The sequence below is a fragment of the Candidatus Eisenbacteria bacterium genome (assembly GCA_005893275.1).
Classification (GTDB): domain Bacteria; phylum Eisenbacteria; class RBG-16-71-46; order SZUA-252; family SZUA-252; genus WS-7.
Window position 1 is genome coordinate 1 of record VBOW01000013.1, and the last position, 169,222, is coordinate 169,222.

The window sequence follows — 169,222 nt, forward strand, 5'->3', positions numbered from 1 at the left end:
GCGGCCCGCGGGCAGTAAGACCACCCCCACCACGCCACAGCACCTCAAGTCCCCGAGCCGCCCCGAGCATGGATCCGGTGGCGGTGAAAAGAAGCAGGGCGGGCCGGCGCCGAAGTCGACGCAGACGCTCCGATCTACGCAGCAAGCCGCTCTCTATGCCTGTCCTATGCACCCAGAGGTAACCGACAGCATCCCATCGAAGTGTCCGAAATGTGGAATGACGTTGGTGCGGAAGAAGGAGAGGCAATGATGCGCGCAACAACGTGCCTCGTTGTCGCGGCTCTCCTGGCCGGTGTGCCGCTCCGCGCGCTGGCGAACGACACCTCCCGACCCTCCCTCACGGAGCTTGTTCGCGAACGGACGGGCGTGACGGTGGGATGGCCGTTGAACGACCGGGCCGAGGCCCAAGCACTCCTCCGAGACTCTTTGACTGCAGACCGGGCCGTGCGGGTTGCGCTCTTGAACAGCCGCGAACTGCGAGCGGCTTTCGGCGAGGTCGGTATCACGCAAGCGGACTACCGTCAGGCTCTACTGCCGAAGAATCCTCAGCTCGAGGGCGAGATCCGCTTCGGCGGCGGCGGACGCCGTCCGGGGGAGATCATCGTCATGCAGGATCTCACCTCGCTCTTGCTCACGCCGGCTCGTCGACGCGCCTCCAGCAGCGCCCTGCGTCAATCCACGTTGCGAGCCGCGGACGCGGCGACGGCGCTCGTGGCGGAGACCCGGTCCGCCTTCTACGGCGTGCAGGCCGGGAACCAGGTTCAAGGGTTGTGGGAGAGGGCGGTCGAGGCGGCGCAGGCGGGCGCCGATCTGGCTCAGCGGCAGCACGCCGTCGGGAATATAACGGATCTTGACCTCGAGAACGAGCAGGCCGTCTACGAGCAGGCCAAGGTCGAGCTCGCGCGGAGTCGGACCGAAGCGCTCATCGCGCGGGAACGCCTCAACCGGGCGATGGGCGTCTGGGGCGAGCGGACCGCGTGGGTAGTTGCCAGCGAGCTTCCGGGTCTGCCGGCCGAAGAGGCGCCGCTCGACTCCGTCGAGAGTGCGGCCGTACTCCAGCGCCTCGATCTGGCGGCGGCGGAGGCGGAAATCCAGGCGCTGGCGCGGTCGGTTCCGCTCGCCCGGTTCTCGCAGTTCCCGGAGCTTCGCGCGGGCGCGCACTTCGAGCGTGAGCCGGAGGGGACCCGGACCACCGGACCGGCCGTCGAGCTTGCTTTTCCATTGTTCGATCGCGGGCAGGCAGCGGTGGCGCGCGCGAAGGCGCAGATCCAACAGGCCGAGGACCGACGCGACGCACTCGCGATCAGCATCCGATCCCAGGTGCGCGCCGCACGCGATCGCTTCAGTGCAGCGCGCCAAGTGGTGGAGTACTACCATGACGTTATCCTGCCCCGCCGCACCCGCATCGTGGAACAGACGCAGCTCCAGTTCAACGGGATGCTCGTTGGCGTGAACCAGCTCATCCAGGCGAAGCAGCGTGAAATCAGCGCGCAACGCGAGTACATCGAAGCCCAACGCGAATATTGGCTGGCCCGGACGGAGCTGGATCGCGCACTCGGCGCTTCCATTCCGGGCGCCGACGGGAAATGAGGTGCGATTGGTGATCACACGTCGAAACCTGCTCAAGACCGCATCGGTTGCGTTCGGGGGCGCGGGCCTCATGGGGATCGCCCGCCTGCTGGGCGCTGCCCCCACCGAAGGCACGGCTCAATCGGGTGCCAGCTCCGGTCAGGCTGCCCCGGCAGCTCCGGCTTCGAGAAGAGGGAGCTATGCCCCCGTCATCACACCGAACGGCACCAGTCTCCCGTGGAAATGGGAGAACGGTGCGAAGGCGTTTCACCTCGTCGCTGAACCGGTCAAGCGCGAGTTCGCTCCGGGACTCGCTGTCAACTGCTGGGGATACAACGGCCAGACGCCCGGCCCCACGATCGAGGCAGTGGAAGGCGACCGCGTCCGAATCTACGTGACGAACAAACTCCCTGAGCCCACATCCGTGCACTGGCACGGGATGATCTTACCGAACGGGATGGACGGGGTCGCCGGTCTCAACCAGAAGCCCATCCAGCCGGGCGAGACGTTCAAATACGAGTTCACGCTGCGACAGCATGGCACCCAGATGTACCATCCGCATTTCGACGAGATGGTGCAGATGGCGATGGGGATGATGGGGTTCTTCGTCATCCATCCGCGGGAGGCCAAAGATCCGCCCGTCGACCGTGATTTTGCGATCATGCTTTCCGAATGGTTCGTGAAGCCCGGTTCGGCCACGCCCGACCCGACGGTGATGTCCGACTTCAACCTCCTGACGTTCAATAGTCGCGTCTTCCCCGGCACCGAGCCGCTCGTGGTTCGTCGAGGTCAGCGCGTTCGCATCCGGCTTGGGAATCTGAGCAGCATGGACGCCCACCCGATCCACCTCCACGGCCATAGCTTCCGTGTGACGGGTACGGACGGTGGCCCGACGCCGCGATCGGCCCAGCTGCCGGAGGCGACGGTCATGGTACCGGTCGGGACGACGCGCGATATCGAGTTCGCCGCGGAACATCCCGGCGACTGGGCACTCCACTGTCACATCACGCACCACGTGATGAACCAGATGGGCCACGGCATCCCGAATATGCTGGCCGTGAAGACGGCAGGCCTCGAGGAGAAGGTCAACCAAGTGGTGCCGGGGACGATGATCATGGGCCAGAACGGCATGGGCGGGATGATGGAGATGGGCGCGCCCCGCAACAGCATTCCGATGCGCAGCGGGGAAGGACCTTTCGGCCGCATCGATATGGGAGGAATGTTCACCATTGTGAAGATCCGGGATGGCATTACGTCTTTTAACGACCCAGGCTGGTACCGACATCCGGCTGGAACCTTGGCGGAGCCGACCTCGAAGATGTGATTTGGATTCCCAGTGTTCATTCAAGCAGAAAGGAGATCTCCCTCTTCAGCTCGATTTCGGTCATAGGGAATGCGCTCCGGCTGAAGCGCGAGAACCTGTGAGCGGCGGACGTCGCGCGCTGCGAGGGAGGGTGTCATGAAGTGGATCCTGGCTGCTCTGGTCGCAGCGGTGGTGCTCGGGGGAGCGGCCTATATCTTCGTGTTCCGACCGCACCTGCCTCCAGCCGAACGCGGGCGAAGGCTGGCCGAGAGTACCGGGTGCTTTGCTTGCCACGGTCCCGATGGGATTCGCGGCGTCGCGAATCCTGGGCGCACGGAGCGCACGGTGCCCAGTTTTGAGGGGGACGTCATGATGTACGCCCATTCCCCCGAGGAAATTCACGAGTGGATCCACAACGGCGTCAACGCGAAGCGCGCGGTGAGCCAGACGTGGCGCGCCGAGCGAGACAGCGGCACCCTCAAGATGCCCGCGTTCAAGGGCCGCATGACGGAAGAACGAATGCACGACCTGGTCGCGTACGTGATGGCAATGTCGGGCATGCCGAGTCCCGAGGATTCGCTGAGCGCCCGTGGCCTCGAGCGCGCGGGCGCGCTCGGCTGCGTGGGTTGCCACGGCGCAGGTGGCCGTCTTGCGAAGCCCAACAAGGGGTCCCTCAAGGGCTATGTCCCTTCGTGGGACGGTCAGGACTTTCCAGATCTGGTGCGCGACAGCACCGAGTTTCGAGAGTGGGTCGAGCGGGGGGTCAGCCGGCGCTTCGAGCGCGATCCGCTCGCGCAGTTCTTTCTGCGCCGGGCGGTGCTTCACATGCCCGCGTATGCGAGACGGCTCGAGTTGGGCGACGTGGAAGCGCTCTGGACGTACGTCCAGTGGCTGCGGTCTCAGGGATCCCACGAGGCACACGAGCACGAGGCGCACCACAAGGGGGGCACCGATGATTGACCGCGCTCGATGGTGGGTCTGCCTCGCGGCGGCCGTCGGCCTCGCATTCCCTCATCCGGCGCTGGCCCAGACGCATCATCACACCGCCGCGCCCGCCGATTCCATGGCGCATCATCACCACCACGAGATGACGATGAAGGGAATGTACGGTCCTTATCCGATGACGCGCGAAGCCTCCGGGACCGCATGGCAGCCCGACCTGGCCCGGCATCGCGGGATCCACACGATGAGGGGACCGTGGATGCTGATGCTCCACGGAGCGGGCGACCTCGTCTTCGATCATCAGGGAGGAAAACGAGGGGACGAGAAGGTGTTCAGCGGCAACATGGTGATGGGCATGGCGCGGCGTGCTCTCGGGCTCGGCACGCTCGGATTGCGCGCCATGATGTCCGCCGAGCCGGCGACGATCGGGAAGGGCGGCTATCCGCTGCTGCTCCAAACCGGCGAGACCGCGAACGGCCTCACGCCGCTCATCGACCGCCAGCATCCGCATGACCTCTTCATGGAGCTGGCGACGTCCTATAGCGTCGCGAGCGGAAACCGCTCCCTGTTCCTCTACGGCGGGTTGCCCGGCGAGCCTGCGCTGGGTCCGCCCGCGTTCATGCATCGCTTCTCGGGCGCGGCCTTTCCCGAGGCTCCGATCACCCACCACTGGCTCGACTCGTCGCACATCACGTTCGGGGTCCTTACGGCGGGAGCCGTCTTGGGCGGACTGAAGCTCGAGGCATCGGCGTTTCGCGGGCGAGAGCCCGACCAGAACCGCTTCGGCATCGAATCCCCAAAGCTCGACTCGCACTCGTTTCGCGTCTCTCTGAATCCCGCGCCCGCCTGGGCGCTCCAGGTGAGCTACGGGCGGCTGAAGAGCCCCGAGCAGCTCGAGCCGGACCTCGATACGGACCGCACGACCGCCTCCGTGATCTACGCCCGGGAATGGAGATCGGGGCACCTGGAGTCGACCGTCGGATGGGGACGAAATCGCAATCGCCCCGGCGCGATTCTCGACGCGCTTGACGGGGAGGTCGCGGCTCAGCTGAGAGAGAAACACATGCTCTTCGCCCGGATCGAGCGCGTCGAGAAAGACGAGCTCTTTCCGGAGGGGGACCCGCGCGCCGGGCGCGTCTTCCAGGTCGGAAAGGCGAGCGCCGGCTATCGCTTCGATTTCTGGAAGAGCGCGAGCGTGGCGACCGGGCTGGGTGCGCTGGTCAGCGCGGTCCGGGTGCCGTCGACACTCCGGGACACCTACGGAAAGGACCCCGCCTCGGTGATGATCTTCGCGCACGCGGAGCTGCGCTGAGGTAGGCGACCCGCCGCAGGACCGTTACGCCGTCTTGACCGCGTGAACCAGCCTCGCGACGGAATCCTTGGCGTCCCCGAAAAGCATCATCGCGTTTGGGTTGTAGAAAAGCTCGTTCTCGATTCCCGCGAAGCCGGGCTTCAAGCTCCGTTTCAGGATAATGATGTGCTTCGCCTTGTCCGCGTCCAGGATCGGCATCCCATAGATCGGGCTCGAAGGATCGTTCCGTGCCGCGGGGTTCACGACGTCGTTGGCGCCGATGATCAGCGCCACGTCCGCGCGCTCGAACTCGGGATTGATCGCTTCGAGGTCGTAGAGCTCCGGGTAAGGCACGTTCGCCTCCGCGAGGAGCACGTTCATGTGCCCCGGCATGCGCCCCGCGACCGGATGGATCGCGTATTTCACGTCGACACCGCGCGATTTCAGGATATCCGCGAGCTCGCGGACGCTGTGCTGCGCCTGTGCGACCGCGAGGCCATAGCCCGGGATCACGATGACCGATCGCGCGTACGCGAGCATGGTCGCCGCGTCTTCCACCGAAACCTCGCGCACAGCCTTGCCCGCCGCGGCGCCCGCGCGCGCGGCGGCCGGCCCCGCCCCTTTCCCCCCGGCACCGAACGCGCCGAAGAGCACGTTCGTGATCGGACGGTTCATGGCCTTGCACATGAGGTAGGTAAGGAGGGTGCCCGAGGCGCCGACGAGCGTCCCGCTGATGATGAGGACGTGGTTGTGGAGCGAAAAGCCCGTGGCCGCGGTCGCGAGTCCCGTGAAGGAGTTCAAGAGCGAGATGACGACCGGCATGTCTCCGCCGCCGATCGGAATGACGAACAGCACGCCGAACAGGAGCGCCGCCGCGGCGAACCATGCATAGACCATCGGGTCCGGCCGGCCCGTCACGGCAAGCCAGACCGAGACGGCGAGGATACCGAGGAAGAGTACGAAATTGAGGGGCTTCTGAAGCGGATAGGTCACCGCGCGTTCGGTCACGAGACCCTGGAGCTTCCCGAAGGCGACGATGCTGCCGGTGAATGAGATGGCGCCGATTAGGGCGCCCAGGAGAATCGTGACGCCGCTTACGGGCGGAACCGAAAGCCCCGCCCGCGCGAAACGGAGATACTCGAGGCTCGAGACGATCGCCGCGGCGCCCCCTCCCGATCCATTGAAGAGCGCCACCATCTGCGGCATCGCCGTCATCGCAACCCGGGCTGCGGCGATCGTGCCGATCAAGCCGCCGAGAACGATTCCGGCGAAGATCGTCCCGTAGCTCAGAATCTGGCGGTCCAGCAGGGTCGCCACGATGGCGAGGAGCATTCCGATGGAGGCGAGGAGGTTTCCGTTCCGCGCCGATTTCGGGGAGCTGAGCTGCTTGATCCCGATGATGAACAGGACGGAGGCGATCAGGTAGACGACGCGTATGGCGTTCGGCGGAAGATGCGGGAGGGACACGTCAGCGTCCGCCCGGGGTCTTGGCCGAGAACATCCGGAGCATCCGGTCGGTGACGAGGAACCCTCCGACCACGTTGATCGTTCCGAGGACGACCGCGAGAAAGCCCAGGACGGTCACGAGCGGCCCTTGGGGCGCTCCCGCGACCAGCATGGCTCCCACGAGAACGATTCCGTGGATCGCGTTCGTGCCCGACATGAGCGGGGTGTGAAGGATCACGGGCACCTTGGAGATGATTTCATAGCCGATGAAGATGGCGAGGATGAAGATGGTGAGGTCGTTGAGCAGCGCCTCGATCACTGCGGGCTCCTCGCCGGAGACCCGGCCGCCGCGAGCGTCCCTTCCGCCCGCGCCCGCGTCGCCGGATGAACGATCTGCCCGTCGCGGGTCACGCAGGTCCCCTTGGTGATGTCGTCCGACCAATCGGGGGTGAGGGTTCCATCCTTCGTGATATGGAGGAGGAAGCTCGTGATGTTCTTGGAATACATCTGCGTCGCGTGCACCGGCACCGTGCTCGCGAGCCGCACCGGGCCGTGGATCGTCACGTCGTGGCGCACGACGGTTTCCCCTGGTTGAGTCAGCTCGCAGTTTCCGCCCATGTCCGCCGCCAGGTCCACAACGACCGATCCCGGCTTCATCCTCGCGACTTGATCGGTCGAGATGAGCCGCGGCGCCGGCATCCCCGGAACGCGGGCGGTCGTGATGATGACATCGGCGTGGGCAATTCGCTCCCCGAGAAGCTCCATCCCTTTGCGCTGCGCTTCGGCGGAGAGCGGCTTGGCGTAGCCCTGCTCGTCCTGCGCCTCGCTCGCTTCGAGCCGGGGTCCCACGAAGGTCGCCCCCAGGCTCTCCACCTCCTCCTTCACGGCGGGCCGGACATCGTAGGCCTCGACGACGGCGCCCAGCCTCCGCGCCGTCGCGATCGCTTGGAGACCCGCGACTCCGGCCCCCACGATGAGAACGCGCGAGGGGGCGACCGTTCCGGCCGCGGTCACAAGCATGGGAAAGAGTCGCGGCAGCGTGTCGCCCGCGATGAGGACCGCCTTGTAGCCCGCCAGGGTGCTCATCGAGGAAAGCGCGTCCATCGGCTGCGCGCGCGTGGTGCGCGGCATCATATCCATGCTGAAGCTGGTCACGCGTCGCTTGGCGAGCATCCGCACCGTATCGATGTGGCTCAACGGACGGAGCATGCAAATGAGGGTGGAGCCTTCCGCGAGGAGATCCGCTTCGTGAAGGTGCAGCGAGGGGTTCGGAAGCGGCGGCTGGATCTTGAGGACGATCTCCGAACGGGACCAGAGGTCCGCCGTGTTCGTGGCAATGCCCGCGCCCGCCTCCTGAAATTTGGCGTCGGGAATGAAGGCGCCCGCCCCCGCCCCCGCCTCGACGTGGACGTCGTAGCCGGCGGTCTTGATTCGGCGGACCGAATCGGGCGTGAGGGCGACGCGACGTTCGCCCGGTCCGATCTCCTTCGGGATGCCGACCTTCATCGGTGAACGGCTCCTGGAAATGCCGCAGGTCAATCCAGTAGGATGACAGTTCGACGAATCGAGAACCGCATCCTACCAAAAGAGGGAGAACCTTGTGAAACGATTCCCAAGCGCGCGCCGGACCCGATCGCGCCGCATCGCGATCACGCCGGAGGTTCGCGCCTATGTGAGAAAGATCGACGCCTACCGTGCGGGCCGCAATCCGATAGGTCTGATGAAGACCGCGCCCGCCAAATTCGCGCGGGCCGTCGCCGGGCTGAGCGCGGCTCAAATGCGACGGCGGCCCTCGCGGGGCAAGTGGAGCATCATCGAGATCCTCGGGCATCTCCACGACACGGAGGTCGTATACGGCTATCGGTATCGGCTTTCGCTTTCCCAGCCCGGCTCGGACATTCTGGGCTACGACCAGGCGCGCTGGGCGGACGAGCTTCGCCACCGCCGGAGCAAGGCGAAGCGGCTGCTCGAACAGATACGGATTCTACGCGAGGGGAATCTCGATGCGGTCCTGCGCGTGCCGCGTCGTTCCTGGAAGCGTTACGGCATGCACAGCGAGCGGGGTAAGGAGACCGTGCAAAGGACGCTCGAGCTGATCGCCGGCCACGACCTGAACCACATCGACCAGATTCGGGCGATCAGGAACAAATACGGCTGGTAGGCGCCCGACCTAGGTAGCCTTGGCCCAGGCGCCGCGCGTGGCGTCGACGAAGGCGCGGAGAAGCCTTCGCGTCATCTCCGATTCGGGCATCCGCTCGGGGTGCCAGTGCACGCCGATGAAGAAAGGATGATCGGTCCGCTCGATCGCCTCGATGATCCCGTCCGGGCTTCGCGCCGCGACGCGGAATCCGGCCGCGACTTCACCGATCCCCTGGTGGTGGTAGGAATTCACCGTCGCGGAATCCACGCCGAGCGCCCGCGCGAGAATCGTCCCCGGCTCGATCCGGATCGGATGGTCCGGGGAAACGCCCTCCGGCTCGTCCTCATGCTCGAGGGCTCCCGGCACGTCTTCGGGTATGTGTTGCAACAGCGACCCGCCGAACGCGACGTTCAACGTCTGCGCGCCGAGACAAATCCCCAATGCCGCCATGCCCCGGTCTTTCGCCTCGCGCACGTAGGCGAAATCAGAGGTCGTCCGCTCCCGGGGAGCGAGTCGGTCGGGGTGGCGGGCGGCCTGGCCGTAATGCTTCGGATCGATGTCGGCGCCGCCGGTCAACACGAGGCCCTCCACCCGCTCCAGTAGCTCGCGCGCCTCCTCCCGGTTCCCGACGAGTGGAAGAATCACCGGCAAGGCGCCGCTCTGCGAAATCAACGAGGCGTAGCGGGAATAGAGGAAGTAGGCGTCGCCGAAGGGCTCGGTGGATCTCAGGTTGGGGCAGATTCCGATGAGCGGTTTCGACATGCGCTCAATACCCCCGTTGCGCATCGACCCGGTTCAGGAGAGGAAGCCCGGCCGCGTCGCGGCGCAGGTTTTCACGGAAGAGCGCCATGGCGCGCGGCCAGAAGCCCGTCGAGTTGCCCGAAACGTGAGGCGTCAGGATCACGTTGTCGAGCGTATAGAGTCCGCTCTCGCGCGGCAAGGGCTCCGTCTCGAAGACGTCGAGCGCCGCTCCCCCAATCCAACCCTTCCGAAGCGCCTCCTCCAGATCCCGCTCGCGCACGATCTTTCCTCGCGCGACGTTCACGAACCAGGCTCCCCGCTTCATCCTCCCGAACGCGGCCGCGTCGAACAGACCCTGCGTCTCGGGGGTGAGCGCGGCCGCGATGACAACGGCGTCGGACGCCTCGAGCATGCGGCCCAGATCTTGGGGACCCATCACGGCATCGACGCGCGGTTCTTCTCCTGGCAGGCCGAGGGCCGAGAGCAGAGACGGCTCCCAGGCGGGGGGGCGTTCCGGATGCCGGCGAACGGCGAGGACGCGCATGCCGAACGCGAGCGCGCGGCGCGCGATCTCGCGCCCGATCGCGCCGTAGCCGAAAAGTCCGAGCGTCCGCCCGTGGAGCTCGTGCGGTCGTCCCGCGCCCGCAAACCAGCGGTCGCGATCCAGGCCGGTCGTGATCTGATCCGCGATGGCTGTCCGGAACCGGCGCGCGAGCGCGACGAGGACCCCGAGCGTGTGCTCCGCGATGGGAATCGCATGGACCCCGCGCGAATTGGTGAGGATGATGTTCCCCTGGGTGACGCTCGGCGTGAGGTAGGCGCCGACCCCCGCGGCGGGGGCGTGAAGCCAACGCAGCCGCCGGGCCCGCGCCACCGTGGCTTCACCGGGAGCCCACGAAAAGACGATCTCGGCTCCGGAGACCGCGTCTCCCAGCTCTTCCTTCGAGCCTGCGCGCGCGATCTCGAGATCGGGGAAGTCGCGGCGCAACCGCTCGACCTCTTCGTCCGGAATGGTCCACGCCTCCGAAGCGTGGAACAGGCCGAGGAGAAGCCGCCGCACGCGCCGGGATCCCCGCCTGGGCCTACAGCGTCGGGCCGCTGTCGCGGAGCAGGATTCGCCTCAGGAGCGCGACCGGAAGAGCCCCCTGCGAGAGGATGCGCGCATGGAACCTGGCCAAATCGAAGCCCGGCCCTTCCGCGCGCGCGACGTCGTCACGCAGCTTGCGGATCTGGAGCGCGCCGAGCGTGTAGACGATGTAGGTCGGGTCGAAGGCGGCGCGGTAGGCCTCGCGCTCCGCGTTGGCCTCCTCCATGTGCGCGTGCTGCATGAACAGAGCGATCGCCTCGTCCATGGTCATCCCGCGCGTGTGGACGCGGATTCCCACCTGGAAGCGGCACGCGCGCACCAGAGCCCATCGCAGCATTCCGAACTCGATCCTCGGGTCGTCCTTCTTGTACCCGTGATCCACGAGCGCCTGTTCCACGTAGAGCCCCCAGCCTTCCGCGAAGCTCCCGCAGCCCATGGTCCGCCGCACCAGGCTCGGCGCCCGTTTGGCATAGAGGAAGTGGACGTAGTGTCCGGGGTAGGACTCATGAATGGACACCGAGGGAAGCGTCCATCGGCTGTAGCCCTGAAGATGCTGCTCCACGCGCGCGGAATCCCAGGTCCGGTTCGGAAGGGTGATGTTGTAATAGGCCTCACTCGCCCTCTTCTCGAACGGCCCGGGCGCGTCGAGGCTCGCGAACGACCGCTCCGCCGCGAAGGAAGGGGTCGGCCGCACGATACAGCGCACCTCCGAGGGAACATCGATGAACTTGGAGGTGATGCAGAACGAACGGATATCCTCGAGGAGGCTCGTCGCGTAGGGAATGAGACTGTCCGCGGAAGGGTGGTCCCGCCGCATCGACTCGATCAGCTCGTCCAGGCCGACGTTCGGGTTCACCCGCTTGGCCGCGGCCGCGTAGCGAGCCTCGAGGCGATCGAGCTCCCGCTCGCCCACCTCGAGCAGGGTATCGAGCGGCAGGTCGACCATCTCGTCGTAGTGGAGCTTCTTGCGATAGCGCTCCTCGCCCAGGACGTACGAGCCCTGGGCGCGCGGGGTGAGATCCTCCCGCATCCACTTGATGTAATCCCGGGTCGCCGCCTCCGCCGCCGACTTCGCCTCCTCGTAGGCCTTGAGCAATGCGGAGTCCTTGACGGCGGTAAATGCGACCGGCACTTCACGCTCGAGAAATTCGATCGAGCCCTCGAAATCCTCGCCGGCGAACTGCGCGAACAGGGCGGGCGGATTCTTGATGTTCTGTTTCCCGCTCTCGAGAAGGCGCGGCACCTGCCGGAGTCGCGCGATCACCGAGCGGAGCCGCGCCTCGGGGGGCGCGAAGCTGCGGGCGACAAGGGAGAAGATGCCCCCCGCGTAGTTATACGTGCTCGGATCGTTCTCCCAACGGCGGATCTCGGTGAGATCGAAGAGATGCCCTTCGACCTGGCGGCTGAAGAGGTCGTAGTCGATCCGCGTGGAGTCGCTCAACCCTCCGGCGTCGATCCGCTTCAGCCCGGCGAGCACGCGGCGGGTCCGGGCTGTCTCCCCGTCGATGGCGGCCCGCGAGCGGTCCTCCAGGAGCGAGTCGTACCGGTGCAGGCCCGAGGTTGTCGCGAACGAGGGCTCGAACGCAAAGAACCCTCGCAGGTAGTCGGCGGCGAGCGCGGCGAACGCCCTCTCGGCGGGGTTGCCCGAGACGGCGCCCGGGGCCAGCGGGTCCTTGGCCCGCGAGGAAGGGGGAGCCGGTGACGGCGTGGCCGCGAGGGCGGGCAGGGCCAGCCCCAGGACCAGTAAGCTACGCGTAAATCGGGAGCTCATTGCAGCGATCCTCCTGAGCGTTCGGATGGACACGGGACGTTATCACGCCGTCGGCCGAAAATCATCTGGGCGGAGACCGGCACGAGGAAGAGCGCGAAGAGCCTCGATAGGAACGAGGCCTCGATGCGATGCGCGAGGAGCGCGCCGAGCAGGGCGCCCGCGGCTCCCCCCGCCATCAACCCAGGCAGGAGTGCCCGGACGACGTGGCCGTGACGGGCGTGGCTCAGAGCCCCGACGATCCCGGTCGGAAGGATCATGAGCAGCGAGACCCCCTGCGCGACGTGTTGGGGGATGCGCTGACCGAGCACCAGGATCGGGACGAGGATCGTGCCGCCTCCGACCCCGAGCAGGCCGCCCAGGGCTCCAACGACGGCGCCGAGCAGGATGTTCCAGGGAGGGGCCCAGACGCGGTGCGCGTCCGCGTGCGACGGCGCCGCGACCAGGATCCGGACCGCCGTGGCGAGGATCAGGATGCCGAACGCCTGACGCAGCTTTCGCGCGGTCAGCTTCCGGGCGAGCGCGGCTCCCGCCAGCACGCCGGGGACCGCTCCCACGGCGAGGTAGAGCGCGAGGGCGAAATCGAGATTTCCCTGAAGGAAGTAAGGGATGGCGGCGACCAGCGCGGTCACCGTAATGAACGCGAGCGAGGTCCCCTGGGCCTCGTGCTGCTCCACGTGAACGAGGTGGACGAGGAGCGGGACGAGCAGAATCCCACCCCCGACGCCCATGAGCCCGCCCAGGGCGCCGGCCAGAAGCCCGAAGACAAACGGCATGACGCTCGTCCGCATGGAAGCGCGCACCCTAGCACAGCTTCCGGCCCGCGCGTTGACATTGCGCACCGCCGGTCGCTACCCTTGCTGAAGCGCATAAGCGCGCCCATGGTCAATTTGCCTCCCATCAAACCATCTCGCCTCCTGTGGACCCTGCTGTTCCTCGGGGCGCTCCTCGTGCTCGTCAACGGGACTGTGATTTACGCGATCCAGACGGCCCACCATTTTCTGGATGAAGAGCTGGGGAAGCGTTTCGAGGCGACCGCCCATACAGCCGCCCTGCTGATCCGGTCGGACCAGCTCGACGCGCTCTTTCCCGTGGGCGCCGACTCCCTGCGGGCCGATTTCGACGTGGCGATGGACTCGGTCGAGGCGGCGGAGACCGTGCGGGACCAGTGGCGTCGGCTCGCCGGCGGGGCGGGAGCCTCGAACATCATTCTGCTCGACCCCGATCATCAGGTCGTGCTCGCGTTGCGGCAATCCACGTCGAGCAACGTGAGCCGGGCCACCCTCGACGAAGCCGCGTTCGCGCGCGCGATGATCGGGGAAGCGGCCCACTCCCGGCTCTTCGAGGAAGGGGACACCTATCTCAAGGCCGGCTACGCCCCGGTGATCCAGTACGATGGACGCATCGTGGGCGCGGTGGTGGTCGAGGGGGGGTCCAGCGCCTTCCGCCCGCTCGAGCAGGTGAAGGCGTCTCTCTACGGGGCCGCGTTTCTCGCATCGATCCTGGTCGTGCTCGTCGGGCTGGGCTACGTGCGGACGCAAGCGCGGCTGGCCCGGGTCGAGGAGCGGATGAACCACGCGGACCTCCTCGCCACCGTCGGGCAGGTCGCGGCCGGAGTGGCTCACGAGATCCGCAATCCTCTGGCCGTGCTTCGCGGCGCTTCGTCGCGGTTGCAGAAGCTGGAGCATCTTTCCGCCGGGGAGCGGAAAGAGCTCCTCGCCATGCTCGAGGAGGAAGTTCACCGCATGGGGAACGTCGTCCAGAACTTTCTCGATCTCTCCCGCCGCCCCGACACCGAAGCCACGATCTTCGTCCTGCGCCCGGTTCTCGAGCGTTCGATGGAGATCATCAACGTGGAGCTCTCGCGGTGCGGCGTCCGCTCGGCGGTGCGCTGGGAAGCCGAGGATGGGGTTTGCATCCGAGGGCGGCCGCAGGCCATGCACCATCTCTTCCTGAATCTCGCGCTCAACGCGCGGGACGCGATGCCCGAGGGAGGGGAGCTCACGATCCTGGTTCAAGCACGAAAGTCCGAACTGCGGATATACTTTCAGGACAGCGGCCCCGGAGTTCCTCGGACCATCCGCTCGAGGATCTTCGAGCCGTTCTTCACCACGCGGGCCGAGGGGACCGGCCTCGGCCTGGCCTTTGTGGAGCGGATCGTGCTCGAGCACGGCGGGACGATTTCCGTCGGCGCGTCACCTAGCGGCGGCGCCCAATTCCGGATCATTCTTCCGATCGAGACCTGAGAGATGCCTGACCGGATCCTGATTGCCGAAGACAACAAGAATCTCTGCCGGATTCTGGAAAACGCGCTGAGCGAAGCGGGGTACGAGGTGGTCGTCGCGCTCGGCGGAGACGCCGCGGTCCACGAGATCAAGTCCCATCCCTTCGATCTCGTGATCTCCGACATGCGCATGCCGGGCGCCTCGGGGACGGTCGTATTCCAGGAAGCGCGCGCGCAGGAGTATCAGCCGGACGTGATCCTCATGACGGCCTTCGGGGACACGAGAGAGGCGGTGCGTCTCATGAGAGACGGAGCCGCCGATTACATTCTCAAGGATTTCGATCCCGAGGAGCTCGTGACCCGCGTGGGGCAGGTGCTCGAGCGGAGGCGGCTCAAGCAGGAATCCACCGTCCTCAAGGGACGCATCGAGACCCTGAAAGAGCAGATCAGCCTCCACCAATTCGACATGATCGTGGGGCAGAGCCGGGCGATGCAGGACGCCCTGAGCTTGGCGGAGCGGGTCGCGCGCACCGATGCAAACGTCCTGCTGCTGGGGGAGAGCGGAACGGGGAAGGAGGTCTTCGCCCAGGCGATCCACGCGGCGAGCAAGCGCTCGGACGCTCCCTTTGTGCCGGTGAATTGCGGCGCTCTCCCGGAGACCCTCCTGGAATCGGAGCTCTTCGGCCATGAGCGGGGCGCGTTCACGGGGGCGATTCGGACCAAGCCGGGCCGCTTCGAGTTCGCCGAAGGGGGCACCGTCTTCCTGGACGAGATCGGCGAGGTACCGCAGAGCATTCAGGTGAAGCTGCTCCGTGTTTTGCAGGATAGAACCTACGTGCGGGTCGGCGGTGAGGAAATGCGCCGCGCCGACGTGCGTGTGATCGCGGCGACCAACCGGAATCTCGAGGAGATGATTCATATGGGAAGATTCCGGGAGGATCTCTACTACCGGCTGAATGTCTTCCCGATCCGCCTGATGCCGCTGCGGGACCGGCGCGAGGACATTCCCGCGCTGGTCGAGTTTTTCCTGAAGCAGCAAGAAAGATCGCTGGAGGAAATCGCCCCCGACGCGCTCGAGCATCTTCGGGCGTACGAGTTTCCCGGAAATATCCGCGAGCTGCAAAACCTGATCGAGCGCGCGTGCATTCTTGCGGGCACCGGAAGGATCGAGCGTGTGCACTTCCCGATCGGGAAAACACGCCTCACGGCGGATCCGGCCGAGCTCCTCTCTCTGGGCTTGAGTCTCGATCAAATTGAGAAGCGCCTCATCAAGGAGGCGCTGGAGCGCGCTCAGGGCAACAAGACCAAAGCGGCGTCGCTCCTGGGGATCTCGCGCCGGGCGCTTTACTCGCGCATGGAGAGTCACGGGATTCCGATCGGGGGAGCCGAATCGGAGCCGGCGGACTGAATTCGGCCGCCCCGGCCGGAAGCTCACCGGGGATCCGCCACGTAATACCGAACCGTACGTACCGGGTACGGCGCGGGCCAATCCCGGCATGCAGCTTGTCCGGGTCCCACCCCCCGTCACCTTGGGCGGATTTGTAACCCCATCAGCCGCCGAATCTTCTCTGAATCGCTCGAAGCCGAGCCCATAAGCTCAAGCCTGGCATAGAGGTTGCGAAACTATTGGGGGATATGGTCCCCCCCGACCGTGCTTCATTCATGCCGATGAGCCGCCGGACTGTGCCCGCCGCCCGCGCGGGAGCGCTTCCTATGGCGGTCTGCTCGTTCATGGTTTTGATCATGCTCGGCGCGCCAGCGGCGGCCGCTGCCCCGCCAGCCGTGGCGGGGGACTCGATCCAGGTAGCCACCACGACGCCTCCCGCGGCGGGGACGGCGGAAAAGGGATCGGCCGTCGAAGCTCCTCATTCAGCGCCCGCGCCTTCGCCGCCCCCAAGCGCTCCGCCGGACTCCATCGTTGCCGGAACCGCTGTCAAGGATTCGGCGGGCGCGGCACCTGCCGGCGGCGGTGCCCAGGCCAAGGATGCGCCGCAGGTCGAGCACACGGATGCCGAGGCCGCCCCCCCGGGGAAAACGCCCGAAGCCGCGATCATCCCGGCGGCCGCGGGAAGCCTGCCCGAATCCGCGGCCAAGCCACCGAAGGCGAACACCAACGGGCCGGGGGTGAAGGCGCGCCCCAAGGGCGGGACACACCCCGTCGCGGTTCAGGGCCTGAAGAGCGCGCCCAAGACCCCCGCGGTCGCGAGATCCACGCCTTCCCGGCTGCCTCCGACAAACGGAGCCGCCCCGAGCGTGGTCCTTCCGCACGATGGACCTTCCGAATCGGATCGGGTCAGCGCCGAGCTGGAACGCACCGATCGATTCGTCGGTCGGGCGCAGCGCTCGTTCCTCATCTCCAAGAATGCCCGCGCCATGAAGCTGTTTACCTCGGCGATTGATTTCCAGTCGGATTCACGCGACGCCTACAAGGTGCGTCAGTACGCTCGCGCGGAGCGCCTGACCCTCGCGGCGCGGGATTTCGCGGACCGCGCTTCGCGCATGGTGGGTCCGCCACGAGAGGATCCCGACTACGTCGAGCACATCATGAGGCGCACCGACGACGCGCTGGAGCGGACGAAGGACGTGCTGAGGAATGGCGCCGGCCGCGACGCCTGGCATCGCCACGACGAGTTGAGGAGCGAGCAGAAGGAGGCATGGAAGACCTTCAAGGGCGGCGAGATCGGACTGGCCTACAAACAAACGCTTGACGTTCGTGAGGGGGTCCTCGCCCTTCTCCGGCAGCTCCAGGACCTTCCGGTTCCGCGCGAGACGGCCGAGAAGGCCATCGGCGGGGCGCAAGCGGCGCTCGAGCAGGCCAACAAGGAGCTGGGACCGAAGCCCAACGTCGAAGCTGTGCGCCTTGTCCGGCTCGCGAGCGAGTACCTCGCGAAGGCGCGCCAGTCCTTCCAGCGTGGGAGCTATCGCTCGGCGCTCCTCCAGGCGAAGGTGGTCGAGCGCCACGCGGAGCACGCGGTGGACGTCGGCCGGCCGCGGTCGAGTTAGTCGCGGCGAATCACCGCGACCGTGACGTCGTCGCCGGGTTTCCCTTCGCTCGAGAATTCACGGACAGCGCGGATCAGCGATTCGACCAGCCGCTCCGGCGCGAGCGTCCGGTTCTTCTGCAGAAACGACGCAAGGCGATCCTCGCCGAACTCCTCCCCCGAATCGTCTCTCGCTTCGGTCACGCCGTCGCTGTAAAGCACGAGGATGTCCTCGGGAGCCATGCGCATGGTGGCCGACTCGTAACTCGCGTCCGGGAACATGCCCAGCAGGAGACCTCCGACCGATAGCTTCTCCGTTTCTCCGGAAGCACGGACGAGGAAGGGGGGATTGTGCCCCGCGTTCACGTAGCAGATCTCCCCGTTCGAGCAATCGATCGCGATCAGCACGAGCGTAATGAAACGCTCTCCCCGTACGGCGTGGTGGATCGAGCGGTTGAGCCGCGTCATCACGGTCGGCAGCTCCCGCTCGGATTCGACGTGCGCGCGGACGCTCGCGTGAAGGTTGGTCATCAGGAGCGCCGCGGGCATCCCCTTGCCAGCCACGTCTCCCAGGCCGACGGTGAGCCAGGAGCCTCCGCTGTCGATGAAATCGAAATAGTCACCCCCCACGTCCGAGGAAGGGATGTTCTTCCCCGCGACGCGGTAGGGAGAACGATGGAGCGGCTCCGTCGGGAGGAGCGACTGCTGGATGTTCGCGGCTCGCTTCAGCTCCTCTTCCATCTGCTTCCTGTGCTGCAGGGCCTCGAACGATTTGGTCTCGAGAATCTTCACCGCCGCGAGGTGGCCGATGTGGGTGAGGATGAGGAGATCCGTGTGCTCGAACGGAATCGGCGCGGCGATGTTGTCGACGTAGAGGACGCCGAGGACGTCGTCCTCGTGCCAGAGCGGAACGCACATCGCCGAGTGGATCCTCTGGCGGATGACGCTCTGCTGCTCTTTGAAGCGTACGTCGCTTTGGGCGTCGCTCGTGAGAATCGCGGTGCGGTCGTCGATCGCGCGGCGGGCGATGCTCCGGCTGACGAGAATCTCCTGCCCCACGGTCCGGCCGCGCTGCTTGGTGGCCTTGGGGATCAGCTCCTGGCCGTCCTCTCCGCGCAGGACCAGCACGGTCCGATCGGAGCGAAGAACATCCGAGGTCAGGTCCACGATGAACTGAAACAGCTCGGCCATCGGCTTGTGCGCGAGGAGCGCCGGGCCCAACCGTTCCATGCCCTCGAAAAACTGGGCCATGCGCTGCGGTGACGCGCCGGTCGCCGCGATCGCCTTGATGTTCGTGCCGGTTTGGGAGGCGCCCACGAGATCCGCGAGAGGCACGGCCTGAACCAGGCCCGGCGCCTTCGTGTCGGCCACGCGCGCGGAGGTCCCCGGATCCGGCTCGGGGGCGAACTGGATCTGGCACGGGCCGATCTCGATCCGGTCCCCCGGATTCAGCCGCGATAGCCCCTGGATCAGGCTCCCGTTCACCTTCGTCCCGTTTTTGCTCTTCAGATCCTGGATCCAGTAGTCTCCCTCCCGGAGGACGATCTCCGCGTGCCTCCGGGAAACCGCGGAATCGTTGACGACGATTCTGTTCTCGGGTGCGCGGCCGAGCGGGAAGGGGCCTTCCCCCTGGATGCGGACGAGCTCATGCTCGCGGCCCGGGACGCGGATCACAAGGGATGGGCCGGATTGGCTCATGATCGGGTGGCTCGAAAGACGAGGCGCATGGCCCGTCCCGAGCTCCTAGTCCGCTCTGGACGCCGGCGTAGGAAGCGCGGAAACAGCGTCCGGAGCGGCCGAGGATGAAGGCATCTGCGCCCGCGGGCCGCCGGTTCCTTCCCCGCCGGCCCGCCGCATCTGCGCGACCGCTTCGTTCACGGGCACTCGGGTGAAAACCCCGAATTTGCGTTCTACCCCTGTCCCCGAGGTCTCGCCGAGCAGGGTAAAGTGACGAAGCCCCGTGTTGCGACAAATGAGGTCGATCTCCTCGGAGGCGCGCGACCCGCTTTCCCAAATCAGGGCATGTCCGACGAGGGCCTCCAGCTGCTCGACGAGAGTGCGGGCGGGGCCCTGGAGATCGGGCGAAGGTTTCGGGGGAAGGAAGTGCCAGAAGACGGTCAGCCCGAGAACCACGTCGAATCGGCGCGTCCTGGGGTAGGACTCGAACGGTCCCTGCCACAACTCGACATCGAGCCCATACATCTGCCTCAAGCTCGCTGCGACCTCGAAATGCTGCGCGTCGCTTTCGACTCCGACCGCGTCGAAGCCCTGCCGAGCCAGGTGAAAGGAGTAGTAGCCGATGTTGCAGCCGACATCCAAGACCGAGGGTCGGCCGCGGATCGGGCCCAGGAATCCTCGAATGAGGTCGAGGCGATCGGTCCCTTTGCGGCTGGACTTCCGGCGGCGGAACAGCTCGTGATCGATCGGAGTGTAGAACGACTTGCGCTTCTGCCGCGCCACGGCGCGCATCAGCGGCTCCGTTGGGCGGGCGGACCAGCGTGAGGCGGCGTCGGGACGCAACCCCGCGCGGATCCAGCTCTTTCCCTGAACTTTGTACACGCAGCAGCGCAGGTGTCCGTCCTCGAGGATGAGCCGGTCGCGGTCGTACCATCCGACCGTCGGGGGCGGCTGCATCCAACCCCGCGCGTAGCGACGAATGCGCCGGGCCACCTCCTCCTCCCAGACACGGCGGTCCGCGGGGCCGTTTCCAGTCTGGCCGGCGCTGGTCCGCGCGTACTCCCAGTAGGCGTCGAGTCCCCCCCGGCGCTGAAGCACGGCTCGTACGGCGCTCATGTGCGGCTCGAGGTTCACGAGCGGGACTTCGGACCACGGGGCGGAAGCTGCTGGGAACGGTCCCGAGAAGATCAAGTCGAGCGGAACCTTGTACACGGTGGGCCGGATTGAATTCGCCATGCCCATTGAGTGTGGCGGTGCCGACACCGAAGTTCTACTCAAAAGAAAACGGCTTCTCCAAGCGGGCGGAGAATCGCTAGGCTGTCGAAGGGAGCCGCTTCCCGCGGCTCCGGCCGCTTGCGATCGGCGTAGCGATGTGGTATTCTCGTAAGCTAGGTAGGCGCTTGATCTTACTCCAGTTAACCACACGTACGAGGCAATCCAGTGAAGGACCTCCAACCCTCCAGCATTCGTAACATCGCGCTCGTCTCTCCCCACGGAGCAGGGAAGACCTCCCTGGCCGAATCACTCCTCTTTCGCACCAAGACGACCACCCGCCACGGAAAGGTGGAGGAAGGGACGACCGCCCTCGATACGTCTCCCGAGGAAGTCCATCGCAAGATTTCGATCAGTCTTGGCATCGCTCCGATCGAATGGCGCGAGACGAAGATCAACCTCATCGATACGCCCGGTTACGCCGACTTCGTCGGGGAGATGGTCGCCGGCCTCCGCGCCGCCGATGCCGCCGTCTTTTGCATCAAGGCGTCGGCCGGGATCGAGGCGGGGAGCGAATCGGTCTGGGACCGCGTCGAGGAGCGCCGATGCCCGGCGCTTTGCCTCGTCACGCAGATGGAACGAGAGCACGCCGGCTTCTCCAAGGCGCTCGAAAACGCCTCGCGGCGGCTGGGGAAGAGGTTCGTCGCGACCGCCTGGCCGATCGGGGAGGGGGATACGTTTCGGGGCCTTGTGGACCTCGTCTCGATGAAGGCCTACCTATTCGAGAAGGACGGATCCGCCAAGGAGGCCCCGATCCCGCCTGAAATCGAGGCCGAGGCGCAAAAGGCGCGCAACGCCCTCGTCGACGCGGCCGCGGAAGCCGACGACTCCCTCCTGGAGAAGTTCCTCGGCGGCGAAGAGCTTTCCGTCGAGGAGGTGCGCCGAGGGGTCCGCGGCGGGCTGCTCAAGAAGAGCTTCGTGCCGGCGCTTCCGGTGGCGGCGTATCCGATGATGGGAATCGACCACGTGCTGGACACCTTCGCCTGGCTCATGCCCTCGCCCTTGGACTGCGGGCCGGTTGCCGGGACGAAGCCGGGGACCGACGAGAAGGTCGAATGTAAGCCCGAGCCGGGCGCGCATCTCGCGGCGCTCATCTTCAAGACGAGCAGCGAGACTCACGCGGGGGATCTCTCGATGATCCGGGTGCTCGCGGGAACGCTCTCGCCCGGCAAGGAAGTCTGGAACGCGAGCGCGCAACGCGCGGAGAAGATCGGCCAGCTCTTTTTCGTGCTCGGCAAAGAGCGAAAGGACGCCGGGCAGATCATCGCCGGCGACATCGGCGCGGCCGTCAAGCTCCGCGAGAGCCACACCGGACAGACGCTCTGCGACAAGAGCGCGACCATACTGCTCCCGCCGATTCCTTTCCCGCATCACGAGCTGGAGGTGGCGATCTTCGTGAAGAACAAGGCGGACGAGGAGAAAATGGGATCCGGCCTGCACAAGCTTCGCGAGGAGGACCCGACGCTGCACGTCCACGTCGATTCCTCGCTTCACCAGACTCTCCTTCAGGGCACCGGCGATTTGCAGGTCGATGTGGTCGTCGAAAAGCTCCAGCGCCGGTTCGGTGTCCACGTCGACCTCATGAAGCCGCGCATCCCCTACCGGGAAACGATCCGGAGGTCGGTGAGCAAGCAAGGTCGCCATAAGAAACAGACCGGCGGCCGGGGGCAATTCGGCGACGTCCACGTGCGGCTCGAGCCGTTGAAGCCGGGCTCGGGTTTCGAATTCGTCGACGAGGTCGTCGGGGGCGCCGTGCCGAGAAACTACATCCCCGCCGTGGAGAAGGGGATCGTGGAGGCGATGCAGGAGGGGGTTCTCGCGGGGTATCCGGTCGTGGACGTGCGGGCCGCCCTCTACGACGGCTCCTACCACACGGTCGATTCGTCCGAAATGGCGTTCAAGATCGCCGGGTCGCTCGCCTTCAAGGAGGGCGCGAGAGAGGCCGGCCCCGTTCTCCTCGAGCCGATCGTGGAGATCGAGGTGCACGTCCCCAAGGAGTTCGTCGGCGCCGTCACCGGGGACCTTTCCTCCAAGCGCGGGAAAATACTCGGGATGGGCGCCGACGGGCGCTACGACGTCATCCGCGCCCACGTCCCGCAGGCGGAGCTCTACAAGTACTCCACCCATCTTCGTTCCCTCACGCAAGGACGCGCTTCACACAAGACCAAGTTCTCCCATTACGAGGAGATCCCGCGCGAAATCGCGGAGAAGGTCGTCAGCCAAGCCCGTGCCGAAAAAGAGGCCATGGCGTCCGCCTGAGGCGGCCCAAGGAGCGTTCATGCGCCGCATCGCGCCCTCGCGCCCGCCCATCCAGCCTCTGCTCCTCGCCGCGATGGTCGGGTTCGCCCCCCTTGCGTCCCGCACGGCCGAGGACCCGCACGCCCGGTACGCGCCGCCCGCGGCGCGCAGCGCCCACGTCATCACCCCGGCCGCCGCCGCCCGCCTCGAGCAGAGCGAGCGCGCCGCCCTCTGGGTCTATTTCACGGACAAGGGCGAAACCGGCGCGCGCGAGTTCGCCGGGGCGGTGCGCCAGGCCGGCGCGCGCGTGACCGATCGCGCCCGTTCGCGCCGCGCCCGTGAGACGCGGGGGCGCTTCGTGCCGGACTACTATGACGTGCCGGTGTCGCCGCGCTATCTCGACGCGGTGCGATCCACCGGCGCCCTGGTCCGCCACGCCTCCCGATGGCTTAACGCCGTGAGCGTCGAGGCGGACGGGGCCGCGGCGAGGCGGATCGCGACGCTCCCCTTCGTGCGGTCGATCGAGCCGGTCGCCTATTCGAAGCGGGTCGCGCCGGTTGGCCCGGTCTTCCCGATGAAGCTTGAGCCCGCCCCGTCGATTCCCGAAAGGGGGCAGAGCTCGGGAATTCCTACCGGCCCGAAGCCCGGGCAGGCGCCCGCGCTCGATCCTCCCGCGGGGTACGGCAGCTCCATCACCCAGCTCAGCGGGATCAACGCCAAGGCGGCTCAGGATTCCGGGTATACGGCCGCGGGCGTCCTGGTCGCGATGCTCGACACCGGATTCAACAAGGCGCACAACGCGACCGTGCAGCTCAAGCGGGTCGCGGAGTACGATTTCGTCTTCCACGACGGGGAGACCGCGAACCAGGGGAACGACGTCGCCGCGGCCTGGGATCACGGCACCGGCACGTGGTCGGTGCTCGGGGGCTACTACCCGAACAACCTGATCGGCCCGGCGTACAACGCCTCCTTTCTCCTCGCGAAAACAGAGGACGTGCGGACCGAGACCCCGATCGAGGAGGACAACTGGATGGCCGCCGTCGAGTGGGCGGACAGCATCGGGGCGGATGTCATCTCATCGTCGCTCGCGTACTTCGCGTTCGACAACGCAGCCGATAACCACACCTACAGCCAGCTGGACGGCAGGACGACCACCGTCACGAAAGCGGCGGCGCTCGCCGCGCGGCGTGGGATCGTGGTGGCGAATGCGATGGCCAACTCGGGACCTTTGAACGGCTCGCTCCAGGCGCCGGCGGACGCGGACAGCATCCTCTCGACCGGCGCGGTGGACGCGAGCGACGTGATCGCGGGTTTTTCGAGCCGGGGACCGACGGCCGACGGCCGTGGGAAGCCCGAGGTTGTGGCGCAGGGGGTGAACACCACCTGGGCGGTGGCCAGCAGCACCACGCTCGTCGCGACCGCGAGCGGCACATCGCTCGCGACCCCCCTCATCGGCGGCGCGGCGGCCCAGGTCCGCGAGGCGCACCCCGAGTGGACCGTGCAGGAGATCCGGTACGCGCTCAAGGTCACCGCGGACAAGGCCGGCACGCCCGACAGCACGACCTACGGCTGGGGAAGGCCCAACGTGGTCGCCGCCATCTACAGCTCGCCCCTGGGCGGTCCCGTGTACCCCAAGCCCTTCAACCTGACCTTTCCCGTGAACAACGGGGTCGTGACGTCGCCCCCGTTCGTTTTCCGCTGGAGAGGGACGGTGGATCCTAACGGGGACGCGCTGACGTATCGGATCAAGATCTTGAAAGCACCCTCGGATTCCTCCGTCTTCGACGCGATGACGACCGACACCTCGATCACCTTCCCGGGCTACCTCGGGCCTAGCACGACCTACCGCTGGTATGTGAATGCCAACGATCCGGCGGGTCACCCCCGCGAGAGCCGTGACCGCTTCACGTTCGTCACCAGCTCGACCACCGGCGTCGAGCTCTCTCCGCCGGCGGCGGGCGTCGTTCTCTATCCCAACCGGCCGAACCCGCTCCGGTCCTCGACCATGATCCCCTTCGGCATCGCGGCCTCGTCCCAGGGCGCCGTGGCCCGCGTTACCCTGAGAATCTTCGACGCCGCCGGGCGTCTTGTGCGCACGCTGCTGGACAACGAGGCGACCGCCCTCCCGGTGGCCCGATTCGAGGCATGGGACGGGTTGGATGAGAAGGGGCGACGCGTGGGCTCGGGAATCTATTATTATCGCCTCACCGCGGCAGGGAAGGATCTCTCCCGCCGGATGGTCGTGTTGCGCTGAGCCACGGATGGTCGGTCCCCTGATTCCCTGATCGCGCCTCCGATTCGGGGGCGGTCGCGAGGTCGAGCCGTGTCGGGTCATTCGAAGTGGAGCACCATCAAGCGGAAGAAGGGCGCTACCGACGCCAAGCGCGGGAAGGTCTTCACCAAGTACATCAAGGAAATCACGGTCGCGGCGAGAGCGGGGGGCGGCGACCCGGGCAGCAACCCTCGGCTTCGGACGGCCATCGCCGGCGCCAAGTCGGTAAACATGCCCGCCGAGAACATCGACCGGGCGGTCAAGAAAGGCACCGGCGAGCTGCCCGGCGTCTCGTACGAGGAGGTCACGTACGAGGGGTACGGACCGGGCGGGATCGCGATCTTGATCGAGGCTCTGACCGACAACCGCAATCGGACGACCGGCGAGATCCGTCACATCCTCACAAAGAGCGGCGGCCGGATGGCGGAGGCCGGCAGCGTGCAGTGGATGTTCCACCAGAAGGGCGCAATCGCGATCCCGAAGTCCGCGGCCGATGAGGAGACCGTGCTCAACGTCGTGTTGGACGCAGGGGCGGAGGATGCGAGCACGGACGATCCCGACGTTTACGAGATCACCACCCCGCCCCAAGCCTTCGAGGCGGTGAAGGCGGCGCTCCAAGCGAAGAACGTCCCCGTGCAATCGGCCGAGCTGGCCAAGGTGCCCCAGACCACGATCACGCTCAGCGAGAGGGACGCCGAGCAGGCCTTGAAGCTCATGGAGGCTCTCGAGGACAATGACGACGTCCAGCGGGTCTCGTCCAATCTCGACATCACGGACGAGGTCCTCTCCCGCATCCAAGCCTAGCGCCCCCGGCGGCGCGGGCGGCCCCACGGTCCGGGGGGCCGACCCCGGGCCGGGCGCCACGCTCATCCTCGGCGTGGATCCCGGCAGCCGGGTGACCGGCTACGGTTTCATCATCCACGAGCGGGGCGTCGCCCGATGCGAGCGGTCGGGGGTCATCGCCCCGCGCGTGAGCCTCTCCTTTCCCGACCGCCTCCTCGCGATCCACGACGCCCTCGAAGCGCTTCTGGCCGACATGCACCCGACCGAGGTGGCCGTCGAGAGCGCGTTCGTGCGGAAGAGCGCCGCGGCCGCCCTTCAGATCGGGCATGTGCGCGGGGTGGTGATCGTCGCCGCGCGGAGAAGCGGCGCCGAGGTTTTCGAGTACACCGCGCCGGAGGTCAAGATGGCGGTCGTGCGCAACGGGGGCGCCCAGAAAGCGCAGGTCGCGTTCATGGTTCGCAGGCTCCTGCCGGGGCTCGTGAAGCTCAAAGAAGACGAGGCCGACGCGCTCGCCGTCGCGCTCTGCCACATGCACCGCGGCCGGGCCCGGGCGCTCGGGATCGCGGCGGGGGCTTCGTGATCGCGGCGGTCCACGGCCCCCTCGTCGCCAAGATGCCGACCGCGGCCCTCGTGCAGGTCGGCGGCGTCACGCTCAAGCTTCAGATCTCGGTTTCATGCTTCGAGACCTTGCCGGCGGCAGGGCGCGAAGTCCATCTCCTCACGTATCTCCACGTCCGCGAGGACGCGCTTCAGCTTTTTGGCTTCACGGACGAGCAGGAGCGGAGCCTCTTCGAAAGCCTCATCTCCATTTCGGGCATCGGTCCGAGGCTCGCGATCGGCATCCTGAGCGGCGCGACGGCCGCCAGGCTCCGCGAAGGGATCGAGGCGGGGGACACCGAGTTCCTCGTGACCCTCCCCGGCGTGGGAAAGAAGCTCGCCCAGAGGCTCGTCGTCGAGCTTCGCGAGAAATTCGCGCCCGGAGTCCCTGCGAAGGCGCCGATGGCCTCCGGCGCCCCCGGCGCGCTCCACGTGGGCACGGGTGGAGACGCCGCGGCGGCGCTCGTTTCGCTCGGCTTCACCCGCCTGCAGGCGCAGAGCGCGGTGAACGAGGCCCTGCAAGAGTTGGGGGCCGACGCTTCGGTCGAGGAGGTCATCCGGAAGGCTTTGCGCCAGGGTGCGCGCTGATGGGAAGCTCGCGAGGGATGCCGGGGAAATGAAAGAGCACGAGCGGATCACCGATCCGGAGCCGGTCGGCAACGAGCGCGATCTCGACCGCACGCTGAGGCCGCAATCGCTCGATGAGTTCGTCGGGCAGGAATCGCTCCGCGAGCAGCTTCGAATCGCGGTCGAGGCCGCGCGCGGACGCGGCGAGGCGCTCGATCATCTGCTCTTCCACGGCCCGCCCGGGTTGGGGAAGACCACCCTGGCCTCGATCCTCGCCCACGAGATGCGCGTTCCCATCGTCCAGACCTCCGGCCCCGTTCTCGAGCGCGCGGCCGACCTCGCGGGGCTCCTGACGAATCTCGAGGAGCGGGCGGTGCTCTTCATCGACGAGATTCACCGGATGAACCCGGTCGTCGAAGAGTACCTTTATCCCGCGATCGAGGACTTCCGTCTGGATATCATGATCGATCGGGGGCCGAGCGCCCGCTCGGTGCGCATCGACTTGAAGCGCTTCTCCCTGATCGGCGCGACCACGAGGACGGGGCTCTTGAGCGCCCCCTTGCGCGGTCGCTTCGGCATGACCGCGCGGCTCGACTACTACTCCACGGAAGAGCTGGCCCGGATCATCACGCGGTCGGCGAAGCTCCTCGGCGTGCCGGTGGATGAAGCCGGCGCGCGCGAGCTGGCCTCGCGCTCGCGCGGGACGCCGCGCGTCGGGAACCGCCTCCTCCGCCGCGTTCGCGACTTTGCCGAGACGCGCGCGCAGGGGAAGATCACGGCCAAGGTCGCGCGCGACGCCCTGGCGCTTCTCGAGGTGGACGAGCGCGGGCTGGACGATATGGACCGGCGGATGCTCGAGGCGATCGTGGTCAAGTACCAGGGCGGCCCGGTCGGCCTGTCGACGATCGCGGTCGTGGTCGGAGAAGAGCCGGACACCTTGGAGGACGTTTACGAGCCCTACCTGATCCAGGAGGGGTTCTTGAAGCGGACCGCGCGGGGGCGTGAGGCTACCGACCTCGCGTTCGTGCACCTCGGGATCGCGCCTCCCAAGCGCGCCCAGGCCGCGGATCCGGAATCACCGCAGAGCACCCTCTTCTAGAGTCCGGATTCCCCTGAACGCGCCGCACCGGCCCAAGACATCCGACTTTCACTACCACCTGCCCAAGGACCGCATCGCGCAGCACCCCACCCCCTCGCGCGATGGGTCTCGCTTGATGGGTCTCGACCGCGCGACCGGAGCGATCCGGCATCATTCGTTCCGCGAGCTGCCCTCCCTCTTGAATCGAGAGGATCTCCTCATCGTGAACGATACGCGCGTCCTTCCCGCGCGTCTCTTCGCGAAGGTGACCGGCGGCGCGGGCGCGGCGGCGCCGCGCGACCTCGAAGTCGAGGTGCTGCTCCTTCGCCAGGAGCCCGCCCACCCCTCCGAGCGCGTCTGGTCCGCCTTGGCCAGGCCGGCCAAGGCGCTCCGGCCCGGCGCCTCGCTTCAGTTCACGGATCCCTCGTATCGCGGCCGGGTTCTCGGGCTTGGGGAGCGCGGCGTGCGCCATGTCGCGTTCACGGCGGCGGACGCCGAGGCCCCCGCGTTCGAGGCCTGGCTGACGCGCGTGGGACACGTGCCGCTTCCGCCCTACATCGATCGTCCCGACGAACCGGAAGACCGGGAGCGCTACCAGACGATCTTTGCGCGCGAGCCGGGTTCGGTCGCGGCGCCCACGGCGGCGCTCCATTTCACCGACGAGACCCTGGTCGCGCTGCGGGAGCGCGGGGTCGAGATCGCCTTCGTCACCCTGCACGTCGGCTCGGGGACATTCCGGCCGGTCGCTGCGGAGCATCCCGAGGGGCATGCGCTTGATCCCGAGCCCTACCGCATTCCGCCGGAGACCGTCGCCGCCCTTCGAAAGAGTCGCGCGCTCGGCGGACGCGTGGTCGCGGTCGGGACGACCTGCGTGCGGGCGCTCGAGTCTTGGGCGCGGGACGGCGAGCCCGGTGAGGGGGCGTGGCGCGACACGGGGCTCTTCATCTTTCCCCCGTTCGAGTTCCGCGTCGTGAGCGGCATGGTCACGAACTTCCATCTGCCGCGCTCGAGCCTCCTCATGCTCGTCTGTGCCCTCGCCGGGCTCGACCGGGTCCTCCACGCCTACGAGGTCGCGATCGCGGAGGGGTACCGCTTCTATTCCTACGGCGATGCAATGTTCGTGATCTAGCGGGTGGTTTCGTTCTGCACGGTCGCTCGCATTTCGCTCAAGTTTCTGCCGGACCTGCCGATCAAGCGGGGGCTGTCCCCGCCCTACCTCAGCTTCCTGAACCCATTCTGATTTAGCATCTTACGATGTTTGCCGTGGCTCTGTGCGCGGCCGGCACGGGCGTTGCCTTTTGCCTGCGTGAGAGCGCGTCTCGCCGCCGAGGCATCGAGGCTCGGGGTCCGGACGCGCGGGGATGTTTCGGGGGAGGACGAGGACAAGGAGGGGCCCATGTCTCGCACCAAGCCACGCCGCAAGCAGTCGGACCGAAACCGGAGAGAGGCACCCGCGCTCCGTGACGCGCGGGTCATGGAAGAGATCAAGAACCGGCGCTACCTCGCCTTCGTTCGCGCGATCGTGAACGGGGCCTACGCCCGCGCCGCGCGATAGAACGATGTCACGCCTCCTCAGCCATGCCGAGATCGAAGCGCTCCTCGCCAGCGGCCCCATGGTGCCGGCTCCGACGGAGCGGCTCCGGATCGTGATCGAGGCCGGACGCGCCGAGATCCCGTTCGGAGCGTTGCCCTCCCTCACACCCGGCACGCTTCTGCCGCTGGATGGAGCCCCGGGCGACCCGGTCCAGGTCGTCGCGAACGGAACGACGATCGCCCATGGACACCTCGTCGCGAGCGAGGGACGCCTGTGCGTGCGCATCGAGACGCTCGCGAAGCCGGGATCCGCGGTGGAGAGGGATCCGCGATGAACGCCTACTTCGTGTACGCGATCGCGGCGTTCGCAGCCTCGGCGACGCTCCTTGGGGCGATCCGCTTCTTTGGCCGCCGCTCGGACGACGCGCGGGACGGAGAGACCTTCCCGGAGCCGCCGCGCATCGAGGTCCTGAGCCGTACGGCCGTCGGATCCGGGCGTTCCCTGGTGCTCGTCCAATTCGAGGGGCGACGCATCCTGCTCGGCCTCACCCGGGGGCAGTGGACCGCGCTCGCCGATCTGGGGCGAGCCCCCCAGAGCCAGGATCCCGCTTCGACCATCGACGCCGAGTTGAACCGAGCCCTGAAGGCGGACCGCCTACGCCGAGGACGGAGAAGCTCGTGAGGGCGGGTTCAACCCGAGCACGCGGCGCCGCCGGACGGATTCTTTGCGGTCGCCCGCCCGTCGCCGCAGATCTGGCCGCGTGGAATGGGACGCGTCAGAGCTCAATCCTCATGGATTCAGGGGCTTATCTCCACGGCACAACGCTTGCTCGATAGACCAGCCATGCCACGCGAACCAGGGGAACTCAGGCTCATGACGAGCGAAGGAACCGCGAACGGAGCGGCGAAACGCCGCGCCCGCGCACGGAGCGCGAAGAACGCGCGACCGGAAGGCAAGGCGCCCCGGACGCCGGCCGCGGCGCGCAAGCAAGCGGAGCCGCCGCCCGAATCGCGTCCCCGCCGGAAGGTGCTCGCGGTCACGAGCGGCAAAGGAGGCGTCGGCAAGACGAATATCGCGACGAACCTCGCGATCGCGCTCGCGCGGCAGGGAGTGCGCGTGCTCGTGCTGGACGGCGACTTCGGTCTTGCGAACGTCGATCTCCTTCTGGGAATCGCCCCTCAGTACGACCTTCAGGACCTGGTCCTGGGAGACCGAGCGATCGAGGACATCGTCCTGGAAGGGCCGGACGGGATCCGGATCGTTCCCGCCAGCAGCGGGGTCGAGGAGCTCGCGAACCTGGACGAATACCGAACGGAGTGCGTGCTCCGGTCGCTCGCGAACGTCGAAGAGGACGTGGACATGATCCTGATCGACGCGCCTTCCGGAATCGGCGCGCACGCCGTCTCGCTCTCTCAAGCCGCGGACCAAATCATCGTCGTGACCACGCCCGAGCCGACCGCCTTTTCGGATGCGTATGCCATGATCAAGGTGCTCTCTCAACGCCCGCTCAAGTGCACGCCCGCCCTGCTCGTGAACCAGGCGAACTCCGAGGACGAGGCGCTCGAAGTCTCCCGCCGCGTGCAATCGGTGGCGAAGCGCTTTCTCAATCTCGATATCGAGTACTGGGGCTTCGTCCTGGCCGACGAATCCGTCCCCAAGTCGGTCGTGCGCCAGGAGCCCTTTCTCTCGACCTATCCCTATTCACCCGCGTCGAGCTGCATCTACCGGCTCGCCGGCCGCGTCCTGGGGCAAACCCCGAAGAGAAAAGGGCAGCCGGTCTCCGGGCCCCAGGGGCCCGTGACCCCGGACGAAGTGCCGGAGGGGGTCTAGGCGATGCGTGAGCTGATCAAGAAATGGACCACCATCGCGGCCGCCGCGGTCACGGTGACCGTGATCGGGACGGAGTGGATGTCCGGCACGCCGTGGCCCCTCCTCACCCTGCGCGCGGGGCTCGCCCTCGGGATCATCGTCCTGGCCGGATGGGGCGCTGGCCTAGTTCTCATGCGCACGGCGCTGCGGCGCTACTACGAACAATGGCGGATGGCTCAGGCCGAATCGCGGCCGCGGTCGGAACCCTAGGCGGGAGGCTCACGATCATGTCATCCAGCTCCTCCGTGCTCCATCGACTGCAGGGCCATGCCCCGCGCTCCAAGAACCGCAAGGAGCGCAAGAAGGAAGCCGCGCTCAGCAAGTACGCGCCGCTCGTGAAGTACGTCGTGGACCGGCTCGCCCTCCATCTGCCGAAATCGGTGGAGCGGGACGATCTGATCTCGGCCGCGATCATCGGGCTCTTCGACGCGCTCGAGAAATACGATTCATCCAAGGGAACCAAGTTCGAGACCTACGCCATCTGGAGGATCCGGGGCGCGATCCTGGACGAGCTGAGGTCCCTCGACTGGGCATCGCGCTCGATACGCCGGAAGGCGCGAAACGTCGAGGAGGTGGCGCGCGACCTGGGCCAGCGCCTGGGAAGGGCCGCGACGGAGGAGGAGGTTGCGGACGCGCTCAACTTGAGCCCGACCGAGCTGTCCCGGCTCCTGGACGAGGTCCACGGCACGGCGCTTCTCTCCCTGTCGAAATCGGTGTCCGGGGACGAGGACCAGGACTACATCCAGCTCGAGGACATCGTCGACGACCCCACCCATAAGGACGCGCTGGAGGTCATGGAGACCGACGAAGCGCGGGAGGTCCTTCTCGACACCATCGACCACCTGCCCGAACAGCAGAGGCTGGTGGTCGCCCTGTACTACTACGAGGAAATGACGCTGAAAGAGATCGGAGAAGCGCTCCACATCTCCGAGTCCCGCGTCTCCCAGATCCACACACGCGCCGTGAAGACCTTGAAGGCGCGTCTCGGGCGGGTGCTCTAGTCCGATGAAGACCGCCGACCTGAAATCCATGGACCGCGTGCATCTGAAAAAGGTGACGGAGGCGATGGTCGCCCTGCCGACCCTCCCCTTGGTCGCCTCCAGGCTGCTCGAATCGATCGCGGATCCGGATGCGGCTTCCTCCGAGGAGATCGGCGCGGTCATCGCGCTGGATCCTTCGCTCACCGCGCGGACGCTTAAGCTCGCCAATTCCGACTTCTACGGATTCCCGCGGAAGGTCGGCACCGTGGACCTGGCCGTGGTCGTCCTGGGGCGGGATACGATCCGCGACCTCGTCCTGAGCGCCGCGGTGTTCCAGACGCTCGACCCGACGTGGCGAACGCTGACGGGCCTGTGGAGCCATTCGCTCGCGTGCGGCGTGGCGGCGCGCGCCCTGGCCGACCGGTGCCGCTACCGGCTCGACGGCGAGGCCTTCGCGGCCGGCGTGCTCCACGACATCGGCAAGGTCGCGCTTCGTCAGAACTACCCCGAGCGATTCGAAGCCGCGATGGCGCTCGTGAGGGACCAGGGGATTTCCATGGTGGAAGCCGAGCGCGGGGTTCTGGGCTCGGACCACGCCGAAGTGGGGGGCTGGCTGGCGGAGCGTTGGGGACTGCCCGACGATCTCGTGGAAGCCATCGCCTGCCACCATCGGCCCGAGCAGGCGCGGCTCAACCAGGAGCTGACGTCGCTCGTTCACATCGCCGACTCCCTCGCCGGGCGGACCGGAAACTCTTGGCCGCTCGAGGGGAAGAACGGTGAGATCTCGGTGTACGCCTGGGAGTGCGTTGAGCCGGGTGCTGCGGAGCGCGAGGCGCTGCTCGAAGACCTCGTCCCGTTCATCCGGCGCGCCGTGGAGCGGGAGCAGGAGCTCTTCCGCCACTTCCGCGACCCGCAGGAGGCAGAGACATGACGGTTGCCGCAACGAAACGCCGGGGGCGCACCTTCGAGATCCGCGTGCGGTTCGAGCCGGGACTCGGGGCTTCGCTCTACGCATCGCTCAAGTCGGGGGAGGTGGCGCCGCTCACCGTGACGCGCATCCTCGGTCGGGGCCGCACGCTCCTTCGCTTCCACGGATACACGCTGATGGCGAACGGCGCGCCGGACTGGAAGCCGGGGGAAACCTTCCCGGTCTATGTGAAGCATCTCGGCCCCCCGCTCGTGCTCGCGCGGGTGGGCGACCGGACTCAAGAAGGTTCGTCATCCGTGACCACGGTCGATTCGGCCGTGGTGCCCGGATACGAGGAGCGGCCGAGCTAGCCCAAGGCGCGTCGGGGCGTCCAAGGAGGGGGTTATGAAGCAGCGTAATGGAGCGGGGTCGAAGCGTCTCGTCGAGGCTACCCAGCGGTTCATCCGGTCCGAGCAGAAGCTCCTCGAGGTCCTGTTCGCCCGCCGGATCTTGCGCAAGGCCGATTGCGAGCATTTCGCGAAGGATCTCGATCTCTCCGCGTCGAAGAAGCGCTCCTCGGATGTTTTCGGGAGCGCGATCGCGATCAACAAGAAGCTGATGGCCGCTCTGTCGGGCTCGAAGGCCGGCGCGCGCGCCGCCAAGGCCACGGCGATCGACGTCCTCTACGAGATGAGCCGGGTCGTTCAGACGGTCGAGGATCCCCCGGAGGCGCTCCGGCAGATGCTTGTCCGCATGCGCGAGGGAATCGCGTTCGAGAACGCCACGCTGTTCGTCACCGACCGCGCGACGGGGAAGCTCGAGCCGGTCGCGACCGTGGGCGAGCCGATCGATCTCATCGGTCATGTCAACTTCGATCGTGGAAGGGGTTTCTCCTCGTGGGTCGCGCAGCAGCGGAAGCCGGTCCTCCTGAACGACCTTCACCGCGAAGGAGGGACGAGCGCCCCTTCGGTCCGCTCGTTCCTCTCGGTGCCGATCGTGCTCCAGGGTGAATCGATGGGAGTCATCAACCTCAGTCACTCGCGCCCCGAGGCCTTCGATGAGGAAAGCCAGAAGCTCCTGTCGCTCATGGGCCACCAGATCGCGGGCGTGGTGAATCGCGTGATCCTGCGCCGGGAAATGGAGCGCCTCCAGACGACCGACGATCTCACGTCGCTCTACAACAAGCGTCACTTCGACCTGAGCCTCGGGGCCGAGATCGAAAAGGCGAGGCGGTACGGACACACGCTTTCGGTCATGGTGCTCGACATCGACAATTTCAAAGCCTTGAACGAGCGGCACGGCCAGCCGGTCGGGAACGAAGTGCTTTCCGATTTCGGCAAACTATTGAAAAAGTTCGCCCGCACCACGGATTGCGTCGCCCGCTATTCGGGGGAGGAATTCATGATCATGCTGCCGCATACCGACGCGAAGGAAGCGAAGTGCGCGGCGGAGCGGCTCCGGTCCATCGTGGAGTCGCATTCGTTCCCCCGCCGGAAGCGGCTCACCGTGAGCGTGGGAATCGCCACGTTCCCCGTGGATGCGAACGAGCCGACCGCGCTCATCGTCCGGGCGGACCAGGCCCTCTACCAGTCGCGGCGCGGCACGCTGAAGCCGGTGCCGGCTCCGGCGTTCGATGCGGAAGCGAACACGATCAACTGAGGTCGCTGAAACGCGAGCCATGACCCAGAACCCTCCCCAGAGTGAGGGAAAGGCCGCGCCCGTTCCGGCGGACGCCCCCGCGGAGAGCCCGGCGGCGTCCCGGGTCCGGCCGCGCGAGTCTGGGCTTGCCGAGGAGCCGCGCCCGCAACCCCGAATCCTCGTGGTCGATGACGAACCCCACGTCGTCCAGATCTTCCAGGACCTCCTGGCCCAGCGGGGGTACGAGGTAGTCTCGAGCACCGACGGCGACGACGCCATCGTGAAGGTGACGGCCGGCCGCTTCGATCTCGTGCTGACCGACATCAACCTTCCCGGGGTCGACGGGCTCGAGGTGGTCCGCGCGGCCAAGGCCGCCGACAAAGATACCTGCGTCATTCTGATCACGGGATATGCCTCCACCACGACGGCGATCGATGCGCTCCGTCAGGGTGCCTACGACTACATCACGAAGCCCTTCGATCTTTGGGAGACCGCGAAGGCGATCGAGCGCGGTCTCGAGAGCCGGTTCCTCGTGATCGAAAACCGCCGCCTCGTTACGATTCTCGAGGAGGCGAACGACGAGCTTCAACGGCACGAGGAGATCCTGAGCCGCCTGGTGAAGGAAGCGACGAGACGGATTACCTCGCTCTACGAGGCCGGCAAGGAGATCAGCACGAGCCTGAACCGGCAGGCAACGCTCGCGGTCATCGTGAACCAGGTGTCGAGGCTCGCGAACGCGGAATCGAGCCTCGTCTTCCTCTACGATACCGAGGCGGGAGAATATGTCGCCGAGGCGGGCGCGGGCGCGGGCGCGGGCGTTCCCCAGGAACGCCTCAGGGATTTCCGTTTTGGGATCGGCGTCGGCCTCCACGGACAGGCGGTGCGCAACGCCTCCCCGGTGCGCTGCGCCAACGTCGGCCAGACCGTGGGCGTCGAGCCGTTCCTCTCGGAGCTCGAGGTTTCCTCCGTGCTCGTCGTTCCACTGCGCTCGAACGAGGCCGTCTTCGGCACGATCACCGCCCTCAACTGGGGCGGGCGCGCGTTCACGCCCGACGATCAGGAGGTCCTCACGATGTTCGCGAGCCAGGCGTCGATCGCGGTCACGAACGCCATCCTCTATGAGCGGACGAAGGAGCTGGACCGCATGAAGTCGGAGTTCGTGGCGGTCGTTTCGCACGAGGTGCGCACGCCGCTCACGTCGATCAAGGGGTCCCTGGAGCTTCTGGGGGACGAACGTTTCCACGTGCTCCCCCCTCCCCAACGGGAGCTTCTGAGCATCTGCCAGGCGAACGCGGAGCGGCTGATCAGCCTGATCAACGACATCCTCGACTTTTCGAAGCTCGAGTCCTCCAAGCTCTCTCTCAACTTCGAGAGCGTCGCGGTCGGCAAGATCGTGCCGGAGGCGGTGGACCATATTCGAAACCTCGCCGCGATGAAGGGAGTCGCGATCGACGTCCACGTGGAGGGCTCCGCGGGCGTGATCGAGGCAGACCCGATGCGCGTGGCGCAGGTGATCACGAATCTTCTCGGAAACGCGATCAAGTTCTCGCCCGAGAAGAGCAAGATCGAGGTCTGGGTGCGCGGGACCGAGAGCGAGGTCATTGTCGACGTGAGGGATCACGGCAAAGGAATCACCCAGCGCGACATGAGCCGGCTTTTCCAGCGCTTCGCCCAGCTCGACTCCTCCACCACTCGGAAAGCGGGCGGCACCGGACTCGGGCTTGTCATCTCGAAGGGCATCGTCGAGCAGCACGGCGGAAAGATTTGGGCCGAGTCGAGCATGGGTAAGGGCTCGACCTTCTCGTTCTCACTCCCGCGCACAAGGGAGACGAGCGCGTCCTCCGCGGAAGACTCCGCCGGGGAAGGCGCGCGCGATCTGATCGCGCCCTAGGGCGTCCCCGGGCTATTGACTTAGCCCGCCTCCCATACGACATTCCGACGCGTGAAGACCGTCCTCAGCGTCTTCGGCACGCGCCCCGAAGCCATCAAGATGGCGCCGGTCTTGAAATCCTTGGCCGGCGAACGGGATATCCGGTCCCTCACTTGTGTCACCGCCCAGCACCGCGAGATGCTCGACCAGGTGCTGAGCCTCTTCTCGATCCGTCCCGACGAAGACCTCGATTTGATGCGCGACGGGCAGTCGCTCGCCGAAATCACGACGCGGGCCTTGACCGAGCTCGAGGGCCACCTTGCGCGCGTGAAGCCCGATCTCCTCCTGGTGCAGGGAGACACCACGACCACGATGGCGGCTTCGATCGCGGCCTTCTACGCGCGCGTTCCGGTCGGACACATCGAGGCGGGTCTCCGCACGGGGAATCCCGGGTATCCTTTTCCGGAGGAGGTGAATCGGAGGATCACGTCCGTGCTCGCACGCCATCACTTCGCGCCCACCGAGCGCGCGCGGCGGAACCTCCTTGCGGAGGGGGTGGCGGACGATTGCATCGTGGTGACCGGAAACACCGTCATCGACGCGCTGCTGGACGTGGTGGGGATGAAGCCTTCGCGCGCCCCCAAGCTCCCGCTACGCGGCATTCGGATGGTCCTCGTCACGGCGCACCGACGCGAAAACTTCGGCCCTCCGCTGCTTGAGATCACGGGGGCGATTCGCGATCTCGCGGGCAGCTATCCCGACGTCGATCTCGTTTACCCGGTGCATCGGAACCCGAACGTCGATCGGCCCGTCCGGAAGGAGCTTTCCCACGTGCCCGGCGTCCACCTGATCGACCCGCTCGAGTACAAGGCATTCGCGGACCTCATGGCGGAGTCGTATCTCATTCTCACTGATTCCGGCGGCATCCAAGAGGAAGCACCGTCGCTCGGGAAGCCGGTCCTCGTTCTGCGGGATGAGACGGAGCGGCCGGAGGCGGTCGAGGCGGGCACCGTCAAGCTCGTGGGCCCACACCGGGCGGCGATCGTATCGGCAGCGAAGGAGCTGCTGGACTCGAAGGACGCGTACGCGAGCATGGCGCGCGCCGTGAATCCCTACGGGGACGGAAAAGCGTCCGGGCGTATTGTGGGGCGCATACGGGCGGCGCTCGGGCTTTATCGCTGAGCCGTGGCCAGGGCGGCCGGACCTACCGCTGAGGTCCGGCTCCCACGCCGGCGCCCATGAACCTCAGCCCCACCCACCGCAGCTGATCCAAGCCGAACTTCGCGTCCTCGGCTGCCTCTTCGTCCTGGGAGCCCACCGTCTCCTCGAACGCGGCGAGCGCGTGCTCGAATTGGCGCATGCCGGAAGCCTCGCCGAGCAGGTGGCGCCCGATCCCCCTGTAGCCATAGTAGAGGATGACGCCGAAATCGCCTCCGGGCCTGATGTAGCCGTCCGGCTTGGTGGCGGGCGCCGCGACCGCCTGGAGGGCGAGCCCGAGGGCGGCCTCGAACCCGGACAGAGCTTCCACAAGGTTTCCCAACGATAGCTGGTGCATTCCCGCCGCCCAGTAGGCCATCCCGCGGCGATCGGGCGGTTTCCCCAGCTCCTGGCGCCACACGATGCAGTCGTACGCCGCACGGAGTCCTGCCTCGAAATGGCGTCGCTCGCGGAGCGAATCATCGCCCGGCCAGCACTCGGCGAGGTCCGCGGCGAGGTTATACGAAAGCCGGTTCGCGAAATCGATGCACTCGCGGGCCTCGTCGGTGTCGGACCTCGCCCGGGCCAGCTCCGCTTGCCGGAGCCCCTCGGCGATACCCACGCGCGCGATCCGGATTACATCGTCGAGGCTCCGCTTCGCGTCGCTCCGCTCCGGGAGAGCCCGCCTCACGAGGCCGTGGAGCTTCCGCCTCTGCTCGGGATCCGCGGTCCCTTGGATGAAGGAGACGACTCTGCCCGCGCCGCCCTCTTCGAAGAGGGTGCTAAGCTGGTCGAGGGCCCGCTCGTCTTCGTCTTTCGGCGTCACTTCAGTTACAGTCCCACGCCCCGTTGATCCTCTTGGCGATCGCGCCCGTTCCGCTCCCCGCACACGGAGTAGCCTTCGTGCAGTCCGAGCAATAAATGATTGTCCCGTTTGGGCTCCCTGAGAGAACGTTACCCAGATTGGCGAACGTGCTGCCGGTGGAATGGATCGCACCTTCAACCTTGAGATTTCCAGCTCCAGTTCCGGAGCCACCGACCTCGAGGCGGTAGTAGCTGGACGGCGCTACGGCATCCCCACAACGAACACCTGGGGTACCGCTGATGCCGGTGAAAACGGCGGCGCTCAGCCCGTTCGGGCTAATGATCACCCTGGGCGTGTTCACATCGGCGATGAAGAAGTTGTTTTTATTATCCTTCTGGAACATCGGATAGGTGGTCCACGGGAAAGCATTAGATCGCCAATGTATCTGGCCTCTGGGCGCCAACGAGATAATCGGCCCCGCCCAAGTTGTCGTGTCACCCGCCGCGTACATGAGCGATTCGAGGATCGCCAGTGTGAAGCCCCCGGCGTTAAGCGAGGGCGAATAGTAGCGGACGTTCTTGAAATTAACCCAGTTGAGAAAACTCGGGTCCTGGTCCGCGCCCATGTCCATGCGTTTCTGCAGACCACTCTGTAGGGTGTCTCGTGAAGTGTACCAAGACATGTACGATGTCGGATTTCCGCCGTTGACTCCGGCGGCGGTGATCGAGCCATAGGCACGGTAACCGAGATTCGGCGGGTTCCTTGCCAGCCATGAGATTTGGGTCCGGCCGTCATTCACCTTCGGTCGCAGCCCCAGCGTCGGATCGTTTGGATTACTGGCCTTTGAAATGACTTCGAGCGTGGCGCGGCCGTCTGGTGCCGGTCCACGGGCGATCGTCCAGGCCCCCTGCGACTTCATCAGGACGACGACGCTATCGCCAGGCGTGCCGATGTCGATCCCTGAGCATCCGGCGTTGATCTGGATGATCCCCGAAGTTCCGACATAGCTAAGAGCAGAGCTGTATCCGGCCTGATCTCCAGAAAAGTAGCGGACGACGAAATCCCCGTTCTTCATGGCCCATAACGCACAACTGCCAGAGCAACCTAGAGCGCTACCAAACCAAACGCTTGCTGCCATCGGTACAATGAGAATTCGTAGTTGCATTCCTCCTCCCCTTCCAATACCGGCTTGTCCCCGGCCACCCACTCTGCCCGGGGATTTTCCATTTCGTGGTGTAACGAAGGCTCCGGTGGTGGAACCGCGTTTTCATCTGGTATGAAACGTGGAGGTGAAACGAAATCGCATCGTCGAACCGACCATCCGCAGCGCAGCGGGGGCACTCAATTGTCCTCACGAAGCAGACAATCCGTCACAAGCCCGTCAAGGCAGTTTGGGGTTAGGTGACCCGACCGTCAATCTCCAAACGGTAGCGTCGTTCGAAATCTCCTCGCCGAGGACACGCGTGACTGCTCAGACTCTGAGGGTAGTAAATCGGCTTGCGCCCCACGGGGTAGGAGTGCAAGCTTTCGCGAAGTCATGGACGATCTGCGCCGCCCCAAACCGCTTCGGACGTCACTCTCCGCCACGGACTCGCTTGTCTTCCGGGTGCTGCGCCTGCGTTTTCACCCGGAGGAGCGGATGGCAGTCGCGGAGGCGATCGCGTCCCTCTCCGGCGATGACCTCGAGGTGGCGCTCCGCAGAGCGCGCCGGCTCGAGGTGGGTCCCCTCTTCGCGAAGGAGCTTCTCGCGCTGGATGCTCCTGCCGAGGTCCACACAGCCGCGGCCGGGATCTACCGCGAAAACCTCGCGCGCAATCTATTCCTCAAGGCCGAGACCGACTCCTGGGTCTCAGCCTTGGAAGCAGCAGGGATTCCTTGCCGGGTTCTCAAAGGGGTGTACCTGTCGGAGCTGCTTTACTCGGATCTCGGGGCCAAGTCCTGCGCCGACATCGATCTTCTGGTCCGGCGTGAGGATCTCGACGGCGCGATGGACGTGGCGGCCGTCCGCGGATTCCGACTGGCGGACCCCACGTCCGGAGGTCCCGACGACACCGACGCCAAGGCGTACACGCTCGAGTCTACGGGGGACAGGCGGGTTCCATACTTCGTGGACCTCCACTGGGAGCTGGAGGTGCCGATGCTCATCTCACTCGGGCAGGAGGACTTCTGGCACGCGCCGGGTGCGCGGGCGCCCGGTGGCGCGATGTGCGATTGCGCGCCCGAGGTTCCGGCCGATCTGCTCGGAGCGTTTCTCTGCCTGCATCTTTGGCACCACAGCATGAGCCTCAAGGCGCTGGTCGACTTCGCGGCATTTGTGAGGCGGTACGACGAGGCGATGCCGGGGGTGGAGGCACGATTCAAGCGCACGCGGGCCCGGGACGGCGTCGCTCTCGCCTTGATCCTCGTCTGCCGTGTTTTCGGCGTGCGCTCCTGCGTTCTCGATCATCGCCACCCGAAACGACTTGTTCTCCCATGGCTCGAGTCCTGCGCGCATTTATCCGTGGAGGCTCGCGGGCGCTATCTGAACGTCCTCGTCTCGCCGCTTCGGTTGGAGGGCTTTCTGCTCCCATTCGCCGCCACGGCGCGGTACCTCTTCCGGTCTGGGGCGCGCGACGGCGGCTTGCGACTGCGCGCCCGCGTGACGCGGTTCGGGAGTTCTCTGTCGCGCGCGGCGTCCGGCGGACCCCTCTTTACACAGCGGAAGGTAGATCATGCCAAGCTCGTCTGAGCGCTGGAAGATCGCCCCCGAGGTGGCGCACGAATCGTTCGGGGACGCGGCAGTCGTATTGAACCTCCGCTCGGGGGTGTACTACACGCTGAACGAGGTCGCCGCCCGGGCTTGGGAGAAACTGGGGAAGCCAGTCGATCTGCCTGGGCTTACCGACGCGCTCTCGACGATGTTTCAGGTCGAGCGAAGCGTTCTCGCAGAGGATCTAGAGGCCCTGCTTACCGAGCTCGAGCGGCTTCAGCTCGTCGTGAGGGTCTGTTCGTGAGGCTGTGGCGGATCGCGCTCGCCCTCCGCGCGCTCAGGTGGGTAATCGTCGTGGAATGGCAGCGGCGGTGGCTGGGATTCGGTGACTTGGTCGCTGGAGTCGAAAGCCGGCGGCTCGGTGCTCGATCAGCAATCGCGGCCTCGACCGCGCGCTCGGCGGTGCGGCGCGTCTCCCACCTCCTACCGCTTCGTCGTTCCTGCCTGCGCGAGTCGCTCGCGTCGGTGGGGCTTCTCCGGAGCCTGGGTCATCCCGCGCGACTCGCGATCGGTGTGAAGGCCCCGGGAGATTCCCTCGACGCGCACGCCTGGGTGGAAGTGGATGGGAAAGCGGTGGGGGACGGGACGCGGGACTACCGCGTGCTCGCGCGTTCGCCGGCCTTTCCTTTCGGTGCCGCCTCGGGGGCGAGCAATCTTTCTAACGCACCCGATGCCGAGTCGAGGTTGCCCACTCCCGTGCGCACGGACAGCGTATAGGATGGGGTGAGCCTGGCTGCCCGCGCCAGAAGTTTGAAATGCTTCCGCCGCTCGGCGTGCGACAAAACCCGCCTCGTGTAGAGGTTATCCAGAAGCCTCGTCAACGCCTCCGCTGACCCCAATTGTTTGATTCGCCAGGGCTTTCCGCGGCTATGCCTCGGGTCGAGGAAGACAAACGCGTGGATGCCGGATTGCCTCGTGACGCACCTTAGGCCCATGTCGCGAACGTCTAGGAGACATTTTCCGTCGGTGGTCGGCTCCTCAAGCGCCCGCTCGTCGCGCGTTATCAGCGCGGGATCGACTCGAATGTGCGGATTGCTTCCGGGGCACCGAGCGGCTCCGCCATAGATGCGAATTGGGACGATTTCGTCGGAAATCACTTCGAGGCCCCGGCGGGCCGATGCCAACACAAGGCTCGATTTGCCTGCGCCCGGGGATCCCAGAAGCACCACCGCCGCTCCGTTTCGCGCGAGCGCCCCGCCATGGAGAACCGCGTAGCCGCGTCGCGCGAGGACTAAAGCGAGTCCCGTGTTCACCAGCCCCGCGGTCGCGTTTCGTGCACGCCGGGCAAGGTCGATCCGTAGCGAGGTCCTTGTCACCTTCAGGAGCGCGACGCTGTCTCGGTATATCGTATGCATCCTTGGCGAGCGAGCCCACCAAACCCGGAGCGATGGTCCCTCCTGCGGTAACGGAGCCAGACCGGGGGGTTTGGGCGTCGGACCTTCCCGAATGCGGATTACTACTCCTCGATGATGCTGAGCCGCCGGCGCGCGAGAGGTGCGGAGCCGGAGCCCGAACAGACGCTTCGGGAGGATCAAAGGGCTAGAGGCGGGATGCTATCGAATCAGAGGCTGGAACCGGTTGTGAGCAGGTCGTCAGGCGAAACACCGACGGCCTTCGTGCGGCTGAACACCGACCCTGCCTCTTCCACTTTTGGTTTGGAATAGGGGCGACCCTGCTGCGGGCTTGTTTCCGTCTTTGCTGTGGGTTTCTCTTTTGCCTGCAGCCCGTTACGCTGAAACAGTCTCATGATGTCGCTCCTCATTCAAAACAGCGCGGATCCATCGGTCCATTGCGACGATGCGCCACAGCGCCGGATCGACGCTGCGTCCCTGAAGCGCGTCGGCGAGCATGGGGCGCAGCCGACTCTCCTCCACGTAATCACCGAGCGATCGAACTCCATCTTTATACATCACTTCCAGCCGAGGGCCAAGATATTTTCGGAGGGTCCAGTCAAAGTAAGGACGGTAGCTTGTTTTGGGAACAGCGCTACGTAGATCGTGTGGGAGAAGATTGCCCAACGCGCGCCGCATCATGATCTTCGTATGGCCTCTGGCGAAGCGGTGGTCCAAAGGTACAGAAACGACAAACCGGACGAGCGCCGGATCAAAATACGGGTGGCGCCCCTCGATACCGAATAAGCGCTCCAAAGTCCGGGTCCCTTCCAACGCGAGACCAACCGGGGCTGCGTGAACGCGCTCAGCCTCACGTTCCTCGAAAAGCGCTCCGGGCAGGTGTACCCGAAGGCGATCCCTCAAGCCGGTGCGACGGGCGAGCTCGGGCCGAATCCATCCCGGAATTCGAGTCGGCCTCATGGGTAGGAATTTCGCGATGAGCGGTGTGATGCACTCGCGGACCAAGCGGCGCTGGCTGTGCCTGCGCGACAGCGCATACCACTCTTGGGCGAGCCTGACCCAGCGGAACCGCAGCACCAACTCGGCCAGATAGGCGCCCGAGGGAGTGAATATCCCGTCGGCGTCGTGTCCATCCAAAAGGACCCGGGCCCCCGCCTCTTGCGCCGCCGCATAGATTGCTGTTGCGGGCGCGATGTTGACGGTCACGATGGACGGCTCGCCCAATCGGGTCATGAAGGAGTCCAGGTGGGATAGAGGAGAGGTGTCCTCCACTCGCACGGGACGCCAGGGAACCCCGTGTTCTGCGGCAGTGCGCATGGCAAGGCTGGTTTCGTCGCATTGCGTTAGTTCCTCGAAAGCCAATGTGAGCGCGACGCGCGGCATGCGCGAGATTGCCCCGCTGCGGGCCAGGGACGCGGCCATACCCAGAACCCCCGAGGAATCGACGCCTCCGCTCAAGAGCATTCCTGTGGGCGACCTGTCCGCGAGCGTTGTACGTACCGCCCGGCCCAAAAGGTGACGAAAGACTTCGTCCAAGTCTTCCGCGCGGGTGCTGCCCATCCACGCGCCCGTCCAGGGGCTCCAGTAGCGTTCAACGCTGAGGCCGTCACGCCTGGCCGTGAGCACCGAAGCGGGGCTCAGGCGGAGGATGCCTTTGTGGAACGACCTACCCTCGGTGGGAATTCCTGTCGCGAGATACTCCGCGACGGCGATTTCATCGAGGCCTGGATTGGGTAGGCGTTCGACGAGCGCCGGAATCTCGCTCGCGAGGAGTAGCCGCTCGCGCGAGGCGTGGTAGTACAGCGGCCGCGCGCCGTAATGGTCGCGGTACGCGCGGAGGGTCTGGCCCTCGCGATCCCATACAGCGAAGGCGAAGCCCCCGCACCAAGTGTCGGATTTCCCGTCTGCGAGCGGCGGCGAGGTCTCGCCCGGGTAGGTGAGGGGAAGGCCGTCGAGGGGAAATACGCCATCGGGCGCCGAGGTTTCCGGCCGGAAAGTACCGGGATCGCCGGGCTCCCCTGTGCACTGGACCTTCGCCACCGATCCGTCATCCCGCAGCGTGGCTTCGAGAACTACCCCATGCGTATGCGCCATCGATGCAAGCTACCACAGATCGGGGCATTACCGCTCAGGGCGGTAAATTTCCGGCCATAGTGAGTTGACAGCGCCGAGGGGGCGTGGTAGCTATCGGCGATAGGAGTGGCTTGAGCAGTGCACGGCGCGGCCACGCGTGGGATATTGGATTTGGCAGTAGTCATACCCAGGGACGGAGTTGAAAACGACGCGCCCATCGATAACCCTGCCGCCCTCGACGCTTGTCTTATCGGCAATCGTGCTTTTCCTGGCGTGCGCCCCCCTGGCGCGCGCCCAGTCTCAAGCCGACGTCGAGAAGAAACTTCAAGACACCGGCTACAAAGAGCCCCAGGTTCGCCAGAAGATCCAGGAGTCGGGTCTCACCCCGGAACAGGTCCGCCAAAGGCTCAGGGACGCCGGATACAACCCGGCGGCCCTCGATCGTTACATGCCGGGGGGCACTGCTGGGAAGCCGACCGTGCCTGCGACATCCCAGCCCGTCCCCCCTGAAACGGCCCCGGAGCCCGAGCTCCAAGGGCCGCCCCAGCCGGAGCAGTCACCGGAGCCTCCCGCGGAGCTCACGCCTGAGAACCTCCCCGAGTTCACCAAGGAGATCCTGAGTCGTGTGCCCTCGGCCGCGCCGGTCCTGCCCTTCGGTTACGACATTTTTCACTATGCGCCTTCCACCTTCGAGCCGCTCGCGACCGGACCCGTCGATCCCGACTATCCGATCGGCCCGGGTGACGAGGTCATCGTCTCCGTCTGGGGCGATAACCAGTACACGCACGCCGCAGTCGTGAGCCGCGAGGCCACGATCTCGGTGCCCGACATCGGCCAGGTCGTCTTGAACGGCCTCACGCTCGAGCAGGCGAAGCGTCTGATCACCGATCGGCTCTCCACGGTTTACTCTGGCATTCGCGCGCGCCGTCCTTCGACCTTCGTGGACGTGACGCTCGGAAAGCTGCGGACGATCCAGGTTTTCATTCTGGGAGATGTCGCGCGACCCGGCGGCTACACGATTTCTTCGGTCTCGACAGTGCTGAACGCGCTCTATAACGCAGGCGGGCCGACGTCGCGGGGATCGATGCGCGACGTGCGAATCATCCGACACAACCAGCTCTACCGCCGGGTGGATCTCTACGGCTACATCCTCACCGGAAGCCGTGCCGAAGACGTCAGACTGCAGAGCGGCGACGTGGTGTTCGTGCCGCCGATCGGGAAGACCGTGGCGATCTTGGGAGAAGTGCACCGTCCCGCGATCTATGAAGTCAGACCCGAGGAGCGCTTTCATCAGCTCCTTGGACTTAGCGGCGGTGTGCTCACGACAGCTTTGCTGGATCGCATGCAGATCGATCGGATCATTCCGTTCTCAGAGCGCGATTCACTCCCTGGCATCGATCGCGTCGCGATCGACATGCCTTTGCGCGCGATTCTAGCCGACAGCACACGCGATCCCGAGATTCTGGACCGGGACATCATCCAGATATTTCGTATAGGTGACGTTCGGAAGAACACCGTGGCGATTTTGGGATCGGTGGTCTTTCATCCCGGCACGTTCCAGATCAAACACGGGATGCGGGTATCCGATCTGGTGCAAGCTGCCGGCGGGCTCGCGTCGGATACCTATCTCGACCGAGCCTTCTTGGTTCGCACCGCGCCCGATCTCTCGAAGGGTATCCACGCCTTCAACATCGGAAAGGCGGTGGCCAAGGATCCCGAAAACGATATCGAGCTGGAAGAGCTGGACGAGGTCTACGTCGCTTCGGTCTGGGACATTCGTGACCACCACAAAGTGCGGATCGAGGGGAGCGTCCGCAAGCCGGGGCAATATGACTATCTCGACGGGATGACGATCATGGACCTCATATTCACTTCGGGGGGTCTTAAGGAGTCCGCGTCGAAGCTCCAAGCCGAGGTCTCTAGGATCGACTCGGCGGCCATCGCCACGACCAAGGCTGCACGGATCTACCACGTGCCGATCTCCGAGGACTACGGCATCCACTCCAAGGATTCGAGCTTCGTGCTCCAGGAGAACGACGAGATTTTTGTTCGCGAAATTCCCGATTGGCAGCTCCAGCGGAACGTGACCATCAGCGGAGAGGTGAAGTACCCAGGCGTCTATTCGCTCAAAGCGAGAGATGAGCGGTTGTCGTCTTTGCTTGTGCGGGCGGGCGGCCTAAAGCCGGGAGCCTATCCACGCGCGGCTACATTCACTCGGACAACGGGGTACGCGGGAAGGCTGGCAGTGGACGTGGAGAGTGTCGCGCGGAATCACAAGCACCGGCACGACCTGGTACTCGAGGACGGCGATGTGATCGATATCCCCAAGGAGCCGAAAACCGTCAAGGTTGAGGGGGAAGTGGGCTCCCCCTCGAGCAGCGTGCTCTATGAGCCGGGCCGGTCCATCGGCCACTACGTGGATCAGGCAGGGGGTTACACCGAAAAATCAGACAAGGGTCGGGTGCGGTTCGAGCTGCCAAACGGAAGGGTGAAGAAGGCCAGGAAGTTTTGGTTCGATCCCAGTCCCGAGCCGGGTGCCGTCGTGTTCGTTCCCGCCAAGCCCACTCCCGAGAAGAAGGAGACGCTGAAGGATATCGCGACGATCGTCGGCATCCTCTCGGGTGCGGCGACCACGATCATCCTGGTGCACGAGGCCACGAAGTGAGCGAAGGCCCCACCGGGGCCGGGACCGTAGCGAGCTTGTGGGAGCGCCGGAGGCTCCTCGCGGTGACGACGTTGGGTGCGGGGGCCGCGGCCGTCGTGCTTTCGCTTCTGCTCCCCCCGCGGTATCAAGCGGTCGTAACCATCATCCCCGCCATGACCCCGGATAGGATGTCGCAGTTCGGCACCATGGTGGGCCCTAGTCTGGAAGACTTGGCGTTCCAGGCGAGCGTGAGGTCGGGTTCTTCCGTAATGTATCCGTCGATTGTCCGCAGCCGTCGGCTCCTGGAGCAGGTTCTCGCAATGCGATTTCCGACGGGACGCGACTTGCCGCCGCGAACGCTCATCGATCTGATCCAGCCGCGCGGGTCCGGGGCGATGCGTACCGAGCTGGCGGTCCGAGCCCTGCAGCGTCGCGTGGACGCGACCCTGGACCGCAGGACCGGGGTGCTCACCATTCGGGTGGACTCGCCCTTTCCCCCGGTGGCATCGGGAATCGCCAACGCCCTTTCCTCCCTTCTTCAGGACTTCGTTGTTCACTCGCTCACGTCTCAAGCGGGTGAGAACCGGAAATTCATCGAAGGTCGGCTTCAGGACGTAGCCCTGGACTTGGCTCACGCGGAGGAGGAGCTCAGGCTCTTTCGCGAGCGAAACCTCCGCATCGGTAACTCGCCTCGCCTCCTACTCGAGGAGGGCCGGTTGATCCGCGGTGTTCGCGAGCATGAGGAGATCTACATTGCTCTGAAACGCCAGTTCGAGCTGACCAAGGTGCAGGAGCAGCGCGACGTCCCGGTCCTGAACGTCCTCGACGCCGCCGCCGTTCCCGTCCTTCGCAGCGCTCCGAAGCGCGTAGCTACAGTCCTGGTGGGGCTGCTGCTCGGATTCGGGCTGGGCGCTGGGCTCGTCGTAACGGCGAATTCGGCGAGGCGATGAGATCGATCGAGCGCAGCGGCTACGCGATGACGGAGGATCTTGAATCGCCAGAGGTGGTCTCTGTGCTCGCCGAGATGGAGACCTTTCAGTCCGAGTTCGTCGCCGCAACGCGTAGCATCTGGACGCCCCGCTTCCCGTTTTCCGGGGAATGTCTGTACGGCTGGAGCCGCAGGTGGGAATACCCGTACTGCTGGCTTAACCTGCCCGCTCGGCTCCCGGCCAAGGTCCTCGACGCGGGCTCGGGTATCACGTTCTTCCCCTTCTTCCTTGAGCAGAGGGGTTTCGAGGTCCATTGCGCGGACGTGCGCAGGGGGCTGAGCCGCGCGTTCGACGCGGCGAACCAGGCACTGAAATCTCGCGTTTCCTTTCGGACCCTTTCCATAAGCCGTCTCGAACAATCGGACAACACGTTCGACGCCGTGGTTTGCGTGAGCGTTCTCGAGCATGTCTCGGACAGGCTGAAAGCGGTGCGCGAAATGGCGCGCGTGCTCCGCCCGGGCGGCCGCCTCGTCCTAACATGCGACATCAGCCTCGATCGCTGCGGGAGCATCCTTCCCGAGGATTTTGCGGTCATGCTTGAGGAGCTTCGGAGCGTGCTCCTGTCCGTCTACCCCCTGGACCTCCACCGTCCGCCTGGCCTCTTGACGACGAATATGGCACGTGCCACCGAGCCATGGCGCCTCCCCTGGCGAACCCCGACGGGTTGGCTCGCCCGTGCGATCCATCGCATTCGCTTCAGCGATGAGTTTCGATCGATCGCAGTCGTGGGCTCAGTGTGGATAAAGCCGGATCGCGTGTGACTTCAGAGGCGCTCACGGCACTGCCGAGTCCTTTTGAGGCGCTCGGCGGTCGCGTCTCCCGAAACATAGTTTGGACGCTGGCTTCGGATCTGGTGGCACGCGGAACGTCACTAGGCCTAGCGTTTTTTTGCGCGCGAACCCTCCCGGTGGCAGGATTCGGCCTGTTCGCGCTCACACAGAACGTGGCCCAGTACCTGTGGCTGTTTGGTGACGCTTTCGCGAACAGCGGCTATGCGGCGCGCGAGGTCGCACGGGCCGGTCCGGGGATGTCGGGGGTCGCGGGTCAGTTGTACGCAATACGGGCGGTCGCGGGGCTACTTCTGGCCCTGCTCGCTGTCGCCGTGGGAATCGCCCTGCCGGTCGGTGGAGGGGGCAGATTCCTCGTCCTGGCGACGTCGATCTATTTTCTCGCATATTCGACGTTTCCCGACTGGGTGGCGCGTGGGGTGCAAGACTTCAAAGCCCTGGCCCTTGCCAATCTGCTCACCTCCGGAACCATGGTGCTGCTTGTGGTAACGATGTTCCTCGGATCCCCGGGTCCCGCCTTGGCCTGCGGGATCTGGGCGGCTTCGCTCGTTCCTGGGACGGTTGTGCTTACCGTCGTCCTTTCGGTTCGGCACGGACTTCGGTTCCGGCCTCCCTGGGCGGGAACGGCGTGGCGCTTTCACGCATCGCGTTCCTTCATCTTCTCGCTCGGCGCTATCGGCGCGATGGGACTGACGCTCTTGCCCGCGCTCCTGCTCGGACTGCTGTCTACTGCCGAGCAGGTAGGGCTCTTCGCGGCGGGTTTCCGGATCGTCACTGCGCTGGTGGGCCTGGGCGCGGTGATCTGGTGGCCCGTATATCCGGCCCTGGCCTCGACGGCACAGGAGTCGAAAGAGTTTCGCTCCCTATTCGAGGGATTCCTGACCGCCATGCTCACCGTTTCTCTCCCCGCCGCGCTAGGGCTGAGCATCTTCGCGGAGGAGATTGTGCACACGGTGTTCGGATCGCGATACGTGGGCGCTGTTCCGATCCTTCGCTTGATGGCTTGGTCGGTTCCGCTTTATTTCCTGGCCACGGTCTTCGAGATCACCATCCTCGCGACTGGGGGCGAGTCGAGGCGCGTTCGTGTGTACGCCACGGGAGTGGCGGTGCTCGCGCTCGGCTCGGTGCTTCTGATCCCGGCCTGGGGCGCTATGGGTGCCGCTGCCGCCCACCTGGGAGCACTCGCCGTGGCCGTCACGGCCTTCTTTGGATCCATGAGGGGCCTGGTCCGAGCGGGGTGGCTCCGGACCACGGGTAGCAGGATCGCTCTGGGAGCGGGTGGGCTCGCCTTGCTATGGATGGTGCTCCGGCAGGCGAAGGTGGTCGGCGTCTGGGGCCTTGTTTCTCTCGGAGCGATTTTTTACGTCGTCTTCGTCGTGAGATCGGGGATCTTGCCGCTCGCGTTATTCGTTCCGGCAGCCTATCGGCGCGGCGCAGACTCCCCAGGACCCGCCTGACAGGAAGGCGAGATGACCCCGTTCGTATCCATCGTTCTCTCGGTCCGGAACGAAGGGAGGTTCCTCGCTGGGACCTTGGAGCGGGTCCTCGCCCAGGATTACCCTGCGGACAGGATGGAAATCCTGGTTGTGGACGGGGCATCGGCGGACGGTACGCCGGAGATCGTGACCCGAATGGCCGCGCATGATTCGCGACTCCGCCTATTACAAAATCCTTCGATGCACGTCGCGGAAGGTCTGAACCATGGAATCGGCGCCTCCCGTGGAGACATCGTCGTGCGGGTCGATGGCCACTGCGCGATCCCGCCGCAGTACGTGAGCACGTGCGTCCGGCTGCTGCAGCAGGGGGTTGCGGACTGCGTCGGCGGGCCGCCCCGCGCCGTCGGAACGGGATGGATGGGCACCGCCATTGCGCTGGCCATGAGCTCTCGGTTCGGGGTTGGTGGCGCTTCCTTCCGCTACACCGAACGCGCACGATACGTGGATCACGTCCCCTTCGGCGCCTATTGGCGCCGAACATTCGATCGCGTCGGTCTCTTCGACCCCGATCTGGTGCGAAATCAGGACGACGAGTTCAGTTACCGCCTCCTCCAGGCCGGCGGCCGCATCTTCGTGGACCCCGCGATCTCCGCGGAATATTGGAGCCGGTCTACCCTCGGCGGGTTGTGGTGCCAGTACTTCGGGTACGGCTACTACAAGGTCCTCGTCATCCGGAAGCGCTGTGGGAGACCATCGTCGGTACGCCAGCTGGTGCCCCCAGCGGTCATCCTGTGCCTGCTCGCGAGCGCGGTTGCGTCGGCAGCCACGGGACGCCCTGAGCTTCTCGGGGTCGTGTGGGGAGGGTACGCAGCGTTCGTGGGTGTGGGAACCATGGTCACGCTGATTCGACGGCGCCGATGGCAGGCGGTGTTCTTGCCCGTGGTTTTTGCGACGATGCATCTCGCGTACGGATCTGGATTCCTGACCTCTCTCATCGTTGGGGCCCCTGGGGGTAGGCGACGCAACCGTGCGTAAGAATGTCAGGCGGAAACATGCTCTTTTGATCGCCTACCAGTTCCCACCAGTCGGGGGAATGAGCCCAAAGATCGCGAGGAATTACGTCGCGGCATTGGCGGGGGATGGCTACGACGTCGACGTGGTCACGCCCGCCGCCTCACCGGACCATCCCGTTTATCGCATCGACCATTCGAGCCAGGGGCACGACTGCATCGAGGGGGTAACTCTGCACCGAACGTACCCGGGGCCGCTCTATCGGCTGGCATGTCGAGCCGCACGGAAACCGCGGGTCGCAGCCACGCCGGCCACGCCGGCGAACGCGGATGCCGCTCGCGCGGCCTACCGCCGATTGATCCGTCCGTGGATGATTCCGGACGGGCGCGCAGACTGGCTCCCGTGGGCCATCGCGAAGGCCACGAGTCTGATCCTGAGGCGACCCTACGACCTGCTCGTGACCTATGCCTTCCCGTACACCTGCCACTTTGTGGGCTTCGCCCTCCGACCATGGATTCGAGGCCCGTGGATCCTCAACCAGGGGGACCTCTGGTCATTCTCTCCAGGCGTAAACCTGCCGCGTTGGCGGCTCGCTATCGACCGCATGTTGGAGCGTGCGGTTCTGATCCGGGGGACCAGAATCATCGTAACCAACGACGAGATGATCGCGGGCTATCGTGAGCACTTCCCGGAAGTGCCCGAGTCCCGGTTTGCGGTGATTCCGATCGGATACGACCGGCAGACCTACGAGCGGAGCGCTCCGGAGATCTCGGCCCGCTTTCGCTTCGCGTACACGGGTGCCTTACCCGTCTACGGACGAGGCCTGTACACGTTTCTGGAGGGCCTTGCCCGCGCCAGACGGGAGGAATCGATCGATGCCGAGTGCGTCATCGCGGGCACGATGCCTCAGGAGATCCGGGACTTCGCCTCAAGACTCGGTCTCGGCGATGCGGTTGAATTCCGTGGATTCCAGCCGAGCTCCGCCGTCGCGGCTCTTCAGCTTGGAGCCCACGTCCTCGTGATGGTCGGCATGCCCAAGGGGCTGCAGGTGCCCTCCAAGGTGTACGAGTATTTTGCCGCGAAGCGGCCGATTCTTGGGGTGCGCTGCGACGAGGCGGACATCGCCGCTCGGAGCGTGTCGCGTCACAACCGGGGGCTATCAGTGCCCGACGATGTCGGGGAGGTTGAGCGTGCCATCGCCAGCCTCCACAAGATGTGGAAATCGGGATCCCTGGACCGCTCCTTCGATCTCGCGGGCGTGCCTGCCCACGACTGGGACGAGGTGGGCCGCAGGTTCTTGGCCGCCGTTCAGGAGGCAGAGCGTGCCTGGCATGCCTGAGGCAACGTTCGCGCGCGCGACGGTCGTGGGGCATCGAACGAGCGCTGGGTGAGCTGACCATGGCGCACATCATTTATCTTTACCGACACATGTCGGAGTATATCCAGATTGATCTGGACCTACTTCGCGAACGGCACTCGGTTACCGTCGTCGAGTGCGCCTCGCGCTGGCCGCACCCGCTACTACTGTTCAGGCTTGTCACGCAAGCTGACTTGGTCGTTGCATGGTTTGCCAGCTGGCACTCCTTTGTGCCTGCTGTCCTGTGTCGGCAGCTAGGGAAGCCCTTTGTGGTCTGCACCGGTGGCTACGACACTGCGCGCCTGCCCGGGATCGATTACGGGCACCAGCGGGGCGGTTTCAGGCGTTTTGTGGCGCTGATCACCATGCGGCTCGCGGACCGGCTGATCGTAGCTTCGGAGGCGAGCCGCCTGGAAGTGCTGGGGCTAGGACTGCCTGCTCCAAAGCTCATGCTCGGCGGCCATGGTCTTGACCCCGCGCGCTATCCTGTCTCTGCGCTCCCACGGGAGAATTTGGTCGTCACCGTTTGCGGCGTCAATCGAAGCAACCTCAGGCGCAAGGGGCTGGAAGCTTTCGTGCGCACTGCAGCGTACTGTCCGGATCAGCGGTTCGTGGTGGTGGGCGCGTGGATGGATGACACCATCGTTCGCCTGCGCGCCATGGCCCAGCCAAACGTCCGCTTCACCGGATGGGTTTCACACAATGAAAAGGTGGCGTGGCTCTCTCGCGCGAGCGTGATCATGCAGCCATCGCTCCACGAAGCGTTTGGACTATCGGTCGCGGAGGGGATGCTGTGCGGTGCCGTGCCTGTGGTCACGGCAAATGGTGCCCTCCCTGAGTTGGTGGGCGACTGTGGCGTCCTCGTCAGATCGCAGGATCCGAGAGACCTTGCCGAGGGAGTGGGTCGGGCGCTCGCCCTCGGACCCGCTGCCGGTGCGCGAGCGCGAACGCGGGTGCTCGAACGGTTCAATCTCGATCGCCGACGCCGGACACTCGAATCGGTGATCTCTGGTGAACTCGGCGATCCCCGGGGCTCGGCCTTACAGCAGTAATCCGCATCGTCAGGGCGACCGCCCGGCCGCCTGTGTTCGCAGCGCCGGGCGCGCCGCCGCGCTGTCCCCGTACAGGGAGGTGGCCAGGACAGGGATGCAGTGGAGCTCCGACCGGCGCGGGTGGCTCTCCCAAAAGTCGCGCCGCAAGAACAGGGCCCGGTCCATCGTCTGATAGGGTCCGTTGAGCAGGAATAGGTAATTCGCCTGGAACTCCGGATCGTCGACGAGCGTCCGGAGCATCTGGTTGCGGTAGGAGAGCAGTTCCCGCGCCGATCCTCCCGCTCTCAGCCTCTTCGCGGAGACGTACCCGTCGATGACGTCCGGCTTCCGGGACAGCACATAGCGCATGTCCGTCTTCGAGTCGGGCGGGCCGGCGGGATCGAATCGGCCCTCGCGGGCGATGTGGGCGTCGTTCAGCCCCAGGATGTCTATATACACGACCCGATCGATCGCGAAGGGCAGTTCCCCGGCCATGCCGGTGGCCACCACCGTGCCGGGCCGGGTGTATACCCGGAACCAGTGGATGAGGGAGGAATCGGGCCGAGTCCGAAACACGTTGGGACCGTGGGGCAGTTTAGACAGGTCGCGTCCCATCATCCCGTGTGGCGCTATCAAGAGCGCCGAATTGATCGATGCCACGGCGAGCGCCGCTGCAGCGTAGCGAACCGCCGGCTGTCGTGGGAACAGCCGTACGAGTCCCAGCCCTCCCAGGGCCGCCAGGAGAGGGGACACGTGGACCATGTGCCGCCAGTAGGGGAAGGCCGAATAGTTGTCTCCGCCCACCTTCAAAACGTAGGCGAGATACGCCACCAGTAACGCGGCGACGCCCAAGGTCCAGATGCTGAGGCGCTCCGATTCCAGCGTCCGGGCCGCTCCGACGGTCGCGGCGATTGCGAAGGCGAGCCAGAGCTGGTGGGCAATCGCCCATTCGGCCACGTAGCGCGCCCCATACAGGACATGCATTACCCCCGCGCCGCTGGCCTTGGCGTAGTAGGTGTTGGGCAGCCAGGCCTGGAACAGCTCGAGGCGAAGGACTGTGAGAAACACGGTGGCGAGCAGGGTGACGATGACCGTGATGCCGTAGGGCCGGGCGTGTCGGCCGCTCCGCCTTGCGACGATCACCCCGAGTGCTTGGGTCGCCAGTGCCACCAGGGGCCCTTCCGGTCGGAGTAGGACAAGGGCGGCGCAGGCGAGGGCGAGGAACAATGCTGAGCGGCGCGAGGCGGGGTAGGGCCACGTCAAGATGATCACGAGGCCGAATACGAACGGCAGGGCTTCCATCCCCGATCCTGAGTACCAGCAGACCGACAAGTTCAGGGCGAGGAAGAGGGCGGCGATGCGGCAGGCCGCGCCGTCCTCGGCAGCCAGCGGATGGTTTGCGTCCCCAGCTCGCGCGAGCCGCGCGGGAGCGGCGAGCAGGAGCGCGACAGCCGCCAGGTGAGACGCCACGCCAAACACCTTGGACAGCGCCACGGGGCCAAGGGACAGTTTCGCGCCCAGGGCGAGGAGCAACACCCAGAGAAGGCTCGTGTATCCCTCCACGCGGCCATCGCCGAGATTCCACGCGCCCAAGCCGTGCCCCTGAGCCAAGTGGGCGGCGTAACGGAATGAGATGAACGCGTCCTCCAGGGTGTTGGGGAGGAACAGGAGATCCAGCAGCAACGCGATCGAAAGGAGGGCTGCGGCGAATACCCACGCGCGACGTGGGGCATGATCCGATCCGAGAACGGCCATCCGGTTTCCCGCTTCCGCGCGTCACCAGACAAACGGTGGGGAAGTGGGCGAGCAGTGGCACGCGCTCACTCGCGTGCCGCCGTCGGCGCCAGCATCGTCGCTGGTCGCGGGGCCGTCCGCTGAGCGGCCCGCGACTGTACCATTCGGATGGCGATCCAGGCAGGCACGATGTCTGCCAGGAGCGATTCCGTGCTGGTCGCAATCGCTCCTTCCACACAAACAATCAGAGCCAAATACGCGTATCCGTAGTACACGACGCCCGCCGGGCCCCCGCCGAGCGCCATGCGATGGGCGGCCTTCATGATGGCTCCCAGCAACCAGAACCCCGCTATGATTCCGATAACGTGGAAGTTCGCGTAGAGTTCGCCTGCTAGGGAAGGCGAACAGTATGTCAAATTGGTGAAGTACACGTCGGGCATGAACTGCTGCGCGAAGACCAGGCCGTAGCTCATCGGCTTTTCCGGCCACCACGCACGCGGGATGAAGAACACGAAGAGGTCGGTCAGAGTCCCGCCGAGCTGGAACGGCACCTCGCGTCCCGCCCGATGGAGGACGGCCACGAAGCTGTCGGCGTCATAGCCGCGGCCGAGGATGTTGCCCTGCGCGAACCAACCAGCGACGCCCGAGCCGCCGAGTCGGTCGGCAATCTGTTGGAGACCTCCGGTGCCGGACGCTCGGTACGCGTAGAAGACCGGGAACAGCGCGGCGAAAATCAGGGCCACCACGGCGAGATGGAGGACATTTAAGCGTCGGCGCAGAAAATGCACATAGAGCAGGATCGGTACGACGCCGCGGAGCAGAAGGTACTTCGAGCCGGTGAAGACATAAAGACCGAGTACCAAGGCGAGGCCGGGGATCACGACGAGCATCGGCCGCCGGGCTCCGGGTCGAGTGAACTCGTACACTGCAAGCAGGTGAAAACCGACAACCGCGAACTCCATGAGCACGATCTTCCAGTAGTTGCCCAACCCGCCTTCGGTGAATGCGAACATGAGATTCTCTGTAACAGCGCGGAAACCGCCGAAGGTGGTCGCAAAGGAGGTTGCCCCGAAAAGGCCGATCAAAAACCAGGCGAGCGCCACGGCTCTCACGCGGCGGGCAGGCCAGGGGGCCCACGATTGTACAGCCCGGCCCAGCCGGCGACCCCAGCGGTCGCCTAGGCCCGAAGAATAGCCGAGGTGGAGTAGGACTAGGCCGAGGGCCGAGTAGAAGAAGTTCCAACCCACAAGGCTCTGGAAGTAGCTCGACTTGGGGTCCTGCAGCACAGGCAAGTAGATACTACTCTGGAAGGTCAGGATCGCGATCCCGCGGACACCCATCGTGAGAGTGAAATAGAGAACAAAAGGGTAGATCGCTTCGCCCGGGTCGATGCCGCGCCGGAGCCGAAGAGCCAGAGGTACGGTCACCGCCGCGACGAAGCACGAGATGGACAAACCGAGGAATGCCGGGGTCGAGATCAGCGAAGCGATGAGGGTCGCGGCGGCGAGCGCGAAGACGGCGATAATGCCGGCCTGCTTCAACCCAAGGTCACGCATGTGTGCCATCCACCACTCTCAGAAACGCCCAATTTCATTTGACCTGCCGTTGCTCGGTGGCATAGAAAGAAGCCCGGGGGCTCATTGAGCTAAGGTACCATGCGCTCTATCGGATCCACAGCATCGACGGATCGGCAAAGCCAGGTGGGAGGGACCCCACGACGAAGACCCCAGGGGAAGGCAGCGCACCGGTTCGCCGCGAGTTCCTCGTCTTCGGCCGCCCCTTCGTCGCCGAGGAAGAGATCCGCGAGGTAGTCGACACCCTCCGCTCCGGATGGATCGGGTTCGGCCCGAAAACGCTCCGGTTCGAGGCAGACTTCGCGAGCTACGTGCATGCCTCCCACGCGGTCGCGGTCAATTCCTGCACGGCGGCCCTCCATTTGGCTCTACTCGCCGCCGGTGTGGGGCCGGGCGACGAGGTCATCACGACCCCGCTCACGTTTGCGGCCACTGCGAACGTGATCACCCACGCGGGGGCCAGGCCGGTCTTCGTCGACGTGGATCGCGCGACGCAAAACCTTCGACCGGACCTTGTCGAGGCCGCCCTGACCCCTCGCACCAAGGCGATCCTGCCGGTCCACATGGCGGGGTGGCCGTGCGACCTGGAATCCATTTCTCGCATCGCGGAACGGAACGGAATTCCCGTCATCGAGGACGCGGCGCACGCCATCGAGGCGTGGTACAAGGGGCGAAAGGTCGGCGCGATCTCCGCGATGACGGCGTTCAGCTTTTATGCGACCAAGAGCCTGACCACGGCGGAAGGCGGGATGCTCACCACCGAAGACGGCGCACTCGCGAATCGGATCCGCACGCTCCGCCTGCACGGACTGGACAGGGACGCGTGGAAACGTTACTCGCAGGGAGGCTTTCTCCCGTACGAGACCGTCGAGCCGGGGTACAAATACAACATGACCGATGTTCAAGCCTCGATGGGCATTCACCAGCTCGCGAGGATCGAGAACAGCCTAACGAAGCGAGAGCGCCTGTGGTGTCTGCTCGACCAGGGCCTCAGGGATCTGGAAGAGCTGAGGATTCCAGCGTTCCCCCAGGAAGCGGGAAGCCGGCATGCACGCCATCTTTACACGATCCACCTCGAGCTCGAGCGGCTCGAAATCGATCGCGACGAGTTCATCCGCGCTCTCGCGGCGGAAAACATCGGGGCTGGGGTCCACTTCATACCGATCCACCTTCATGCCTATTACCGGGACGCGTACGGATACCGCCGAGGTGACTATCCCTGTGCCGAATGGATCGGCGACCGCACGGTCTCGCTGCCGCTTTCGGCGGGGATGTCGGAGGAGGACGTGGCGGACGTTGTGGCGGCCGTGCACAAGGTCGCGGTCCGGCACCGGAGAAAACCTGTATTTCAGGCAGCCGGGGAGGCTGCCATTTAGTCCACACACTGGGGGAAACGCGATGGATCATCAACCGACTCTAATCGAGGCGGTGGTGGATGAGGCGGCGCTTGCGCCTGACGCCGTCCGCGGTGGTTGGTCGTGGATCGGACTGGGCATCCGAGATGTCACCGAACGGAGCCTCGCCGCGGCCGCATTAGTCCTGCTTTCACCGATCCTTCTCGCGATCGCAATAGCAATACGGCTCGACTCCCCCGGTCCCGCGCTATTTAAGCAAGTTCGCATTGGTCTCAAAGGAAGGCCCTTCACGTTCATCAAGTTTCGGGGAATGTATATCGATGCCCTCGCTCGATTCCCGGAGCTGTACTCATATCGGTATACGCAGTCCGAGATCGATAACCTGCACTTTCACTCGGAGACGGATCCGCGGGTCACGCGCGTCGGGCGGTTCATCCGTAGCACGAGCCTGGATGAGCTGCCTAACTTCATAAACGTGGTTTGGGGGGATATGAGCCTTGTGGGTCCAAGGCCGGAGATCCCAGAGATGATCCCGTACTACGGAACCGCAGCCGGCGAGATTCTCAGCGTCAAGCCCGGCGTGACCTCGATGGCAAAAGTCATCGGCCGCGACCACCTCAATTTCATGGAGACCCTGGCACTAGACTTGGAATACGTGCGAAATCGCGGCTGGGCGAAGGACTTCCGGATCCTTTGTTCTACTCTGGTTCTGGTAGTGACCGGCAGGAGCGTCGGCCTATAGGCGTCTTCCATAGCTAGAAGCGAAGAGAAAGCTCGGTCGACCCAAGGAAACGAGCAACATGAAGCCCGGGCACGTGGTCCAGATTGCGGACACTCGACCGCCCGATGCGAACCCCGGCGGAAAGGCGCCGGGAAGGATGATAGGAAACGGAAAGGTCACCCCGAAGGGTCCGCTCGACGGTTCCGGAGAGCGGGACGTTTTCCACCCTCCCGCTGTCCGGAAGCCACGGAGAACCGATGGCGCCTTCCCCTTTGCGAACTCTGGAAACGTCGAGCCCGAAGGTCCAACTCGGGTGTGGATTCCATGCGGTGGCGTCGTACATCACTTCAACGTCCGGTCCCAGGGGATAGGCGAGTGGGTATCCGTCGCTCTCGAAATTGTGGCCGTGCCATGTCGAATATGTGAAATTGTATATGCGCGTGAATTCCACGTTTGACGAGATGGCCCCGGCATGCCCCAAGGGGCGGCTGAACTGGGCGCCAAACTGATAGCCGATCTCGGTCGGACGATAGGCGGAGCTGAAGCTCAAGTCGTCGATCAGAAGCTCCGAGTACAGGCGGATGTGCTTCGCGGGAATCCAGACGGCGTCTGCCGTCCAGAGAACATTGTTCAGTTTGAGTCTCTCGACGGAGTCGCTCGAGGCGGGTGAAAAATGAGTCAGTTGCTTCTCGCGTTGTGTGAAGCCCACGACCGGGACGAAATAGAGGGGGACCTGCGAGCTTCCGTCAAAGCGCGCCAGCTCAGAGACGCCTATCGCCAGGCGCTTCCCGAGATGGGTCTCCAGCCGATGCCCGGCAAGGTAGGTTTGAGCGATCGGGTCGAGCCACGCAACGAACCACGTGAACTGGAGCCGATTGGCAAAGCGGTAGCGAAACTCGGCGAGGTCGAGCGCAAGGGACCCGTCGTAGAGGCCCAGGGTGCCCGTGACGCCCGGGCCCCAGCGAAGCCACGTATGTCCGACCCGTACCTGGTAGGGATTCGTACCGACGACGACGTAAGCTCGATCGAACCACAAGTTGAAGTCCACGTTTTCTATCACTGAGAAGCGGCGTCCGGAAATCGGATTGCCGTGAGGTCCGGGTGAATAGGTGGCCGCGTAGTACTCCGTGAAGAGGAGAACCCGATTGGCGTAGCCCCCTGCGAATGCCGCTCCGAGCCGGTAATCACGAATGACCCCGGGCGTTCGAGTGCGGTTCTCTGTGTACCCAAGGCGTATAGACGGTGATGCCTCGATCCGGGACGAGTCTGCGGCGACGCTGAGCAGCGGCCTGGAGGAGCCCGCGTAGTCCGGACCAAGCTCCCGCTCAGCCCGGATGTAAGCCGGATCGGATTCGCAATCGCAGCCGTGACTCATCAGGTCGCGCAGATACGCGCGACCTGTCCCGATCGTCCAGGGTCGGGTTTGCTGAAATGCCGCGGAGAAGGAATAGCGTGTCGCGAGCTCTTCGAAGGATCGGTAGAGCGGGCTCTCGGTGGGGATCTCTTCAAGGTTCAAGTAGGCGGGGTTCGCGGGACGAACCTCGAGGAATGAGATCGTTCCGGTGATCACGATGATAAGAATCCCTGAGCGCAGTAGGGTCCGCCCCACTCGGGCATTGTGCTTGAGGCACCAGCCTCCGACAACCCCGAAGTCCAGTGGGGCGGCCAAATTTGTGCCGGACCGGTTGACCTCGGTTCGGGACCGTGGTATAGCTCTGACGGGATTCACCTCTCGGCGATTCTTGCCATCTTGCGCGTTTAAGGGATCGATCGTTGCGCGATCAGGGAGGGAGCGTAAGACGAAGCACGAATCCAAGTTCCTTCCGCACCACTTCCACGTGGTTATCGCGATTCCCACCCTTCTCGCCCCCGAGGCGACGAAGGAGTGAGGACTGTCGAGCGATCCCCCGACGCGGTCTTGCTTTCCGAATACCTGCGGCCGGTCTATCAAGAACGCTGGAATGTCGTGGGCTTCGCGCTTGTCTGCGGAATCTTTCTCTATCTCGCTTCTTTCCTCCTGCCCCCATCGTACTCGGCAACGACGATAGCAATTCCCATTGGGAATCAGGAAAAGCTGTCCTTGCTTGGGCAGCTTGGCACGGGATTGGAGGACTTAGGGATTCAGCCCTCCTCTCGTTCCAACTCGCCTGCGATGTATCCCGAAATCGTCAGAAGCAGGCGCCTTCTTGGGCAGGTTCTGAATACGCCGTGTCCCCCCGCGGTTGATGCGCGTCAGAAACCTCTTCTCGAGGTCCTGAGCGGCCCCAGCCGTGATAGAAAATCCTGGGAGAAGGCCCTCAAAGATGTGAGGAGGATGGTTTCCGCCTCTCTCGATAAACGCACCGGGGTACTCACCATCGAGGCGCGCGCGAAGAGCCCTGAGATCGCGGCATTCATCGCCAACAAGCTGGACTCCCTGCTGCAAGAATTTACTGTCCTTGCGTTTACCTCCCAGGCGAGCGCGAATCGAGTGTTTATCGAAGGAAGGCTTCTGGATACAGAGCAATCCCTTCGAGACGCAGAGGAACGACTGCGCGGCTTCAGGGAGAAGAACTTGCGTATCGGCAATTCCCCTCAGCTACTCATGGAGGATACGAGACTGGTCCGCTTACTCCGCGCAGAGGAGGAAGTATTCATCACGTTGAAGAGACAGTATGAAGTCGCGAAGATTCAGGAACGGAAAGATTTGCCCTTCATCAGCGTTCTCGATCCGGCTGAGCCACCCGTTTCCAGGAGTTCCCCCAAACGGGGCATGATGGCAGCCGGCGGCGTTCTTATAGGGATCTTGGGCGGATCCTGGTTCGCGATGGTTCGGTCGAAGGGGCCCGGTCAACCCGAGGATCGCGTACATCGTGACTCGGCATCTCCATCTGTACCGGCCGCCCAGGTGTGAGGTGAATTTGTCCGAATCTGGAGAGCCGGGCGCCCTCGCTATTCGACCCACGAGCCCATTCGCGTGCCAGGAAGCGCGCGCAGAAGTCGCGGCTCGCCGCGGTCCAGGACTTATCGCACTTTTCACGACGGTCGCTGGCTTTGGACTCCTGGCCAACGTCCTCGGCTACCTCCGAGAGATTGCCCTCGCGGCTTCCTACGGATCGTCCGCAACCACGGATGCGTTCTTTGGGGCCGTGTTCATCCCGAACACTCTCTACACGATCATTGCATCCGGGGCCGGTGCGGCCGTCCTCGTGCCTGTGCTGGTGGAGTATCGACAGAAGGGCGATGCGGAAGCGCGTGAGTTAGCCCTCACATTGCTGAATCTTACCTCCCTCATCCTCCTGATCCTGACGCTCGCGTTGACGCTCACCTCCTCTTTCTGGATTCGATTGGTTTTCCCCGGTTTCGCGTCCGGCACAAACAGGCTCGCGGTAGACCTCGCCTGGGTCCTCAATCCGTCGGTGCTGTTCCTCAGCGTCGCCGCAATTCTCGCCGGCGTGCTGAACGCGTTTGGGCACTTCCGCGTCGTGGCGGTCGCTCCCTGTATCGGTAACGTCGTCACCGTCCTGGCGATCTGCATGTCTGCGCACTGGGGAGGAATCCAGGGTGCTGCGCTCGGGGTTGCCATTGGTGCGCTGGTACAGTTCGCGGTCATGGCCTGGATGGCGTTCTCGAGGGCAGTGCGGTACAAGATGCGCTTGAGGATTGGGCATCCGGGGGTCAAAGCATTCGCAGGGATGGCTGCGCCCACAATTGCGTACCTCGTTGTGGCTTATCTCTCTCTTACAGCCGAGCGGGTCTTCGCCTCGGGGTTCAGCCCTGGAGCGCTTTCGATGCTGAGTTATGCGATGAGGCTTTTTGTTCTCCCGGCATCTATTGTAGCCGGATCCATTGCCACGGTTCTGCACACGGAGTTCTCCGTGTTTGCCAGCCGGGGAGAGATGGATCAGCTTGGTGTGAGCTTTCGCCGCGGTGTGGATCTGGCGATCCTCGTGTTGATACCTGTTTCAATCGGCGCGCTTGTGTTCAGCCGAACGATCGTGGCCGCAGCCTATGGCTATGGAAAATTCTCGGGCGAGAATGTCGGAACAACTGCCGCGACGTTCGCGGCCTATTCGCTCGGCATCATCCCGCTCGCCCTGGCCACACTCTGTCAGCGACTCTTCTACGCGCTACGAATGCCCCGCATGCTCCTGATCATTGAGTGTGCTGCCTTCGCCGTTTACCTGATCACGGCGCCAGCGCTCGGCCGCTTGTTCAGCCTTCCCGGGCTCGCTTTGGCGCGGTCTGGCTCGTTCTTTCTCGTCGGTGGCCTCTCGCTCGCGTTTGCAGTCTCGAGCTTGGCGCCGCAATACCGGCGTGTTTGGCTGATCGCACAGTTCGGCCGGTGTGGCCTTGCGGCGGTGCCTACGACCCTGTTCTGGATCGCCCTTGCCGCAGAGACAAGCCGGATGGATCCCTCCGCGGCGGGATGGGCACGGCTGTTTGTCCTCGTCGCCGGCGGAAGTGTGGGGGCGGCGTTGTACCTCGCGGTGGCCCACGCGCTCCGTTGCCGGGAAGCCGACAATGTCATTCGGGGTGGCGTTGGGCTCATCGCCCAGGCGGCCCGTGGGATTCGCCGCGTGAAGAGTTTCGCATCATGACTCCGCCACGTGCCCTGGAATCGAACGGGTCCATTCCGCTTGTCTCGCTCTGGCCGTTGCTCTCCGGACCTCCGTCCGGTATGGGCGCCTATTTCCGGGGATTACAGGGAGATGGCAGGTATGTGCGTTTCAAGGAGTTGATCTACCGATCGCGACGAGGCGTGGCTGCACCCGCGGTGCTGAGAAGGTTGGAGCATCAGTTTTTGGCTCCAATCCGAAACGGGCGGATCCTGGACGACATCGCCGATCGACCTTGGGTTCTCGGAGGGCAGCAGTTCGTCTCGCATTTTTCGCGTAGGAGGCTCGAGACCGCAACGGTCGTCGTCTTCGACCTGATCGACATCCTCTGTCCTGAATCAAACCTGACCTCCGGACAGGTTCGGACCACCTGGAAGGCCATGGAGAATGTCCGGTCCGCTCAAACGGTCGTCACCATCAGCGAGTATTCCCGCGAGAGAATCATAGGACTCTACGACATCGATCCGGATCGGGTATCGGTGATTCCCTTCGGGGTGGACGCGGTTCGATTTCGTCCCGGCAGCGGTGACCAGAAGGCAGCCTGCCGTGAAGCGTTCGGCCTGCCGAAATCCTCGCTCGTGGTGCTCTATGTCGGCTCCGAACAGCGACGAAAGAACCTTCCCACATTGATCGCGGGACTAGCACAGTATCGCAAGAAGGATGGTGATCTTGTCTTCGTGAAGGCGGGGGAATCCCAGTCCGACCTGGGTCGGAGTCGATTTTCTTCGGCGCTCAGAGCGAATCAGATGGAGCAGGCGACGATGCTTTTGCAGGAGCTCTCAGAAGGCCAGATGGCCGACTTATATCGGGCCGCCGATATCCTCGCCTTTCCGTCCGTAGAGGAAGGATGGGGGATACCCGTCCTCGAGGCGATGGCATCGGGTGTGCCCGTCCTCTCGAGCCGCATCCCGCCGGTTGTGGAGTTTGCCGGGGACACGGTCCTCTATGTCGATGATCCATTCAGCCCGGGTGATTGGAGTTCCGGACTTGCCGAGCTGAGGACCAACGACTCCCTGCGGGCAACCTTGAGCACGGCGGGCCGACGGAGAGCACTGGATTTAACTTGGGATCGGGCGCGCGGGCGATTTGCAGCGCGCACGCAATTGGGCGCGGTCTCAGTAGGGCAAACGTGAATGTGCGGAATCTTCGGGGTTGTGGGTGAAGGGGCCGCCCGATTCGATCGGCAGCGGCTGCGCAGTTATCGGAGAGTTCAGGAAAGCCGGGGACCGGACTCGTACGGGGAGTACGAGGACGCGCTCTGCTTCCTTGGGCATAACCGACTCCGGATCATCGACCTCTCTGAACGTGCGAGTCAGCCGATGGCGGCTGCAGGAGACCAACGGCAGCTCGTGTTTAATGGCGAGATCTACAACTATCGATCGCTCCGGCGGGACCTTGAATGCCGCCACAGGTTCCATTCGCAATCGGACACCGAGGTGCTCCTCTACCTGCTTCAAGACTACGGAGTCGGTGCTCTCGATCGCATCGAGGGCATGTTCGCGTTCGCGTTTTGGAACAGGTGTGATGGATCCCTACTGATCGCCCGGGATCGTTTCGGCGAAAAGCCTCTGTATTACTGCGAGGGACCTGAGTATGTCGGCTTCGCGTCCTCCGTCGCGGCGTTGCTCCACGCCGGATTGGCGGCGCCATCCCTCAGCCCTGCCGGGTTGTTCGGCGTACCCTGGTTAGGCTGTCCTACCTTTGGTCGTACACCTGTGCGCGGGGTTCGAAGTCTGAAGCCCGCTCACTACCTAGTGGTGAAAGACGGTCGCGCCGGTCAGGAGACATCCTATTGGCAGGCATCGGAACTTTCGCCTTTCCCGCCAGATACCCGAGAAGAAGAAGTTATCTCAACAATAGATCATCTGCTCCGCGAATCGGTTCGGGACCAGCTGGTGGCCGATGTTCCCGTTGGCCTGTTCTATAGTGGCGGGCTCGATTCGAGCACCATCGCTTCGTACGTCAGGGAACACTGTCAGCGACCCCTGCATACGTACTCCTTGGTTTTTGACCACCTGGATTACGATGAGTCCGCCCTCGCCGCGGAGGGCGCCAAGTTCTTTGCCTTTGACCATACGGCGGTCAGGATCCAACACGATGATGTTCTCATGCAGCTTCCGACGTTTCTTGACGCGCTCGACATACCCCTGGCAGACGGTTTGAACACCTATCTCGTGGCGAAGGCTGCGCACGACGCATTCACAGTCTCGCTCTCCGGGGTGGGTGGGGATGAGGCCTTTTGCGGGTATTCAACATTTCGCTACGTTAAGCTCCTGGAGCAGTTGAGAGCACTCCATGGGGTTCTGCCCAGTTGGAATGGTTCCAGGAACGAGCCGATTTCAACTGCAACCTCGTGGCCAGCCCGCGTCATGAGGTACCTGGCAGGCGGCCTGACCGATCCGGCGGCACAGTACGATGTAGCGCGGGCGATCTATACCTTCGACGAGTTGGCTACTCTTTTCACTCCTGAGTTCATTCGCGGCGCCTTGGATGAGGAGTCCGCCTTACCTCTCCTACGCGATTCTCTGCCCCAAAGCGAGTACCGGTGTGGCAGAACCATGAGCCACGTAACGCGGATGGAGCTCCAACGATATCTAGGACCGCTCCTCTTACCAGCGATCGATGTCATGAGCATGCGGTTCAGCATGGAAATACGCGCGCCGTTCCTGAACCGCCAGCTTGTCGAGTATCTCGTGCGCGTCCCAGACGAGATCAAGATGCCAGATCTGAATCGGAAGAGACTGCTTCATAGGCTAATGAGGGGTCGGCTTCCTGAACACGTACTTCGCCACCGAAAGCGCGGCTTCGGCTTGCCGCTCGAGCGCTGGATTCTAGAGCCGGGACTCCGGGATATAGTCACGGAAGTAGTCGCAAGCAAGAGGGCGGCTGGGCGAGGAATTTTCCAGGAGGCGGCGCTGAAGCGGGCGCTGGTGAGTCTCGACGCCTACTCAACGGGAGAGCGCATGCATCACCAAGAGTTCATGCGCCTCTGGATTCTCTACGTGATCGAGGAATGGATCCGGCGGAATTGCGATGACTAGGCCGATCCTGCTCATCGCGCGCGACTATCCGCGAATGGTCGGTGGAATCGCGCGTTACATCGGCCGGCTTTTCTCGAGCGTGCCCCCGGAGGATCTTGTGGTCATCAGGCACCTGGAGCCGGAGATGAGCGATTCGGAAAGGGGGCAGCGCTTCCGCGTCATCCATACAGGGCGGTACTCGGCATTTCTGCGTACCGGCAAGCTGGCGATACTGCCTCTGATCGTCAGCACCGTCCGACACGTCGCCGGCGAGCGGCGTTACAGACTCATCGTGGCAGAGCAGATTCAAACGGCCATTCCCGCGCTGATCGCCGCTCGGCTTCTCGGTGCGAGGCTGATCATTTTCGCTTACGGAATGGAAATCACGACCAGCCGGTGGTGGCGCGTGAAGGGCTGGGTGTTTCGGCAGGCCGACCAGGTAGTCACGATCAGTTCCTATTCGCGAACGCTGCTTGAACGGCTTGGGGTGTCCTCAAAGCGCATTGCGACGATACCGCCATCGGTAGATGCGGAACCCTTTAGCGATGCGCTTCAGATTTCCAAGCGCCAAGCTCGGGCACGCCTCGGAATATCCGCGGATGCGCGGGTTCTGTTGAGCGTGGCCGTGCTCAAGCAGCAATACAAAGGTATTGATACGACAATACGAGCCGCCAGCTTGCTTCGAAAGCAGTACCCCGGACTTCAGTACCTGGTCATTGGGGCAGGTCCTGATCGACCTCGGCTTGAAGGAATCGCGCTTGAATTAGGACTCGACGGACTCGTGAAGTTCCTGGGGTCGGTGGACGAAGCGACGAAGGGTCTTTGTTACGCCGCCTGCGACCTCTTCGTGCTGCCCAACCGAGTAGAGTATAGCCGCGGCGGGGAGCGGAGCGAGGGGTTCGGCATTGTGTTCCTCGAAGCCGCGCTCTTCGGAAGGCCATCGATCGGGGGCCAGGGAGGGAGCCTCGACGCAGTCCTGCACGGGGAAACCGGGCTGAGTGTGTTAGGCACGTCAGTCGAAGAGGTAGCCGGCGCCGCGGCAAGGCTGCTGGACGACCCACAACTTAGGGAGCAACTCAGCGAGGCGGGAAGGCGCCGTGCGTCCTTCGACTTTTCGACAGAGAGAGCGGCTGCGAGATTTCATGAGGAGTGTATTAGGAGCTTATGCGGCTCCGGGGAATCACGTGAAGAATCGATTGCGGGAGCCTCGGGAGGCGAATGACGTATCTCGCGTTGGTAAGCCTTGCGTTCCTGGCGGCACTGTACTCCACCGGACTGAAATACGTGCTGCACAACAGGTACGCACTACTTATCCCAGACTTCGCCTTCGCTTCGATCCTCCTTCTACTCATGGCCCGGGAGCTGGTCGAGCGTCGACCGATTCGTCGTGAAAATATTCCGTTGTTCCTGGCAGTTTGTGCATATCTCGTCACGGGGCTCTTGGAAATCGGGAACCCGAACGTCCCAAGCGTGAGAGCTGGGTTAGAGGGCTTTCGCAAGACGTGTCTGTATATTTCTCCGGCCCTCGTTGGTCTCTATCTGGGCTGGAGTCCCAATACCGCAAAGCGATTCATTCACATTCTCGCCTTAGCGACCGTTCCACTGTGCCTCTACAGCGTGAAGCAATTTCTTGCCCCAACCGCATTCGACCTCCAGATTCCGGAGCAAAACACGGCTGGCGAGGCTGTATACAACGTGTTCGGTGTTTACCGAGCAACGTCACTACTTGGCAGCCCGTTCGCGCTCGGGTTCATGGGGAATGTGGCTGTAGCCCTGGGGTTCTATCTCGCGGCGACACGCACAGCCGCTCCCTGGGTGTGGGTCGTGATCTGTGGCGGCGTTGCGGCAATCGTTGCGAGCTTGACGCGCGTAAGCATTGTCGCTGGGCTTGTGCTGGCAGCTGTGGCCCCGGCGATGATCCTAAGGGCCCACGGATGGATTTTGAGGTCCGGTGCGAGCATCATCCTACTCGCTTTGGTGGGGATGTCTCTTTCAATGACTCCGGTGGCGGGACAGGTTGCGAGATCTTTGGATTTACGGTATCTGGAAGAGGACCGAGCGTATGCCAGGTTCGAGGGATACGATGCGGGGCTCACTGAGCTCGCGAGGAGCCCGCTCATGGGGTATGGTGCCGGCAGCGCGGGCGACGGTCTCGATTCCTACTTCTCAGGCTCCGTCTATCTCCCCGCATCCCACAACGTCCTTCTGAAAATCGGATTCGAGCTCGGGCTTGTCGGACTGTTGGCCTTTCTCCTATTTTGTATCTCCTGGATCCGAATTGCGATACACCGATATCAGGCCGCTGCGAGTAGATCGGAGAAGGCGCTCATCGGTCTGGCCGGTTGCCTATTCATCGTATTCATCATACAGGGCGCGTCAGGCAGCGGAATCGACAGTTTCCCCGCGAATGCGATCACGTTCTTCATCATGGGACTTGTAGCAGGAACGAAGGGGCGATGTACCGAAATCTGATACTCATTCCATTTCATGACTGGCGGAAGTGCACGCGCGAAGGATTTCGCACCCGCGATGCACATTTGATCGAGGCGTTTACACGGGGCCGTGCCTTTGAGAACGTTCTGGTCGTAAGTCGACCCATTACACGCATTGAGCTCGCCAGGCATCGGGAGGCGCGAGATCCCGGATGGAACGTAATCCTTCGGGGACCGAAGTGGCACGTCTTCCGCGATCCCCGGGGTTGCTACGTCTTCGAGTATTTCGACCCCGGGCTCGTCGGACAGGTCTTGAACGGCAGGTCCTGGTTCTACAAGGCCTATGGCTCGACGGAGATGACATTGGGCCTCTTTGAGGCTCTTGGAAGGCTGGGGATGGACCGAGCGATCGCCGTCACTATGAACGTCCGAAGCGCCAGGCTCGCCATGCAATTGGCCGCGCGGGGAATTCCGGTCGTGTTTGACGCATGGGACAATTGGCTTCGTCTCCCCCTTGCACGGAATGAGCGTGGCCATGTCAGGAGGAGTTATGCCGATTTCGCTAAGATTGCACCGCTCTGGTTCACCAACTCGGAGAACAACCGCATAGAGTTCGAACGGCAGTTTGCCGTTGGTCGGTGCACTGTGGTTCCGAATGGAGTCGATCCCCATCGATTCCGGGGTTCCTTGAGGGAACCGAAAGAGTTCGAGGCGATTCCAAGGCCACGTGCGTTCTTCGGAGGCAAGATCACACATTTGTTCGACGTCGATCTTTTCAACGACGTGGCGCGTCGGCTCGAGCAGATTCAGTTTGTCGTGGCTGGCCAAATTATTGATAGAGCGGTGTGGGGGAAGATCAAGCGGGCTCAAAACGTTCATTATCTTGGCGATATTCATTATGAAGAGTATCCAGCGTATGTCATGTCCAGCGATATTTGCATGTTGCCGTACGTACGAGACGAAAAGTCCCATGGCGGCAACAGCATCAAGCTCTATGAGTATGCAGCTGCGGGGCGGCCCACGGTCTCAACCGCGGGTAACGGAGCGAACGAGATGCTGGGATTTCTATCAGTCGCGAATTCTGCGGAAGAGTTTGCGGAGGCGATTCTGAGGTGCATCGAGCGTGGAGAACGCGTGCCGGAGCTAGCGGAGTCGGAGTTTTCGTGGGACGAACGGGCACGAACCATGACCGAACACATGGCGACGTTCCGTGCGGAGGCTGCTGCCTGCGGGGCGCTGAGCCCACCGGAAGGAGAGCCTGGGACCGGCTGGCACGTATGAAGATTGCGCTTATCGGCACGAAGGGGATGAACTGGGGGCCTCACGTTTTCGGAGGGTTTGAGACCGCGGTGACGGAGCTCGCCCCACGCCTTGCGGCGGCAGGCTGTGATGTAACGGTCTATTGCAGGCGTCACCTGTACGGGCGAGGAGTTCTCACCGAGAAGGTGAACGGTGTCCGGCTCCGTTATGTCGGGGGGATCGAGTCGAAGAACTTCGGGACCATGACGAACGGCGTGCTGAGCGTGGCCGACGCGTTGCGATCCGCAACGGACGCGATCGTTCTCTTCAACACCGGCCTGGGCTGTCTGGTCCCGTGGATTCGGGCCGCGGGGTGCCGGGCTCTCATGCACCTGGACGGCCTCGAATGGCAGCGAGGCAAGTGGGGGTGGGCCGCGCGTAGAATGTTCGAGCTTGGTGCCCACGTCAGCGCGGGCTCTGCGGATGAGCTGATTGCTGACTCACGGGAGATCCAACGCGTCTACGGGAATCGGTACGGGCGGACCGGTGTGTTCATACCGTACGGGGCACGCCTCGTCCAGGACATCAGCGACTCGCTGCTACAGCCATATGGGATCGAGGCTGGGTCGTACTATCTGCTGGTCACCAGATTCGTTCCTGAGAATAATCCCCTGTTCGTCATCGAGGAGTTCCTTCGTGCGGGTACGAGAAGATCGCTGGTCATCCTCGGCGGCAACTTTTACAGATCCGCGTATGAAGGGCAAATCCGAGGAGTAAAGGATCCCCGCGTCTGCTTCGCTGGGTTCATTGCAGACCCTGAGCTTCTCTACGCCTTCTATCGCTATTCCTACGTCTACATCCATGGCCACTCGGTGGGCGGTACGAATCCCACCATGCTGGAGGCCCTGGCGAACTCCTGTTGCATCTTGGCCCTGGACACGCCGTTCAGTCGAGAGATGCTCGGTGGGGATCGGTACGGACTCTTCTGGCAGAAGAAGGATGGGGACTTGGCCGAGAGGATATCCCGAATCGATGCGGAGCCTGCGCTGGCGGACCGCTATCGGCTCGCCGCTGTGCAACGGATTCATGGTGAATACAACTGGGACCGCGTGGCGTCTCAGTACCTCGACCTTGTCGCTGCCCTCGTGCGCGGGAAGTCTTTGCCTAAGGGGCATCCCGTGACGAATGGAAGGATCGGGGCGGGCTGCCAAGAGGAGCCGGAGATCAGCGCGGGAGCCGAGGCGATCGGCGAATGAACGTGTCTGGTAGAACTTCGAGCGTCTCAGCCTACGACGCGCCGTACTACCTCAAGCGTGAGGCAAGCCCAACGCTGCTCGCCGAGATCGCAGCGGTCGCGGATTTGCTGGACCCGGAGCCGGGTGACCAAATACTCGAAGTGGGATGCGGGGGTGGCGCCCTTCTCTCCCGCCTCATTGCTCACGGATCCTGCCATGTAGTGGGTGTGGACTGGCTCCGCACCTCCGTCAATTTGGCACGCCGACGGAACTCTCGAGCAAGGTTGCTTCAGGGCGACGCATGCGCTCTTCCGTTTCCTGACGGACGGTTTGATAAGGTAGTCGCGCAACATCTGATCGAGCACTTCGACGATACGAAACGCGTGCTCACGGAGTGGCACCGCGTCCTCAAGCCCAAAGGGGTGCTGGTGATCGTTACGCCAAATATCGACTACCCGCATCCAGAATGGTTCGAGGATCCGACGCATCGCCACATTTTCTCCGAAGCCGATCTGCGTGACCACTTGAACGGGGCTGGCTTCTCGGTGGACGAGACCAGGATTATCAACCCATATGTCGGCAGCCTCTCCTTTCAATTCGCTGCGGCTCGTTACCTCCAGTTCCTCCGGCGGCTTCCTTGGTTCGGTCACCGGGGAATGAGTCTCGTAGCCTCGGCTTCACGCATATGAGAAGCCCGCGTACGGGACGCCTCTCGAATGATTCCGCGAATTGGGATGCCCGGTGGCAGCGGGACAGACTCACCCGGGGCCTCCAGCGGAGATCCCTGTGGGATGTCCTGGATGAAGTCAAGTTCGGCTACCTGCGGCCGATCATTCCGCGATCAGGAGGTTCGGCGTTGGAAGTGGGCTGCGGCTCAGCGCGGTTGCTCGGAATGCTCGCTCGATTAGGGTGGAAGACCACCGGTATTGATTTTGCCCGGTCAGCCCTCGATCTGGCGCAAGACCGGTTCCGAGCCGAGGCGCTCGATTCGGCCTGGGTTCGCTCTGATTGCCGCAGGCTTCCGTTTGCCGATGGATCCTACGATCTCGTGACCAGCACAGGCTTGCTGGAGCACTTCGGGGACCCTACGCCTGTGGTGTCCGAGATGCTTCGTGTTCTTCGCTCCGGCGGCGTTTTCTATTCGGACATCGTTCCGCGAAAATTCTCCCTGCTTCGCGCCCTCGACAGGGGCGGAAATGGGCCAGGAAACAACGAGATTTATGAGCGCCGATTCAGCCGAAGGAGCATTGAAACGTTCGTATCCAGTTTCACGGTGCTTCGGGAGGTTCGAGTTTTCCCAGCCGGTGTATTTCCGCCGCGGCAACTCTTTTCGAAGCGGATCGCGTTTTTGCACCAAAACGAATATGGAATCAACAGAGCATTCGCGAAGGTAGGTGCCCGGCTGGATGGGTCCTGGGTGGCCGACTGGTTGGGCTTCTATTACTTCGTCTCTGCGCGGAAGGTGTGAGTCCTCGAAGCGTAGATCACAGGTCTAACAGGGAGGTTGGACAAGTGACTGGCCCCGACGCCGACCACAAGAGGCTCGCTGCAAGCAGGGTGGGGATTGCTTCCGGGCGAACCGGCTCCCGTTTCCTAGCGACGCCGGTTTACGTCGTCCGGCACGGTCAAACCGTCTCCAATCTTCATCGCCGGTACGCTGGAATGGGCGCGGAGCCCCTCACTCTGGGAGGGCGCCGCGAATCCACCCGCCTCGCCCAACAGCTTCGGGGCGTCGGGCTCGGGGCGATCTGGACGAGTAGGGTCGCCCGAGCCCGAGAGACAGCCGCGATCCTTTCGGACGCTCTGGAAATCCCATTGCGAGACGAGGGCCGCCTCGATGAGATGCTCCTCGGTCCCTGGGAGGGTATGACCGAGGACGAGATAGCGCTGCGGCACCCGCGCGAATTCCAACTCTGGAACACGCGTCCGGATCTTCTCCAACTCGCTGGACGCGAGACGCTCGCGGAGCTGGCTGCCCGCGTCGCACCACTCCTAGCCGATGCAGGTTCGCAGACAGAACCGGTTCTCCTCGTAACCCACGTCGGTGTGATCCGTGTCCTCGCGCTTGCCGTTCTCGGTATCGAGCTCGCCGCGTACAAACTCGTGGCTGTTGCAAATCTTTCCTGCATGAAGATCGACGGGGCGGCGGGCGAGGTCGTTCGAATTCCCGGTCACCAGCCGGTGCGCGGGGAACTGGGCCTAGCCTCGGATTCCGTGGGTGCCGAACTGTGAACGCGCTTGGCCCTGCCGAGGCGCGCCCATGCTGATTGCGCGCGCCCCGCTCCGAGTCTCGTTCGCCGGTGGCGGCACGGATCTGGAGGCGTATTACTCCCGCTTCGGGGGCGCGGTCGTAAGCGCCACAATTAATAAGTACTTCTACGTATTTCTGAGCCGAACGATCGATGACATGGTACAAATCACTTCTTCCGAGTTTCGTACCTTCGAACGTGTGGACGCGGAGGAAGGGGACTCCGGCGAAGGAGACCTAGCGTATCTCAAATCCATCCTGAGTGAGTTCGGGATCGCGCGGGGACTTTGCGTCTTCACCGCCAGCGAGGTTCCCCCTGGAACGGGACTCGGCAGTTCCAGTACTGTGGCGGTCGCGCTCGTCAAAGCCTTGGCCACCCTTTGCCAAAGGCGTGCGAGCAAGCAGGAAATTGCCGAACTGGCTTCCTACATCGAAATCGTCAAGGAGGGGCGGCCGATCGGGCTCCAGGATCAATTCGCGGCCTCATTCGGAGGTCTCAACTGGATCGAGTTCCGGCCGGAGGGGACCTCGGTGTCCCCCATCCAGCTGTCGCTCGAGCTCCGCGATCAGTTGGAGCGCAGCCTGATGCTCTTCTACACGGGCGCGTCTCGAAACGCCGCAACCATCCTGGATTCGCAGAAGCGTTCCTCCTCCGACCGCAGCTCATCCGTGACCAAAAGCCTTCACGGAATCAAGGGGGACGCGTTCGCGATGCGCGAGGCGCTCGAAACCGGCAGGATGCGTGAAATCGGCGAGATCCTCCACCGATCCTGGCAGCGTAAGAGGCTGCTGGCGACCGGTGTCAGCAACGACCGCCTCGATCGGCTCTATCAGACCGCGCTCGACGCGGGCGCGAGTGGGGGCAAGATCACAGGAGCGGGTGGAGGCGGCTTCCTGCTCCTCTACTGCGAACCCGAAAATCAGGGGCGCGTCACGAGTGCTCTCCGGGGTTTCGGGGTCGCGCGAATGGCGTTCCATCTCGATGACGGCGGCGCTCAGGTGCTGGTGAATTCGGTGCCGCACGTTCCGGGCCTCTCCTACCCTGAGGGAAAATGGATCGGGACTGGCGCCGCCTCCGTTTAGGAATTATCGCGACCGATGCCGTCGCGATCGTGACCGCATACACCGCAGCGGCCGCGGTGAGATTCGGCGTGCCGGGGGTACTGCGAAACCCGGTGATCTGGGAGTCGTGCATTCTTCTCGGCATCGGGGGCCTCATCGTGACGCTCGCGCTCGCGTGGCAGCAGGGCACGTATCGCAGGAGTGCGCTGACGGACGGCCACCGCGTGTATCCGCTGCTCGTGACCGCCTCGACTTACGCAACCGTCGCGATGACCGTGCTCAGCCATTTCGCAGGTAGCCAGCTGCCCGCTTCGCGGGGGTGGCTCGTCGGATCTTGGAGCGGAAGCATTCTCGCGCTGTTCCTTTCACGGTTGATCTGGCGAGGGGTCGCGCTTCAGTGGCGCAAGGGCGGAGCCCTCATCAGGCGGGTTCTCATTGCTGGGGCAAACCAGCAGGGAATCGCGGTCGCACAACAGCTTCACGCTCCACTACGCCACGGAACAGTGGTCGTCGGATTCCTGGATGACTACCAGCGTCCCGGGACGGAAGTGCTACCGGGACTCGCGGTCGTCGGTCACCCCGGTTCGGCGCGGATCAAGGCCCGCGAGCTCAGAGCGGACGAGGTCGTGATCATCATGGGCGGCCTCGCCTGGGAAAGCCAACGCCAGCTCGCGGAACTGGTCACCCGTCCCGACTCACCGCTCGAGGGGAAGATTTCCGCGACCTTCTACGACCTCCTTACCACTTCGGCAGAGCTGAGCCATGTGGCGTACGTCCCTATGCTCAGCCTGAACCGCAACCGACTCTCGGGATTCAATGCGGCAACGAAGCGATCCCTCGATCAATCGATTTCGGGAGTGATGCTCCTCCTCCTTGCCCCTCTCTTCGGGTATTGGAGGGTGAAGGCGTGGATTTGCCGCTCTCCAATGTTCGAATTTCAACCCGTCCTTGGTACGTGCGGGCGGCCGTTCCGTCTCGCCGGGCTGAATGTACGGCTCACGTGCTCGCCGGTCCTGGCGAGGCTCCCGGCTCTCTGGAACGTGTTCTGCCAGGATTTGAGTCTCGTCGGGCCTCGGCCCATCCGGATGGAAGAGCTGCCGGCGCACGAGCGATGGCGCGCGAATCTCTTCGCCGTGCGCTCAGGGCTCACGGGTCTCTGGCGGCTTCGGGACGCGGAGGATGCGGTTGAAGAGAGGGTCGCGCTGGATCTCTACTACGTCCGGAACTGCACGCTCATGCTCGATCTGCAAATCCTGGCTCAGACAGGAAGAGAGTTGATTTGGCGCTGCATGGGAAGAAGAAGCCTGCTCGCGCGCTGGAACGCGAATGACGGGCCGAAGGCTGCCGTGCTCGAGGATGGATCCCAAGCTCCAGAGGCTGCGAGCTGGGAAGATGTCTTCGAGGGCGACCCAGCCGAGGCAACGGGGGAGGGACTGCGCTGATGATGTACGACGAGGTGAAGGAGTGGCTGGCCGGTGCACGCAGAGCGATCGAGGCGGTGGATGTGGCAGCCGTGGCTCGGGCCGGTGAGGCTCTGGCCGACGTGCGGTTCCGCGGCGGGACGATATTCGCAGCCGGGAACGGAGGGAGCGCAAGCACCGCGAATCATTTCGCGTGCGACCTCCAGAAAGCGACGAGGGTCGAGGGTCGGGGCACCCGCGCGATCTCTCTCAGCGACAACGCGGCCCTGCTCACCGCCTGGGGGAACGATCTCTCGTTTGACAGCGTGTTCGCCGAACAGCTGCGCCTGATGGCGGCGCGAGGCGACGCGCTCGTCCTGTTCTCCGTCAGTGGATCGTCGCCGAATCTCATCGAGGCGCTGTCGGTGGCGAGAGAAATGAATCTCATCACCGTGGCCCTCCTGGGACGGGACGGCGGACGCGCCGCGCTCATCGTGGATCACGCCGTGATCGTTGAGAGCGATGACTATGGCTGGGTCGAATCGGCCCACTTGGTTCTGGAGCATGTCCTCACCTGCTATGTCCGGCGCGCGATGAGAGAGCGTCTCGTGACAAACGGAGCGGTGGAGGAAGTCGTCCGTTGACGGCGTCGTCTCCGGCGCGCAGTGCGCCGGTCGCCGCGTCTCCGTCGCGCGAGCGCTCGGACGACCCCTTCGCGCTGCCACCACGCTACATGGCCGCCGGCATCCGCGCCCAACTCCTCCTGAAGCGGTGCCTCGACGTTACAGGAGCGACACTGGGGCTTGCTCTTCTGAGCCCGGTGTTCGCTACGATCGCCGTTGTGGTCCGACTCAGTTCGGGGAATCCGATCCTCTACCGGTGGAAGGTCGTGGGAGTCCGGGGCCGCCCCTTCACCGGGTACAAGTTCCGCACCATGATTCCCGAAGCCGATGCGCACCGGGCAGGTTTGGAGTCGAGGAACGAGATGACATCGCCGGTGTTCAAGATCCGTCATGATCCGCGCGTGACCAGTGTCGGACGGTGGCTGCGCCGTTTCAGCCTCGACGAGCTGCCCCAGCTCTGGAGCGTTCTCAAGGGAGATATGAGCCTCGTGGGTCCGCGCCCCCCGTTGCAGGAAGAGTGGAGCCGATTCGAAGCGTGGCAACGTCGCAAGCTGTCCGTCAAACCCGGGATCACCTGCCTGTGGCAGATTTCCGGCCGATCGGACATCCGGGATTTCACCGAATGGGTCCGTCTCGACATCGACTACATCGAACGCTGGACGCTCTGGCTCGATCTGAAGATCCTGCTCGCGACGATCGGGGCGATCGTCCGCTCGAGAGGAGCCTATTAGATGTCGAGGGCGCTGGTCACCGGCGGCGCTGGATTCATCGGTTCCCATGTGGTCGACGCGCTGCTCGCGCGCGGCATCGAGGTCCGGATCCTCGATCTCCTGACGCCTCCGGTCCACAACGGCCGTGTCCCCGAGTACGTTCCCGCCGATGCGGAATTCATCCGCGCCGACGTTCGCGATCCGGAATGCATGCGGAGAGCGCTCCGAGGAGTGCAGTACGTGTTTCACATGGCGGCGTATCAGGACTACCTCCCCGATTTCAGCACGTTCTTCACGACGAACGCGGCCTCCACGGCTCTCCTCTACGAGCTGATCGTTTCCGAGTCTCGAAACGTGGACTTGGTCGTGGTCGCTTCCTCCCAGGCGGTCTACGGCGAGGGTCGGCACCGATGCGCTGGCGATGGGGACGTCTATCCCGGTCCGCGCTCTGAAGAGCAGCTAACACATGGCGAATGGGATCACGCGTGTCCGCGGTGCAGACGTCCGCTGGAGGTCGCATGGACGGACGAAACAGTGATGAACCCGCATAATCCGTACGGTCTATCCAAGCGGGATCAGGACGAAATCGCCGTGAAGCTCGGTGCGCGCTACAAGATCCCCAGCGTCGCATTCCGGTACTCGATCGTTCAAGGACCGCGGCAATCCTTCCGGAACGCGTACTCAGGGGCCCTGCGCAATTTCACCGCGCAGCTCGGCTCCGGGATTCAGCCGGTAATTTACGAGGACGGGAATCAGCTGCGGGACTACGTCGGCATCCGCGACGTCGTTCGCGCGACGCTCCTCCCCCTGGAGAGGGCAGGAATGCACGGCGGCTCCTTCAATGTCGGGGGAGATCGCTCGATTTCGGTGCTCGACCTGGCGAAGCTGGTCGGGCATGCCGCCGGCATGGACTGCGAACCGCGAATCACTGGCCTCTATCGAGTGGGGGACACGAGGCACATCCGCTCCGACATTTCCCGGCTCAAGAGCCACGGGTGGGCGCCTGCCGAGAGCCTCGCGGATGTAGTGCGGGGATATGTCGCCTGGGCCACCGCGCATCCGGAGTTTCACAACGCCGCCGCCGCGGCCCAGGAAAGGATGAGGAGCTTGGGGGTCCTGAGGGAGGCGACGACTCCCCTCAGCTCGAAGTGAACCTGAACGCTACCACCGGGCCTGTACGTCGATCGAGCCGGTGACGTGTTGGCGGTCGGCTCCTGGAGCATGCTCGGCGTTGCTTATGTCCGAGTATCCGACACGCCCCTCCAGGGACAGGCCGGCCGATGGCCGAAATGCTATCCCCGCGCTGGCGCTCCACGTGCGCTCGACGACGCCCGAAAGAGGCACGTTGTCGACCTTTCCCAAAGCGGGATCCCAAGGCTGCCCGATCGACCCCTCCCCCTTTCGAACGCGCGCTGCGTGAATCGTCGCAGTCCAGGGCACACTCCAATCCAACCGAGCTTCCGTCCACGCCTGCTCGGCATCCGGCCCGAGCACATACCCGAGTGGGCGTCCCGCGAACTCGAAGTCGTGGCCGTGCCAGACCGTGTACACGAAGTCGTAGATCCGCGTGTACTCCGCCCGGACGGACGCGATCCGGTGGCCATTCAGAGCCCGCGCCGCGTGGAGACCGGTTTGCCATCCGATCTGCTTGGGCTTGAACGTCGACGCTATCGAGTAATCGTCGAGTAGGAACTCACCGTACCAGCGGAAACCGCGCGTCACGCTCCAGCTGAAGTCAACCGACGCCATGACGTTGTTCTTCTTGAATTTGTTCGTCGTATCCGTGGCTGCCGTGAACGCGTCCACGCGCTTTTCGATGAAGGTGTATGGGAAGGCGGGGATGAGATAATAGAAAAGTTGATCGGTGCCGTCGAAGCGCGCCTCCTCGGCCACTCCGAGCTCCAAGCCTTCACCGAGTCGGATACTCATACGGGACGCGGCATAGTAGAGCTGCTCGACAGGGTCCAGACTCGAGACGAACCAGGAGATTTCCAGGCCGCGCAAGATGCCGATGTCGAACCCGAGCCGGTCGAGCGCCGGCGCGGCATCCGAAACGCCCAGCGTCCCGGTGGCGCCTGGTCCCCATCGGACCCAGGAGTGGGCGAGCGTCGCACGTATGCGATGCGGCGCGTCGGCGCCTTCCAGCGCGAGGTAGGCGCGGTCGAGCCAGGCGTTGAAATCCACTCCCTCGGCGATCGCGAACTTGGTTCCGAAGTTGGGTGTGCCGTGGCCTCCTTGCGAGGCGGTACCGGCATACATATCGCCGAAGATCAACAAGCGGGTGGCCGCGCGCGCGCTCGCCTGAGCTCCGAGTCGATAGTCGCGATTCACGGTGGGCCGGCGGGACGGGTCCTCCTGGTAGAGCGCCACCGCGTAGGGTGATACCTCGAGCCGACGATCCTCATCGTTCAACGTCCACCCTGGGGGCCTGGCCCCTGGGGCATTCGGAGATACTTCGCGCTCGATGCGCAAGAAAGAAGGGTCTCCTTCGGCGCCGCCCTTGCGCAGCCGTAAATCGCTCAGGTACTCGAGCGCTTCCCCGCGAGTCCACGGCCGCCGGCTGACGAAAAACCCTGGCGCTCCGAAGCGGAGCGCCAAGGACTCGAGGTCGGAGTAGATCGGGCTTTCGACGGGGATTTCCTCAAGCGGGTCGTATACGGCGAGTGCGGGCCGTGGGATGGAGCAAAGCGCCCAAACGGAGCACGCCAGCGCGGCGATGGGGACGAGCACTCGCTCCCGGTGCCACCGCGCCTTCCCTGAAGGTGGCCGCATTGTGGGCGAGAATAGGGCGGGACTCCGGCCGCGTCCACAATTGCCTCGCGCGACGCGCCGCCCCGGTCCTCCGCCCCTAGTTCATCACCGCCTGCATGCGATCGCGAAGGTCGACCAGCCTGGGCCGCTCCGCATCGAGCATGTCGCCCGTCTTGGGCGTTTGGCCGCCGTGCGCGACCTCGCAGCGGGACCCCGGCCTCACCCGGGTCATCGCGCCCCGATGGGGACCGACATGGGCGGTTCCTTCGAGCACACAGACGCACGTGCCCGCAGGCTGGGCGATCACGGCAAGGGTGGTGCTCGTCACGCGGACCGTGGCGTCGGGTGTCGTGATCGCGAGGCGCGCGCCGTGGAAGCGCCTCCCGGTGGTGACGCGCAGCAGTCCGCCTGCCACATTGGCCCGGGCGCCTCGACCGAACCAGCGTCCGGGGGGCGGCGGGAGGACCATCTCGGTTCCGGGGGAGAGCTGCATCGCGAGGACCCCGGAGCTGACCAGATCCAGCTCCTTGGTGCTCTCGAGTCGAATTCGGGAGCCCGGCCTGATCCGACGCGTCAGCTCGGCCGTCTCGCGAACCGGGATCGAGAGGCCGTTCACGACGACGTTACCGGAGCCTCCGCTCGGGAGCGCGGTCCAGCGCGGCGGCTGGTTGAGCGCCGCGACGAGGAACGCGACCGCCGCGGCGGCCGAAAGTCCGGAGGCCCAACCAAGGATGGGACGCCGCCGGTGAGGCGAGATCGCCACGCCACGGGGGCGGTCGCCTACGCTGCCGGAGACGAAATCCCTCTTGAGGCGCTCGCGAAAGGAAGGCTCCGCGCGCGGAGGGGTCAGGCCGCGGATTCTTCCCAAGACCTCGGGCTCTCCGTCCCCTGAGTTTTCAGCTTCGCGATCGATCACTTGATCGTGCTCTCCAGCAGCTTTCCCAGCTCCGCCAAGGCGCGGGAGTAGCGCTTGCGCGCGGCAACCGGGGTCGTACCTGTCACCGATGCGATCTCCTCGTAGCTGAACCCTTGATACTCGCGCAATACCACGGCGGCCCGGAGCGATTCCGGTAATCTGCCGATCGCATCCTGCACGAGCTTCTCGCGCTCCGCGGCGATCAGCTCGCCTTCGGGGTCCTCCCGATTCGAGGGAATGGCTCCGTCCCCGTGGTCCGGATCATCGATCGATATCGATTGCCGCGAGAGCCGGTACGCGCCCGATCTCCACAGGTCGCGGCATACGTTGTAAGCGATCGTCGTGACCCACGCCCCGGGATCGCGATCCGGATCCAGGGTATGAGCCGCTCGGTGGAGCTTGAGAAAGACCTCCTGGGTCGCGTCCTCTGCCCAGTGCCTGTCGCCGAGCAATCGGTACACAAGGCCGTAGACGTGATCGAAATGCTGCTCGAAGAACGCGGCAAGCGCTTGCGGCTCACGCCGTCGGACCGCCTCTAATACCACTACGGACGGGGCCGCCGTCTGTGTCCGATCGCGAATGCTGCTTGTCACGCGCGCTCCATGGGCGCGTAATTATACGTGGGAGCCGGTGCCCGAGGGGTCAGGGCTGATCGTAGGCGAAGCATGCCTGTCGGCCGGCTCGCCATCTCACGGAGGGTTCCGCCATGGTCGCACTCGCCATCAGCTGGCTCAAGGACGCGGACCAAGCACTGCAAGCCGCGAAGACTCAATCGAAACCGGCCCTCCTCGATTTCAGCGCCGCGCCCCTCTGAGGTGGTTGCGCTCGGCTGGAAGCCGAGGTCTATCCGAACGAGCGGGTCGTAAACCTGATCAGCTCCGAATTCATCCCCGCCAAGATTCACATCAAAGAGCAACCCCAGGTCTTCAAGCGCTTCGGAGCCCTGTGGACCCCAACCCAGCTCATCATGAGCCCGGATGGGGTCGAAAGCCATAGGATCGAGGGTTTCCTGCCCGCGGAGGACTTACTCGCCCAGCTCGAGCTGGGGCTCGGGAAAGTATGGTTCAAGCAGGAGAAGTACGCCGTGGCGGAGAAGCACTTCCGGGCGGCCGCCCAAGAGTATCCTTCAACCGAAGCCGCCCCGGAAGCTGTCTATTGGGCCGGGGTCTCAGCCTATAAAGCATCGAACGATCCCAAGAAACTGAAGGAGACGCATCAGCTCTTGCAAAGCAGGTATCCCTCGAGCCAGTGGACCCGCAAGGCGATGGTCTGGGCGGGTTAGGCCCGCTCCGCGCCGGAACCTAGCTCCAGCACCTCACGCCATTCGCTTTTCCTGACGCGCGCGGCCCGCGAGATCTTCCGGATCGCGATCCGCGCGCCCAGGCTGAGCTCCCCGTCGCGCGAGGGAATCGTCCGCGCATAGCGTCGCATGTGGCGGAGCAGGACCGCGGCGTCCTGTCGCGCGCCCAGCATATTCTGGAGCCTTCCCAAGTGCTTCGCGCGGCGCCGGGCGCCCGGACCCTCCAGCTCCACGAAGTATTCCACGGCATAGCGGGCACCCTTGATCGCGATCCGCAGCGCATGGACGTTTTCCGCCGTGGTCTTCCGCTTCGCCTCATCGCAGGCTTCGAGCATTCGCCGATCCCACACCGCCACGACCCTGGGCCCCGCGATGTAGGCGGGCGCCCTCGCGGCCCGCGTGTCCGGGGTCACCCGCCGCAACTCGATCCACGGTTGCGCGTGTCTTCGGAATCTCGAGAACCTCGGTGAGTCGAGCCTCTCGAGCAGGGTCACACGTTTGCGCGCGCGCTTGATCTCGAGCAGACTCGTGAAAACGAAGAGCGCCGCCCGCTCCGGCTCCGGGGCATCTGCCGCCATCCGTCTCACCCGATCCAGCTCGACATCGCAATCGCGAACGCTTCCGAGCGCCCGTCCGATCCATCGAAGCTCCTGGCGCCATTCCTGTCGAGTTTCTCGGGGAATTGCCGCGGCGAAGACCCGGAGCGCCGTCCTGAGCCGCCGCGTCGCGACGCGCATGTCGTGGACGTGCTCGGGATTGACTCCGAGCCGCGCCCCGGCCTCATGCCAGAACAGGCGTGCGAGCTGCCGGCCGATGCTCTTCAACGCCACGTCGGCCAAACGGTCGCCCTGGTAAAGAGAGAACGCGCTCTCATCGAGCCGGGGAGCGCGCTCAAGCGCCCCGCCGGGCTCCAGGCGGAGACGGGCGCGCTCGATCGCGGCGGGCCTCACGTGGCGGCGATTTCGCGGAGCGCTCCGGGCTGGATCAGCCATTCCAACGTTCCGCGGCCCGGCCCCGGAGAGTCGGGGAAGCTCACGAGCGCGGCCCCGCCTTTCTTGTAGACCAGCCCTGCCTGGCATTTCTCGCCGACCAGGAGATAGGAGGTGAATCCGCTCAAATGCGGCTCGTGCCCGACGAGCGCCGCGCACTCCGCGCGGAGCCCCTGGACGTAGGCGAGAAGGCGGCCGAAATCACCGCCCGGCACCAAATCCTCGCAGAGATCAATCTTCGTCCTGGGGGCGACGGCGTCGCGCAGGATCTCGGCGGTCTGCCGGGCACGGATGAGGGGGCTCGACACGATGCGAACGGGCTTCGGCGCGAATTCCTTGAGCCCGCGCGCCGCCAGGCGGAATTTGTGCATTCCCTCGGGGGTGAGCGGACGGTCCTCGTCGCGCTTGAAGGCGGGATCGCCGTGCTCGACGGCGATGGCATGGCGTACGATGAGCAGTTCCATTGCGACCTCCAGTTCTACGGAAACTCTAGCATATGACGTAAGATAGGAGCATGCCGACTTCCAAGACCCGGGCCTTCCCGATCCGCTGCGCCGGCATGGATGTCGGAAGCAACGCGCTGCGCCTCGCCATCGCCGAATTCAAGAGCCCGACCCGGTACAAGATCCTCGAAAGAAGGCGGGTACCGGTGCGGCTGGGGGAATCCGTGTTCCAAACGGGGCGGATCGCGCCGGAAACCCTCGAGGCGGCCCTCGGAGCGTTCCGGGACTTTCGGCGCCGCATGGAGGACAACGGCGTCGTGCTCCACCGCGCGGTCGCGACCAGCGCGACCCGCGAAGCGAAGAACCGCGCGGCGTTCCTGGAGCGCGTGCACAGCCAGACGGGGATCGATCTGGACTTGATCCCGGGAACGGAGGAGGCGCGCCTGGTCGCGCTCGGTGTCCGCGCCAAGCTATCCCTCGCGCGAGGGACCTCGCTCATACTGGACGTGGGTGGCGGGTCGAGCGAGCTGGCCCTCGTGGAGCGCGGCCAGATCCTCCTCGTGGAATCGCACGACCTGGGTTCGGTGCGATTGCTGGAACGGGTGGGGAATGCCCAGGGCGCTCGCTTCCTTCGCTTCTTGCGCGAGACGATCCACGCATCCCGATTTCCCCTTCTGGACTCGCTGCGCGGGAGCGCCGTGTCCAAGCTCATCGGAACCGGGGGAAATATCGAGGCGCTCGCCTCCCTGAGCGCGAACGGTCCGGGCCGGGCCGGGGGTCGGGGCGCTTCCCGCGATTCGGGCGAGCGAAGGCCTGTGCCGCTTTCCCTCGGGCGCCTGAGAGCGCTCCTCGCCGCCCTGGCGGAGCTCAACGCCGAGGAGCGGGCTCGGAAATTCGATCTTCGGCCCGACCGCGCCGACGTGATCGTGCCGGCGGGCGCCATCTTCGAGTTCGTCGCGACCCGCACGAGGGCTCGAGAGGTCATCGTGCCGTTCACGGGGTTGGTCGACGGGGTCCTTCTCGATTTGGCCCGGGAAGCCGGAGCGTCGGGAAAAAAGGAGCTCGAGACCTCGCAGACCCTGAACGCCGCGCAGGCCGTCATGCGCAAGTACGGGTCCGATGCCAGGCATCCCCGCCATGTGGCCGGCCTGGCGGTGTCGCTCTTCGATCAGCTCAAACCAAACCACGAGCTGGGCAGGCGCGACCGCCTCCTGCTCGAGATCGCGGGGCTTCTCCACGAAATCGGCAACTTCATCTCGGCGTCGGGGCACCACCGGCACGCGTACTATATCATCTCCGAAACGCCGATCCTGGGCCTGAGCGACGAGGAGCTTCACATCGTGGCGTGTGTCGCGCGGTACCACCGCAAGGCGCCTCCGGACATGAGCCACCCATGCTTCGCGGAGCTTTCGGAGCGTGCCCGCGAGCGGGTTCGCGCGTTGGCCGCGATCCTGCGATTGGCGGACGCGTTGGACCACGACCATCGTCAGCGAATCGTGGCCATCACCGCGACCAAGCACGGCTCGGAGCTGATGCTCCAGGCGCGCACGCGAGGGGACGTGACACTCGATGAATGGTCGGTCGGTCAGAAGGGGGACCTTTTCAAGGAGGAGTTCGGCCTGGAGCCCGTGCTGATGACGCATGGTTGACCTCGCGCCGGCCCCGCCGGCCGCACCCGGTGTCACCAACGCGCCTCCCATCCTCTCCGTGATCGACGTGGGAGCGAGCGGCGTGCGGATGCTGCTCGCCGAGCTCAAGGCGGACGGATCCGCGCGCATCCTCGAGGACGTGCAGAAGCCGCTCGCGCTCGGCCGCGAGACGTTTCGCACCGGGACCCTGTCGGCGGCGAGCATCCAGAAGGCGGTCAACATCCTCCGCCAATATCGCGCCATGATGGACGGCTACGGCGTGACCCACACACGCGCGGTGGCGACGAGCGCCGTGCGCGCGGCCCTGAACCGCGACACGTTTGTCGACCGGGTATTTCTCGCGACGGGAATCGAGGTCGAGGTCATCGAGGGCTCTCAGGAGACCCTGCTCACGTTCGCGGCGGTGCAGCAGGCGCTCGGGGCGCAGCCCGACTTCGCCCGGGAGCATTCGTTGATGTTCGAGCTCGGCGCGGGCGCGACCGAATGGGCCCTCATGCGCGACGGGGAGGTGGCCGGTTCCCTCACGTACGATCTCGGCACGCTCAAGATGCGGGAGCTCCTCCGCGCGGAAAGTGGCGACCGGCGGGCCATGACGCGTCTCATCCAGCACAACGTTCGCGAGATGATGCACGCGGTGAAGCGGACCCTTCCCTTCGAGAAGGTGGCGAACCTGATCGCCATCGGCCCCGAGGCGCGCTTCGCGGCGCGCGCCCTCGGAGGGGAGGGGGAGCTTGCCGCGGTCTCGGCGAAGGATCTAAGAACCCTGGCGGACCGGATCCTCACGATGACCCCTGCCGAGGTCGCGGCATCCTTCTCCATCACCAGTCTCGAGGCCGAATCGCTGGCGCCGGCCTTCCTCGCCTACGCCGAGCTGATCCGCCTGAATCCCGTCGACCGGCTCCTCGTGGCGCGCGCGAGCATCCGCGACGGGCTCCTGCTACAGATGGGAAAGTCGATCCAGAGCGGCTCGGCCGTGTTTTTTCCCGAGCAGACGATCACGGCGGCCCTGAACCTCGCGCGCAAGTACCACGCGGACGAGCGCCACGGGCTCCACACGGCCGCGCTCGCGCGTGCCATATTCGACGCGACGCACGCGCAGCACGGGATGGGGGAAGGGGAGAGGCTGCTGCTCCAAGTCGCCTCGATCGTGCATGACATCGGAACCTACGTGGCCGCCCGCGGGCACCATCGCCACGCGTACTATCTCCTCATCAATTCCGAAGTGTTCGGTCTATCCAGGATGGACCTTGAGATCGTGGCCAACGTTGCCCGGTACCACCGCAAGGGCGGTCCGCAGTCCGATCATCCGGCGTATGCGGCGCTCCCGAGGGGGGCCCGACTCACCGTGAATCGGCTCTCGGCCATCCTCCGAGTCGCCGACGCTCTGGACAAGGGACATGCGCAGCGGATCCAGAATCCGAAGATCTCGATCGAAGACGCCGAGCTTCGGATCGACGTCGAGGGGGCCGAAGACGTGGCGCTCGAGCGGTTGACCCTCGATCAGAAGGGGGCCCTTTTCGAGGAAGTATTCGGGCTGAAACCGGTGTTGCGGGAGACCGCGTGACCGACGGCGCCGCCCCGTCCGAGCCGCGCACCTTGAGCCGCGCCCTGACCTGGCTCGGCTTCAACGGGCGGGTGCTCGAGGAGGCGCAGGATCCGACGTTGCCCGTTCTGGAACGCGCTCGATTCCTCGGCATCTTCTTCTCGAACCTGGACGAGTTCTTCATGATCCGCGTCGCGGGGCTCCGCGAGGCGATGGCGGCCGGCGTGGACCGCGAGGGGCCGGGGGAAGAGGCCACAGCGGCGATCCTGGCGCAGATCGGGCAGCGCTGCCAGGACCTGGTGCGGCTCGCCTACGGGACCTATGAGCGCGAGATCGGGCCCACGCTCCGCGAGAGCGGGGTCCATTTCCTGAGCGCCGAGGAATTCACGCCGAAGGAGCGCGGGTTTCTGGACCGCCTCTTCGCGCGTGAGATCATGCCGATCTTGACGCCGGCGGCGGTCGAGCCCGGGCTGCCCTTTCCGCACGTCACCAATTTCTCGCTCTGCTTCGCGATCCAGCTTGCACGCGAAGGCTCCTCGGAGCGTTTCGCGCTGGTCCAGCTTCCCAGGCAGTACACGCGATGGATCCAGGTTGGAAGCCGTGGCGGCTTCCACTTCGCTTTCCTCGAGGACGTCGTTCGCCACCATCTGGCCGAGTTGTTCCCGGGCCACGAAATCCGGGAGGCGGCTCTGTTTCGCGTGACGCGCGACGCCGACTTCGCGACCGACGACCAGGAGGCCGAGGATCTCCTCGACGCGGTGAAGCATGTCTTGAAGCAGCGCCGGGGCGGCGATCCGGTGCGCCTCGAACTGGAGGCCTCGGCGAGCGGGGAGATCGCCGAACGGCTGGCGGCGTTCTTCCGGCTCGAGCCGGAGAGCGTCTATCGACTCCCCGGGCCGCTCGACCTCAAGTTCCTCATCGAATTCACTCGAGTCACGTCGCTCCCCGCGCCGCGGGCGGCGCCCTGGCCGCCGCAGCCCTCGCCCGACATCCCGTCCGGCGACGCGATCTGGGAGGCGATCGCCGAGCGCGACTTCCTTCTGTTTCATCCCTACGAGAGCTTCGAGCCCGTGCTTCGGCTCCTCCGGCTCGCGTCGGAGGAGCCGTCCGTGCTCGCGATCAAGCAGGTGCTCTACCGCACCGCATCCAACTCGGAGGTCGTGCGCGCGCTCGAGCGAGCCGCCGAAAACGGAAAGCAGGTGACCGCCCTCCTCGAGCTTCAGGCGCGGTTCGACGAGGAGCGGAACGCGAATTGGGCGCAGCGGCTCGAGGACGCTGGAGTGCAGGTGCTCTACGGCCTCGCGGGGCTCAAGACCCACGCGAAGGCGCTCCTGATCGTGCGGCGCGGTCCCGGAGGAATCGAGCGGTACGCCCACCTGGGCACGGGGAACTACAACGAGCGGACGGTCCTCGAGTACTCCGATTTGAGTCTTCTCACCGCCAACGAGGATATCTGCTCCGATCTGACCGCGTTCTTCAACGTCGTCACGGGCTATTCGGAACCGCTTCCCTGGAGGAGGATCGCGATGGCGCCCCTCGGGCTGCGCTCCCGAATCCTGAGCTTGATCCGGCGCGAGATCGAGAAATCGACGCCGGAAGATCCGGGCCAGATCCGGGCGAAAATGAACGCGCTCGTGGATGAGCCAATCGTCGACGCGCTTTACGAAGCCTCGAACGCCGGGGTGAGAATCCTCCTCAACGTGCGCGGCTCCTGTCTCCTGCGCCCGGGCGTGAAAGGAATGAGCGAGCACATCCGCGTCGTTTCGATCGTGGACCGGTTTCTCGAGCACAGCCGCATCTTCGAGTTCCGGAACGGGGGCGACGTGGAGACGTTCCTCGGGAGCGCGGACTGGATGCCGCGCAACCTGGACCGCCGCGTGGAGCTCGTGTTCCCCGTCATCGACCCGGAGCTGCGCGCGCGCCTGGCGCGCATCCTCGACGTGCTCTTCGCGGACAACGTGAAGGCGCGGGAGCTCCGTGCGGACGGATCCCTGGCGAAGCGGTTGAGCCGCCGCCGGCCCGTTCGCGCGCAGGAGGTGTTCTGGGAGGAGGCGCGGGCGCGCGCGGAGGGGCGCGGCGAGGCGGACCGCGGCGCCTTCGTTCCGCTTCGAAGCGTGCCGGACTAGCGGCGCCGAAATGCGCCTTCCGTGCCGCGGTCAATACCTCACGTCTGCCGCGAATCGCGCGAGCCAGGCCTCGCGGTCGTGCCCTCCCAGATTTCCTTCGTTTCGAATGCGGCGAAATCCGACGCCGACGCTCAGGTCCACGTTGTCGCGCGGCATCCACCTCGCGTCCCCCCACACCTCGCGACGCTCCTCCACGATTCCGGAGAGCCCCACCGTCGAGACCGCTCCCTGGGAGGGATACCAGGGCACGCCGAGCCTTCCCTCCCCGTGATTGGTGAAATCGCCGCTCCAGCGGAGCTGCCACTCCCGCGAGAGGTCGAACGCCGACTCGAGGAATACGTTCTCCGCGTCGGGCCCCAAGGCGAAGCCGAGCGGGCGGCCCCGGTAGATGAAGTCCTGACCGTAGTCCACGCTGTAGGTGAAGTTTCGAACGCGCGTGTATTCGCCGAGAAAATGCACGTAGTGGGCGCCGTACGGGCGCTCGCTTCGAAACCCGAGCTGGTACGCGATCCGGTTCGGCATGTTGGCGCTCTCGGTGGCGTAATCGTCCACGAGCAGCTCGCCGTAGAGCGTCAGTCCGCGCCAGACGCGGAACGAGGCGTCGGCCGAGGCCATCGCGTTCGCCCGCTCGAGCGCGCGCAGCGAGTCCCTGGAGGCGTCGCGAATCCGGATCCGCTCGACGATCGTGTAGGGAAGGAGCCCCGAGGCGTAGAGAAGGTCGATTCCGCTCGCCGCGTAGCGCGCGGCCTCCGCGAGCCCGACCGTGATCCGCGGCGCGACATCGAGCTCGAGCCGATGCGCCGCGAGGAAGCGGTGGTCGGCGGCCGAGACCACGCCGGTCATCGCGGTGCCCGTCACGCTGACCCTGCCGCGGACGGCGCCCTGCATCAAGAAAAAGGTCATCGGCCCCGCCGCGTCGGAGAGAAGAAGGGTGCCCCGCCGGCCCGGACCCCAGCGGACCGCGTCGTACCCCAGGGCGGCCGTGAGGCGGTTCACGCGCCCGGTCAGCTCGCCGCGCAAGACCGAGGCCTCGAGGTCCGTATGGAGCGCGATGGCGTCGATGAACTCTCTCTGGCCCCGGATCCGGGTCACGCCCAGCTCCTCGTACGCTCCGAACCCCGGCCAAAGCTGAAGGCTCATCCGTGCGGCTATGGAGGATTCGTCCCGGAGCCGGAAGTGCCCGGCCGCGCGCTTCTCGTCGAAATCGCCGCGCGCGTGCCCCGCGAGCGCGACGCGAAAGCGCTGGTCACGCATGCCCAGGTCGAGAAGCGGTCCGGTTTCCCTCTCCCCCGGTTCGGAACCCGTCTCGGCGATCTCGCGCGCCAACTCGCGCGTAAGCCGCCGGAAATGCAAATCCGATTCCAGCGCCGGGAAGGCTTGCCGGGCTTCCAGGAGCGCCCGCGCGATATCCACGCGCGCCAGAGGCCTCGTGTGGATCGGGTAGGATGGAACGAGACCTCGCGCGACGAGGGCTTCGAGGTCTTCATAGAGGGCGTGCGTGGTGGGAAGGAACTCCGCAGGCTCCGCGAATGCGGCGGAGAATCCCGCGCCGAGCGCGAGCGCGCCCAGGAGGAGCCCGGCCAAGGCGAAGCGCATGGCCGGGCATCCTATCGGCGCCCGGTCCACGGGTCAAACCCAAGGAAGCCCGCGGCCGTGTGGACGGATGACCACAGGGATGTAAACCGGGCGCCGCGGGCGTCCCTGTCCGGTACGGTGATAGGGGTCTAACTCATGAAATCACAGCGCGATGATTCATGGCACGGGGGCTGCATTCGGCCGGGCATGGCCCCAAGTCCGGACCCCACATCGTTCAGGAGGAGGAACATGCGTATCGTCGCAGCCATGGTGGCGCTCGCCTTCACGGTGGGCAGCGCGTCGGCTTCCCAGCTCGACTTCCAGCCGGGTGCGCTCGGCACGGGTGGCTCGCAATTCAAGCACACCGGGCCGCAGTCGACTCTTCTCACAAACGGACCGATTCGTCACCGGCGTCCCTATCGCGGGCATGACTATGGCTACGGCTACCGCGGGCCCGAGTATTTCGCGACCTTGGGCGCGGGGAGATTCGACCCATCCGACCAGCCGGGGACCGGGCTTTACGTGAACGGAAGCGTCGGGTCCGTTTTTGCCGACCAGTTGGACCTCGGAATTCAGCTCTCCTGGTATCACCGCTCCACCGGCGGCGAAGAGTTCGTCCGACAAGGAGATCTACCGGACGGCACTCACGTCACGACGGTTGTCAGGACGCGATCCATCGACACGAATCTCGTCCCGCTCATGGGAACCCTTCGCGTGCGCATTCCCGTGACCCCCCAGTTCGAGCCCTACGTGGGCGGAGGTCTGGGCTGGGAGTGGCTCACGATCGAAGGAACGGACGAGAACGGTGTCGACTTTCGAAACGATTACGACGGCTTCGGAGCGCAGGTGTTCACCGGTGCCAATCTGAACCTCGCGCGGCAGACCTCGCTCTACGGGGAGGCGGTCTGGAACGCGAGCACGCCCAAAGCGGAGTTCTTCGATCCCTCGATCGGCCAGACCGTTCGTGAGGAAGCGGATTTTGACGGGATCGCATTTCACGGCGGACTCCGGTTCATGTTCTAGTTGTCGCGGGCTCGCCTCTGGGCTACTTTGCTCGCGGGGAGTCGGCGTCCAAGGTACGGCCGGGGCGACCCGCGCCACGCTCGAATCACTGAGGGGGTTTCCGCGATGAAGCGAAACGGATCGTTTCTGGTGGCGCTCGTGGTCGGATTGGGCCTTTCGTCGTCCGCCGCGTTCGCGGCAGCGGCGCCGGCGCCCGAAGGCCACGGGCTCGGGTTTCAGGGGCTCGGAGCCCGCTTAGGATTTGTGGATCCCGAAGGCGCGAGCAGCACCGTCGCCCTCGGCGTGCACATCGACGCGGGCGAGTTCGTGAGAAACGTCCACGTCATCCCGATGGTCGAGTACTGGAAGGTCGGTGTCGGCGGCTCGGATATCAGCGATTTCACCCTCGCGACCGACATCAACGTCGACTTCCCGGTGGAAGGAGGCAGGCTGATTCCGTACGCGGGCGGCGGCCTCGGGCTTCACATCATCAAATTCGACGTGCCTCCCGGATTCCTAGGCGACACCTCGGACACGAAGCTCGGCCTGAATGTCCAGGGAGGCATCAAGAACCAGGTGATGCCGAACCTCGGGATCTTCGGCGAGGTCGGATATTCCTTCGTGTCCGACGTCAACCAGCTCAAGGTCATGGGCGGGTTCACGTACAACTTCATCTACTAGCAAAAGGACGGTGAATCCATATGAAGCCTATTCGGATTCTAGGATGCTCGCTCCTGGCGGTCCTCTTGGCGTTCGCGGTCTCGGCTTGCCAGAAGAAGGCGCAAACGGACATGTCCCAGGCGAACGATTCGACGCAGATCGGCCAGGGATACGGCACGGAAACGCCTCCGGAGCAGACCGCGCCACCCGAGCCGGGCAAGCAAGGAGCGGCCCCGCCGAAGGGCACGAAGGCGGCGCACCCGAGCGGCTCCTCGTCGAGCGGCACCAAGGGCTCGTCGAGCACCCCGAGCAACCCGTCCACGTATGCGAGCGAGCGGACCACCGAGATCCCGGCCGGAACGACCTTCGATATCGAGATGATCACCCCGGTCGACACCCGGACGTCCAACACCGGGGACCGCGTCGAAGGGAAGCTGGCGTCACCGATCACGATTGAGGGCGTCGTTGTAGCGGAAGCGGGTGCGCGGGTCAGCGGCACGATTTCGGACTTGAAGCGCGCGTCCCGCAGCAAGAGCAAGGACGAGCGCGCGTCGATCATCCTCGAATTCACCTCGATCGAAACGGTGGACGGCCCGAAGGCGCTCCACGCGACCGTGGCGAACGCCGAAGGGAAGCTGGTGGCAAAATCCACCAGCTCGCGCGACAAGCTGATCATCGGCGGAAGCACGGTCGCCGGCGCGGTCTTCGGCAAGGTCGCGGGCGGGAGCACCAAGAGCACGATCATCGGCGCCGTCGGCGGCGCCGTTGTCGGCACCGGCGCCGTTCTGGCATCCAAGGGCCACGAGCTCGAGATTCCGGAGGGCGCGAAGGTGTCGCTCCGGGTCGATAAGCCGATCGTGATCGTCCAGAGATAGGAACAGGCCGAGCGAGCAGTGTCGCTCACGAGCGGTAGCACGCTGGTCGACATCGCCTTTCGCACGGCTTTTGTCTACCTGGCGCTTCTCCTGGGGCTCCGCCTCACCGGGAAGCGCCAGGTCGGACAGATGACCCCCTTCGATTTCCTCCTTCTCCTTCTCCTCGCGAACGCGGTCCAGAACGCGATGACCGGGCCCGACACGTCCCTTGCCGGCGGGCTCATGGCCGCGGGCACCCTGTTCGGCGTCAACCTGGTCGTGGCCTGGTTCGTGCAGCGGAGTGGCAAGGCCCAGCGGCTCATCGAGGGAAGTCCGACGATTCTCATCCGGCATGGGCGGATCCTGAGCCAGAATCTCGCGCGGGAAGGGGTCACGCGCGATGATCTGCTCCGCTCCTTGCGGGAACACGGGGTCGACACCGTGGAGGAGGTGCGCTCCGCAATTCTCGAAGTGGACGGTTCGGTCAGCGTTCTCAAGGAAGACGAGTTCCCGAGGATACAAAGGCCCCACCATCGAATCCGAGGCATACCGCGGCGCACGGCTTGACACCCCCGCCCCTCGGACCGATACTCGCCCCGCCAATCTGACCTGTTTCCCATTGCAAGGAGCCGTGGATGGACGCCAGCCACACCTTACTGAAAGAGCTCACCGAGGCCTTCGGTCCTCCCGGACATGAGACCGAGATCGCGGGAATCATGCGGAGGCACCTGCGCGGCTTGGGGGAGGTGTCCCAGGACCGGCTCGGCAGCGTTATCTGCAGGCAGCGGGGAAAATCGGAAGAGCCGCGCATCATGATGGCCGGCCACATGGACGAGGTCGGCTTCATGGTCAAGGGCGTCACCAAGGAAGGGTTCGTCAAATTCCTCCCGATGGGAGGTTGGTGGGGCCACGTTCTCCTCGCGCACAAGGTTCGCATCCGAACCTCCAAAGGGGACGTGCTCGGCGTGGTCGGCTCGAAACCCCCGCACGAGCTTCAAGAGGATGAGCGAAGGAAGGTCATGGAGCTGAAGGACATGTTCATCGATGTCGGCGCCACATCCTACTTCGACGTGAAGAAACGCCTCGGAATCCGGCCCGGCGATCCGATCATTCCCGACGCGCCCTTCTCGGTGATGTCGAACGACCGGCTCTATCTCGCGAAGGCGCTCGACAACCGCGTGGGGTGCGCGCTGGTCGTGGATGCGCTCCGGCGGCTCGCGAAGGCGCCGCACCCCAACACCGTCTACGGCGTCGCCACCACGATGGAGGAGGTGGGGCTGCGCGGCGCGCAAACGAGCGTCGCGGCGGTCAAGCCCAACGTCGCGATCGCGCTGGACGTCGGGATCGCGCACGATACACCGGGCTCTCTCGGGGACGGCGACGAGAAGCTGGGTGGCGGCGTGGGCATCTTGGTCTACGACGCCTCGATGATTCCCAACGTGAAGCTCCGCAATCTCGCGATCGAGATCTGCGAGAAGCAAAAGATCCCCTTCCACTTGGGCACCGTGGAACGCGGCGGCACGGACGCCGGGCGATTCCATATGTACGATACGGGCGTTCCCTCGCTCGTCATCTTCATCCCGACCCGTTACATCCACAGCCATTCCACGATCATGGATCGCAAAGACTACGACGCCGCGGTGCGGCTTCTGGTCGAGCTGTCGAAGCGCCTGGATCGAAAGACCGTCGAAAGTCTTTAGCGAACCCGTTGCGGTGCTCGAGAAGTCGCGGCGCACTCAAGCTACGGAGGACGCATGAATCAGACCGCACGGAGATTTCTCGCGGAGACGATCGGCACGTTCGGCCTCATCTTCTTCGGCGCGGGCGCCATCATGCAGCATCAGGCGACGCAGTCGGTCGGAACGACGGGGATCGCGGTGGCGCACGGGCTCGCGATCCTGATCGGGGTCTATGCGTTCGGGCATATCTCCGGAGCCCATTTCAATCCAGCCATCTCGTTCGGAATGTGGGTGACCCGACGGATGGGCCTGGGCAAGATGTTCGTATACTGGGCCGCCCAGCTTCTCGGTGCTTCGCTCGCTGCCGGAATTCTCAGCTACCTCTACCAGGGGGGGCCGGTCGACGTTCATCTCGGCACCCCGACGGTCGATCCAACGATAGGATCCAAGACAGGATTCCTGGTCGAGGCGATCCTGACCTTCTTCCTCGTCATCTCGGTGTTCGGTACCGCGGTGGACCCGCGGGCGCCCGGCGGCTTCGCGGGGCTCGCCATCGGTCTCACGATCACGGCCGATATTCTGATGGGAGGCGGTCTGACCGGGGCCGCCATGAACCCCGCCCGCGCCTTTGGGCCCGCACTTGCCTCGCATTATTGGCAGGATCAGTGGGTATACTGGGTAGGACCCCTGGCCGGCGGTGGGGTCGCAGCCATTCTCTACGACCGGTTTTTCCTGGCGCGAGCTTGACCGTACCCCGCGCGCGGGGGGAGTGATGGACCCGCGGCAGCTGAAAATCGAGCGCGATCTGGCACCGCTCCTCGAAGGCGAGGTGCGGACCGACCCCATCGCGCTCGCTCTGTTTTCCACGGCCGCGTGCATTTTCAGGCGAAAGCCGCTCGCCGTGGTCTCGCCCAAGTCCGAGGCCGACGTCGCGAAGACGGTCGCGCTCGCCGCGGCCTCAGGAATCCCCGTGACCCCCCGCGGCGGGGGATCCAGCCTCGCCGGGCAGGCCCTGGGTCCGGGGATCATCCTCGATTTTCCCGCGCACATGAACCGGATCTTGGCGCTGGACCGGGAGCGGCGCCTCGTGCGTGTCGAGCCTGGCGCGCTCCACGGCCGCGTGCAGAAGGCGGCCCGCCGGGAGGGGTTGAGGCTCGGTCCGGATCCTTCCAGCGGGGACTTCTGCACGATCGGCGGAAACGTCGGGACGAACGCCTCGGGCGCGCACACCCTTCGTCACGGCGCGACGAAGGACCATGTTCTGGGTCTCACCGTCGTCCTCCATGACGGGACCGTCGTGGAGCTGGGCTCGCACGCGGGCGGCGGGGAAGCGGGATCGAGCTGGCATGCGGGAAGCGGAGTGGCGCGCGACGGCGGACCTATGTGGCGCGTGCTATCGGCGCAGGTGGAATCCATCCTGCGCTCCGGCGCGCCCGCGTTCCTGCCGGAGCGACCCCGGTCGAACAAGAACTCCTGCGGCTATGACCTCTGGGGCGCGTGGGCTCCGGGCGATGCGGTCAGCTCGATCGAGCCGCGATTTGATCCGATGCGTTTGATCGTGGGCTCCGAGGGCACGCTCGGGGTCGTCACCGAAGTCACGATGCGGCTCGTCGAGAAGCCCGCATCGACCGCGGTGGCGCTCCTCTACTTCGCGTCCTGGGAGGATGCGACCGAAGCCGTGCTGGAGGCCCGGCGTCTCGGCGCTTCCGCCATCGAGGCGATGGATCACACGTTTCTCGCGTTCGTCCGCTCGGACCGCGAGGACCTGCGTCCTTTGATACCCGAGCGCTTCGATTCCTCCATTCTGGTCGAGTTCGAGGGGGCGTCCGCCGAGGAGGCCCGGGGCGGCATCGCCGCCATGGAGGAGTGGGCCGCCGCGCGGCGCGGGAAGGTCCTCGACTTCCGCGCGGCGCGAAATGCCGCGGAGCAGGCGACGCTCTGGAACGTGCGAAAGGCGGCCCTCCCTTTGATCTATCGTGCCTCGCCCGTCGAAAAGCCGATGAATTTCATCGACGATACCGCGGTGCCCGCCGAGCGTCTTGGCGACTACGTGAACGGGCTCCGCGCGATGTTCGCGAAGCACCGGACGCGCTTCGCGATCTTCGGGCACGCGGGGAACGGCAACGTTCACGTGATGCCGCTGATGGACCCGCATGACGCGACCTTCCAGAGCCGGATGGCCGCCATGGCCGAGGACGCCTTCGAGCTGACCTGGCGCCTGGGCGGGACCATCACCGGCGAGCATGGAGACGGCATCCTGCGCGCGCCCTATCTCGCGCGCCAGTATCCGAACGCCTATCCCGTCATGGCGCGCGTGAAGGACGCGATGGATCCAGCGGGAATCCTGAATCCCGGGAACGTGATCTCGGACGCGCGGACGTTCCCGGAAGAGTATTCCCGTTACACGAACACGTATGTCGCCACGGGGACGGTGTTCGATGAGCCCGACTTCCGCGACATGATCGAGATGTGCCACGGGTGCGGGACCTGCCGAGACTATTGTCCCGTCGGCTCCACGACCTCCCTCGAGCCGCATACCGCGCGGGCCAAGGCGGTCTTGCTGATGGAGATGATCCGAGGCGAGCTGTCGGTGGGCGCGCTCACGGAAAAGCCGCTCAAGGAGGTCATGGACTCCTGCTTCAACTGCAAGCTCTGCCTCAGCGAATGCCCGAGCCAGGTGGACATCCCGGGGCTCGCGATCGCCGCGCGGAAGGAATTCGTGGAGAAGCATGGAATGCCGATCCGGAATTGGGTGCTGGGACACGCGGACCAAGTCGCGAGGATCGCCGGCATCGCTCCCGCCGTGGTGAATCTCGCGGTGGGCAACCCGGTCGAGCGCGCCGCGCGCGAAAAGGTAGGAAAGGTTGCGGGCCGGCTCGATCTGCCCCGTTTCCGGCGGCCGTTCGGCACCGGGGACGCGGGGTCGAAGCGTGCGCTCGCGCTGCCCCTGACGCAGGCGGCTTCCCACGGGCCGCGCGGCGCCGGGGCGCATGCCCACGCCCGCCTCGGGCCGCTGCCGCACCGCGACGTACCGATCACCAAGCGCGTCGCCTACTTCGCGGGCTGCTTCGCGCGCTTCCACGACCCCCAGGGGGAAGCCGAGGCCACCGTAAAGGTCCTCGAGGCAAACGGAATCGAAGTGGTCGTGCCGGAGCAGCGCTGCTGCGGCATCGCCTTGATCACGATGGGCGCCGAGCGTTCCATCGTCGCCGACGTGCGCCGGAATCTGGAGGTATTGCTGCCTCTGGTTGACCGCGGGTTCACGGTGGTCGCGAGCGCGCCCTCGTGCGGACTCGCGCTCATCGAGGACTATCCGCGCATCCTTGGTTCCGAGGAGGCGCGACACCTCGCCGCGCACACGATCGACATCCATCAATACCTCTGGCGGCTTCACGAGCGCGGGGAGCTCAGGACCGATTTCAAGCCGGTCCCGATCTCGGTCGTGTACCACAATGCCTGCCATTCCGTGGCGCAGGGAATCGCCGAGGAGCCGATCCGCCTCCTGAAGCTCGTGCCCGGCGTGGAGGTGAGGCCGATCGACGATTCTTGCTGCGGGATCGCGGGTACCTATGGCATGAAGTCCGAGAATTACGATCGCGCGATGGAAATCGGTACGCCGCTATTCAAGGAGCTCGATCGCACGAAGGCGGAGGCGATCCTCACCGGGTGCGGGACGTGCAACATCCAGATCGCGCACGGCGCGAAGCGGGAGGTCGTACATACGATGGCGATCTTGCGCCGGGCGTACGGGGTCTGATGGCGTCCAGGCGCCGAGGATGCGAGGCCTGACCTGTTCGGACTAGACCTCCACCCCGCCGTCGTCCACTTCCCGATCGCGCTGGCCGTGACCGGCGCCGTGGCCGAGCTGGTCTATCTGCTCATTCGAAGGCCATGGGTCAAGTGGTTTGGGCCGACCCTGCTCACCCTGGCCCTCGCCGGGTCCGGCGTCGCCTACTTCAGCGGCCAGGCGGTCCATGACAAGGCGGTGGATCAAGGGGTTCCCCAGGCCGCAGTGGAAAAGCACCAAACCTCCTGCGTGTGGGCGCTCGGCGCCCTGGGCCTCGCCACCATCCTTTCGTGGGCGGTCCGTCCGCGCGGGACGGGAATCTGGCTGTCTGCGCTGGTCGCGATCGCCGCGGCGGCGCTTACCTTGTATGCGGGTTACCTCGGAGGTGAGCTTGTGTACGTTCACGGCGCGGGGCGGGTGAAGGCGGGTGCTGTGAACCCGAGCGCCGGCCACAGCCATACGCATGCGGTGTCGAAAGGAGCGCGCCGATGAATCGCAATCGTTTCCGACTTTGGATCGTGATCGGAATCGCAATCGGGACTGCGGTTGGCGCTGCGACGCATAAGATCGCGTCTGGTGTCTCTCTCGGCGCGGCGCTCGGGATCATCCTTGCGTTTGCGATGTCGCGCGCTTCAAAGCCGGGTAGCTCGAAAGAGTGATCCGGTTCGAAAGGCGCCGGAATCTCGACGTGCCAAGGCTCGGCGCCCTCTTTGCGGCAGCTTGGGGCTCGCCCAAACCGGGCTATGAGCGAGTGCTCGCCCACAGCTTCACGTGGGTGACCGCCTCGAGCGGCGATGACCTAGTCGGATTCGTGAACGTGGCCTGGGACGGCGACGTGCATTTCTTCTTGCTCGATACCACGGTGCATCCGGACTGGCGGCGGAGGGGCATCGGGCGTCGCTTGGTTCAGGAAGCGATCGAAGCCTGCCGGGGTCACGGCGAATGGCTCCACGTCGATTCGGACGAGGAGTTGATGGCCGGGTTCTACCAGCGTTGCGGCTTCGAAGCGACCCCAGCCGGGTTGGTGGACCTCACAAAGTAGCGGCCCGAGGGCGACCCGCTTGCGCCGAGGCCCCAGCATTGCTATACTCAGCGGCTGCCAATCCATTTTGCAATCGATGAGGGAGATTTTTCGTGATTCCAGCGACTCAGATCAAGGTCGGCATGGTCGTTCTCCATGACGGGAAGCCCTGCCGCGTAACGAACGTGCTCCACGTGACGCCAGGGAACTGGCGCGGGATGGTGCACGCCAAGATGGTCAATCTCGTAACCGGAAGCCAGGTGGAGTACCGGTTCCGCTCCGAGGACAAGGTGGAGCGGGCCGATCTGGACCACCATCCGCTCCAGTACCTCTACCGGTCGGGAGACGACTTCACCTTCATGAACACCGAGAACTACGAGATGGTGAACGTGCCGCGCGACCACCTGGGGGACGCGGTCAACTACCTCGTGGACGGGATGACGGTGGAGATGAGCTACTTCGAAGGAAAGCCCGTCGGGGTGGATGTGCCAATGTTCGTGGAGCTCGAGATCGTGGAGACCGACCCCGTGCTCAAGGGCGCGACCATCTCTTCGTCCCCGAAGATCGCCAAGATGAACACGGGGCTCGTCACCAAGGTGCCGCAGCACATGGGCATCGGGGACCGCGTGAAGATCGACACTCGCGACGGGAGCTTCGTCGAGCGGGTGTAGCTTTCCGGCTCGCTGGCGTAGATTGAGGTCGCCCTAGCCGGAGCGTAGAAGCGCGGGAGTGTAAGTGCACCGCCTCTCGTATTACGCTGTCTTCGCCGCAATCCTTTGCGCCGCACCCGCCGGCACTGCTGCTGCCGACCCCGATTCAACAGTTTCCGTCGTCCACACGCCCAGTCCCACCGAGCAATTCACGCTCTACCTCGAGCGCGACGGAACGCGCAATGCCGTCTATGTCGAACCCCGGGCGGACGGAATGGTCGCGATCACCTGGATGGACAGCACGCTCGGGTATGTCCCACTGTATCGCATCCGACGTATCGAGGACGCGCAAGGTGCTGATCGCACGTCCGAGGTGATCGGGCGTGGGCACCGCCTAGGCGCGCCAGTCCTGAGACCAGCTCACGGCCCCGAGGGTTGGAAGCGATATCGATTCCGCGCAGGGCCGCCGAGTGAGTGTGGTTCCTACCTCATCACGGATTTCGCCCTGATGTGGCGTACGGCGCCCCTTGCCGGGTACCCACGTCGCGATGACGAGATGCTCGGCACCTTTGATTGTGGCTACGCTCGAAACGTCGGGCGCTCCAACTCGATCGGCGGTTCGGTCTTCCTCGGAGGCAGCGCTAGCCGGACCCATGCGGGGTTGAGGCTTCGCCTCTGCAGTTGGCTTGCGCCCAACGTGAGTTTCGACATAGCACCGGGAATCGTCCTCCTTGCTGATGAGGGGGGGTCGTCCCGTTTCGTCGCCCCCGGCTTCTCCGGTCAGGCTGGGCTCACATTTAGCGGCAGGTTCGGCTTCGTTGCTCAAGTCATCTCGGTCAAGTGGCGGGAGTATAGATTTGAGAACACGGACACCGACTTGCATGTGGGGTTCAGGTTGGGCGCTGAGCCGGGAATTGCCATGGGCGCCGCATTCACGGTCGCTAAGGCGATCCAAGGAACTGGGCACACATTCAGGCCTACTACCCCTTGACCCTCCCCAAATACCTCGCGATCTCCCATGCCGCCGCGGCGCCCTGGCCGGCGGCGTTCGCGATCGAGGGCCAGAGCGGGGAGCAGACGTCCCCTGCTGCGAACACGCCGGGGAGGGTCGTCCCGCCTCCGGCCCGCGCGCGCACGTAGCCCGCGCGATCGAGGCTCACTTGACCTCGCAGGAGCTCCGTCCTCGGCTCCCAGCCGATCCGCACGAACACCGCGTCCGCCTTCACGACTCGCGTCGTTCTCGAACCCCTCGTGCGGAAGTGCACCTCCTCGACGTGATCCTCGCCGGCGATCCGCCGCACCTCCGCGCTCGGGACGATCCGGATTCGCCGATCCTCACGGGCGCGCGCCAAGAAATCGGTTCGCGCGCGAAATCGCGTGGAGCGATGAAGAAGGGTGACGTCGCAGCCGATCTCCGCGCAAAGAAGCGCGTCTTCGACGGCCGCGGTACCCCCTCCGATCACGACGACCGGCTTTCTCGCGTAGCGCACGCGATCCCGGTTGGCGGAGTGGCTCACCCCGCGTCCCAAGAGCTCGCGCTCCCCGGGAATCCCCAGCCACCGGCGCCTCAATCCGGTCGCGACCAGGAGCGCCCGCGCGCCGAAGCGCTCACCGCCGCGCTCGGCCCAGCGCCTGCGTGCGGAAATCCTGGTCACCGGGGAGCCGGCGAGAATATTCAGATTCGCGCGCCGCGCATCCTCGAGCACGAGTGAGGCGAAGCGTTGGCCGTCGCAGCCCATGGCCAGCGGATAATCCTGAATCGGGGCGTAGATCTCGTGGAGCTGGCCGCCGGGGCTCGGCGCTTCCTCGAGGATCAGGGCCCGGAGACTGAATCCGCGGAGCCAGAGCGCGGCGGTAAGCCCCGCCATGCCGCCGCCCAGGATCAACGCGTCGAGCTGTTCGCTTCGGGGCATAGGTCACCCGCGACCTCCCAGAATGTCTTGAGCTCGATCGGCGGGAGACCGTATCGGTTCGAAAGAATGTCGAGGCTCTGCCTGCGGCCGGCGGCGTGGTCGGAATTGTGAAGCTGGCTCATGCCGCCTTTGTGGATTCGGATCGTGACCGATGCGCCGGGAACGCGCTGGATGCGCCCCTGTCCGAGGGCGACGCGCAGGAGCCAGTCCCAGTCTTCGGAGTAGGGGATCTCGGTGTCGAAGAGCCCGAATCGATCGAAGGCGCTCCGCCGCGCCAGGATCGCGCTCGGCGGGATGAAGCTGTCGCGCATGAAGACTTCCAGCTCGAAATCTTGCGCGAGGGTGCGCCGTCCCCCGCTCTCCTCGTTCAAGACCCAGGCATCGGTATAGGCCACGTCCACACCGGGATCGCGGTCCAGCGCCGCCGAAAGCCGCGCGACATGTCCCGGCTCCCACAGATCGTCGTCGTCCAGGAATGCGATCGAGTCCGCGCGGGAGGCACGGATGCCGCGGTCCCGCGATGCGGCCAGCCCCTCCGGCGGATCGTCGTGATCCAGGACCCGTGCCGGGAATTCCAGCCGGTCCAAGAGACCGATCACTTCCGCGCTGAGCGGCGCGCCGCCGTCCCGCACGAGCACCAGTTCCAGCTCGGGGTGCGTCTGCCGCGCGACGCGCTCGAGCGCTTCGCGGAGTCGGGCGGGCCGATCTCGGGTAGGAAGGACGATGGAAACGGAAGGCACGCTACCGGTGGCCCTGGGGTGACGGCTTTGAGGCGCCGGGCGCTCCGCGTCTCGCTTCCGTGATGAGGAGGGCGCGTTGCTCCACCCCGCGCATCTCGAGACACAGGTGTCGCGCGCGGATGACCACCTCCACGGACGCGGGCTCGAGATCGCGCTCGATCGCGTCGGCCACAGCCTGTGTGAGGCTCTCTTGGAGACGCGGAACGCAGGCGAGCTCGCGCACGAGACGCGCGATCGCGCCAATGCCACAGACGCGATCGCCGGGCATGTACGTCACCGACGCCGTTCCGAAATACGGCACGAGATGGTGCGGGCACATGCCATAGACCGGAATCCGCTCGAGCCGGACCGTTTCGCCGGGGTGGCCGCGGTATCGAGACGGACGGATGGGTCCCGGCTCTCGGCGAAGCGCGGCGGTGCGCTCCGCGAGGAAATCGGCCGTCAGCTGCGCGGTCACGGTGTACTCCGGATCGCGACGGGGGTCGATGCCGAGCGAGCGGAGGAAGGTTGTGAGGGCGGCGACCGACTGCGCGTCCGTGCCGGGGCCGCTTCGGGCGTCGGCGGCGATCTCTCGATGCGCCCGGATTTCCTCCTCCAGGAGCGCCGCGTCATCCGAAGGCGGCTCGGACGGTCTGCCCCCGCGGCGCTCCGCGCGCCCTTGGTGGGGTCGTCCGCCGCGACCGCGACGTCTCGGGCTCATAGCCCGAGCGCCCCGGCTTCGGCCTGGAGCGCCGACAGAACGAACGTGATGTGTTCTTCCAATGGAACGCCGAGCTCCAGCGCGCCCTGCTCGATCTCCTCGCGATTCACGGATCGCGCGAAGCTCCGCGTGCGCATCTTCTTCATCACCGAGTCGGGAGACACCTCCCCGAGCTTCTTGTTCGGCTGGACGAGCGCGGTCGCGGTGATGAGCCCGCACAGCTCGTCCACGGCGAAGAGGGCCTTCGCCATCGGCGTCACCCGGGGCGTTCCTGTGTAGCTCGCATGACCCAGGATCGCCTCGATCATGGACTCGGGGTAGCCCCGCTCGCGAAGAACGCCGCATCCGAACCGCGGATGATCCTCGGGGGTCGGATGCTTCTCGTAATCGAAATCGTGGAGGAGCCCCGTCGCGCCCCAAAGCTCCGGATCCTCACCGAATCGCTTCGCGTAAGCCCGCATCACGGATTCGACCGCAAGAGCGTGCTTTCGCAGACCCGGTCCCTCGGTGTGCTTGTGGAGGAGGGCCAGGATCTCGTCGCGGGGCGGGAGCCCGTTTCTTGTTTGGGTCTCGTGTCGGCTCATTGTGTAGCGCGGAACGCGCGCAGGAATGGTATGCTTTTCGCCTGCGTTCGACAACCGCTCCCTCTCGTGAAACCAGAATGGAGGTGCCCGTGCGCCGCGTCCGGCTCGTTCTCTTTGCGTTGCTCCTGCTCGTCCCTGGCTCCGCGCCCGCCGATGAGGGCCACCATCACGAAGCGGTGCCACCCGAGAAGCTCGGAGCCGTGCACTTCTGGATCAGCGCGAGGCCGTCCGTTCAGCGCGATTTCAATCGCGCGGTGGCCCTCCTGCATTCCTTCGAGTACGAGCAAGCCGAGAAGGCATTCAGGAGCATCGTGCAGGCGGAGCCGCGCCTCGGGATGGGATATTGGGGCATCGCCATGTCCAACTACCACCCCATCTGGGGACCAAGCACGGGCGTGGAGCTGGAGCGGGGCCGCGTCGCCGCGGCGAAGGCCGCGAGGCTGGGGGCGAGGACCGACCGGGAGCGGAGCTATATCGCCGCGATTGGCGCGTACTACAGGGGCGTGAAGCCCGATTTTCCCGCGCGCAAGGCGGCGTTTGAGAAAGCGATGGAGCGCCTCCACGGGCGCTATCCGGACGACCTGGAGGGCACGGTCTTTTACGCCCTCGCGATCCTGGGCACGGCCCCGACGACCGACAAGACCTATGCCAAACAGAGGAAAGCGGCAGATCTCCTGAACTCGGTCTTATCGAAGGCGCCCGATCACCCCGGCATCGCCCACTACCTGATCCATAGCCTGGACTATCCGGAGCTTGCCAATCTCGCGCTGCCGGCCGCGCGGGCCTACTCCAAGATCGCGCCCTCGGCGCCGCACGCACAGCACATGCCGTCTCACATCTTCACACGGCTCGGGTTCTGGGAAGAGTCGATCCAATCGAACCTCGCGTCGGCGCAAGCTTCGCGGGAGCTGATGGCAAAGACGAATCCTGGATCGACGTACTTCGAGGAACTCCACGCGATGGACTACCTCGAGTACGCGTACCTCCAGCTCGGGCAGGAGGACAAGGCCAAGGGCGTCGTTGACGCGATGGCCGCCGTCTCCAAGGTGAATCAGCCGACCCTTTCCGCGGCGTACGCCTTCGCCGCCTCTCCGGCGCGCTACGCGCTCGAGCGTCGCCAATGGGCCGAGGCGAAACAGTTGACCGTGAGTCCGGAGTGGTTCCCGTGGAATCAGTTCCCAGGGGCGGAGGCGGTTACTCACTTCGCGCGCGGCATCGGCGCGGCCCGCTCCGGAGATGTGGAGATCGCCCGGGTGGAGTTGGAGAAGCTGGACGCCCTCCACGAAAAACTCGTCGGCGCGAAGGAGGGTTACAACTGGGCCGATCAGGTAGAGGTACAGAGGCTCGCGGTCAAAGGATGGGTCGCGCGCGCGGAGAAGCTGGACGACGAGGCTGTGCGCGACCTGCGCTCGGCGGCCGACCTCGAGGACTCGATCGACAAGCACCCCGTGACCCCGGGCGCGATCCTCCCCGCGCGCGAGCAGCTTGCCGACCTGCTCATGGACCTGAACCGGGATGCGGACGCGGTGGCGGAGTACGAAGCCGTCCTGAAGAGCGCGCCCGGCCGGAAAAACAGCGTCCACGGGCTGGAGATCGCGAAGCGGGGAACCTCCTCCGCTACAGATCCTTCTTCATTATCACGGTAGCGGTCAGCTGGGTCAGGGTCTCGGTGCCCTGGATCGGAAAGCCCGTACCGTTGAAGATGATCCGCAGTCCGACCTTCGCGCGGTCGTGGGTCAGGACCTCGGCCAGTGCGGGGGATGCGTCGATGTGGGTGCTCACGTTCGTGATCTGTCCCGCGAGAAGCTGGAAGGGGATATCCGCGATCGGCGTGGTCGTGAAGGGATCGGCCGAATCGGCGGCCGCGAAGTAGATCAGCACCTCGCCGGTGGCGGCGCCGCTCGTGTTGTCGAAGGTGGCCGCGACGTCGAGGCTCGCGGACATGACGCGGGTCACGTCGCTCACGCCCTGGAGCAGGTTCAGGCTGTCGGAGAAGACCTCGACCGTGTCGCTGGGGGTCGGAGGGATGGGTCCGTAGTTGACGGTGCGGCTGCCCGGATCCATGAAGCTCAGGATGTCGACCGTGAGAATCAGGTTCCTGTTTCCGCACCCCACGAGGAGCGGCAGCAGGAGCGCGATGGGGATCAGTCGGCGCACGGTAGGCCCCCTAGTACAAAGAGAGCGAGGCGGAAAGCTCGGCTCCGCGCTCGCGTTCGATGTTGCGGCTGTTGGTGGCGATGGCGAGATCGATCCCGATCTTCCCGAGACGGTAGCCCGCGCCTCCGGCGAACTGCGCCATCTTGTTCTGATCTCGCGAGAGGCCGCTCCGTAGCGCGAGCATCCCGAACCAGAACTCCGCCCCCGCGTGCATCGAGGTGCGGAAGTCCCCGTTCACGATATCCGCCGCGATCGTCGTCCGCCCGACGCGCTTGGCGACGTTCACGGTCGTCGTGACCGGGATGCGGCTCACGAGCCGTTCGCCGCTCGCAACCTCGGTGGTCGTGAATTCGTTCGTCGCGTCGTCGTAGGAGTGGCGGCGCACCGTGGTGTTCCACCGGATCTGGCTGCCGAAGTCGTTCAGCCCGACCCCCAATTCGAAGCTCCGCCAGTAGAGCACGGCGCCCACGTCGGAGCCGATCCCGCTCCCCATGCCGCCGTCCCCGCCCGCGACCGCGTGGCGCGTCCGGGTATCCATGTCGATCGTTACGGGATTGCTGCGGGCAAAGAGGGTGTCACCCGTCGTGGCTCCGGCGATCGAGTGCGCGTCGCCGTAGGCGAGGCCGAGCAGGTATTTCGGCGCGGCGCCCAGGTAGAGGGAGGTCGAACCGTTCCGCCGTGGATCGGGATTCTGGCTCTCCTCCTGCGAGTCACGGTGCAGCGCCCGGAGGGCGTAGCCGGCCTGGAAGGAGATCGCGGCCTGCGCGCGTCCTTCGTCCGTCAGCCCGTAGCGGGTGTTCCCCGTGAACGGGACCGCGTCCCGCAGCGCGTCGCGGAGCTCGTCGCTCAGGGTGAGCTCGTTCTTCACGTGGATGAGAGGCGACACGTTCAGAAAGATCTTCCCGAAGCTCTTTCCGAAGCCGCCGATGTGGAAGACGCCGCCCTGCTTCATCGAGTTCGCCGGGATCACGCGCTTCACGTCGGCCAGATCGATTTGCAGAGAGTCCTGCGCGACGAAGATGGAAATGTCGCCCGAGACCTCGTCCGGCTGCCAGAGCTTGATCGTGAGCGGTGGGTTCAGGAATACGTTCGCGACCTCGTAGAGGTTGAACGTGGAGTCCTTCGAGTCGAACGTGGGGTGATCGGCCAGGTACTGGATGAGGCCCAGGGGCAGGGGAATCGAGCCGGAGCCGCCCGCGCCTTTCGGCACCGCGCGGAAGGCAATGTTCGAGCCGCTGTAGTCTCCCACGTCGCTCGTCACCACGCCGCCCATCCCGAGCCGGCGGGCGTCGAGCATCTGCCCACGGGCCACGCCGCACGGAAGACTCAACCCAAGCATCAAGAGTACGAAGCAACCCATTCGAAACATGGAACTTATCCCTCGGCCCCACCCGACGGCTGAACCCACTTTGCCAGCCATGTATCTGAGGAGTCATCGGCATCGACGGGCGCGTCTTGAGGGGGACGTCGTTTGACCCCCCGGCCCGGCGTGTGATAGCCTTCAGTCGCTTGAAATCGCGGCAGTTAGGCATTTCATCGCGACCTCAGTAATCCATCCGCGGACGAGGCTCACCCAACCACGATGAGTGAAATCGAGCTGTCGAAGGTCTACGACCACACCGAGGCCGAGCGCCGGTGGTACGACCATTGGCTGGACCGCGGCTACTTCCGCCCGCGCGACGGCGAGGGACCTTCTTTCGTCACGCTGATCCCCCCGCCGAATGTGACGGGCAGCCTCACCATCGGCCACGCGTTCAATCACACGCTCCAGGACGTGCTCGCTCGCTGGCAGCGCATGACCGGCGTGCCGACTCTCTGGCTTCCCGGCACCGACCACGCCGGGATCGCGACCCAAAACGTCGTCGAGCGGGAGCTCGCCGAGGAGGGGAAGACGCGCCACGATCTGGGACGCGAGGCTTTCTTGGACGTGGTGTGGAAGTGGAAAGAGCACTACCACGAGCGCATCACGGCTCAAATGCGACGAATCGGCGACTCGGTGGACTGGTCGCGCGAGCGCTTCACGATGGACCAAGGGCTCTCGCGGGCGGTGCGCGAGGTCTTCGTGTGCCTCTACAAGAAGGGGCTGATCTACCGCGGCAACCGAATCATCAATTGGTGCCCTCGCTGCCTGACGGCGCTTTCCGACGAGGAAGTGGATCACCGGGAGACGGAGGGGAAGCTCTATCACCTGATGTATCCGATCAAGGGGACCCAGAAGCACATCGTGGTCGCGACCACACGCCCGGAAACGATGCTGGGAGACGTGGCGGTCGCGGTCCATCCCAAGGACAAGCGCTACGCCCCGCTCCGGGGCAAGACCGCGATCCTGCCTTTCTTGCGCCGCGAGATCCCGATCATCTTCGACGAGTCGGTCGATCCCAAGTTCGGCACCGGCGCCGTGAAGGTGACCCCGGCGCACGATCCGAACGACTTCGAGCTGGGCCAGCGGCACGGGCTGACCCCGATCGTCGTGATGGATCCGTCCGCCACGATGAACGAAAACGCCGGAGACTTCCGCGGCTTGAGCCGCGAGGAGGCGCGCGCCCGGATCGTCGAGGCGCTGGAAGACCGGGGCCTGCTGGCGCGGGTGGAGCCCCACCGCTATGCGATCGGGCATTGCCAGCGCTGCGACTCCGTCGTGGAGCCGTATCTATCGCTGCAGTGGTTCGTGTCCATGAAGCCGCTCGCGAAGCCCGCGCTCGAAGCGATCGACAAGGGCGACCTCACGATCCTTCCGCGCCGCTGGGAGAAGGTCTACGTGCGGTGGCTCGAAGGGATCCGCGACTGGTGCATCTCGCGCCAGCTCTGGTGGGGGCACCGGATCCCGGTGTGGACCTGCGCGGGCTGCTCGGAGGCGATCGTCGAAGTGGACGCGCCGTCCCGCTGCCCCAAGTGCGGCGGCTCCGAATTGAAGCAGGACGAAGACGTGCTGGACACATGGTTCTCCTCCTGGCTCTGGCCCTTTTCGACGCTCGGCTGGCCCGAAGAGACCGAGGACCTGAAGCGCTTCTACCCATCGAGCGTTCTCATCACCGGGCCGGACATCATCTTCTTCTGGGTGGCCCGGATGGTCATGGCGGGATACGAGTTCATGGGGCGCGCTCCCTTCCCGGTGGTTTATCTGCACGGGATCGTCCGCGACGCGCAGGGCCGAAAGATGTCGAAGTCGCTCGGGAATTCGGCCGATCCGATCGAGATCGCCGAGAAGTACGGCGCCGACTCGCTCCGGCTCACGCTGCTGCTTCTCTCGCCTCAAGGCTCCGACATCCATTTCTCCGAGGAGCGGGTGGACTTAGGACGGCATTTCGCGAACAAGCTCTGGAACGCGTTCCGGCTCGTCGCCCCGTACCTCAAGGGCTATACGCCCGACGAGCAAGCGGCGCGTCCGTTCCTGACGGACGCGGATCATTGGATCCTGAGCGTGCTCGGAACGACCGTTCGTCAGGTGACCAGAAATCTCAGGACCTACCGCATCGGTGACGCCGCCAAGGACATCTACGATTTCACCTGGCGCGAGCTGTGCGACTGGTATCTCGAGATGGCGAAGCCGCGCCTCTACGCGGGAGCCGATGCGCCGGGCGCCCAGGCGGTGCGCTTCACGGCCCAGCGCGTGTTCGGGACGGTGCTGAGGCTTCTGCATCCCTTCATGCCGTTTCTCTCCGAGGAGCTCTGGCACGCCCTTCCGGGCACGGAGGGGGATGTCTGCGTGGCGGAGTGGCCGGCACCGGCGCGCACCGCAAACAAGGAGGCCGAAGCGAAGATCGAGCTCCTGAAAGAGGTGGTGGGGGCGATTCGGAATCTCCGTTCGGAGATGAACATCGCGCCAGCGCGGAAGACGCCGGTCCTGATCCGCGCCACCGGTCCGGAGTCGGACCTCATTCGCGACCAGGCGGACATGATCACCCTCCTGGGCAAGGCGGAGCGTCTGGAGGTGAGCGCCACGTTGAAGAAGCCCGCGGTGTCCGCATCCACCGTGGTACGGGGTCACGAGATCTTTCTGCCCCTCGAGGGGTTGATCGACGTGGAGACCGAGCGGAAGCGCCTCGAGAGGGAGCTGGGCAAGGTCATGCGGGACTTCGACCAATCAATGCGCAAGCTCCAGAACGAGGACTTCCTGGGCAAGGCGAAAAAGGACGTCGTGGAGCGCGAGCGCACGCGCCTTGAATCGCTGGGCGCGACGAAGGAGAAACTGGAACGGAACCTCGAGGTGCTGCGGTGAGGTCCGCGATCCGTCCCTCGGGGCGGTTCCGAGCGGCGCTCGCGGTGTGGACCGCGTGCGCGTGGGCGTGCGGGTACGCGGGCCTTGCCTCCGGAGCGCCGCCGAAGCGGGAACCCCTGACGGCGCAGGCCGACCCCGTCGGCCGGGACGTGGCGGTCACCGTGTACAAGGACAACGTCGGAGTCGTCAAGGATCGCCGGAAGGTTGCGGTGCCCGCCGGCGAATCGGATCTCAGGTTCGCCGAGGTTGCGTCGAGCATGGATCCGACCTCCGTGCACTTGCGCTCCCTGGGGAGGGCCGACGTTCAGATTCTCTGGCAGGACTACCGGTACGACCTGGCGAGCACCGACAAGCTGCTCGAGAAGTACGTCGATCAGCCCATCGAGATCGCGACCAAGGACGAGCAGGTGAAAGGCGGGACCCTCCTCGCGTACGACCCGATGTCGCTCGTGATTCAGACCGGGGGCGGCGCGATTGCGCTCGTGACCCGCGCGGAGGTGCGGCAAGTAGGGCTCCGCGAGCTTCCAACAGGCTTGATCACACGCCCGACTCTGCTCTGGCGGGTCCGCGCGCCGAACGGCGGAGAGCGCGAGCTCGAGGTGTCCTACCTGACGGGCGGCATGGACTGGCACGCGGAATACGTTGCGGTCCTGGAGGAGGACGGATCCAGCCTCGAGCTTTCGGGCTGGGCTTCGGTCGAAAACCGTTCGGGGGCGACGTACGACAACGCGAAGCTCAAGCTCATCGCCGGGACCATCCACCGGGCCTCCATGCCGCGCCCGATTCCCTACCTGGAAGGGATTCGGGCCATGGCCAAACAGGAGGCGGAGGTGCAGGAACGCGGGTTTTTCGAATACCACCTCTACGAGCTGCCCCAGCGGGCGACGCTCGCGAACAACGAGGTGAAGCAGGTTGGATTGTTCCACGCCTCCGGCGTCCGCTCGATTCGGAAATTCACCTACGACGGCTCCTTGGACGGCAGCCAGGTCCAGGTCCGGATGGAATTTCAGAACGATGCGCCCTCCGGACTCGGCATGCCCCTCCCGGAGGGGGTTGTGCGGGTCTTCCAGCGTGATACGGACGGCTCGCTGGAGATGGTGGGGGAGGACCGCATCCAACATACGGCGAAGAACCAGACGGTCCGGGTTTCGGTGGGCTCCGCCTTCGACATCGCGGCCGAGCGCAAGCAGACCGACTTTCGGCAGATCAGCTCGAAGGTGAGCGAGTCCTCCTATGAGATCACGCTCACCAGCCACAGGAAGGAAGCGGTGGAAGTTATCGTGACCGAGCACGGGGACGGTCACTGGGAAATCGTGAAATCCACCGCGCCGCATCAGAAGAAGGACTCGCGGACCTTCGAATTCAGGGCTCGATGCGAACCCGAGAAGCCGTTCACGGTCGCGTACACGATCCGGGCGCAGGCGTGAGCGCGGAGCGATTGCACGCTTCGGGGGCCGGGCCCCCTTCGCGCGAGGGAGGGCGCTCCGCACGCGCGGACACGTTCCCCGGCCGGGATCTGACCCCCGCCGGGTTCAAGCTGGTCGCCCCCTATCGGCCGCTGGGGGATCAACCCCGCGCGATCGAGGAGCTGACCGAGGGACTGAAGCGCGGCGACCGCTACCAGACGCTCCTGGGCGTCACCGGCTCGGGGAAAACCTTCACGATCGCCAACGTGATTCAGGCGGCGGCCCGGCCCACGCTCGTGATCTCCCACAACAAGACCCTCGCCGCGCAGCTCTACGCGGAGTTCAAGAGCTTCTTCCCGGAGAACGCGGTGGGCTACTTCGTCTCCTACTACGACTACTACCAGCCCGAGGCGTACGTCCCGCAGACGAATACCTACATCGAGAAGGACGCCTCCATCAACGACGACATCGACCGTCTGCGTCTGGCCGCGACGAGCGCGCTCTTCGAGCGGCGGGACGTGATCGTGGTGGCGAGCGTTTCCTGCATCTACGGCTTGGGCTCGCCGGAAGATTTCCGTCGCGAGATGCTCCTCGTCCGGGTGGGGGATCGGATCACGCGCGATGCCATCCTGGCCCAGCTCGTCCACAACCAGTACACGCGGAACGACTTGGACCTGAAGCGCGGGACCTTCCGCGCGCGGGGTGACGTGGTCGAGGTCCATCCTGCCTACGAAGAAACGGCGATCCGGATCGAGCTTTTCGGAGACGACGTGGAGCGGATCGCGGTCTTCGATCCCCTCACCGGGAAGACGCTCAAGCCGATCACCACGGCGGCGATCTACCCCGCGAAGCACTTCGTTACCACGCCGGTCCGGATCCAGGAGGGGACCCGGCTCATCCGGGAGGAGCTGACGGAGCGTCTGGAGGTGCTCCGCGCGGAGGGGAAGCTCCTCGAGGCGCAGAGGCTCAAGATGCGAACCGAATACGATCTCGAGATGCTGAACGAGATCGGCTACTGCGCCGGAATCGAGAACTACTCGCGCCCGCTTTCCGGACGGAAGCCCGGGGAGCGGCCGCAATGTCTCCTCGACTATTTCCCGGAGGATTTCCTCCTGATCGTCGACGAGTCCCACGTCACCATTCCCCAGATCGGGGGCATGTACGAAGGGGACCGCTCGCGAAAGCAGACGCTGGTCGACTACGGCTTCCGGCTCCCCTCCGCGCTCGACAATCGCCCCCTCCGGTTCGACGAGTTCGAGCGGCTCACGGGGCAGACGATCTACGTGTCGGCGACGCCGAGCGACTACGAGCTCAAGAAATCGGGCGGCGTCATCGTGGAGCAGATCATCCGCCCGACGGGCCTCATCGATCCCAGGATCTCGATCCGGCCGACGAAGGGTCAGATCGATGATCTTCTCGAAGAGATCAAGCGGCGCGTGGAACGTGGGGAGCGCGTGCTCGTGACGACGCTCACGAAGAGGATGTCGGAGGACCTGACCGAGTACCTGTTCCAGGCGGGCGTGAACGTGCGCTACATCCATTCCGACATCGACGCCATCGAGCGCGTGGAGATCCTGCGCGCGCTGAGGCTTCAAAGGGTGGACGTGCTCGTGGGGATCAACCTGCTCCGGGAGGGCCTCGACCTCCCCGAAGTGTCGCTGGTCGCGATTCTGGACGCCGACAAGGAAGGATTCTTGAGATCGGAGACCTCGCTGATCCAGACCTCCGGGCGCGCGGCGCGCCACATCAACGGCGAGGTGATCCTCTACGCGGACCAGGTCACCGGTTCCATGCGGCGGGCGCTCGAGGAGATGAACCGCCGGCGCGAGGCGCAGGTCCGCTACAACGAGGCGCACGGGATCACGCCGCAGACCATCGTGAAGTCCCTCGACGAGGTGCTCCGGAGCACGACGGTGGCGGACGCGGGCACGCCGCTTGCCCCCGAGGATCTTCTTCCAAGCGACGCGCTTCGCCTGGATCGTGAATCACTGATCGAGCTGCTCGAGCGGGAGATGCTCGCTGCGGCGGCTCGCGAAGAATTCGAGGCGGCGGCGTCCCTGCGCGACCGCCTCGACGAGCTCCGGCTTGAAGCCGGGAAGGAGCGTTCGCATGCGCCTCGAATCGATCGCCGCACCTCTGGTCCGGATCGCGTTGACCGAGGACATCGGGGGCGGGGACGCAACGACCGAAGTCGTCATTGACCCCAAGGCCCGCGTCCGCGCGCACATCGAAGCGCGCGGCAAGGGTGTCCTCGCGGGGAACACGGTCGCCGCGATCGCCTTCGCGGAGCTGGACCCCGAGGTCGAGATCGACTGGCTCGCTCCGGAGGGATCCGAGGTCAAGCCGGGCATCAAGATCGCCGAAATCCGCGGACGGGCGCGCGCGATCCTGAGCGCGGAGCGCGTCGCGCTCAATTTCCTCCAGCGTCTCTCCGGCGTGGCGACGCTGACCCGCGCGTTCCTCCGCGCTGTGGAGGGGACCGACGTCCAGATCCTGGACACGCGAAAAACGACGCCGAGTCTACGCATGCTCGAGAAACACGCGACCCAGGTGGGCGGGGCCCTGAACCACCGCTTCGGCCTCTTCGATGGGATGCTGATCAAGGAGAACCACGCCCGTGTCGCCGGGGGGCTGACGCGCGCGGTGGAAAAGGCGCGGGCGCGCTCGCTCGGCCTTCCGGTCATGGCCGAGGCGCGCACCGTCGAAGACGCGGAGATCCTCGCGACCCTGGGAGTCGATCGCATCCTCCTCGACAACTTCACGCCGGGGCAGGTCGCGGTGGCGGTGAAGCGCATCCGGGCGCTGGCCAAAGGAGGAAAGCTCGAGCCCGCGCGGGGCACGGTCGGGAGCGCGCGGCGCGGCGGATCCGCCAAGGGGGGCGGCGCGACGGCGGTAGCGGTGCCCGATGCGATGCCGGAAATCGAAGTATCCGGAGGCATCCGCCTCGAGAACGTGCGCGACTTCGCATTGCCGGGTGTCAAGTACATCTCCGTCGGGGCGCTCACCCACTCCGCCCCGGCGTTGGATCTCTCGCTTCTGGTCGCGGATGTCTCGTAGACCCCACGCGCCGTGAAGCCCGAACCAACCCGCGCGATGTCCGCCCAGCGGTTCCTCGGCGTCCCGGTGGAAGCGCACGCTCACCTCGAATCGACCAACGACGAGGTCTTTCGGCGCGCGCGGGAAGGAGCACCCGAGGGGCTCGTGGTCGTCGCGGAGCATCAGACCCAAGGAAGAGGACGTCTCGGCCGAAGCTGGTTCGACGCCGCGGGACGCTCGCTCCTGTTCTCGGTCCTGCTCAAGCCGGCCGTGCCGCTCCAGTCCTACCCGCTTCTGGCCCTGGTCCTGGCCTCGTCGGTCGCGGACGCGGGAGCCGAAGCGGCGGGCGAGACGCTCGCCGTGAAATGGCCGAACGACGTGGTGCATCGGGGAAGGAAGCTCTGCGGCGTGCTCGCGGAATCCCGCTCGCTCGCCCCGGGGAAGCCACCGGTCCTCGTCCTCGGGGCGGGCGTGAACGTGAACCAGCTCGAGGAGGATTTCCCGCCCGAGATCCGGGGTCGCGCCACCTCGCTGCGGATCGCGGCGGGCGGCCGCGCGTTCGCCATTCCGGAGTTTCTTGCGGCCGTCCTGGCGCGCTTCGAGCGTGACGTCGCGCTCGCGCGCCGGGACGATCCCCGCCCGCTCTTCGAGCGCGTCCGCCCGCGCCTGCCCGCCCCCGGCGCCCAGGTGCGCGTCGCGCTCGGCGAGCGTACGGTGGAAGGGGAGGTCACGGAAGTGACCGAGACCGGCGCGCTCCGCGTGCGCGACCGGGCGAGCGGCGTGGTGGAGACCCTGGCCGCCGGAGTCCTGGAATGAAGTGCCCGTCGTGCGGTCATCTGGAAGACAAGGTGATCGATTCCCGTTCGGCCAAGGAAGGCCAGGCGATCCGCCGCCGCCGCGAGTGCCTGGCCTGCCAGCGCCGATTCACGACCTACGAGACCGTGGAGACGACGCCCCTGCTCGTGATCAAGAAGGACGGAAGGCGCGAGCCGTTCAGCCGGGACAAGATCTTGAACGGCCTGCTCCGCGCGTGTGAGAAGCGGCCGATTCCCGCGGAGAAGATCCACGCGATCGTGGATACCCTCGAGGCGGAGCTGATGCAGAAGGGTTTGGACGAGGTCCATTCGAGCGAGATCGGCGAGCGGGTCATGGCGGCACTTCACCAGCTCGACGAGGTGGCCTACGTCCGGTTCGCCTCGGTGTATCGGCACTTCAAGGATCTGAATCAGTTCTTGGAAGAGCTTCGGTCGCTCCTCAAGTGATCCCGCCGCTTCTCGCCGTCGCGCAAGACCCCGAGCGTCCGATGTCCTTCCTCGAGCATCTGGAGGAGCTCCGCGCCGCCGTGTGGCGGAGCGCCACGATCGCCCTGGTGCTCATCGCAGGGGCATGGGTGTTCTCGGGTCGCCTCCTCGACGCGCTCATCTTGTGGCTTCTCCGCGGAGAGAGGGCCCTGGCTCTCTCCCCCACGGAAGCCTTTTCCGCCCGGGTCGAAGTGGCGCTCTGGACGGGCGGGGTCGTGGCGCTCCCTTACGTGATGTTCGAGCTGTGGCGGTTCGTGGCGCCCGGATTGAAGAAGAACGAGCGTCGTTTCGCGATCCCCTGGATGGTGGCTTCGGCGGCGCTCCTCTATCTCGGCGTGGCGTTCGCGCTCAAACTCCTGCTCCCCATGATCGTCCGGATGCTCCAGTCGTTCGCGACCGGCCAGATCGAGTCGCGCATGTCGCTCCTTTCGCTCCTTCACTTCTCGGTGAAGATGGCGGCGGGATGCGGGCTCCTGTTCCAGCTCCCCCTGGTGCTCTGTCTCCTCGCATGGTTCGGGATCGCCTCGCCGAAGGTGCTCGCGCGCCAGTGGCGGCACGCGGTGTTCTTTATCGCGCTCGCCGCGGCGGTGGTCACTCCCGGCGATGGACCGTCGATGCTGATCCTCTCGGCGCCCCTGATCCTCCTCTATTTCGTGAGCCTGGTATTCGCCTGGGCGATCTGGCGCGGCCGCTGGAAGGGGCGCCGGGAGCCGGGCGAGCTGGGCTAGGAAGGCGACCCGTGCTCCTCGCGATCGATGTGGGCAATACGGAAGTGACCCTCGGGCTCTTCGACGGCCGCCACCTCACGCGCTCGTTTCGCCTGAGCAGCGAGACCCGGCGGACCGCGGACGAGCTCGAGCTCTATCTGACCCAGGTGTTTCCCGAGCTCGCCTCGCGGGGCGGTCACGCCGGGGTGCTCGCCTCGGTCGTCCCGACCGCGACGCGGTCCTACTTCGAGGCCTCCCGGAGGGTCTGCGGGCGGGACCCGCTCGAGGTCTCCTCGCTCATTCCGTCGGGGGTGGAGATCGACTACCGCGATCCCCAGTCCGCGGGAGCCGACCGGATCGCGAACGCGGCCGCGGCGCTCAGGCTCTACGGCGCGCCCGTCATCGTCGTGGATTTCGGCACGGCGACCACGTTCGACGTGATCGTGAAGGATCGCCGGTACATCGGCGGGGTCATCGCTCCCGGCGTCATCACGGGCGCGGAGCACCTGATCCGGCGTGCCGCGCGGCTATCGGCGTTCGAGCTGCGCGCTCCGGAGCACGTGGTGGGGCGAAGCACGGAGGAAAGCCTCCAGTCGGGCGTCTACTACGGCGCGGTCGGTCAAGTGGACGCCATCGTCCGTCGCATCGCCGCCGAAGAGCGGATCCGGCCGATGGTCGTGGCGACGGGCGGCCTCGCCTCGATGATCGCCGCCCACTCGGAGACGATCGAGAAAGTGGACCCCGACTTGACGCTCCACGGACTTCGGATCATCTACGAGCTGAACCGGCCGGACGCGCCGGCGACGGCCCGCGCCGCCCCGGCGAAATCCCAGCCACGCCGGGCACCGCATACCCGCGCCAAGTCCAAGAAACATCGGAAGTAACAGGCGTTCTCGGAAGGGATCGATGGGGGTTGCGCTCGCAGGCGGCATCGGGTAGAGTCTCTTCGATTAGCACTCGATTGGGTATAGTGCCAACGCACGGTTGACGAGCCCGACGGCCGCTTCTGGCCGTGCGGGCGAGGCAAGGAGGAACAAAGATCCATGGCCAAGCAGCTGCAGTTCGACTCCGCGGCGCGTGACGCGCTCCAGCGCGGCGTGGACAAACTGGCGAACACCGTCCGGGTCACGTTGGGCCCACGGGGAAGGAACGTCGTCCTCGACAAGAAATTCGGCGCGCCCACGATCACGAACGATGGGGTCACGATCGCGAAAGAGATCGAGCTGGAGGATCCCTATGAAAACATGGGGGCCCAGCTCCTCAAGGAAGTAGCCACCAAGACGCAGGACGTGGCCGGGGACGGCACGACAACGGCCACCGTGTTGGCGCAGTCGATGGTTCATTCCGGGCTCAGGCTCGTGACCGCGGGCGCCAATCCCATGTTCCTGAAGCGGGGCATGGACCGCGCGGTGCAGGCCGTCGTCGCGGAGCTGAAGAAGCAGTCCAAGCCGATCAAGACGCCGGCCGAGATCGCGAACGTCGCGACCATTTCGGCGAACAACGATCCTGAGATCGGGAAGCTGATTTCGGAGGCGATGGAGAAGGTCGGCAAGGATGGGGTCATCACGGTAGAAGAGGCGAAGAGCCTCGACACCTCGCTCGAGGTGGTCGAAGGGCTCCAGTTCGACCGCGGGTATCTCTCGCCCTACTTCGTGACCGATTCGGAGAGAATGGAAGCGGTCCTCGAGGACGCGTTCATCTTGATCCACGACAAAAAAGTCGCCTCGATCAAAGAAATCCTCCCGATCCTCGAAAAGGTCTCGCAGGTCGGCAAGCCGCTCCTCGTGATTTCGGAGGACATCGAGGGGGAGGCCCTCGCCACCCTTGTGGTCAACAAGCTGCGCGGCGTCCTGAATGTCGCGGCGGCGAAGGCTCCGGGATTCGGCGATCGCCGCCGGGCGATGCTCGAGGACATCGCAATCCTGACGGGCGGCCGCCTCATCACGGAGGAGGCGGGTTTGAAGCTCGAAAACACGATCCTCTCCGATCTCGGCCGCGCCAAGCGTATCGTCGTGGACAAGGACAACACGACCATCATCGAAGGCGCGGGGAAGAAGGCCGACATCAAGGCACGCGTGGATCAGATCCGCAAGGAGATCGAGGACTCCACGTCGGACTACGATAAGGAAAAGCTCCAGGAGCGCCTGGCGAAGCTCGCCGGCGGGGTCGCCGTCGTCAACGTGGGTGCCGCGACCGAGGTGGAGCTCAAGGAGAGGAAGGCGCGGGTGGAAGACGCGCTCGCCGCCACCAAGTCCGCCGTCGAGGAGGGGATCGTGCCCGGCGGGGGCGTGGCCCTCTTGCGGGCGCAGCCCGCGCTCGCGGGGCTGGAAGCGAAGGGGGACGAGAAGTCCGGGATCGAGATCGTCTCCCACGCGCTCGAGAGCCCGGTCAAGATGATCGCGTCCAACGCAGGCGCCGAGGGCTCCATCGTCGTCGAGCGGCTCAGGACGCAGAAGGGCGCGATGGGCTACAATGCCGCCACCGGGCAGTACGAGGATCTCTTCCAATCCGGGATTGTCGATCCGACCAAGGTGACCCGTTCGGCGCTCCAGAACGCGGTCTCGATCGCCTCCCTCCTCCTCACGACCGAAGCGGTGATCACCGATATTCCCGAAGAGGAGAAGCCGAGCATGCCGGGCGGTGGGATGGGGGGAATGGAATAACGAGCCGTACCATCGGTTGAGTCGGCCGCGGCCTCTGGGGCATGCCCCGGAGGCCGTCGTTGTTGGCGGGGGCACGCCTGGGACTTTCCCCCGAACACCCGGTATAGAAGGAGGGCGCCCAGGCCGATAAGGTGTCGATCGGCGGGCTTCATTTCATTGCGGCGGTGCGGCACCGTGCGGAATGCAAGTCGGCGACGTGCGGCATGACCATGGGGCACGGCATCCTTAGGGGCGAGACCGGAATAATCCCCGGAGACCCAAGGAAATAGGCCGCCGGGCGCGGGAAATGCTTCCCGTGGCGTTGGGCGTCCGGCGAGCCGTATCCTCACCTGAACCCGAGCATGGAATCCTGGAGACCGTTCGTGAGTTTTGAAGCGCTGACGCTCGACAAAGAAGAGCTGATCGTGAAACGCGGCGCGGCGATCGCGCCGTACACGACCTTCGGGATTGGAGGCCCCGCGGATGTCCTCGCGGAGGCATACACCGAGCGCGCGCTGCAGCAGGTCGTGCGCGAGGCGATCGCGAGTCGCATGCGATGGCTCCTGATCGGCGGCGGGAGCAACCTCCTGGTCGGGGACGCGGGGTTCCGCGGCCTGGTCATTGTGAACCGCATCGAGCACCTGCGGGTGAACGGAAACCGGGTCGTCGCGGGCGCCGGAGCCGATCTGGGAGAAGTGGTGGAAGCCGCCCGTGAGAGTTCTCTATCCGGAATTGAGTTCGCGATCGATATCCCCGGCACCGTGGGGGGTGCCATCCGCGGCAACGCGGGAGCGTTCGGCCGTTCGGTGGGGGACATCTCGGTCCGCATTCGTCTCCTGGAAGGCACGGATCTCGTCGACCGCGCTCCGGCGGAGCTGGGTTTCGCCTACCGGCACAGCCGCCTGAAGCAAAACGACCACATTGTCGTTGAAGCGGAGTTCGAGCTAACGCCGGGCGACCGCGCGGAAATGGACCGCGTAATGGGGCAGCACGCGGCCCAGCGCGCGCGCCGTAAGGAGAAGGGGCTTCATACCGCCGGCTGCTTCTTCAAGAACCCGATCCTGGCGGACGGCCAGAAGGTCGCTGCCGGGCAGCTCCTCGAGGCCGCGGGGGCGAAGGAGATCCGTGACGGCGGCGCCGGGGTCCACGCCTACCACGCGAACTACATCGTGAACATGGGGGGCGCCTCGGCCGACGAAGTCTTACGGGTCGCCCGCGAGATGAAGCGCCGCGTTCAGGAATCGGTTGGCATCACCCTGGAAGAAGAGGTGATGGTGGTGACGGACCCGCCGGCTCCAGGCCGCGTGTAGACGCCCGCACCCAGCGGGCGTAGAGTCCCAGGTGCAGCCACTCTGGACTCGAAGCGAGGCTTCACATGGATCCGCTCGTCGGCAGGACCCTCTCCCACTTCCGGGTCGAGGAACGGCTCGGGTCCGGCGGCATGGGGGTCGTCTACCGCGCTCGCGACACGACCCTCGGGCGGGACGTCGCAATCAAGATGCTGCCCGAGGAAGTCTCCAAAGACTCGGCACGCCTCGGTCGCCTTCGGCGTGAAGCGAAGCTTCTCGCAACGCTCAATCACCCTGGCATCGCCGCAATTTACGGTTTCGCGCGACCGCGTCGCGTGAACCAGTTCCTTGTTCTCGAGCTCGTGGACGGCGAATCCTTGACCGACCGGCTGCGGCGCGGGCCGCTCGCGATCGAGGAGACGATCCGGGTCACCGGGGAGATCGCGAGCGCGCTGGAAGCGGCGCACGAGCGCGGCGTCATTCACTGCGATATCAAGCCCGGCAATGTGATGCTGACGTCGCGAGGTGCTGTCAAGATCCTCGACTTCGGCTTGGCCCGCCACGCGCATCCCCCCGGGGATCCGGAGGAGACGGCGTCGCTGGCGAGTCCAAGCACGGCCACCGGTGCGGTAGGCGCCGCGGGCACCCCGGGCTACATGAGCCCGGAGCAGATCCTGGCCCGGCCGCACGACCTCCGCGTCGATGTTTTCGGGTTTGGATGCGTCCTCTACGAGTGCCTCACCGGGCAGCGCGCGTTCCCCGGCGTATCCATTTCGGAGAGGCTGGACGCGGCCGTTTCGCGCGAGCCCGATTGGCACACTCTGCCGGTCGGGACGCCGCGCCGGCTCCGCCGGCTCCTCGTAGCCTGCCTGGAGCGGGATCCGCAGCGGCGGCTCGCCGATATGGGCGCGGCGAGGAAGGAAATCGAAGAGCTGGCACGTTCTCTCCGCGAGACTTCCGAATCACGCCCCGCGGCGGGCGGCTCGCCTGCGAACAATATCCCGGAGCAGTTGACGAGCTTCGTGGGCCGGGAGGCCGAGGTCGGCGTGTGCTTGGAGATGCTCCGGCGCTGCCGCCTCCTGACGCTGACCGGAAGCGGGGGCTGTGGGAAGACGCGCCTCGCGCTGAAGCTCGCAGAGACGCTCCGGAGTGTCTTCCCAGACGGTACCTGGTTGGTGGATCTTGCCCCGCTGGTCGATCCCTCGCGCGTTCCGGTCATCGTGGCCTCGACGCTCGGGATCTTTGAGGAGGTCGAGATGCCGCTCCTTGGCACCGTCTCGCGGCAACTCGCCGACAAGCGTCTGCTCCTCATCCTCGACAATTGCGAGCACGTGCTTGGCTCCTGCGCCAAGCTGGCCCGCGAGCTTCTCGAGAATTGCCGCGACATCGTCGTACTGGCCACGAGCCGGGAACCCATGCATCTTCCGGGGGAGCAGGCCTACCCGGTTCCGACCATGGCCGTGCCCGATCCCGAGCTGGGTCTCCGCGAGATCGAATCCGTCGAGTCCGTCCGGCTCTTCACGGAACGCGCGCGCGCGCTGGTTCCGCAATTCCACCTTTCTGCGAGGACGGCGCCCGCCGTGGCCGAAATCTGCCGCCGCCTGGACGGCATCCCGCTCGCGATCGAGCTCGCCGCCGCGCGGATCAAGCTCCTCACGCCGGAGGAAATCCGAAGTATGTTGGGAGACCGTTTCCGCCTTCTGGTCGGAGGGAGCGGGTCCGGGCTCCCGAGACATCAAACCCTTGCGGCGACGATTGAGTGGAGCTACGCCCAGCTCGATGAAGGCGAGCGCAGGGTGTTCCGCTCGCTGGCCGTCTTCACACGCGGCTGGGGGCTCGAGGCGGCCACTGCGATTTGCGGGAAGGAGGGGACCGACCGTCTTCACCTCGTCGAGGTCATGACGCGCCTCGTCGACAAGTCGCTCGTATTGGCGGAGCAGTCGCAAACGAGCGAATCACGGTGCCGCTATCTCGAGACGGTTCGCCAGTACGCCCTGGATAGACTGAAGGACGAGCGGGAGGAGAAGAGGGTACGAGAGCGGCATCTGGCGTACTTTCTCGATCTCGCAGAGCGCGCCGCCCCTGAGCTCACCGGGTCGGCGCAGGCCGTGTGGCTATCCCGGCTCGAAGTCGATCATGAGAATCTGCTCGCGGCCCTCGACTGTAGCTTCGGCTCTGGCGGCCTAGATGAGACCGCCCTCCGGCTCGCGACCGGTCTCTGGCGATTTTGGTTGGCCCACGGCCACCTCACGCTCGGCCGGCGCCTCTTAGAGGAAGCCCTTCGGCGTCCAGGCGCCCTGGCCGCCTCGCAGACGCGCGCCGAAGCGCTTGTCGGCGCGGGGGCGCTTGCCTTCCACCAAAACGATTGGGACATCGGCCGGACCTTTTTCCAAGAGTCCCTGGAGATTTCGCGTGCCACCGGGCATCGCGAAGGGATCGGGCACGCCCTGGTTGGTCTGGCCAATCTATCCCTGGGACAGGGAGACTACCGGGCGGCCAGCCGGATCTACCGCGAGGCGATGGTGATCTTCGAGGAGACAGGCCAACGGCGCGGGGTCGGACTCGCCCTCAGTAACCTGGGTCGCGTCGCCGAGCTGCAAGGAGACTTCGATTCGGCGTTCCCGCTCTACGCGCAGGGGATCGAAGTCTTCCGCGAGATGGGAGACGTCGCTTCCATGGCGCTCCGTCTTTCGTCTCTGGGCGACCTCGCGCTGAAACTCGGGCGCAGCGATACCGCGCGAGATTACCTGGTCGAGAGCCTGAAGCTCATCCGGGATCTGGAGGAGCGCCGGGCCGGAGCCTACGCTCTCGCGCGGTCGGCGGCCCTCGCGACGCAGGAGAGGCGATTCCGTGATGCCGCGGTCCTCTACGGCGCGTCGGACGCGCTTCGAACGAGAATCGGTCCGAGCATGACCCCGAGAGAATCTTCCGAGCATGAATCGCGGGTTGCCCGGACGCGCGTGGAATTCGGCCATGACCGCTTCGCCGCCGCATGGGCGGAAGGGCAGACGCTTTCGTTCGCGGGAGCGATCACCTACGCTCTCGAATGCCTCGAAACGACCTGCTCCAGCCTGCCGGGTCCAGCGTCCCGATTCTCCGGGAGTCCTTGACACCCCTTCCTCCCGCCCGATAACGTCGGGCGCTATGGCCCCCTTTCAAAAGAGCGCGCGCCTCCAGGCCTTGCCGCGCTATCTCTTCGCCGAGCTGGAACGGAAACGCCGTGAGGCCGAGTCCGCGGGGAGGGAGGTTTTCGATCTCTCGATCGGGGATCCCGACCTTCCGACGCCCGATTTCATTCTCGACAGGTTGGCCCAGGGCGCCCGGGACCCCCGCCACCACCGGTATCCCACGAGCGGCGGTCTCCTCGAAGCGCGTACGGCCGTCGCGGACTGGTTTGCGGAGCGGTTCGGCGTTGCGGTCGATCCCGCCCGGGAGATCGCGATCCTCATCGGCTCGAAGGAAGGGATCGGGCATTTTCCCCTCGCGATGCTCGATGCGGGAGATGAGGCACTCCTCCCCGACCCCGGGTATCCCGTGTACATCGCGGGAACGGTCTTCGCGGGCGCGAAGCCGGTTCGCTTTCCGATTCGCGAGGCGGCCGGGTTCGTCCCCGACCCACGCGACCTCGACAAGCACGTCACGCCGCGCACCCGCCTCGTCTTCGTGAACTACCCCAACAACCCGACGGGCGCCACCGCGGAGCGCGTCTTCTACGAGGATCTGGTCGCGTGGGCAGAGCGCCGCGACCTGATCGTCGTCAGCGACGCCGCCTACTCGGAGCTCTACTATGCCGAGCCGCCGCCGAGCATCCTCTCGGTGCCGGGCGCCCGCGACCGCGCGATCGAGTTCCACTCCTTCTCGAAGACGTTTAACATGACGGGGTGGCGGATCGGCTTCGCCGTGGGAGCCCCGGCCCTGATCGACGCCCTGGTCCAGCTCAAGGCGAACGTGGACTCGGGCGCCCCCCAGGCCATTCAGCTGGCGGCGGCGTCGGGGCTGGCATCGCTCGGCGTCCACGGCCCCGCGCTGCGCGCCGTCTACCGCGAGCGGCGCGATCTCGCGCTGGACGAGCTGCGGAGGCTCGGCTGCCCGATCCGGACGCCGGGCGGCGCTTTCTATCTCTGGGGGCGAGTTCCCGAAGGGGTGTCCTCGATGGAATTCGTCACGCGCGTGTTCGACAAGACAGGGGTCCTTCTCACACCCGGAACCGGATTCGGCTCCGAGGGAGAAGGGTACTTTCGCATCGCTCTTACCTCATCGGCGGATGCCCTCCGCCGCGCGCTCCAGAAGCTCGAATCGCTCGCGCCTTGGAAGGCGCCCCATGCCTCGGCGTCCCCAATCTCCCGCTAGTCTCGCCGCCAAAGCCCCGGCTCGCGAGCTCCTCGACTGGCTCCGCCTCGCGCGGATTCAAGCCTACGGTCATCTCGGGGTGACCCAAAAGGAGCGCGACTTGGGTCAGAGAATCGAAGCGGACGTGGAGCTGGCCTACGCGCCGATGCCGACGCGCCGCCCGGACGTGCTCGACGACGCGATCGATTATGAGGAGGTGCACCGGCTCGTCCGCTCCCAGATCGAGATGTCGCGGTGCCGCCTCCTCGAGACGCTCGCCGAAGAGCTGGCGTTGGCCTTGATCCAGGAGTTCGATTCGCCTCGCGTGCGGGTGCGCGTGCGCAAGCTTCACGTCCCGGTCGATGATTTCACGACGATCCCGGAAGTCGTCGTCGAAAGGGCGCGCGCATGAGCAAGGTGTTCGTGGGCGTCGGGTCCAACCTCGGGGATCGCGAGTTTCTCATCCGCAAGGCGGTCGAAGCGATGCGCGACCTGCCACGCACGCTCGTCGTCCGGGTATCCTCGCTCTACGATACCGACCCGGTGGGGGAGGTCGATCAACCGGCGTTCCTGAACGCGTCGGTATGGCTCGAGACCACGCTCGAGCCGAGAGAGCTGCTCTGGCAGCTCCTCCTCATCGAGAAGCGGATGGGCCGGGTACGGTCGCAGCGGTGGGGACCGCGTCCGATCGATCTCGATCTCCTCTTCTACGGAGAGGAGACCGTGGACGAGCCCGATCTGAAAATCCCGCATCCTGAGGCGCACCGGAGGGCGTTTGTGCTTCTGCCCCTTCTGGAGCTGGACCCGGATTTCGTGCACCCGATCACGGGGGAATCGATTCGCAAGATGATCAAGAAGCTCCCTCCGAACCCTCCGGTCCGCAAGGGCGGGCGGTTCTGGTACTGATCCGGGTCAGGGCGAGTGCCGGGACGGTACATTGCGGTCGAGGGCGTCATCGGAGTCGGAAAAACAAGCCTGGCGAAACTTCTGTCCGAGCGTCTCCACGCCAAGTTGATCCTCGAGGAGCCGGAGGGAAACCCGTTCCTCGAGGATTTCTACAAAGATCCCCGGCGGTACGCCTTCCAGACCCAGATGTTCTTTCTCGTGAATCGGTACCAGGAGTTGAAGCAGAGAACGCAGCCCGATCTCTTTCACGAAGGAATCGTGAGCGACTATATGTTTCAGAAGGACCGGATTTTCGCGAATATCAACCTGAGCGATCGGGAGCTTCATATCTACAACCAGATCGCGCCGCTTTTGGAGCGGGATCTCGCGCCGCCGGACCTCGTCGTCTACCTGCAGGCGGGTTCCGATGTCCTCCTGGAGCGCATCCACCAGCGGGGTCGCGGGTATGAGCGGCTGATGGAACCCAAGTACATCGGGACCCTCGTCGAGGCGTACAATTACTTCTTCTTCCATTTTCGCGAGGCGCCGCTCCTCGTCGTGAACACGAATGAGATGAATTTCGTGCATCGGAGGCAGGATTTGGAGGACCTGATCGCCCGCATCGAGACCCACCGGGACGGGATTGCTTACGTGAGCCCAAGCTCGAGCGCGGAGGAGAGATCGTGACGACCGATCCTCGGATCACACGCCCGAAGGTCACCGTTCGCACGATCCGTGACATGAAGACGCAGCGTGTGCGGATCGTTTCCGTGACGGCGTACGATTACCCCAGCGCGCGGCTCGCCGACGAGGCGGGCGTCGACCTGATCCTGGTCGGCGACTCGGTCGGGATGGTCGTCCTGGGATACGAATCGACGATCCCGGTGACCTTGAGCGAGATGGCACATCACCTGAAGGCGGTCCTGCGCGCCCAGCCGCGGGCCCTCGTGGTGGCGGATCTGCCGTTTCTCAGCTTCCAGACGGGCCCCGAGGACGCCGTGCGGAACAGTGGACGCTTGATGAAACGGGGCGCCGAAGCCGTAAAGCTCGAGGGAGGGAGGCGGATGTTGCCGCAGATCCAGGCGATCCTTGCCGCCGACATCCCGGTGATGGGGCATCTCGGCCTCACCCCCCAGTCGGTGCATCAGTTCGGCGGGTACCGGGTGCAAGGACGGGACCCCGCCGCGGCTGACACCCTCCGGAACGATGCGATCGCGCTCGAGCGCGCCGGGTGTTTCGCCGTCGTCCTGGAGGGCGTGCCCCTCGAGCTCGGCAGGGAGATCACCGGGAGCCTGCAGATCCCCACGATCGGCATCGGCGCCGGCGTCCACTGCGACGGTCAGGTGCTCGTGCTCCATGACCTGGTTGGGTTGAGCTTTGGGAAGCCCGCCCGATTCGTGCGGCGCTACGCCGAAGCGGGGGAAACGATCCGGAACGCGATCTCGGCCTTTCGCGAGGACGTGCGGGCAGGTCGGTATCCCTCGGACGAGGAGAGCTACGCCGCGGCGCCGGAGAGACCCGAAACGAAGCCGTGCGGATCGTAACCCGCGGGGCCGACCTGCGCGCGCTCTCCCGTCGCGCGCGCCAGAGCGGTATGAGCGTGGGTTTCGTCCCGACCATGGGCTATCTTCATGAAGGTCATCTCGCCCTGATCCGGCGGGCCCGAAGCGAGCATCACCGAATCGCGGTCTCCGTATTCGTGAACCCGCTCCAGTTCGGGCCGAAGGAGGACTTCGGCCGATATCCCCGAGACGAGGTCCGCGACGTTCGCCTGTGTCGCGACGCGGGCTGCGACTGGTTCTTTCTGCCTCGCGTTCGCGCGCTCTATCCCCCCGGCTTCTCGACCACCGTCGCCCCCGGGCCGCTCGCGGCGCTTTGGGAAGGGGTGGAACGGCCCGGGCACTTCCGCGGCGTCGCGACGATCGTGCTGAAGCTGCTGAATCTGGTGGAACCGGACATGCTCTATCTCGGGCAGAAGGACATCCAGCAGGCGCGCATCGTCCAGAGCATGGTGCGCGATCTCGACCTCTCGACCCGCGTCACCATTTGTCCCACCGTGCGCGAACGGGACGGGCTCGCGCTCTCCTCACGGAACGTCTATTTGGGCCCCGCGGAGCGCCTACGCGCGACGGGGATGATCCGGGCGATGCGTGAGGGTCGCGCCCTGGCGCGCTCCGGGACCCACGACGCGCGTCCGATTCTCACGCGCGTCCGTCGGACGCTGCGCCGCGAGGCGCGTCCCGACTCGGTCGATTACCTCGCTTTGGTGGATCCCGTGACGCTGGAACCCATTCCCAAGCTCGAGCGGGGCGGGGGATTCCTCATCGGGGCCATCCGGATCGGCAAGACCCGGCTCATCGACAACCTCTTCGTGAGGCCGCCCCTCCGTCGCGCGGGGGGCGCGTGAGCGCGCGCCCCCGCTTCGCGGCGGTGGTTCTCGCCGCGGGTCTCGGCAAGCGGATGAATTCGGATCTTCCCAAGGTGTTGCATCCCGCCCTGGGGCGGCCGCTTCTCCTCCACGTGCTCGAGCAGCTCGATCCCCTGGGTCCCCAGCTCACGGTCGTGGTCGTCGGACATCGAGCCCCGCTCGTGCGCGAGGCCCTCGCAGGACGCCAGGTGCTCTTCGCGGAGCAGGTCCCGCAGCTTGGGACCGGCCACGCGGTCCAGATGGCGTGGCCCACTCTCGAATCGGGGCCGGACACGCTCCTCGTGCTTGCCGGCGATATGCCGCTGATCCGGACGGCGACGCTCCGGCGGCTCCTCGAGCGCCACCGGCGCGAGGGAAACGCGGTAACGTTTCTCTCGGGTGTGCTCCAGGATGCTTCCGGGTACGGGCGGGTCATTCGCGACGGCAGGGGAGACTTCGTGAAAATCGTCGAGGAGCGGGATGCCACGCCCGAGGAGCGCGCGGTCTCGGAAGTGAACTCGGGGATCTATTCCTTCTCCCGGGAGCCGCTCCGGGAAGCCCTCGGATTCCTCCGCGCCGACAACCGCCAACAGGAGTATTATCTGACCGACACGCTGTCCTTCATCAGGGACCGGGGGGGTAGGATCGGGGTGGAGCGGGCGTCCGATTCCCGAGAGCTCCTGGGGGTGAACGATCCCGGGCAGCTCGCGGTGGTCGAAGAGGCGTTGCGCGCGTGGAGCGCCTCCTAGCGTGGACGTGCTCTGGGCTGGGTGGCGAATGGCCTATATCAAGAAGTCGGGCGCGGAAGGCGCCTCCAAGCGGCCCTGCCTTTTTTGTGCGATGGCACGGCTCAGGCCCGGGAAGCGAAATCTGATCCTAGCGAGGACGCCCCGGGTGCTCGCGATGCTGAATCGGTATCCCTATAACGTGGGGCACATCATGGTCGCGACGCGACGGCACGCGGCCTCTTTCTCCGACGTGACGGACGAGGAGGCGCTCGAGCTGACGGAATGGCTGGGGCGGGTGGAGGTCGCCCTGACGCGCGAGTACAAGCCGCACGGCTTCAACGTCGGGCTCAACCTCGGCCGCGTTGCGGGAGCCGGGGTTCTGGGACACCTTCACTGGCACGTCGTGCCCCGGTGGAACGGCGACACGAACTTCATGCCGATGACGGCGCGCACCAAGGTGCTGCCCGAAGCGTTGGACCGGACGTACGAGCGCGTCTCGAAGGCGCTCGCCGCGATGGATCGGCGGCCTGGAAAGCGCTCGCGGCGCTGACGCGATCGAGGGACCGCCGTGTCCAAGAAGTCGCGCAACGAGTCGCCGGTTCTCGATTGGGTGCTGGGGCTCTTGTTCCTCCTGATCGCGGCGCTCGCGATGTCGGCGGCGGTTCGGGTCGGACCCCAGGCCGTCGTGAAGCCGAAGCAGCCGATCCGGATCCAGCTCTGGAACGGGAGCGGCCGGGCAGGCCTCGCCGCCGAGCTGGCGTCCTATCTGAGAGACGGCGGGTTCGATGTCTTGGAGGTGGCAAACGCGGATCGCTCGGACTATCGGGCGACGCTGGTGGTCAACCGGGGCGATAACCCCGACCCGGCGAGAGTCGTGGCCGAGTACCTGGGCACGAGCCACGTGATCCAACAGGTAGGGTCCCAGGAAATGATCGACGTCACGGTCATCGTTGGCCGCGACGCGCGGCGGTGGACCCAGCCGCACTAACCAAGGCGGTGCCTGCCTGAGCGGGCGGGCCCGGAGAGGTGACGAGTAACCCTATGTTCAATATCGGGCCGCAGGAAATGTTCATCCTCTTCCTGATCATCATCCTGCTCTTCGGAGCGAAGCGCATCCCGGAGATTGGCAGGTCGATTGGAAGGGGGATTCAGGAGTTCAAGAAGGGCATGCGTGACGTCGAGTCGGAGATCAATCAGCCCGACAAGCCGGAGCCGCCCAAGCCGCACGCGCTCGAGGAACCGAAGAAGCCGTCGTAGGGAGCGCCGGATGCCGAGGCGCCCTACGGCTCCAACGCCGCGGTCTCCAGCCACAGCGGCCTGATCGCGGCCGCGCATTCCTCGAGGCGGCGGCGGTCCTCCTCGCCGAACGCATTGAGGAGCTCGCTTTCCACGTCGAGCAAACCGACCACCGGTCCGGTCGGCTGCCCCAGGGCGGGAACGACGATCTCGGAGCGCGTCGTGCCGAGCGTCGTGAGGTATCGCGGATCCTCCGCTACATCCCCGACCGCCACGGTCGTCCGGCCTTGAACCGCGGCGCCGCAGAGACCCTGGCTCGCGGGGAACCGTGGATGAGCAGGCGCATCCGGCCCGCTCCAGGCGATGACGCGGATCTCCTCGGGAGACACATCGTAGATCCCGACCCAGCGGTAGGGGCCCATCTGACGGATCGCGGCGGCGATTCGTCTGGCCTTTCCCACCCGGTCTCCGGGAAACGAGAGGATCTCCTGGAGCCTCTTCAAGGTCGGATGTAGATCAGGCCTCGAAATAGTTCTCCCGGAAGTCTTCGATCTTGGCGCTCTTGCGGACCGCCTGGAGCCACTCGTTGAACCGTATCTGCCGGCGATCGTTCAAGAGCTTGTTCCGGATGTCCGTGGCCTGCTTGCGGAACTCCTCCTCGGTGGGCCTCGCGTGTTCTTCGACGATGGCGACCAGGGCCGACCAGGTGCCGGTGAGCGGCTGGCTCCATGTTCCCGGGGGTGTGCCGAAGAGCCCCCCCACAATTTTTGGCTCGACGCCAAGATTCCCGAGACGACCATTCCGCGTGATGCCGGCGTCGGTGCCGACGAGGCCGCGGAACCTCTTCGCGGCTTCCGCCTCGCTCATGCCGCCCTGGATCGCGGCCCGCGCCTTCGTGGCCGCATCGGTCGCCTGCGCCAGCTGGAGCGAATGGATGAGCTGTTCCCGCGCGAAGACCCGCGCCTGGGCGAGGGTTCTAAGCCCTTCCGGTTGCCGATCGATGATCTGGTAGAGATACCACCCGTTCTCGGTCGGGATGGCGTGCGAGACCGATCCGACCTTCGCCGTGAAGGCCCACTTCTCGGTTTCCGGGAAACGCTTGAATATGTCGTTGTTGCTCCTGGTCTCCCGGAAGTAGGGCGTCTCCGAGGTCGTGACCCCGGCGCGCGTGGCGGCCTTGGCGAGCCCGCTCTTGCGCGCGTCGGTGAGAAGGGCCTGGACCGACTTCCGTATCTCGCGGATCGCCTCTGCGCCGGGTTCCACGCGAAAGGCGATCTCATGGTAATGGACCATCACCTGCTTCGACTTCGGATCGATCCAACGCTTGTCGAGCCGGAAGAGATGGACCGACCGCTCCTCCTTCACGACGTCCGAGACCTGGCCGGGCTGGAGCGTCTTGAGCGCCGCCTGGAACTTCGGCCGCATGTCCGCGGCCGCGATGTCCATGGCGTCTCCGCCCCCCTGTGCCGAGCCGATCTCGGAGTAGGTCCGGGCGTATTTCGGGAAGGAATCGGGCTCCGCGACGATTTGCTCACGGATTCCGAGCATCCGCTCGCGGGCGACGGCAAAGTCCGGATCTCGGGGCCGACGCGGCACGAGCGCGACCTGGAGCTTCACTTCGGGGGGACCGGTGAACTCCTCGGGATGCGATCGGTAGTAGGTCTCGATGTCCGCGCCGCCGATCCTCGACGTATCGACCGCGAAGCTGTCGGAGGGGAAATAGACGTAGCGGACCTTGAGGGTTTCGTTCACAAGCAGGAATTGGTCCCGCACGTCCGCCACCGAGACCTTGGCGGCCGAGACGATCTGCTCCTGTAGCTTCTGTTGAGGGAGGGTTTCGGCCACATAGGCCTCGACTTGGCTCCAGGGTACCTGCGAGTTCGGGTTGTCCAACTCGGCGAGGTACTTCTTGTAGTCGAATTGTCCGTTCGTTTGGAAGCCCGGAGCCTGCACCACGAACGGCGGCGGCGCGAAGCGGATCGAAATCTTGATCTCCTCCGGGCTCGCGGTGATGCCGCGCCGGCGGACCTCCTGGGCCATCAGCTTGGACTGGACCATCTGTTGCCAGGCCTGCTCGCGGATGTAGCTGTCCTCCCCTTCACGAAGCTGGCGGCCCGCTCGGACCTGGTTCAGAATGGTTTGATACATGCCCATGAAATCCTCGTAGCGGATCGGCTCTCCGTTGATCTTCGCGATCACGCCGGCCGGCCCCGACCCCGAGGGTGGATTCAGAACCCCGCCGAGTTGGAGGATTCCAAACCCGACCAGGAAGACGATGGCGGTAACCCAGATGATCACCTTCATGTTGTCCCGCATGGACTGCATCATGGAAAACAGACCTCGATCGAATACGTGCGAAACGCGTGCGGCGCCCCGCGGGCGCCGCGAGAACCCAGTGCTTCAATCGATGAGAATATCGCGCTCCCACCCTTTCCGCAAGGGAGCCTTCGCCCGCGATGAAGAGCCTTCGGCCCGCAATTTGGGTTGACGGGGATGCGACGGCCGATGCAACGTGAACCCAGGGACGATTCGAGACATCGGGGGAACCCGCGATGCCACGTGCCGAAGCTCCCGGCACTGAACGGGAGCTATTACTCCACATCCTGGACGCGCTCGACACAGGCCTTCTCGCGCTCGACGAGGACCGGCGCATTGTCGCGATCAACGACACGCTGGCCAAGGGCTGGGGCGTGGACCGGTCCGAGATCGAGTGGCTGCCGCTCGCGGAGGTCTTCAAATCGGAATCGGAGCGGTGGTACCTGCCCGAGCGCGGGGTGCGCGGCGAGTCGGGACGCGGAACGAGGGAGATCCGCGGATCGGTGGCGGATCGCGAGGTCCTGATGCGCTACAGCGTGCGGGCCTTGGGGGACACGGGTGGCGTCGTGGTTCGTGTCGAGGACTTGGTCGACGCGGATTCCGAGGAAGAGGTCTTCCGGAATACCGAGAGGCTCATTTCCCTGGGCGAGCTGTCCGCCCGGGTCGCGCACGAGATTCGCAACCCGCTGACCGGGGTGCGCACGACGGTTCAGTTCGTCGCGTCGAAGCTCAGGGCGGGCGATTCCCGTCGCGATGATCTGAATGATGTCCTGAAGGAGCTCGACCGGATCGAGCAGATCATCACCGATCTCCTCCTCTTTGCCCGCCCCCAGGCGCCGCGTCCGGTTCCTACCGATGTCCGCGAGGTTCTCGACAAGGTGCTCGATAACCTGGCCCTGCGCTGCCAGGAGGCGTCCGTCGAAGTGGAGCGTGATTTCGACGAAGGGCTCCCGACCGTGCTGATCGATCCGGATATGGCCCAGCAGGTTTTCTTGAACCTGGCCATCAACGCGCTCCAGGCGATGCCGGAAGGGGGCATGCTCAGACTCGGGACCGGCCTCCGGAGAACGCGATACAAGAAATCCTACGTGGACGTCGTCGTAGCGGACACAGGGCCCGGCATTCCCGACGAGGTACGAGAGAAGATCTTCGATCCCTTTTTCACGACACGCTCCATGGGAACGGGCCTGGGTCTTTCCATCTCGCTCCAGATCGCGCGCGAGCACGGCGGCAACCTGACCGCACGCAACAGCGCGCAGGGCGGAGCCGTGTTCAAGTTCAGCCTCCCCGCCCTGCTTTCACAGGAAGGGGAGGAAGCCAAGGAGTAGCGATGAAACTGCGAATCCGGATCGCCGACGACGAGGAGCTGATCCGCAAGTCCCTCGTGAAGCTTCTGACCGCCGAGGGATACGAGGTCGACGCGGTCGGCTCGGCGGCCGAGGTGCTCGAGTCCGTCCGGAACGACCCGCCCCAAATCCTCGTTCTCGATCTCCGGCTCCCCGACGGCAGCGGCCTCGAGCTCCTGCCCCGGCTCAAGAGCATCGAACCCGATCTCAAAGTCGTCGTGATCACCGCCTTCGGCGATCTGCCCACGGCGGTCCAGGCCATGCGCCAGGGCGCCACCGATTTCATCAAGAAGCCGTACGAGATGCACGAGATGGTGCTGGCGATCGAGCGGCTCAAGGTCGGCATCGTGCGCGAGAACCAGCTCGATGCGTTCCGGCGCGGGGAGCTGGAATCCTTTCTCAAGACCAAGATCGTGGGCGAGGCGGCCGCCATGCGCCGGGTCTGGGATTTGGTGGGGAAGGTGTCCAAGAGCGAGGCCACGACCGTTCTCATCGAAGGAGAGAGCGGCACCGGCAAGGATCTGGTCGCCCGCGGGATCCACTTCGAGAGCGCGAGGCGCGGGGCGCCGTTTCTCGCCCTGAACTGTTCCTCGTTCCAGGAGCAGCTGCTCGAAAACGAGCTCTTCGGTCACGAACGCGGGGCGTTCACGGACGCCCGGGAGCCGAAGCGCGGTTTGGTGGAGCTTGCCGACCAGGGGACTCTGTTCCTCGACGAGATTGCGGATCTCCCGGCGGCGACCCAGGCCAAGTTTCTCCGGTTCATCGAGGACCGGACATTCAAGCGGGTCGGCGGGGCCACGGACCAGACGGTGGACCTGCGTATCGTCGCGGCCACGAACCGCGACTTGGACCAAACCGTCAAGGAAGGCCGGTTTCGCCAGGACCTCTACTACCGGCTCAAGGTGGTTTCGATCCTCCTGCCGCCGCTTCGGGAGCGCGGGGAGGATATTCAGCTCCTGACCCGGCACTTCCTCGAGCACTACAACGAAAAATTCCGGAAGCGCTTCGCGTCGATCGCTCCCGAAGTCGAAGAGGTCTTCCGCTCCTACCGATGGCCCGGGAACGTCCGCGAGCTCCGGAACCTGATCGAGCGAATCGTGCTTCTGGAGGAGGACGAGACCCTCCGCGAGGATCACCTTCCCGCCGAAATGATTGTGGAGGTGGAGTCGGTTCCGCGGGTTCTTCGCGACGCGCTCTCCGCGCGAGGTGAGGGAGAGGAGGACATGCCGACGCTCGCCGAGGTGGAGCGGGAGCACATCCTCAAGGTTCTCGATTCCACCGACGGGAACCGGTCCCGCACCGCGCGTATTCTCGGGATATCCCGGCAGAGCTTGATCGAGCGGATCAAGCGGATCGCCGCATCGCGCGAAACGCAGGCGCAGGACGACTCGACCCGCGCTCGATCTCTTCGTTAGGTCGACTCGGGCCCCTTACTCGCTGTCGCGTTTCTTGGGATGTCGCGTTTCTCGACAATCCATCGCGACACCGCAGGTCCTCTCGCAGAAATCGTTCCGCGCGGTTCTCACTCCCTCTTCCTCTGTCCATTCCCGTGACACCCTCCTCATCGCGCGCATGCTCTCGCATGCTTCGCTTTCTCCTCGAAGAAGAGTTCCTAACCATTCGCGCACGCGCGCGATGCACGAGCGATTCCGCAACACGTGCCCGATGCGTCCGGGCTGGCCCGCTTTCTGCTTTCTACTTCTAGTCGATGGACTCACATCGGTGCACAGGGGGAGGTGTGGATGCCGAAGTCCGTCCTCATCGTGGACGACGAAAAGCTGCTCGTACGCACACTCTCCAACGCACTGAAGGAGGCTGGGTACAGGATCGCGGTCGCGGGATCCGCGGAACAGGCTGAGAAGCATGTGTTCGGGGAGCAGCCCTTCGACCTGATTCTCTTGGACAACCGCCTCCCGAAAGAAAGCGGCATGGAGGTCGTGAGGCGAGTTCGGGATCGCGCGGTCAAATCGAAGGTGATTCTGATGACCGCGTATGAGACCCCGGAGGTGAAAGCGGAAGCGAAGCGGCTCAAAGTCGAGCGATATCTAAAGAAGCCGTTTGACCTGACCGTCTTGTTGGGAGAGATCCAGGATCTGATTGGCAACGCGGAGAACTCCACGGCCGGGTGAGCCGGAAGCGAATCCAACGTGAGGGGAGGTGATACCACGATGCCGGCGAAGAAGAAGGCTGGAAAGAAGAAGGCCGCGAAGAAGAAGTAAGAAGTCGCGGATTGGGCACGTCCTCGGGCCGCCTGGGTTCCTCCGGGCGGCCCCGTTTTTTCGGCCGCCGGTTTGACATACCCGGCGGGCGCTGCGAAGATCGCGTCGTGCCCAGCCCCAAGATGATCGAGGAAGCGGGTTTCGTCCGGCTTTACGGGGCCCGCCAGAATAATCTCAAGAACATCGACGTCGAGTTCCCCCACGCCTCCCTGACCGTCGTGACCGGCGTCAGCGGCTCCGGAAAGTCTTCCCTCGCGTTCGACACGATCTACGCCGAAGGCCAGCGCCGGTACGTCGAATGCGTGTCTACCTATGCGAAGCAGTTTCTGGAGCGCCTTCCCCGCCCCGATTACGACCGGGTCGATGGGCTCGCCCCGGCGCTTGCGATTCGCCAGGGTGCGGCGGCCCAAACGGGCCGGTCCACGGTCGGGACGGTTACCGAAGTCGCCGACCACCTGAGGCTCCTGCTCGCCCGCGTGGGGGAGACGGTCTGCGGCCGATGCGGGACGAAGGTCCCCCGGCACAGCGTGGATTCGGTCCTGGAGGCGATTCTCGCGCGCGGCCGCGAAGAGGTGACGCTCTGGTTCGAGCTTCCAGCCCAAGGCAGGGAGAGCGCCAAGCAGCTCTGGGGCCTCGCGCTTGCGCGGGGCTTCGTCAGGGCGAGATCGGGCTCGGTTGCGCCGCCTCGCGCGCGGGGCGCCACCGCGTCGGCCCGTCCGGGCTGGGCGCGGCTCGACGAGGCGATGCCCAAAGGTTTCGCGTCCCCGATCCAGATTTACGTAGATCGGCTCCTGCCGGCACCGGAGAACCGGACGCGTCTTCGCGAGAGCCTGGAGATCGCCTGGCGCGAAGGGCATGGGCGCGTCTTCGTGGAGCGCGAGACAGGGGAGACCCTCTGCTACCACGACGGCAGGACCTGCGAGCGGTGCGGGCGCGAGTTTCCGGAGCCCCTCCCCCAGCTCTTCTCGTTCAACAGCCCCTACGGCGCCTGCCCCGAGTGCCGCGGTTTCGGGAATATCCTGACCTTCACCCTACGTCGGGTTGTGCCCGATCCGGGGAAGTCGGTGATGGAAGGGGCGCTCGACCCATGGGCCAATTCCTGGCGCGCCCATTTTCTTCCGAAGCTGAAGGCGGTGTCCGAGCGCCACGGCATTCCACTCGACCGGCCCTTCCGCTCGCTCTCCAAGGAACACCGAAAGATCCTTCTCGACGGAGCGCCGGGATTTCGTGGGGTGTTTCCATTCCTCGAGCGGCTCCGGGAGAAGGCGTACAAGTCGAGCGCGAGATTCCTCGTGAAGCGCTACCAGGAAGCTGTCTTGTGCGCCACCTGCGCCGGCAACCGGCTCAAGCCGGAAGCGCTGGAGGTCTACGTGGGAGGCAAGAATATCGCCCAGCTGGCCGCGATGACCGTCGGCGAGCTGCGCACCTTCCTCACCACGCTTCAACTCGATTCCGCGCGCGAGCAGGTCGCGGCCACGATTCTCGCCGAGCTTCGAGGGCGGCTCGAGTATCTGGCCGAGACCGGGCTCCACTACCTCACGCTCGATCGACCCTCCAAGACCCTGTCCGGAGGGGAGGCGCAGCGAATCGAGCTGGCGAACGCTCTGGGGGGGAGCTTGAGCCACGCGCTCTACGTCCTGGACGAGCCGACCGTTGGACTTCATCCGCGTGACACAGAGCGTCTGATTCGGGTCCTGCGCCGGCTCCAGGGGCGGAAGAACACGCTTCTCGTCGTAGAGCACGACCCCGACGTCATCCAATCCGCCGACTATGTCCTGGAATTGGGACCGGGAGCGGGGGAACGAGGAGGCCGTGTGCTCTATCAAGGGCCCCGAGAGGGCTGGCCCGGACGCGACCTAGTCGCCGCGGAATGGGCCGGGGCGATCGCCGACGCGTCGTCGGAGCCCTACGGCCGCGCGAAGAAGGCGGCGTGGATCGAGATTCGCGGCGCGCGCGAGCATAATTTGAAAGGGATCGACGTGAGGATTCCTATCGGGGCGATCGTCGGCGTGTGCGGCGTCTCTGGATCCGGAAAATCTACCCTGGTCGAAGAGATCCTCTGGCGCGCCGCCGCCCGCGCCGCTGGGGAAGACCCGCCGGAGGCCGGAGCGCACGGTTCGGTGACCGGCCTCGACTCGTTCGACCGGGTCGCGCTCGTGGACCAGACCCCGGTGATGAGGTCCCTGCGCTCGAACCCGGTGACCTACGTCAAAGCGTTCGACCGGATTCGCGAGCGGTACGCCCGCACTCCGCTCGCCCGGCAGCGCGGGTACTCACCCGGGACCTTCTCCTTCAACGTGAAAGGCGGCCGCTGTGAGCGTTGCGAAGGAGCGGGAGTCGACCGGGTCGAGATGTATTTTCTCGCGGATCTTTGGGTACCGTGCGAGGCGTGCGGAGGGAGAAGGTACCGCGCCGACGTGCTCGAGGTGAAGGTGCACGGGCTCTCGCTCGACCAGCTCCTGGACAGGACGGTCGAGGAAACGCTGGCGCTCTTCCAGGGGGAGACCGAGATCCAGGAGCCGCTCTGGGTGCTCGAGCGGGTCGGGCTGGGCTACCTGAGGCTCGGACAGCCGCTCTCCACCTTGAGCGGCGGCGAGGTCCAACGGCTCAAGCTCGCGCGCGAGCTCTCCGATCGGGGCTCGGCCGCGACGCTCTACTTGCTCGATGAGCCAACCGTCGGCCTTCACCGCAAGGACGTGTTGGTGCTGCTCCGCGTGCTTCGCGAGCTGAAGCGCCGCGGCTCGACGGTGGTTCTCGTCGAGCACAACCTCGATCTTCTCGCGGCGTGCGATTACCTGATCGAGCTGGGGCCGGAGGGCGGGGAGGCTGGCGGATATCTCGTCGCGGAGGGATCGCCGGACGAGATCGCCCGGAACGAAGCCTCGCTGACGGGGCGCTATCTGAGGAAGACCGCCGCCTGCGCGTAGTCGAAGGGATGATGGCTTGGAACGGACATTCGGCCGCGGATCAGGAGCCCGAGCCGGTTCGTGGCGAGCGCCTCGAATCCCGCGTAGGCGTGCGACTTCACGTAGAAGGCCCCTTTGTAGCTCGTTCGATTGAAGCCTTCGAGCGAGGCGACCTGGACCACCGTGTGGACCCCGGGTCCGAACTCGAACAGGGGACGGATGCGCCAGCCTTGCCGGTACGACCCGGTCGGGCGAAGAAGGACATAAATGCTCACGGCCCCTTCGGTCAGCTGGCTCTTTGCCGTTCCAGTGAGCTCCCCCATGACGCTCCGCTCGAAGGGTCCGCGCTCGTTCAGGAACCTCCGGTAGGCAAAGCTACCGGTTACGTCGAAGAAACCCTGCACCGCGCCGATCCCCAGCTCGAATCGGTCCTGCTCCTCCCCGGTGCGGCCGAAGGTGGAGGTGACCCGCGGCGCCGTGGTCGTGGAATCCTGCGCCGCCGTGCAGCATGCGGAGCTCCCCAGGAGCATGATCTCCAAGAGGGCGAGGGCGAGAAACCGGGATCGGGGAGCGGCCGGTCGGCCCGCGGTCACGGAACCGCCACGTCGCTCGAAGAGATGAAATCCTCGCCGGCGGCGATGTAGCAACGGTAGTTCCCGCGAGGGACGCGCGCGCCGCGCGAATCGGTGAAGTCCCAGATGATCGGGGGCGTGCGGTACTGCCCGATCGTGGCCGCTTCCTCGCCCTCGAGCAGGACCTTGACCAGCGCGCCGTGGGCGTCGAAGGCCGCCAGGTGGACGCGGAGGGTCCGCGGCAGATAGAACGAGATCGAATAGGCCGTCGGGGTCGTGGTCCCGGGCGCGTTCACCAGGCTGGCGCATACCTGAACGTGGTCCCCCGAAGCCCCGAACTTGTCGCACACCGCCCAGGAAGTGGGTTGCGATCCGGGGAAGAACTCGAGGGGGCTGTGCACCTCGTCCGCCGAGCAGCCCAGGATGGCAATCACGAGCAGGCACGCCAGAACCCGCAGGGGCACACGCGCTCCCGTCCGGCCAAGAGAAATGGAGTCGTGAAGGGACCGCCGGCGGGACAGCCGCCGAGGAGAGCCTGGGGGGACGATCAAAGGATACGGCCTTGAGTGACTCTCCGATCGGGAAAAATGGGAGGAAGTTCCCCGCGCATCCACGTGATTCGCACGTTAAAACCTCGCAAGAAACGACCCGCTGGATAGATTAGGTCTTAGCTGCGGATTGGGCACGAGGCGGCAGGGAACTCCGCTCGCACGGATTCTTGTCGACGGCCTCCAGGCTGTCAACATATTTTCGGCGTACCGGCGCGGGAAAAACCGCAAAAGGCGGCCCGGTCCGTGTTTCTTCCCGGTTGCCCGCGGGCCGGGCGGCGTGGTACGGTTCAGCGTTTGCTTCCGGGTCGTTCGTTCCATGACAGAAAGGAAGCTCCTCCGGCGTGTTTGACGAGCTGACCACGAAGCTGGCCGGAGTGTTCCGGAAGCTGACTGGCCGCGGCCGGTTGAGCGAGCAGGACGTCAGGGACGCGGTCCGGGAAATCCGCCGGGTTCTCCTCGAAGCGGACGTGAACCTCGTCGTGGCGCGTGACCTCTGTAAGCGTGTGGAAACTCGGGCGGTAGGTGCCGAGCTTCTGCAGAGCGTCGCGCCCGGGCAGCAGGTCGTCAAGATCGTGTTCGACGAGCTGGTCTCGGCGCTCGGGGGTACTTCCGCGGCCGGAACGCAGTTTCCGTCGAACCGCGCGGCCGTGGTCCTGCTGGCCGGGCTTCAGGGTTCTGGCAAGACCACGAGCGCGGCGAAGCTCGCGAGCCACTGGAAGGAGCGCGGCAAGCGCGTCTTGCTCGCGGCCTTGGATCTGAGGCGCCCGGCGGCGGTCGACCAGCTCGAAGTGCTCGGCCGATCGATTGGGGCGCCGGTCCATGCAGACCGGAGCGCGAAGGACCCCATCCGTCTTGCCCAAGAGGCCCGGTCTCGGGCGGATCGGGAGGGCTTCGACCTTCTGATCGCGGACACGGCGGGCAGGCTCCACGTGGACGAGGAGCTGATGGGCGAAGTGACCCGGCTTCAGGAGGCGCTCCAGCCGACCGAAACGCTCCTTGTTCTGGACGGAATGACGGGCCAGGACGCGGTCCAGATCGCCGAAGCCTTCACGAAGAGCCTTCGAGTGACCGGGTTCATTCTTGCGAAGCTGGACGGAGACGCGCGGGGCGGAGCCGCCCTCTCGCTGCGGGCGGTCTGCGGCGCGCCGATCCGCTATCTGGGCGTGGGTGAGAAGCCCGATGCGCTCGAGACGTTTCACGCGGACCGGCTCGCGTCGCGCATCCTGGGCATGGGGGACGTCGTGACGCTGGTGGAGCGCGCCCAGGAGCGGCTCGATCACTCCAAGGCCGAAGCGCTCGAAAAGAAGCTTCGCAAGGAGGGGTTCACGCTCGAGGATTTTCTCGGGCAGCTTCAGGAGATGAAAAAGCTCGGTCCGCTCGACGAGCTCTTGAAGATGCTCCCCGGGGTGAAGAGCCCGACCCAGGTCAGCGACCAGGATCTCCGGCGGACGGAGGCGATCATCCAATCGATGACGCGTCAGGAGCGAAACCGGCCCCAGATTATCGACGGCAGCCGCCGCAAGCGGATCGCTCGCGGCAGCGGCACCACGGTGCAGGATGTGAACCGCCTGCTCCGGCAATTCGACCAGGCGCGAACGATGCTGAAGCGTTTCGGCGGAAAGCGCGGGCGGCTCCCGATGGGGATGTCGTAGCCGGACGCTCTCCGCCCCACGTACCACCACGGAGGAGCCGAAGAATGTCAGTCGTCATTCGCATGAAGCGGGCGGGCGCCAAGAAACGCCCGTTCTACCGCGTCGTCGTCGCGGATTCGAGATTTGCGCGCGACGGCCGCTACATCGAGCAGCTGGGTTATTACGACCCCCTGACCGAGCCGGCGAAGTTTCACGTCGATGCGGGAAGGTTCGAGCAGTGGATCCGCCGCGGCGCGAGGCCCTCGGAGTCCGTCGGGGTGATGATGGCGAAGCACGCGCCCGGGGCGCTTCGTCCGGCGCCGCTCCCCCTCGAACCCCGGCCCGAGGGGGCCGAGGTGAAGGCGCCGGAAGCGAAGCCCAAGAAGGCGAAGAAGGCGAAGGGCGTCGCCAAGGCGGCTCGCAAGGCGAAGCCGGTCACCAAGGGGAGCCAGAAGAAAGCCAAGACCCGGGCCAAGGCCAAAGCCAAGAAGGCGACCGGCGGGCCCAAGGCGAAGGCGGCGAAGAAACCGAAGAAATGAGCGATCCGGCGCGGCTCAAAGCGTTCATCGAGTATTGCGCGCGAAACCTGGTGGACCATCCGGATCTCGTGCACGTGGACGAGCGCGTCACCGGGCAAACCGCGGTTTACACCCTGCGCGTGGGACCGACCGATTTGGGAAAGGTGATCGGCAGGGAAGGGAAGACGGCGCACGCATTGCGGACGCTCCTCTCTGCGTCTGCAAGCGCCGGGGACCGGCGCGCCGTGCTCGAGATTGCCGACTGAGCGACCCGAGGAGCCGATTCTGGTGGGCTCGATCGCGCGGGCTCACGGGATCAAGGGCGAAGTTGTCGTGGACGTCTGGAGCGACGCCCCCGAGCGGTTTGCGCCGGGAGGAAGGGTCACGGCGCGCCTCGTGGGCGGCATGGAGCGGCCGCTGACCGTTCGGGCCGCGCGCCCGTTCGGGGAGCGGCTCCTCCTGAGCTTCGAGGGAGTCGCGACACGCACCGAGGCGGAGGCGCTCCGAGGCGCCGATCTCACGATCCCCCGCCGGGACGTGGCGGCGTTGCCGGACGGGACGCATTACCGCTTCGAGCTGCTCGGGCTTCGCGTCCTCACCCGCGAGGGCTCGGAGCTCGGCACGGTCGCGGACATCTTCTCGACGGGCAGCAACGACGTCATCGTCGTACGGGGTTCACGGGGCGAGACCTTGCTCCCGTTCTTGGCGAGCGTCGTCTTGTCGATCGACTTGGAGCGCGGCGAGATGACGGTGGAGGTTCCGCCCGGGCTGAGCGAGTAGCCCGCGGGGGAGCCGGAATGCGCTTCTCGATCCTGACGTTGAACCCGGGATTTTTCTCGGGGTCGCTCGATGAGGGCATGATCCGGATCGCCCGGGAAAAGGGGCTCCTGGAGGTCGTGATGGTCCCGATCCGCGACTTCACGTCCGACCGCTACGGCACGACCGACGACTACCCCTACGGGGGCGGCGCGGGCATGGTGATGAAGGTGGAGCCCATCGTGCGAGCCTACGAGAGCGTGCGCCGGCGGGCGGGCGCCGATTCGCCCCGCATGCTCGTCACCTCCCCCCAGGGGCGCCGTTTCACGCAGGGCTGGGCGCAGGAGCTCAAAGATGCGCGCGAGATCGCGGTGCTCTGCGGGCGGTACAAGGGGATCGACGAGCGGGTGATCTCGCGCCTGGGCGCCGAGGAGGTCTCGATCGGCGACTACGTGCTCTCGGGCGGGGAGGCTGCGGCGATCGTGATTCTGGACGCGGTCGCGCGGCTCATCCCGGGGGTGCTGGGGGACGCGGAATCCGCGGAGGCGGATTCCTTTTCGGAGCCTCTTTTGGACGCTCCCGTGTACACTCGCCCCGAAGAGTTCGAGGGCCGGCGCGTGCCGGAGGTATTGCTGAGCGGAAATCACGAGCGCATCCGGCTGTGGCGGCGCCGCGAAGCGCTCCGCCGAACATGGCATCGGCGTCCCGATCTGCTCCTCGGGCGCTCGCTGAGCGACGAAGACCGATCGCTATTGGACGAGATAAAGAAAGAGGAGGAACCATGAGCACGGTGGAGCGGTTCGAAAACCGATTCAAGACGGATCGGAAGATGGAGTTTGCTCCCGGCGACACGATCAAGGTCTACGTGCGCGTCATCGAAGGAGAGAAAGAGCGCTCCCAGGTCTTCCAGGGCGTGGTCACCAGCATCCGCGGAAGCGGGATGCGACAGAGCTTCACGGTCCGCAAGGTATCCGGAGGTGTCGGCGTCGAGAGGACGTTCCCGCTCCATTCCCCGGCCGTGGCCAAGATCGACCTGGCCCGCAAGGGGAAGGTTCGCAGGGCGAAGCTCTTCTACTTGAGGGGGAAACGGGGCAAGTCGGCGAAGGTCGGCGAGCGCGAGAAGCTGAACCCCGAGAGCGCCTAGACCGGGGCCTTAGGCCATGGCGCGTCGGGGGCTTGCCCGCTTCGATGACGGATTTCGCGGCCGCTGGGGTGATCTCCTCGGGGGGGTCGACGAGGCGGGGCGCGGACCGCTCGCCGGTCCGGTCGTCGCCGCGTGCGTCGTGCTTCGACCGGGGACGAAGCTTCCCGGCGTTCGCGATTCGAAGGCGATGACCGCGCCCGAGCGCGAAGAGGCGCTCGAGCGGATTCGCGTCCAGGCGGTCGCGATGGGTGTCGGGGTGGGGAGCGTGATGGAGGTCGATGCCTTCAACATCCGCATGGCCTCCCTCCTCGCGATGCGCCGGGCGATCGAAGCCCTGGGGATGACCCCCCAGGGCTTTCTTGTTGATGGGCTGGACGCGCTCGTCTGCGACGCTCCCTGCGAAGCCGTTGTGGATGGCGACGCCAAGAGCCTCGCGGTGGCGGCGGCCTCCGTCCTCGCGAAGGTGACGCGCGACGCGATGATGGACGAGCAGGCGGTGTCGTATCCGCTGTATGGATTCGAGCACAACAAAGGGTACGCGACCCCGGAGCATTGCGAGGCGCTTCGGGTCCACGGACCGTGTGGGATTCATCGAAAGAGCTTTCGCCCCGTCCGAGAGCTTCTCTTCGTGCAGGAGGTGTTGGAGGGCTTCTGAAGCGGGAAGCGCCTCGGGAACGGGGGCCGGGGATGTGGCGGGAGAGGGCGGCGCGCTGCGGCGAGAGGATCGCCGCGGAATTTCTGATGCTTCGCGGACTGGAAGTTGTGGACCGGAACGTGAGGGTGGGGCGGGGGGAGATCGATCTCGTGGCTCGCGACCGGGACCAAGTGGTTTTTGTCGAAGTGAAGTTCCGGACCGCCGGGGGGCGGGCGACACCCCTGGACGCCGTGGGCCCGAAGAAGCGGGAGGACGTGGCGAGAGCCGCGGCCGGCTACCTTTCGCGGCGGGGTTTGCTCGATCGACCGGTGCGCTTCGACGTGATCGGGATCACGTGGAGGGCTGATGGGGAAGAGCTCCTCGTCCAGCACGTATCCAATGCCTACCCGGGAGGCCGGAACCAGTTCTACTGATCCGCGCGCCGTCTCGGCCGGGAGGCGGATCCTGATCCTGCACGTCCGCGCCGGCGTGGGGCATGAACGCGCCGCCCGCGCGGTCGAGGCCGCCCTTCGCTCGCTCGACCCCACGTGCGAGCCGATCGTGCGCGACGCGCTCGATTTCTCCTCGCCATTTCTTCGCACCTTCTACGCCTCGTCGTACAACCGCCTCGTGGATCGCGTGCCCCGCGTCTGGGGCTTCTTCTACCGCCGCGCGGAGAGAATCCCCGCAAGGAGCTTCCGGCAGCGGCTCCGGTCCGCGATCCTCGCGGCGGGCTGCCGCGACTTCATAACGGCCGCCCGGCGTTTCAGGGCGGACGCCATCCTTTGCACGCAGTTTCTGCCGGTGGAGGTTTTCTCGCTCTTCCGCGAGCGCGGATTAGTCCCCGTTCCGGTCTACTGCGCGGTGACCGATTTCTCGATCCACCCGATCTGGGTCTACCCGGGGATCGACCGGTATTTCGTGGCGACCGAGGCTGCGAAAGAGGAGCTGCGCGAAACCGGAGTCGTGCGAGAGGAGCGGATCGAGGTGACCGGCGTGCCGATCGATCCCCGGTTCGCGACCGGCGTCGGCAGGGAGGCCGCGCGGCGGGAGCTCGAGCTCGATCCGGACCCCGGGCGGTTGACGCTGCTCCTGATGGGAGGCGGGTTCGGGTGGGGGCCCATGGAGGAGATGGTGGAGGTCGTGCTGCGTCTCCCGGAGACCGTGCAGGCGCTCGTCATCGCGGGGAAAAACGATGCGCTCCGGCATCGGCTTTCAGGCAGGGTGGAGGGCCAGGGGCGGAGGATCCAGATCCACGGCTTCACCGAGCGGATTCCCATGTTCCTCGAGGCGGCGGATCTTCTCGTGGGCAAAGCCGGCGGGCTCACCTCGAGCGAGGCGATGGCGCGGGGGGTGCCGATCGTGGCGCTGCGGCCGATCCCCGGCCAGGAGGAGAGGAACGTCGATTACTTGCAGGAGTCGGGAGCCGCGGTGCGGGTGCACGATCTCTTCGAGTTGAGAGTCAAGCTCGCGCACTTTCTCGCGGACCCCGCCGATCTCGAACGGATGAAGGCCAACGCGCGCGCCATCGGGCGCCCCGACTCGGCGTTCCGGGTCGCCCGGTCGATCCTCACGACATTCGCGTGATGGAACGATCCAAGAAGTCCAGGGCATTCACGTGCGCCCGCAACTCGCCCCGTCGCGAGTTGGAAGCGAGGCTTCTGCATCGGTCGGCGCGCTCGATGAACACGCGTGAGCCTTTGACACCTATCCCGCCCGGTGGTAGGATCTCTTGATGTCCAAAAGCGCCGCAAATGACGTTGCCGCAGAGGGATCGGTCGAGCCAGGCGCAGGCCGGGGAACGCGCCAAGGCGTTCTCCTCGTCATCACGGGACCCGGCAAGGGGAAGAGCACCTCGGCGTTCGGGTGCGCCCTTCGCGCGCACGGTCACGGATTTTCGATCGCGATCGTCCAGTTCATGAAAGGACGCATCTACGGCGAGTTGGATACGCTCCGCTCTCTTCCGCGAGTCGAGGTCTGGCAGTTCGGGCGGGTCGCGTTCGTCGACCCCAAGAATCCCGATCCCAAGGATCGAGAGCTCGCGCGCCAGGGACTCGACAAGGCATGGGAGATCGTACGCGCGGCGAAGCATGACCTTTTGATCCTGGACGAGATCAATGTCGTCACCGATTTCGGCCTCGTCCCGGTGGAGGAAGTCCTGGCCCTGGCGAAGGCCCGCCCGAGGTGGATGGATATGATCTGGACCGGGCGGAGCGCCCCGGGGGCCATGGTGGAGCTGGCGGACACGGTGAGCGAGGTGCGCGAGATCAAGCACCACTACCGGAAGGGAATCGAATCGCGCGCGGGGATGGAATATTGACCGCTCCGAAACGGAGCGGAGAATTGCGGTCTTCCCTGCCCTTAGCCCAGGAGTTGCTACGCGGGGACGCGCGGTCTCTAGCCCGGGCCATGAGCCTGGTCGAGAACGGCGAGCGCGGAGCGGAAACGCTCCTCGACCAGATCTATGGCGCGCGGCCGCCGGCCCCCCGCGTGGGGGTCACCGGTCCACCGGGGGCGGGGAAGAGCACGTTGGTCGCGGAAATGGCGCTCCTCTTGCGCCGCCAGGGGCGGCGGCTGGGGGTCATCGCGGTGGATCCGACGAGTCCCTATACCGGTGGCGCGATCCTCGGCGACCGCGTCCGGATGAGCGAGCTTTCCACGGACCCGGGGGTTTTCATCCGGAGCATGGCCACCCGCGGGAGTCTCGGCGGGCTCGCGGCGCGAACCGAAGAGCTGTGCGAGCTTCTCTCCGCATGGGGAAGCGATATCACGCTGATCGAAACGGTGGGCGTGGGCCAATCGGAGCTGGACGTGGCCCAGGCCGCAGACACGACGGTGGTGGTCTTGACCCCCGAGTCGGGGGACGCGATCCAATCCCTGAAGGCGGGGTTGATGGAGATCGCCGACATCTTCGTCGTGAACAAGTCGGATCACGCGGGTGCGGACCAGCTGGCCGCCGCGATCCGATCGGCGCTCGCCTTGCGCCCCACGGCCACGTGGCGTCCGCCGATCGTGAACACGGTCGCCACGGAACGGCGGGGGATCGAGGAGCTGAACGAGGCGATCGAGAAGCACCGGGCCCACCTCGGGGATCCCTCCGTGTCGCGGGGGCTCCGGCGCGAGAAGATCCGCGCGCGCCTGAAAAACGCGGTGCGCGAGAGGCTTCTCGAGGGGGCGTGGGGGCGGAAGGGCCTTGGGGCGCTTCTGGACCGTGCCGCGGATCAAGTGCTCGAGGGGACGATTTCCCCGTATCGCGCGGCGCGTGATTTGATCGAAAGGATGACGGACCATGGCGAGAGCAGCAGCCCGAACTGATACGGCGGCCAAGCGCGGGGAGCGCTCGGCCGGCCGCGGCGAAACCGAGCCCAGGCCCCGCGCGCCGGAAACGCCCGAATCGCCGGCCCCTGATCCGCTCTTCGAGACGCTCTCCGGCATCCCGGTTCAGCCGCTCTACACGCCCGACGACGTGAAACCCGGCCTCGAAGGCAGGCTGGGCAAGCCGGGGCAGTTCCCCTACACGCGCGGTCTCCACCCCGAGATGTACCGCACACGGCTCTGGACGATGCGCCAGTTCGCGGGCTTCGGAACAGCGGAGCACACGAACCAGCGCTTCCACTACCTCCTCGCGCAGGGCATGACGGGGCTATCGACCGCGTTCGACATGCCGACCCTGATGGGTTATGACGCGGACCACGCGATGGCGATCGGCGAGGTCGGGCGCGAGGGGGTCGCCATCTCCTCGCTCGAGGACATGGAGATCCTGTTCCGGGGCATCCCGCTCGACCAAGTCACGACGTCCATGACCATCAACGCGCCGGCGATCGTCCTCCTCGCGATGTACGTGGTGGTCGGCGAGAAGCAGGGCATCCCGCCCGAGAAGCTCGGCGGCACCGTCCAGGCCGATATGCTGAAGGAGTTCATCGCGCAGAAGGAGTGGATCTGTCCGCCTCGCCCGTCGGTCAAGATCTGCGTGGACATGATCGAGTGGTGCGCCGAGCACATGCCGAAGTGGAATTCGATTTCGATCAGCGGCTATCACATCCGCGAGGCGGGCGCGACCGCCGTGCAGGAGCTCGCCTTCACGATCGCAGACGGAATCGGCTACGTGGAGGAGTGCTTGAAGCGCGGCATGGACGTCGACGTCTTCGCGCCTCGGCTTTCCTTCTTCTGGGACGTCCACAACGACTTCTTCGAGGAGATCGCGAAGTTCCGGGCCGGTCGGCGCATCTGGGCGAAGCTCATGCGCGACCGCTTCGGGGCGAAGAATCCGCGGAGCTGGATGCTTCGGACGCACGCGCAGACCGCGGGCGTTTCTCTGACCGCGCAGCAGCCGCTCAACAACGTGGCGCGCGTCGCGCTCCAGGGCCTGGCCGCGGTGCTCGGCGGGACGCAGTCGCTCCACACGAACTCCATGGACGAGACGCTGGCGCTTCCCACCGAAGAGGCCGCCACCGTCGCGCTCCGCACGCAACAGATCATCGCCCACGAAACGGGCGTCACGAACGTGGTCGACCCCTTTGCGGGCTCCTATTTCCTCGAAGCCCTCACCGATCGGATGGAGGAGGAGGCTGCCGGCATCATCCGGCGCATCGACGAGATGGGCGGGATCATCCAGGCCGTGGAGCGGGGATTCCCACAAAAGGAGATCGCGGATTCTGCCTACCGGTTCCAAATGCAGGTCGAGCAGGGCCGCCGGATCATCGTCGGGGTCAACCGCTTCGGCGGCGAGGACGAGGTTTCCATTCCCGTTCTCAAGATCGATCCTGAGATCGAGCGGCGCCAGATCGAGCGCGTGCGTGCGTTGCGGGCGCGCCGCGACGCGTCGCGCTGGGAACGCGCCATGGGCTCCCTCCGCGACGCGTGCCTGAGCAACAAGAATCTCGTCCCGTACGTGCTCGACGCCGTCCGGGCGTACGCGACGCTCGGCGAAATCTCCGACGCATTCCGGGAAGCCTACGGGGTCTACCGCGAGCCGGCGGTATTCTAGGAGAGCCGGGGGCCATGGCGAAAAAAATCCGGGTGCTGGTCGCGAAGGCGGGGCTGGACGGGCACGACCGGGGAGCGAAGGTCGTCGCGAGCGCGATGCGCGACGCGGGCTTCGAGGTGATCTACACCGGCCTTCACCAGACCCCGGAGATGATCGTTCAAGCCGCGGTCCAGGAGGACGTCGACGCGGTCGCGCTCTCGATTCTCTCGGGCGCGCACATGACGCTCTTCCCCCGCGTGCTTGCGCTCATGCGTGAGAAGGGAATCGGCGACGTGCTGCTCACGGGGGGCGGGATCATCCCCAAGGAAGACATGGCCGCGCTGAAGCAGGCGGGCGTCGGAGAGCTCTTCGGGCCGGGCACTCCGACCTCTGCGATCATCGATTACATCCGGAGCGCGACCCGCGAAAACGACTCCGTTCGGGCCGGGTCCTCCCGATGAACAAGGCGGTTCGGGGCGCGCGAGAGGCGCTCGAGCGGGCGGGGGTTCGGGACGGCGTTACGATTCTCCTGGGCGGCTTCGGGCTCTGCGGCATACCCGAGAACCTGATCCTTGCGCTGCGCGATTCCGGCGTCAAAGATCTGACCTGCGTCTCGAACAACGCCGGAGTCGACGACTGGGGCCTGGGGCTCCTGCTCCAAACGAAACAGATCCGGAAAATGATCTCGACCTACGTGGGGGAGAACCAGATCTTCGAGCGGCAGTTCTTGAGCGGCGAGCTCGAGGTCGAGCTCATTCCGCAAGGCACGCTTGCGGAACGCGTACGCGCCGGCGGCGCGGGCATCGGAGGGTTCTATACGCCCACCGGTGTCGGCACCGTCGTCGCGGAGGGAAAGGAGCTCCGCGTCCTGAATGGCCGTGAGTACGTGCTCGAAATGCCGATCCGCGGCGATTTCGCGTTCGTGAAGGCACATCGGGGGGACCGGAGCGGGAACCTCGTGTACCGGATGTCCGCACGGAACTTCAACCCGGTGTTCGCGACCGCCTCGGAGCATACGATCGCCGAGGTGGAACAGCTCGTCGAGCCCGGCGTGATCGACCCCGACACGGTCATCACGCCCGGAGTCTTCGTCGACACCATTTTCCAGGGGACGTATGGACCCAAGCGAATTGAAAAGAGAACGAATCGTCCGAAGAGCCGCGCGGGAGCTTAGGGACGGTTTTTACGTCAATCTCGGGATCGGGATGCCGACGCTCGTGGCGAACCATATCCCCGACGGAATCAAGGTCACCTTGCAGTCGGAAAACGGCATCCTGGGCGTCGGGCCGTACCCTCTCGAGGGCGAAGAGGACGCCGATTTGATCAACGCCGGGAAGGAGACCGTGACGGTGCTCCCTGGCGCCTCGTTTTTCTCGAGCGCCGACTCTTTCGCGATGGTGCGCGGTGGTCACGTCGACCTCACGATCCTTGGCGCGATGGAAGTAGATCAGGATGGTAATCTCGCCAACTGGATGGTCCCCGGGAAGATGGTCAAGGGAATGGGCGGCGCGATGGACCTGGTCGCGGGGGCGAAACGGGTCGTCGTGACGATGCTCCATACGGCCAAGGATGGGAGCTCTAAGATCCTCAAGAAGTGCACGTTGCCACTCACGGGAAAGAAAGTGGTCGATCTCATCATTACCGATCTCGCGGTCATGGAGGTCACCCCGCAGGGGCTCAAGCTCCAAGAGCGCGCGCCCGGCGTCACCGTGGATGAGATCCTGAAATCGACCGAGGCGGAGCTCATGGTCGAGGAAGTCTGCGAGATGCCGGTCTGACCGGCGCGGGGACCCGGATGGAAACGATGGCGGAAGCAAGGTCGAACGACCTTTACGAATTGACCGAGGAACAGACCCGCCTCCGCGACATGCTTCGCGAGTTCGCGGACGGAGAGGTGGCACCCAAGGCGGCTCGGTACGACGAGCAGAACGAGTTCCCCTGGGACAACATCAAGAAAATGCGGGAGCTCGGCCTCTTCGGGATGATCTTCCCCGAGGAATATGGCGGCTTGGGGCTCGATACGCTTTCGTACGTCCTGGCGGTGGAGGAAATCTCCCGCGCGTGCGCCTCGACGGGGATCACCCTCGCGGCGCATGTCTCGCTGGGGACATCCCCCATCTACAATTTCGGCACGGCGGAGCAGAAGAAGAAATACCTTCCCTCGCTCTGCTCGGGCGAGAAGCTCGCCGCCTTCGGGCTCACCGAGCCGGAGGCGGGCTCCGATGCCGGCGGCACCAAGACCCGCGCCGTGCGCGAGGGGGACCAGTACCTCGTCAACGGCCGCAAGATCTACATCACCAACGGCTCGGTGTGCGGGACCGCCGTGTTCACCGCGGTCACGACGCCGGGGATCGGGGTCAAGGGGATCTCCGCTTTCATCATCGAGAAGGGAACCCCGGGGTTCAGCGCGGGAACGCGCGAGAAGAAGCTCGGGCACCGGGCCAGCGACACGGTCGAGCTTCTTTTCGAGAACGTGAGGCTCCCGAAGGAAAACCTCCTCGCGCCTGACGGAAAGGAAGGACAGGGATTCACCCAATTCATGAAGACGCTGGACGGGGGCCGCATCTCCATCGGGGCGATGTCGGTCGGCATCGCACAGGCCTCGCTCGACGCGGCGCTCCGCTACTCCCGCGAGCGCAAGCAGTTCGGCAGGGCGATCGCCGAGTTCCAGGCGATCCAGCTTCTCCTCGCCGATATGGTCACCCAGATCGAGGCGGCCCGGCTCCTCGTCTACCAGACGGCACGCATGAAGGACCGCGGCGCGCCGATCACGCGCCACGGGGCGATGGCCAAGCTCATGGCCTCCACCGTGGCGATGAAGGCGGCGGACACCGCGATCCAGATCCACGGTGGGGCGGGCTACATGACCGACCATCCCGTGGAACGCTATTTCCGGGACGCCAAACTGATGGAAATCGGCGAGGGCACGTCTCAAATCCAGCGTCTCGTTATCGCTCGAGAGCTCTTGCGGGAGGCGGAAGGCATCGCGCGATAGCTTCGCGGTATCGCCCGGCGCCTCCGGTTGCATCGAGGAAGGAGATTCGAAATGGCAGACCGTGACGCGTACATCGTGAGCGCTTGCCGGACCGCGATCGGAGAGTTCCTGGGCGGGCTCTCGCCCCTTCGCGCGCCCGAGTTGGGCGCGGTCGTGATCCGCGAGGCGGTGAGCCGCGCCGGAATCGAGCCGGCTCTGGCGGAGGAGGTCCTCATGGGGAACGTCGTGCAGGCGGGAGTCGGGCAGGCGCCCGCCCGCCAGGCGGCGATCCGAGGGGGGATCCCCGATTCCGTGGGCGCCACGACGGTGAACAAGGTGTGCGGCTCGGGGCTCAAGGCGGTGATGCTCGCCTCCCAGGCCATCCGGGCCGGAGACGCCGACATCATCGTCGCCGGGGGCATGGAATCCATGTCCAACGCCCCCTACCTCCTGCCCAAGGCGCGCGTGGGATACCGCCTCGGGAACGGGGAGTTGATCGACGACGTGATCTACGACGGGCTCTGGGATTCCTTCAACAACTTCCACATGGGAAACGCGGCGGAGCTGATCGCGCGGAAGTTCAAGGTCACCCGCGAGGATCAGGACCGCTTCTCGGTCGAAAGCCACCAGAAGGCGGTGCGGGCGCAGAAGGAAGGGAAATTCAAAGACGAGATCGTGCCGGTCCTCGTGCCGCAGAAAAAAGGGGAGCCGAAGTGCTTCTGCGTCGACGAGCGGCCGCGGCCCGACACGACGATGGAATCGCTGGCGAAGCTCAAGCCGGCCTTCGAGAAGGACGGCACGGTCACGGCCGCGAACGCGCCCGGGTTGAACGATGGCGCCTCCGCGGTGGTCGTGATGTCGGGCGCGGCGGTGAAGCGCACCCATGCGAAGCCGATGGCGCGGGTGACCGGATACGCCACCGGCGGCGTGGCGCCGGAGATGGTCTTCTACGCCCCGGTGGTCGCCGTCAAGCGCCTCGCCGAGAAGCTCGGCAGAAAACCCAACGACTGGGACCTGATCGAAGCCAACGAGGCGTTCGCGGCCCAGGCCATCGTCGACGCCCGGGAGCTCGATTGGGATTTCTCGAAGCTCAACGTACACGGAGGCGCCGTCGCGCTCGGACATCCGATCGGCGCGAGCGGTGCGCGCGTGCTCACGACGCTCCTCTACGCGATGCGCGACCGGAAGGCGAAAACCGGGCTCGCGACGCTCTGCCTGGGCGGGGGCAACGCGGTCGCCTTGAGCGTGGAGGCGGTGTAGTGCCTGTTGCGATGGCGACCCGCCCCGTCCTCGTGGTCGGAGCGGGCACCATGGGGAGCGGAATCGCTCAGGTGTTCGCGGCGGCGGGCCGGCAGGTGTACCTGAGGGATCAGGACGAGGGAAGCCTCAAACGAGGGCGAGCCTCGATCGGAACGAGCCTCGACCGCCTCGTCAAGAAGGGGACCCTCGACGCCGGGGCCCGCGAGCTTGTCCTGGGCCGCATCCGAAATGTCGCGCCGGGCGAATCCCTGGCGGACTGCGCGATCGCGGTCGAGGCCGTGCCCGAGCGGCTGGATCTCAAGAAGACGGTTTTCCGGGAGCTGGACCGCGTTCTTCCCCAGGACGCGATCCTGGCCACGAACACCTCGTCCCTCTCGATCACGGAGCTTGCCGCCGCTACGTCGCGCCCGTCACGCGTCATCGGCATGCACTTCATGAATCCCGTCCCCGTGATGCAGCTCGTCGAAGTCGTGCGCGGTTTGGAGACCTCCGAGGAGACGGTGCGCACGACGATGGAGGTGGCGAAAGCGCTCGGCATGACCCCCGTCCTGGTCGAAGACCGCCCCGGATTCCTCTCGAACCGGATTCTCATGCCGATGATCAACGAAGCGGTCTTTGCGCTTCAGGAAGGAGTGGCGACCCGGGAAGCGATCGACACGGTCATGAAGCTCGGCATGAATCATCCGCTCGGGCCGCTCGCGCTCGCGGATTTGATCGGCCTCGACGTGTGCCTCGACATCCTGGAAGTCCTGCAGCGCGGATTCGGCGACGATAAATACCGCCCCTGTCCGCTCCTACGCACCATGGTCGCGGCCGGCCGCCTGGGCCGGAAGGTCGGCCGGGGGTTCTACGAGTACCCGGATTCCTAGGTCGCGATGAACTTTCAGCTGACGGAGCAGCAGGAAATGCTCCGCGCGCTCACCCGCGCGTTCGCGGAGGGGGAAATCGCGCCGATCGCCCATCAGATCGACGCGACCGAGGAGATTCCGGAATCCCTCCGGAAGAAGCTCCGGGAGAACAATTTCTTCGCCCTCCTGATTCCGGAGGAGTACGGCGGCGTCGGCGTGGACGCGGTCGGCTACGTGATCGTCATGGAGGAGCTCGCGCGCGCCTCGGCCGCGGTGGCCATCACGGTCTCGGTGCACAACTCGGTCGCCGCCGGCCCCATCAACCGTTTCGGGACGGCCGAGCAGAAGACCCGTTGGCTCCCGAGTCTCGCGAAGGAAAAGCTCGGCGCGTTCGCGCTCACGGAGTCCGGTTCCGGATCGGATTCCGCCGCACTGATCACGCGCGCCGAGCGGCGCGGCGACGAATACGTCCTCAACGGCTCGAAGACGTTCGTGACGAACGGAAAGTACGCGGACGTGATCGTGCTGCTGGCTCGAACGAGCCAGGAATCCAAGCACCGGGGGATCAGCGCCTTCCTCGTCGATCGGGGCTCCCCTGGGCTCGCGATCGGGAAGAACATCGACAAAATGGGAATTCGGGGCTCGGACACGGTAGAATTGGTCCTCGAGGATTGCCGCGTGCCCGTGTGCAACCGCCTCCACGACGAAGGTCGGGGGTTTCGTGTCGCCATGCAGACTCTGGACGGCGGGCGGATCGGAGTCGCGGCGCAGGCGCTCGGCATCGCGCAGGCCTCGCTCGAAGCCGCATCGCGGTACGCGCGGGACCGGTACCAATTCGGCAGGCAGATCGGCGATTTCCAAGCGATTCAGTGGATGATCGCGGAGATGAGAACCGAGATCGAAGCGGCGCGGCTCCTCACGCTCCAAGCCGCCTGGATGAAGGACCAGGACATCCCCTACGGGCCGTATGCCTCCATGGCCAAGCTCAAGGCCTCCGCGGTCGCGCGGATGGCCGCGGATCGGGCGGTCCAGATCCACGGGGGATACGGGTACACGAAAGAGTTCGCCGTGGAGCGCTACTACCGCGATGCCAAGGTGACGGAGCTCTATGAAGGAACGTCGGAGATTCAGCGGATCGTGATCGCGAATTCGGTGCTCCACCCGAAGGACGGGAAGGGATTGGCGTGAAATCCAAAGTCGCTGTGCTTCGGACGAGCGCTTCGACGGTCGTGGAGGACGTCGGCCGTTTGATGGAGCTTGCAGACTGCAATGCGGAGCTGTCGCCCGAGAAGACGACGCTTCTCAAAGTCAACATCTCCTGGCACGTCTACTATCCCGCGTGCTCCACGAGCCCGTGGCAGCTCGAGGGCGTGATTCGGAAGCTCCGGACATCCGGGTTCGCGAGCGAGCGTGTGCTCGCCGCCCAGAACTCGACCGTGGTCGTGGATCCCCACGTCGGCATCCGGAACAACAAGCTCGAGCCGGTGTTAGACCGATATGGAATCCGTTCGGTATGGCTGAACGACAAGGAGAGCGAGGCCGACTGGATCCGCTACGAGCCCAAGGGAACGATGCTTGTCCTGAACGACGTCTACCCGGACGGGCTCATGCTCCCGAAGACTCTGATCGGGGCGAACATCATCCATCTGCCGACGCTCAAGACGCACGTCTTCACGGAAATGACGGGCGCGATGAAGAACGCCTTCGGCGGCCTCCTTCATCTCAAGCGCCACTGGACGCATAGCGTGATTCACGAAACCCTGGTGGACCTCCTCACGATCCAGAAGGAGATCCATCCGGGCATCTTCGCCGTGATGGACGGGGTCATCGCGGGAGACGGGCCGGGCCCGCGAGCCATGCGGCCGCACGTGGCCAATCTCCTGCTGGCCTCGCGCGATCAGGTGGCGATCGATGCCGTGGCGGCGAAGCTCATGGGCTTCGACCCGCTCACGATCAAGTTCATCCGGCTCGCGAACGAGGCGAAGCTGGGGAACGGGGATCCACGCTGCATCGACATCGTGGGAGACGATGTGTCGAACGTGAATCTGGGATTCCACCGGAACGAGAATACATTCGCGTCGAGGGGGCAGAAGCTCATCTACCACGGCCCGCTCAAGCCGTTGGAGAAGGTGTTGCTCCAGAGCCCGCTCGTGCCGTGGTCCTATTTCGCGTCGCGTCTGTACCACGACGGGTACTGGTATCCGTTCGTGGGGATCCCGCGCAAGAAGAAGATCATGGATTCGGAATGGGGAAAGCTGTTTCGCGAATACGAACCCAAAGGACAGGCGTGAGGCGGGGCTCGAAGCCCGCCGGGGAGGCTCGATGAGATTCACCGGAATTCACCCGAGGCAGTGGCACAGGGGGACGTGGATACTCGCGCTCCTGCTCGCGGCGCTCGTGCTGCTTCTGACGCACCGCCCGACCGGCGGGCGCGCGCTCGCGATGGAGCCTCCGGCCGGGAACGCGGCCGGCCAGCCCACCCCGTCCATGTCGAGCGATGCCGGGCAGGCCCACGTGAACGAGGGGACCGGATACGTCGCCGAGATCATCGACTCCAGCTACACGGTCGGCCCCGCCGAGTTTTTCGCGCTGGATCTGCCCACGAATGCCCCCGGCGCCAAGGCGGTCCACCTCTTCGGCACCGTGACCACGAAGGGAGGAAAGGACATCATCGTGCGTCTCTTCCGGGCCGGCGACTACGACCGCTGGCTCAAGCAGAAGAGCGGGAGGAAACCGCAGGCGTTCTGGACGTCGGCGCGTTCCAGAAACTTGACGCTGGATCAGGACCTTCCGCCGGGAGAGCCCGTCGTGCTTCTCCTGGACAACGGGTTCTCGATCCGCACTCCGAAGCGCGTGAGCTGCCAGCTCCAGCTCCGGTATCTGCGAAACGGCACCGAAACGTTCGACACCGAAGGGGGTGGGATCGCGGGGTCGCCCGAGGGATCCAAGACCGCCGCCCCGGAGGACAATCTCCCGACGCCGCGCTCCAATGCGGATCAGGAGCTACCTCCCCCTCCTCCTCCTCCTCCCGAAGGGTACTAGCGCCCGCCGCGCAGCAGGAGAAGCTGGCCCGCTTCGCCCCATCTTCTTGAATTCTGGGGGGCGCGCAGCGTGTGCGCCTGCACGGTGAGGAGCCAGGCGTCTTCTCCGAGCAGGTCGCTCACGTTGGAGATTCCGCTCGGCTCCCATTCTCCCCCGACACCCCGCGGAACGACGCGCCCCCTGCTGTCGCGCTCGGCGCATTCGGCGACCGCTTCCAACTCGTGCGAGCGAAGGTCGTAGCGCAAGATGCGCGAGGGGTGGATGCCGTGTGCGGCCGGGTATTCCTGGATCATCACGCATCGGCCGTCGGTATCGATGCTCGAGGGACGAAAGAGGTCGTCCCCCTCGCTCGCATCGAGCACGACCTCCAAATTTTCGACGCGCGTGGGGTCGAACGAATCCAGCGTCATGTGGTAGAGGCGGCCCCCGCCGCCCGCGGCTTGGATCACGCCGCTCGAACCGAAACCCAGGCGGTCGGTGAAGTAGAACGCGTTGGGTCTCTCCCGATCGATCGCGATGCCCTCCAGCCGGACGAAGTTGAGGCATCCGAGCTGCTGGACGAGCGGCTCGAGGGTGCTCGGGGAGCGCGCGGCGAGGGGGTCGATCGGGACGAACACCCCGCTCGCCGGCATGCCGCGGCGCAGGCGCGAGGCGCTGCGGGCGTTGGAGGGGACGGCATCCGCATCCGCGCGAAACACGTGGAGCTGGCCGTTCCCCGAAAGGACGTCGGTGTCCGAATTGGCCACGTAGAGGTAGATCTGGTCGCCCGTCTGGCCCAGGCTGCCGGCGGTCATCACGACGAGATTCTTGCCGCCGGTCGAGGGCAGCGCGGCCGTGCTCTTGTGCCGCATGGCTCCGAGCCACGGCAAATCCTGGATTCTCTCGTCCATGACGTCGATGGCCGCCACGAGGGGGCCACGGGCTCCGTTCCACCGCTCGTTCACGACGAACTGTGGGCGCAAGAATCCGGCGCGCGAATCGAGGAGCGCGGCGTGCGCCAGCGCGGCGTAGCCGCGATCCGGCCGGAGCAGATAGTCCGCGGCCAGGATCCCGTTGTTTCGCAAGTCGAGGATGAGCCTCGAGACCGCCGCCCCCTCGGCGCCTTCGAGCCAGGCATCGTCATGCGATACGTACACCTCCGCGGTCCCGTCGCCGCGGTCACGCGCGCCCAGTCCGCCCGCCCGGCCGGCGAAAATGAACGGCGGTTGCCCCATCCTGTTCGAGAACAGGGTGTCGCCGGCCGTCAAGATCGGCGTGATCCCGACGCCCGGGCGCAGCGGCCGTACCATGGGGGCGGCGGGCGTGAGAAACCCCGCGCCGGGTCCGGTCGCGAATCGAACCCGTGAGGTGCCGGCGCATCCAGGAACCATGAGGCCCATGAGAAGGAGCGCCATGGGCGCGCGGAAATCGATTCGCGACCGGCGACCCCGGCGCATTCGAGGGGCTCGGTTCATCGCGGGGCCGTTCTACTTCTCCTGATCCTCATCTTTCGGAACGACGAACTGTCCCTCCTCGCGGCGCACCAGCTCTTCGGGCGTGCCCTGGTCGCTGTCCACGTAATAGATCAGGGTCACGTCCTTGTCGGTGAGCTCGAGGTGATGGCGCTTCCTGGCGTAGGCGACCACCTCCGATTGGATCACGTCGACCAAGCCCTCGATGTCGTGTTTGGCTCCCTCGACGTTGTCGGTGCTGCCGACGATCTCCGCGACGACATTCTGTTTCTCACGGTCGTAGTACACGAGCGGCGCTTCCTCGAGGCTCGCGCTGAGCCGGAGGATTCCCGCCGTCCTCTGGGCGATGTCGTCCCCGATCGTGTACTCGTATTTCGAGCTCATCTTCGGATTGCGGGCCGCCGCCGTACCTGCGAGGGACAGGAGTCCGAGCAACAGCGACGCGACGAGAACCTTCCTTGCACTCATGGCTCCCTCCGTTCACAAAGTTCTACCAGCACCCCGTTCAGAGTCCGGGGGCTCAGGAACGCGATCCTCGTGCCATGGCTTCCTTCCCTCGGCGTGCGGTCGATCAGCTCGAGCCCGGTGGCGGCGGCCTGCTTCAGCGCCCGCTCGAGATCGGGAACGTGAAACGATAGATGGTGGATGCCTTCCCCCCTCTTTTCGAGGAATCGTCCCACCGGGGAATCCGTCTCGGTGGGCTCCAGGAGCTCCAGCTCGGAGGAGCCGCCTCGCAAGAATGCGATCCGGAGCTTCATCGATTCGAATTCGACGGTCTCGCCGTGGCGAAAGCCGAACGCGCGAACCCAGAGGGGGACGGCGGCCTCGAGGGATCGCACCGCGATCCCTACGTGAGCGAGGCCGAGCACGCGGCTCATCGGAATCCCCATGCGCGGTGCCAGAGCAACGCGAAGAGCGCCAGGCCGAGCACGATCCGGTACCAACCGAAGGGCTCGAGGCCGTGGCGGGTGAGGTAGCGCAGGAAAGAACGGATCGCGATCGCGGCGACGATCGCCGCAACGCCGAGACCGACGGCCATGGCCGCGGGCCCGACCGAGGCACCGCCCAAGAGCGCCTCCCGGCTTTTCACGAGGTCGAAGAGGGTCGCCGCGCCGAGGGTCGGGAGCGCGAGCAGGAACGAAAACTCCGCCGCCGCGATCGCGGAGCATCCCAAAAGGAGGCCCGCCAGGATCGTCACCATGGCTCGTGAGACTCCCGGCCAGAGAGACGCGCACTGGAACACCCCAATCGCGAGGGCGACGCCGAAAGGGATCGCGTCGACGCTTTCGAATGCCGGCGTCCCGCGCCGCGTCCGGCGCCACCGCTCGAAGCACACCATGACGACGCCCCCGGCGAAGAGAGCGATCGCGACCGGGTGCGGCCCGAACAGGTGCCTTTCGATCGCCTTATGGAGCGTCAATCCGGCGATCGCTGCGGGGAGGAACGCCACCGCGAGCTTCACCAGGAGGGATCCCCCCCGGGAACGGGGCCGCGCGATTCCGCCGAGGACCTCCAGTACGCGGACGCGATAGAGCCAGAGGACCGCGAGAAGCGCCCCGGCCTGGATGACGATTTCGAAATCGTTCATGACGCCGCCGACGAGACCCATGGCGTGGGCGGCGAGGATCAGGTGCCCGGTGGAGGACACCGGCAGGAACTCGGTGAGTCCTTCGATCGCGCCCAGGATTCCGGCTTGGAAGAGGCTCACAGGGTGTCAGGCGTTCGGGTCGTGGGTGCCATACGCTCGTCGCAGCGCATCGGATATCTCTCCCAGGGTAGCCCCCGCCTTCACCGCGTCGATCACCGCGGGGGTGAGGTTCATGTCACGGCGCGCCACTTCTTCCAGCCGGTGGAGCGTGTGCTTCGCCCGCGGCTCGTCGCGGGACGCCTTGAAGTCTCGAACGCGCTTCGCCTGGGCCGCCTCGAGCGACGGGTCGATGGCGAAGGAAGCGGTGGGTTGCTCATCGGGGTCGACGAAGCGGTTCACGCCGACGATCACGCGATCCCCGCGCTCGACGGCCACCTGATGCTCGTAGGCGCTCCGCTCGATCGCGCGGGTCTGGAAGCCGGATTCGATGGCGCGGACCGCGCCTCCCATCGCGTCGATCGCCTCGATCAGAGTTCGCGCCTCCTGCTCGATCCGGAGGGTATCGGCCTCGACGGCCTGGGCTCCGCCCACCGGGTCGACCGTCATCGGAACGCCGCTCTCGTAGGCGATGATCTGCTGCGTGCGCAGGGCGACGGTCGCGGCTTCTTCGCCCGGCAGGGAGAGAGCCTCATCGAAGGAGTTCGTGTGGAGCGATTGGCATCCGCCGAGCACCGCCGCGAGCGCCTGGATCGCGACCCGTGCGATGTTGTTGTGGGGTTGCTGAGCCGTGAGGGTCGATCCCGCGGTCTGGGCGTGAAAACGGAGCTTGAGGGAGTTCGGATCGCGCGCGTGGAAGCGTTCTTCGAGGAGCTTCGCCCAGAGGCGACGGGCCACCCGGAATTTGGCGATCTCCTCCAGGAGATCGTTGTGTGCGTTGAAGAAGAAGGAAATCCGAGGCGCGAAGCGGTCCACGGGGAGGCCGCGGTCCACCGCGGCGCGCACGTACTCGAGCCCGTTCGCCAGCGTGAAGGCGACCTCCTGCACCGCGGTCGAACCCGCCTCACGGATGTGGTACCCGCTCACGGAGATCGGATTCCACTGCGGGACTTCCTCCGCGCAAAACTCGAAGAGATCGGTGGCGATCTTGAGCGACGGCGCCGGAGGGTAGATGTAGGTGCCGCGGGCGATGTATTCCTTCAAGACGTCGTTCTGGACCGTCCCGGTGAGCTTCGCCCTCGGGGTGCCGCGCCGATCCGCGACCGCGACGACGAGCGAAAGCAGGATCATCGCCGTGGCGTTGATCGTCATCGAGAGGCTCACGCGGTCGAGCGGGATTCCCTGGAGAAGCCGCTCCATGTCCTCGATCGTCGAGATCGCGACTCCCGCCCGTCCCACCTCCCCCGCGACCCGCGGGTGGTCCGCGTCGTAGCCCATCTGCGTCGGGAGGTCGAACGCGACCGAGAGCCCGGTCTGGCCGAGCGAGAGAAGGTAGTGGTAACGGCGGTTCGAGGTCGCGGCGTCCCCAAAGCCCGCGTACTGGCGCATCGTCCAGAGGCGCGACCGGTACATGAGCGGGTGAATGCCGCGAAGGTAGGGCGGCTCGCCCGGGAGGGGACGGGTCTGATTGGAGTGGACGAGGTCGGCGCGCGACATGGCGTCAGGCCTCCACGGGCGTGATGGCGAGCAAGAGCTGTCCGGTCTCGACCGCGGTCCCGGGCGTGACGGGAATCGAGCGTACCCGGCCCGTGAGAGGCGCGACCAGCGCGTTCTGCATCTTCATCGCCTCGACCACCACGACCGGCCGTCCTGCTTCGACCTCCTCTCCCTCGTGCGTCAATACCTGCACGACCAGGCCCGGCATCGGGGCGTGGAGCTCGCCGCGGGAGGCGTCCTCGAGCGAGCGCCGGCGGGAGAGCTTCGGTGCCCGCGGATCGCGGACGCGAAAGCGGAAGGTGCGCCCGCGACGCTCGACCACGATCATCTCCCCTTGGAGCCTCACCCAGGCCTCGACCGGGCGGGCATCGATCCGGACCCGCATCCAGCTTTCGATGGTCCCGTCCACACGGTGCGCGCGGCCACCGAGCGTGACCCGGTATCCAGAGCCTTCCGGATCGACCTCGATCTCGAGATCCTCGGCACCCTTCACGAGGAGGACCCTCATCGCAACCTCACGGGCGAAGAACGATCATCGCCGCCTCGGGGGCGTGCGGAGGTTGGGATGGGCGAGGCGCCAGCGGCTTCGTTCCCGTTCGCCGTTTCGCGAGCCGGAAGGCGCGGCGGGGAAGCGGGGCCGAAGAGCGCTCGCGTGCGCGAACAGCGCCGCGAGCAGCGTGGCATCCTCTTCGTCGCGCGCGGACGCCCCCGGCGCGACGCTCCGGAATTCGTGCGCCAGGAACGCCGTATCGTACGTCCCCGTGCGAAAGGCGGGCTGCTCCACAAGCCAGCGGTGAAAGGAGAGCGTGGTCGGGATCCCTTCCAGCACGCATTCTTCGAGCGCGCGGGCGGCCCTCTCGAGCGCGTGATCGCGCGTTTCCCCCCATACGATGACCTTGCCGACCAGGGGATCGTAGTGGACCGGCACGATGCCCCCGGAGCGGACACCGACGTCGCACCGGACGCCTGGACCTTGGGGCAGCTCGATGCGCCGCACGGTTCCGGCCTGCGGCAGGAAGCCCTGCTCGGGGTCCTCGGCGTAGATCCGGAACTCGATCGACACGCCGCGCGGACGCACCGTCTCCTGCCGCATCGCAAGCCTTTCACCGGACGCGATGCGGACCTGCTCCCGCACGAGATCGATCCCGAGCGCCATTTCGGTGACCGGATGCTCCACTTGGAGCCTCGCGTTCACCTCGAGGAAATAGAACCTCCCGCCCTGATCCATGAGGAACTCCGCCGTGCCCGCGTTCGTGTATCCGCCGGCACGCGCCACCTTCACCGCCAGTTTCCAGAGATCGGCGCGCCGGGCCTCGCCGAGCGCGGGGGACGGCGTCTCCTCGACGAGCTTCTGGTGCCGGCGCTGGATCGAGCAGTCGCGCTCCCCGAGCGCGATCACGTCGCCGTGCCGGTCCCCGAGGAGCTGGACTTCGATGTGGCGCGGTTTTTCGAGCCATCGTTCGAGGTAGATGCGGTCATCGCCGAACGCGTTCCGCGCTTCCCCCTGCGTGAGTCTCATCGCCTGCTCGAACTCCTCGGCGGCGTTCACGCGACGCATTCCCTTGCCGCCCCCTCCCGCGGCCGCCTTGAGCACGACGGGGTACCCGATCCGACCCGCGGCGCGCCTCAGCTCGCCCTCGTCGCGGATCGGTGTCTCCGTACCCGGGAGCACGGGCACGCGGGCTCGAAGCGCGAGCGCGCGGGCGTTGAGCTTGTCGCCGAGAGCGCGAATCGCATCCGCCGAGGGTCCGATCCAAACGAGGCCCGCGCCCAGCACTCGATCCGCGAAGGGGGCCGATTCCGAGAGAAAGCCGTACCCCGGATGCACCGCATCCGCCCCCGCGGCGCGCGCGGCGTCCAGAATGCGCTCGGCGTTCAAGTAACTCTGCGGGGCCGGAGCGGGGCCCACCGGGTACGCCTCGTCCGCCGCGAACACGTGGGGCGAGTCGCGGTCGGCGTCGGAATAGACGGCGACCGAGGCGATCCCCATCTCGCGGAGGGTGCGGCAGATCCGGATCGCGATCTCGCCGCGGTTCGCCACGAGGACCTTGCGGACGGGCGTCACAGGGACGGGTTTCGCCCGGGCGGGCTTCGCGGCGACTCGCTTCACGGGGGTGGGCTTGGCGCGGACGCGTTTCAACGGGAAATCCTGGCGCTCAGAGCGGGATCGAGCCGTGCTTCTTGGGCGGGAGCGACTGGCGCTTGTGCCGGAGAGCGGTCAGCGCCCGGATGAGCCGCGGGCGCGTCTCCTGAGGCTCGATCACGTCGTCGAGATAGCCCAACGCCGCGGCGACGTACGGATTCGCGAACTTCTCGTTGTACTCCGCCACGAATTTGGCGCGCGCCGCGGCCGGGTCCTTCGATTGCTCGATTTCCTTGCGATACACGATATTCACGGCTCCCTCGGCGCCCATCACGGCGAGCTCCGCCTGGGGCCACGCGACATTGTAGTCCGCGCGGATGTGCTTCGAGGACATGACGTCGTAGGCGCCCCCGTAGGCCTTTCGCACGATGACCGTGAGCTTCGGGACGGTCGCCTCGCAATACGCATAGAGGAGCTTGGCGCCGTGGCGAATGATGCCGCCCCATTCCTGCTCGGTCCCGGGAAGAAACCCAGGGACATCCTCGAAGGTGACGAGAGGGATGTTGAACGCGTCGCAGAATCGCACGAAGCGGGCGCCCTTCACGGAGGACTTGATGTCGAGCACCCCGGCGAGGGCCGCCGGCTGGTTCCCCACGATTCCGACGGGATGCCCGTCGAGACGCGCGAAGCCGACGATGATGTTCGGAGCGAAGTGCTCGTGCACCTCGAAGAAATCGGCGTCATCGACGACGAGACGCACGATCTCTTTCATGTCGTACGCCCGGTTCGACTCGCTCGGAACGATGGCGTTGAGTCGCGCTTCCATCCTGTCGGGGCGGTCGTTCGGCTCGACTCGCGGAGGATCGTCGACGTTGTTCGAGGGAATGAAGGAGAGGAGTCTCCGGATCGCGGCAAGGCAGGCTTCGTCGTCGTCGACCGCGAAATGGGCGACGCCGCTCTTGGTGTTGTGGGTCATCGCCCCGCCCAACTCTTCGAAGGAGACGTCTTCCTTGGTGACTTCCTTGATGACGTTCGGGCCGGTCACGAACATGTGGCTGGTTCCCTGGACCATGATCACGAAGTCGGTGATCGCGGGGGAGTAAACGGCCCCTCCCGCGCAGGCTCCCATGATCGCCGAGATCTGGGGCACCACCCCCGACGCGAGCGTGTTGCGCAGGAAGATCTCGGCGTATCCTCCCAGGGATTGGACCCCTTCCTGGATGCGCGCCCCTCCCGAGTCGTTGAGGCCGATCACCGGCGCGCCGTTCTCCATCGCCTGATCCATGACGTTGCAGATCTTCTTCGCGTTCGGCTCACTCAACGTCCCCCCGAACACCGTGAAATCCTGGGCGAAGACGAACACGAGCCTCCCGTCGACGGTCCCGTAGCCCGAGACGACGCCGTCGCCGGGGATCTTCCGTTCGGCCATTCCAAAATCGCTCGTGCGATGCTCGACGAAGACGCCGGTCTCCTGGAAGGAGCCTGGATCCAGGAGGAGATCGATTCTCTCGCGGGCCGTGAGCCGGCCCTCGGCGTGGAGCTTGGCGATCCGATCCTTGCCACCGCCCAGCTGCGCTTCCTGTTTGCGCCTTCTCAGCTCTTCGATGGGGTTCTTCGGAGTCAGGTCCGTGGCCTCCTGCCCGATTCCAAGCCTTGGGGAGAGAGCAGGCATCCTATCGGAAGCAGCCCGCCGGCGCAATGCGCCCGGCTTCGATGTACAATCCCCTCCGTCCGAGTCGCTGCCCACGATCCGAAGGAGCCATCCCCATGCCCCGAAGCAGAGCCCGCTCCGCCCCGCGCGAGCGGCGCATTGACCGCATCAACTGGATGGAGTTCGCGGACCTTGTTCCACGCACGATCAACACAGCCCTCCTGCCGGTAGGCACGCTGGAGGCCCACGGCGTCACGAGCCTAGGCACCGATAATGAAATTCCGCTCCGGCTGAGCGAGGCCGTTGCCGAGCGCGTGAACGCCGTCGTCGCGCCGTCCATTCCGTACGGGGTCACGGCGCACTTGGGCGCGCTCGCGGGAGGGACGCACGTGCCGGCGCCGGCGTTCGCCGAGTACGTAACCGCGGTGGTCGAAGCGCTCGCCCACCAGGGGTTCCAGAATATCGTCGTGATGAACGGGCACGGGGGCAACACCGAGGCGCTCCGGGAGGCCACGCGGCGCGCCCATGAGGACACCGGAGTGTTCGTCGCGGTGTTCAATTGGTGGATCGAGATGAGACCCTACGTTGAGGAGCTCCTGGGCGCGCCGGGCGGACACGCGGGAGCGGATGAGACGGCGGCGATGCTCGCGATCGCGCCGGATCAGGTTTTTCCCGACCGCTGGGACCCGTCGCTCGCATTCGAGCACCGCGACTCCATCGTCGCGTTCCCGGCGCCCGGCTCGCTCCTCTACTACGGAGGCAAGCGCAGCGACCCCAAGTTTGACGCGCGCGCGGCCGCGAAATTCTGGGAGCGTGTGGTGGAGCACGTCGGCGAGGTGCTCGAGGACCTCGTCGCGCGCTGGAACCGCGAGGCGATGCCCGCCACACAGCGTCGGCGCGCGCCGGCCGGCCGGGCCGTGCGCCCGAGCGGAGGCCGCGGGGCCGCCGAGGCCGGCGAGGGACGGAGGAAATCCCCGCGGGAGAAGAAATAAGGGAGAGGGTGGATCCGATGCTGGAAGACGACGGAATGTGTTTCTGTTGCGGTCCGAGAAACCCGATCGGATTCAAGCTCCAGTTCGAGATGATGCTGGACGGCCGGATGCGCACCGCCTGGACGCCCCGCGAGGAGCATCAGGGGTTCAAAGACATCGTGCACGGCGGGCTTGTCGCGACGGTCCTGGACGAGGTGATGATCCGCCTTCTGTACGCGCTCGACATCGAGGCGGTCACCGCGGAGTTGAACACGCGGCTCCTCCGGCCGCTCCGGGCAGGGAGGAGGTACCGCTTCGAGGCCCGGCTGGTGGAGGATAAGGGGCGCCTTGTCCTGACCGAGGCTGAGGCGTTCGACGCCGAAACCGGCGAGAAGGTGGCCTCGGGCAGCGCGAAATGCGCGCGGGTGGGGAAGACGACGGGGACCTGAGCCGTTCCGCGGATCGACGGATCAGCCAACCTTCCGGGCGATGGCCGCGATGTTGTTGGCGTAGTCGCACCCCAAGACGCGCAGCTTCATGTATGCGGTGATCGCGAGCCGGGCGGCGGCGATCGGCCCGGGGTTCGCCTCGCGGAGCATGACCCGATAAACGGAGGGGTTGAGGCCTTCGCATGTGAGGAATGCCCAGAGGTCGCCCGGATTGTACGTGTGTAGGTGTGTCATGTCCCATGACCGCGGCTCCGGAATGTAGCTCGCGTTTGGTGTTTGGATCACCAAGACGCCCCCCGGTTCCAGGAGCGA

The 169,222-nt window shown here is 65.5% G+C and carries 158 protein-coding genes; 117 read left to right on the plus strand and 41 right to left on the minus strand.

The window, feature by feature from the left end:
- The 5 genes from E6K76_00780 to E6K76_00800 all read left to right on the plus strand — a co-directional run.
- A partial coding sequence (locus E6K76_00780) for a hypothetical protein (GenBank protein TMQ60560.1) occupies positions 1–250 on the plus strand: 250 nt, incomplete at its 5' end.
- Positions 211–1,590, plus strand: a complete 1,380-nt coding sequence (locus E6K76_00785; GenBank protein TMQ60561.1) for a TolC family protein — start codon at positions 211–213, stop codon at positions 1,588–1,590. The genes E6K76_00780 and E6K76_00785, both read left to right, overlap by 40 nt.
- Before the next feature lie 70 nt (positions 1,591–1,660).
- Positions 1,661–2,893: a copper oxidase gene (locus E6K76_00790; protein ID TMQ60562.1), complete on the plus strand. Its 1,233-nt coding sequence runs from the start codon at positions 1,661–1,663 to the stop codon at positions 2,891–2,893.
- A gap of 135 nt (positions 2,894–3,028) precedes the next feature.
- The gene (locus E6K76_00795; GenBank protein TMQ60563.1) at positions 3,029–3,832 is read left to right on the plus strand and encodes a c-type cytochrome; all 804 of its coding nucleotides are present in this window, start codon (positions 3,029–3,031) and stop codon (positions 3,830–3,832) included.
- Positions 3,825–5,126 (plus strand): hypothetical protein, encoded by a 1,302-nt coding sequence (locus tag E6K76_00800; protein TMQ60564.1) that lies wholly within the window; start codon positions 3,825–3,827, stop codon positions 5,124–5,126. The genes E6K76_00795 and E6K76_00800 overlap by 8 nt, the downstream gene beginning before the upstream one ends.
- Positions 5,127–5,150: 24 nt before the next feature.
- Here the strand turns inward: E6K76_00800 and E6K76_00805 are convergent, their stop codons facing one another.
- From E6K76_00805 to E6K76_00815, 3 genes are read right to left on the minus strand one after another with little or no spacing between them, the layout of a single operon-like run.
- Complete coding sequence (locus tag E6K76_00805; protein TMQ60565.1) at positions 5,151–6,572, minus strand: NAD(P)(+) transhydrogenase (Re/Si-specific) subunit beta; 1,422 nt, start codon at positions 6,570–6,572, stop codon at positions 5,151–5,153.
- Between the two features lies 1 nt (position 6,573).
- The gene (locus E6K76_00810; GenBank protein TMQ60566.1) at positions 6,574–6,870 is read right to left on the minus strand and encodes an NAD(P) transhydrogenase subunit alpha; all 297 of its coding nucleotides are present in this window, start codon (positions 6,868–6,870) and stop codon (positions 6,574–6,576) included.
- Complete coding sequence (locus E6K76_00815; protein TMQ60567.1) at positions 6,867–8,057, minus strand: Re/Si-specific NAD(P)(+) transhydrogenase subunit alpha; 1,191 nt, start codon at positions 8,055–8,057, stop codon at positions 6,867–6,869. Before E6K76_00815 ends, E6K76_00810 begins: the two co-directional genes overlap by 4 nt.
- Positions 8,058–8,151: 94 nt before the next feature.
- On the opposite strand from E6K76_00815, the gene E6K76_00820 reads away from it, so the two are divergent.
- Positions 8,152–8,712: a DinB family protein gene (locus tag E6K76_00820; GenBank protein TMQ60568.1), complete on the plus strand. Its 561-nt coding sequence runs from the start codon at positions 8,152–8,154 to the stop codon at positions 8,710–8,712.
- A gap of 9 nt (positions 8,713–8,721) precedes the next feature.
- On the opposite strand, the gene E6K76_00825 is transcribed toward E6K76_00820, so the two are convergent.
- Genes E6K76_00825 through E6K76_00840 form a run of 4 tightly spaced genes read right to left on the minus strand, consistent with a single transcriptional unit; the run spans position 8,722 to position 13,078 of the window.
- Entirely contained in the window at positions 8,722–9,477 is a 756-nt protein-coding gene (locus tag E6K76_00825; protein ID TMQ60569.1) for a gamma-glutamyl-gamma-aminobutyrate hydrolase family protein, read from the minus strand.
- On the minus strand, positions 9,458–10,492 hold the full coding sequence (locus E6K76_00830) for a D-2-hydroxyacid dehydrogenase (protein ID TMQ60570.1): 1,035 nt from the start codon (positions 10,490–10,492) through the stop codon (positions 9,458–9,460). The genes E6K76_00825 and E6K76_00830 overlap by 20 nt, the downstream gene beginning before the upstream one ends.
- A 22-nt stretch (positions 10,493–10,514) precedes the next feature.
- Complete coding sequence (locus E6K76_00835) at positions 10,515–12,290, minus strand: DUF885 domain-containing protein (protein ID TMQ60571.1); 1,776 nt, start codon at positions 12,288–12,290, stop codon at positions 10,515–10,517.
- Positions 12,287–13,078: a sulfite exporter TauE/SafE family protein gene (locus E6K76_00840; GenBank protein ID TMQ60572.1), complete on the minus strand. Its 792-nt coding sequence runs from the start codon at positions 13,076–13,078 to the stop codon at positions 12,287–12,289. The genes E6K76_00835 and E6K76_00840 overlap by 4 nt, the downstream gene beginning before the upstream one ends.
- A 90-nt stretch (positions 13,079–13,168) precedes the next feature.
- Here E6K76_00840 and E6K76_00845 point away from each other — a divergent pair, with 90 nt between their 5' ends.
- The 3 genes from E6K76_00845 to E6K76_00855 all read left to right on the plus strand — a co-directional run bounded on the left by E6K76_00845 (position 13,169) and on the right by E6K76_00855 (position 17,514).
- Positions 13,169–14,533: a HAMP domain-containing histidine kinase gene (locus tag E6K76_00845; GenBank protein ID TMQ60573.1), complete on the plus strand. Its 1,365-nt coding sequence runs from the start codon at positions 13,169–13,171 to the stop codon at positions 14,531–14,533.
- Positions 14,534–14,536: 3 nt separating this feature from the next.
- Entirely contained in the window at positions 14,537–15,919 is a 1,383-nt protein-coding gene (locus E6K76_00850; protein ID TMQ60574.1) for a sigma-54-dependent Fis family transcriptional regulator, read from the plus strand.
- Between the two features lie 305 nt (positions 15,920–16,224).
- A complete protein-coding gene (locus tag E6K76_00855; protein ID TMQ60575.1) occupies positions 16,225–17,514 on the plus strand; it encodes a hypothetical protein in 1,290 nt (429 codons plus the stop codon).
- On the opposite strand, the gene E6K76_00860 is transcribed toward E6K76_00855, so the two are convergent.
- Together E6K76_00860 and E6K76_00865 are read right to left on the minus strand one after the other, a co-directional pair.
- Positions 17,511–19,190, minus strand: coding sequence for an FHA domain-containing protein (locus tag E6K76_00860; GenBank protein TMQ60576.1), 1,680 nt, complete (start codon positions 19,188–19,190; stop codon positions 17,511–17,513). The genes E6K76_00855 and E6K76_00860 overlap by 4 nt on opposite strands.
- Positions 19,191–19,235: 45 nt before the next feature.
- The gene (locus E6K76_00865) at positions 19,236–20,432 is read right to left on the minus strand and encodes a DUF1698 domain-containing protein (protein ID TMQ60577.1); all 1,197 of its coding nucleotides are present in this window, start codon (positions 20,430–20,432) and stop codon (positions 19,236–19,238) included.
- Between the two features lie 177 nt (positions 20,433–20,609).
- Here E6K76_00865 and fusA point away from each other — a divergent pair, with 177 nt between their 5' ends.
- The 16 genes from fusA (at position 20,610) to E6K76_00945 (ending at position 37,956) form a co-directional block, all read left to right on the plus strand.
- Positions 20,610–22,700: an elongation factor G gene (fusA, locus tag E6K76_00870; protein ID TMQ60578.1), complete on the plus strand. Its 2,091-nt coding sequence runs from the start codon at positions 20,610–20,612 to the stop codon at positions 22,698–22,700.
- A gap of 19 nt (positions 22,701–22,719) precedes the next feature.
- Positions 22,720–24,933, plus strand: a complete 2,214-nt coding sequence (locus tag E6K76_00875) for a hypothetical protein (GenBank protein TMQ60579.1) — start codon at positions 22,720–22,722, stop codon at positions 24,931–24,933.
- 69 nt (positions 24,934–25,002) lie between these two features.
- Positions 25,003–25,755 (plus strand): YebC/PmpR family DNA-binding transcriptional regulator, encoded by a 753-nt coding sequence (locus E6K76_00880; protein TMQ60580.1) that lies wholly within the window; start codon positions 25,003–25,005, stop codon positions 25,753–25,755.
- Positions 25,685–26,314: a crossover junction endodeoxyribonuclease RuvC gene (gene ruvC / locus E6K76_00885; GenBank protein TMQ60581.1), complete on the plus strand. Its 630-nt coding sequence runs from the start codon at positions 25,685–25,687 to the stop codon at positions 26,312–26,314. Before E6K76_00880 ends, ruvC begins: the two co-directional genes overlap by 71 nt.
- Positions 26,311–26,919: a Holliday junction branch migration protein RuvA gene (gene ruvA, locus E6K76_00890; GenBank protein ID TMQ60582.1), complete on the plus strand. Its 609-nt coding sequence runs from the start codon at positions 26,311–26,313 to the stop codon at positions 26,917–26,919. The genes ruvC and ruvA overlap by 4 nt, the downstream gene beginning before the upstream one ends.
- A 28-nt stretch (positions 26,920–26,947) precedes the next feature.
- Positions 26,948–27,997: a Holliday junction branch migration DNA helicase RuvB gene (gene ruvB / locus E6K76_00895; GenBank protein TMQ60583.1), complete on the plus strand. Its 1,050-nt coding sequence runs from the start codon at positions 26,948–26,950 to the stop codon at positions 27,995–27,997.
- Positions 27,998–28,010: 13 nt separating this feature from the next.
- A complete protein-coding gene (gene queA / locus E6K76_00900) occupies positions 28,011–29,105 on the plus strand; it encodes a tRNA preQ1(34) S-adenosylmethionine ribosyltransferase-isomerase QueA (GenBank protein ID TMQ60710.1) in 1,095 nt (364 codons plus the stop codon).
- Positions 29,106–29,535: 430 nt separating this feature from the next.
- Positions 29,536–29,844 (plus strand): hypothetical protein, encoded by a 309-nt coding sequence (locus tag E6K76_00905; GenBank protein TMQ60584.1) that lies wholly within the window; start codon positions 29,536–29,538, stop codon positions 29,842–29,844.
- On the plus strand, positions 29,841–30,191 hold the full coding sequence (locus E6K76_00910; protein TMQ60585.1) for a flagellar biosynthetic protein FliO: 351 nt from the start codon (positions 29,841–29,843) through the stop codon (positions 30,189–30,191). Before E6K76_00905 ends, E6K76_00910 begins: the two co-directional genes overlap by 4 nt.
- Before the next feature lie 84 nt (positions 30,192–30,275).
- A complete protein-coding gene (locus E6K76_00915; GenBank protein TMQ60586.1) occupies positions 30,276–31,340 on the plus strand; it encodes a MinD/ParA family protein in 1,065 nt (354 codons plus the stop codon).
- A gap of 23 nt (positions 31,341–31,363) precedes the next feature.
- Positions 31,364–32,380, plus strand: a complete 1,017-nt coding sequence (locus E6K76_00920) for a FliA/WhiG family RNA polymerase sigma factor (GenBank protein TMQ60587.1) — start codon at positions 31,364–31,366, stop codon at positions 32,378–32,380.
- A gap of 4 nt (positions 32,381–32,384) precedes the next feature.
- Complete coding sequence (locus E6K76_00925; GenBank protein TMQ60588.1) at positions 32,385–33,290, plus strand: HDOD domain-containing protein; 906 nt, start codon at positions 32,385–32,387, stop codon at positions 33,288–33,290.
- On the plus strand, positions 33,287–33,637 hold the full coding sequence (locus E6K76_00930) for a hypothetical protein (protein TMQ60589.1): 351 nt from the start codon (positions 33,287–33,289) through the stop codon (positions 33,635–33,637). The genes E6K76_00925 and E6K76_00930 overlap by 4 nt, the downstream gene beginning before the upstream one ends.
- Positions 33,638–33,671: 34 nt before the next feature.
- A complete protein-coding gene (locus tag E6K76_00935; GenBank protein ID TMQ60590.1) occupies positions 33,672–34,925 on the plus strand; it encodes a GGDEF domain-containing protein in 1,254 nt (417 codons plus the stop codon).
- On the plus strand, positions 34,900–36,795 hold the full coding sequence (locus E6K76_00940) for a response regulator (protein TMQ60591.1): 1,896 nt from the start codon (positions 34,900–34,902) through the stop codon (positions 36,793–36,795). Before E6K76_00935 ends, E6K76_00940 begins: the two co-directional genes overlap by 26 nt.
- Positions 36,796–36,846: 51 nt before the next feature.
- Positions 36,847–37,956 (plus strand): UDP-N-acetylglucosamine 2-epimerase (non-hydrolyzing), encoded by a 1,110-nt coding sequence (locus tag E6K76_00945; protein TMQ60592.1) that lies wholly within the window; start codon positions 36,847–36,849, stop codon positions 37,954–37,956.
- Between the two features lie 22 nt (positions 37,957–37,978).
- Here E6K76_00945 and E6K76_00950 read toward each other — a convergent pair whose 3' ends face one another.
- Both E6K76_00950 and E6K76_00955 read right to left on the minus strand, forming a co-directional pair.
- On the minus strand, positions 37,979–38,797 hold the full coding sequence (locus E6K76_00950; GenBank protein TMQ60593.1) for a hypothetical protein: 819 nt from the start codon (positions 38,795–38,797) through the stop codon (positions 37,979–37,981).
- A 1-nt stretch (position 38,798) separates the two neighbouring features.
- A complete protein-coding gene (locus E6K76_00955) occupies positions 38,799–39,851 on the minus strand; it encodes a hypothetical protein (GenBank protein ID TMQ60594.1) in 1,053 nt (350 codons plus the stop codon).
- 462 nt (positions 39,852–40,313) lie between these two features.
- On the opposite strand from E6K76_00955, the gene E6K76_00960 reads away from it, so the two are divergent.
- The 3 genes from E6K76_00960 to E6K76_00970 are packed head-to-tail and all read left to right on the plus strand — an operon-like array spanning position 40,314 to position 42,242.
- Positions 40,314–41,504, plus strand: a complete 1,191-nt coding sequence (locus E6K76_00960) for a nucleotidyltransferase family protein (GenBank protein ID TMQ60595.1) — start codon at positions 40,314–40,316, stop codon at positions 41,502–41,504.
- A complete protein-coding gene (locus E6K76_00965; protein TMQ60596.1) occupies positions 41,488–41,769 on the plus strand; it encodes a PqqD family protein in 282 nt (93 codons plus the stop codon). Before E6K76_00960 ends, E6K76_00965 begins: the two co-directional genes overlap by 17 nt.
- On the plus strand, positions 41,616–42,242 hold the full coding sequence (locus E6K76_00970) for a lasso peptide biosynthesis B2 protein (protein TMQ60597.1): 627 nt from the start codon (positions 41,616–41,618) through the stop codon (positions 42,240–42,242). The genes E6K76_00965 and E6K76_00970 overlap by 154 nt, the downstream gene beginning before the upstream one ends.
- An 844-nt stretch (positions 42,243–43,086) precedes the next feature.
- Here the strand turns inward: E6K76_00970 and E6K76_00975 are convergent.
- Positions 43,087–43,272: a hypothetical protein gene (locus E6K76_00975; protein TMQ60598.1), complete on the minus strand. Its 186-nt coding sequence runs from the start codon at positions 43,270–43,272 to the stop codon at positions 43,087–43,089.
- Positions 43,253–44,971: a hypothetical protein gene (locus E6K76_00980; GenBank protein TMQ60599.1), complete on the minus strand. Its 1,719-nt coding sequence runs from the start codon at positions 44,969–44,971 to the stop codon at positions 43,253–43,255. Before E6K76_00980 ends, E6K76_00975 begins: the two co-directional genes overlap by 20 nt.
- A gap of 238 nt (positions 44,972–45,209) precedes the next feature.
- Between E6K76_00980 and E6K76_00985 the strand changes: the two genes are divergently transcribed.
- The 7 genes from E6K76_00985 to E6K76_01015 all read left to right on the plus strand — a co-directional run bounded on the left by E6K76_00985 (position 45,210) and on the right by E6K76_01015 (position 54,227).
- Positions 45,210–47,615: a hypothetical protein gene (locus E6K76_00985; protein TMQ60600.1), complete on the plus strand. Its 2,406-nt coding sequence runs from the start codon at positions 45,210–45,212 to the stop codon at positions 47,613–47,615.
- Positions 47,612–48,544: a hypothetical protein gene (locus E6K76_00990; GenBank protein TMQ60601.1), complete on the plus strand. Its 933-nt coding sequence runs from the start codon at positions 47,612–47,614 to the stop codon at positions 48,542–48,544. The genes E6K76_00985 and E6K76_00990 overlap by 4 nt, the downstream gene beginning before the upstream one ends.
- A complete protein-coding gene (locus tag E6K76_00995) occupies positions 48,541–49,344 on the plus strand; it encodes a class I SAM-dependent methyltransferase (protein TMQ60602.1) in 804 nt (267 codons plus the stop codon). The genes E6K76_00990 and E6K76_00995 overlap by 4 nt, the downstream gene beginning before the upstream one ends.
- A gap of 146 nt (positions 49,345–49,490) precedes the next feature.
- The gene (locus E6K76_01000; protein TMQ60603.1) at positions 49,491–50,828 is read left to right on the plus strand and encodes a hypothetical protein; all 1,338 of its coding nucleotides are present in this window, start codon (positions 49,491–49,493) and stop codon (positions 50,826–50,828) included.
- A 12-nt stretch (positions 50,829–50,840) separates the two neighbouring features.
- Complete coding sequence (locus E6K76_01005; GenBank protein ID TMQ60604.1) at positions 50,841–51,842, plus strand: glycosyltransferase family 2 protein; 1,002 nt, start codon at positions 50,841–50,843, stop codon at positions 51,840–51,842.
- A 58-nt stretch (positions 51,843–51,900) separates the two neighbouring features.
- Complete coding sequence (locus tag E6K76_01010) at positions 51,901–53,157, plus strand: glycosyltransferase family 4 protein (protein ID TMQ60605.1); 1,257 nt, start codon at positions 51,901–51,903, stop codon at positions 53,155–53,157.
- A gap of 59 nt (positions 53,158–53,216) precedes the next feature.
- The gene (locus E6K76_01015) at positions 53,217–54,227 is read left to right on the plus strand and encodes a glycosyltransferase (GenBank protein TMQ60606.1); all 1,011 of its coding nucleotides are present in this window, start codon (positions 53,217–53,219) and stop codon (positions 54,225–54,227) included.
- Between the two features lie 9 nt (positions 54,228–54,236).
- Here the strand turns inward: E6K76_01015 and E6K76_01020 are convergent, their stop codons facing one another.
- Both E6K76_01020 and E6K76_01025 read right to left on the minus strand, forming a co-directional pair.
- Positions 54,237–55,961, minus strand: a complete 1,725-nt coding sequence (locus tag E6K76_01020; protein TMQ60607.1) for a hypothetical protein — start codon at positions 55,959–55,961, stop codon at positions 54,237–54,239.
- A gap of 65 nt (positions 55,962–56,026) precedes the next feature.
- Positions 56,027–57,496: an oligosaccharide repeat unit polymerase gene (locus E6K76_01025; GenBank protein TMQ60608.1), complete on the minus strand. Its 1,470-nt coding sequence runs from the start codon at positions 57,494–57,496 to the stop codon at positions 56,027–56,029.
- A gap of 122 nt (positions 57,497–57,618) precedes the next feature.
- On the opposite strand from E6K76_01025, the gene E6K76_01030 reads away from it, so the two are divergent.
- The gene (locus E6K76_01030) at positions 57,619–58,890 is read left to right on the plus strand and encodes a DegT/DnrJ/EryC1/StrS family aminotransferase (protein TMQ60609.1); all 1,272 of its coding nucleotides are present in this window, start codon (positions 57,619–57,621) and stop codon (positions 58,888–58,890) included.
- 22 nt (positions 58,891–58,912) lie between these two features.
- Complete coding sequence (locus tag E6K76_01035; protein TMQ60610.1) at positions 58,913–59,611, plus strand: sugar transferase; 699 nt, start codon at positions 58,913–58,915, stop codon at positions 59,609–59,611.
- A 13-nt stretch (positions 59,612–59,624) separates the two neighbouring features.
- Here the strand turns inward: E6K76_01035 and E6K76_01040 are convergent, their stop codons facing one another.
- Positions 59,625–61,160, minus strand: coding sequence for a capsule assembly Wzi family protein (locus E6K76_01040; protein TMQ60611.1), 1,536 nt, complete (start codon positions 61,158–61,160; stop codon positions 59,625–59,627).
- A 240-nt stretch (positions 61,161–61,400) separates the two neighbouring features.
- On the opposite strand from E6K76_01040, the gene E6K76_01045 reads away from it, so the two are divergent.
- From E6K76_01045 to E6K76_01120, 16 genes are all read left to right on the plus strand, one after another.
- Positions 61,401–62,483: a hypothetical protein gene (locus tag E6K76_01045; protein ID TMQ60612.1), complete on the plus strand. Its 1,083-nt coding sequence runs from the start codon at positions 61,401–61,403 to the stop codon at positions 62,481–62,483.
- Positions 62,431–64,170: a murein biosynthesis integral membrane protein MurJ gene (gene murJ, locus E6K76_01050; GenBank protein ID TMQ60613.1), complete on the plus strand. Its 1,740-nt coding sequence runs from the start codon at positions 62,431–62,433 to the stop codon at positions 64,168–64,170. The genes E6K76_01045 and murJ overlap by 53 nt, the downstream gene beginning before the upstream one ends.
- Complete coding sequence (locus E6K76_01055) at positions 63,999–65,321, plus strand: glycosyltransferase family 4 protein (protein ID TMQ60614.1); 1,323 nt, start codon at positions 63,999–64,001, stop codon at positions 65,319–65,321. The genes murJ and E6K76_01055 overlap by 172 nt, the downstream gene beginning before the upstream one ends.
- Positions 65,322–67,229 (plus strand): asparagine synthase (glutamine-hydrolyzing), encoded by a 1,908-nt coding sequence (gene asnB, locus E6K76_01060; protein TMQ60615.1) that lies wholly within the window; start codon positions 65,322–65,324, stop codon positions 67,227–67,229.
- Positions 67,222–68,430 carry a glycosyltransferase family 4 protein gene (locus E6K76_01065; GenBank protein ID TMQ60616.1) on the plus strand — a complete coding sequence of 403 codons (1,209 nt, stop codon included), beginning with the start codon at positions 67,222–67,224 and terminating at the stop codon, positions 68,428–68,430. Before asnB ends, E6K76_01065 begins: the two co-directional genes overlap by 8 nt.
- Positions 68,427–69,680, plus strand: coding sequence for an O-antigen ligase family protein (locus E6K76_01070; GenBank protein ID TMQ60617.1), 1,254 nt, complete (start codon positions 68,427–68,429; stop codon positions 69,678–69,680). The genes E6K76_01065 and E6K76_01070 overlap by 4 nt, the downstream gene beginning before the upstream one ends.
- Complete coding sequence (locus E6K76_01075) at positions 69,665–70,921, plus strand: glycosyltransferase family 1 protein (GenBank protein ID TMQ60618.1); 1,257 nt, start codon at positions 69,665–69,667, stop codon at positions 70,919–70,921. Before E6K76_01070 ends, E6K76_01075 begins: the two co-directional genes overlap by 16 nt.
- The gene (locus E6K76_01080; GenBank protein ID TMQ60619.1) at positions 70,918–72,135 is read left to right on the plus strand and encodes a glycosyltransferase family 1 protein; all 1,218 of its coding nucleotides are present in this window, start codon (positions 70,918–70,920) and stop codon (positions 72,133–72,135) included. Before E6K76_01075 ends, E6K76_01080 begins: the two co-directional genes overlap by 4 nt.
- The gene (locus tag E6K76_01085; GenBank protein ID TMQ60620.1) at positions 72,132–72,803 is read left to right on the plus strand and encodes a methyltransferase domain-containing protein; all 672 of its coding nucleotides are present in this window, start codon (positions 72,132–72,134) and stop codon (positions 72,801–72,803) included. The genes E6K76_01080 and E6K76_01085 overlap by 4 nt, the downstream gene beginning before the upstream one ends.
- Positions 72,800–73,582 carry a class I SAM-dependent methyltransferase gene (locus E6K76_01090; protein TMQ60621.1) on the plus strand — a complete coding sequence of 261 codons (783 nt, stop codon included), beginning with the start codon at positions 72,800–72,802 and terminating at the stop codon, positions 73,580–73,582. The genes E6K76_01085 and E6K76_01090 overlap by 4 nt, the downstream gene beginning before the upstream one ends.
- Entirely contained in the window at positions 73,375–74,346 is a 972-nt protein-coding gene (locus tag E6K76_01095) for a histidine phosphatase family protein (GenBank protein ID TMQ60622.1), read from the plus strand. The genes E6K76_01090 and E6K76_01095 overlap by 208 nt, the downstream gene beginning before the upstream one ends.
- A 28-nt stretch (positions 74,347–74,374) precedes the next feature.
- Positions 74,375–75,445 carry a GHMP kinase gene (locus E6K76_01100; GenBank protein ID TMQ60623.1) on the plus strand — a complete coding sequence of 357 codons (1,071 nt, stop codon included), beginning with the start codon at positions 74,375–74,377 and terminating at the stop codon, positions 75,443–75,445.
- Complete coding sequence (locus E6K76_01105) at positions 75,415–76,866, plus strand: hypothetical protein (GenBank protein TMQ60624.1); 1,452 nt, start codon at positions 75,415–75,417, stop codon at positions 76,864–76,866. Before E6K76_01100 ends, E6K76_01105 begins: the two co-directional genes overlap by 31 nt.
- Entirely contained in the window at positions 76,866–77,468 is a 603-nt protein-coding gene (locus E6K76_01110; GenBank protein TMQ60625.1) for an SIS domain-containing protein, read from the plus strand. Before E6K76_01105 ends, E6K76_01110 begins: the two co-directional genes overlap by 1 nt.
- Positions 77,469–77,557: 89 nt before the next feature.
- On the plus strand, positions 77,558–78,178 hold the full coding sequence (locus E6K76_01115) for a sugar transferase (GenBank protein TMQ60711.1): 621 nt from the start codon (positions 77,558–77,560) through the stop codon (positions 78,176–78,178).
- Entirely contained in the window at positions 78,179–79,309 is a 1,131-nt protein-coding gene (locus tag E6K76_01120) for an NAD-dependent epimerase/dehydratase family protein (GenBank protein TMQ60626.1), read from the plus strand.
- 9 nt (positions 79,310–79,318) lie between these two features.
- Here the strand turns inward: E6K76_01120 and E6K76_01125 are convergent, their stop codons facing one another.
- The 3 genes from E6K76_01125 to E6K76_01135 all read right to left on the minus strand — a co-directional run bounded on the left by E6K76_01125 (position 79,319) and on the right by E6K76_01135 (position 82,417).
- On the minus strand, positions 79,319–80,929 hold the full coding sequence (locus E6K76_01125; GenBank protein TMQ60627.1) for a capsule assembly Wzi family protein: 1,611 nt from the start codon (positions 80,927–80,929) through the stop codon (positions 79,319–79,321).
- A gap of 76 nt (positions 80,930–81,005) precedes the next feature.
- Positions 81,006–81,824 (minus strand): hypothetical protein, encoded by an 819-nt coding sequence (locus tag E6K76_01130; protein ID TMQ60628.1) that lies wholly within the window; start codon positions 81,822–81,824, stop codon positions 81,006–81,008.
- Positions 81,821–82,417 carry an RNA polymerase sigma factor gene (locus E6K76_01135; protein TMQ60629.1) on the minus strand — a complete coding sequence of 199 codons (597 nt, stop codon included), beginning with the start codon at positions 82,415–82,417 and terminating at the stop codon, positions 81,821–81,823. Before E6K76_01135 ends, E6K76_01130 begins: the two co-directional genes overlap by 4 nt.
- Before the next feature lie 374 nt (positions 82,418–82,791).
- On the opposite strand from E6K76_01135, the gene bamD reads away from it, so the two are divergent.
- Entirely contained in the window at positions 82,792–83,106 is a 315-nt protein-coding gene (bamD, locus tag E6K76_01140) for an outer membrane protein assembly factor BamD (protein ID TMQ60630.1), read from the plus strand.
- On the opposite strand, the gene E6K76_01145 is transcribed toward bamD, so the two are convergent.
- On the minus strand, positions 83,103–84,203 hold the full coding sequence (locus E6K76_01145; GenBank protein TMQ60631.1) for a CHAD domain-containing protein: 1,101 nt from the start codon (positions 84,201–84,203) through the stop codon (positions 83,103–83,105). The genes bamD and E6K76_01145 overlap by 4 nt on opposite strands.
- Complete coding sequence (gene sixA, locus E6K76_01150) at positions 84,071–84,577, minus strand: phosphohistidine phosphatase SixA (protein TMQ60632.1); 507 nt, start codon at positions 84,575–84,577, stop codon at positions 84,071–84,073. Before sixA ends, E6K76_01145 begins: the two co-directional genes overlap by 133 nt.
- A 50-nt stretch (positions 84,578–84,627) precedes the next feature.
- On the opposite strand from sixA, the gene E6K76_01155 reads away from it, so the two are divergent.
- From E6K76_01155 to ppk1, 3 genes are read left to right on the plus strand one after another with little or no spacing between them, the layout of a single operon-like run.
- Entirely contained in the window at positions 84,628–86,205 is a 1,578-nt protein-coding gene (locus E6K76_01155) for a Ppx/GppA family phosphatase (protein TMQ60633.1), read from the plus strand.
- Positions 86,198–87,769: an HD domain-containing protein gene (locus tag E6K76_01160; protein ID TMQ60634.1), complete on the plus strand. Its 1,572-nt coding sequence runs from the start codon at positions 86,198–86,200 to the stop codon at positions 87,767–87,769. The genes E6K76_01155 and E6K76_01160 overlap by 8 nt, the downstream gene beginning before the upstream one ends.
- Entirely contained in the window at positions 87,733–89,874 is a 2,142-nt protein-coding gene (ppk1, locus tag E6K76_01165; GenBank protein TMQ60635.1) for a polyphosphate kinase 1, read from the plus strand. The genes E6K76_01160 and ppk1 overlap by 37 nt, the downstream gene beginning before the upstream one ends.
- 30 nt (positions 89,875–89,904) lie before the next feature.
- Here ppk1 and E6K76_01170 read toward each other — a convergent pair whose 3' ends face one another.
- Complete coding sequence (locus E6K76_01170; protein ID TMQ60636.1) at positions 89,905–91,470, minus strand: capsule assembly Wzi family protein; 1,566 nt, start codon at positions 91,468–91,470, stop codon at positions 89,905–89,907.
- Positions 91,471–91,605: 135 nt separating this feature from the next.
- Between E6K76_01170 and E6K76_01175 the strand changes: the two genes are divergently transcribed.
- The 11 genes from E6K76_01175 to efp all read left to right on the plus strand — a co-directional run bounded on the left by E6K76_01175 (position 91,606) and on the right by efp (position 101,123).
- Positions 91,606–92,472: a porin family protein gene (locus E6K76_01175; protein TMQ60637.1), complete on the plus strand. Its 867-nt coding sequence runs from the start codon at positions 91,606–91,608 to the stop codon at positions 92,470–92,472.
- A 105-nt stretch (positions 92,473–92,577) separates the two neighbouring features.
- A complete protein-coding gene (locus E6K76_01180; GenBank protein ID TMQ60638.1) occupies positions 92,578–93,132 on the plus strand; it encodes a porin family protein in 555 nt (184 codons plus the stop codon).
- A 20-nt stretch (positions 93,133–93,152) separates the two neighbouring features.
- Complete coding sequence (locus E6K76_01185; protein ID TMQ60639.1) at positions 93,153–93,986, plus strand: hypothetical protein; 834 nt, start codon at positions 93,153–93,155, stop codon at positions 93,984–93,986.
- A gap of 18 nt (positions 93,987–94,004) precedes the next feature.
- Positions 94,005–94,532 carry a DUF421 domain-containing protein gene (locus E6K76_01190; GenBank protein TMQ60640.1) on the plus strand — a complete coding sequence of 176 codons (528 nt, stop codon included), beginning with the start codon at positions 94,005–94,007 and terminating at the stop codon, positions 94,530–94,532.
- Between the two features lie 68 nt (positions 94,533–94,600).
- Positions 94,601–95,665, plus strand: coding sequence for a M42 family metallopeptidase (locus E6K76_01195; protein TMQ60641.1), 1,065 nt, complete (start codon positions 94,601–94,603; stop codon positions 95,663–95,665).
- 54 nt (positions 95,666–95,719) lie between these two features.
- Positions 95,720–96,391, plus strand: coding sequence for an aquaporin (locus E6K76_01200; protein TMQ60642.1), 672 nt, complete (start codon positions 95,720–95,722; stop codon positions 96,389–96,391).
- Positions 96,392–96,416: 25 nt separating this feature from the next.
- Positions 96,417–99,401: an anaerobic glycerol-3-phosphate dehydrogenase subunit C gene (locus E6K76_01205; protein TMQ60643.1), complete on the plus strand. Its 2,985-nt coding sequence runs from the start codon at positions 96,417–96,419 to the stop codon at positions 99,399–99,401.
- An 87-nt stretch (positions 99,402–99,488) separates the two neighbouring features.
- On the plus strand, positions 99,489–99,923 hold the full coding sequence (locus E6K76_01210; protein TMQ60644.1) for a hypothetical protein: 435 nt from the start codon (positions 99,489–99,491) through the stop codon (positions 99,921–99,923).
- Positions 99,920–100,090, plus strand: a complete 171-nt coding sequence (locus tag E6K76_01215; GenBank protein ID TMQ60645.1) for a glycine zipper family protein — start codon at positions 99,920–99,922, stop codon at positions 100,088–100,090. The genes E6K76_01210 and E6K76_01215 overlap by 4 nt, the downstream gene beginning before the upstream one ends.
- Entirely contained in the window at positions 100,087–100,473 is a 387-nt protein-coding gene (locus tag E6K76_01220; protein TMQ60646.1) for a GNAT family N-acetyltransferase, read from the plus strand. The genes E6K76_01215 and E6K76_01220 overlap by 4 nt, the downstream gene beginning before the upstream one ends.
- A 92-nt stretch (positions 100,474–100,565) precedes the next feature.
- Positions 100,566–101,123 carry an elongation factor P gene (gene efp / locus E6K76_01225; protein TMQ60647.1) on the plus strand — a complete coding sequence of 186 codons (558 nt, stop codon included), beginning with the start codon at positions 100,566–100,568 and terminating at the stop codon, positions 101,121–101,123.
- 959 nt (positions 101,124–102,082) lie between these two features.
- Here efp and E6K76_01230 read toward each other — a convergent pair.
- From E6K76_01230 to E6K76_01245, 4 genes are read right to left on the minus strand one after another with little or no spacing between them, the layout of a single operon-like run.
- Positions 102,083–103,015 (minus strand): NAD(P)/FAD-dependent oxidoreductase, encoded by a 933-nt coding sequence (locus tag E6K76_01230; GenBank protein TMQ60648.1) that lies wholly within the window; start codon positions 103,013–103,015, stop codon positions 102,083–102,085.
- Entirely contained in the window at positions 102,985–104,004 is a 1,020-nt protein-coding gene (locus E6K76_01235) for a glycosyltransferase (GenBank protein TMQ60649.1), read from the minus strand. The genes E6K76_01230 and E6K76_01235 overlap by 31 nt, the downstream gene beginning before the upstream one ends.
- On the minus strand, positions 103,757–104,455 hold the full coding sequence (locus E6K76_01240) for a hypothetical protein (GenBank protein TMQ60650.1): 699 nt from the start codon (positions 104,453–104,455) through the stop codon (positions 103,757–103,759). Before E6K76_01240 ends, E6K76_01235 begins: the two co-directional genes overlap by 248 nt.
- Entirely contained in the window at positions 104,452–105,039 is a 588-nt protein-coding gene (locus E6K76_01245) for an HDIG domain-containing protein (GenBank protein TMQ60651.1), read from the minus strand. The genes E6K76_01240 and E6K76_01245 overlap by 4 nt, the downstream gene beginning before the upstream one ends.
- A gap of 89 nt (positions 105,040–105,128) precedes the next feature.
- Between E6K76_01245 and E6K76_01250 the strand changes: the two genes are divergently transcribed.
- Positions 105,129–106,685, plus strand: coding sequence for a hypothetical protein (locus tag E6K76_01250; protein TMQ60652.1), 1,557 nt, complete (start codon positions 105,129–105,131; stop codon positions 106,683–106,685).
- Here E6K76_01250 and E6K76_01255 read toward each other — a convergent pair.
- The gene (locus E6K76_01255; protein ID TMQ60653.1) at positions 106,657–107,196 is read right to left on the minus strand and encodes a hypothetical protein; all 540 of its coding nucleotides are present in this window, start codon (positions 107,194–107,196) and stop codon (positions 106,657–106,659) included. The two genes, E6K76_01250 and E6K76_01255, sit on opposite strands and share 29 nt — an antisense overlap.
- A 10-nt stretch (positions 107,197–107,206) precedes the next feature.
- Positions 107,207–108,565 carry a hypothetical protein gene (locus E6K76_01260; GenBank protein TMQ60654.1) on the minus strand — a complete coding sequence of 453 codons (1,359 nt, stop codon included), beginning with the start codon at positions 108,563–108,565 and terminating at the stop codon, positions 107,207–107,209.
- Positions 108,566–108,778: 213 nt separating this feature from the next.
- On the opposite strand from E6K76_01260, the gene E6K76_01265 reads away from it, so the two are divergent.
- The 21 genes from E6K76_01265 (at position 108,779) to E6K76_01365 (ending at position 131,402) form a co-directional block, all read left to right on the plus strand.
- Positions 108,779–111,415: a valine--tRNA ligase gene (locus E6K76_01265; GenBank protein ID TMQ60655.1), complete on the plus strand. Its 2,637-nt coding sequence runs from the start codon at positions 108,779–108,781 to the stop codon at positions 111,413–111,415.
- The gene (locus E6K76_01270) at positions 111,412–112,842 is read left to right on the plus strand and encodes a DUF4139 domain-containing protein (protein ID TMQ60656.1); all 1,431 of its coding nucleotides are present in this window, start codon (positions 111,412–111,414) and stop codon (positions 112,840–112,842) included. Before E6K76_01265 ends, E6K76_01270 begins: the two co-directional genes overlap by 4 nt.
- Positions 112,788–115,022 carry an excinuclease ABC subunit UvrB gene (gene uvrB / locus E6K76_01275; protein TMQ60657.1) on the plus strand — a complete coding sequence of 745 codons (2,235 nt, stop codon included), beginning with the start codon at positions 112,788–112,790 and terminating at the stop codon, positions 115,020–115,022. Before E6K76_01270 ends, uvrB begins: the two co-directional genes overlap by 55 nt.
- Positions 114,931–115,878 (plus strand): carboxylating nicotinate-nucleotide diphosphorylase, encoded by a 948-nt coding sequence (nadC, locus tag E6K76_01280; GenBank protein TMQ60658.1) that lies wholly within the window; start codon positions 114,931–114,933, stop codon positions 115,876–115,878. Before uvrB ends, nadC begins: the two co-directional genes overlap by 92 nt.
- Positions 115,879–115,890: 12 nt before the next feature.
- Complete coding sequence (locus tag E6K76_01285) at positions 115,891–116,673, plus strand: biotin--[acetyl-CoA-carboxylase] ligase (protein ID TMQ60659.1); 783 nt, start codon at positions 115,891–115,893, stop codon at positions 116,671–116,673.
- Positions 116,670–117,119 (plus strand): transcriptional repressor NrdR, encoded by a 450-nt coding sequence (gene nrdR / locus E6K76_01290; protein TMQ60660.1) that lies wholly within the window; start codon positions 116,670–116,672, stop codon positions 117,117–117,119. Before E6K76_01285 ends, nrdR begins: the two co-directional genes overlap by 4 nt.
- Entirely contained in the window at positions 117,116–117,886 is a 771-nt protein-coding gene (gene tatC, locus E6K76_01295) for a twin-arginine translocase subunit TatC (GenBank protein TMQ60661.1), read from the plus strand. The genes nrdR and tatC overlap by 4 nt, the downstream gene beginning before the upstream one ends.
- An 11-nt stretch (positions 117,887–117,897) precedes the next feature.
- On the plus strand, positions 117,898–118,749 hold the full coding sequence (locus E6K76_01300) for a type III pantothenate kinase (GenBank protein ID TMQ60662.1): 852 nt from the start codon (positions 117,898–117,900) through the stop codon (positions 118,747–118,749).
- A gap of 159 nt (positions 118,750–118,908) precedes the next feature.
- Positions 118,909–120,528, plus strand: a complete 1,620-nt coding sequence (gene groL / locus E6K76_01305) for a chaperonin GroEL (protein TMQ60663.1) — start codon at positions 118,909–118,911, stop codon at positions 120,526–120,528.
- A gap of 341 nt (positions 120,529–120,869) precedes the next feature.
- On the plus strand, positions 120,870–121,817 hold the full coding sequence (gene murB / locus E6K76_01310; GenBank protein TMQ60664.1) for a UDP-N-acetylmuramate dehydrogenase: 948 nt from the start codon (positions 120,870–120,872) through the stop codon (positions 121,815–121,817).
- 65 nt (positions 121,818–121,882) lie between these two features.
- Complete coding sequence (locus E6K76_01315; protein TMQ60665.1) at positions 121,883–124,906, plus strand: tetratricopeptide repeat protein; 3,024 nt, start codon at positions 121,883–121,885, stop codon at positions 124,904–124,906.
- A 34-nt stretch (positions 124,907–124,940) separates the two neighbouring features.
- Complete coding sequence (locus E6K76_01320; protein TMQ60666.1) at positions 124,941–126,146, plus strand: aminotransferase class I/II-fold pyridoxal phosphate-dependent enzyme; 1,206 nt, start codon at positions 124,941–124,943, stop codon at positions 126,144–126,146.
- Positions 126,061–126,537 (plus strand): dihydroneopterin aldolase, encoded by a 477-nt coding sequence (locus E6K76_01325; GenBank protein TMQ60667.1) that lies wholly within the window; start codon positions 126,061–126,063, stop codon positions 126,535–126,537. The genes E6K76_01320 and E6K76_01325 overlap by 86 nt, the downstream gene beginning before the upstream one ends.
- Positions 126,534–127,031, plus strand: a complete 498-nt coding sequence (folK, locus tag E6K76_01330; GenBank protein ID TMQ60668.1) for a 2-amino-4-hydroxy-6-hydroxymethyldihydropteridine diphosphokinase — start codon at positions 126,534–126,536, stop codon at positions 127,029–127,031. The genes E6K76_01325 and folK overlap by 4 nt, the downstream gene beginning before the upstream one ends.
- A 15-nt stretch (positions 127,032–127,046) precedes the next feature.
- Complete coding sequence (locus tag E6K76_01335; protein ID TMQ60669.1) at positions 127,047–127,697, plus strand: deoxynucleoside kinase; 651 nt, start codon at positions 127,047–127,049, stop codon at positions 127,695–127,697.
- A 53-nt stretch (positions 127,698–127,750) separates the two neighbouring features.
- Positions 127,751–128,554, plus strand: coding sequence for a 3-methyl-2-oxobutanoate hydroxymethyltransferase (gene panB / locus E6K76_01340; GenBank protein TMQ60712.1), 804 nt, complete (start codon positions 127,751–127,753; stop codon positions 128,552–128,554).
- Positions 128,542–129,417 carry a pantoate--beta-alanine ligase gene (locus E6K76_01345; protein TMQ60670.1) on the plus strand — a complete coding sequence of 292 codons (876 nt, stop codon included), beginning with the start codon at positions 128,542–128,544 and terminating at the stop codon, positions 129,415–129,417. Before panB ends, E6K76_01345 begins: the two co-directional genes overlap by 13 nt.
- Before the next feature lie 53 nt (positions 129,418–129,470).
- Complete coding sequence (locus E6K76_01350; protein TMQ60713.1) at positions 129,471–130,166, plus strand: UDP-N-acetylglucosamine pyrophosphorylase; 696 nt, start codon at positions 129,471–129,473, stop codon at positions 130,164–130,166.
- 1 nt (position 130,167) lies between these two features.
- Complete coding sequence (locus tag E6K76_01355) at positions 130,168–130,695, plus strand: HIT domain-containing protein (protein TMQ60671.1); 528 nt, start codon at positions 130,168–130,170, stop codon at positions 130,693–130,695.
- A gap of 18 nt (positions 130,696–130,713) precedes the next feature.
- A complete protein-coding gene (locus E6K76_01360; protein TMQ60672.1) occupies positions 130,714–131,133 on the plus strand; it encodes a LytR family transcriptional regulator in 420 nt (139 codons plus the stop codon).
- Positions 131,134–131,186: 53 nt separating this feature from the next.
- The gene (locus E6K76_01365; GenBank protein TMQ60714.1) at positions 131,187–131,402 is read left to right on the plus strand and encodes a twin-arginine translocase TatA/TatE family subunit; all 216 of its coding nucleotides are present in this window, start codon (positions 131,187–131,189) and stop codon (positions 131,400–131,402) included.
- 23 nt (positions 131,403–131,425) lie between these two features.
- Here E6K76_01365 and E6K76_01370 read toward each other — a convergent pair whose 3' ends face one another.
- Complete coding sequence (locus tag E6K76_01370; GenBank protein TMQ60673.1) at positions 131,426–131,842, minus strand: GAF domain-containing protein; 417 nt, start codon at positions 131,840–131,842, stop codon at positions 131,426–131,428.
- 55 nt (positions 131,843–131,897) lie between these two features.
- A complete protein-coding gene (locus E6K76_01375; protein TMQ60674.1) occupies positions 131,898–133,709 on the minus strand; it encodes a hypothetical protein in 1,812 nt (603 codons plus the stop codon).
- A 224-nt stretch (positions 133,710–133,933) separates the two neighbouring features.
- Between E6K76_01375 and E6K76_01380 the strand changes: the two genes are divergently transcribed.
- The 4 genes from E6K76_01380 (at position 133,934) to uvrA (ending at position 140,189) form a co-directional block, all read left to right on the plus strand.
- A complete protein-coding gene (locus E6K76_01380; protein ID TMQ60675.1) occupies positions 133,934–135,025 on the plus strand; it encodes a hypothetical protein in 1,092 nt (363 codons plus the stop codon).
- Positions 135,026–135,027: 2 nt separating this feature from the next.
- Positions 135,028–136,458, plus strand: coding sequence for a sigma-54-dependent Fis family transcriptional regulator (locus E6K76_01385; GenBank protein TMQ60676.1), 1,431 nt, complete (start codon positions 135,028–135,030; stop codon positions 136,456–136,458).
- Between the two features lie 327 nt (positions 136,459–136,785).
- Positions 136,786–137,172 carry a response regulator gene (locus tag E6K76_01390; protein ID TMQ60677.1) on the plus strand — a complete coding sequence of 129 codons (387 nt, stop codon included), beginning with the start codon at positions 136,786–136,788 and terminating at the stop codon, positions 137,170–137,172.
- Positions 137,173–137,369: 197 nt separating this feature from the next.
- The gene (gene uvrA, locus E6K76_01395) at positions 137,370–140,189 is read left to right on the plus strand and encodes an excinuclease ABC subunit A (protein TMQ60678.1); all 2,820 of its coding nucleotides are present in this window, start codon (positions 137,370–137,372) and stop codon (positions 140,187–140,189) included.
- Here the strand turns inward: uvrA and E6K76_01400 are convergent.
- Entirely contained in the window at positions 140,159–140,761 is a 603-nt protein-coding gene (locus E6K76_01400; GenBank protein TMQ60679.1) for a hypothetical protein, read from the minus strand. The two genes, uvrA and E6K76_01400, sit on opposite strands and share 31 nt — an antisense overlap.
- The gene (locus E6K76_01405) at positions 140,758–141,204 is read right to left on the minus strand and encodes a hypothetical protein (protein ID TMQ60680.1); all 447 of its coding nucleotides are present in this window, start codon (positions 141,202–141,204) and stop codon (positions 140,758–140,760) included. Before E6K76_01405 ends, E6K76_01400 begins: the two co-directional genes overlap by 4 nt.
- Positions 141,205–141,632: 428 nt before the next feature.
- Here E6K76_01405 and E6K76_01410 point away from each other — a divergent pair, with 428 nt between their 5' ends.
- The 21 genes from E6K76_01410 to E6K76_01510 all read left to right on the plus strand — a co-directional run bounded on the left by E6K76_01410 (position 141,633) and on the right by E6K76_01510 (position 159,064).
- Positions 141,633–142,943, plus strand: coding sequence for a signal recognition particle protein (locus E6K76_01410; protein ID TMQ60681.1), 1,311 nt, complete (start codon positions 141,633–141,635; stop codon positions 142,941–142,943).
- 44 nt (positions 142,944–142,987) lie between these two features.
- A complete protein-coding gene (rpsP, locus tag E6K76_01415) occupies positions 142,988–143,461 on the plus strand; it encodes a 30S ribosomal protein S16 (GenBank protein ID TMQ60682.1) in 474 nt (157 codons plus the stop codon).
- Positions 143,458–143,706 carry a KH domain-containing protein gene (locus tag E6K76_01420; GenBank protein ID TMQ60683.1) on the plus strand — a complete coding sequence of 83 codons (249 nt, stop codon included), beginning with the start codon at positions 143,458–143,460 and terminating at the stop codon, positions 143,704–143,706. Before rpsP ends, E6K76_01420 begins: the two co-directional genes overlap by 4 nt.
- Positions 143,654–144,220 carry a ribosome maturation factor RimM gene (gene rimM / locus E6K76_01425; protein TMQ60684.1) on the plus strand — a complete coding sequence of 189 codons (567 nt, stop codon included), beginning with the start codon at positions 143,654–143,656 and terminating at the stop codon, positions 144,218–144,220. Before E6K76_01420 ends, rimM begins: the two co-directional genes overlap by 53 nt.
- Positions 144,221–144,237: 17 nt before the next feature.
- On the plus strand, positions 144,238–144,981 hold the full coding sequence (gene trmD / locus E6K76_01430) for a tRNA (guanosine(37)-N1)-methyltransferase TrmD (protein TMQ60685.1): 744 nt from the start codon (positions 144,238–144,240) through the stop codon (positions 144,979–144,981).
- On the plus strand, positions 144,978–145,340 hold the full coding sequence (locus tag E6K76_01435) for a 50S ribosomal protein L19 (protein TMQ60686.1): 363 nt from the start codon (positions 144,978–144,980) through the stop codon (positions 145,338–145,340). The genes trmD and E6K76_01435 overlap by 4 nt, the downstream gene beginning before the upstream one ends.
- 16 nt (positions 145,341–145,356) lie before the next feature.
- Positions 145,357–145,995 carry a ribonuclease HII gene (locus E6K76_01440; protein TMQ60687.1) on the plus strand — a complete coding sequence of 213 codons (639 nt, stop codon included), beginning with the start codon at positions 145,357–145,359 and terminating at the stop codon, positions 145,993–145,995.
- A gap of 32 nt (positions 145,996–146,027) precedes the next feature.
- Positions 146,028–146,408 carry a YraN family protein gene (locus E6K76_01445; protein ID TMQ60688.1) on the plus strand — a complete coding sequence of 127 codons (381 nt, stop codon included), beginning with the start codon at positions 146,028–146,030 and terminating at the stop codon, positions 146,406–146,408.
- Positions 146,341–147,561, plus strand: a complete 1,221-nt coding sequence (locus E6K76_01450; GenBank protein ID TMQ60689.1) for a glycosyltransferase — start codon at positions 146,341–146,343, stop codon at positions 147,559–147,561. Before E6K76_01445 ends, E6K76_01450 begins: the two co-directional genes overlap by 68 nt.
- 148 nt (positions 147,562–147,709) lie before the next feature.
- On the plus strand, positions 147,710–148,294 hold the full coding sequence (locus tag E6K76_01455; protein TMQ60690.1) for a cob(I)yrinic acid a,c-diamide adenosyltransferase: 585 nt from the start codon (positions 147,710–147,712) through the stop codon (positions 148,292–148,294).
- Positions 148,295–148,383: 89 nt separating this feature from the next.
- On the plus strand, positions 148,384–149,289 hold the full coding sequence (gene meaB, locus E6K76_01460; GenBank protein TMQ60691.1) for a methylmalonyl Co-A mutase-associated GTPase MeaB: 906 nt from the start codon (positions 148,384–148,386) through the stop codon (positions 149,287–149,289).
- On the plus strand, positions 149,264–150,961 hold the full coding sequence (locus E6K76_01465) for a methylmalonyl-CoA mutase (protein ID TMQ60692.1): 1,698 nt from the start codon (positions 149,264–149,266) through the stop codon (positions 150,959–150,961). The genes meaB and E6K76_01465 overlap by 26 nt, the downstream gene beginning before the upstream one ends.
- Positions 150,962–150,975: 14 nt before the next feature.
- Positions 150,976–151,401, plus strand: coding sequence for a cobalamin B12-binding domain-containing protein (locus E6K76_01470; protein TMQ60693.1), 426 nt, complete (start codon positions 150,976–150,978; stop codon positions 151,399–151,401).
- A complete protein-coding gene (locus E6K76_01475; protein TMQ60694.1) occupies positions 151,398–152,114 on the plus strand; it encodes a CoA transferase subunit A in 717 nt (238 codons plus the stop codon). The genes E6K76_01470 and E6K76_01475 overlap by 4 nt, the downstream gene beginning before the upstream one ends.
- Positions 152,056–152,718, plus strand: coding sequence for a CoA transferase subunit B (locus tag E6K76_01480; protein ID TMQ60695.1), 663 nt, complete (start codon positions 152,056–152,058; stop codon positions 152,716–152,718). The genes E6K76_01475 and E6K76_01480 overlap by 59 nt, the downstream gene beginning before the upstream one ends.
- Before the next feature lie 26 nt (positions 152,719–152,744).
- Positions 152,745–153,935: an acyl-CoA dehydrogenase gene (locus tag E6K76_01485; protein TMQ60696.1), complete on the plus strand. Its 1,191-nt coding sequence runs from the start codon at positions 152,745–152,747 to the stop codon at positions 153,933–153,935.
- A 51-nt stretch (positions 153,936–153,986) separates the two neighbouring features.
- The gene (locus E6K76_01490; GenBank protein TMQ60697.1) at positions 153,987–155,174 is read left to right on the plus strand and encodes an acetyl-CoA C-acetyltransferase; all 1,188 of its coding nucleotides are present in this window, start codon (positions 153,987–153,989) and stop codon (positions 155,172–155,174) included.
- A gap of 11 nt (positions 155,175–155,185) precedes the next feature.
- Positions 155,186–156,043 (plus strand): 3-hydroxybutyryl-CoA dehydrogenase, encoded by an 858-nt coding sequence (locus E6K76_01495; protein ID TMQ60715.1) that lies wholly within the window; start codon positions 155,186–155,188, stop codon positions 156,041–156,043.
- A gap of 6 nt (positions 156,044–156,049) precedes the next feature.
- Positions 156,050–157,210 carry an acyl-CoA dehydrogenase gene (locus tag E6K76_01500; protein TMQ60698.1) on the plus strand — a complete coding sequence of 387 codons (1,161 nt, stop codon included), beginning with the start codon at positions 156,050–156,052 and terminating at the stop codon, positions 157,208–157,210.
- Between the two features lie 62 nt (positions 157,211–157,272).
- On the plus strand, positions 157,273–158,313 hold the full coding sequence (locus tag E6K76_01505) for a DUF362 domain-containing protein (protein TMQ60716.1): 1,041 nt from the start codon (positions 157,273–157,275) through the stop codon (positions 158,311–158,313).
- 31 nt (positions 158,314–158,344) lie between these two features.
- Positions 158,345–159,064 (plus strand): hypothetical protein, encoded by a 720-nt coding sequence (locus E6K76_01510; protein TMQ60699.1) that lies wholly within the window; start codon positions 158,345–158,347, stop codon positions 159,062–159,064.
- On the opposite strand, the gene E6K76_01515 is transcribed toward E6K76_01510, so the two are convergent.
- The 8 genes from E6K76_01515 to E6K76_01550 all read right to left on the minus strand — a co-directional run bounded on the left by E6K76_01515 (position 159,061) and on the right by E6K76_01550 (position 167,511).
- Positions 159,061–160,500 (minus strand): hypothetical protein, encoded by a 1,440-nt coding sequence (locus E6K76_01515; protein TMQ60700.1) that lies wholly within the window; start codon positions 160,498–160,500, stop codon positions 159,061–159,063. The two genes, E6K76_01510 and E6K76_01515, sit on opposite strands and share 4 nt — an antisense overlap.
- Before the next feature lie 30 nt (positions 160,501–160,530).
- Positions 160,531–160,983 carry a hypothetical protein gene (locus tag E6K76_01520; protein ID TMQ60701.1) on the minus strand — a complete coding sequence of 151 codons (453 nt, stop codon included), beginning with the start codon at positions 160,981–160,983 and terminating at the stop codon, positions 160,531–160,533.
- Positions 160,980–161,405 carry a methylmalonyl-CoA epimerase gene (mce, locus tag E6K76_01525; protein TMQ60702.1) on the minus strand — a complete coding sequence of 142 codons (426 nt, stop codon included), beginning with the start codon at positions 161,403–161,405 and terminating at the stop codon, positions 160,980–160,982. The genes E6K76_01520 and mce overlap by 4 nt, the downstream gene beginning before the upstream one ends.
- On the minus strand, positions 161,390–162,223 hold the full coding sequence (locus tag E6K76_01530; protein TMQ60703.1) for an undecaprenyl-diphosphate phosphatase: 834 nt from the start codon (positions 162,221–162,223) through the stop codon (positions 161,390–161,392). Before E6K76_01530 ends, mce begins: the two co-directional genes overlap by 16 nt.
- A 6-nt stretch (positions 162,224–162,229) precedes the next feature.
- Positions 162,230–163,756, minus strand: a complete 1,527-nt coding sequence (locus tag E6K76_01535) for a methylmalonyl-CoA mutase (protein ID TMQ60704.1) — start codon at positions 163,754–163,756, stop codon at positions 162,230–162,232.
- Between the two features lie 4 nt (positions 163,757–163,760).
- Complete coding sequence (locus E6K76_01540; protein TMQ60705.1) at positions 163,761–164,264, minus strand: hypothetical protein; 504 nt, start codon at positions 164,262–164,264, stop codon at positions 163,761–163,763.
- A gap of 24 nt (positions 164,265–164,288) precedes the next feature.
- Entirely contained in the window at positions 164,289–165,821 is a 1,533-nt protein-coding gene (locus E6K76_01545) for an ATP-grasp domain-containing protein (GenBank protein ID TMQ60717.1), read from the minus strand.
- Positions 165,822–165,912: 91 nt separating this feature from the next.
- The gene (locus tag E6K76_01550) at positions 165,913–167,511 is read right to left on the minus strand and encodes an acyl-CoA carboxylase subunit beta (GenBank protein ID TMQ60706.1); all 1,599 of its coding nucleotides are present in this window, start codon (positions 167,509–167,511) and stop codon (positions 165,913–165,915) included.
- Positions 167,512–167,537: 26 nt separating this feature from the next.
- Between E6K76_01550 and E6K76_01555 the strand changes: the two genes are divergently transcribed.
- Positions 167,538–168,482: a creatininase family protein gene (locus E6K76_01555; GenBank protein TMQ60707.1), complete on the plus strand. Its 945-nt coding sequence runs from the start codon at positions 167,538–167,540 to the stop codon at positions 168,480–168,482.
- Between the two features lie 8 nt (positions 168,483–168,490).
- Positions 168,491–168,910, plus strand: a complete 420-nt coding sequence (locus tag E6K76_01560; GenBank protein ID TMQ60708.1) for a PaaI family thioesterase — start codon at positions 168,491–168,493, stop codon at positions 168,908–168,910.
- Positions 168,911–168,931: 21 nt separating this feature from the next.
- On the opposite strand, the gene E6K76_01565 is transcribed toward E6K76_01560, so the two are convergent.
- Positions 168,932–169,144: a hypothetical protein gene (locus E6K76_01565; protein ID TMQ60709.1), complete on the minus strand. Its 213-nt coding sequence runs from the start codon at positions 169,142–169,144 to the stop codon at positions 168,932–168,934.
- Between the last annotated feature and the right edge of the window lie 78 nt (positions 169,145–169,222).

Excerpts from the sequence above, each read along its gene's own strand:
- E6K76_01500 (TMQ60698.1), top strand. The coding sequence starts at position 156,050 with ATGAACTTTCAGCTGACGGAGCAGCAGGAAATGCTCCGCGCGCTCACC.
- E6K76_01035 (TMQ60610.1), top strand. The coding sequence starts at position 58,913 with ATGGATCATCAACCGACTCTAATCGAGGCGGTGGTGGATGAGGCGGCG.
- E6K76_01435 (TMQ60686.1), top strand. The coding sequence starts at position 144,978 with ATGAGCACGGTGGAGCGGTTCGAAAACCGATTCAAGACGGATCGGAAG.
- E6K76_01555 (TMQ60707.1), top strand. The coding sequence starts at position 167,538 with ATGCGCCCGGCTTCGATGTACAATCCCCTCCGTCCGAGTCGCTGCCCA.
- E6K76_01565 (TMQ60709.1), bottom strand. The coding sequence starts at position 169,144 with ATGACACACCTACACACGTACAATCCGGGCGACCTCTGGGCATTCCTC.
- E6K76_00875 (TMQ60579.1), top strand. The coding sequence starts at position 22,720 with ATGCGCCGCATCGCGCCCTCGCGCCCGCCCATCCAGCCTCTGCTCCTC.
- E6K76_01005 (TMQ60604.1), top strand. The coding sequence starts at position 50,841 with ATGACCCCGTTCGTATCCATCGTTCTCTCGGTCCGGAACGAAGGGAGG.
- E6K76_01470 (TMQ60693.1), top strand. The coding sequence starts at position 150,976 with ATGGCGAAAAAAATCCGGGTGCTGGTCGCGAAGGCGGGGCTGGACGGG.
- E6K76_01205 (TMQ60643.1), top strand. The coding sequence starts at position 96,417 with ATGGACCCGCGGCAGCTGAAAATCGAGCGCGATCTGGCACCGCTCCTC.
- E6K76_01175 (TMQ60637.1), top strand. The coding sequence starts at position 91,606 with ATGAAATCACAGCGCGATGATTCATGGCACGGGGGCTGCATTCGGCCG.
- E6K76_01385 (TMQ60676.1), top strand. The coding sequence starts at position 135,028 with ATGAAACTGCGAATCCGGATCGCCGACGACGAGGAGCTGATCCGCAAG.
- E6K76_00815 (TMQ60567.1), bottom strand. The coding sequence starts at position 8,057 with ATGAAGGTCGGCATCCCGAAGGAGATCGGACCGGGCGAACGTCGCGTC.
- E6K76_00795 (TMQ60563.1), top strand. The coding sequence starts at position 3,029 with ATGAAGTGGATCCTGGCTGCTCTGGTCGCAGCGGTGGTGCTCGGGGGA.
- E6K76_01065 (TMQ60616.1), top strand. The coding sequence starts at position 67,222 with ATGACTAGGCCGATCCTGCTCATCGCGCGCGACTATCCGCGAATGGTC.
- E6K76_01350 (TMQ60713.1), top strand. The coding sequence starts at position 129,471 with ATGAATTCGGATCTTCCCAAGGTGTTGCATCCCGCCCTGGGGCGGCCG.
- E6K76_01510 (TMQ60699.1), top strand. The coding sequence starts at position 158,345 with ATGAGATTCACCGGAATTCACCCGAGGCAGTGGCACAGGGGGACGTGG.
- E6K76_01365 (TMQ60714.1), top strand. The coding sequence starts at position 131,187 with ATGTTCAATATCGGGCCGCAGGAAATGTTCATCCTCTTCCTGATCATC.
- meaB (TMQ60691.1), top strand. The coding sequence starts at position 148,384 with ATGAGCCTGGTCGAGAACGGCGAGCGCGGAGCGGAAACGCTCCTCGAC.
- nrdR (TMQ60660.1), top strand. The coding sequence starts at position 116,670 with ATGAAGTGCCCGTCGTGCGGTCATCTGGAAGACAAGGTGATCGATTCC.
- uvrB (TMQ60657.1), top strand. The coding sequence starts at position 112,788 with ATGCGAACCCGAGAAGCCGTTCACGGTCGCGTACACGATCCGGGCGCA.
- E6K76_01485 (TMQ60696.1), top strand. The coding sequence starts at position 152,745 with ATGGCGGAAGCAAGGTCGAACGACCTTTACGAATTGACCGAGGAACAG.
- trmD (TMQ60685.1), top strand. The coding sequence starts at position 144,238 with ATGCGCTTCTCGATCCTGACGTTGAACCCGGGATTTTTCTCGGGGTCG.
- E6K76_01195 (TMQ60641.1), top strand. The coding sequence starts at position 94,601 with ATGGACGCCAGCCACACCTTACTGAAAGAGCTCACCGAGGCCTTCGGT.
- E6K76_01230 (TMQ60648.1), bottom strand. The coding sequence starts at position 103,015 with ATGCCCCGAAGCGAACAGCTCGACGCGTTGATCCTGGGCGGCGGCATG.
- E6K76_00915 (TMQ60586.1), top strand. The coding sequence starts at position 30,276 with ATGGGACGCGTCAGAGCTCAATCCTCATGGATTCAGGGGCTTATCTCC.
- E6K76_01110 (TMQ60625.1), top strand. The coding sequence starts at position 76,866 with ATGATGTACGACGAGGTGAAGGAGTGGCTGGCCGGTGCACGCAGAGCG.
- E6K76_01245 (TMQ60651.1), bottom strand. The coding sequence starts at position 105,039 with ATGAGCCGACACGAGACCCAAACAAGAAACGGGCTCCCGCCCCGCGAC.
- E6K76_01515 (TMQ60700.1), bottom strand. The coding sequence starts at position 160,500 with ATGCGCCGGGGTCGCCGGTCGCGAATCGATTTCCGCGCGCCCATGGCG.
- E6K76_01465 (TMQ60692.1), top strand. The coding sequence starts at position 149,264 with ATGGCGAGAGCAGCAGCCCGAACTGATACGGCGGCCAAGCGCGGGGAG.
- E6K76_01145 (TMQ60631.1), bottom strand. The coding sequence starts at position 84,203 with ATGCCAGGCAGGGCTGGTCTACAAGAAAGGCGGGGCCGCGCTCGTGAG.
- E6K76_00860 (TMQ60576.1), bottom strand. The coding sequence starts at position 19,190 with ATGAGCCAATCCGGCCCATCCCTTGTGATCCGCGTCCCGGGCCGCGAG.
- E6K76_01520 (TMQ60701.1), bottom strand. The coding sequence starts at position 160,983 with ATGAGTGCAAGGAAGGTTCTCGTCGCGTCGCTGTTGCTCGGACTCCTG.
- E6K76_00925 (TMQ60588.1), top strand. The coding sequence starts at position 32,385 with ATGAAGACCGCCGACCTGAAATCCATGGACCGCGTGCATCTGAAAAAG.
- E6K76_01450 (TMQ60689.1), top strand. The coding sequence starts at position 146,341 with ATGGGGAAGAGCTCCTCGTCCAGCACGTATCCAATGCCTACCCGGGAG.
- ruvB (TMQ60583.1), top strand. The coding sequence starts at position 26,948 with ATGAAAGAGCACGAGCGGATCACCGATCCGGAGCCGGTCGGCAACGAG.
- E6K76_01080 (TMQ60619.1), top strand. The coding sequence starts at position 70,918 with ATGAAGATTGCGCTTATCGGCACGAAGGGGATGAACTGGGGGCCTCAC.
- E6K76_01320 (TMQ60666.1), top strand. The coding sequence starts at position 124,941 with ATGGCCCCCTTTCAAAAGAGCGCGCGCCTCCAGGCCTTGCCGCGCTAT.
- E6K76_00825 (TMQ60569.1), bottom strand. The coding sequence starts at position 9,477 with ATGCGCAACGGGGGTATTGAGCGCATGTCGAAACCGCTCATCGGAATC.
- E6K76_00785 (TMQ60561.1), top strand. The coding sequence starts at position 211 with ATGTGGAATGACGTTGGTGCGGAAGAAGGAGAGGCAATGATGCGCGCA.
- E6K76_01315 (TMQ60665.1), top strand. The coding sequence starts at position 121,883 with ATGGATCCGCTCGTCGGCAGGACCCTCTCCCACTTCCGGGTCGAGGAA.
- E6K76_00790 (TMQ60562.1), top strand. The coding sequence starts at position 1,661 with ATGGGGATCGCCCGCCTGCTGGGCGCTGCCCCCACCGAAGGCACGGCT.
- E6K76_01420 (TMQ60683.1), top strand. The coding sequence starts at position 143,458 with ATGAGCGATCCGGCGCGGCTCAAAGCGTTCATCGAGTATTGCGCGCGA.
- panB (TMQ60712.1), top strand. The coding sequence starts at position 127,751 with ATGAAGACGCAGCGTGTGCGGATCGTTTCCGTGACGGCGTACGATTAC.
- E6K76_00980 (TMQ60599.1), bottom strand. The coding sequence starts at position 44,971 with ATGGCGCATACGCATGGGGTAGTTCTCGAAGCCACGCTGCGGGATGAC.
- E6K76_00975 (TMQ60598.1), bottom strand. The coding sequence starts at position 43,272 with ATGAGACTGTTTCAGCGTAACGGGCTGCAGGCAAAAGAGAAACCCACA.
- E6K76_01015 (TMQ60606.1), top strand. The coding sequence starts at position 53,217 with ATGGCGCACATCATTTATCTTTACCGACACATGTCGGAGTATATCCAG.
- E6K76_01535 (TMQ60704.1), bottom strand. The coding sequence starts at position 163,756 with ATGTCGCGCGCCGACCTCGTCCACTCCAATCAGACCCGTCCCCTCCCG.
- E6K76_01070 (TMQ60617.1), top strand. The coding sequence starts at position 68,427 with ATGACGTATCTCGCGTTGGTAAGCCTTGCGTTCCTGGCGGCACTGTAC.
- E6K76_01550 (TMQ60706.1), bottom strand. The coding sequence starts at position 167,511 with ATGCCTGCTCTCTCCCCAAGGCTTGGAATCGGGCAGGAGGCCACGGAC.
- E6K76_01010 (TMQ60605.1), top strand. The coding sequence starts at position 51,901 with ATGAGCCCAAAGATCGCGAGGAATTACGTCGCGGCATTGGCGGGGGAT.
- E6K76_00960 (TMQ60595.1), top strand. The coding sequence starts at position 40,314 with ATGGACGATCTGCGCCGCCCCAAACCGCTTCGGACGTCACTCTCCGCC.
- E6K76_01025 (TMQ60608.1), bottom strand. The coding sequence starts at position 57,496 with ATGCGTGACCTTGGGTTGAAGCAGGCCGGCATTATCGCCGTCTTCGCG.
- E6K76_00845 (TMQ60573.1), top strand. The coding sequence starts at position 13,169 with ATGGTCAATTTGCCTCCCATCAAACCATCTCGCCTCCTGTGGACCCTG.
- asnB (TMQ60615.1), top strand. The coding sequence starts at position 65,322 with ATGTGCGGAATCTTCGGGGTTGTGGGTGAAGGGGCCGCCCGATTCGAT.
- E6K76_01020 (TMQ60607.1), bottom strand. The coding sequence starts at position 55,961 with ATGGCCGTTCTCGGATCGGATCATGCCCCACGTCGCGCGTGGGTATTC.
- E6K76_00850 (TMQ60574.1), top strand. The coding sequence starts at position 14,537 with ATGCCTGACCGGATCCTGATTGCCGAAGACAACAAGAATCTCTGCCGG.
- E6K76_00800 (TMQ60564.1), top strand. The coding sequence starts at position 3,825 with ATGATTGACCGCGCTCGATGGTGGGTCTGCCTCGCGGCGGCCGTCGGC.
- E6K76_01105 (TMQ60624.1), top strand. The coding sequence starts at position 75,415 with ATGGATCGGGACTGGCGCCGCCTCCGTTTAGGAATTATCGCGACCGAT.
- E6K76_00840 (TMQ60572.1), bottom strand. The coding sequence starts at position 13,078 with ATGCGGACGAGCGTCATGCCGTTTGTCTTCGGGCTTCTGGCCGGCGCC.
- E6K76_01120 (TMQ60626.1), top strand. The coding sequence starts at position 78,179 with ATGTCGAGGGCGCTGGTCACCGGCGGCGCTGGATTCATCGGTTCCCAT.
- E6K76_01490 (TMQ60697.1), top strand. The coding sequence starts at position 153,987 with ATGGCAGACCGTGACGCGTACATCGTGAGCGCTTGCCGGACCGCGATC.
- E6K76_01265 (TMQ60655.1), top strand. The coding sequence starts at position 108,779 with ATGAGTGAAATCGAGCTGTCGAAGGTCTACGACCACACCGAGGCCGAG.
- folK (TMQ60668.1), top strand. The coding sequence starts at position 126,534 with ATGAGCAAGGTGTTCGTGGGCGTCGGGTCCAACCTCGGGGATCGCGAG.
- E6K76_01375 (TMQ60674.1), bottom strand. The coding sequence starts at position 133,709 with ATGATGCAGTCCATGCGGGACAACATGAAGGTGATCATCTGGGTTACC.
- E6K76_01200 (TMQ60642.1), top strand. The coding sequence starts at position 95,720 with ATGAATCAGACCGCACGGAGATTTCTCGCGGAGACGATCGGCACGTTC.
- E6K76_01475 (TMQ60694.1), top strand. The coding sequence starts at position 151,398 with ATGAACAAGGCGGTTCGGGGCGCGCGAGAGGCGCTCGAGCGGGCGGGG.
- rpsP (TMQ60682.1), top strand. The coding sequence starts at position 142,988 with ATGTCAGTCGTCATTCGCATGAAGCGGGCGGGCGCCAAGAAACGCCCG.
- E6K76_01170 (TMQ60636.1), bottom strand. The coding sequence starts at position 91,470 with ATGCGCTTCGCCTTGGCCGGGCTCCTCCTGGGCGCGCTCGCGCTCGGC.
- E6K76_00905 (TMQ60584.1), top strand. The coding sequence starts at position 29,536 with ATGTCACGCCTCCTCAGCCATGCCGAGATCGAAGCGCTCCTCGCCAGC.
- E6K76_00965 (TMQ60596.1), top strand. The coding sequence starts at position 41,488 with ATGCCAAGCTCGTCTGAGCGCTGGAAGATCGCCCCCGAGGTGGCGCAC.
- E6K76_01180 (TMQ60638.1), top strand. The coding sequence starts at position 92,578 with ATGAAGCGAAACGGATCGTTTCTGGTGGCGCTCGTGGTCGGATTGGGC.
- E6K76_01495 (TMQ60715.1), top strand. The coding sequence starts at position 155,186 with ATGGCGACCCGCCCCGTCCTCGTGGTCGGAGCGGGCACCATGGGGAGC.
- E6K76_01125 (TMQ60627.1), bottom strand. The coding sequence starts at position 80,929 with ATGCGGCCACCTTCAGGGAAGGCGCGGTGGCACCGGGAGCGAGTGCTC.
- E6K76_00930 (TMQ60589.1), top strand. The coding sequence starts at position 33,287 with ATGACGGTTGCCGCAACGAAACGCCGGGGGCGCACCTTCGAGATCCGC.
- groL (TMQ60663.1), top strand. The coding sequence starts at position 118,909 with ATGGCCAAGCAGCTGCAGTTCGACTCCGCGGCGCGTGACGCGCTCCAG.
- murB (TMQ60664.1), top strand. The coding sequence starts at position 120,870 with ATGGAATCCTGGAGACCGTTCGTGAGTTTTGAAGCGCTGACGCTCGAC.
- E6K76_01445 (TMQ60688.1), top strand. The coding sequence starts at position 146,028 with ATGTGGCGGGAGAGGGCGGCGCGCTGCGGCGAGAGGATCGCCGCGGAA.
- E6K76_00855 (TMQ60575.1), top strand. The coding sequence starts at position 16,225 with ATGGCGGTCTGCTCGTTCATGGTTTTGATCATGCTCGGCGCGCCAGCG.
- E6K76_01455 (TMQ60690.1), top strand. The coding sequence starts at position 147,710 with ATGTCCAAAAGCGCCGCAAATGACGTTGCCGCAGAGGGATCGGTCGAG.
- E6K76_01260 (TMQ60654.1), bottom strand. The coding sequence starts at position 108,565 with ATGTTTCGAATGGGTTGCTTCGTACTCTTGATGCTTGGGTTGAGTCTT.
- bamD (TMQ60630.1), top strand. The coding sequence starts at position 82,792 with ATGAGCCCGGATGGGGTCGAAAGCCATAGGATCGAGGGTTTCCTGCCC.
- E6K76_01100 (TMQ60623.1), top strand. The coding sequence starts at position 74,375 with ATGCTGATTGCGCGCGCCCCGCTCCGAGTCTCGTTCGCCGGTGGCGGC.
- E6K76_01185 (TMQ60639.1), top strand. The coding sequence starts at position 93,153 with ATGAAGCCTATTCGGATTCTAGGATGCTCGCTCCTGGCGGTCCTCTTG.
- E6K76_01540 (TMQ60705.1), bottom strand. The coding sequence starts at position 164,264 with ATGAGGGTCCTCCTCGTGAAGGGTGCCGAGGATCTCGAGATCGAGGTC.
- E6K76_00935 (TMQ60590.1), top strand. The coding sequence starts at position 33,672 with ATGAAGCAGCGTAATGGAGCGGGGTCGAAGCGTCTCGTCGAGGCTACC.
- E6K76_01085 (TMQ60620.1), top strand. The coding sequence starts at position 72,132 with ATGAACGTGTCTGGTAGAACTTCGAGCGTCTCAGCCTACGACGCGCCG.
- ruvC (TMQ60581.1), top strand. The coding sequence starts at position 25,685 with ATGACGACGTCCAGCGGGTCTCGTCCAATCTCGACATCACGGACGAGG.
- E6K76_01160 (TMQ60634.1), top strand. The coding sequence starts at position 86,198 with ATGGTTGACCTCGCGCCGGCCCCGCCGGCCGCACCCGGTGTCACCAAC.
- E6K76_01055 (TMQ60614.1), top strand. The coding sequence starts at position 63,999 with ATGGGCACGGCTGTTTGTCCTCGTCGCCGGCGGAAGTGTGGGGGCGGC.
- E6K76_01115 (TMQ60711.1), top strand. The coding sequence starts at position 77,558 with ATGGCCGCCGGCATCCGCGCCCAACTCCTCCTGAAGCGGTGCCTCGAC.
- E6K76_00940 (TMQ60591.1), top strand. The coding sequence starts at position 34,900 with ATGCGGAAGCGAACACGATCAACTGAGGTCGCTGAAACGCGAGCCATG.
- E6K76_00955 (TMQ60594.1), bottom strand. The coding sequence starts at position 39,851 with ATGAAGAACGGGGATTTCGTCGTCCGCTACTTTTCTGGAGATCAGGCC.
- E6K76_01380 (TMQ60675.1), top strand. The coding sequence starts at position 133,934 with ATGCCACGTGCCGAAGCTCCCGGCACTGAACGGGAGCTATTACTCCAC.
- E6K76_01505 (TMQ60716.1), top strand. The coding sequence starts at position 157,273 with ATGGAGCTTGCAGACTGCAATGCGGAGCTGTCGCCCGAGAAGACGACG.
- sixA (TMQ60632.1), bottom strand. The coding sequence starts at position 84,577 with ATGGAACTGCTCATCGTACGCCATGCCATCGCCGTCGAGCACGGCGAT.
- E6K76_01325 (TMQ60667.1), top strand. The coding sequence starts at position 126,061 with ATGCCCTCCGCCGCGCGCTCCAGAAGCTCGAATCGCTCGCGCCTTGGA.
- E6K76_01440 (TMQ60687.1), top strand. The coding sequence starts at position 145,357 with ATGGCGCGTCGGGGGCTTGCCCGCTTCGATGACGGATTTCGCGGCCGC.
- E6K76_00920 (TMQ60587.1), top strand. The coding sequence starts at position 31,364 with ATGGACCACCATCGCGGCCGCCGCGGTCACGGTGACCGTGATCGGGAC.
- E6K76_00835 (TMQ60571.1), bottom strand. The coding sequence starts at position 12,290 with ATGAGCTCCCGATTTACGCGTAGCTTACTGGTCCTGGGGCTGGCCCTG.
- E6K76_00910 (TMQ60585.1), top strand. The coding sequence starts at position 29,841 with ATGAACGCCTACTTCGTGTACGCGATCGCGGCGTTCGCAGCCTCGGCG.
- mce (TMQ60702.1), bottom strand. The coding sequence starts at position 161,405 with ATGGGGATTCCGATGAGCCGCGTGCTCGGCCTCGCTCACGTAGGGATC.
- E6K76_01390 (TMQ60677.1), top strand. The coding sequence starts at position 136,786 with ATGCCGAAGTCCGTCCTCATCGTGGACGACGAAAAGCTGCTCGTACGC.
- E6K76_01075 (TMQ60618.1), top strand. The coding sequence starts at position 69,665 with ATGTACCGAAATCTGATACTCATTCCATTTCATGACTGGCGGAAGTGC.
- E6K76_01215 (TMQ60645.1), top strand. The coding sequence starts at position 99,920 with ATGAATCGCAATCGTTTCCGACTTTGGATCGTGATCGGAATCGCAATC.
- E6K76_01480 (TMQ60695.1), top strand. The coding sequence starts at position 152,056 with ATGGACCCAAGCGAATTGAAAAGAGAACGAATCGTCCGAAGAGCCGCG.
- E6K76_00995 (TMQ60602.1), top strand. The coding sequence starts at position 48,541 with ATGAGATCGATCGAGCGCAGCGGCTACGCGATGACGGAGGATCTTGAA.
- E6K76_01155 (TMQ60633.1), top strand. The coding sequence starts at position 84,628 with ATGCCGACTTCCAAGACCCGGGCCTTCCCGATCCGCTGCGCCGGCATG.
- E6K76_01240 (TMQ60650.1), bottom strand. The coding sequence starts at position 104,455 with ATGAGCCCGAGACGTCGCGGTCGCGGCGGACGACCCCACCAAGGGCGC.
- nadC (TMQ60658.1), top strand. The coding sequence starts at position 114,931 with ATGCGCCTCGAATCGATCGCCGCACCTCTGGTCCGGATCGCGTTGACC.
- E6K76_01090 (TMQ60621.1), top strand. The coding sequence starts at position 72,800 with ATGAGAAGCCCGCGTACGGGACGCCTCTCGAATGATTCCGCGAATTGG.